The sequence below is a fragment of the Paenibacillus sp. P4_E11 genome, from assembly GCF_056401635.1.
Genome location: NZ_JBFUIX010000001.1, coordinates 1 through 230686 on the forward strand (window position 1 = coordinate 1; position 230686 = coordinate 230686).

The 230686-nt window shown below is 51.8% G+C and carries 175 protein-coding genes, 2 pseudogenes, 1 riboswitch and 1 other annotated feature (1 of these 179 cut by a window edge); of the genes and pseudogenes, 76 read left to right on the plus strand and 101 right to left on the minus strand.

Translation table 11 applies throughout. The annotated features are described in order from the left end of the window. Positions 1–186 precede the first annotated feature (186 nt). Positions 187–600 carry a hypothetical protein gene (locus AC1DWB_RS00005; RefSeq protein WP_477538960.1) on the minus strand — a complete coding sequence of 138 codons (414 nt, stop codon included), beginning with the start codon at positions 598–600 and terminating at the stop codon, positions 187–189. Positions 601–1139: 539 nt separating this feature from the next. Here AC1DWB_RS00005 and AC1DWB_RS00010 point away from each other — a divergent pair. Beyond that, the gene (locus tag AC1DWB_RS00010) at positions 1140–1886 is read left to right on the plus strand and encodes a hypothetical protein (RefSeq protein ID WP_477538961.1); all 747 of its coding nucleotides are present in this window, start codon (positions 1140–1142) and stop codon (positions 1884–1886) included. Between the two features lie 50 nt (positions 1887–1936). Here AC1DWB_RS00010 and AC1DWB_RS00015 read toward each other — a convergent pair whose 3' ends face one another. Continuing rightward, positions 1937–2632, minus strand: a complete 696-nt coding sequence (locus tag AC1DWB_RS00015; protein ID WP_477538962.1) for a TerC family protein — start codon at positions 2630–2632, stop codon at positions 1937–1939. A 456-nt stretch (positions 2633–3088) separates the two neighbouring features. Here AC1DWB_RS00015 and AC1DWB_RS00020 point away from each other — a divergent pair, with 456 nt between their 5' ends. Next, positions 3089–5305, plus strand: a complete 2217-nt coding sequence (locus AC1DWB_RS00020; RefSeq protein WP_477539149.1) for a helix-turn-helix domain-containing protein — start codon at positions 3089–3091, stop codon at positions 5303–5305. A 12-nt stretch (positions 5306–5317) separates the two neighbouring features. On the opposite strand, the gene AC1DWB_RS00025 is transcribed toward AC1DWB_RS00020, so the two are convergent. Genes AC1DWB_RS00025 through AC1DWB_RS00035 form a run of 3 tightly spaced genes read right to left on the minus strand, consistent with a single transcriptional unit; the run spans position 5318 to position 19212 of the window. Next, a complete protein-coding gene (locus AC1DWB_RS00025) occupies positions 5318–8665 on the minus strand; it encodes a phospholipase D-like domain-containing protein (RefSeq protein WP_477538963.1) in 3348 nt (1115 codons plus the stop codon). Between the two features lie 4 nt (positions 8666–8669). Continuing rightward, complete coding sequence (locus AC1DWB_RS00030; RefSeq protein WP_477538964.1) at positions 8670–12263, minus strand: hypothetical protein; 3594 nt, start codon at positions 12261–12263, stop codon at positions 8670–8672. A gap of 1 nt (position 12264) precedes the next feature. Next, positions 12265–19212, minus strand: coding sequence for a hypothetical protein (locus AC1DWB_RS00035; RefSeq protein ID WP_477538965.1), 6948 nt, complete (start codon positions 19210–19212; stop codon positions 12265–12267). Between the two features lie 415 nt (positions 19213–19627). On the opposite strand from AC1DWB_RS00035, the gene AC1DWB_RS00040 reads away from it, so the two are divergent. From AC1DWB_RS00040 to AC1DWB_RS00050, 3 genes are all read left to right on the plus strand, one after another. Further along, positions 19628–20554: an ABC transporter permease gene (locus tag AC1DWB_RS00040; RefSeq protein ID WP_477538966.1), complete on the plus strand. Its 927-nt coding sequence runs from the start codon at positions 19628–19630 to the stop codon at positions 20552–20554. After that, positions 20554–21426 carry a carbohydrate ABC transporter permease gene (locus tag AC1DWB_RS00045; protein ID WP_477538967.1) on the plus strand — a complete coding sequence of 291 codons (873 nt, stop codon included), beginning with the start codon at positions 20554–20556 and terminating at the stop codon, positions 21424–21426. Before AC1DWB_RS00040 ends, AC1DWB_RS00045 begins: the two co-directional genes overlap by 1 nt. Before the next feature lie 81 nt (positions 21427–21507). Then, the gene (locus AC1DWB_RS00050; RefSeq protein ID WP_477538968.1) at positions 21508–23112 is read left to right on the plus strand and encodes a type 2 periplasmic-binding domain-containing protein; all 1605 of its coding nucleotides are present in this window, start codon (positions 21508–21510) and stop codon (positions 23110–23112) included. Positions 23113–23437: 325 nt separating this feature from the next. On the opposite strand, the gene AC1DWB_RS00055 is transcribed toward AC1DWB_RS00050, so the two are convergent. From AC1DWB_RS00055 to AC1DWB_RS00070, 4 genes are all read right to left on the minus strand, one after another. Continuing rightward, positions 23438–24073: an NAD(P)-dependent oxidoreductase gene (locus AC1DWB_RS00055; RefSeq protein ID WP_477538969.1), complete on the minus strand. Its 636-nt coding sequence runs from the start codon at positions 24071–24073 to the stop codon at positions 23438–23440. 30 nt (positions 24074–24103) lie between these two features. Then, complete coding sequence (locus AC1DWB_RS00060; RefSeq protein ID WP_477538970.1) at positions 24104–24760, minus strand: DsbA family oxidoreductase; 657 nt, start codon at positions 24758–24760, stop codon at positions 24104–24106. Between the two features lie 39 nt (positions 24761–24799). Next, complete coding sequence (locus tag AC1DWB_RS00065; RefSeq protein ID WP_477538971.1) at positions 24800–25168, minus strand: DoxX family protein; 369 nt, start codon at positions 25166–25168, stop codon at positions 24800–24802. Positions 25169–25310: 142 nt separating this feature from the next. After that, the gene (locus AC1DWB_RS00070) at positions 25311–25778 is read right to left on the minus strand and encodes an Rrf2 family transcriptional regulator (RefSeq protein WP_477538972.1); all 468 of its coding nucleotides are present in this window, start codon (positions 25776–25778) and stop codon (positions 25311–25313) included. 234 nt (positions 25779–26012) lie between these two features. Here AC1DWB_RS00070 and AC1DWB_RS00075 point away from each other — a divergent pair, with 234 nt between their 5' ends. Then, positions 26013–27083: a hypothetical protein gene (locus AC1DWB_RS00075; RefSeq protein ID WP_477538973.1), complete on the plus strand. Its 1071-nt coding sequence runs from the start codon at positions 26013–26015 to the stop codon at positions 27081–27083. Between the two features lie 73 nt (positions 27084–27156). After that, positions 27157–27843 (plus strand): N-acetylmannosamine-6-phosphate 2-epimerase, encoded by a 687-nt coding sequence (locus AC1DWB_RS00080; RefSeq protein WP_477538974.1) that lies wholly within the window; start codon positions 27157–27159, stop codon positions 27841–27843. A gap of 163 nt (positions 27844–28006) precedes the next feature. On the opposite strand, the gene AC1DWB_RS00085 is transcribed toward AC1DWB_RS00080, so the two are convergent. The 14 genes from AC1DWB_RS00085 to AC1DWB_RS00150 all read right to left on the minus strand — a co-directional run bounded on the left by AC1DWB_RS00085 (position 28007) and on the right by AC1DWB_RS00150 (position 46742). Continuing rightward, positions 28007–28960 carry an ROK family protein gene (locus AC1DWB_RS00085; protein WP_477538975.1) on the minus strand — a complete coding sequence of 318 codons (954 nt, stop codon included), beginning with the start codon at positions 28958–28960 and terminating at the stop codon, positions 28007–28009. A gap of 19 nt (positions 28961–28979) precedes the next feature. Further along, positions 28980–29921, minus strand: a complete 942-nt coding sequence (locus AC1DWB_RS00090; protein WP_477538976.1) for a DUF4434 domain-containing protein — start codon at positions 29919–29921, stop codon at positions 28980–28982. A 137-nt stretch (positions 29922–30058) separates the two neighbouring features. Continuing rightward, positions 30059–30973, minus strand: coding sequence for an N-acetylmuramic acid 6-phosphate etherase (gene murQ, locus AC1DWB_RS00095; RefSeq protein WP_477538977.1), 915 nt, complete (start codon positions 30971–30973; stop codon positions 30059–30061). 144 nt (positions 30974–31117) lie between these two features. Then, positions 31118–32116, minus strand: coding sequence for a DMT family transporter (locus tag AC1DWB_RS00100; RefSeq protein ID WP_477538978.1), 999 nt, complete (start codon positions 32114–32116; stop codon positions 31118–31120). 146 nt (positions 32117–32262) lie between these two features. After that, positions 32263–33174: a LysR family transcriptional regulator gene (locus AC1DWB_RS00105; protein WP_477538979.1), complete on the minus strand. Its 912-nt coding sequence runs from the start codon at positions 33172–33174 to the stop codon at positions 32263–32265. Between the two features lie 137 nt (positions 33175–33311). After that, on the minus strand, positions 33312–34421 hold the full coding sequence (gene ald / locus AC1DWB_RS00110) for an alanine dehydrogenase (protein ID WP_477539150.1): 1110 nt from the start codon (positions 34419–34421) through the stop codon (positions 33312–33314). A gap of 490 nt (positions 34422–34911) precedes the next feature. Continuing rightward, complete coding sequence (locus AC1DWB_RS00115; protein WP_477538980.1) at positions 34912–35379, minus strand: RidA family protein; 468 nt, start codon at positions 35377–35379, stop codon at positions 34912–34914. Positions 35380–35417: 38 nt separating this feature from the next. Beyond that, positions 35418–37022, minus strand: coding sequence for an N-acyl-D-amino-acid deacylase family protein (locus AC1DWB_RS00120; RefSeq protein WP_477538981.1), 1605 nt, complete (start codon positions 37020–37022; stop codon positions 35418–35420). Between the two features lie 90 nt (positions 37023–37112). Beyond that, positions 37113–38225, minus strand: coding sequence for an alanine racemase (locus AC1DWB_RS00125; RefSeq protein ID WP_477538982.1), 1113 nt, complete (start codon positions 38223–38225; stop codon positions 37113–37115). Continuing rightward, positions 38226–38882: a helix-turn-helix transcriptional regulator gene (locus AC1DWB_RS00130; protein ID WP_477538983.1), complete on the minus strand. Its 657-nt coding sequence runs from the start codon at positions 38880–38882 to the stop codon at positions 38226–38228. Positions 38883–39249: 367 nt separating this feature from the next. Next, on the minus strand, positions 39250–40911 hold the full coding sequence (locus AC1DWB_RS00135) for a PhoX family protein (RefSeq protein WP_477538984.1): 1662 nt from the start codon (positions 40909–40911) through the stop codon (positions 39250–39252). Positions 40912–41082: 171 nt separating this feature from the next. Beyond that, the gene (locus tag AC1DWB_RS00140; RefSeq protein ID WP_477538985.1) at positions 41083–43254 is read right to left on the minus strand and encodes a hypothetical protein; all 2172 of its coding nucleotides are present in this window, start codon (positions 43252–43254) and stop codon (positions 41083–41085) included. A gap of 73 nt (positions 43255–43327) precedes the next feature. Then, a riboswitch (cyclic di-GMP riboswitch) is annotated at positions 43328–43411 on the minus strand. A gap of 102 nt (positions 43412–43513) precedes the next feature. Beyond that, the gene (locus tag AC1DWB_RS00145) at positions 43514–45985 is read right to left on the minus strand and encodes a trypsin-like peptidase domain-containing protein (RefSeq protein WP_477538986.1); all 2472 of its coding nucleotides are present in this window, start codon (positions 45983–45985) and stop codon (positions 43514–43516) included. Positions 45986–46574: 589 nt separating this feature from the next. Next, positions 46575–46742 (minus strand): hypothetical protein, encoded by a 168-nt coding sequence (locus AC1DWB_RS00150; protein WP_477538987.1) that lies wholly within the window; start codon positions 46740–46742, stop codon positions 46575–46577. A 204-nt stretch (positions 46743–46946) separates the two neighbouring features. Here AC1DWB_RS00150 and AC1DWB_RS00155 point away from each other — a divergent pair, with 204 nt between their 5' ends. Then, on the plus strand, positions 46947–47432 hold the full coding sequence (locus AC1DWB_RS00155) for a nucleoside deaminase (RefSeq protein WP_477538988.1): 486 nt from the start codon (positions 46947–46949) through the stop codon (positions 47430–47432). 196 nt (positions 47433–47628) lie between these two features. Here the strand turns inward: AC1DWB_RS00155 and AC1DWB_RS00160 are convergent, their stop codons facing one another. After that, the gene (locus tag AC1DWB_RS00160; RefSeq protein ID WP_477538989.1) at positions 47629–48918 is read right to left on the minus strand and encodes a VTT domain-containing protein; all 1290 of its coding nucleotides are present in this window, start codon (positions 48916–48918) and stop codon (positions 47629–47631) included. Between the two features lie 226 nt (positions 48919–49144). On the opposite strand from AC1DWB_RS00160, the gene AC1DWB_RS00165 reads away from it, so the two are divergent. Beyond that, complete coding sequence (locus AC1DWB_RS00165) at positions 49145–49465, plus strand: hypothetical protein (RefSeq protein WP_477538990.1); 321 nt, start codon at positions 49145–49147, stop codon at positions 49463–49465. Positions 49466–49586: 121 nt separating this feature from the next. Here AC1DWB_RS00165 and AC1DWB_RS00170 read toward each other — a convergent pair whose 3' ends face one another. Beyond that, on the minus strand, positions 49587–50207 hold the full coding sequence (locus AC1DWB_RS00170; RefSeq protein WP_477538991.1) for a DsbA family oxidoreductase: 621 nt from the start codon (positions 50205–50207) through the stop codon (positions 49587–49589). Between the two features lie 155 nt (positions 50208–50362). Between AC1DWB_RS00170 and AC1DWB_RS00175 the strand changes: the two genes are divergently transcribed. Further along, complete coding sequence (locus tag AC1DWB_RS00175) at positions 50363–51034, plus strand: DUF6483 family protein (protein ID WP_477538992.1); 672 nt, start codon at positions 50363–50365, stop codon at positions 51032–51034. 25 nt (positions 51035–51059) lie between these two features. Here the strand turns inward: AC1DWB_RS00175 and AC1DWB_RS00180 are convergent, their stop codons facing one another. Next, positions 51060–51311, minus strand: coding sequence for a hypothetical protein (locus tag AC1DWB_RS00180; protein ID WP_477538993.1), 252 nt, complete (start codon positions 51309–51311; stop codon positions 51060–51062). A 164-nt stretch (positions 51312–51475) separates the two neighbouring features. Here AC1DWB_RS00180 and AC1DWB_RS00185 point away from each other — a divergent pair, with 164 nt between their 5' ends. Next, entirely contained in the window at positions 51476–54106 is a 2631-nt protein-coding gene (locus AC1DWB_RS00185) for a hypothetical protein (RefSeq protein ID WP_477538994.1), read from the plus strand. Positions 54107–54165: 59 nt separating this feature from the next. Here AC1DWB_RS00185 and AC1DWB_RS00190 read toward each other — a convergent pair whose 3' ends face one another. From AC1DWB_RS00190 to AC1DWB_RS00205, 4 genes are all read right to left on the minus strand, one after another. Then, positions 54166–54558, minus strand: a complete 393-nt coding sequence (locus tag AC1DWB_RS00190; protein WP_477538995.1) for a rhodanese-like domain-containing protein — start codon at positions 54556–54558, stop codon at positions 54166–54168. A gap of 30 nt (positions 54559–54588) precedes the next feature. Next, positions 54589–55734, minus strand: a complete 1146-nt coding sequence (locus AC1DWB_RS00195) for an MBL fold metallo-hydrolase (protein ID WP_477538996.1) — start codon at positions 55732–55734, stop codon at positions 54589–54591. A 14-nt stretch (positions 55735–55748) separates the two neighbouring features. After that, on the minus strand, positions 55749–56063 hold the full coding sequence (locus AC1DWB_RS00200) for a rhodanese-like domain-containing protein (RefSeq protein WP_477538997.1): 315 nt from the start codon (positions 56061–56063) through the stop codon (positions 55749–55751). A 189-nt stretch (positions 56064–56252) separates the two neighbouring features. Next, entirely contained in the window at positions 56253–57704 is a 1452-nt protein-coding gene (locus AC1DWB_RS00205; RefSeq protein ID WP_477538998.1) for an MDR family MFS transporter, read from the minus strand. A gap of 175 nt (positions 57705–57879) precedes the next feature. Between AC1DWB_RS00205 and AC1DWB_RS00210 the strand changes: the two genes are divergently transcribed. Next, positions 57880–58512 carry a response regulator gene (locus tag AC1DWB_RS00210; RefSeq protein WP_477538999.1) on the plus strand — a complete coding sequence of 211 codons (633 nt, stop codon included), beginning with the start codon at positions 57880–57882 and terminating at the stop codon, positions 58510–58512. Here the strand turns inward: AC1DWB_RS00210 and AC1DWB_RS00215 are convergent. The 3 genes and pseudogenes from AC1DWB_RS00215 to AC1DWB_RS00225 form a co-directional block, all read right to left on the minus strand. Next, positions 58462–58680, minus strand: a pseudogene (locus AC1DWB_RS00215) (ATP-binding cassette domain-containing protein); the annotation flags it as partial. The gene AC1DWB_RS00210 and the pseudogene AC1DWB_RS00215 sit on opposite strands and share 51 nt — an antisense overlap. A 95-nt stretch (positions 58681–58775) precedes the next feature. Beyond that, entirely contained in the window at positions 58776–59630 is an 855-nt protein-coding gene (locus AC1DWB_RS00220) for a DUF72 domain-containing protein (RefSeq protein ID WP_477539000.1), read from the minus strand. Then, on the minus strand, positions 59627–60277 hold the full coding sequence (locus tag AC1DWB_RS00225; RefSeq protein ID WP_477539001.1) for a phosphatase PAP2 family protein: 651 nt from the start codon (positions 60275–60277) through the stop codon (positions 59627–59629). Before AC1DWB_RS00225 ends, AC1DWB_RS00220 begins: the two co-directional genes overlap by 4 nt. A 186-nt stretch (positions 60278–60463) precedes the next feature. Here AC1DWB_RS00225 and AC1DWB_RS00230 point away from each other — a divergent pair, with 186 nt between their 5' ends. The 8 genes from AC1DWB_RS00230 to AC1DWB_RS00265 all read left to right on the plus strand — a co-directional run bounded on the left by AC1DWB_RS00230 (position 60464) and on the right by AC1DWB_RS00265 (position 71181). Next, a complete protein-coding gene (locus AC1DWB_RS00230) occupies positions 60464–61627 on the plus strand; it encodes an iron-containing alcohol dehydrogenase (protein WP_477539002.1) in 1164 nt (387 codons plus the stop codon). 216 nt (positions 61628–61843) lie between these two features. Continuing rightward, positions 61844–64219 (plus strand): helix-turn-helix domain-containing protein, encoded by a 2376-nt coding sequence (locus tag AC1DWB_RS00235; protein WP_477539003.1) that lies wholly within the window; start codon positions 61844–61846, stop codon positions 64217–64219. A gap of 185 nt (positions 64220–64404) precedes the next feature. Continuing rightward, entirely contained in the window at positions 64405–65952 is a 1548-nt protein-coding gene (locus AC1DWB_RS00240; RefSeq protein WP_477539004.1) for an extracellular solute-binding protein, read from the plus strand. Between the two features lie 108 nt (positions 65953–66060). After that, positions 66061–66978, plus strand: coding sequence for an ABC transporter permease (locus AC1DWB_RS00245; protein WP_477539005.1), 918 nt, complete (start codon positions 66061–66063; stop codon positions 66976–66978). Positions 66979–66991: 13 nt separating this feature from the next. After that, positions 66992–67882, plus strand: coding sequence for a carbohydrate ABC transporter permease (locus AC1DWB_RS00250; RefSeq protein ID WP_477539006.1), 891 nt, complete (start codon positions 66992–66994; stop codon positions 67880–67882). A 55-nt stretch (positions 67883–67937) separates the two neighbouring features. Continuing rightward, positions 67938–68840 carry a dihydrodipicolinate synthase family protein gene (locus AC1DWB_RS00255; protein ID WP_477539007.1) on the plus strand — a complete coding sequence of 301 codons (903 nt, stop codon included), beginning with the start codon at positions 67938–67940 and terminating at the stop codon, positions 68838–68840. Further along, entirely contained in the window at positions 68837–69466 is a 630-nt protein-coding gene (locus AC1DWB_RS00260) for an SGNH/GDSL hydrolase family protein (protein WP_477539008.1), read from the plus strand. The genes AC1DWB_RS00255 and AC1DWB_RS00260 overlap by 4 nt, the downstream gene beginning before the upstream one ends. A 14-nt stretch (positions 69467–69480) precedes the next feature. Then, positions 69481–71181 (plus strand): sialidase family protein, encoded by a 1701-nt coding sequence (locus tag AC1DWB_RS00265; protein WP_477539009.1) that lies wholly within the window; start codon positions 69481–69483, stop codon positions 71179–71181. A 221-nt stretch (positions 71182–71402) separates the two neighbouring features. Here the strand turns inward: AC1DWB_RS00265 and AC1DWB_RS00270 are convergent, their stop codons facing one another. Next, a complete protein-coding gene (locus tag AC1DWB_RS00270; protein WP_477539010.1) occupies positions 71403–72305 on the minus strand; it encodes a helix-turn-helix domain-containing protein in 903 nt (300 codons plus the stop codon). A gap of 137 nt (positions 72306–72442) precedes the next feature. Between AC1DWB_RS00270 and AC1DWB_RS00275 the strand changes: the two genes are divergently transcribed. The 6 genes from AC1DWB_RS00275 to AC1DWB_RS00300 all read left to right on the plus strand — a co-directional run bounded on the left by AC1DWB_RS00275 (position 72443) and on the right by AC1DWB_RS00300 (position 81051). Further along, positions 72443–74680, plus strand: coding sequence for a family 78 glycoside hydrolase catalytic domain (locus AC1DWB_RS00275; protein ID WP_477539011.1), 2238 nt, complete (start codon positions 72443–72445; stop codon positions 74678–74680). 255 nt (positions 74681–74935) lie between these two features. Next, positions 74936–76516: an extracellular solute-binding protein gene (locus AC1DWB_RS00280; RefSeq protein WP_477539012.1), complete on the plus strand. Its 1581-nt coding sequence runs from the start codon at positions 74936–74938 to the stop codon at positions 76514–76516. A 65-nt stretch (positions 76517–76581) separates the two neighbouring features. Then, positions 76582–77481 carry an ABC transporter permease gene (locus AC1DWB_RS00285; RefSeq protein WP_477539013.1) on the plus strand — a complete coding sequence of 300 codons (900 nt, stop codon included), beginning with the start codon at positions 76582–76584 and terminating at the stop codon, positions 77479–77481. Between the two features lie 15 nt (positions 77482–77496). After that, positions 77497–78360 (plus strand): carbohydrate ABC transporter permease, encoded by an 864-nt coding sequence (locus AC1DWB_RS00290; protein WP_477539014.1) that lies wholly within the window; start codon positions 77497–77499, stop codon positions 78358–78360. A 92-nt stretch (positions 78361–78452) separates the two neighbouring features. After that, positions 78453–80222 (plus strand): sensor histidine kinase, encoded by a 1770-nt coding sequence (locus AC1DWB_RS00295; protein WP_477539151.1) that lies wholly within the window; start codon positions 78453–78455, stop codon positions 80220–80222. 19 nt (positions 80223–80241) lie between these two features. After that, positions 80242–81051: a response regulator transcription factor gene (locus AC1DWB_RS00300; RefSeq protein ID WP_477539015.1), complete on the plus strand. Its 810-nt coding sequence runs from the start codon at positions 80242–80244 to the stop codon at positions 81049–81051. 333 nt (positions 81052–81384) lie between these two features. On the opposite strand, the gene AC1DWB_RS00305 is transcribed toward AC1DWB_RS00300, so the two are convergent. The 4 genes from AC1DWB_RS00305 to AC1DWB_RS00320 form a co-directional block, all read right to left on the minus strand. Further along, positions 81385–82230 (minus strand): sugar phosphate isomerase/epimerase family protein, encoded by an 846-nt coding sequence (locus AC1DWB_RS00305; protein ID WP_477539016.1) that lies wholly within the window; start codon positions 82228–82230, stop codon positions 81385–81387. A 64-nt stretch (positions 82231–82294) separates the two neighbouring features. Further along, entirely contained in the window at positions 82295–83455 is a 1161-nt protein-coding gene (locus AC1DWB_RS00310; RefSeq protein ID WP_477539017.1) for a dihydrodipicolinate synthase family protein, read from the minus strand. A 53-nt stretch (positions 83456–83508) separates the two neighbouring features. Then, positions 83509–84660 carry a Gfo/Idh/MocA family protein gene (locus AC1DWB_RS00315; RefSeq protein ID WP_477539018.1) on the minus strand — a complete coding sequence of 384 codons (1152 nt, stop codon included), beginning with the start codon at positions 84658–84660 and terminating at the stop codon, positions 83509–83511. A 116-nt stretch (positions 84661–84776) separates the two neighbouring features. Continuing rightward, on the minus strand, positions 84777–85664 hold the full coding sequence (locus AC1DWB_RS00320) for a LysR family transcriptional regulator (RefSeq protein WP_477539152.1): 888 nt from the start codon (positions 85662–85664) through the stop codon (positions 84777–84779). Between the two features lie 126 nt (positions 85665–85790). Between AC1DWB_RS00320 and AC1DWB_RS00325 the strand changes: the two genes are divergently transcribed. Genes AC1DWB_RS00325 through AC1DWB_RS00335 form a run of 3 tightly spaced genes read left to right on the plus strand, consistent with a single transcriptional unit; the run spans position 85791 to position 89101 of the window. Beyond that, a complete protein-coding gene (locus tag AC1DWB_RS00325; RefSeq protein ID WP_477539019.1) occupies positions 85791–86393 on the plus strand; it encodes an ankyrin repeat domain-containing protein in 603 nt (200 codons plus the stop codon). Between the two features lie 31 nt (positions 86394–86424). Further along, on the plus strand, positions 86425–87663 hold the full coding sequence (locus AC1DWB_RS00330; protein ID WP_477539020.1) for an amidohydrolase family protein: 1239 nt from the start codon (positions 86425–86427) through the stop codon (positions 87661–87663). 1 nt (position 87664) lies between these two features. Further along, the gene (locus tag AC1DWB_RS00335; RefSeq protein WP_477539021.1) at positions 87665–89101 is read left to right on the plus strand and encodes a purine/pyrimidine permease; all 1437 of its coding nucleotides are present in this window, start codon (positions 87665–87667) and stop codon (positions 89099–89101) included. A gap of 290 nt (positions 89102–89391) precedes the next feature. On the opposite strand, the gene AC1DWB_RS00340 is transcribed toward AC1DWB_RS00335, so the two are convergent. The 4 genes from AC1DWB_RS00340 to AC1DWB_RS00355 form a co-directional block, all read right to left on the minus strand. Next, entirely contained in the window at positions 89392–91647 is a 2256-nt protein-coding gene (locus AC1DWB_RS00340) for a copper amine oxidase N-terminal domain-containing protein (RefSeq protein WP_477539022.1), read from the minus strand. A gap of 79 nt (positions 91648–91726) precedes the next feature. Then, positions 91727–93493: a glycerol-3-phosphate dehydrogenase/oxidase gene (locus AC1DWB_RS00345; protein WP_477539023.1), complete on the minus strand. Its 1767-nt coding sequence runs from the start codon at positions 93491–93493 to the stop codon at positions 91727–91729. A 147-nt stretch (positions 93494–93640) separates the two neighbouring features. Continuing rightward, positions 93641–95128, minus strand: a complete 1488-nt coding sequence (glpK, locus tag AC1DWB_RS00350; RefSeq protein ID WP_477539153.1) for a glycerol kinase GlpK — start codon at positions 95126–95128, stop codon at positions 93641–93643. 42 nt (positions 95129–95170) lie between these two features. Then, positions 95171–95725: a glycerol-3-phosphate responsive antiterminator gene (locus AC1DWB_RS00355; protein ID WP_477539024.1), complete on the minus strand. Its 555-nt coding sequence runs from the start codon at positions 95723–95725 to the stop codon at positions 95171–95173. A gap of 256 nt (positions 95726–95981) precedes the next feature. Here AC1DWB_RS00355 and AC1DWB_RS00360 point away from each other — a divergent pair, with 256 nt between their 5' ends. Both AC1DWB_RS00360 and AC1DWB_RS00365 read left to right on the plus strand, forming a co-directional pair. Beyond that, entirely contained in the window at positions 95982–96605 is a 624-nt protein-coding gene (locus AC1DWB_RS00360) for a DUF3298 and DUF4163 domain-containing protein (protein WP_477539025.1), read from the plus strand. Positions 96606–96700: 95 nt separating this feature from the next. After that, a complete protein-coding gene (locus AC1DWB_RS00365) occupies positions 96701–97945 on the plus strand; it encodes a PASTA domain-containing protein (protein WP_477539154.1) in 1245 nt (414 codons plus the stop codon). 102 nt (positions 97946–98047) lie between these two features. Here the strand turns inward: AC1DWB_RS00365 and AC1DWB_RS00370 are convergent, their stop codons facing one another. From AC1DWB_RS00370 to AC1DWB_RS00405, 8 genes are all read right to left on the minus strand, one after another. Next, positions 98048–98926: a TetR/AcrR family transcriptional regulator gene (locus AC1DWB_RS00370; protein WP_477539026.1), complete on the minus strand. Its 879-nt coding sequence runs from the start codon at positions 98924–98926 to the stop codon at positions 98048–98050. A 23-nt stretch (positions 98927–98949) separates the two neighbouring features. After that, positions 98950–102141: an efflux RND transporter permease subunit gene (locus tag AC1DWB_RS00375; protein WP_477539027.1), complete on the minus strand. Its 3192-nt coding sequence runs from the start codon at positions 102139–102141 to the stop codon at positions 98950–98952. A gap of 277 nt (positions 102142–102418) precedes the next feature. Further along, positions 102419–103552 (minus strand): response regulator, encoded by a 1134-nt coding sequence (locus AC1DWB_RS00380; RefSeq protein ID WP_477539155.1) that lies wholly within the window; start codon positions 103550–103552, stop codon positions 102419–102421. Positions 103553–103769: 217 nt separating this feature from the next. Next, complete coding sequence (locus tag AC1DWB_RS00385) at positions 103770–104129, minus strand: response regulator (RefSeq protein WP_477539028.1); 360 nt, start codon at positions 104127–104129, stop codon at positions 103770–103772. 131 nt (positions 104130–104260) lie between these two features. Continuing rightward, entirely contained in the window at positions 104261–105700 is a 1440-nt protein-coding gene (locus AC1DWB_RS00390) for an ArnT family glycosyltransferase (RefSeq protein WP_477539029.1), read from the minus strand. Positions 105701–105797: 97 nt separating this feature from the next. Further along, positions 105798–107195: a HAMP domain-containing sensor histidine kinase gene (locus AC1DWB_RS00395; RefSeq protein ID WP_477539030.1), complete on the minus strand. Its 1398-nt coding sequence runs from the start codon at positions 107193–107195 to the stop codon at positions 105798–105800. Continuing rightward, a complete protein-coding gene (locus AC1DWB_RS00400) occupies positions 107192–107866 on the minus strand; it encodes a response regulator transcription factor (RefSeq protein WP_477539031.1) in 675 nt (224 codons plus the stop codon). The genes AC1DWB_RS00395 and AC1DWB_RS00400 overlap by 4 nt, the downstream gene beginning before the upstream one ends. 33 nt (positions 107867–107899) lie before the next feature. Next, positions 107900–109663, minus strand: a complete 1764-nt coding sequence (locus AC1DWB_RS00405) for an ABC transporter ATP-binding protein (protein WP_477539032.1) — start codon at positions 109661–109663, stop codon at positions 107900–107902. A 242-nt stretch (positions 109664–109905) separates the two neighbouring features. On the opposite strand from AC1DWB_RS00405, the gene AC1DWB_RS00410 reads away from it, so the two are divergent. After that, positions 109906–111039: a peptidylprolyl isomerase gene (locus AC1DWB_RS00410; protein ID WP_477539033.1), complete on the plus strand. Its 1134-nt coding sequence runs from the start codon at positions 109906–109908 to the stop codon at positions 111037–111039. A gap of 136 nt (positions 111040–111175) precedes the next feature. Here AC1DWB_RS00410 and AC1DWB_RS00415 read toward each other — a convergent pair whose 3' ends face one another. Further along, positions 111176–111667, minus strand: a complete 492-nt coding sequence (locus tag AC1DWB_RS00415) for a hypothetical protein (RefSeq protein WP_477539034.1) — start codon at positions 111665–111667, stop codon at positions 111176–111178. A 297-nt stretch (positions 111668–111964) separates the two neighbouring features. Then, positions 111965–112218, plus strand: a binding site (T-box leader). Positions 112219–112290: 72 nt separating this feature from the next. Between AC1DWB_RS00415 and AC1DWB_RS00420 the strand changes: the two genes are divergently transcribed. Next, positions 112291–113976, plus strand: coding sequence for a glutamine--tRNA ligase/YqeY domain fusion protein (locus tag AC1DWB_RS00420; protein WP_477539035.1), 1686 nt, complete (start codon positions 112291–112293; stop codon positions 113974–113976). Positions 113977–114237: 261 nt separating this feature from the next. Here the strand turns inward: AC1DWB_RS00420 and AC1DWB_RS00425 are convergent, their stop codons facing one another. Both AC1DWB_RS00425 and AC1DWB_RS00430 read right to left on the minus strand, forming a co-directional pair. Beyond that, positions 114238–114753 carry a hypothetical protein gene (locus tag AC1DWB_RS00425; protein WP_477539036.1) on the minus strand — a complete coding sequence of 172 codons (516 nt, stop codon included), beginning with the start codon at positions 114751–114753 and terminating at the stop codon, positions 114238–114240. Positions 114754–114807: 54 nt separating this feature from the next. Beyond that, a complete protein-coding gene (locus AC1DWB_RS00430; RefSeq protein WP_477539037.1) occupies positions 114808–115080 on the minus strand; it encodes a hypothetical protein in 273 nt (90 codons plus the stop codon). A gap of 183 nt (positions 115081–115263) precedes the next feature. Between AC1DWB_RS00430 and AC1DWB_RS00435 the strand changes: the two genes are divergently transcribed. The 4 genes from AC1DWB_RS00435 (at position 115264) to AC1DWB_RS00450 (ending at position 121127) form a co-directional block, all read left to right on the plus strand. Further along, positions 115264–115854: a TetR/AcrR family transcriptional regulator gene (locus tag AC1DWB_RS00435; RefSeq protein WP_477539038.1), complete on the plus strand. Its 591-nt coding sequence runs from the start codon at positions 115264–115266 to the stop codon at positions 115852–115854. A 58-nt stretch (positions 115855–115912) separates the two neighbouring features. Next, positions 115913–117322: an MFS transporter gene (locus AC1DWB_RS00440; RefSeq protein ID WP_477539039.1), complete on the plus strand. Its 1410-nt coding sequence runs from the start codon at positions 115913–115915 to the stop codon at positions 117320–117322. A gap of 66 nt (positions 117323–117388) precedes the next feature. Continuing rightward, positions 117389–118855, plus strand: a complete 1467-nt coding sequence (locus tag AC1DWB_RS00445) for an arylsulfatase (RefSeq protein WP_477539040.1) — start codon at positions 117389–117391, stop codon at positions 118853–118855. Between the two features lie 142 nt (positions 118856–118997). Next, the gene (locus AC1DWB_RS00450; RefSeq protein WP_477539041.1) at positions 118998–121127 is read left to right on the plus strand and encodes an alkaline phosphatase PhoX; all 2130 of its coding nucleotides are present in this window, start codon (positions 118998–119000) and stop codon (positions 121125–121127) included. A gap of 52 nt (positions 121128–121179) precedes the next feature. Here AC1DWB_RS00450 and AC1DWB_RS00455 read toward each other — a convergent pair whose 3' ends face one another. Next, positions 121180–121890: a DUF421 domain-containing protein gene (locus AC1DWB_RS00455; RefSeq protein WP_477539042.1), complete on the minus strand. Its 711-nt coding sequence runs from the start codon at positions 121888–121890 to the stop codon at positions 121180–121182. Between the two features lie 347 nt (positions 121891–122237). On the opposite strand from AC1DWB_RS00455, the gene AC1DWB_RS00460 reads away from it, so the two are divergent. From AC1DWB_RS00460 to AC1DWB_RS00485, 6 genes are all read left to right on the plus strand, one after another. Beyond that, positions 122238–123599 (plus strand): ABC transporter substrate-binding protein, encoded by a 1362-nt coding sequence (locus AC1DWB_RS00460; protein ID WP_477539043.1) that lies wholly within the window; start codon positions 122238–122240, stop codon positions 123597–123599. A 101-nt stretch (positions 123600–123700) separates the two neighbouring features. Next, entirely contained in the window at positions 123701–124573 is an 873-nt protein-coding gene (locus AC1DWB_RS00465) for a carbohydrate ABC transporter permease (RefSeq protein ID WP_477539044.1), read from the plus strand. A 16-nt stretch (positions 124574–124589) separates the two neighbouring features. Continuing rightward, positions 124590–125411 carry a carbohydrate ABC transporter permease gene (locus tag AC1DWB_RS00470; RefSeq protein WP_477539045.1) on the plus strand — a complete coding sequence of 274 codons (822 nt, stop codon included), beginning with the start codon at positions 124590–124592 and terminating at the stop codon, positions 125409–125411. A 25-nt stretch (positions 125412–125436) separates the two neighbouring features. Continuing rightward, positions 125437–126132, plus strand: coding sequence for a FadR/GntR family transcriptional regulator (locus AC1DWB_RS00475; RefSeq protein ID WP_477539046.1), 696 nt, complete (start codon positions 125437–125439; stop codon positions 126130–126132). 190 nt (positions 126133–126322) lie between these two features. Then, positions 126323–127414, plus strand: a complete 1092-nt coding sequence (locus AC1DWB_RS00480; protein WP_477539047.1) for a Gfo/Idh/MocA family protein — start codon at positions 126323–126325, stop codon at positions 127412–127414. A gap of 322 nt (positions 127415–127736) precedes the next feature. Next, entirely contained in the window at positions 127737–128345 is a 609-nt protein-coding gene (locus AC1DWB_RS00485; RefSeq protein WP_477539048.1) for an SET domain-containing protein, read from the plus strand. Here AC1DWB_RS00485 and AC1DWB_RS00490 read toward each other — a convergent pair. The 3 genes from AC1DWB_RS00490 to AC1DWB_RS00500 all read right to left on the minus strand — a co-directional run bounded on the left by AC1DWB_RS00490 (position 128309) and on the right by AC1DWB_RS00500 (position 132458). Beyond that, positions 128309–130450, minus strand: coding sequence for an ATP-binding cassette domain-containing protein (locus tag AC1DWB_RS00490; protein ID WP_477539049.1), 2142 nt, complete (start codon positions 130448–130450; stop codon positions 128309–128311). The two genes, AC1DWB_RS00485 and AC1DWB_RS00490, sit on opposite strands and share 37 nt — an antisense overlap. Positions 130451–130512: 62 nt before the next feature. Beyond that, positions 130513–130668, minus strand: coding sequence for a hypothetical protein (locus AC1DWB_RS00495; RefSeq protein ID WP_477539050.1), 156 nt, complete (start codon positions 130666–130668; stop codon positions 130513–130515). Between the two features lie 38 nt (positions 130669–130706). Then, positions 130707–132458, minus strand: coding sequence for a sensor domain-containing diguanylate cyclase (locus AC1DWB_RS00500; protein ID WP_477539051.1), 1752 nt, complete (start codon positions 132456–132458; stop codon positions 130707–130709). 236 nt (positions 132459–132694) lie between these two features. Here AC1DWB_RS00500 and AC1DWB_RS00505 point away from each other — a divergent pair, with 236 nt between their 5' ends. Then, positions 132695–134554: an LTA synthase family protein gene (locus tag AC1DWB_RS00505; RefSeq protein WP_477539052.1), complete on the plus strand. Its 1860-nt coding sequence runs from the start codon at positions 132695–132697 to the stop codon at positions 134552–134554. Positions 134555–134727: 173 nt separating this feature from the next. On the opposite strand, the gene AC1DWB_RS00510 is transcribed toward AC1DWB_RS00505, so the two are convergent. The 4 genes from AC1DWB_RS00510 to AC1DWB_RS00525 form a co-directional block, all read right to left on the minus strand. Next, a complete protein-coding gene (locus tag AC1DWB_RS00510; RefSeq protein ID WP_477539053.1) occupies positions 134728–135885 on the minus strand; it encodes an FAD-dependent monooxygenase in 1158 nt (385 codons plus the stop codon). A 76-nt stretch (positions 135886–135961) separates the two neighbouring features. Then, the gene (locus tag AC1DWB_RS00515) at positions 135962–136399 is read right to left on the minus strand and encodes a hypothetical protein (RefSeq protein WP_477539054.1); all 438 of its coding nucleotides are present in this window, start codon (positions 136397–136399) and stop codon (positions 135962–135964) included. Between the two features lie 100 nt (positions 136400–136499). Then, positions 136500–137135: an NAD(P)-dependent oxidoreductase gene (locus AC1DWB_RS00520; protein ID WP_477539156.1), complete on the minus strand. Its 636-nt coding sequence runs from the start codon at positions 137133–137135 to the stop codon at positions 136500–136502. 123 nt (positions 137136–137258) lie between these two features. Beyond that, positions 137259–137699 (minus strand): Rrf2 family transcriptional regulator, encoded by a 441-nt coding sequence (locus AC1DWB_RS00525; RefSeq protein ID WP_477539055.1) that lies wholly within the window; start codon positions 137697–137699, stop codon positions 137259–137261. A 409-nt stretch (positions 137700–138108) separates the two neighbouring features. Here AC1DWB_RS00525 and AC1DWB_RS00530 point away from each other — a divergent pair, with 409 nt between their 5' ends. Continuing rightward, positions 138109–138399, plus strand: a complete 291-nt coding sequence (locus tag AC1DWB_RS00530) for a type II toxin-antitoxin system Phd/YefM family antitoxin (RefSeq protein WP_477539056.1) — start codon at positions 138109–138111, stop codon at positions 138397–138399. Between the two features lie 96 nt (positions 138400–138495). Continuing rightward, a pseudogene (locus AC1DWB_RS00535) lies at positions 138496–138627 on the plus strand (hypothetical protein); the annotation flags it as partial. A 113-nt stretch (positions 138628–138740) separates the two neighbouring features. Here the strand turns inward: AC1DWB_RS00535 and AC1DWB_RS00540 are convergent. The 4 genes from AC1DWB_RS00540 to AC1DWB_RS00555 all read right to left on the minus strand — a co-directional run bounded on the left by AC1DWB_RS00540 (position 138741) and on the right by AC1DWB_RS00555 (position 145287). Continuing rightward, positions 138741–140306, minus strand: a complete 1566-nt coding sequence (locus AC1DWB_RS00540) for a DHA2 family efflux MFS transporter permease subunit (protein ID WP_477539057.1) — start codon at positions 140304–140306, stop codon at positions 138741–138743. A 108-nt stretch (positions 140307–140414) separates the two neighbouring features. Further along, on the minus strand, positions 140415–142337 hold the full coding sequence (locus tag AC1DWB_RS00545) for an ABC transporter ATP-binding protein (protein WP_477539058.1): 1923 nt from the start codon (positions 142335–142337) through the stop codon (positions 140415–140417). After that, positions 142334–144064, minus strand: coding sequence for an ABC transporter ATP-binding protein (locus AC1DWB_RS00550; protein WP_477539059.1), 1731 nt, complete (start codon positions 144062–144064; stop codon positions 142334–142336). Before AC1DWB_RS00550 ends, AC1DWB_RS00545 begins: the two co-directional genes overlap by 4 nt. Positions 144065–144165: 101 nt before the next feature. Then, a complete protein-coding gene (locus AC1DWB_RS00555; RefSeq protein WP_477539060.1) occupies positions 144166–145287 on the minus strand; it encodes a LacI family DNA-binding transcriptional regulator in 1122 nt (373 codons plus the stop codon). Between the two features lie 118 nt (positions 145288–145405). On the opposite strand from AC1DWB_RS00555, the gene AC1DWB_RS00560 reads away from it, so the two are divergent. Beyond that, a complete protein-coding gene (locus AC1DWB_RS00560; RefSeq protein ID WP_477539061.1) occupies positions 145406–146773 on the plus strand; it encodes an FAD-dependent oxidoreductase in 1368 nt (455 codons plus the stop codon). A gap of 395 nt (positions 146774–147168) precedes the next feature. Further along, complete coding sequence (gene ilvN / locus AC1DWB_RS00565; RefSeq protein ID WP_477539062.1) at positions 147169–147828, plus strand: acetolactate synthase small subunit; 660 nt, start codon at positions 147169–147171, stop codon at positions 147826–147828. Positions 147829–148130: 302 nt separating this feature from the next. Here ilvN and AC1DWB_RS00570 read toward each other — a convergent pair whose 3' ends face one another. The 5 genes from AC1DWB_RS00570 to AC1DWB_RS00590 all read right to left on the minus strand — a co-directional run bounded on the left by AC1DWB_RS00570 (position 148131) and on the right by AC1DWB_RS00590 (position 155920). Further along, positions 148131–149666: an extracellular solute-binding protein gene (locus AC1DWB_RS00570; RefSeq protein ID WP_477539063.1), complete on the minus strand. Its 1536-nt coding sequence runs from the start codon at positions 149664–149666 to the stop codon at positions 148131–148133. 45 nt (positions 149667–149711) lie between these two features. After that, a complete protein-coding gene (locus AC1DWB_RS00575; RefSeq protein ID WP_477539064.1) occupies positions 149712–150593 on the minus strand; it encodes a carbohydrate ABC transporter permease in 882 nt (293 codons plus the stop codon). Between the two features lie 9 nt (positions 150594–150602). Further along, positions 150603–151520 (minus strand): ABC transporter permease, encoded by a 918-nt coding sequence (locus AC1DWB_RS00580; RefSeq protein WP_477539065.1) that lies wholly within the window; start codon positions 151518–151520, stop codon positions 150603–150605. Positions 151521–151676: 156 nt separating this feature from the next. Continuing rightward, entirely contained in the window at positions 151677–153527 is a 1851-nt protein-coding gene (locus AC1DWB_RS00585) for a hypothetical protein (protein ID WP_477539066.1), read from the minus strand. A 56-nt stretch (positions 153528–153583) separates the two neighbouring features. Then, positions 153584–155920, minus strand: a complete 2337-nt coding sequence (locus AC1DWB_RS00590) for a DUF4838 domain-containing protein (protein ID WP_477539067.1) — start codon at positions 155918–155920, stop codon at positions 153584–153586. Between the two features lie 341 nt (positions 155921–156261). On the opposite strand from AC1DWB_RS00590, the gene AC1DWB_RS00595 reads away from it, so the two are divergent. Further along, positions 156262–157116, plus strand: a complete 855-nt coding sequence (locus tag AC1DWB_RS00595) for a helix-turn-helix domain-containing protein (RefSeq protein WP_477539068.1) — start codon at positions 156262–156264, stop codon at positions 157114–157116. 280 nt (positions 157117–157396) lie between these two features. Here AC1DWB_RS00595 and pyrH read toward each other — a convergent pair whose 3' ends face one another. The 3 genes from pyrH to AC1DWB_RS00610 all read right to left on the minus strand — a co-directional run bounded on the left by pyrH (position 157397) and on the right by AC1DWB_RS00610 (position 162118). Next, the gene (gene pyrH / locus AC1DWB_RS00600; RefSeq protein ID WP_477539069.1) at positions 157397–158140 is read right to left on the minus strand and encodes a UMP kinase; all 744 of its coding nucleotides are present in this window, start codon (positions 158138–158140) and stop codon (positions 157397–157399) included. A gap of 49 nt (positions 158141–158189) precedes the next feature. Then, complete coding sequence (locus AC1DWB_RS00605) at positions 158190–158330, minus strand: hypothetical protein (RefSeq protein ID WP_477539070.1); 141 nt, start codon at positions 158328–158330, stop codon at positions 158190–158192. A 140-nt stretch (positions 158331–158470) separates the two neighbouring features. After that, on the minus strand, positions 158471–162118 hold the full coding sequence (locus AC1DWB_RS00610; protein ID WP_477539071.1) for a glycoside hydrolase family 44 protein: 3648 nt from the start codon (positions 162116–162118) through the stop codon (positions 158471–158473). A 217-nt stretch (positions 162119–162335) separates the two neighbouring features. Here AC1DWB_RS00610 and AC1DWB_RS00615 point away from each other — a divergent pair, with 217 nt between their 5' ends. Both AC1DWB_RS00615 and AC1DWB_RS00620 read left to right on the plus strand, forming a co-directional pair. After that, positions 162336–163007: a response regulator gene (locus AC1DWB_RS00615; protein ID WP_477539072.1), complete on the plus strand. Its 672-nt coding sequence runs from the start codon at positions 162336–162338 to the stop codon at positions 163005–163007. Next, on the plus strand, positions 162997–165009 hold the full coding sequence (locus tag AC1DWB_RS00620; protein WP_477539073.1) for a sensor histidine kinase: 2013 nt from the start codon (positions 162997–162999) through the stop codon (positions 165007–165009). The genes AC1DWB_RS00615 and AC1DWB_RS00620 overlap by 11 nt, the downstream gene beginning before the upstream one ends. A 73-nt stretch (positions 165010–165082) precedes the next feature. On the opposite strand, the gene AC1DWB_RS00625 is transcribed toward AC1DWB_RS00620, so the two are convergent. From AC1DWB_RS00625 to AC1DWB_RS00635, 3 genes are all read right to left on the minus strand, one after another. Then, positions 165083–166441, minus strand: coding sequence for an ABC transporter substrate-binding protein (locus tag AC1DWB_RS00625; protein WP_477539074.1), 1359 nt, complete (start codon positions 166439–166441; stop codon positions 165083–165085). A gap of 23 nt (positions 166442–166464) precedes the next feature. Further along, the gene (locus AC1DWB_RS00630; protein ID WP_477539075.1) at positions 166465–167619 is read right to left on the minus strand and encodes a Gfo/Idh/MocA family protein; all 1155 of its coding nucleotides are present in this window, start codon (positions 167617–167619) and stop codon (positions 166465–166467) included. A gap of 278 nt (positions 167620–167897) precedes the next feature. Beyond that, positions 167898–168743: an AraC family transcriptional regulator gene (locus tag AC1DWB_RS00635; RefSeq protein ID WP_477539076.1), complete on the minus strand. Its 846-nt coding sequence runs from the start codon at positions 168741–168743 to the stop codon at positions 167898–167900. Between the two features lie 290 nt (positions 168744–169033). On the opposite strand from AC1DWB_RS00635, the gene AC1DWB_RS00640 reads away from it, so the two are divergent. Next, positions 169034–170623 (plus strand): DUF5050 domain-containing protein, encoded by a 1590-nt coding sequence (locus AC1DWB_RS00640; RefSeq protein ID WP_477539077.1) that lies wholly within the window; start codon positions 169034–169036, stop codon positions 170621–170623. Here AC1DWB_RS00640 and AC1DWB_RS00645 read toward each other — a convergent pair. From AC1DWB_RS00645 to AC1DWB_RS00660, 4 genes are all read right to left on the minus strand, one after another. Beyond that, positions 170579–171106, minus strand: a complete 528-nt coding sequence (locus tag AC1DWB_RS00645) for a DUF421 domain-containing protein (RefSeq protein WP_477539078.1) — start codon at positions 171104–171106, stop codon at positions 170579–170581. The genes AC1DWB_RS00640 and AC1DWB_RS00645 overlap by 45 nt on opposite strands. A 44-nt stretch (positions 171107–171150) precedes the next feature. Next, positions 171151–173325 (minus strand): polyphosphate kinase 1, encoded by a 2175-nt coding sequence (gene ppk1, locus AC1DWB_RS00650; RefSeq protein WP_477539079.1) that lies wholly within the window; start codon positions 173323–173325, stop codon positions 171151–171153. Between the two features lie 141 nt (positions 173326–173466). Continuing rightward, positions 173467–173823: a glycine zipper domain-containing protein gene (locus AC1DWB_RS00655; protein WP_477539080.1), complete on the minus strand. Its 357-nt coding sequence runs from the start codon at positions 173821–173823 to the stop codon at positions 173467–173469. A 129-nt stretch (positions 173824–173952) separates the two neighbouring features. Further along, positions 173953–174159, minus strand: coding sequence for a hypothetical protein (locus AC1DWB_RS00660; protein WP_477539081.1), 207 nt, complete (start codon positions 174157–174159; stop codon positions 173953–173955). A 163-nt stretch (positions 174160–174322) separates the two neighbouring features. On the opposite strand from AC1DWB_RS00660, the gene AC1DWB_RS00665 reads away from it, so the two are divergent. Genes AC1DWB_RS00665 through AC1DWB_RS00675 form a run of 3 tightly spaced genes read left to right on the plus strand, consistent with a single transcriptional unit; the run spans position 174323 to position 179599 of the window. After that, on the plus strand, positions 174323–179029 hold the full coding sequence (locus tag AC1DWB_RS00665; RefSeq protein WP_477539082.1) for a cation-translocating P-type ATPase: 4707 nt from the start codon (positions 174323–174325) through the stop codon (positions 179027–179029). A gap of 55 nt (positions 179030–179084) precedes the next feature. Then, a complete protein-coding gene (locus AC1DWB_RS00670) occupies positions 179085–179348 on the plus strand; it encodes a DUF5132 domain-containing protein (protein ID WP_477539083.1) in 264 nt (87 codons plus the stop codon). 26 nt (positions 179349–179374) lie between these two features. Further along, positions 179375–179599 (plus strand): hypothetical protein, encoded by a 225-nt coding sequence (locus AC1DWB_RS00675; RefSeq protein ID WP_477539084.1) that lies wholly within the window; start codon positions 179375–179377, stop codon positions 179597–179599. A gap of 72 nt (positions 179600–179671) precedes the next feature. Here AC1DWB_RS00675 and AC1DWB_RS00680 read toward each other — a convergent pair whose 3' ends face one another. The 6 genes from AC1DWB_RS00680 to AC1DWB_RS00705 form a co-directional block, all read right to left on the minus strand. Further along, positions 179672–180205, minus strand: a complete 534-nt coding sequence (locus AC1DWB_RS00680; RefSeq protein ID WP_477539085.1) for an RDD family protein — start codon at positions 180203–180205, stop codon at positions 179672–179674. Between the two features lie 190 nt (positions 180206–180395). After that, positions 180396–181433: a LacI family DNA-binding transcriptional regulator gene (locus AC1DWB_RS00685; RefSeq protein ID WP_477539086.1), complete on the minus strand. Its 1038-nt coding sequence runs from the start codon at positions 181431–181433 to the stop codon at positions 180396–180398. Positions 181434–181637: 204 nt separating this feature from the next. Further along, positions 181638–183404, minus strand: a complete 1767-nt coding sequence (locus AC1DWB_RS00690; protein WP_477539087.1) for a sensor histidine kinase — start codon at positions 183402–183404, stop codon at positions 181638–181640. A 117-nt stretch (positions 183405–183521) separates the two neighbouring features. Further along, positions 183522–184403: a carbohydrate ABC transporter permease gene (locus tag AC1DWB_RS00695; protein WP_477539088.1), complete on the minus strand. Its 882-nt coding sequence runs from the start codon at positions 184401–184403 to the stop codon at positions 183522–183524. A gap of 32 nt (positions 184404–184435) precedes the next feature. Then, positions 184436–185296: an ABC transporter permease gene (locus tag AC1DWB_RS00700; protein ID WP_477539157.1), complete on the minus strand. Its 861-nt coding sequence runs from the start codon at positions 185294–185296 to the stop codon at positions 184436–184438. A 212-nt stretch (positions 185297–185508) separates the two neighbouring features. After that, positions 185509–187182, minus strand: coding sequence for a type 2 periplasmic-binding domain-containing protein (locus tag AC1DWB_RS00705; RefSeq protein ID WP_477539089.1), 1674 nt, complete (start codon positions 187180–187182; stop codon positions 185509–185511). 196 nt (positions 187183–187378) lie between these two features. Here AC1DWB_RS00705 and AC1DWB_RS00710 point away from each other — a divergent pair, with 196 nt between their 5' ends. From AC1DWB_RS00710 to AC1DWB_RS00750, 9 genes are all read left to right on the plus strand, one after another. Further along, positions 187379–189055, plus strand: a complete 1677-nt coding sequence (locus tag AC1DWB_RS00710) for a response regulator (RefSeq protein WP_477539090.1) — start codon at positions 187379–187381, stop codon at positions 189053–189055. Between the two features lie 54 nt (positions 189056–189109). Continuing rightward, on the plus strand, positions 189110–189256 hold the full coding sequence (locus AC1DWB_RS00715) for a hypothetical protein (RefSeq protein ID WP_477539091.1): 147 nt from the start codon (positions 189110–189112) through the stop codon (positions 189254–189256). Between the two features lie 288 nt (positions 189257–189544). Further along, on the plus strand, positions 189545–192598 hold the full coding sequence (locus tag AC1DWB_RS00720) for a family 78 glycoside hydrolase catalytic domain (protein ID WP_477539092.1): 3054 nt from the start codon (positions 189545–189547) through the stop codon (positions 192596–192598). Positions 192599–192679: 81 nt separating this feature from the next. Further along, positions 192680–192835 (plus strand): DUF1540 domain-containing protein, encoded by a 156-nt coding sequence (locus AC1DWB_RS00725; protein WP_477539093.1) that lies wholly within the window; start codon positions 192680–192682, stop codon positions 192833–192835. A 195-nt stretch (positions 192836–193030) separates the two neighbouring features. Further along, positions 193031–195406: an S-layer homology domain-containing protein gene (locus tag AC1DWB_RS00730; protein ID WP_477539094.1), complete on the plus strand. Its 2376-nt coding sequence runs from the start codon at positions 193031–193033 to the stop codon at positions 195404–195406. A gap of 417 nt (positions 195407–195823) precedes the next feature. Next, positions 195824–197131 carry an ABC transporter substrate-binding protein gene (locus tag AC1DWB_RS00735; RefSeq protein ID WP_477539095.1) on the plus strand — a complete coding sequence of 436 codons (1308 nt, stop codon included), beginning with the start codon at positions 195824–195826 and terminating at the stop codon, positions 197129–197131. 34 nt (positions 197132–197165) lie between these two features. Further along, entirely contained in the window at positions 197166–198161 is a 996-nt protein-coding gene (locus AC1DWB_RS00740; protein WP_477539096.1) for a hydroxyacid dehydrogenase, read from the plus strand. 29 nt (positions 198162–198190) lie between these two features. After that, positions 198191–202912: a hypothetical protein gene (locus tag AC1DWB_RS00745; protein ID WP_477539097.1), complete on the plus strand. Its 4722-nt coding sequence runs from the start codon at positions 198191–198193 to the stop codon at positions 202910–202912. Between the two features lie 196 nt (positions 202913–203108). Further along, positions 203109–204527, plus strand: a complete 1419-nt coding sequence (locus tag AC1DWB_RS00750) for an ABC transporter substrate-binding protein (RefSeq protein WP_477539098.1) — start codon at positions 203109–203111, stop codon at positions 204525–204527. Positions 204528–204689: 162 nt separating this feature from the next. Here the strand turns inward: AC1DWB_RS00750 and AC1DWB_RS00755 are convergent, their stop codons facing one another. Continuing rightward, positions 204690–205709, minus strand: coding sequence for a glycoside hydrolase family protein (locus AC1DWB_RS00755; protein WP_477539099.1), 1020 nt, complete (start codon positions 205707–205709; stop codon positions 204690–204692). Positions 205710–205883: 174 nt separating this feature from the next. Between AC1DWB_RS00755 and AC1DWB_RS00760 the strand changes: the two genes are divergently transcribed. Beyond that, entirely contained in the window at positions 205884–206780 is an 897-nt protein-coding gene (locus tag AC1DWB_RS00760; protein WP_477539100.1) for an AraC family transcriptional regulator, read from the plus strand. Here the strand turns inward: AC1DWB_RS00760 and AC1DWB_RS00765 are convergent. Further along, a complete protein-coding gene (locus tag AC1DWB_RS00765) occupies positions 206748–207047 on the minus strand; it encodes a hypothetical protein (protein WP_477539101.1) in 300 nt (99 codons plus the stop codon). The genes AC1DWB_RS00760 and AC1DWB_RS00765 overlap by 33 nt on opposite strands. Positions 207048–207341: 294 nt before the next feature. Here AC1DWB_RS00765 and AC1DWB_RS00770 point away from each other — a divergent pair, with 294 nt between their 5' ends. Next, positions 207342–207908 carry a metal-dependent hydrolase gene (locus tag AC1DWB_RS00770; protein ID WP_477539102.1) on the plus strand — a complete coding sequence of 189 codons (567 nt, stop codon included), beginning with the start codon at positions 207342–207344 and terminating at the stop codon, positions 207906–207908. A gap of 241 nt (positions 207909–208149) precedes the next feature. On the opposite strand, the gene AC1DWB_RS00775 is transcribed toward AC1DWB_RS00770, so the two are convergent. Both AC1DWB_RS00775 and AC1DWB_RS00780 read right to left on the minus strand, forming a co-directional pair. Further along, the gene (locus tag AC1DWB_RS00775; protein WP_477539103.1) at positions 208150–209469 is read right to left on the minus strand and encodes a sensor histidine kinase; all 1320 of its coding nucleotides are present in this window, start codon (positions 209467–209469) and stop codon (positions 208150–208152) included. Beyond that, complete coding sequence (locus AC1DWB_RS00780) at positions 209466–210158, minus strand: response regulator transcription factor (RefSeq protein ID WP_477539104.1); 693 nt, start codon at positions 210156–210158, stop codon at positions 209466–209468. Before AC1DWB_RS00780 ends, AC1DWB_RS00775 begins: the two co-directional genes overlap by 4 nt. Positions 210159–210471: 313 nt before the next feature. Here AC1DWB_RS00780 and AC1DWB_RS00785 point away from each other — a divergent pair, with 313 nt between their 5' ends. Genes AC1DWB_RS00785 through AC1DWB_RS00795 form a run of 3 tightly spaced genes read left to right on the plus strand, consistent with a single transcriptional unit; the run spans position 210472 to position 214298 of the window. Further along, complete coding sequence (locus AC1DWB_RS00785) at positions 210472–212559, plus strand: multicopper oxidase family protein (protein WP_477539105.1); 2088 nt, start codon at positions 210472–210474, stop codon at positions 212557–212559. Positions 212560–212602: 43 nt separating this feature from the next. Beyond that, positions 212603–213532, plus strand: a complete 930-nt coding sequence (locus tag AC1DWB_RS00790; RefSeq protein WP_477539106.1) for an ABC transporter ATP-binding protein — start codon at positions 212603–212605, stop codon at positions 213530–213532. Next, positions 213525–214298 (plus strand): ABC transporter permease, encoded by a 774-nt coding sequence (locus tag AC1DWB_RS00795; protein ID WP_477539107.1) that lies wholly within the window; start codon positions 213525–213527, stop codon positions 214296–214298. The genes AC1DWB_RS00790 and AC1DWB_RS00795 overlap by 8 nt, the downstream gene beginning before the upstream one ends. Before the next feature lie 87 nt (positions 214299–214385). On the opposite strand, the gene AC1DWB_RS00800 is transcribed toward AC1DWB_RS00795, so the two are convergent. Next, positions 214386–215015 carry an SGNH/GDSL hydrolase family protein gene (locus tag AC1DWB_RS00800; protein WP_477539108.1) on the minus strand — a complete coding sequence of 210 codons (630 nt, stop codon included), beginning with the start codon at positions 215013–215015 and terminating at the stop codon, positions 214386–214388. Positions 215016–215232: 217 nt separating this feature from the next. On the opposite strand from AC1DWB_RS00800, the gene AC1DWB_RS00805 reads away from it, so the two are divergent. After that, a complete protein-coding gene (locus AC1DWB_RS00805; RefSeq protein WP_477539109.1) occupies positions 215233–217530 on the plus strand; it encodes an ATP-binding protein in 2298 nt (765 codons plus the stop codon). 107 nt (positions 217531–217637) lie between these two features. Next, a complete protein-coding gene (locus AC1DWB_RS00810) occupies positions 217638–218075 on the plus strand; it encodes a helix-turn-helix transcriptional regulator (protein ID WP_477539110.1) in 438 nt (145 codons plus the stop codon). A 23-nt stretch (positions 218076–218098) separates the two neighbouring features. Here the strand turns inward: AC1DWB_RS00810 and AC1DWB_RS00815 are convergent, their stop codons facing one another. The 3 genes from AC1DWB_RS00815 to AC1DWB_RS00825 all read right to left on the minus strand — a co-directional run bounded on the left by AC1DWB_RS00815 (position 218099) and on the right by AC1DWB_RS00825 (position 220331). Continuing rightward, the gene (locus AC1DWB_RS00815) at positions 218099–218986 is read right to left on the minus strand and encodes a cupin domain-containing protein (protein ID WP_477539111.1); all 888 of its coding nucleotides are present in this window, start codon (positions 218984–218986) and stop codon (positions 218099–218101) included. A 147-nt stretch (positions 218987–219133) separates the two neighbouring features. Next, positions 219134–219349, minus strand: coding sequence for a CD3324 family protein (locus tag AC1DWB_RS00820; protein ID WP_477539158.1), 216 nt, complete (start codon positions 219347–219349; stop codon positions 219134–219136). 67 nt (positions 219350–219416) lie between these two features. Beyond that, entirely contained in the window at positions 219417–220331 is a 915-nt protein-coding gene (locus tag AC1DWB_RS00825) for a hypothetical protein (protein WP_477539112.1), read from the minus strand. A 147-nt stretch (positions 220332–220478) separates the two neighbouring features. On the opposite strand from AC1DWB_RS00825, the gene AC1DWB_RS00830 reads away from it, so the two are divergent. Both AC1DWB_RS00830 and AC1DWB_RS00835 read left to right on the plus strand, forming a co-directional pair. After that, positions 220479–220670: a type II toxin-antitoxin system HicA family toxin gene (locus AC1DWB_RS00830; protein WP_477539113.1), complete on the plus strand. Its 192-nt coding sequence runs from the start codon at positions 220479–220481 to the stop codon at positions 220668–220670. Positions 220671–220695: 25 nt separating this feature from the next. Continuing rightward, on the plus strand, positions 220696–221109 hold the full coding sequence (locus AC1DWB_RS00835) for a type II toxin-antitoxin system HicB family antitoxin (RefSeq protein WP_477539114.1): 414 nt from the start codon (positions 220696–220698) through the stop codon (positions 221107–221109). Between the two features lie 119 nt (positions 221110–221228). On the opposite strand, the gene AC1DWB_RS00840 is transcribed toward AC1DWB_RS00835, so the two are convergent. The 6 genes from AC1DWB_RS00840 to AC1DWB_RS00865 form a co-directional block, all read right to left on the minus strand. Continuing rightward, entirely contained in the window at positions 221229–222374 is a 1146-nt protein-coding gene (locus tag AC1DWB_RS00840) for an ABC transporter permease (protein ID WP_477539115.1), read from the minus strand. A 1-nt stretch (position 222375) separates the two neighbouring features. Beyond that, the gene (locus tag AC1DWB_RS00845) at positions 222376–223491 is read right to left on the minus strand and encodes an ABC transporter permease (protein ID WP_477539116.1); all 1116 of its coding nucleotides are present in this window, start codon (positions 223489–223491) and stop codon (positions 222376–222378) included. Positions 223492–223507: 16 nt separating this feature from the next. Further along, on the minus strand, positions 223508–224452 hold the full coding sequence (locus AC1DWB_RS00850) for an ABC transporter ATP-binding protein (RefSeq protein ID WP_477539117.1): 945 nt from the start codon (positions 224450–224452) through the stop codon (positions 223508–223510). 119 nt (positions 224453–224571) lie between these two features. Then, a complete protein-coding gene (locus tag AC1DWB_RS00855) occupies positions 224572–225675 on the minus strand; it encodes a sensor histidine kinase (RefSeq protein ID WP_477539118.1) in 1104 nt (367 codons plus the stop codon). A gap of 2 nt (positions 225676–225677) precedes the next feature. Next, positions 225678–226328, minus strand: a complete 651-nt coding sequence (locus tag AC1DWB_RS00860) for a response regulator transcription factor (RefSeq protein WP_477539119.1) — start codon at positions 226326–226328, stop codon at positions 225678–225680. A gap of 27 nt (positions 226329–226355) precedes the next feature. After that, the gene (locus tag AC1DWB_RS00865; RefSeq protein WP_477539120.1) at positions 226356–226985 is read right to left on the minus strand and encodes a TVP38/TMEM64 family protein; all 630 of its coding nucleotides are present in this window, start codon (positions 226983–226985) and stop codon (positions 226356–226358) included. A 219-nt stretch (positions 226986–227204) separates the two neighbouring features. On the opposite strand from AC1DWB_RS00865, the gene AC1DWB_RS00870 reads away from it, so the two are divergent. Then, positions 227205–228245 carry an agmatine deiminase family protein gene (locus AC1DWB_RS00870; protein ID WP_477539121.1) on the plus strand — a complete coding sequence of 347 codons (1041 nt, stop codon included), beginning with the start codon at positions 227205–227207 and terminating at the stop codon, positions 228243–228245. A 44-nt stretch (positions 228246–228289) separates the two neighbouring features. After that, positions 228290–229165 carry an N-carbamoylputrescine amidase gene (aguB, locus tag AC1DWB_RS00875; RefSeq protein ID WP_477539122.1) on the plus strand — a complete coding sequence of 292 codons (876 nt, stop codon included), beginning with the start codon at positions 228290–228292 and terminating at the stop codon, positions 229163–229165. Positions 229166–229509: 344 nt separating this feature from the next. Here aguB and AC1DWB_RS00880 read toward each other — a convergent pair whose 3' ends face one another. Continuing rightward, on the minus strand, positions 229510–230292 hold the full coding sequence (locus AC1DWB_RS00880) for a lipase family protein (RefSeq protein ID WP_477539123.1): 783 nt from the start codon (positions 230290–230292) through the stop codon (positions 229510–229512). A gap of 90 nt (positions 230293–230382) precedes the next feature. Between AC1DWB_RS00880 and AC1DWB_RS00885 the strand changes: the two genes are divergently transcribed. Beyond that, positions 230383–230686 carry the 5' portion of a Crp/Fnr family transcriptional regulator gene (locus AC1DWB_RS00885; protein ID WP_477539124.1) on the plus strand. 353 nt of this gene lie beyond the right edge of the window, so the window shows 304 of its 657 coding nt (coding positions 1–304); the start codon lies at positions 230383–230385; its stop codon lies beyond the right edge, outside the window.

Sequence of the window (230686 nt, forward strand, 5' to 3'; positions counted from 1 at the left end):
ATTGTGTATGGTCTGGGGTTATATATAAAAAAAGCTCCTATCGGAGCAACTCGGTGAAGCGGGTTCGTCTTTAGCGGTAACTTTTTATGCCGAATCAGGATGCAACCTCTCGAAGTTTATACTTTCTGATTCTGTAAGCAAAGACAAAAAAGAGCGCCATTAACTGGCGCTCTTTTTTGTCTTTGCTTACCCTCTCCCGGTCTTCGCTAACATCTCTTCCGTTGCTACAAAAAATACGCCCATCACAAAAATAAGTACAGCCCCCGCAATGGTACCGATTCCAATCGGAATCATACTACTGTAATTGCTTCCGAAGAAGCCTATTGTGAATAGGACTATTCCTATTGTGAGTAGCGAAATACCAACAACCTTTACTGCATTCAGTAATGACGTTGTGTTTTTCATGTGAACACGCTCCCCTATGCTTTCCTYATACGCTATATTATTCACCATGTTCACAGAACCGTCAATGAATTTTATTAAAATGTACATATTTTCGGCTGGACATACTCTCGAAAGGCTTTCTTCGCCCTCAGAAACCCCAATCCCAACTTTTGTATTAAATGTTGATGAAGCATTGAATCCGGCAATTCTTTCCACTAAACTTAATACATATTGACAAAAAAGGTAGTCTAGGGAAGGTAGGAGTTCGATATGGCAGGAGAGGGAGGATTGGAAATCGGGAAGACGGTAGAGCTATTCCGCCGTTATGCTTATCTGGAGCATTGATGCGTTCGAACTCTAGCGGGGTGGTTTCTGAAGGCTCCCTCTTGGGAATTGAAGTTCCAGCTAGGCTACCAGTTGTTCTCGCATGCGGAACGGGCGGACGAACTGTACGGTCGATTAGAAGAATTACAGCCGTGTGGTGAGGGCAGTAGGGCTGACTTTGAGGCTGTCGATAACCTGTGGACATAAGAGTGTATAGTGAAAAAGAGGACCCCGGCGAGTTTTGGCTTGAACCTCCAAACCGCTTAATCCCTTATACAATCAAGGGAGGTTCAAACAAGATGTTTGAGCATTAGGGGTCCTTTTTCACTTGGAACGGCTGTTTCCACCTCAATCAACAATTAATCGACATCCTCTCTTTCCATTGCTATTGGCCCCTGTAGGCCGGATGCGAAATTATAGGAGGTTCCTCGTTGATCAAAAAAGTGATTCCCATTTTCATATCAACATGCGTGCTTTCAGTGATGACATTCACTGCTCTGGCGTCCGATTCCATCGAAGTTCAATTATTTCCGGTGACTATAATCAAGAATGGCGTCAAGAAGGACATACCGGCCGATTCACCGATCTTGAACTACAACGGCCAAGCTTACGCTCCCATTCGATTGATTGCTGAAGATACACCGGGTGAAGTTAGTTATGACGATAAATCGAAATCGATATATATCGATTCGGCGCCCGAAAGTTGGGGGAAATCCGTTATTCACTCTACCAAGGTGGAACAGGACTATGAAATTTCCATTCATTCGGCGAAAAAGGTGTATAAGCAGGGTGACTTGTTACAGATCTGGGGCGAGTTCAAGTATACGGGAGATACGCCTGTTACGTTAGATACTCCTTATCCGATTAGTTATTCCATAACCAATTCGGCTGGCAGGAAATATAATGAAGTTAGAACTCTGGCGCAAATTCCAACCGTGTTTAATTCTGGCGACACGACCTTATTAGGAAGTCCGCACCATCTGGTTACGATGTATCACATCTACGAAAGCGGAATTACCGATCCTATACAATTTTTTGAGCAAACCCCCCGTCCGCATGTACTAACTAAAGGAAATTATACGATTACATTGAAGGCATATTTTTTTGTAGAAAGCACTAACCCGGAGAAACGAACAAAAATCAACTTCAGCACTGAGATCCCTATTTCAGTTGAATAAACGCTAACAGGCCGTCCCTTTAGAGGACGGCCTGCCAGCTTCTTACTACCTTACCCTTCCAGCTGTGTAGAGGACTGCTTCTTGGAATGCACACTACTACCCAATTTCCCGGCGGCGAGCAATCCGACGATGATCACGATGATGACGGTCCACTTGAGTAAGCTGCTGTCCCCCATCCAGTCATGGATGAACGGCTCATCAACGATCATCTTCCCAGAAGTTAGAGCCAACACACCCGCTCCGATAAAGATCGCTGACGGGAATCGCTCCATGATTCGCAGTACGAACGTGCTGCCCCACACCATGATCGGCACGCTGATGATGAGTCCGGTAATAACGAGCCCATAGCTGCCGTGTGCAGCGCCTGCAACGGCCAATACATTGTCGATCCCCATGACGGCATCAGCAATGACAATCGTCCGTATCGCAGCTCCGAGCGAGGCTCCAGCCTTCACATTACTGTGGTCTTTCTGATCCACGAGCAGTTTGTAGGCGATCCATAGCAGGAACAATCCTCCCACCAGCAGCAAGCCGGGAATTTCCAGCAGCCACACAACGGCGAGTGTAGCCGCCGCCCGAATAACGACGGCTCCCACCGTCCCCCATATAATCGCTTTTTTCTGCTGTTGCTTAGGCAGATTCCTTGCCGCCATCCCAATTACGATCGCGTTGTCTCCAGCAAGCATCAGATCGATTAACACGATCATCGCAAGCGCCGACAACATCTCCATCGTCAACCATTCCATTGTTGCTACTCTCCCTTTGTTATGGATTATCGGCCGCTGGCCATTAAGCTCCAGGCAACRCAAAAGCGGCCCTCCCTAACGGTAAAGGCCGCTTTCCATGAACAAGGAAAGAGAGATACTACGCAGACCTTTACCGTTATGGCAAAGGTCTTGCTAACAACGAAACTCGTTGCCAACAAAGCCGGGGATGTCTTCTATCCCGTAATGACGACTTTGCTGTAGCAGCTACTCCCCTTTGATTCGATTGCTCTTATCGTAAAGGATATTGGACCAGGTTGTCAAGCAGACGTGCTGAGCAATTGTACCCATTTACTAATGTTGATCCTGAATCCATATAAGAATAAAATAAGAATATACACCTTGCACAGATAGAGAGAGCGTTAAAAGGGGGGCTAGTTCATCACTACTTGGTTAAAACAAACAACCTATAAACGCAAGCTGTTCCTATTCGTGCTGATGATGAGCATCGTGCCTGTTATCCTGTTAGGTATGTTCTCGTCGGTCTTCGCAGCCAAGATGGTGCAGCGGGAAGTCGACCACAACCACCAGATCATCCTAAGCCAAATCCAGTATCAAATCGATGGGTTCTTACAGACGCTCGAGAAAAATTCACTTCAACTAGCAACCAACGCCGTCATTGAAGAAGCTGTGAAGACAAGCCCGCAGCAAAATCTGGGCCTAATATTCGCGGGGATCGATACGATTCTTCGTCAACGGAGCTTATCCGATATTCCGTATGACATTTCCCTTATTTTCAATCAAAATCATAAGGTTTATTCAACACGGTACGGCTATCTCAATGAGTCCGAATTCGCCTACTACGATCTAGTCAAGAAGAGTAACATCAAGTACAACTCGGCGGTCGTCATCCCGCCTAACAGCAATCCGAATCAGAACGAACTGTTGCTGATTCGCCCTGTCCCGGCGTTCTACACCGACAACGCAGACGGGACAATTGTGCTGCATGTTGCCACGGACAAGCTGACCGGCTTGTTCAATAGGGTCCAACTGGGCGGGAACCGACAATTGCTCGTCATCGATGATAAGGGACAAATCGTCATGAGTTCCAATACAGAAGAGCTTGGAGCACGGCTCACGCCATCATCCGAGCTATACCGATTCTGGTCCAAGCCAGATGACAACACCGATCACATCACATTGAATGGCGTCTCTTACAGTCCGTCGGTGCAGAAGTCGTCTTTCAACAACTGGACATATATCGCCATGACGCCTATGAACGACTTAACCCGTCAGGCGCAATCGATTCAAGGGCTGACATGGATTGTCGTGGGCTCCCTGATCATCGTGTGGGTATTATTCTCGTTAATCGGCTCCAATCGACTATACTTTCCGATTCAGCGCATGCTGTACAAATTTTCCGGGGACACCAAATCATCACCCTCGAAGCAGGACGGCCTGCTAGCACTCGATTCGTTCATTCAACAGATGGTGAAGACGAACGAGAAGCTGAAGAGCGAGCTAAGCGAACAACTGCCGTATCTCAAGGAGACAGTATTCCAGCAACTGCTGAGAGGAGAAATGTCCGAGCAGGAAATACGTCGCAAAACCGAGCATTACGGTTTCCCGCTACAGGGCAACTGGTTCTATGTCTCCCTCGTCGATCTGGACCGATACGTCGTCTTCCAGCAACAATATCGCGAGCAGGACCGCTCCCTGATGATGTATGCACTGCGTAAGATGATAGAGGAAATATGCGAGGAGTCGTATTCCTGCATCACGCTCACCCCACTGTCAGGTCAGGTGGCCGTCATTATTGGCGTGGACAAAGCCGGAGAAGCTACCGATAGCGAGATGCTCCGGATAGCCGAACAATTCCGCTTAAAGGTGGAGGAGCTGTTTCACTTATCGGTGACGGTGTCGGTCAGCTCAGCCCACAAGGAATACCACAATATTAGCGAGGCTTACCAGGAAGCAACCGAACTGCTGGGCTATCGTCTCCTACTTGGACATAACGTTGTCATCTCCAAGCAGGCGATCGTGCCATCGGTGCGGCAGTCCGGCCAGTCGCTCGTTACCCGCCAGAAGCAAATCGTCAAGAGTTTGGCGACCGGCGATCTGGAGGAAGCTAAGGAGCATCTGGCACAAACGATTCAGTTCGTGCCGCAATATGTGCACAACTCTGAGACCGTACTTGGCCTGTTCGCCTACATGTTGGGGGAGATCGATATTTTGCTGCAAGAATGGGGCCAGAATTCCGACTCCTACTACCAGATCGATCTGTACAAAGAACTATATGCCATGACGTCCCTGCAAGAAGTGAAGCACTGGTTCGAAGAGACTGTATTTCCCACTGTAATCCGGGCATTAGAAGAAGCCAACCTGCCGAAGCAGACAAAGATCGTCCAGCAGGCGCGATTGTACATCCAAGACAACATGGAGAAAGACTTATCCCTGCAACAGGTCGCGGAAGCGGTTCGCGTGTCCCCTTCTCAGCTAAGCCGTTTTTTCAAGGATGAGACCTCCTGGGCATTCGGCGACTATCTCATTCACGTCCGCATGGAACAAGCGAAAGTATGGCTGAACCAAACCGACATGCCAATCAAGGAAATCGCCGAGCGCCTCCGCTATACATCAGTGACGAATTTCAATCGGATCTTCAAGCAAGTGACCGATATGCCACCAGGCCAATATCGCAAAAATATTCGCGGATGAACCTTCGACCGCTCAATCACCGAGCTCCTGCAAGAGGCTTGCGAACGTTGTCATGTATAAATCACTAGTAGAGCCGTCAGGATCAGCGACGTTATCCTGTGCGGCTATTATCGTGGTATCGGAAGGTCCCGGCCAATAAGGCAGGATACGGCCTTGACCGCCTTGGGCCAGGAGGTCCTGCACCAATGCAAAGGAGGATTCGGGCCGTGCTAGACGGACCCAGTCACCCAGAAGGGGTTGACCAGGCGCTGGTTCTGAGATCCGCAACTTCTGCGCCATAAGTGCCCGCCGATACGCTTGCACTTTCTTTGAATAGCCGAATTCGAGCTCCCGGTCGAACGAAGCGACAGATACGCTGCCGTCGAAGGTCATGCCCCTGCGTCGGATATGTGCAGTACCTACGAGTGACCACACATCGTCCACGATGATGGAGGTTGTACGGATAGACGCTTGGCGTCCAGGGAATCCGACCGGATGGAAGACTACGACGCGATCAGGAGCCAGCGATCGTAAGACTCCAACCGCTTCATTGCGCGCTTTATAATGTTGACGCGACCAACCTTTCCATTGATCAGCATAGTCGCTCAGGCGAGGCAAGCATAGGATCACCTTTAGATTAGGGTGTTCAAGAAGCGACTGCCGCAAGGCTTCGACCAAATCAACCTCGGAGGCTGTAGAGGCCCCATCAGGCCGGGCTGTACGTGCGAACTGGGGCGACTCGATGTAGATCAGCTCGCGTGCGTCATGGAAAGCGCGAAGCAGCGACCATTGTACATCCCGTAAGCCGTGCTTCGATATGAAGAACTCCCGCCGGATCTCCTGCTGTACGCGAGGCTCATTGTCGATCTCAATCTCTGGAGCATCCAGGCCGAGTCGATCTGCTGCCTTCTGCAGCATACCCTGTACCGATGTGCCAGCCGCAGGAGGCATCAGATCGCTGAGAAGCGATGTCTCCGCTGCGACCGCCACCGTTCGGAGGAGGGCCCCTGTACCCGTGTTGTTGTTGTTTGCCGAATTGTCCGGAATGTTGAAGTTATCGCCTAACAAAGCAATCACCCATCCTGGATTGAGACCGGCAGTCGATGGCCACGGAATCATCGGCTGAACCCGTCGAAGCGCGATGACTGCAGCATCGTAGGCAAGCGCCCCCGTGACGCGCACCCCAGGAGCGTGAACGTCGGGACCGGCCGGGTAACCAGGATTCCCTTGATCTTGCTTAGCAGACAGAGACTCGCCTGCCCACCGAGCGCCGCTCAGCACAGCCTCCCACAGCAAACTACCTTGCGGTGCCGCCCCGACTCCGGTTGTGCCTGTGACGATGATGGTCTCGAAGCGGGCCATCGTCGGTAATCGTGGAGACTGTCTGGGAGAAGGCTCTGAAGCAAGGTTGATAACTATATCCAGGAAGTTAGTAGGCTCCGGACCTGGAGGAAGGGGCGCAGGCAATGGGACACTGAACAGCGGAGAAGGTCCCAATCCTTGCATCCTCGGCAATAACACCCCCATCATGCCCGCCCCTGTGAAGGGTGTGACGGGCAGTGCAATGGGACCTTCAGCAACCTCGACGTTGACTGCCCCGAACAGCCGCCGCGGAGCACCTCTCGGCGTAATGACAATGTCGAGCGTGAGGACGGCTGGAGTCGGATGCGCTTGACCTTCAGCCAGATGAAATGGGTTCGGAAGGAATACGCTGGTCGGTCCCGCTCCTGCAATATTGGCACCGCCGTCACCCCGCACGAATGAAGGTTCAGCCGTGATTGCAGGAATCTCCACGAACTGCTGCGGATAGATTCGAACATGCGCTTCAGGCGGTGCCACTCCTGTAATCGTAACGACCACGTCTCTTGACGTACCGGAGACGAACGCAGCACTCAAGTTGCCCGAAGTCAGGCTTGCGGGGACCGTAGGTGTAGGTACCAGCTTCGGTGAAGGGAACGCTGGCCAATGCGCCGAGGCACCAGGCTTATCTGGAACGATCAGAGCTGGATCAAGCTGCATCGACACGGCAAGGACCATATCCTGGTCGGGGCGTTGCAGCACGCGCATACTCTCTGCTAGAGTATCGGGTCCGTCGACCAAGTAGTTGATGTCGATCTGATCACGAACGATCGGCTGCAGCTCGGGCGGGATGCGCCCGTCATCCATTTGCACCCCGAGAATGTGTTCACTAGTGCGATTCCCCAGCAAGTACCAATCCAGATCGACGACACAGATTCGGTAAAATGACCGCTGAAGTGTCACTCCCGCAGGAAGCTTCGGAAGGGTCAAAGGAGTCCGGCCCATAACGCCGCTCTCGGCCCATCCCCAGCGCAGACGATCGTCGTCTCCCGCTCTTGCCTGAATACGGTCACTCGCAGGAAGTTCGATCAGGCAACTGGCCGGAATATCAGCGATAAAGTTGCCTCCGCTGTCCACATGAGCCATCGTCGCATTCACCACCGCAGGTTGGAAGTTCGCTCCGTGTGGATTGACAAAATGAAGAAGCGTCGTGCTCGACAGTGAAGATATATGCTGGATCCCATTAGCATCATCTATTCGGCCAGGCGCTCCCGCTGGTTGCAGCGCACCGTTCCATTGGATGAGATTGGTGAACACCGAAGCGACATAGATCGGATCGATGATCAATCCGCGATTGTCATGAAAGGAGAACGTTCCTGTGACCGGAAGACCTGCATTGGCTTCAAAAAATTGATCGGTCTCGAAGTGCTCCGTGTTTCGTATTACCATGCAGGCCGGCACAGGTCTTACAGCAGGCTCGCCGAATCGGGCGAGCATCAGGTGCTCAAGCCGATGATATGCCTGCGGATGAAGGCGAAAGACGGCGCATGCCGACATCAGAGGCTGCCCATCAGCCCCTACGAACTGCGCCGGATTTTTGCCTCGCGCCAGTCTCAGCCTGACCTGATCTCCTGCGGAGAACGACTGTTTGGCATTGCCATCAAACCCTCGAACGACGGTGAATTGATGGTCTGAACGTGCTGTGCACGCAACCGTTTCCTGTTTGGACCCGGTATCGTTGGACAGCGTGAGGAGGACCGAACCTCCCCCCGTAGGTGTAGGGAATGCGTCAGCGCTGCCGGCCCGGAGCTTCAGTACGGTCGCATCCTCCGTCACATCCGCATCGAGCCTTCCAGTAGCAGGCGCGAACATGCCTTCGAACATCCCGCGAAACGGAGCACGCAGGACAGCCGAGCCTGCCAGCGTAAGAGAGGCCGAGTCATAATCGCCAATGTTGACGGGGGTCGAGCCCCAATGAGGGCTCAAGGCAATTCCGGCAAGTCCCAATGCGTCTAGTCCGTCATTCTGAAGAATCTGCTGCGCCGCTCCCGGTGTGAGGGTGTACACTTGAATCGGGTTCACAACGTCACCTCACTTCGATTGTTTTTTGATCCGCTCGTCCGTCAGGCGATGCGAGATGTACGATGAATTGCTTGACCGGTATACTGCAGAATGCAGAAAAACCGGCGCCCCTCCGGAGCAGTTGAAGCGAATCACCTCTTGAACCACCAGAACCCGGCCTACCCGTGGGAATATCCGACAAGCGCATGGCGATCCTAATCGGACGAAGTGGGGCAGGTCGAATTGCTGTCAAGGTCAGCATATAGAAGCCTAAACTCTCGTTATTCGCCCCTACGGCACTCGTCCATTCCAACAGAGTACCCGGTGGGATGATTCGCTTCGTCACTCTCAAGTTACTCACATCCGGCACCGGAAGTATCGGACCGGAGGCTATATGGATAAGCCGTTCACTTGTGCGGCCCAAAGGATCCGTCATCTGAATCAGCACATCTATGGCGTCATTCTCGGATAGCCGCCGGATAAGCGCGGAGTACTCGTAGTGGGGCTGTGAAAGGTCCCTTTCTACCCAAACGCCTGAACCTGCTACCGGTTTGCTGGTGGGCAGCACGACTAAACTGCTGCTCAGGTCGATTAGAGGAGTCGCCCCTCTTGCTGTAGCCTGGACCTTAAGAGAGTGATGTCCGAGAGGTGTATGGTGAACCGGCGCGCTGCTGGTCCACTTTAAGATAACGTCGCTGATCGAGCCTCCTCCCGGCCAGCCTACAAGGACAGCGGACAAGTCTGGAGGTGTCGAGGGCGGCACGATGATCCATGCAGCCGCGCTTCCAAGCGACCGGCCTTGCAGGTAACCGCGGAGCGGATCCGCGTCGCACCAAGCCGCTGCACGATACCATACCCGCTTCCAGGATCCATTGGGACTGTCGAAGCCGATAACGGTCTCGATGTTCGAACCATAGCTATCCGTCTGCTGTGTAACCGTCCAGCTCCCTCCGCTTCCTGTAATGGAGGCAATTGCAGGTCCCATCGTATCGAGTTCTCTAGCTGCATCGTCTACCCGTACGCGAAACAGCTCCACCTTTCTCACGCGCGGACCCGGCCGTGCCCCGACCAGAATTCGCACACGGTTTACGGGCGGTTCTACCGTATCGTCGAGATAGGGCTGCACTTCTATTGTAGGCGGTGCCGGCCTCATGATCCGTGGTGCGGCAATCGCGGTCAGCTGCTTGTGCGCATCTGCGCCTGAGGGCCATTCAGACTCCACTTGCCCGGCATTGACGGCGATCACGGCATACACGTGAATGACCGTCGAACCCTTCGGAAGCGTGACGTCGATACTGGTTTCCGTGATCGGCCGATCATTTCGACGGGTGAACTCTCGACGGGAAGGAATGGCATCGAACAGTCGCTGGATAACATCGAGACGTTCACTCAGTGTGGCCGTTGGCCCAGGCTCCCTCCTGCCATTTGCGAGCAACAGCTTGGATTCCGTTGACTCGTAGATGAAGTAACCGACAGCATTGGCTGATGCGGTCCATGACAGACGGGCATGACATTCGCCATTGGCATCTGGCAGACTGGCAAGACTGACAGTCGGCACCTCCACCCTCGGCGGACGCGGGTCCGACACGGCGATGATACTCGCTTCCTTGGACCAGGAACCGTATCGCTTCGGGGGGATACGCTCCTGGCCGATGGCCCACAACGCTAAGCCGATATGGCCGGTGGACCAGAATTCGAGGTCAACATTGGAGATCTCTACCCGATAACGTCGAGTGTCAACGCCCTGCTGGGGACCGAAGCCCACGATCCGCTCGCCGTCATCCGAGAGACCGACGAATGTCGCGCCTATCGCACTTGGCACGTCACCTGTGAATGTGATCTCAAGCGGTCCTTGTGCCCCTCCGATCGTATGTTGCAGTCCGAGTGGAACCGTCAGGTCCGGCGGCAGGTCTCCGCGATGAACGGCCGCATACAGTCGACCGACAAAGATGATCTTCTCCGGCCTGCGGATACGCCAATCCCATAAAAACTCGATGATTAGAGAGGAATCTCTGCATATTGGATCCTCTGCACCAGTTGGACTGGCATGCAGAGCTGCTGTGACGATTCTCACGTCCTCGACTGGAGGTTGGCCGACGGCCGTATCCACCGTTCCCCAACCGCTCCATTGTCCCCAGATGTCCTGCTGACATATCCCATAACGAAGACTCCGGCTGCCTGGTACAGCAGGGATCGTCCATTCTCGATCTACGGCGGCCACTCGCGTCCAATCCGGAGGGAGAGGGTCAGGTACGGCTCTGTTGATCATTAAATATCGATATCCGCCGCTTCTGCGGTCGTTCATCAGGGGAAGAACCGGCTCATCAGGCGACAGGCTCTTACGAACAAATGCAAAGGTGCGAGGCCGAAACAGCTCGATATCGACCGGCCGATCCCAACTAACCTTGACAGAGCTGCGCCAGTCGGTGTCCGCCGTAAGCGGTCGCAAATATCCCATCATGTCTGCCTCAAGATTCGCCGGCATCGGCGTGTCAATGGGATATTCAGGCGAAGGCACAAATGCAGCCATCTCGTAGGGAGCCACTCCGGTACCATCCAGTCCTCTTTCCCAGCGTGCCGTAATCATGTAATCGTAGCTCTGACTGTTTCCCGGATCCGGTCGGTCGCGATTGTGTCCGTCCAGTTCTACCTGATACGCGGTGCCAAATCCGAGCGCGAGCGCGAGACAGGGATCGGTCCCTCCAGCCATCAGCATCGCCGGTAACGGCGCGACTTGCGTTGACCTACCGGCGCCGCTCATCTGCTTACCAGAAGTGTTAATCGGCGGCGGCAGCCATACAGGTATCCGGATTTCGTTCTGCTGATCTGGGGGGTGTTGAAGCACGAGCTTGAGATTATCGAGAACATCCGTCTTAACCTCCGCCGTCACGAGCGCGGCAAAGTCTGGCGGAATCCAGGCAGGCACGGGTTCGCCTGTCGGCAGATTCGGTGCCCATCCCACCTGCGGAGCACCCCGCTCTAGGCGCTGTACAGCGGCATCCTGCGGGGATAGAAGCGCTCCGACCATACCTTGGTCAATGGAATGATTGTCGATGCCGTTCCACTCCTGTCTAGGAACGGGCAATCCCACGATCTCATATGGCTTCCATCGGGCTTCTTCTGTATTCCATTTCTCGAGGGCAATCCCCCGCACACCAGTTATTTGCAGCCCGTCTGATACAATAAGTCCGTCTATATATGAGGCCTTCAGAGTTACAGTTGAGGTTCCACCAGCTACCTCATTTATGACCACTGCACTCGATATGTCAGGTGCGCCGGTGTATGCATAGATCGTTCCGCCTGATATAGGAGCCGTGATACCGACAGATACTTCCGCCATCGGTCCTTCCTTCCAAGTCACCATTGTTTTGTTAAACAGCCATATTGGTCTTTCCATCTTGTAGTTGAGCGCTGTGGACAAACTCGGTAACCCCTTGTACCTCCTCCATACGATGAAGGGCTCTGTCGGCATACCGAGTTTACTGCTGATCATCCATCGGAGCTGATGTGTATACCGCGATTTGCCCCTATAACGTAAAGTGTGCTTGCGGGCGATGACAGCCCAGTCCAAAAGCGCGCCTTCGGCCATGAATAATGCTGGATTAATAATGTAGGGCATGTCAGTCCACCTCCTCCCATGGAGCACTGATTAGGATAAGCTCCGCTATCGTTGCATACTGATCCGTTGCACCGGCCCCATCGAGATAGGGCTCAGGCTGCGCGATTCGCCGGAGTGCAAGCTTTAATCGTTTTCCACGAGAATTTGCCTTCAGTATGACAAGTGCCCGTTGGCCTCCCGGGGCGGCGATGATTTGTTGGACGATCGGCTCGCCGCCTGACTGCTCATCTGGTGCAAGCCACGTAACCAGCTTCATCTCGTAACGCTTAGCTCCCTCTGGCGATGCATCTATCCGTTCATAGGGGAGCATGCGCCTCCGCCATAGCGGTTCGGACGCATCGATCATGATCGCGACAGGCTGCGGCGTCTCCAATGTTTCCCAGAAAACCACGAGTTGGGGATGATCCGGTAATTCCAGCGGCTCAAGACCTGCCTCAATGATCTTGGTATCGAACTCGTTCCCTTCGGGTTGACGGGCAGCGAAGAACGTTCCTATCGCTTGGAGAGCACCTACGTTGGCTGAGCGATGTTTTACCCGAGCCGCGATGAACGATTGCGCAAATGCGTCAAGCGTGCGGAACCCGCCGGTACTAAAGGAACGCCGCCAGATCGACTGTCCTATAGCCCCTTCAGGCGCATCCTGATCTGTCATCTCTACATCCATGATGTAGTCTGTATATAACTCCATTGGAATTGGGATATGGACCATGGAATGTCGATCTCGTGTGTGGTTGACCGGAACACAAGAGTGTTCGAGCAATTTCTCCAGCGCTTCCTCGAACGGATCGAGGATGCTCTTTGCCACCGGTATGACATTGTCCTTGGTTAATACAAGCGGGTGCGGCAAAGTCAGCTTGGATGGAATCGGCCTAAATGACGATGCCCTCAACCTAACCTGCAATCGTTTCCCATAGGTCTCGAAGAGATGGACAACTTGCGGTGTTGCGAACACCAGTCGAAGCTCGCTCTCACTGAAGAAGTGTGTCTCGCCTTCGTCCGGCATGCTGGCCAACATCCAGGGGTCAAGGCGCGAAGGCGGCTCGGCATCCGTGCGGAACCAGAACTTCTGCGTCTGGTCTATCAGCGATACATGATCCACCGGCGAACTGCCCTCTGGCCGTCTTTCCCGCTCTCCATCCCAAGTAATAGTTACACAATATGTCGTATCTTTCTCGAGCAGCGCCAAATTGACCGCATCAGAACTCAAGACTGAACCAACGATTCCTTGCTTCTTCCCTTGTTCCTTGTGGTCGAAGTCACTGCGCAAGTATTCAGCATGACTTTGTGATTCTATCGCTGCCACATAGAAGGGCCGAGCCGTTATCTCTTGCAGATCATTCCTATCCAGGTCACTAAGACCGATCTGAATACGGTCGCCGTCTGCTTGGCCTTTAACTGTCACAAGCACGCCAACGTAGCCCCACTTCTTGAGGAATTTCTCGTGCTGGTTAATTCGATAGAGGTCCGAGTACCACGGCCCCTTCGCATCGGTCCATTTTGCCGGCAATGGGTTGCCCGTTGTTATCAGATCAGCATCGGTAACGACACTTGAGCTTACTATATCCTCATCTCCGTTGGTAACGATTACATGCAGCATATGCTTCACGAGTACGATACGAGGAACGAACAGGTAGAAAGTGGTGTACATGGCTACACCCGTATGAAACATGACGGCATCGACTAGCGGCCCAGGTGTATATCTTCCTGATTTCAATTCCGTTTGAATGTAATGATCGCGCACTGTATCAGGTGCTGTCGCAAATCTCCAGTAGTCTTCCAACACCGGCGCTGCCAGCACCCGACTTTGACAGCTGCGCGTCCTTGTACGGGAAGGCTCACTTGTTCCGGCCGGCACATGCATAGCCATGAGCTCGGCACGAGTAACTGGAGTTCCCTTCTTAATCAGTCGCAGCACTTCCGAAGTCCCAAGCCATTGCGGCTGCCCCTGCTCCACCTTCTTGATTCCCCGCGCCACGCCGATCACATCGATCGGTAATCGTCCCTCTGATGATTCCCTCCTCATCACAGATCGGCCGGTTGGCGGGCAATTCACCGGGGTTCCTTGCACCTCGGCCGGCACGACGCTGCGCAGCTGATCGAGCTTTCGATCTCCGCACCGCCATCGTTCAACGACTTTCATCTCCAAACCTGGCGCAGAGGAGCGGTGCGTTCCCAATGGATCGGGCCACGCCTTGCCGTCCAGCCGCCAACCGTAAGGGGTGGGACCCAGTGCTTCCTGAAGGAAGGTCCACAACACCGATGCAGGGGGAGCAACGGGCAAACAAATCGTGCCCCAGTAACTCTTAACCCATTCCTCCAGATGCTTGCTGTATGTCAATGCCTTAGGAGTCGCATCGGGAATCCAGCTGAGCAGCGCCAGCTGCGCTTCAAATGCATTAGACCCGGATTTCGGCGCCCACCAAGTTGCCGGAGCTGCTCCTGCCGATATACCGCCTGACAATTCCACACTCTTGAGCGTGTATTTGTAGTACATGTCCCCGTTGCCGACCCAACCGTCAAACGGTGAGTTCGATGCGAACGGCGTTCCCTTCAGATCCTCATGCTTGAATTGCACACCATCGTGCAGCGGTGCCGCTGTCATGAGTATGACCGGTATTGCATCGATAGGCACAACCGGCATATCGTTCACGTCAGGCTCCGTTGAAGACGCGTTGCCGTTACCGATACCGCTGTCGATCGGCCGATCCACACCGGTGCCGACTACAAGCGCAGGAGAACGGCTGATGAGCTTCAGCCCCTTCGCGAGCGATGGCGGGTCGGGGATGTGAACCGAATCTTCGCCCAGTTCGAAATGTACAGATCCCGAGATGGTGAAGAACAGAAACTCGACCTCACCTTTAATTTCGCCAGCAATACGGGAGACGTCGTGACCGTCACCATCCTCCCCTATGTCGACTTGGAGGCTCGCCGAGGCGCTTATACTGACAATCCACAAATGGAGCTCTCCACGAACGTAAAGAATGCCAGAGAATCGAAACGGATCAAAGCCAATGATTGCATCAAACCCTGCTGCGAGCTCCGCGTAAAGACCGAGGGGCTTCGAACCCCAGATAAATGCAACGTGAAGCCCGGTAGCGACGGAGAATCCGGTCACAGCGGGAAGCACCGGATGTCCACTGATTCCATTGCCAGAAATCATTAAGTAGCCTGTTCCTTCGAAAACCTCGAGAATATCGACATGTATCATATCATCGAACTTGCCGAGGTAGAGATGCCAGTCGGAAATATCATTAAAATTGAAAAAGGCTTCGACCGGTATCCGGATTTTGATGAGCATCTTAATCTCATACTCGGCACTGATCCCGATCACAAGTGTGCCACGACCCATATCAAGGTCAATAACGGCGAACAGTGACCCTTCCGCAGGTCCGACACGCCCCGGCATCTCCATTAATAGATTGGCTTTCATCATCAGCAACAAACGCGGACCCGGCAGCTCCAACATGAGCATGCCCTTCATATTGAAGATAACGCTGGATCCCATCGTGCCGAGCAGTGCGCCCAAACCGAGGGCCCAACTGCCAGTATGGCCTTTCCAGAAGGCAGGATTGCCTGCATTTCCGCCAGTCGCTTTCAACCAAGCTAGAGCAGGGGCTTCATTAGCCGGTAAACCGCTTTCATCTCTCATATAGTGCATTGCGAATAGGCCGAGGAAACCGTAAATGCCAAGACCTGAAGCTCCGAGCGGAATGGCCACCGGGAATTCCACATCCAACGAGACCAGAACGGCGGTAGGCGGTATTTCTTTGACAGCGATGCTCGCGGCTACGCGCACTTTCACCGGAAGGATCGTAATGTCGATACTGCCCTTGATCTCATCTTCGCTTAGCTCGAGGTAGCCTCGGCCTCGAACGGCTCCCGGAATGTCTACTCCGACACCGAAGGCGGTCAAAGACAGTGTTGGAGGATTAGAGTCAACCTGCGCTCGCACCTTGGCCCGATCGATCGAGATGACACCGAGATCGATCGCGAACCCGAGATCAATCTCGAAGATCAGCGGATTATTCCGAGCGACTCTCGCACCTAGAACTTGTAAGATGTTTCCTAGGGGAGCAGCTACTTCGACTGCTCCCGGCTTAGAAACATCAATGGTGTACCCTTTCGACGAATCAAATATCGGCCGAAACTGAAAGGCGGATTCTCCAGGGGGTGACCCGAAAAGGATACCGATCGCCTTGTAACGAATCGCAAGAGGAGCCTCTCGTTTAATCTTGACGAGTCCGAGCAGGTCCATTGATAAGGCCGTTTCGATATCAAGAAGCAGCGCCGTTGACCAGTCACCGTTGCCGTTCGCGATCACCTTGAATTCGCCGCCGTACCAGATGATGCGCTCCGTACGGAACCACTCGGTAGCAGCGATTCCCGCAATAACTCCAAACCCTGCTGCCGATACGGGCATCTGGACGAGTGCACCTTCGTTCGCCAGAGCTCCTGTCAACTCTGACAATAGCGGCAAGAAGACGAACGACAACCCCAAAAAGTTCAGCCCGTAATGAGAAGGGCCGGGATCAGGCGGATCATCGGGTCGTGTTCCTAGTAACGCCAGTCCATCTCGATCCGCCGGATCAGCTCCGAGATAACCTGTGACAGTGACCGTGTCGGTCGCATCGTCGATCTGAACCACGACGCGTACGTCGATCAATCCGTCTGCCGGGTTTTGGCTGCCAAGGCCTTGCCACTTCGGTATCGACGCAGTTGGACCTGCGCCTGCCTGCATTCGCTTTTCTGCTGCGGTCTGATAGTCAAACTTGCCGAATACCTCGCAAGCGACGAATTGATTACGGACGATGCGGACCTTGGCCCCCAGACGATGGAACCAGGAAGGAGGTTCAGGCGGCATACCGGCCGGTATGGGGTCATTCACCGGAATCGGCGTCGGCCCAGGAGGCGGATCCGCCTGCCTTCTAGTCACGGTTCCTTCTGTAACAGTTCCGACCGTCGTTATGGCATCCCATGATGCTACCGCCTTCCAGAAGTTTCGGCGGGTTTCCAGTTCGGTTCCCTGGGTAGTCCAGTTCGTCATGTTAGCTGCAGGGGCCGGAACAAATTCGTAGCTGCTTCCTAAGCTTTCAATCATGGCACGCAACCCGTCTGCGCGACGCTGCGCAAGCAGCGTGTTGTACGTACGTGTCTGTGTTGAATCCGGACCTTCAAAGCTTGCGTAACCCTCGATCTTGATCTGAGAATGTGGAGGAATGCTTTCAAGTATGCCTCGCAATGCACTGAGAGAGTCGGTGCCTGCGGTCCACGGTGTCGTAAGGCCTTGGTCCGGCGCTGGCGCCGTACGAGAATTGGCTTTGTTACTAGCATACTCAGGTCCCTCTGTCGACAAAGGATGATCATAGCGATAGAATGCTGTGAACTTATCCACGCCGGCTGAGCCGGGAAGCTCCGCCTTGACACTTACGTTGGCTCCTGAAGCAACATCCACTGTTATCGTGGCGCTTGAGCCTGCCGGTAAACCATTAATCGTCCACGTAGGTATTCCAGGCGCATCCAGTCCGATAACTGCCGTTGCAGCTGTTTCGCTGATCAGACGCAGGCGTGGAGAGTTTACGCTCACAGCCCCTTGTTTGACCGACGTCGTCTTCAGTTCGGCCGGCGTATACGGTTTTGGCAGCTGCAACTCTCCGGGAGGAAGCGTTGCCGAGATCGGCATACGGGTGATCGTAATATCCAGGGTAGCGTCCTTCGGTGTCCCGCTGCTGTCCTTCACTTTCAGAACGACATTACGTTGAATGGTGTTTCCCGATAGATCGATATTGTGTTCTCGACCGTTCTGCAATACGCCGTCAATCGTAGCCGATGCTGTAAACGGGGTTCGTCCGCCGTCTACGTCTATAATCATCCGAGTGTGCTCCGGTAGTTGAACCGTTGCGTTCTTATCACTTTTACGTGAAATCCCATAGCACTTACCTGTTACATCGTAGAATCGGGCACCCAGAATCAAATTGCCAGCGCCTTGATTGAGTACCTGCAGTTCGAAGTCACCGGTTACGCCGGCAGACGGACCAAAACCGATAAGCAAATTTTGAGCGCCGCCATCTACTGCCAGGTCCCGGGCTCCATGGGGGGCGACGAACAAACGAATCTCCGGTAAATATAAACCTTTCCAGGATTCATCATATCCGAATTGTGCCAAAATATCAGGAGGTGTAAATCCGTCGGATAAGTCGAGAACAGCGGAACGGAATCCAATTCCGACAATATCCGAATCGCCTATAAACGCATATGGAGGCTGCATCGTGATCAACTCGGCCACGGAGTGATCGCCCGGATCATCAAGACCGGAAGCGCCGGCCGATAGTAATGTGGCGGTAAGCGGGTCGTTTACGCCGGAGCCTTGGGCAAGACGAGCTTTTATCCTCGGCAGTGTGAACTTCACTTCAGAATTTTGCGGATCCGGAACCAGCTGCCCATCTGCTCCGCGCTTAGCACCGCGTAGGAATGGCGGTCGAAGGACAACCGCGGTGAGCATGATATCAAGCGTGAACTCCGTATTCGGAAAGTCCGAAACCGCTCCTGCACCGTACGCGGTTAGAACAGCGGACTCGTCCGAAAATTCCGGTTTCCCAGCTAGACCGGTAACGGCTTGAGCAACCTTTTGAGATGGAATACGAGGGGCCGTTAGCTGAAATTCAATCTTTGAATCTCGAATATCTATCCAGGGATTTCGTCGGCCAGGATCGTTAAGCGGATGACCTTCCACATTTTCTGATTCGATCCCAAAGCGCATGTTGTCCAGATCCAAAAAAGGGCTAATACTCCCTAGAAAGCTAGCCCTTCCTCGAATGACTACACCTTCATTGCTAATTGAGGTCTCGTGTTCTTCAACAGCAAGAGCTGCAAGCGCGGGGTGCCACAGGCCAAATCCAGATCCCCGAAGAACGTACGGAATCATAAGATCGATCAAGGATAAATCGGACATTATATAACCTCCATTGGCACAATATCGATCAACCAGTCTTCCGTCTGTTCGCACATGTCAATTCCTTAATTATCCAATTTGCGACAGTGTCTTTGAATAGGTCGCGATAACTAATTATGATTCGACATTTCCTCGATTCGCCAGGATTCTTCATCCTCTATGGACACACCCCATTTTTCTAATACACACATATCGCCCCAAACCCTTACAGCTCCCGGTATTCCGGGGGCTGTTTATCTTTTCATGCGAATCGTTATCTTCTGCAAACCCGCTTGGGGCAAGTGATAATTGCCCTGCAATGCACAATATGGAACAATTCTTCCTAACAGCATATCGATGTGAAGACAATCTCCAGAATGCCGGTAATCGGTTTCACAAGAGGTTCACAAGATCAGACAGAGATGGGGTTAGACCAATGGAATTGGTTACAAAGAAAAAGAACACGTTCGGACAACGCGTATGGCGAGACCGATACTTGCTGCTAATCGCGCTGCCGGGTATCGCTTACTTCATCCTCTATAAGTACGTTCCGATGTTCGGGCTCGTACTGGCGTTCAACGATTACAACCCTTTTCGCGGCATGTTCAGCAGCCCTTGGGTTGGGTTCAAGAACTTCAAAGAAATATTCGAGAACAAAGAAGTCATTGGCGTCCTGTGGAATACGCTCAGCATCTCCTTGCTGCAGGTTGTATTTGCTTTCCCGGCACCAATCCTGCTCGCCTTGATGCTGAATGAAGTGCGCAGCAACTTCTATAAGAGAATCGTGCAATCGCTCATTTACTTGCCACACTTCCTGTCCTGGGTCGTCGTGGTCGGCATCTGCGTCATCTTCCTCCGTGGAGAAGGTCTGGTCAATCACTTCCTGAAAGACGTGCTCGGCATGCAAGCGATTCCGTGGCTGACCGATCCAGCATTCTTCAAGCCGCTGCTCATCGGGCAAGTGATCTGGAAGGAAATCGGCTGGGGCACGATTATATTCCTGGCAGCTCTGGCAGGGGTCAACCCACAGCTCTATGAAGCCGCCATTGTAGACGGCGCAGGCCGTTGGCGTCAAATCTGGCACATCACCTTGCCCGCGATTCGCAGCACGATTATCATTCTGCTCATACTTCGCTTAGGCAACGTCATGGACGTCGGCTTCGAGCAAATATTCCTGATGCTGAACCCGTTCAATCGCGACGTCGGCGAAGTGCTGGATACGTATGTGTTCCAACGAGGGATCGTACAGTCGGACTATAGCTTCGCTACCGCCGTAGGTTTGTTCAAAGGGTTCGTGGGGTTAATTCTGGTGCTGGCCGCCAACTTTCTAGCTAAACGTTTCGGTGAGGAGGGCATTTACTAATGAACACATCTGCGAAGAAATCATCCTTCTCGCTATTCTCCTTCGTGAACTATAGCTTGCTGTTCGTCATTGCTTGTATCATGGTATTCCCGTTCCTATACGTCATTAGCGTATCGTTCTCGTCGTACACCGACTTCTTGCAGAGCAGCTTCCTGTTCTTTCCCAAGCAATGGGTGATGACGGCATACGAGTATATATTCGGCTCAGCCTCCTTCTTGAAGTCCATCGGGACGACGATGAAGATCACGTTAATCGGTACGTTCGTCAACTTGCTCTTCACGGCTACACTCGCCTATGCGTTATCCAGACCGGTCGTCGGGCAAAAAGCGATGATGCTGCTAGTGTTGTTCACCCTGTTGTTCACCGCAGGTATGATCCCAACCTATCTGGTCGTCAAGGAAACCGGGCTGTTGAATACATTCTGGGCGCTCATTCTGCCTGTAGCGATCAGTCCTTATAATCTGATCGTCATGCGTCAGTTTTTCAAGGGCATTCCACAGGAGTTGAACGAAGCGGCTACGATCGATGGTGCGAACGATATCCAGACGTTCCTGCGTATCATCCTGCCGCTGTCCAAGCCTTCGCTCGCCGCCTTCGGCCTGTTCTATGCGGTAGCGCATTGGAACAACTACTTCACCGGCGTCTTGTACTTGAACAATCCTGCGGATTGGCCCGTTCAGGTCGTGCTGCGTCAGATGGTCGTCATCAACGAGCCGAATACGGCTCTGGGGCAGCTGTCCGAACACGCACCTCCTGCAGAAACCGTGCAGATGGCGGCCATCATGGTTGCTACGTTACCGATCTTGATCGTCTATCCATTTCTGCAAAAGCATTTCGCGAAAGGGGTGATGCTCGGATCGGTGAAAGGGTAAGACGTTCGCCGCACAGGAACACGCTGGCTTTTATGAAATTGGCTTCTAATGTGGTAAGTTAAAAATGGAGGGGAATCGTCAATGCGTTTCAAAAAAATCGCAACATCGTCCGCCGTAGTTTTATTGTCAGCTAGCATGCTGGCCGCCTGTTCTAGTGGAACCGGCACCAAGAAGGAAGACCCTACGCCCACGCCTGGACAGCAACAAGGGGCCAAAACAGATGATAAGTCCAAAAAATTCACCGTCACTTCAATCGACTACCGGTACGCCGGTAACGTCCCTCCCGCCAGCGGCAAAGGGATTGAGCTGATTAATGAGAAATTCAATATCAACTTCAAACCACAGATGGTCGTCGTAAGCGACTACTTGCAGAAATTAAGTGCCGTCGTAGCTTCCGGAGAGCTTCCCGACATCATTACCCTGGAGAATCATCAGGATGCGAATTACACCAAATGGGCGAAGCAAGGTGCGTTCCTGCCGCTAGACGAGTTCATGAGCAAGTACGACAGCTTCAAGCTGATCCCGGACAACATCAAGAAGTCCGTGATGGTCGATGGGAAGATGTACGGGATTCCAAGATATTCGGCGGTCAACTATGCGCTCACTCCGATGATTCGTAAAGACTGGCTCGATAACCTGGGCTTGAAGATGCCGACGAGCTATGAGGAATTGAAGCAGGTAGCGCTCGCTTTTACCAAGAACGATCCGGACAAGAACGGCAAGAACGACACCTACGGCTTGGCCATGTCGTCCAACATCAACCCGCCTTATTCCATGGGTGCATACTGGGACTTCTTATCCTGGTATCACAAGGATACAGAAGGCAACGTCGTACCGGGTATCATTACCGAGACGCGCAAAGAGCTGTTAATGTGGCTTGCTGATCTGTACAAACAAGGGGCAGCCACCCCGGATTTCGCCGTATTGAACTGGGGCCAGACGAACAACGAATTCTACGGCGGCAAAGCCGGTATATTCATCGGTACGCCGAGAGGTATGAACGAATCGTTCTCCCAAGCTCTATCCGACATCGCGCCGAAAGCTATATTGGAGCCGATCCCGCCATTCAAAGCGCCTGACGGTTCGCAAGGTTACGCATCCGGTCAAGGGTTCTCCGGCATTACACTGCTGAACGCGAAGCTGGCCAAAGACCCTGAGAAGCTGCAACGCATTCTGGAATTCCTTGATTATGGACGCAAGTTCTATCCGTTCGACCAACGGAATGCAAGCAATAAGGATTTTGATTGGATCAACGGTAAGGAAAATTCCGGGTACAAGATCGAGAACAGTCAGTTGAAATTGGAAAGCGGAGAAAAAGGACTTAAGCCGATTGACTACTACCCGGATAGCTCCGGATGGGCGCCAAGTGACGCTGCCAATGAATTCTCGAAAAACTATAAGGTGCCGATTCTGAAGTCCGCAGCTCAACTGTTCGAGAAAATGCATACTGACACAAAGCATTACTTCAACCCTGTGAACGCCGTCTTCTCGGAAACCCGCCTCTCCAAGGAAGCGGATCTGTGGAAGTACATGTACGAAGAGCAGACGAAGATGATCTACGGCCAACGTCCGTTCACTGATTGGGATAAACTCGTGAAGGAATGGAAGGATAAAGGCGGTGCTCAGATGATCAAGGAAGTTAACGATGGTCTGAAGGCAGCCAACATCAAGGGCGAGTGGAAGTAAGAATGAAGTTATGAGTCTGTCCGACTCAAGCAAATCCGTGAATATGTATTCATTCCTGCGGTTATTGCGGGAAAGGGAAGGCACTCCACCGCTGTTGAAATTCAAATTGTTTTTAATTAATGTTGTGGTTACAATTGGATTTCAAAGGCGGCCGTAAACTCTACGTACCATCCCCTTTCCCTCCATAATCCCTATGAATAAATATTCACGAAAATCAGATCGTCGGACAGACTCCTAAGTTAGAAGAAAGCAAGAAAGGCCACCCGACGATGTGCCGGGTGGCCCTCTTTTCACTCAGCGGTCTTTCACGCCGAAGACATTAACTTCAGCTGCTAATAGCTGGGGATTTGCGAACATACGTCGTCTCCTGGGCTTGCTGCAGGAAGAACGCCGCCAGATCGGCTCGTGACAGGCCGCTGCCTAGTCCTTTGTGGCCAAGATAGCCGACCTTTACTCGCTCACTTCCAGCCTTGTTAGTCAGCAGCGGAACGCGCACGATGGTCCAATCCAACCCGGACGTGCGCACGGCTTCACCGATTCTTCGAATCTCGTCATAGGCCGGGCGGATGAACGTCTTCACCGTGAATACCATGAAGCGGTACTTGAGATCGAAGCGATCCGCAGGGTCTGGGACGCTTGCTGTAGCCAAGGCTACTAGTCTTCGGACGCCGTTTTTCTTCATTGCGGCGATAATGTGCTGCGTCCCTGTACTCAGAGGTGCTCCTTTAATTTTCCCCGCAGGTCCTAACAAGCTGATCACTGCATCTGCCCCGCATACGGTGCACTCGATGGCCGACACATCGGCTAGCGTTCCTGCCACGATTGTCAGTCGATCATCCTGCATATGTGCCAGCTTGCCGGGATCGCGCGCGAATGCGGTAATCTGATGGCCTTGCTGCAGCGCTTGCTGGATCAACAGACGACCCGAAGCACCTGTTCCGCCGAAGATGGCAATGATCATTTCCCCGCTCCTTCTAGCTTATATGCCTATCTATAAAACGGTTAGAGGATGTTCATCGTTCCACGCTGTCTGCAGGGCTTGGAGAAACACTACACTTGCCTGTGCGCCAGATATTCCGTACTTGCGATTAATGACGTAGAACGGTACTCCATTGGCCCCCAAGCTGCTCGCCTCACGGCCTTCGGCCTGCACCTCTGCAGTGAATTGGGTCCCTTCCAGCATCTCAACCGCCAGCCCGCGATCCAGTCCTGCCTCTTCAGCAAGCCCGGCAAGGGTGTCATGATCTCCAATGTGCTTGGAATCGGTGAAGTATGCTCGGAATAGCAACTCTGCCATCTCAACCCGTTTCCCATATTGTCCCGCAAAATGGATCAAACGATGCGCGTCAAGTGAATTCGCCGGAATCGCATGATCGAATCGGTACGTCAATCCAAGAGCTGCCGCTTGTTGAATAAGATCATCGTGCATCTTCTTCGTCTGTTCGCGACTAATCCTATACTTGGCGGCAATAAGTGCGTAAATGTCTTGAGTCGGATGCTTGGGTGCGCTCGGGTCCAGTTGGAAGCTGCGGTAGATGACCTCCACATCTTGCTTATTCGCGAATTGCTCCAGCCCGGCTTCGAATCGGCGTTTCCCTATATAGCAGAACGGACAAGCAATGTCAGACCACACTTCTACTTTCAACATGCTTCTCTCCTCTCGTGATGTAGTATGCTCAGGATTCCATTATCCTGGAAAATTCGTAAATTCACTGCGTTGAATGATCGCAATCACGAAGGCCAGAATCATAAGCACAACAGCTGGTGCTGTTTGACCGAATGTATCTTTTACACGAATGTGAACCCCGGTTCCCACCAGCATGGTGATACCGAGCCCAAGTCCTGCCCATGCTGCCCAGCTAGGCTCCCATATGCCTACAATCAACGCAGCCGCTAAAACAAATTCGACCAAACCGGTTACGACCCGGAACCATTGCGGCAGCCTCCACTTCTTGAAATTATCTACATGCATCTTTTGGCCCATCATCTTCGTGATGCCCCCCATTAGGAACAAGAATCCCAACAAGCCTTCCAATACAATAGCTGCGATATTCATAATAACTCTCTCCCCATCCGCTCTTACTGAGCTCATATAAAGCACAGTTAAGTGTAAAATTAAAGCTGCAGCCTCACCATGACTGCAACTTACATAAGCACATTATAGGAGCGATGCGTTATTTTGGCAAGGGGAATTATATTTATTTGTTGCAAGCACCGTCATCCTTTCCCGAACAAGGGGCGAAATAATCGACGCGATCCATAATATCCGCGATCGTGTGTTGCCTCAAGTATTCAATTGTCGTCTGTTCGGCTTCCCCCATCAGCTTCTCCAGAACAGCATCCAACTGCTGTCCAGCAGCCCCGCAATCAACATCTTCCTCATGAGCGGAGCATTCCGCCCTCACAGCCATGTATACATCCGCCAATGTAATTTGATTCGATGCCTTGCCGAGGGTGTAGCCTCCATCCCGCCCTTCTCTGGCTTCGACGAGACCGGCTTGCGCTAATGTTTGCAGCACTCTTCGCAGGAAGGTGGCATGCGAATTCACTTGCGATGCAATCGTAGCACTAGACAGCACTCCGCCGATCTGGGTCATCCAGACAAGTGCGTGTACCGCAATCCCGAAGCGTGGAGGTCCTATAGGTGTCCCGCGGTTCGTAGTCATTATGTTAGTCACTCCCTCCACCGTACTCCAGCTTTTCTGCAACATGTATAAGCACATTATAAATGTTTTTCAAGTGATCAACAATGTTGTACGGGATGCTGGCAATATGTAGCGATACCTAAATGGTTAGAATATAATATCCATTTACAAATAATTTTTCGGAATTATGCTCCATAACTATGTTATAATCTTGTATGAGGCTGCACCAATCAAACCAAGGAAGAGGAGACTTACATGAAGCAGATCGCTGGAATTATCGACCAGATTGCTCCCCTCTTCGACCGCTTGCTTCGCAGGGATGAACAGAACGGAAGTTGGACCATCTACGACGACGAACTAGGAGCTGAAGCAAGCTGCTGTACAACAAGCGCTGCCGCCTCCTTATATGCACTGCATGCCCAACTGAATGACCACCCGGGCGGACTAACGATCGCAGCGGGTTTAGCAGAAGATGTAAGACGCCGACAATTGCACTCAGGCGCATTCGGCCAGCCCTACTATGTACTGCATGGGGAAACCGGCACGGTAGACATCGCCGAAATTGGTGCGTCGGCCAACAATCTATACTTGGTCTATCAGACGACTGGAAGCGCGTTGGCGAAGGATAGCTTGATCGCATCGGCCCAATACTTGCTTACCCAGGTAGCAGAAGAAAATCCCGGAGCCGTATATAAAAATCCAAACGCCAAGATGCATGATGTATTAAACGGTGATATATATGCCGCCCACACGTTCGGCCGGGCGTACGAGCTGACTGGAGATTCCTTGTATCTTGCCAAAGCTGAGGAGATCGTCCTGCACGTAATGAATCGTTTCAGCTGGCACAGCGAGGGCTGGTGGCCGTATACCGAGCTGTGGGACGGTTCGATTGGTATGGGCAACAGCGTTGCTTATCAGGCTACTATTGTAGCGTTCGCCCATCCAGTGGCACCGTTATTATCACCTGCCGTCCGCAGTCAGTGGGAGCAGGTGTCGCTTGCTGCCGTGAAGACGATTGTCGATGCGCTCCAGCAAGGGCCTAACGATGACAATGAGGTGCCCTGGTGGTGCCGGGACTGGAACAATAGCTCTGAGATTATGCTTGCCCTGGCTCACTATCCGCAGCTCCCGGAGGCCAAACGCTATGTCGCAGAGCGTCTTGACGCGATTGAATCCGGTCTGGCCGAGCATGGGATCGACTTTTTTAAGCCAAAGGTCCAGCATGACGATCCGAATCGGTCACCTGTCACCACGACGTTCCGTAAAGCGGCTACGTTGGCGGCGATATTGGGGCATTTGGCAGATCGGACGACTGAGCGGGATTAACCCCTTGAGATACAGCAAGAGCGAGCGCGTTGAACATCATAATGAGCATCAAGAACAGGAGTGTTCGATACCTATGAACCGCATTTTTAGTCAAAGAGGCCTTATCGTTTCTTGTCAGGCTCAACCTGGGGAACCGTTGTATTCGCAGGGGACTATGGCCCTGATGGCTGTAGCCGCTGCGCAAGGAGGCGCCATCGGCATTCGGGCGAACGGCCCTGCTGACATTCGCGACATCAAGAAGGCTGTCCAGCTTCCGGTTATCGGCTTGCTGAAGCGGGATATTCCAGGCTCCGACATCTATATCACCCCCGAGCTGGAAGACGTACGCGCTATTATCGAAGCAGGCGCCGATGTGGTCGCGCTCGATATGACCGACCGCGAAGATCGCGCGGAACGCGTGAAGTCGCTCATCGCCTATTGCCATGAGGCTGGCGTACAAGTGATGGCGGACATCTCCACCCTGGAGGAAGGGTTGCTCGCCGAACGTCTCGGCGCCGACCTGATCTCGACCACGATGTCTGGCTATACCCCTTACAGCCCGCAGCAGGAAGGGCCGGATCTCGATCTAGTGCGTCAGCTGAGTGCGCAAGTCAGCACGCCCGTCGTGGCCGAAGGGCGCATTTGGAGCCCCGCTGAGGCTGTGCTCGCGTTGGAAGCCGGCGCCGAGTATGTTGTCGTCGGCGGCGCCATTACGCGCCCGCAGCAGATTACGGCGAAGTATACGGCGCAAGTGGACGGCTGGCTGCGGCAGGAGCGGTAGGGTTCAGGTAAGACGACACGGTAAGCGAGACATTAAGAAAAACCGTCCGGAAGATCACAAGGATCACCGGGCGGTCCTTGGCTGATGAGTTCAGTTAGCCCGGAATCTTCGGTTCCACCCCGAAAACTTATTCTTTCTTACATGACAAAGAAAGGAGCCTTCCCTACAGGGAGGCTCCTTCTTGTGCGCGCTGCAGCGCCAATCGAGCGGCGCCCGCAAAACCGGCGTGCTCGCCGAGCGTTGCAGGTATGATGGCCATGTTATCGTAGGCCGGCATGACTTGCCGGGAGACATTGGCACGAATTTTATCGAACAGGTAGTCGCCCTGGGCGGTGACAGCGCCCCCAATGACGATAGCTGGTGGATTGAGCGCATGCACCAGATTCGTCAGGCCCAAGGCCACGTACTCGGCGTACAGATCGATGACCGCCGATGCCTGGGCATGGCCTGCCCGCGCCCACTCGAACAGCGTCTTGGCGGAATGGCCCAGCTCCGCTAGATCAATGCCACCCTCTACCGCCAACCGCAGCAGGGCCGTTACCGAAGCATACTGCTCCCAGCAGCCGGTCAGCCTGCAGTTACAGGCTGCCCCTCCGTGCTGGATCACCATGTGCCCGAAGCCGCCGCCATAACCGTCGCGCCCATAATACGGGCGCCCGTCCACAACAAGGCAGCCGCCTACGCCGGTGCCGAGCGTAATGCAGACGAACGCGTCCCAGTCGCGTCCCGCCCCGATCCATGCTTCGCCCATGGCGAAAGCATGGGCATCGTTGGCAAGCGCAACCGGCAAGCCGGTGTTGCGCTCCATCTCGCTGCGCAGCTGCACGCCTGTCCAACCCGGCAGGTTGGACGTGGCATAGCCGATGCGGCCCTCGCGGGCGTTCACGTAGCCCGCTGTCCCTACGCCGAGCGCGATCGGCGTCCAGCCGCGCTCCTCAGCCGTCGCGCGCTGCTGTGCCGCGATGTCGAACAGCTTGGACAGCAGCGTATCGCGGCTTCCCGTACGCGCTTCGGTAGGAACGGTCAAGGTATGCAGAATTCGACCGTCCTTATCCAAGATGCCTGACTTGATATTCGTGCCCCCAATATCAATTCCCAGAATTACTTCTTGCTCCACGACTCTTCCCTCCTATTCGTCACAGCAGGCCTTGCTCGCGCATCCACCCCGTATAATCGGTGTACAGTTGCACCGACGATTCGTGCCCGGCATGTACCGGACTGCCTGGTTTGTTCATGAGACCTAGATATTGATAGCACAGTACCTTGTCGGCGTAAGCCGATACGATAGCCAATTGCTGCTGTATTCGTTCGAATGCTCCTGGATGGAGCACCTTGCCCTCGAAGCGAAATAGCTCCATATCCGCCCACAGCGGCTTTCCGGCACGGTCGTGAATGTCCCGCAGCCGTGCAAATGTCTCATTGGCCGCTTCATAGGTCGTCCGATTCACGCCGATCTCATCCTGGTAGGCAATATAGTCGACCTCCAGCGCACGAATCTGCCCCACGAACTTGTCGTCCGCCACTACAGAACGCGTTCCGTACGGGGCGATCAATACTTGTTGCGGGCCAAGTGACCGGCAGAAATTAGCCAGTTCATTCGCATAGCGAATATAAGCATCAGGGAAGTAAGTATGAATGGCGGCCTCCACAGGGAAATACCACCCGGCGAAGGAGGAATGTTGACCGTATCGTGCAATCAGCTCCTTGGCGATGTCGAACCGCAGTTGCGAGGAATCCCCATTCGTAGACAAGGTGCCCATGATCGGTGTCGTGAAAAATCCCAAGCCAATAAACAGCCGCATCTGCAACCCATCCGCTGCCTGCAACACAGCCTCCAGCGGGTCAGGGCAGACGGTGTCCCATCTCCAGGGTAACACTTCAGAAGGATAGAACGCCTTGCCATGCAGCGCCACGCTTAGCAAAACAAGCGTATCCAGTCCGGCCTCCGCCATCTCGGTCAACTTGAGATCCCAGTCGGCAGCGGTGAACCGTTGCGTTGCGGCATTCCATGTATCGCCTTCATACGGGTTGCAATGATAGAAATCAAACCACGATCCGGTTATACGTTGCAGAGCCATTCGCACACCTCCTCTATTCCAGTTAACTTACTCCGCTGTTTACTAGCTATTCCTTAAGCCAGCTTCAACCCTCTATGTCAAAACCGGTAGCTGCCCCTGTCGATCGAAAACCGCCTGAATTAGGCTGCCCGCCCGACTTAGCTTCCCGCCAGCAACAGCGCTTCACGGACAACTCCACCAGCCCGCTCCAGCAGGCGGTGCGCCTCGCCGGCGTCCACATCGGCGAGCAGCATGACGATGCTCGCCTTGACATGATCGCCGGCTTGCGTCATCGCCCGCTCGACCGCGGCGTCGTCTGCTCCGGTCGCCATGCTCACGATGGTACGGGCGCGTTGGCGTAGCTTGTCATTGCTCGGGTCCATGTCAACCATCAGGTTGCGGTACGCCTTGCCGAGCTTGACCATCGTCGCCGTGCTGATCATGTTCAGCACGAGCTTCTGGGCGGTGCCCGCCTTCAGGCGGGTCGAGCCGGTCAAGGCCTCCGGGCCGACCGGCACCTCGACCGCCCAGTCGGCGGCAGCGCCAATCGCCGAGCCGCGCGTGCAGGCGAGCGCGATCGTCGCGGCGCCGACTGTCGCCGCGTATTGCAGCGCGCCGACGACGTACGGCGTGCGCCCGCTTGCGGCGATGCCGACGACGACGTCGGCCGCCGACAGCTGCCGCTGCCGCAGCTCGGCAGCGCCTTGCGCGGGATCATCCTCCGCCGATTCATCGGCGTGATCCCGTGCGACGCCGCCGGCGACGAGTGCTTGCACGAGCTCAGGCGATGTCCCGAACGTCGGCGGGCACTCGTAGGCGTCGAGCATGCCGAGACGTCCGCTCGTGCCAGCGCCGACGTAGAATAGCCGGCCGCCTCCGCGCAGTGCTGCGGTAATGCGGTCGACGGCCTCCGCTACGGCGGGAAGCACAGTGGCCACAGCGCCCGGGACGAGCGAATCCTCAGCATTCATCATCTTCAGCATATCCAAGGTTGTACTGTTATCGAGCTGGTCGGTTCGGGGATTCCGCTGTTCCGTATCCAGCTTTCGTATATGTTCAGGTTGATGTTTCATCCTATTTCCTCCTGGCCCCTATTATATGGAGTTAATTTCCGCTAATTAATAACAAAATGGAGCACTACTCCATTATAAGGAGCGCTCCTTCCGCTGTAAAGCTTATCGTTGTTAATCGTACGTCCGTTCCCAGCTACCGAGAGATCAAGGAGTCGCGCTTCGATTGCCCGACGTCTGTAGCTTGCTCTCCGTCGCCTTACCCTCCGTCTTTTCCGACTCACCCGTCACTGCGACAGACTCATTTGCCTCAACCGACTCTATCTCCTGCGACGAAATATTTCTCATGGCCCGAACCGCTTGCGCAGTCGCCAACAACACTCCGCCGATAATGAGCAGTGATCCGATAATCTGCGTACCCGTTACGGCTTTGCCTAAGATCACATACCCGAGCGACATGGCTACGAATGGTTGCAAGTTCAGGAACACCGCCGCCTTCCCTGCCCCCACCTTGCGCATTTCCCGGTTCCATACAAGGCCGCACACGACCTGCATAACCAAGGCACATCCAATGAGCAGCGCCCAAGCCCACGGCTCCGTGCTCATGTCGAACACCGAATCGCGGATCAGCGCGACTGGCAGCAGCATGCTAGCCCCGAGAACCGTGGTATAGGAGGTGGCGAAGAAAGGATCGCGGAATTCTGTGAATTTGCGGGTGAGCACCATGGAGACGGCAAAGGTCAACATCGCGATGAGCATCCAGATCTCGCCGACCGAAATCGTCAGCCCTTTGCCCGACCCGACTACGAAAAAAACACCCATCACCGCCACAACCGACCCAATCGCCATCCGCAGCGTCATCCGTTCACGCAGGAAGATGGCCGCAAGCAAACTGACCGCAATAGGAGATAAGGCGGTAATGAGTGAAGACACAGTCGGATCGGCATGCTGCAGCCCTATGTAAAAAGAAGACTGATTCACCAGCGTGAGCAGGCTGAGCGGGATCAGGAACTTCCAGTCCCGCCGCGTCGGCTTCACGATCCGGCTCGTCGCCCAGGCGAAACAAACGTAGAAGGTTGATGTCACGGATAACCGTGCAATCGCAAGAAGCATCGGAGGGAACTGCTCTACCAGAATCGCGCCGAATACGAAGTTACTCCCCCAAATCGTCACGCAAAACACTAGCCAAGCGTACGAACGCAGCATGCTCTTGCTCCTTTACTGTACCCGCTTCCGGTTCAATGTCTCCTCCCATCATACTCGCGAATCCTACATATAGCGAAAAGGCAATTGTACGAGAAAAAGCGGTATGCCGCTCGTAACCGGGCATTCCCGCTCATATCCTCTACGCTTCATACATTTCCTGCGTGAGGAGTGACTGGTATAGACTCGAGAATAACTGCATCCACGAACAGCTTGACTATGCCCTGAATAGGCTTATCCTTGAGCGTAATCAGATCGTAGCTGCGATGGATCGCTGCAATTTCCGGCACATGGGCAATGTGAAGTCGGCCTGCTTCTACTTCGCTCTTCACGGAGAGGCGCGGTACAATCGCAATGCCTGTTCGATTCCGCACAAGCCCGATCATGGCCTCGATACTGTCGATCTCCATTAGCGTCTTTTGCTGCAACCCCTGTTGTTGAAATACTTCGGCGATCAGCTTCCAATCCTCCGTCCCCCGGGCGAACGAAATCAGATTCTCCTGGCTCAGCTCGTCCAGTGTGACGGTGTCCTCCCGCTCGAACTCATGGCCTGGGTAGACCACCACAGCCATCGCGTCATCGAGCAGCCGTACAGCCTGCACATCTGCGTGCCGGATGGAACGAACAATGCCCACATGCGTTTCATGACGCAGCACCATGTCCAAGATTTGATGGGAATGCCCTGTGGATACCGAAAGCTTCACCTTGGGGTACTTTCCGTTGAATGCGTGCAAATAATCGGGCATCAGATGGTTAGCCGCATATAGCACCGTCCCAATCTGCAGTGAGCCCTCAACCTGGTCATTCAGTCGCTGGATCGCCAATCGCCCTTCCTGAACTTGGTTCACGATCGTCTCGGCATATGGCACGAAGGCTTGACCTGCTTCGGTCAGCCTGATGCTTTTACTGGAACGTTCGAATAGCAAGCTGCCCAACTCATTTTCCAACTGATGAATTCTGGAACTGACGGTAGGCTGTGTCAAGAACAACAATTCGCCCGCACGGCTGAAATTGCCGGTACGGGCCACGTATAGAAACGCTTCGATTTGTTGAATGTTCATGATGTCCGGCTCACAACTCGCTTTCATTTGCACCCGAATGCAAGGGATCCTAACTTGTTATCCTACAGTTTCGGCTTAACCCTGGCAAAATCCTGCTCCCTCTCAGGCAACAGGCGGCCCATATTCAAGCTCGCATACTATGCCAACACCGGTTCACGGTAGGCCAGCTGCAATGAATCCGCTACAGCCTTGTGCGTAATATGACCGTCATGCACGTTCAATCCGGTGCTGAACCCATGATTGCTGCGAAGTGCGCTCAAGCCCTTGTCGGCTAGCTCCAAGATGTACGGCAATGTGACATTCGTCAGTGCCATCGTCGATGTACGGGCTACCGCAGCCGGCATATTCGCGACCGCATAATGCAGCACGCCGTGTTTCTCGTACACGGGATGGTCGTGCGTGGTTGCGCGATCAATGGTCGCAATCGATCCGCCTTGATCGACCGCCACGTCGACGATGACGGAGCCCGCTCCCATCGCACGGACGGTGTCTTCCGCGACCAGCTTCGGCGCTTTGGCACCCGGTACAAGCACGGCTCCGATCAACAGATCGGCCGATTGGGCAGCCTCCTGAATGTTCCACGGATGAGCCATCAACGTCTTGACCCGGCCGTTGAATAGATCGTCCAATGCCCGCAGTCGGTCGGCCGATTTGTCCAGAATCGTCACGTCCATGCCTAGCCCGAGCGCGACCTTGGCTGCATTCGTTCCTACGATGCCTCCACCCACCACTGTCGTCCGTGCGGGCGCCACACCCGGCACCCCTGCCGGCAGAATGCCTTTGCCTCCAGCGAAGTTCAGCAGGTAATAAGCGCCTACCTGTGCCGCCATCCGCCCCGCTACCTCGCTCATCGGGGTCAGTAGCGGTAACGTACCGCCGCTGCTCTGCACCGTCTCGTAGGCGATAGCGGTCATGCCGCTCCGGGTGAGCGCTTCGGTCAGCTTGGGATCAGCAGCTAAGTGCAGGTAGGTGAACAGGATACGGCCTACACGGAAATACCCGTATTCCTGCTCTACCGGCTCCTTCACCTTTAACAGCAGTTTCGCGCCATTCCACACTTCTTCTGCACTGTCTATTAGCGTACAACCTGCCGCGGCATATGCTGCATCATCGAAGCCGCTCTTCGCCCCAGCTCCCCGCTCGACCCAGACTTGATGTCCAGCACCCGTCAGCATCCGGGCCCCGCCCGGGATGAGTGCTACCCTCGCTTCGTTGCTCTTGATCTCTCTTGGTACACCTATGATCATCATCGAACCCTCCAACCTTGGCAGTAAGTGAAGCTAAGCCAGCGTGCCGCCCTATGACCCCTTCTCGCAATAGCTTTATCGTTTTGTAGCTTACCACCAAGTCGAGCGGCTGACGAATAGAAAAAACGCATATCCGGTATGGCATATTTCAATAGTTCACACGTGTTGGCAGTTTACTCTTGAACAAAAAAATGATCAATAGCGGAACTCAGTTCCTTTATTTATCCATTTCAAAACAGACATCTTGAAATAAAGGAACTCAGTTCCCTTATCTTCAGTTGAGAAGGGTTTCTTCACCCCTATTCGTGAGAATAGAAGAACTCTGTTCCTCTATTCTCACGAAAGAAGGCCATGATTTGCAAATAAGGGAACTGAGTTCGCTTATTTGCAAAAGCACGGCCACATGGTATTCCGTTTTTTGTTAGGGTCACGCAGTCAAACGACCGACCTCAGTAGTAAAGCCATGACCGGCTTACTGCCACCCCAACAATCAATCGCGAATTTCCGCGATGATCTCGATCTCCACCGGCGTATGGAACGGCAGCTCATTCGTGCCAATCGCCGATCGGGCGTGCTTGCCGTTCTCGCCGAACACGTCGACGAGCAGATTGGACGCTCCGTTCATCACATACGGTTGATCCGCGAACCCTGGCGCACTATTAACGAATCCGAGCAGCTTCACGATGCGAACGACGCGGTCGAGGTCGCCCAGGTATCCTTTCATGACCGCCAAACAGTTCAATATCGTTTGACGGGCCGCTTCCTGGCCTTGCTCAATCGTCAAGTCACTACCCAGCTTGCCTTCATAGATTAGCTTACCGTTGCTGTCGCGGCAATCTTGGCCGGACAAGTAGATCAGATTGCCGGTCTGGCTGCACGGAATGTATGTGAACCGTGGCTGAGGAGAAGGGGGTAGGACTAGGCCAAGCTCTTGCAATCGTTGTTCAATCTGTGCCATGAGGGCACCTCCATTTTGGATAAGTTACTTGCTAACTTTCAATGATGACAGCAATGCTCCGCCCGGATAAGCGTGCCTTCCCGAGCGTGCGTGTGTTGCTTATGACTCAGGGACACTTGTCCTCTCACCAACACGTGACTGATGCCTTCGGGATATTGCCGCGGCTCCTCGAAGGAGGCCAGATCTTGAATCGTATTCGGGTCGAACACTGTCACGTCGGCGATATAACCAGGGACGAGAAGTCCGCGCTTGCCCAGTTTGAACCGCTGTACCGGGAAGGAAGTCACCTTGCGCACCGCCTGCTCCAATGACAGCACTTTCTGCTCCCGCACATACTTGGCGAAGAGGCGTGGGAACGAGCCATACAGGCGCGGATGCGGCTTGCCGGTCTCGCATGTCAGGCTGTCGGAAGCGATCAGCGATTTCTCATAGCCGATCACCTGCTTCACGTCGTCATCCGACATATGGAAGAAGACGATCGAGATACGTCCCTCTTCCTCCAGCAGCAGGTCGAGCATGCAATCAACCGGGTGTTGGCCGCGCGTCTCACTGATCTCCGCAATATGTTTGCCTTCCAGGCCGAGATTGGCTTCGGTATGTACCGCCGAGATAATCACGCTCTCCCAGCCAGTCGAGCAGACGAGATTGTCCCAATCCTGCTGCTCCTCCCCTAGCTCCTCGCGAATTCTCGCCCGTATCGAAGGGTCCCGGAACCGCTCCAAAGCGCTCTCGATTCCGCCTTCGAGCGCCCAAGGGGGCAATACGGTCGTTAAGGTCGTGGAGCCCGCATTGTACGGATACACGTCTACTGTAACGTCCATTCCCCGCGACCGGGCGTCCTCGATCAGCTCCAACGCATGGATCACCTGGCCCCAATTGCGCTTACCTGCAGCCTTCAGATGGCTGACGTGAAGCGAGACGCCCGCCTTCTCAGCAATCCAGATCACTTCCTTCACGGAAGGAAGCAGGTTGTTGCCCTCACCGCGAATATGCGTCGAGAACAGACCATTGTACTTAGGCAGCACGGAACACAGCTCGGCGATTTCCTCACGCGACGTATAGCTGCCTGGTGCGTACAGCAACCCGATTGACAAGCCGATCGCGCCGGCCTTCATGCCTTCCTCGAGCAGCTGCTTCATCTGAGCCAGCTCATCGGAAGTGGCGGGCCGGTTGGCGAAGCCCATCACCGAGATGCGCAAAGCCCCATGCGCGACATAGGTCGCAATATTCTCAGACGGATTCGAACGGGCGACCGTCTCCATGTATTGCTCTACGGTCTCCCAAGGCCACTGCCACTTGGTCTTGCCGAGCACTGGCTGTACGTAGCTCTGCAGATGCTCGGCTTGGCTCTTCACGAACGGTGCCGGCGCCAAGCCGCAGTTGCCGACGACCTCGGTCGTCACGCCCTGCTGCATCTTGATCTCACTATAGGGATGATCCAGAATCATCAGGTCGGAATGGCAATGCCCGTCTATGAATCCCGGGGAAATGACTTGCCCGTGCACATCGATGACTCGGTTCGCCTCTATATCCAGCTTGCCGACCACCGCTATGACGCCGTCCTTGATCCCTACATCGCCGAACAGCCATGGATTACCTGTGCCATCCACAACTCTTCCGTTTTTAAGTATAAGATCCAACATGATGTCTGCCTCCCCGTAAGTACTCCAAATACCGGCGGTTCGCGAGTGTCTGGTTAGCTGTGTGGGTGTTTGGTTCGCTCTTCTTAAGCCCTATTCCAGCATCCCGCGCCCAAGCACAGTGACGCGCTCCTGACCGTCTGCATTCTGCATGATAATCGAATTGTGCAAGTTGACCGTGCTGCATATATGGTTCGGGATAATCGACAAGCGATCCCCCACCTGCGGATTCGCAGCCTGAGCAGCAGGACCGAGCTTAAGCATCCCATGCTCCTCGGACGTTCGCTCGAATACCGCATCATCAAAGCCGACAACGCGCCCGAAGCCGACCAATTGCAAAGGAACTGTATTCGGCTGCACATCGGTGGCGAATGTTTTGCTGCCGCCATCAACAATCGCCAGATCGGCCGAAGGCCGGCTGACGACCGTGACTTGTACGGTACCCGCACAGTCGTCCAACTCGCATACGCCAAGCTTCGCTTGCATCACGTCGTAGAACACGTACGTGCCTGGGCGAATTTCCGTCACGCCCTTCACAGCCGCGGCATACGCCGAAGTAGGTGTAGAGCCGACGCTCACGTCCACAATTGGGATGCCCTCCTGGCGTAGCTTGTCAGCTATGCTGACCATAAGCTCGCCTTCTTCCAGCCCTGCAGCTTGCAAATCCAGAGTAGCCTTACCTTGCAAGATCATGCCACGGAACGTATAGATTCCCGTAAGCCGCAAGTTGCTCATCTGATGAACCCGGTGTGCCAGCTCTACGGCATGATCATACAACACGCCGGTTCTACGAAGCCCGGTATCGATTTCTAGCCGAACCTGCAATACGTGGTTATGCTTAGCAGCCGTCTCGGACAGTAAGGTCGCCCCTTCGATGCTGTCGACGCCGACGATAAGCTCAATCCGTTCACTTAGACGGATAGCACGTTCAATCTTGCTAACACTAACTAAGGGATAAGCTATGAATATATTAGTAATGCCGTTATCTGCCATAACTTCCGCTTCCGACACTTTCGCCACCGTAATCCCGGCAGCTCCTGCTTGCAGCTGCTGATGGGCAATCTTCGGAATTTTGTGCGTCTTGGTGTGGGGACGCAGATTCACTTGATGTTGAGCGGCCATCTCGGCCATCCGGGCAATATTGCGCTCCATCCGGCTTGCATCAATGATTAAACAAGGGGTTTCGACCTGTTCCAATCGACTCATTTACTGTGCACGCTCCTCATCATTGCTTTTAATTTCTTCCAAATGGCTGTACAACGTATACTTCGAAATATTGAGGTACTGACATATTCGTTCGCCGCCCTTCTTTACTAGCAGGGCTCCCTTACTGTCCAGAAGCTGAATCATGCGCATCTTATCATCCTTTTGCATCACCGCAACCGGCTTACCTACTTGCTCCTGCGCTTCCTGGATAAGAGCATCGAGCAGATCGCTTACGTTACTCACGAACGATTCCTTGATTTCGCTAACTTGCCCAGCCTTTGTAAGGGAATGCAGCGTCTTCTCAGCAATAAGTAGCTCGGTAATATCATAATTGATGCATAGCGAGCCGATTGTCGCACCCTTGCTATTCTTCATGTAGATTGAGCTGGAACGAAGCATGCGGCCATCCTTCGTCTGAGTCACATAATTATATTTATTGCCATTCACCTGGTTCCCTCGCAGAATCTCCAGTCCCAGATTCGTACCGGGATCTCCGACTTTGCGGCCTGTAATATGTCCGTTCTCAATCGCTATAATCGTGCTGTCGTAAGACCGATTCAAGTCATGCAGGACGACCTCACAGTTGCTGCCGAATTGGGCGGCCAAGCACTTGACCAGATCATGAAGAAATTCCGATTCGTCCTTAACCGATTCCAACTACATCCCACCCTTCATAGTTGTTGATTCAGGTATGACCTGATTCCATGATCACAAGAAAATCACGGATTCAGGTATGAGTCTATCACACCCTTTTTTATTTTCAAACAAAAAGTTTGTTAGCCAGAAAAAAAGTATGATATTGTATGGCCTAAAAGCCTGAAGGAGACGTTCATGAGGCGCTGGTTGGCCAAAATCGTTAAAGCGCAAGCTGATCTTATTCCTTCTGTTCGTTCTGCTGCTGCATGACCGCAGGCGCTGTTAAGGGCTAGCAAGACCCGACTCAGAATCAAGTCACGCCAAAAGGCCGCATCTCCTCAACAGGGATGCGGCCTCTCTTCTTTCTACTAGCTCGATATCTGGGCTGTTACTTGAAGCGGAATCCACGAATAGCGACTACCCCACATCTCGGCATCGTATCTCCCTTACGATGCGGCCACATGCTTGTCGGCTTGGCCAAGTCCGTCGTATTCTCGCCGGGATGCTGAATGGAGAGGAATAACGTCCGCTCATCCGGGGTGAACCATGGACCGGTCAGTTCGGAATCCTTCGGGGCCGAAGCGAACTGCAGTGCTTTTCCCTTGCTCGGTCCGGAGGTCGGCACGACGAACAAGCCATTGTTCAGGAATGTCTTGTACACGCCCTTACCGATACCGCTTCCGGTTATGTCTGTGACGATCCACAGGCTGCCACTGCTATCGAAGATCAAGTTGTCCGGTGAGCTGAATCCGCTCTGACGTCCGCCTGCTGCGAATATTTCGAAGTCGAATTCCAGAGCGCCCAGGTCATCGCCTTTCTCGAAAATCCGCGTAATGTGTCCATGAATATTGCCATGATTGTCATTGTTCGTATGGGCAATGAACACGGTATTGTCGAATGGCGAAATCTCGATATCTTCCGGACGATCGGTCGGTGTGCCGCCCATAATCAAGGCAGCTTCTTGACAGAACGTAACTACACCGCCTTGATTCTTGAATTTCTCCAACCAATCGGCTTTCGTTCCTTTGACCGCTGATGGCAGAGCGAACTTCTCGTCCTTCAGCTTAGCCTGCACCGCTTCCGCCGTCAACGCAACCCATACACCTTTCTTCAAATCAGCAACATACAGCGTCCCTTCCTCAAGCAGAGATGCATTGCTCCGCCCTTTGGCAGGATCGTAATAACCTTTGCTGATGAACTTATAAATGCAGGCGTCCTTCTTGTCGTCACCTTCATATACAACGATTCGTCCGTCTTTGGTGAGCCCCATTGCCGTATTCTCGTGATTGAATCTCCCAAGTGCTGTGTGCTTTTTCAAATAACTTCCGTCAAACGGATCCACCTCAATGACCCACCCGTAATGAGTAGAATTCAATCCAGCGGCAGCCGCCGTTTCGCTGAAGTTCTCTTCGCAAGACAATACCGTATTCCACAGTGTCATGCCCCCGGAGCAGTTGGCGAACGTACCTTGCGTGACCTGCTGGTTGCCGATCGCTTCCGCTCCTCTTGCTGGACCAGTGAACTCGAATGACGAGAATCCGTTAATGCGACGTGCATGCTGGGAAGTCTTATCTACGCTCCACACGCCCTTCTCATCCTGGACAATCTCAATGACCGATGCACCCTGATTGTATAACATCTTGTTCACTTGATCCTTGGACCATTTCCCGCCCTCTTGCTTGCCAAGTACAAAAATGTTCGTAGCTTCATGATTCGTAAACAGCAGCCCGCGGGTAGCCGATCCGTCTATTGGGAAAAAGCAGTTGAAATCGGCGTTGTGCCCGAACGTATCGCCTGCCGCGTTGATGACATCCCCATATACAGCGACCACATCATACTCGAATTGTGCGGGTATAAGCAGCTCATCCGCCGAAGACGCTACGATCGGGTCGAAGTGTCCACTTACGCGATTCGTCTCGAAGCCGAATAGATGGTCAGCCGCTGCCTCCACCTTATCATTGACTAACAAGCCGAATCCTGTTGAAGCCGCAGCTAATGCAGCTGCCCCTGTTCCCATATAGCTCAAGAACGTACGACGATTCATATCCATGCTCTACACTACCTCCCCAAAGTTATGGTCCTTTGTACAAGTGTAGTCCGTCCAGATTAAGGGAGTGTTAGAAGCAGGTTGAGATATTGTAAATTTGGTAGGAGCGATAGAAAAAGAGGGGTCCCATCAACCGACGGTTCCCCTCATTCTGCACCTTTTATTCGATTTGCCTTACAGCATGGATTTCATTAAGCCTAGCAAGTTGTCAAACGTTTCGTACAGCTTCTTCGTTTCATCCTTATCGGCGAGAATCGCTTTCAACCGTTCCGGATTAATGTCGGACAGCACCTTGAATTCATCCTTCATTTTATCCACGAGCGAATTGAATTTCTCTACGGATATGGTGGACCCGTATACGTTGTTCTTCTTGGCATAGTCCATGAACTTTTGTTCCAATTCCGAGCTGCCGAATTTCACGTTTACTTCGCGCTTGTTGCCATTCCCGTCGCTCACGTAGAACAGCCCGGAACGACTATTGCCGGAGAGCGCCCGGAGACTGAATTTGAACTTGCTGTCCCCCGACCCGATCTCGAAATCATAGCTCGGTCTGAAGAGATTAATCAGTTTCTTGCTCCAGCCCAGCGCAAACGAATTGCCATTGCCGTGATTGCCGTTACCGTTGTTCCCGTTACCATTATTGCCATTACCGTTATTGCCATTTCCGTTGCCGTTGCCGTTTCCGTTTCCGTTACCATTTCCGTTGCCATTCCCATTGCCGTTTCCATTTCCATTACCGTTCCCCGGGATAACCCGATTGTTCCAAGCCGTAATCTGCTCTTGAATGGAGTTCCAGAGCTGATCCGTCTTCGACGATAACGTATCATTGGCCACTGCATTGTATTTTCTCTGAACACCCGTCAGCGTGTCGCTCAGTCGATCACTCAACCCGGTGCCGAATTCCCCGCGCACACCGTTCACCCATGACGTCAAATGGTCCAAATACAGCTGCTTTTCCTCCGCAGAGATCCGGTCGGGGTCTTTCTGAATGGCTGCCTTCACTTCATTCAAGTAGTCATTCGCATCCAATTGCAGGCCCGTGTTCCATTCATTCAAGAACCCTGCTGCGGTCTGATCCCCGGCGTTGCGGAAATTAATCGACTCTGCTACAAACTGCGTTAACGTAGCTTGAACAGTACTGAGTGTATTGCCCGCTTGCTGTTGGAGCGTCTGACGCAACCCCGCAGGCGCGCCTGCTAACGCATCTCCTGCATTCAGCTTCTTCACATCGATCCACCCGCTGATCTGTTGGGCGAATGATTGCTTCTCTTGATCCGAGATCGTATCGGAGTCGTTGAATACGGATGCCGTGATGCTGTCCAGCAAATTCGATGAAGACGCACTCAATGCGCTATCCCACTTACCATAGGCTTGACGAGTTTGATCTACTAGTCCTTTGTAAGTTTGGACGGCTGACGCTACCGCAGTTCGGTAAGTTTCCTGGATCGTGTTCAACTTGTCGCTTGACGATTCCAGTAAAGTATTACGAATTCCGGTGGGTACGCTCTGCAAGCGGGTTGTTAATCCATTCTGCTTGCCTGAGGCCCAATCCGTGATCCATTTATCGAAATTGTCGAGATCTTCCTGGGTAATAACTCCGTCTGCATCCGCAGTCAATTGGTCCGTGACGCGTTTCACCAGGTCATCCGCATTGCCCAAGTTGTCGTTCCATTCCTTGTACACCGCGCGTCCTACGCCTGAAGCAGCAGTATGCGCCGCTACCTCTGCACGAATATTCACCCACATATTGTCGGACAATTTATCCAACAGCTTATCTGCCTTGCCAAGCAACTTCAGAGAGATGTCCCGATCGGAGCTGCGAAGCTTGTCGGACAGCCCGTCATAGAGCGACTCCGTCCAGCTGTTCATATTGTCCCTCAGCGCGGCCAGCCCCGCTTCACTGATCTCCGTAGGCGAAGCATCCAAAGTTTGCTTAATTTGCTTCACATACTGGCTCTCCAACGCGGATAAAGAGGCCTTCCAATCTTTGAAAATCGACTTCGCTTGGGAGTTCCCCGACGAATCCGGTTTATCTGGTTTGTCGGGTTTGTCGGGTTTGTCTGGCTTGCCGGGCTTATCCGGGCGATCCGTGTGATCCGGCTTATTCGCCTTGTGCTTATTGGTTGCAGCAGCTGACGAATTATCTGTCCCTGCAGGTTGTTGCTTGCCCTTCTCATATATAGCGACCAAGTTAGGGTCTCGACTGACACTGTTATGATTCGTTACAGCAGGCGTATGATCCTCGTTAAGCTTCTTCGCCGCTCTCACCTTGTGGGACTCCTGGGATATAGCATGCTGGTTATGTGTGGACCACGTCGAAGTTGATGACTTATTAGAAGAAATCATGGGGTTTCCTCCTTAACAATTTCGGCCTATAAGGCAATTAGTGAACAAAAAAGACCGCCTTTTTCATCTAGAAAAAAAGCACGGCCGGTTGCATCACTGACTCCTCGTATCCCAGATGCCCAAATGAAAGACACGAATCATTACCTCCGAATATTTTATTATCTACATCTTACCATGCTGCCGCAAGATCTTCCAGCCATTTTTTGGTTAGTAAGACCCAAACAAATAATAATTTTTCATAAACACTAGTTCTAATGGACTACTGTTTGATTTGAAAAGACTTAACCGCCGCATCCGCCCGGGAGACATTCTCCTGCGTCCGCACTGCATCATTCATCTTCAATGTAATCGTATAAGTCACATTATTGCTGCGGAACACATACTCGGTCTGCTCATAAGGCGCTTTCTTCAAATTGTAGCGGATCGCAATCTTCTTGCCGCCTTCGGCGAACGTAGAGTCGTCAGAAATCTCATATTTGTACTCATTGTCGTTGTCGTTGCTTTTCTTATGGCCCTGCTCCAGCTTCTTCATAACATCTTCCAGGTTGGATTTATCATCTGCTTCTACCGAAAGGCTTCCCCCAGTGAAATTGAAGTTCATCCTAGGGCTCTCCTTCATGAAGGAGCTAAGATTCGACCAACCTTCCGGTATCCGGATCGAATATTTGAATTTCTCGTTCGTGTACGCCAGCGTTTTATTCGGATCGATCAAATCATCCTCGTCCTGAATAAAGCCCAGGCTTGTATTCATCTTATCTTTGCTGACCTTCATGGACTTGACGATCCCGTCGATCAGCTTAGCCGCTTCTTCCTCTTTATCACCCTTATCGAACTGGATGCTGACCGCGTACTTATATTTGTCCTTGATGAAGTAGAGCATGACGCTTGAATTCCAAGAGTCGCCGCCCATCCGCCATGAATAACGAATCTCCTTCACCGGCACTCCGTCCGCACTCAATTCTTTCCGATCGCTGATCTCCATGTAGTCTGCTGCGTATTTGTTCGTGAACTGCCGTTCCTCACGCGCTGTCCAGTCAGCCAACGTCTCGCCGGATGAAGCGGATGTGACCTGCACGCTGACATCCTGAGCGGCATCCGGGTTGCTATAGTACAGTTCTCCGCTATACTCATCGGACTCCCAACCGGAAGGCAAGTCGAAAGATAAGCCGTATTCGTTCGTGAATGTGGTATCGCCTTCCTTGAACACGGAAATGTCCTTAAGCGCATCGTCCTTGGCATCGAAGCTCAAGGAAAAGCTCTCCAGCAAGTCCATATATGCATTATGCTTGACTTTGTTTTTGTAATTCTCGGCGGATTCCACGATCAAGCCGATGTAATAGATTTTATCACCCTTCAAGTAGGCTCGAGCCTGATAGTAAGTATCCTCGGACGATTTCCCTACTACTTTCGCATAAGGCACGGGCTCCGTATCCACGTAACGCTTCTCAAGAAGCATATCGTCGGAGTTGCGGGTCAGCTTGCGCAGCAAGCCCATCACGGACAACTCCTCATTCTGCTTTTCTTCCACGGAGATGGTGATGGCGAACTCACCCTTGGAATCGGCGAAGGTCACCCGATTGCCGTCATCGCTCTGATTAGCCTTGATCAAGCCACCCGGATATTTCATGGACCAGCCAAGGTGGCTGTCCCCGATTCGGGTTTTGCCTTGATCATCATCGATGTAAGCTCCCTCGGAATCTTGTTGCCATTGCTTACTAGAGGAAGGATCTTCCTCAAGCACGACACTGCGGGTAACGGTCTTCCCATCGGATTTCAAGGTGATTTTCAACGTATCCTTAGGCAAATACTTCTTCATGATCTCATTGTATTCCACGATCGTCTCTACACTCGTCTGATCGAACGACACAATCGTGTCCCCCTGCTTGATCCCGGACTTAGCGGCTGGAGAATCTGGATCGACATAGGCGACTTTCAACGATTCCTTGGCAGGTAACCCGACCACGGCTTCCCAGCTTTCTTCCAGCTCCAGGCCCATGTAAGGGCGCATGACCTTGCCGTACTTCTCGAAATGCTCCAGTACATACTGTACGGTGTTGACCGGAATAGCAAAACCTAAGCTTTCTACCATGTAGTCGATGTATTTCTGCGAGTTGATACCTACCACTTTCCCCTGCATATTGACGAGTGCTCCGCCGCTATTCCCGGGGTTAATGGCCGCATCGGTCTGCAGCAGCTGGTAGGGGGATTCTAACGATCGATCCAAGCCGCTGATGATACCTACCGTGACCGAATTGCGCAGAGCGAAGGAGATCGGCGTACCTATAGCCATGACCGTCTCCCCAACCTTGATATCGTTAGGAGCGGCGAATGTCGCCGCTGGTAGTGAGTATGCATCGATATGGATTAGCGCAAGATCGCTCTCTTCATCGTAATGCGTCGTTTTGCCCGGATACGTTTTGCCATCGGACGTAACGACTACAATATTTTTCATCTGCTTCACAACATGCGCGTTCGTAAGAATGACGCCGTTCGACTTCACTATCACACCGGTACCGTGAGCGAGATTAAACCGGTCGTTGTCAGATTGCTTCCCATCCGTAGGTTTGCCGATAATAGCAACGACGCTCGGCGACACTTTCTCGATAATCTTGGGAATTTCGGAATCTGCACCTGCTGCAGCGTAGGCTGACAACCCACTTGAATACAGCCCTGCCACCAGGCAGACGACTAACATCCAGCTTAATTTCCATCTTCTGCTTGTCCGCTTCATGAAGTTAACTTCCTCTCATATGTAGAAAAATAACACGTATTCTCTATACGAATCTATCATAAGGAAGATGTTGGTACAATGTGAATTTTGACACATTGATACATTTTGTTTCGCGGACAGTAAGACCGATTAGCGAGCACACCGGACGGTCCTTGGTCATTGCGTTCAGTTAGCACGTGGAGAGGGCAGGCAGAGGGGTTACGACCGCTGTTGAAATCTTGTGCTTTGGATTGGACCTCTACCTACCCTCTTTTGAGCTACTTTCGATCAAGACGTTACGTTCTCCGCACGCTCCGAATCCGGTTTTGCAGATCGTACATCTTCTATCCGGTATTCGTATCCATGCAAGAAAATGCGGCAAGTACAAGACCGTCTGTACGGTGCGCTTATACGCCATATGACGCAACTCGTTCAGCAGAAGTACCAGTATAATCGGCATCGGGAATGCGAAGAGGAGCTGATAGAAGCGAATGAAAAGCGTGTTGGTGAACAGCCTGCGGAACTGGACGAAGGTGAAAACTGCTCGATTTCAATCCGACCCATGGACTCGCGGCGAACCCCTTGAAAATGCTATACTCCTGGAAAGCGATTACACTTCCGAGCATAGGTGCAACTTAAATATGAGGAAGTACAGCATGCCGGGAACTAACATGAAGTAAAATGCTTTATGCTTGCGAACATAGCGCCATAGAGAATCGTTTCTCTTCGGACGGGATGCAGGTGCGCGTTGTTGCTCTGCGGCTTGGATAGACGGCATATCGGCGCTCCTGTCACAGTAAGATCAACATAGTTATAGAGGTTGGCGGAGCCTTTCCTGCTTACTTTCTCACTATAGAACCGATACCTTATGCACAGAATAAGACTATGTTTGGTTTTACAGTGCTAAGTTATGATTTCGTACGGAGTACAGGGTGGATCAGAGTGAGTGGTGCAGAGTGGCACATAGTCAGGAGGAATCAGAATGAGTGCGAGTGATAGAGAGTGGATGAAGCAAGCGATGGAGCTGGCGTACCGTAATGCGGCGGAGGGGACGGGCGGTCCATTCGGATGTGTGATCGTGAAAGACGGCGTAATCGTGGGCCGGGGGATGAACCAAGTGACGACGCTGGGTGATCCGACAGCACACGCCGAGGTGCAGGCGATTCGCGATGCATGCCGAGCACTCGGCAGCTTCCAGTTGGACGGCTGCGACGTGTATACGAGCTGCGAGCCTTGCCCGATGTGCCTCGGCGCCATCTATTGGGCGCGGCCACGCGCTGTGTATTACGGCTACTCGCGTGACGAGGCGGCGGCGATCGGGTTCGACGACGCGTTCATCTACGAGGAGATCGCCGCGCCGCTTGATGTTCGCCGCATTCCGATGCGGCGTGTGGAGCAAGATGGCCGCGGCGAGTTCGCGGACCCGTTTGGTTTGTGGAGCCGGCTGGACGGCAAGACGGAGTATTAGAGGTTGTCGATTCATTGTGAGTACAGAAGTGGAAAGTGAAAAAGAGGACCCCAGCGAGTTTTGGCTTGAACCTCCATACCGCGAAATCCCTTATACAATCATAGGAGGTTCAAACAAGATGTTTGAGCTAAAGGGGTCCTTTTTCACTTGGAACGGCCGCTTGGCTTCCATCGGCAATGAATCGACAGCCTCAGTATTAGGAGCTTGCCGAATTTTGCAAAGCACGGAACACCTCCAGAAGCACAATGTTCAACGTCAGCCAGACGCCCCCGAACACATAGCCTGCCACAACATCGCTAGGGTACTGCACATCGAAGTAAATCCGGCTGATCCCTACCAGCGTACTCACCAGCAGAACCAGGAGGACGGCAGCCAAGCGAAGCTTGTAGTCTCCGTAATGGCGGAAGATCAGGAACGCTGCGAACCCGATAACCGTCAACGTGATTAACGTCTGCTCGCTCGGAAATGTATAAGGAAACGGCTCGGCAGACGGCTCGGGACCGACTCGATGGAACAGCACGCGCAGCGCCTCATCCCACACCTCGCCCCCAACCACGACGACCGCAAGGAAGCTAATCTCCAGTAGACGGTTTTTGCCTAGCAGCCAGATCCATCCGACGGTGATCGCAATTAGAGGTGCAAACACATAATAAGACCCCAGTATCGCCAGCCGATTCATCGATAGGGTCCAGTCCACACCGAACATCGAATCTACAATATAAGCCGTCACCTCGTCGAACTGCGCGAACTCCTGCTCCAGTACCGTTTGAATCAACCCGATCATGAGAGCGACCAGCAGGAAGAACAACCCGGAAGCGGCAAGCACAACAAACTTCACCTTGCCCATGGAATGAAACGTTCGCAGCGCCAGCTCCAATGTCATCATGAAGCGCCCCACGATAGCCTGCTTATGATTGCGATACAAATACACTAGCAACATGATTGCGCAACCCGCAAGACCCGCCAGAAGCAGATAGCGGTTGACTTGTCCATGAAATTGCTCCCACTTCGGCCCCAGCACGTAGCCCAGGGAAACGAAGACACACACCCAGATCAAAGCGCCCGAGTAAGCGAAGATGGCATAGCGGCGAAACGAAAGGCGTGTAACTCCCGAGAAATACCCCGTCACATGGCGCACACCAGGGATATAATACGTCAGGAGAAGCAACTTGTTCCCGATTTTTTGAAACCAGATTGATATTTTATTCAGCTGTGTCGGCCCCAGATGAAACCGCGAGCCGTGCTTCTCGAAGAATGGCAAACCTAACCGATATCCGATCCAGTATGAGACCGTCATGCCGAGCGAGACTCCCACCCATGCAATCAGGACAACCGCGAAGAAGTTCAGCTTGTGTTCATACACGAGCAAACCCGCATAACTCATGATCGCTTCACCAGGCAGGGGCAAGGCTAGCATCTCCAGGAATAGGGCGAGAAAAAGAATCCCATAACCGTAATTCTCGATCATTTGGGACAGAACATCCATGAGCGGAACACCTCCTTCTTGTCAGTGTCGGTCCGAACCTCATTTTCATACTACTATTTTTCAAAAAAAAATTCACACTCGACCCCCATAAACGTCTCTCCAGCTTCGTATACTGTTATGCAACGTTCTATATACAGAAAGACATCCGTTACTCAGCCCAAAGTTGACCCCACATACGTCCTAAGTTGGCGGGGGATCCCACAATCTGATTAAGGTGGTGTTCGTTATGGAATTGGCGATTGTATTGGTGGCAGCTGCCGTTCTGATTACGGCAATCGTGATGCGAAGTCGAAGTTGGCAGACGGTCATGGCCGGAACAGGCCGTTCGGCGGATGAGGTACAAGCGAAGTATGCGTATCTCAAAGCCAAACAAGTCAAGTGCAAGCTCAAGACCGAAGAGAATCCCTCGATGGGTGCTGTTCAAGGCAACGCTGCTTACGCAGTCGATGCCCCCGCCCAAGTGAGGCTGACCGTGCACAAGAAGGACGTTGAGCGTGCTTCCCAACTATTGGAGACCTTCGATAAGGAAGCTGAATTTTCTTTATAATTTGATCATACTGCTAAGTAACGGAATGGAAAAAGCCGACTATCTCCTGTTTTCAGCGAGAAGGTAGTCGGTCTTTTTTTTGTGAAAATTGTTCAGTCAGCCAAGCTGACGTGTCGGTCGGTTATTCTTTCGAAGCTTGATCAAAAGCTTGCAGAAAGGCGCTAACCGGCTGCGCGCCTGTCAGTGCATACTTGCCGGCGAGCACAAAGAACGGCACGCCGGTAATGCCGACTTGACGTCCGAACGCCAGGTCGTCCTCTACCTGCTCCACGCCTTCTCCCTGCTCTACACGAGCTCGAAGCGAATCCGGGTCCGCGCCACATTCAGCGGCTAGCTCCAGCAACACATCCAATTGTCCGATGTACTTGCCTTCCTCGAAGTATGCGCGGTTCACCGCTTCGACGTACGCGGTCGTCTGGTCAGCCGGCATCAGAGCAATGACTTGATGCGAGAGCAGCGTATTCGGCGAACGCTCGACTTTGTCGAAATCGAAGTGGACGCCCGCCGCCTTCCCTGCCTGCACGACTTGCCCGAACAATTGCGGCAGGTCAACCCGGCCTGCGAACTTCTTCTCCATCGACTCGCGGAATGGTAAGCCTTCCTTCGGCGTGCTTGGGTCCAGTTGGTACGCTCTCCACTGCAGCTCGACTGGCTGCCCCCATTGCTGCAACGCTTGAAACAAGTTTTCTTTGCCAATTCTGCACCAAGGGCAGACGGTATCGTGAAAAATTTGAATTTGCATAAGAGGGTCCCTCCTTGAAGTGAATGATCTAGACCTAAGCATACCTCAAAACACGCTTGAGTCCAAGCTCGCGAAACCGGCGAAGCGTGCTTTCGTATGGTTCATATGATAGGGTTACATTAATGGGATTGAACATTAGGAAAGTGGGGCCAGACATGTTCCAACGAGACTATATAATGCGAATGGTCGAACAACTTACGCAGATGGCGGGGGTACTGGTCGGGTTCAAGCAGAATCGGGAGCCGCAACTAGCGCTCCTTCATATCGACGAGCAGTTACGGCGCCTGTTAGGGCTGAATCCGAAGCTGCTGCAAAGCTTGTCCGACAGTGCTCTGTTGGATTTGTTGCGACAAGGCCCCGACGGGGGGACCGACAAGATCCTGATCGTCGCCATGCTGATCAAGGAGCAAGGTGACTTCCAGCTCATGCTCGGGGACTTCACAACGGCGTATAATCGCCACTGCCGAGCGCTGAATCTTTACTTAACGGCGGCTGCAGAAGATGCAGATCGGACGTATATCGACTATAAAGCGGATATCAAATATTTACTTGAAGCTCTTCGCCCTTATGAACTGCCAGTCGCAACCCGGCTCGCCCTATGGCCTTACCACATGACCCAGGGATTGTATGCCGAAGCGGAGAATGAGCTGTTCCAGCTCTTAGAGGAAGGCCACGGTGATGAGTCGCTTCTGGCCGAGGCGATCACACGGTATACCGGGCTGCTCGACATCGACGAAGCCGAGCTTGAAGCAGGCGGGTTATCGCTTGAGGAAGTCAAGGATGCGCTCGCACAATTGAATGAGAAACAAACAGGCTCTCCCCTATAACTCTGGGGAAGCCTGTTTGCGATACCTATAACTGCTGCAAATCCTGCTTGTCTTCTTCCAAGTCCGCTCTCGCTTGCTCTACCGGTGCTTGATTCATACTGATGGTCGCTTGCTCCAAGGCATGCTCTGCTTTCTCCACCGCGTTCTCGGCCTGCTGAATGGTAATGTCCGTCGGGTGCGATTGCGCTTGGGAAACCGCATTATGGGCGGTGACCACCGAATTCTGCGCTTGGGAGATCGGGTTCTGGGATTGTAGGCTGGAATCGTGCTTGCTCATGGACGTTCCTTCTTTCCGAATGGGATAACAACGTCCTTAATATGGCAAGTAAGGGTCCTTTTTATTCGGAGGGTGGATTAGGACGGATTGGCATAATGCAACTTTTCCCATTTTCCAGCGTTAAAAGGGATGTTCGCATTTTCCTTAAAAGGAGCACATTCCCTATGAAATGTAAATCCATTGCAGCGCTGGCTGCGATCGTATGGATGGCTATGGCCGTCGTTCCCGTTCCATCTCAGGCGCAATCGAAGGTGCTGGCCATTGGGACGGTGATCGGCAGCGTGCTCTCAACGGATATTCGCGCATTCGTCAATGGAGAGGCGATCCACTCGATGAACATCGGTGGCAGTACGGCCATTGCCGTGGAAGATTTGCGCAGCTACGGCTTTGACGTGTCGTGGGATCCACTTGAACGTCAAGTCGAGATCCACCCCAACCCGGCGAAAACCGTTCGATCAACGTACACCCCGGATAGCGGGGGAAACCAAGCGGTAGGAAACAAAATCGCCGATGTTCTGGCAACGAATATTCACACTGTCTCACTCGGAAAAGAAATTCCCTCGTTCAACATAAACGGGACAACAGCTGTGCTCCTCCAGGATCTCGCCCCGCTGCTTGGCAGCCTGGAATGGAACGAGAAGACGCGTACTGCCTCGTTCACGGAAAGTAAAACGTTGGCCCCCGATCCGCGGGCAGCGCAAAGCTCCGTATATCCGCTTCAGGTAGAGCATGTATCGAGCAATCGATTCACCATTCAGTTCACGGATGACGGCATGTACTTCGGGAAGCAGATCGGCTTCGGGCAGGACGGACGGTCGATGTTCTCGGTTGAACAGATCGCAGACCTGCTCGGCTATCAAACGGAAAAACAGCGAGGCGGGCGCTACGTTCATAACGACTCCAGCGGCTTTCAAATCGGAACCGATTTCGAAACGGTGGGGTTGTATTGGTTCGACGGCAAGTACGACGAGAAGAAGCTGACGTATCCTGCCGTGGAACGGGACGGAGAGCTCTATATGTACGAGTTCGATATGAAGGCGCTATTCGGCTACACCAGCAATTGGGATCAGGATAAAAGGCTGCTGGATATCGATTATGCCAGATACGATGTGAAGGATTTCGGGATTCCGGAACACGTGGACAGCTACTGGTACGCGGTAAAGGGATTGATGTTCGCACCGCTTCCGGGAGATTTACCGAGGCTGACGGTGACCACTAGAAGAGGCGGGACAACGTTCGGAGGAAATTCTTCTACGTCGATCACGGAGCAGCAGACGCCGAGCGGTGCCCCTATCTATATGTTCTCGTCCGCAGCTCCTATGGATCTTGGAGACAATGCGGTCAAGGTCGACTATCGCATAGGCGACCGCATTTTGTTCAGCAAAACGTTCGACATTGTGCTCACCCCTGAGCTGCTTAAGCCGGTCATCAATTACGGCGATCTTCCGCAAAGGTTCGGCGATTTCAGTTCGATCACCCTAGAAGGACCGGCTTCCGGCCAAGTCCAGACGAAGGACGGGAAGGTCGAGGTAATCGGGAAGGTGATCGCAGCGCATGGATCTGGATTGCACGCGGTGATCGAGAAAGAGGACGGCGTCAATTGGACCGATCGCGAGACTGCGGAGATTCCGTTCGATCAAGCCCGATTTGCAACGATGCTTCCGCTCAACCATGGGACTGGGCGCTACCGGGTTACGTTGCGTTCCGATCTGAGGACGCCTCCTAGTCGGATTCGGAAATTCGACCCCTACATCGATGTCGCCCGATTTTACGTCAACTATCAGGACGGGGTGTCCCGCATCGTTGGCATGGACGGGAATGAAGGCTTCACCTGGCGCGACGGAAAGCTGCTCCATACGATGAATACAGGAAAGACGTGGGATGTCGTCACTCCTGCCGGCATCGGCGGCAAGGATCGCCTGATCAACGCCGATTTCCACGATCCTTATTCAGGGTTTGCCTTCTATCTCACGGAAGACAAGAAGCTTATTGCGGCGCACCGACTATATGATGGAGGAGACCAGCAGTCCAACTGGGAAACGTCGGCCCTACCGACGACTGAGACATGGGAGACATCGCCTGACGTAACGCCATATCTAGCGTATTATGAATATCTTCCGAATTATGTGCTACTCACCTCTTCGCCAGCAGCGGGCCAAATGAACAAATCGCTCTACAGATCGGACGATCGAGGCAAATCGTGGACACGCGTCGGCGATTTGACGTCCGACATAAGCGGCTACCCGACCGGCATCAGCTTCCGCAAGGAGAAGGAGGGTTGGATTGCTGCGGCCTATCACGGACAGGACAACATCCCGTTCTACCGGACGAAGGACGGCGGACGAACATGGGCGATCCAGCACGTCGACGTACCCGTCGAATTGCAACGAGCTTACGCCAATGTATACCCGGCCGTCTTCGATCAGGAAAGCGATAATCACGGCCTCTTCATCGCCGAATTCGTGCAGGACGGGGAGAAGACGTACGTCCCCTATGAGACCAAAGACTCTGGCGAAACGTGGAACCCGCTCCCCTATCGGCTGAAGGATATTCAGGGGGTTCCGGTGTTGCATTTTGACGGCCTTATTATGGGCAGGGCGATCTCCAATGACGGCAACACCATCTATACGATGGATACGTACAATCATGAAGATTGGCAGCCGATCCAATCGGGCCTTCCCTTGAACGATGCTTCGCAATTTGTCCTGCGCACGGACGGCTTCGGGTGGGTGCTTCTGAACGGCTTCATCAAGGTGACGAAAGACGGCGGGAAAACGTGGAACGATCCGGCGTGACGCTTGGTAAAAAGAGCCTCAGGTCCGCTAGGAAGCGGATACTCTGAGGCTCTTTCCATTTACTTCGATTTCTCCATGTTCCCTTTCCAGGCTAGAATGCCACCCTGCAATTGCGTGAGTTCCAATACACCATTCTTCTTCAATAGAGCGGCTGCCTGCTTGCTCCTCATTCCGCTTTGGCAATACAAGAATACATGGTGATTCTTAGGCACTTCGCCCACACGTCCTCTTAATTCAGACAAAGGGATATTGATAGCGCCGGGAATATACCCGCCCTTGAATTCGTTCTTCTCTCTAACATCAATCAGGATCTTATTCGAACGCCCCTCGATCTCCTTCTGAAAGTCATGGGCATTCAAATTCCTCAATCCTTTCATTGGAGCTAACCGCACGAACAGAAACAGACCTATTAAAACCAAGATCACGATCAATCCCCAAATTGAGTTATCCATCCGATACATGCTCCTTTATGATTAGCGCTCTTAATGTTCGTGAATGGCGCAACGGTTCGGACCTATCTCCATATCGCGTTGCTCCTCTTCCGTGGGGGTAAGCTTCCCCATATTGATTTGTCTAATTTCCTGATACGCATTCGGTTGAGGAGGTAAATTCTCCGTAACTGCTCTTCGGAACGCAGCCTCGTCCTGGATGTTCAAGCCTGGATTATCTCTATACAAATCGCCCAAACGCGCACTTACTTTACCCCCTTCACCCAATTCGGATACTTTGCCAAAATGAGCAGGAAGGACAAGTAGATCCTCAGACAGTTCCTTGTAGCGATTGTACAGTGTGTGGCGAAGGTCGCTGACCCAATCCTCTGCTTTTCCGGCCAAATCAGGTCGTCCGATCGATTGAACAAACAAACTATCTCCCGATAGCAAGTACTGATGATCCACGATTAGTGATGTGCTTCCAATTGTATGACCGGGTGAATACACGGGCTGAATATGAATCTTCGTTTGACCGACCGTAATATCCGCATTCTCTTCCAGCTTGTGATAGGCGAAGACCACTTCATCCGCGTCCTTCGGAGGCAGCCAGTAGCTTGCTCCCGTTCGCTCAGCTAATAGTAGTCCGCCAGAAATATGGTCAGCATGCAGATGGGTATCCAGCGTATGCTTGACCACGGCGTTGTGATCTTTGGCAAAATCCGCATATACGTCCGTCATCCGCACTGTATCGATTACAGCCGCTTCCCCATTCGAGATCACCATATAGGACAGACAGCCTTTACCTACACGCACGAATTGATAGATGGCGCCTCCATCCTTCAAATCCTCAATATGGATTGGTTCCAGATGTTCGCTCCATGATTTCATGCCGCCCACAAGGTAGGAGACATGCTGTATGCCCTGCTCTATCAGTTGCTCCGCGACAAATAGGGATGAACCTTCTTTCGCACACACAACCAGCACTTCCTGATCGGGCGGTAGTTGATCCATAACCGCATCCACGCCATCAAGGAGCTCAAAGTACGGAATATTAATACCCTCAACGTTCTTCCCTTCTATCTTCCACTCCGAATAATCACTATCATTACGAACATCCAATATAAATACGGACTCATGCTGGAGAATTTTTCTTGTCAATTCGCCTGCCGTCATCCCTTTTACTCCAGCCCTAGCCATCGTATTGCGCCTCCTTATTCGATTTCTCCAACCCAGTTGTTCATGCCACCAAATAAATTGTTCACCTTGCTGTATCCAACAGAATGCAGGTAGTTACAAGCCTGGGCACTTCGATTCCCGCTTCTACAAACCAAGATGAGCTCCTTATTCCTATCCAATTCCCCTATTCGTTCAACGAAACGGCTCAGTGGGATGTGAATTATATTAGGGATATGTCCGGCGTCGTACTCATCCTGTTCACGGACATCCACGAACTGAACTTCCTTATTAGTCAACAGAAGTTTGGCTTCATGCGGCAGTAGTTGCTTCCAGTTCTCTTCGTCTGTCATTTGGATTCCTCCTCGTTAAAAACATATACCCCTACCCGTATTAGTATGTTTGTAATATAGTATAGTTTTTATCATTCGTCAAGTTTTGAGTATCTAGTGGCTACGACTGCCAAACATTAGTAGGAAACACAAAAAGACGATCCACCGAGCTTTCGCCAGATGGATCGTATTCGTTAATGCATGAGACTCCTATGCCGCCTGCTTCTTCTCTTCTTGAGGCGCATGAACGCGCTTGATGAAGAAGCCTAGGACGAGCGCGATGATACCGATCAAGAATCCAATTAGAAAGGCATCTTGCAGCCCGGCAACCAACCCTTCCGCCGGATTCGGATTCGGTGTAGATTCCATATAATTCTTCGTGCCGGCTGACATGATGCTGATGAATAGGGCGGTGCCGATGGCACCAGCCACTTGCTGCAGCGTGTTCAGAATCGCCGTTCCATGCGAGTACAAATGACGAGGCAACTGGTTGAGACCCGTTGTCTGCGCAGGCATCATCACGAGGGAAATCCCGACGAGCAAGATGATATGGAGTGTCACAACATGTCCGGCCGTTGTCTCAACGGTAATGCCCGTGAATAGCCAGACGGCTAGCAGCACCAGAATGAGTCCCGGTATGACCAGCACCCGGGGGCCGAACTTGTCGAACAGCTTCCCGGAGATCGGCGCCATGATTCCGTTGATGATGCCGCCCGGCATTAAGGTCAAGCCCGCTTTGAATGCGGTCATCATCAGCGCGGTCTGCAGGAACAGTGGCAGTAAGATCATCGTGGAGAATAACGTCATCATGAGCACTAGCATCATAACCGTCACTAGCGAGAACATGGGGTATTTGAACGCCCGGAGGTTGAGGATCGGCTCCTTCACAACGAGCTGCCGCACGATGAATAAGAGAAGCGCGATCCCACCAACAACTATCGTCCAGACTACTATGGGAGCGGACCATGAGCCTTCTCCTGCTTTGCTGAATCCATATACAACACCCCCGAAGCCAATGCTGGACAGAAGAATCGATACCACATCCACCTTCGGCTTGGTCAGGTCAGATACGTTCCGCAGATACGCGGCTGCGAAGACGACGGAGAAGATCGCAAGCGGAATGACGGAGTAGAACAGCCAGCGCCAATCCAACTGGTCGATAATGAGGCCGGCCAATGTCGGCCCGATGGCCGGTCCGAACATGATAACTAGCCCGATCATCCCCATAGCGCCCCCTCGTTTCTCAGGAGGGTAGATCAAGAGTATCGTATTCATCATGACGGGCAGCATGAGCCCCGTCCCGAGTGCCTGGACTACCCGTCCCACGAGCAGCATGCTGAACGCAGGTGCGGTACCGCAGATGATCGTTCCGACCAGGAACAGAATCATAGCGGTCAGGAACATCTGCCTCGTGGTGAACCACTGTTGAAGCAGCGCGGTTACCGGTACGAGGACGCCGATGACGAGCATATAGGCCGTGGACAACCATTGAATCGTAGCCGGTGTAACAGCGAACTCCTTCATCAAATCCGGAAAGGCGATGTTCAGCAGCGTTTCGTTCAAGATCGCCACAAATGCGCCGATCACCAGCGCAGCCACGATTGGCCCCCTTTTGATTCCACTTAAATCTGTTGATGCACTTGCATCCGATGAAACGTTCAATTTCAATCCTCCTTTGAGTATATGAAAGATACATTCTCCCCTCATATTCTTCCATTTTACCATTCCTGAATTTGCCGAACAAATGTTCATATTATGAATTTTTTGAAAAAGATACTACGGGTAAAATGCTATAATGACACCATACGCTGTCCATCATGGAGTTGGAGGAACCCCTTTGTTTCGAATTATGATCGTGGAAGACGATAAGAAAATTAGACAAATCGTAGCCGACACGCTGCGTAAATGGCAATATGAGGTCATCGAGGTATCTGCGTTCGAGCAAGTCTTGGACGATTTCGTAAAGGGTCAACCGCATCTGGTGCTGTTGGACGTTAACTTGCCTCTGTTCGACGGCTATTACTGGTGCAATCAGATTCGCTCCGTCTCCAAGGTGCCTATTATTTTCCTATCCTCCCGGAATCAGAATATGGACGTCATCATGGCTATCAATATGGGGGCCGATGATTTCGTGCAGAAGCCGTTCGACCTGGGTGTTCTCGTCGCCAAGGTAAGCGCGCTCTTACGGCGCAATTACACGTACCAGGATGAGAGCCTCCAATTGACCCACCGTCAGCTCGTCTTTCACTTGTCCAACTCCTCCGTCCAGTATGGAGAGCAATCGACAGAGCTGTCTCGGAACGAATTCATCGTCTTACAGACCCTGATGCGGAACATCGGGAAGATCGTCACCAGGGACGAACTGATGCAGATCCTCGATGAAGCCCACCCGCTCCTGGCGAAATTGTCTCAACGAGCTCTTCTTCAGATCGAGGAGCGACTTCCCCTCCAGCCATACTTCGCCTCCTGAGAGCTTGTCGATCGTAGACAACACATTCATCAGCGTGGATTTTCCCGAACCGGAAGGTCCCATAATCGCCGTGAATTCCCCTGGTTGAATCGTAAGATCGATATTTTTCAGTACAGCCGTTGTCCCATATTGTTTGGATAAATTTTTAGTTTGAATAACCGGTTGCATCTTCTTCTCCCTCCCTTTCCTGCTTCTTACTATAGACAAGAATTGGATTTGCAACCATCGAACTAACGTATATCCATGTGACAGTTTTGTCACTATCAGAACAACCCCAACTGCTCCGGCGGCGGGTCCGGCAAGTCCGGATGCGCCAGCCCCAGCATATCCATGAACTCCAGCGCATTGGTGGCCGCGTCACCGCCGGAGTTGTTGTTGAAGATGACGCACACTTCGGCCGAGCCTTGCTCTAACAGCTTCAGATGCGCCACCCACTCGGCGAACTCGGCCTCGCTATAGCGGTACAAGTACCGCACCTCCCGCCAATCGCGGTCGGGCTGCTTCGTCCAACCTCCTGCATTGCGGCCGTGGAACCGCACAACCGTCACGCCGGGATGCGTCGGATGCAGTACGGTCGGTACGGAGCCCGGAGGCACTTGCGGCTCATCGCACACGCTGTGCATCCAGCCCTCGCTCGCCATGAACGTCAGCGTCTTGTCCCGAAACTCAGGCGTGAACCAAGACTGATGCCTAAATTCCAGCGCCACTGGTATGTCCCCCATTCTCTCCTTCGCCTCCCGCAAGACCGCAACATTCTCACGTGTACAATCGAACCACGGCGGATATTGGAACAGCACAGTCTTCAGTTTACTTGCCTCCCGCACAGGACGAATCGATTCGATAAAAGCGTTGTACATGACGGATGTGTTCTCGAACGGATTTTTGCCACGCAGATGACCCGTCATCCCTTGGAATGCTTTGATCACGAAGGCGAACTCATTCGGCGTATCGTCAACCCACTTGGCGAAATTCCGCTCCGGCTGCACGGCGTAGAACGAACTGTCCACCTCCACGGTACGGAAATAACGGCTGTAGAGCCTCAGCCGATCTTGCGAACTCGCCCCCTCCGGATACAAGTCATGATGATCACCCCAACCAGCCAACCCAATTGTAATCAAGCGCCAACCCTCGCCTTCCGGTCACACCTGTATTCGAACACCCAGATTGACAGCAAGAGCCAAGTGCCGCTGGCCAAATACCCTCCAAGCACGTCGCTGGGGTAATGAACACCTAGATATATTCGGCTTAACCCGATTCCCAGGATGAATAACACGCTGACCAGGACGAGAACCGAACGCCCCCAATTACTGGAGATATGGCGCCACAACAAGTAGGTGCTGATCCCATAGAACGCGAACGCTGCCATCGAATGCCCACTCGGGAAGCTATAGCCCGCTTGTTCAATTAACCGGTGAATCGTAGGCCGTTCTCTGTGAAACCACGATTTCAACAAGGAATTGAGTATGGCGGAGCCCCCGACCACCCACACAAAGAGGATCAGCTCCCGGCGATGCCCCAATACGAAGTATAGAAAGGCCATCAGCAATAAGGCCAGAACCGCAACTACCTCGCCCGAGCCAATAAACGACAGCCCCTTCATCAGGCTCGTCCAGCCCGGCGATTCCAATCCTTGCACCTTGGCAATGTTCCATTCGTCGAATCGGGCGATCCTTTGGTTACCGATCAGAATGGCGATCATACCGAATCCAATAGCCGATAATAGGCTGATGAAGAATGCACTCGTTAACTTTAGTTTTAAATTCATACGGGAAGCCCGCCCCTCTCTGTTTGTACCCTGGGTTTGTATAAAATGGTTATTCGCTTTACCCAGGCACGTTTCCTTTTATTATTATTTCCAGCCTTTTTGCATGTTCTGCGGATTGTGCCTTAAAATAAAGACGAATGACGTTCGCTAGTTACATCATCTGTTCCAAGACAAGGAGGAATGATTATGCTTCCATTTGTTTTCCATAATCCCACTAGATTGATTTTCGGAGAAGGGCAGTTGACCAAGCTTCCAGCAGAACTGGCAGCATACCCCTCCCGCGTGCTGCTTGTGTATGGCGGGGGCAGCATCAAGCGGAACGGCTTGTACGATCAGGTGGTCGCCAAGCTGCAAGCGGGCGGTATCGCATGGTCCGAACTGTCCGGGGTTGAACCGAACCCTCGTCTCTCCACCGTGAACCAAGGCATCGCCATATGCCGAGAGGAGAACATCGGTTTCATCCTAGCGGTCGGCGGAGGCAGTGTGATCGATTGTGCCAAGGCGATTTCTGTCGGAGCCAAGTTCGACGGTGATGTATGGGACATTATCAGCCACAAGGCGGCGGCCAAGGAAGCTCTTCCCCTAGGCACTGTACTTACGATTGCAGCGACTGGTTCGGAGATGAATACCGCCTCGGTGATCACGAATGAAGTTACATTAGAGAAGCTCGGCTGGGGTTCACCGCTAGTAGCGCCGCAATTCTCGATTCTGGACCCGGCTTATACGGTTAGCGTACCACGAGATCAGACCGTGTATGGTCTGGTCGATATTATGTCGCATGTATTTGAAAATTATTTCCACCACACCTCACCTACGCCGATCCAGGATGGATGGGCCGAGACGCTGCTACGTACGGTTATCGAGACTGCACCTCGGTTGCTCGAACAATTGGACGATATAAGCGCTAGGGAGACGATCTTGCTGTCCGGCACTTTGGCCCTCAATGGCCTATTGAACATGGGCGTACGTGGCGATTGGGCGACTCATAATATCGAACACGCTGTATCCGCGGTATATGATATTCCGCATGGAGGCGGTCTGGCGATTCTATTCCCGAATTGGATGACCTATTGTCTGGATGCTAATGTCGGACGATTCCGTCAGTTGGCGGTTAACGTCTTCGGCATCGATCCAGCAAGCAAGTCCGATCGTGATGTGGCCGTAGAGGGAATTGCTGCGTTGCGTTCGTTCTGGTCATCCATTGGTGCCCCAGCGCGATTGGCGGACTATGACATTGACAGCAGCCAACTGGAGCAGATGGCCGACAAGGCGATGAAGTTCGGAGCATTCGGCAATTTCAAGAAGCTGCAGAAGGAAGACGTCATGGCTATTTACCGGATGTCGTTATAAGTCTGTAGAGGGTGGCGCGTAATAAGTTGCACTTAAAAGCTTCAGATACGGACTGGATGATATGAAAATAGCATACAGAACATAACTGTGTCATTTCTGCGCAACCCGACTAGCTGTATAATTACAACCATAATGTGTCAGAGTGTGACTCTCGTCTACACAAGCCGCCCTTTCAGGACAGAGAGGGCTTATTGTTCATAAAAGGAGTGGATGGTCATGATAGGCAAATGGCTCGCTACGGCAAGCAAACGTTATTTCTACATCAAGCTGTTTATCTATACGCTGCTAGTAGCCATTCTGCCTCTCCTGATCATTAGTCTCGTCCTATACCGCAATACGACATCGGTCATGCAGAACGAATTACGTACGGCTAATGAAATCTACCTGAAGCAGACGGTGGATTCGATGGAAATGATCGTGAAACAAATCGGGAACAGCTTCCAGCAGACGGTATTAAGCGGAGCGATCAAGGAATTCGAGACGTTTCCACTCGGCACGTACTACGAAGAACTGAAGGAGAATTATAAGGACGATGAGTTGCGCGTCCTTTATTTGTATTTGAGCAGCAAATCGAATGTCCGTTGGTACTTGGACAACTTGAAGCGGTCGAACGAGTTCATTCAATCCGTATATTTCTACGACAACACGAAGAAGATCTTCCTGACTGGGACCGCTCAATATGCATTCGACGAATTCTACGATACGGCATGGAGTCTATCCACGGAAGGGATTCACGCTTACCCCATGATCAGCGACGTACGAGCAGCCCGACAGCCGGATGGTTCCTACAAGCAAGTGCTGCCTGTCATTTATATGTCTTCGACACAGGACAATTACATCGTCATCAATCTGGACGCCGAAATGATCTATAGTAAACTTTTCAGAAAGTTCATTCGTGATGATGCGCATGCTTTCTTCGTCTTATCCGGCGTGGGGAGGCTCATGTTCTACGACCGACAATACCCAATCAGCGAAACGATGAGCAAAGATCCTGATCTGCTCCGAAACATTGCGGAGTACCCGCAGAAATCATTCGAATCCGAGGTGCTGGGCAAGCAGTTGCTCGTGACGAACATCACTTCGGAGCTGCTCGGTTGGACATTTATAAGCGCCACCTCTGTGGATGAGATATATGAAAGCGTAACCAACATTAAAAACTTGATCTGGCTGACCCTGCTGCTGCTCGTATCGGCAACCGGAGTGCTTGTCTTTATTACCTCACGCCACATTTATAACCCGATTCGGCATCTGTTGTCGTTTATCACGAATAAATACAGCGAAGGAAACGGTCCACCTCCGGGCAGCAAACCGTGGGGCGAGCTCAAGATGATCCGCAGCAGTCTGGAGGATGCTTATGACAAACAAACGAAGCTGCAAGTCCGGTTGAAGGAAAGTTTGCCTGCGTATAAAAAAATGTACATCCAATCGTTGCTTCGCCCTAATCGGTTTGCCCGGGAGGAAATGGCCGAACGGCTGCAATTCCTGGGCATTCGACTGGAGCAAGAGGACTTGGCCTTGATGGTCGTTACCGTTAAGGAAGGGGAGATCTTGGGTCTGGATGTCGGGCAAGAGAAGATGAACAAACTGCACGTAGAGGATTTGATCCAGGATCTGATCCCCCGGGATTGGAACCGGATCGTGATGGAAGTGGTCGAAGATCAGTTCGTGCTCATCATGAACGTCCATCCAGGTCAAATGGCGGACGTATTCGAAGTCGCGGAACGTATCGTGCGGGATAGCCAGTATGAGCTCGGCATCCCGTGTACGATCGGGATCGGGAATGTTTGCCCCAGCCTACAAGATTTGCCGAGGGCTTATGAGGAAGCGAAGGAAGCGCAGCGGTATCGCATCGTCACAGGTGACAGCGACATTATCTACATTCAAGACATCAGGCTGGAGAATAGTCCCCTGCTGAGCTACCCGAAGGACAAGGAAATCGCATTAAACAACTACATGATCAATGGAGAAACGGAGCAGGCCCGGCACATGTTCGCCGAATTCGTGAAGGACCTGAAAGCTCAACAAGGGAAAGTGGATTTTCGCCAAATGCAGCAGTCGTTCATCCGGTTGCTCGGCAGTATGGTGGAAACGGCTAGCGGTCTCAGGCTGGATATGGAGAAAATCCTCAAGCGGAACACGAACCTGTACGAAACGCTGCTGCAAATGAAAGAGCTGAAGGACATTGTCCTGTGGTTCCACAAGATGATTGAGGATTTCACAAGCTGCATCGGCAGCGCCTATGAGGAGAAGAACAACAAGTACGTGAAGCAGGCACTGCAGCTGATGGAACAGACGTTCAGCGACAACATCTCGCTCACCTCCATTGCCGATCGGCTGCAGCTGAGTCCATCTTACTTCAGCCGGATCTTCAAAGAGCACACCGGGCAATCGTTCTCGGAATATGTGACGATGACGCGAATCGAGTACAGCAAGAGGCTGCTCCTCGAATCCAACCTGCTAGTCAAAGAAATCGGCGAACGTACGGGTTACCATAAAACAAACTATTTCATTAAGGTGTTCAAGGAGTGCACAGGCCTTACGCCTGGAGAATACCGCAAGATGCACGGTACGGAGGATGCCGCTTTGGAATGAGGATGCTACTTCTATGCGATGGATAAGAAAACAGCATGAGTTGCATAACTTTGGCGTATCCCAACCGGCAGTAAAGGCGCTAGGATAAGGAAGTCAGCATACGTGCCCTGGTCGGCCGACTACGGACGCTGAAAATGAAACCGCTTAACTTGTGCAAACGAATTCAATAGGAGGGTTCGATCCAAATGAAGAAATGGGTGTCGGTTACAACCATTCTCAGCATGGCATCAATTGCAGCCATCGGCTGCTCGTCTTCGAGTCCTGCACCAGCCCCGGCTTCCAGCTCCCCCGCTCCTAGCGGAAGCGTCGCATCTGTGCCCAAAAAGATCGACAAGGTGTATGTGTATGCGAATGCAGGCAATATGCAAGCCGTTACGGACAGCAGCAAGCCCGAAGTAGTCGAAGAGGTGCGCAAAGCGATCATCGATAAAATCGGAATTGAAGTAATCCCGATCATCCCGCCCAAAGGCTCGGAGGCCGATAAGCTGAACATCCTGCTGGCCTCGAGCGAACCGCTCGATCTATTCCTAGGGTCCATGTCGCTTCACCAAGCCAAGGGGGCAGTCATGCCGCTGAACGAGCTGTTGGATAAGCACGGTCCGAATAGCAAGAAGCTCTGGCCAGCCGACTGGAAGGGCGGCTGGGAAGCGCTCACGACCAAGGACGGCAAAATCTGGGGGCTGCCGATCAACGCTCCTTCGACAGGGAGCACCGTGCTGCTGCGCGACGACTGGATGAAAAAGCTGAACCTCAAGATGCCGACGACGATCGACGAGCTGGAGGCCGTGCTCAAGGAATTCAAGGATAAGGACCCGGCCGGCAACGGCAAGACGATTCCGCTGCTTACGAATTTCAACGAACTGAACACCTCCCTGGCTGCAGGATTCATGGACGTCGGGTATGGCAACTGGGTCGATACGGACGGCAAAGTGAAACCGCCCGTGCTGAATCCAGGCTACAAAGACTTTATCGCGAAGATGTCGGACTGGTACAAGAAGGGTTACATCTACAGGGAGTCGTTCTCCATCGACATCAATGCCCAGATCGAGCTGGTGAAGCAAAACCGGGTAGCGGGCGCCGCGCATTGGCACTCCAGGGAGCTGGGGAATCAGTTCGCCTTGCAAGCGACTACTCCGGAAGCCAAGTATGAGGTGGCGGATCAACTGCGAGGGCCCAAAGGACTGATCTCGACGATGGGCGGAGCGAGCCCGACCGGCTGGATGATCAGCAAAAATTCGAAAAATCCGGAAGCGGCTATGAAATATATGAACTGGCTGCACTCGGACATCGAGAATTACATGCTGGCCTATTTCGGAATCGAGGGAAAAAACTGGAAGTGGGTTGACAAATCCAAGCTTGTGTACGAGAAGCTGAACCGCGACTACCTGGGCGACTTGATCGCCGCAACATCATTTGCCTACACGATTCAGTTCAGGGACACGAGCCCTCAGACCGCCCCGGCCTTTGAATACTACCAGAAATATTTGACCAACCCCAAGTTTGGGAGGAAAGTCGCCCTCTTCGACGTAGAGTACAAGTTTGATGCCAAGGCGATCTCCGATGCGATTCCGACGCTAAACGACATCAACCGGATGATTGAGCAAGAGACGATCAAGTTCCTGATGGGGGCCCGGCCGCTGTCCGAATACGACAGCTTCCTGCAGGAGCTTAACAAAGCGGGCCTGGATAAGTGGATTGCCGCCTACACGGCCGAGTACACCAAGAACAAATAATAGCGCGGGTAGGAGCCGGAGTCATACGATCAGCGGGCGGACGGCGAAGGCTCCGTCCGCTGGTACATTCGGGCTGTTCCGTCAGCCTAGAGGGGAGGGAAGCTACCGGTGCATACGCGAACACTGGGTTTGCTTAAGAAGAATCGACTGTACTACGCCCTGATCTTGCCCGGCATTGTGTATTTTCTGGTCTTCCATTACACGCCGATGTATGGACTGATCATTGCGTTCAAGGATGTCGCGCCTTTCGACGGACTAAGCGGGATATTTTCGGCGGAATGGGTCGGCTTGAAGCATTTCCGGAACTTTTTGGACTCCTACTATTTCTGGGACATTATGGGGAATACGCTCCTCATTAGCTTATATAGACTGCTGTTCGGCTTCCCGGCGCCCATCATTCTAGCCTTGCTGCTAAACGAGGTAGGAGGCCTAGCCTTCAAACGGACGGTGCAGACGATCTCCTACTTGCCGCACTTTCTGTCCATGGTGGTCGTCGCGGGGTTAGTTACGACCCTGCTGAAGACGGACGGCGGATTCGTTAACGATATTTTGCAGTACATGGGCTTCCATCCGATCTCGTTCCTAAGCAGCTCGGACTATTTTCGCCCAGTACTTGTCATCTCGGGCATTTGGAAGGAAGTCGGGTGGGGCATGATCATCTATTTGGCTGCCATCGCCGGGATTGACACGCAGCAGTACGAAGCCGCTAGAGTGGACGGAGCGGGACGGCTGCGCCAGATGTGGCATATTACACTGCCGGGCATGCGGCATATTATTGTCATCTTGTTCATCCTGTCCATCGGCGGGATTATGGATGCCGGATTCGAGCAGATCTTCCTGCTCTATTCCCCTCCGGTCTACGATGTAGCCGATATTCTCGATACGTATGTGTACCGCAAAGGGCTTGTCGACGTGCAGTATTCGTTCGCCGCCGCGGTAGGCTTATTCAAATCCGTGATTGCCGTTGTATTGATTCTAAGCGCGAATTACTTAGCCAAGAAATTCGATCAGGAAGGGATCTGGTAAGGGGTGATGACGCGTGGCTCGAAGTAAGCGTTCAACAGGGGAAACGGCCTTTCAACTATTCAACTACACGCTGTTGACCGTGCTGGCATTGTTGTTTGTCCTCCCCTTTCTGGCCGTCCTCTCCACATCGCTTGTAAGTGAGTCGGAATTGATGCGCAGAGGCAGCTTCATTCTCATTCCTGAGACTATCGATTTTGGGGCGTATCACGTGCTGCTGTCGCAAGGATCGATTCTTTACAATGCGTATGGGGTCACGATTACGAGGGTGGTCGTAGGCACGACGCTGAACTTAATCTTCACTGCGATGATGGCGTACGGCCTCTCCCGCAAAGCGCTCCCGGGCAAGACGGCGCTCATTATGTTCGTGTTTATTACGATGTTATTTCACGGTGGATTAATTCCGAATTACTTGCTGATGAAATATTTGCACCTGACGAATACGTTCTGGGTCATGATTGTCCCAGGGTTGATCAGCGCATGGAACATGCTGATTATGAAAAGCTTCTTCTCCCAGCTGCCGGATAGCCTGGAGGAGTCCGCTACGATTGACGGGGCAACGCCCCTGCGCATCCTGACTCATATCGTCTTTCCGCTCAGCCTGCCGACCTTCGCCACGATCGGATTGTTTTACGCTGTGGCGCACTGGAACGCCTGGTTCGATGCGGTCATCTACATCACGGATGTGAACAAGATGCCGGTACAGGTGCTGATGAGGAAGATCGTGCTGACGATGACCAGCCAGGATTTGAACGCCGAGCTCATGAGCGACTTGATGGCCAAGCCGACTCCGCAAAGCTTGAAGGGCGCGATGATCATCGTGACGACGCTGCCGATCCTGTGTGTGTACCCGTTTTTGCAGAAGCATTTTGTTAAGGGTGTTTTGACGGGCTCGTTAAAAGGTTGAGGGACCGTTCCTATAGGGTCCAATTAAGGTCCAATACAAATCAGGGAGTGTGCACATGAAGGTAGATCGAGAGAGGGTTAAACAGTATGTGTCCGGACCGATTGCTTCGGTCAGTACCCCCTTCACCCGGGAGGGCGACATTGATTACAAGGCGCTGCGGAATGTGGTTGAATTCATTATTGCGGCGGACAGTGGAACGATTCTGCTCACTTACGGGGACAGCTTGTACAGTATCTTGACGGACGCCGAGATTGCCGAAGTGACCCGTGTCGTAGTGGAGCAGAATGCAGGCCGGAAGCTAGTCGTTGCCGCAGGAAACTGGTGGACCGGCGAGTCGATCCGCTTCGCCGGGTATTGCCAATCTATCGGGGTAGATCTGTACATGCCGCTTGCGCCGCACTGGGCCGGTTCCAGCACGACCCAGACCCTGGTCGAGCACTTCACACAAATCGCCAAGGTGATGCCGGTGATGGTCGTCACGGCTCTGGCGCCGGGCGTAGGCGTTCCACTTGCGGCGATCAAGACACTGGTTGAACAGGACAATGGGATCTTGGCCGTGAAGGACGATATAGCCGGAGGTTATGGGCGCCGGTTGGCTAGTCTGGTGGAAGGGCGTTGGTCGTTCTTGTCCGGCGGGCGCAAGGAAAATCACCTGGATGCGCTGCCCTACGGAGCGGACGCCTACTTATCGATCTATATGCGCTTCATGCCGGAGATCGCCCATCGCTACTGGGCGGCCGTGCAGGCGGGCGATATCCGGGAAGCGGTGGCGATCATCAATACGTATGACATTCCGTTCATGGACTTCGTAGCGAGTGTCGGAGCGGATTTCGATGCGGTCATTCACGGGGCGATGGAACTGTACGGGGTGGCGGAGCGGTGGCGCCGACTGCCGTATAACAACTTGACGGAGGAGCAGATGGACAAGCTGAAAGCTTTCTTAGATGCACGGCCATGATGAAGACCATCGAGAAATTGCAGCGCGGCGAGCACGCCTTCATCGTCTGCATCGGAGATTCGATCACCGAGCAAAACTATCACCTCTATGGGAAATTGAACTATGTCGGCCAGCTGACCGAACGGCTGATGGAATGGTCAGGCCGCAAGTCCCGTGTGCTGAATGCCGGTTCCAGCGGCGACACATCCTGGGGCGTATTAGACCGATTGGAGCGGGATGCCTTGCGGTTCACCCCCGACCTGGTTACCGTCATGCTCGGCATCAACGATTCCCAGCGGGGCATGGAGCAACTGCCGGCATTCAAGCGTAACCTGGAGACTATTATTAGCCAGATCCGCGATACGGGGAGCGAAGTACTGCTGCTGTCGCAGAATAGGCTGGACTACGGAATCAACGAAGATGCCGTTACGGCGCGAGTCTGCTATCCCTTCTACGCGGAAGCCTTCCGTGAAGTGGCCCAGGCTGAACAGGCGCCTCTATGCGATATCTACCAGGCCTGGGGCGACCACATCGGCGGGAGCTTGGGCACGCATCTTATGCACATGAACGACGGCCTCCACCCCAATGATCGCGGGCACAACTTCATGGCCAAGGTGTTGTTCGACTATTTACAAATTCCGAACTAGGAGGCCCATCCCCTATGAATACGCTCAAGATCAACTCGGCGGTTGCCGAATGGCTATACGAGGACAGCAACTACAATATCGGTCCGGTCCTCGTCCTGCGGGACGGCAGTCTGTTCACGATCATGTGCACGACCAAAAGAAGCCTGAAGCCGCTCGATCGTGCGGTCAGCTCGCATTATGTGATGGGGAGACAATCGGTAGACGGCGGACGCACGTGGTCCAGGCCGGAGACGATCATAGAGTTCCCTCCGCAGCCGGGCTGGATCTGCGGGACGCATTTGCTGCAGAGCCGCGAAGGGACTATGCACATCTTCTCGATCCGCATTCACCGCTATGATTGGGAGAATAGCGATTTCCAAGGCGATATCCTACACACGCGTATGGACGACATCCATGGGACGAACGCCGTGACGCAGAAGGTGGACTGTCTGGACCGCTATACCGGGGCCATCAACAGCCTGCTGCAGACCGCAAGCGGACGCCTCGTCGTGCCATTCTCGACGCTGATCCCCCGCGAGGATGGGGTCCACTGGCATTTCGTGTGCAGCACGATCTACTCCGACGACGAGGGGCGGACGTGGCACGCTTCCAATGATCTCGCTGTATCCGACGGGGAGACGCATCTGGAATCCGGTGCGATAGAGCCCATCGTGCACGAGCTGGACGACGGGCGGGTGCTGATGCTCATTCGTACTACGCTGGGGCGCTTCTACTACGCGTTATCTGCCGATGGTGGAGCGACGTGGGGAGCCGTGAAGCGGACCCCCTTCCTCTCTTCGAATTCCCCTACCTCGCTGGTGAGTCTGGAGAATGGCGATCTGGTGAAGATCTGGAACCATTGCGACGGGTATCCGCTGCATGATGTGATCAGCTACGCTCGCCAAGTACTGCATGCAGCAGTGTCCGAGGACGGCGGCCAGACGTGGAGCGGGTATCGCGAGATCGTACGAAGACGGCCGGACGATCCGGCGAATACCCACATCTGCTACCCGTTCCCGACTGCACTTGGCGGCGACGAGGTGCTCGTGAAGTATTTCACGGTGCAGAGCAAGGACGGTGAGACGTGGGCCGAGCCTTATGCCAAGCTCATCCGCTTCTCCGCTTCGTTCCTGAAGGAGCGGACGCGCGTGGAGGATTTCCGCGGCGGCCTCGACGCTTGGAGTACGGGCGGGCGCGTCACGCTGGAGACGGACGCTCTTGCCGGGAGCACGATTGCAGGCGACTCTGGCAAGGCCGGAGTTCCGGTGATGCAAATAGCAGCGGGCCGCGGCGAGACAGCGGTGGCGAGCTGGAATTTCCCGTATGCCAGTGCGGGAAGTTTGAAGCTGCGATTGCAGCCGCTGGGTGCGGCCAGGATCAAGCTGGTGCTTAGCGAGCGGTACCTCGATCCGCATCACTTTACTTGCGGCGAAGAGGCTGTGCAGCAGATGAAGGAAGCTGTCTTAACGGCGTGCGCCTTGATCGAATGGCAAGGGGCCGCAGGGGCCGGGACCGAGTTGGAGTTGACTTGGCAGCGCGGGCAGGACCGCATGGAGCTGCACTTCCGCGGGACAGGGGAAGCGCAAGTCGCGGTGAATGGCGATGCGGGCGGCTATAGCTATTTGACGGTTTGGCTGGAGGCGGCTGAGGAGGCCGAGGAACAGTTGCTGTTGGTGGACCGGGTGGAAGCCGAGTCGCACCAAGGCGGCCAATTCCAGCTGGGCACGGCGGAGTAGAGGGCACACAACTTAACTCAACTACCAAGGACCCGGCCGCTGGCCGGGTTTTCTCATGTAAGTTCATTAAACAAGAACGGATCTGTGGGCAACTTGTTGTTTCTTTATGCGATATCCACAACTATACACAATTTTATCCACAACCTTTGGCTATTTATCCACTTTCATTTTCTTTTTACACACAATTCATCCACAGCTATTGATAACTTTCAATGACCGCTCTACTCTACATCCGGATACGGATTCAATACCTGCATGCGATACTGTCTTGGGGTCAGCTGACAGCGCTGTTTGAAAACCCGATTGAAAAAGCTGATATCGTTAAAGCCGATCTCCAGCGCAATCTCCGAGATGGGCCAGTCCGTCTGTTGCAGCAGCTGTTTGGCTATTCCAATCCGCACTTCATTGCGGTATTCAAGCAGAGTAAGTCCGGTATGTGCTTTGAATTTGTGACGCAGCCCGGACTCGCTCATGCCGCACATCTGGCCCAGCTTCTCCAGCGTAACGGATTGATCATAATTCGCATGTACGAAACGGGTGACCTGTTCCATCAGCTCCTGCTCGGAAGCTTCTCTAGTCATGCGCATTTGCTCACGATGCAAATAACAGCGGCTCAGATGGATGAAACATTCCATCAGCTTCGTCTTCAGCAGCACCTTGTAGCCATGTTCCTTTCCCTCGTATTCTACCGCCATCTGGTCTATTAACAGCTGCAGCGAAATACGTTCGTTAGGAAGTAAGCGGAGGTGGGATGGGTAAGGAGACGAGGCGCGCAGAAATGGTTCCAAAAAATAAAATTGAACGAACGTAGACTCCTTAGCCAGAATCCCCAGCTCTTTGGCGAAAAAAGTCGGATGAAACAAAATATTATGGATTTGCAAACACTCCTGGGGTCCTACGTGGTAAGCGTGAACGGCCTCCGGCTCAATAATCAACACATCTCCGGCTGCTATTGCATACGTCTTCCCCTGATATTCATGTTTGCCTGTTCCATTAAAAATATAAACAAATTCCACGAACTCATGGCAATGCGGATCGACTGTACGGTTCTGAATGGTGTGTGTGAAAACATGGAACAACAAATCGTCCTGCTTCATAAAATCTGCATTCTCATAGCGTTGCACTGTTCTTCCCCTCCGCTAGCGGATCAACCCATTATTTTAACCGTATCCTTCAAGAATTGCGGCGCATTTTCCCTTAGTATAAAGTCAGGTGTTGTAAAAATAAAGCAGACAAGGCGTCTGCTATGGAGGTTAACGAATTGAATTCAAAGCAATGGTCCGCCAAATGGATTACCCATCCGTCGTTCGCAGCACTCACACCACTCCATCTGCTAAAGAAGGAGTTGGAGCCCCGTAAGGCACTCGCGCATGATCCCAACCTTCGCAACTTGCATATGCTAATTCGCCGAAAAGTCCATATCTCTTCTGATCCCGTTAATGGACTGTGGCTGAATATAACTGCTGACGATTATTACAAGCTGTATGTGAATGGCCAGTTGATTGCACAAGGACCGGCACAGGGCTACCCGTTCCGTTATTACTATAATCGATTTGATCTAGCAAACGTGCTTGTGCCAGGCGACAACATAATAGCTGTACATGTGTATTATCAAGGGTTAGTGAACCGGGCATTTTCCAGCGGAGATTATAGGCAAGGACTTCTTGCCGAACTGGTGAATGATGCTGGCGAGGTGCTGGCTGCTACGGATTCCAACTGGAGGTTCACGGAGGCTGAACAGTACGGGGGTCCATTCGCTCCCACAGTAGGGTATGAGACTCAATTCCTGGAGTCCATTGACGCACGCAAGCAGCTCATCGGCTGGCAGCAGCTGGATTATGATGATTCTGATTGGAGAACGGTAACCGAACGATTGGATGCGGATCATCAGCTTGTATTGCAGCCTACGCCGACTGTGGAAGTTTACCGCGTGCGGCCTGCCCAAGTGATTCGACGTGAGGCAGATCGTTATTGGATTGATTTTGGTCAAGAGATTACAGGTAGTTTCACTATGCGAGCCAAAGGGTATGCAGGGGAACAAATTGAGATTCGATGCGGCGAAGAGCTCAAAGAAGAGGGCAAGCTGGATGTAAGAGATGAATTGAGATGCAACTGCATCTATCGGGAAACCTGGACTTTATCCGGCAGGGATGAAGGGGACGAGCTGGAATACTATGACTACAAAGCGTTCCGTTATGTAGAAGTGTTAGGTTCAGAAGCAGCCGTGCAGCCGGATAGCTTCGCTGCAATTGTGCGGCACCATCCGTTCGATGGGAGCTCCTGCACGTTCTCATCGAGTGATGATACGCTTAATCAGGTATGGGCGATATGCAAGAACGGCGTTCAATACGCCACGCAGGAGCACTACACCGATTGTCCATCACGGGAGAAGGGCCAATATCTCGGAGATAATACCGTAACCGCTCTCTCCCACTTGTATTTGACAGGCGACCTGGACATGTATCGCAAAGCATTGGAGGATTTCGCCGCCAGCACCGTTATATGCGAAGGAATGATGGCGGTATCCCCCGGTAATTTCATGCAGGAGATTGCCGACTACTCGCTGCAATGGCCTCAACAGCTGCTGGATTATTATCGCCATAGCGGGGACCTCGGTTTTCTCAGGGAGATGGCTCCTGTTTCAGAAGGGATTATGCGGTATTTCGCTGATTATCAGCGTGATGACGGCTTGTTGGTGGAGGTGGGCGACAAATGGAATCTGGTCGATTGGCCTACCAACCAGAGGGATGGCTACGACTTTGAGCTGAGCAAGCCGATTGCCGCCGGATGTCACAATGTAATCAATGCGTTCTATTACGGCGCATTGTGTGCGAATGATGAAATCAGAGCCATTCTCGGACAAACACCGCGTCCGGCAGAAAGGCAGCGTGTGCTTGCGGCGTTCCAGAATGCTTTCTGGCGGCCTGATACAGGGCTATTCGCGGATGCAGAGCACTCGGATCACTGCTCTTTGCACGCTAATACGCTGCCTTTGCTCTTTCACATGATCCCTGTAGACAGCGTGAGCAACAACGTCATCTCCTTCCTGAAGCAGAAGCGGTTATGCTGCGGGGTATACTTCTCGTTCTTCTACCTGAAGGCGCTGGCTCAGGCTGGTGAACAGCAATTCGCCTACTCCTTGCTAGTAACAGAAGAACGTCATGACCTGCAGGGACCGGACGGCCCAGTGACCATTCACGGCTACTGGACCCAGATGCTCAGCGAAGGCGCCACCACCTGCTTCGAGAGCTGGTCCAAGGAACTGAAGTGGAATACCAGCCTCTGTCATCCCTGGGCCAGCTCCCCGATCCCCGTGCTGATTGAGGATATCCTTGGCCTTCGTCCGAATGTCGCTGGTTGGGCAGAGTCAGGTGGTTATACGATCCACTCTGCCGTTGCTCCCAACGTTCCGGATCTCGAGCTCTCGTTCCAGACCTTAGCCGGACGTGTCCATGTTCAGGTGAAAAGCGGCGAGACTAATGTTACGGTTACGAAATAGAAATCCCGCATAATTCGTGAATAGAGCCACCCAATCCCTTTTACATAGGCTTTGGGTGGTTTTTCACGTTCCCCTTCATACCTTCGGTAAAAGATTGGAAATACTTGCTAGTTAATCTTGCTGCCTATTTTTAAAAAATCTCATAGGCTCGCTGGAATATGACATAGGAAACGATTTGGGCTGAAGCTATACTAAGGATAAGTCGAAGGGCCCTCGATTGAAAGCGCATTCACGCGAAATGAAAGGGGTATTCTTTTGAAAAAGAAGATCGCAATACTCGCTGTAACGTCTGTCTTCGCTGCCATAACAGTATTATCCGGCTGCGGAAAATCGGATGTGAAGAAGGAAGAAGGCGCGGCACCAACCACAACGAACAAAAAGATCCACATCCTGCTGTCCCATGCCGAGGCGGCTTATGCCAAACAAGCGAAGGATGACGATCCGTACATCAAGCAGCTCAGCAAGCTCTCGGGGTACGACCTAAAGTTCGAATTCCTCGGACATGCGGACTACTCTCAACAGCTGTCACTGCGGTTCGCCTCCGGTGAGCTGGGGGATTTGATCCGTACGCCAGAAATTAATTCCACCATCCATACCGGTGCTGTGGATCAGGGTGTCTTCCTCGATCTGAAGCCGCTCATCGACAAGTACGGCCCGAATCTCAAGAAGAAGATTCCGGAGACCGCCTGGAATTCACCACGGGTATCGAAGGACGGCAAAATCTATGGCATTCCCGTCTTAAGTGGAGTGCCAGCCGACCGTACCGTCTTCATCCGCCAGGACTGGCTCGACAAGCTGAAGCTGGGCACGCCCAAAACGATCGACGATTATTTGAAATACTTCGAGCTGGTCAAGAAGGAAGACATGAACGGCAACGGCGATCCAAATGACGAATACGGCATCGGCATGTTCGATGGTCTCGGTTGGACTGATATATTCAGCTCCGCATTCGGTGTGAACCCGGGCTTGTACAATATGCGCAACGGGCAGCTTACGCCAGACATGATCGATCCGAAGATGAAGGATGTGATCTCCTTCTACAAGAAGCTGTACGACAACGGTTATGTGAATCCGAACCTGTTCACGCGCAAGGAAGCCGAGCATAACGCCGCCATTGCCAAGGGGGAGATTGGCTCTTGGGGAGCTGCCGTGTACCAATATACAGCCGGGTATAACGCGGAAGGCGCGAAGAAAACATTCGTCAACCAATCGTCAGCAGCCGTCAGCATGAATGCGCCGCCGAAGGGACCGGACGGCAAGAGCGGGCTCGGTGCGCAGAATGATGGCATCTACTTCGTCTGGGTCATTCCGAGCAAGACCAAGAATCCCGAGGAGCTGATCAAGTTTCTAGATTGGGCCTGGAGCGATCAGGCGGCAGACCAATTTTTTGCCTACGGCATCAAAGGCCAGAATTACACGGAAGAGAACAATAAGGTCAAATACGATATGGCGGCCAGTATAAACGCGGACAAGAATACGTTCCAAATGTATCAGCTGTCGCTGAACGTCCGGGAGATCGGCTTCGCGTCGCCACTTGTGCTGAAGGCCATGCCGGATGCGGACGTGATGATCAAGGGTTATGAGCAGGCCCAAGCCAATCTCATTAAACATGACGGCCTATACATGCCTAGATTGAAATCACTCGATGGCAAGCCCGAGTTGGCTATAGGCTTCACAACCGGCAATCTGTTCACTGACATGTTCGCCAAAGTGGTAACGGGTACCGAGCCGGTCGATGCCGCCTTCGACAAGTTCGTTGCGGAATGGAAGAAACGCGGAGGAGACGCCGTGACCAAGGAAGCGACGGACTGGTACAATACGTTCCATAAGAAATAAGCAGAATCACGGTGAAACGGCGCCGCCGGCGCCGTTTGCCGTTCTGATGACAGGAGGAGCCGCCATTGCGCAAACACATTTACTCCAAAGACGCCTTACAAGTGCTTCTTATCGCCCTGCCGGGACTGATCGCCCTCTTCCTGTTCAAATATATCCCGCTTGCAGGGAATGTAATTGCCTTCAAAAATTACAATCTGTTTCAAGGTATTTGGCAGAGCGAGTGGATCGGCTTGGATCATTTCCACCGCATGTTCGCTTTTGAAGATTTCGGCAAAATTTTTTGGAATTCCATCCGGCTAGGGCTGTACTCCATCCTCTTCGGCTTCCCGGCTCCGCTGTTGCTGGCCTTGCTACTGAACGAAATGCGCGTGGCCTGGTTCAAGCGCTCCGTGCAGACGCTGTTATATTTGCCGCACTTCCTCTCCTGGGTTATCGTAGGAGGTATTTTTTTCAATCTGCTGGATCTCAAAGGATTCATGAATAAACTGCTGGACAATTGGAGCATCGCGCCCATTGATTTCATCGGCAATTCACACACCTTTATCGGTACGATTATTGCGATCGGGATTTGGAAGGAAGTCGGCTGGGGGATGATCATTTATTTGGCCGCCCTGTCCGGGGTGAATCCGAATCTGTACGAAGCCGCTATGGTAGACGGGGCTAGCCGTTGGAAACAAATGTGGCATATTTCCTTGCCCTCGATCATGCCGGCCATTGTCGTGCTGCTGCTGCTGCGCGTCGGCAATCTACTGGATGCCAACATCGAGCAGATGCTGATCTTCCTCAATCCGCTCGTCCGGGATGTGGGTGAAGTATTCGACACCTATATATATCGCGTCGGTCTCCTCGGCAGCCAGTTCAGCTACACGACTGCTATCGGCATATTCAAATCGGTCATCGGCTTGATTCTGATCGTCGGTGTCAACATGCTCAGCAAACGAACTACAGGTGAAAGCATCTACTGAAGAAGGGAGACCACCATGCGCAAGTTAAGCTTGTTTCCAATTGTGAACGGGGTTGGTATGACCCTATTCTGCTTCCTAATGGTTGCGCCGATGATCCATTTGCTTGCCGTGTCGATCAGCGCCCCGGAGTTCGCCAATGCGCGGATCGTAGGTCTGTGGCCGAAAGGTTTCCAGTTGGACGTGTATAAAGAAATTGTGGCATCCCGTTCGCTCTGGCGCTCGATGGGCGTCAGCATCTATATCACGATACTAGGCACACTGATAGCCCTGCTGTTGAACTCATCGCTTGCTTATTCATTGTCCCGTGCCTTCATGCCTGGCCGAAAACTGTTTTTGAAGCTCATTTTGCTCACGTTCATTTTTCCAGTCCCCCTCATTCCGAGCTACCTGCTGGTTAAGGAGCTGGGCATGCTTGATACCCTATGGTCGCTGATGGTGCCGGGTGCGATTGGAGCTTTTTATATATTCATCATCAAGGCTTTCTTCCAGGGCATCTCGAGCGAACTGTTCGACGCGGCCAAGATCGACGGAAGCAGCGAAATCGGGCTCTACGCGAAGATCGTGCTCCCTCTGTCCATGCCGGTCATGGCAACGATCGCCCTCTTCCATGCGGTTGGTCAGTGGAACTCGTACTTCTCCGCCATCATCTTCCTGCGAACCAAGTCCCTCTATCCGTTGCAGGTGCTGCTGCGGAACATGATCGTGGAAGACGGCTCCAACTCGGGGATTGACAACAATTTTCAACTCAATATGCAATTCACACCGGAGATGATGAAGGCGGGAATCGTCCTCTTCGCGACCGCACCCATCTTAATTGTGTACCCGTTCCTGCAAAAGTATTTTGTCAAAGGCGCCATGCTCGGATCTTTGAAGGAATAGATCGTTCTCAGCAACACCCAAATGAGGTATGATAAGCGTAAATTCCGCTGGAACCGATGTGACTCTATATGGAATGGAATCCCGTGAAGATAATGCTGACAAGAATGATAACGATACGCGCCAAGCTGGCCGTACTGTTCATTGTCCTGTTCCTGTTCCCGTTCTCCGTCTCGGCGATGCTCTGGTACGAGAAATCGACCGCCTCGATCGAGGAGAATGCCGTCCAGACGACAGAGCAGCTTCTAATGCAGATGAACCGGAATCTCGATTATTACTTCTCGGACATCAAGAAAACGACTGTGCCGCTCTTGACGAATCCGATTGTGCAGCAATTCATCAGACTGGAGCCGTACGAGACGTATAAGCAGTTTAGTGTGAGCGAGCAAGTGAAGCAGGAACTGTATCCGAATTACTTGTACGGCCGTAAAGATGTATACGGTTTCACATTGCTGTCATCCAAAGGTGTATATTTAAGCAACGTAGATATGCGCGACCGCATCCCGATGTATAGCGAGCTGGAAACAGGTGAAGACAATTACCGACACCTCGGCATCAGCATCGTACAATCGACCCCGGTGCTGACCATATATCGTAAAATTTATGACAACACTTCCTACAAGGCCGGAGGAGCGCTCGTCATCGATCTGCTGTTAGATCAAATTCTCGATACGATCGACAATGTTCATTTGGGGCAAACCGGGATCATCTCGATCGCCGACTCCAACGGCCGCTATTTGTACCATCCGAACCGGCTGCAATGGGGAGCTCCGATTCCCTTCAGCTACAAAGAGCGGATTGGGGATCTGGGGCAGGTTCATTTTGTAAGTGACGGGGGCGACGGGAAGAAGATTGTCATTGCGTTCCGTTCCGAATTTACCGGGTTGACCCTGATCTCCGAAGTCCCGCTCCAGGAGCTGATGGTGAAGCTGGTGTTCATGCGCAATCTGACGATCGTGCTGGGAGCTGCCATGCTGCTGTTCGCGGTGGTCATGATCGTCGGCTTCTCCTTGTCGATTACGAAGCCGCTGTCGCTGCTTATGAGGCTGATGAAAAAAGTCGAGCTTGGCAACCTGCAGATCCGTGCCCCTGTCCGTAAAGACGAGATCGGCTCATTGAACAACGGGTTCAACCGCATGCTGGACGAAATTCAACGGCTGATCGAGATCGTCCATTATTCCGAGATGAGGGAGAAGGAAATGGCGATTAAGCAGCGTGAATCGTTGCTGCAGTCGCTGCAATTGAGAATCAACCCGCATTTTCTATACAACACGCTTGAAGCGATTAACGCCTATGCCATCGTAGCCAAGGTGAAGCCGATCAGCCAAATGACCGTATGGCTTTCGCAAATATTGCGATACAGCATCAGCCATCCCGATAAGGCCGTCCAGTTGGCAGAAGAAATGAACCATATCTTCACTTACTTTAATATTCAAAAGGAGCGTTTCCGTCATTTGAAGCTCGAAGTGCAGTTGGAGCCCGAATGGCTCGACCAAGTGCATATCTTGCCTCTTACGATTCAGCCTCTCGTGGAAAATGCCTTCATGCATGCGTACGAGAAACATAAGCTCAAGCCGGATTATATTGGCATGTTCGGTAGAGCTGAGCCCGACATATTCACCTTGTCCATCGTGGACAAGGGCTTAGGAATGGCGGTGGACATTGCGCAGGCTTATAATCAGGCATTCGAGCACGTGACGGAACAGGAGATGTTAAAGCCCGACTTCCAACAGTTTCCGCGATTAGGATTGTGGAACGTCCACAGTCGGCTGCGGCTGGCATTCGGCTCTCCGTATGGCTTGACCATTGTTCGATCCGATGAGGAAGGCACCGTTATTCAGATCAAATTGCCATACGTGCAGTGAGGAAAGCGGGGGTGTTATCGTGTATAAGGTCATCATAGCGGACGATGAATATATGGTGAAGCTCGGGTTGAAGACGTTGATTCATGACGAGACCACGGACTTCCAGGTAGTCGGCGAGGCGGAGGACGGGGAGGAGGCATTGGAGCTGATTGATCGGCTGCAGCCCGATCTGTTGTTGACGGACATCCGGATGCCGGTGATGGACGGGTTGGATCTGCTCCGCGAGGTGCATAGCAAGCAGCTACGTACCGATACGGTTCTCGTTTCCGGCTACGGGGAGTTCGCCTATGCCCAGGAGGCGCTTCGATATGGCGCGGTAGACTACTTGTTGAAGCCCATCCAGGCAGACGCCCTGCTGGGCTTGCTCAACCGGCTACGCGACAAGTGGGTCGGCTCCGCAGAATCGGTGCACGGCGATGTCGCACTAAGCGACGAGCCACAGCCCGATGACCGAGCATCAGCCTCGTTCCTCCGCGTCGAAACGGACTCCTGTCATTCGGGCTATAAGCAGATGGTCGTTCAAGCTTTGGTGTACATGGAAGCGCAGTTCGCCGACCCGCAGTTTTCCCTGAGCGAAGTAGCTGGCCACCTACACATTTCGCCAGCGTATTTCAGCTTCATGTTCAAGAAGATCGAAGGCGTGCCCTTCATTCAATACTTGACGAGGATGCGGATGGAGCTGGCGAAGCAGATGCTGGCGGACTTCTCCAACAAGATCTATGTGGTGGGCTATGCCGTCGGGTATCCGGAATATACCCACTTCACAAAAGCGTTCAAAAAATATGCAGGTTGCAGCCCAACGGAATACCGGCAGCTGTTGGGAGGGTAGCGACGTGGGGCGCGGGTGCGGGCGGTGTTAGACGTTCATTAAAACCTCTGGAGTAGATCACTCAAGAGGAGGTCCTCTTGGTGCTTGAGCTTCGTTTGCGACCCATAACACTGTTTGATCATCCTATTTCTCTTGTCCCATCCGATTTCAGCACTTTTCAGCCCGATAGAGTGATTAAATCACCTTATGATTATGAACCTTTCTCTCGCAGTTAAAAGAGGGAACCTCCGGTTCCACCCCAAAACTTATACTTTCTGGCAATACGCCAAAAAAGAGTAGGACACATCTTCGGCTCAGCCGGTTTGTGTCCTACTCTTTTATTCGCAAAACGTCTTAGCAATGCTCCAAGTAACGCGCCTTCATCGTCGCCACGACTTCGTCGCCTGGCGTATCCCAGATTGCCTGATTGAAGATCTCTACTTCGATCGGGCCGGTATATCCGGCTTGCTCGACGGCTTCGCGCATACGGCGCAGCTCAATCAAGCCGTCGCCCATCATTCCGCGGCCCAGCAGCATATCCGGCATCGGCACGATCCAGTCGGAGACGTGGAAGCCCAGGATGCGGCCGTCTTCGCCCGCCCGAGCGATCTCGCGGTACAGGTGCGGGTCCCACCAGACGTGGAACACGTCGATCACGACGCCGACTTCATGTGCGGCATGGCGGCGTGCCATCGTCGTCGCTTGCTCCAGCGTGACGATGACGGAGCGCTGACCCGCATACATCGGGTGAAGCGGCTCGATGCCAAGCTTCACGCCGCATTGCTGCGCGTACGGCACGATCTCGGCGATGCCATCGGCCACCTGGGCGCGCGCGCCATCGATGTCGCGGTCCGCCGCCGGCCCGCACACAAGCACGAGCACCTCGGCGCCGAGCTCCGCAGCCTCTTCAATCGCGCGGCGATTGTCGTCGATGCGAGCTTGGCGCTCGGCCGCCGTGGCCGCGGGGAAGTAGCCCCCGCGGCACAAGCTTGAGACGCGCAGGCCGGCATCCTGCGCCAGCTTCCGGCTCGCGGACAATCCCGCGTCCGCCACCTTGTCGCGCCACATGGCGATCCAGGGGACGCCAGCGCGAGCACAGCCATCGACCGCTTCCTTCATGTTCCAGCGGTTCGTCGTGATTTGATTCAAGCTAAGCCGATCTATCGTTTGAAACGGTTGATTCTGATTCGAGGAATTCATTAGCTAGGATCTCCTTCACGGAAACGGCGTCGCCGCACATTCCCTGTTAGAATGTCACACTCACTTACGCACCCGACAACGCCAACACATGACGCATACGCTCGGCAGCCAGATCCGGATCAACGAGCAAGCCCGCCTGATCAGCCAACACGAACAGCTCGGACAGATGCACGACCGAACGCCAGCCTTCGGCTCCGCCGATCATACGGAAGTGCGATTGATGACCGTTCAAGTAAGCCATGAACACGATGCCGGTCTTGTATGCGTACGTTGGCTTCTGGAAAATATGTCGGGACAACGGGACGGTCTTCTCCAATAGTGCGTCGTAACGCTTGACGTCGCCGTTGTCCAGCGCATGGATAGCGGCAGCCGCAGCAGGCGCGATCGCGTCGAAGATACCAAGCAGCGCGTGGCTGTAACCTTGTTCGTCGCCGCGGATCAGTTCCGGGTAGTTGAAATCGTCACCCGTATACATCTTCACGCTGGCCGGCAGTTGACGGCGCATAACGATTTCCTTGTCCGCGTCGAGCAGCGAAATCTTGATACCATCGACCTTCGCTTCATTGGCGCGGATAACGCGCAAGCATACATCCATAGCGGCATTCGGGTCCTTATGGCCCCAGTATCCAGCCAGCTGCGGGTCGAACATGTCGCCCAGCCAGTGCAGAATAACAGGCTCCTTCACTTGGCTCAGAATCTTGCCGTAGACGCGCTCATAGTCTTCCGGGCTCTTGGCGCAAGCCGCCAATGCACGGGAAGCCATCAGGATAATGCGCCCGCCTTGTTCTTCTACAAAGCTGACTTGCTCCTCGTAGGCTGCTTCGACTTGCTCAAGCGTTACATTCGGTCCTGGCGTCAGATGGTCCGTACCTGCGCCGGACGCAATACGACCTCCGACCGCGCGCGCTTCAGCCGTGGAACGGCTGATTAGCTCTTTCGCGCGCTCCCAGCTCAAGCCCATGCCGCGCTGGGCGGTGTCCATCGCTTCCGCGACGGCCAAGCCAAGCGACCATAGGTGACGACGATACGCGAGCGTGCCGTCCCAATCGATCTGCGCGTTGTTCAGCGGATCAGCATCCGCGAACGGATCGCACACGACGTGTGCGGCCGAGAAGGCGATCCGGCTCTGCAGCGGCGCTTTCGGCAGTTCTATGACAGCAGCCTGCCCCGGCTCATACGTGAGCCGGGAACCGCCTGCTTGGGGTAAATGCAAGGTTCTTGCCATATTCAAATCTCCCTTCTATTCGAACATCCTCTTGGATTTCTTGGATTACAGGATTACAAGCTCAATTTCGGTACATCGAGCCAACGACGCTCTTCCCAGGATTGCAGACCGAGGTCAGCCAGTTGCGTGCCTTTGGCCCCTTCCAGCAGATCCCAAGGGAACGGAGTATCGATTACAATGTGCTTCAGGAACAGCTCCCATTGCACTTTGAAGCCGTTATCGTATACGGTGTTGGCCGGAACTTCATCCCATTGCTCGATGAACTTGAACGGATTCTCGATGTCCGGATTCCAGACCGGCTTAGGCGTGTGCACACGGTGTTGAGCTTTGCAGTCCCGCAGGCCAGCGACCGCGCTGCCTTCTGTTCCGTCTACATGAATTGTCAGCAAGTCGTCACGGTTCACACGAGTCGTCCAAGAGGAGTTCGCTTGTACCACGATGCCACCCTCCAGCTCGAATGTAGCATAAGCGGCATCGTCCGCTGTTGCAGCGTAACGCTCGCCTTTCTCATCGAAACGCTCTGGAACATGAGTTACACCTAGGCAGGATACCGATTTCACTTCGCCGAACAAGTTGTCCAGCACGTAGCGCCAGTGAGCGAACATATCGACGATAATACCGCCGCCGTCTTCTTTGCGATAGTTCCAGGAAGGACGTTGGCCTGGCTGCCAGTCGCCTTCAAATACCCAGTAACCGAACTCCATACGGACAGACAGGATACGGCCGAAGAAGCCGGAATCAACCAAGCGCTTCAATTTCATCAAGCCTGGCAGGAACAGCTTGTCTTGCACGACACCGTTCTTCACGCCAGCTTCTCTTGCTAGTCTAGCCAACTCCAGCGAGGAAGCCAAGTCCGTCGCAGTAGGCTTCTCACAATAGATGTGCTTGCCTGCAGCAATGGCTTTCTTCACGTCAGCTGCGCGGCGAACCGTCGTTTGCGAATCGAAATAAATGACATTGTAAGGATCAGCCAAAGTCGCATCCAGATCGGTGCTCACACGAGTCAAGCCGTGCTTATCCGCCAAATCCTGCAGCTTGTTCTCCTGACGTCCTACGAGAATCGGGTCCGGCATAATCGTATCGCCATTCGGCAGCGCCACTCCTCCTTGCTTGCGAATCGCCACGATGGACCGAATTAGATGCTGGTTCGTGCCCATCCGTCCCGTTACACCGTTCATAATAATACCTATTTGATGAGTAGCCATTGTTCCATTCTCCCTTTGCTATGAATTTGGATTTCTTACGTTATGCCCTCATTGTAGCTTGCCGAACCGGAAGCGTCTTACTAATCCCAGAACCCGATTCTCATATTCGGAAATGATTAGTTCCTCACATTCTCCTTCAACAACTCGATGAAATGCTGGGCCGTCTGGGACAAATAGTGCTGCTTCAACCAGATTAATGCGGACGAGGCCTCCAGCCCGGCGGCGCCTTCAATCTCTAACGCCTGCACATCATATCCCTGGTGATGCTTCAATACAGTCCCAGGCACGAGCGTAGAACCGAACCCAGATGCGACCAGCTCCAGCAAAATATGAATATCCGAGCATTCGCAAGTCACGTTAGGCGTAAACCCACGTCGCGAGAAAGCATCCACGATCATCTGATACAGCCCGAGCCCTTCTGTGCTAGGTACGATCAGCGGTTCCTTCTGAATTTGCGCAAGCGATATTGGGGAACCGGACTCATGCGGGTATTGGTTGGATGTAACGTAGTAGAACGGCTCGGTCGCCAGCGGCAGCACATGAAAATCACTCAACTCCAGCGGCATGCGAATAATCGCCAGCTCAATAGCCCGTTCGCGCACTAGCTTACATAGCTGAGCCGACTCGTTTTGCTGGATTCTATAGGTAATGTTCGGATACCGGCTTTGAAAAATTCGCAGCAGCTTCGGCAGACGTTCGCTCGATAATGTGTTGACGCCCATCGACAATTTGCCCCTCAGGCCGCTTCCGGTTTCTTTCACTTCGATTTGCGATTCTTCCAATAATTTCACGATGTTCAAGGCATGCTTATACAAGAGCTGTCCAGCTTCCGTAAGCTCCAGCAGCTTGCCTGTTCGTTCCACCAGCTTCACGCCAAGCTCCTGTTCCATCGCCTTCAATTGCTGGCTGAGCGGTGGTTGAGCGATATGCAGCCTGCGGGCGGCAGCGGTTATCTTACGTTCCTCAGCAATCGCTATAAAATATCGCAGTTGGCGGATATCTATGTTCCCTCACTCCTTCACTACATATATGATTAAAGTATGAAACTCGAACAAAACTAATATTTTTCATATATATACTCACATGTTAGCATAGGCATTAGTGACTTTGAAAGAAAGGAGCTGGCGCGGATGGCGAAACATGAAGCTCTTGTCCAAGCAGCAGGACGCGGGGATACTTCCGCTATGTTGGAGCTGCTTCGAGATGGCGCAGACATCGATGCAACGGATTCGCAAGGCCGGACACCGATTATGGCCGCTACTTATCAAAACCATACGGCTACCGTGAAGGCGCTGATCGAAGCTGGAGCTAATCTGAATCTGCGTGACAACCGTCAGGACAATCCCTTGCTGTATGCTGGGGCGGCTGGTCTCTTGGACATTGTGAAGCTTGTCGTAGAAGCAGGTGCAGATACGAAGCTGACGAACCGATTCGGCGGGACGGCGCTTATTCCTGCGTGTGAGCGAGGACATGAAGCCGTTGTCGAGATGCTCCTCACCCATTCTGATATTGACGTGAACCATATCAATCGGCTCGGTTGGACTGGATTGATGGAAGCAGTCGTGTTGAGCGATGGAGGCCCGGTGCATCAACGCATCATCCGGATGCTGATTGAACACGGAGCCGATGTGAATATACCAGACAAGGACGGCGTTACAGCGTTGAAGCATGCCAAGGACCGCAGATTCGCGACGATTGTCCACCTATTACAGACAGCCGGGGCGCAAGATTGATCGCTGCAGACATGGAAGGAATGAAACGAATATGCAACTGGACAAGGAAGCTTATTGGCTCATAAATGTACGATTGGAAAGCGGATATCGCTATGTGGACGGCTTGGTGGATGGGACAGATACGGAAATATGCCATCTTCGTATAGAGGGGGGACGAATCACTGAGATTCGGTCAGCGGCGGCTGGCGTGGCTCCGTTTCAAGATGGGTTACCCCAGGTCGACGCCGGGCGGCTGTTGATGCTGCCTTCGTTCCGGGAGATGCACATCCACTTGGACAAAACTTACTATAGCGGTGAATGGAAGGCAGTCAAGCCGATCGCCAGCATCTTCGACCGTATCAAGGAAGAGCAACAACTGCTGCCTAAGCAGCTTCCAGTTGCTCGTCAGCGAGCCGAGGCCTTGCTTTCGCTCATTCTTGGCTTCGGCTCCACCCATGTCCGCACGCATTGCAATGTGGATCCGGTTATCGGGCTGAAGAACCTGGAGGCGACGATGCAGGCGCTGGAGACGTTCGCTGGACGGATCACACACGAAGTGGTGGCATTCCCGCAGCATGGACTGCTGCACTCGAACGTTGTCACGGAAGTGCGGCAGGCTATGACGCTCGGGGCCACCCATGTTGGCGGCGTCGATCCGTCTACTGTAGACGGCGACATCGAGAAGTCTCTGCAGACGATCATGGACATCGCTGTCGAGGCTAATGCAGGTGTCGACATTCACATCCACGACCGTGGGGAGATCGGCCTCGCGACGATGAACCGGCTTGCCGATCTGACCGAGGAAGCTGGCTGGCAGGGCCGGGTCACCGTGAGTCACGCCTACGGGCTGGCTGGTGATCCCCCTGCTGCCACCGAGCTGGCGCAGCGCATGGCGGCACTCGGTATGTCGGTCACGTCGACCGTTCCGATCGGCGGGATGATCATGCCGCTTCCGATGCTGCGCGACAAGGGCGTCCGGGTCGAGCTTGGCAACGACAGCATTACGGATCACTGGTCGCCGTTCGGCACCGGCGACTGCCTGGAGAAGGCGAAGCGGCTCGCCGAGCTGTACCGCTTCTCCGACGAGCGCTCGCTGTCGCGCACGCTCGGCTTCATCACCGGCGGCGTCATGCCGCTGGGTGCCGATGGCACCCGCGTGTGGCCCGCCGTAGGCGATGCGGCCGACGCGGTGTTCGTGCCCGCGAGCTGCTCCGCCGAGACGATCGCCCGCCGGGTGACACGTCAGGCAGTTATGAAGCAAGGCCGCCTTGTAGCGGGGGCGCTCTCGTAAGATGGGGAATCATCACAATCATCGACTTTATCTGGGTTTGAACACGGTTCAATGGTTTATATTCCTGCTCGCCAATTCGATTGCTATGCCGATAGTAATCGGCAACGTATTTCACTTGTCACTCGAAGAAGTGTCTTCGCTGATGCAGCGGACTTTCTTCATCGTCGGCATCAGCTCGCTCCTCCAGGGCTGGCTCGGTCACCGCTATCCCATCGCCGATGGACCGGCGGGTTCCTGGGTCAGCGTGTTCGTCATCATGGCGGATATGGCCATTCAGCAAGGCCAGAACTTGCGGGATACCCTGCAAATTATTGAAGGCGGGTTACTTATCACGGGTGTGCTGCTGTTCCTCTTAGGTGCGAGCGGTCTGTTCCATCGTATGTTGTTCCTGTTCTCGCCTCTGGTAACAGGGTCCTTCCTGCTGCTGCTGGCGATCCAGCTCAGCGGTGTGTTTCTCAAAGGCATGATGGGCTTGTCCGGCGAGGTCGTGCAGATGGATGTAGGCACAACCGCGATTGCTATTGGGGTGTTCCTACTGGTCATCGTCCTGTCGGTCAAGGGTAAGGGTTGGTTGAAAAACTATGCTGTTCTGATCGGAATCGGGTTGGGCTGGCTCGTGTATGCAATATCGGGGAAAAGCGCAGGTCTTGCCGTTGCGGCAGGAACGACCGCAGGCTCCGGTGCCGCAGTAGGTGCGGCAGCAGGAGCAGGAGCAGGAGCAGGAGCAGGAGCAGGCGCGGCAGGTGCCGATGTCAACTTGGCAGCTGCGACTACCTCTACCGCCGTCCCCTGGTTCAAGCTGCCGGAGATTTATGCGTGGGGAGTCCCGCACTGGAATGTCGGCATTATCGTGACCGGCATACTGTTCACGCTCATTCTCGTCTCCAACACGATAGCGGCGATCAGTGCGGTCAGTCAGGTGGTACCCGCGGATACCAAGGTAACGCCCAAGCAATCGTACAACCGCAGCAGCATGGCCGGGGGTGTCACGCACTTCCTCGCTTCGACGTTTTCAACGATGGGGCTAGTGCCGCTTCCCGTATCGGCGGGATTCATCCAACTGACTGGCGAGAAGCGCAGAGTGCCCTTCCTCGCGGCATGCTTGCTTCTTGCCGGCATTGCGCTCTTCCCTGCCATCGTACGCCTGCTGGCCTTACTCCCGGCACCGGTCGCGAATGCCGCTCTATTCGCCACGTTCGTGCAGATGATCGGCATCTCGTTCCAGTCGATTCTGCGGGAGAAGCTGGACCAGCGCCGCTTGACGATATTAGGCGTCACGCTGGTGTTCGGCGCGGGCCTGATGTTCCAGCCCTCGGCTACGTTCCAAGGGCTACCCTCCAGCTTGCAGTATATATGCGGCAACGGGCTGTTGATCGGCACAATCATTGCTATTGTGCTTGAGCAAATGTGGCGGAAGCAGAGCATGGATAAGAATTGATGTGTGGTGTTTCATGCAGGCCGATCGATCACTTGGATGACTGCAGCAAACGATCCATCGTTGTCTCCTCGTGTTCATTACCTTATCCTGCTGAAACCTGGTATTGCTAACAGGAATTCATCCTGTTAATTACGGCTGTTTCTTGGATAAGTGTAACATGAACTGGATTTCCTCCTGCTAATTGTGACAGTTTCCCCTTTTATAAGGCAAAAGCGAGAAATTAGAGGGAGGAATTCCATCTAATACCTCGCTTTTGCCCTTTTCAGTCCGATTAACAGGAGCATATCCTGTTAATCAACTACTCTAGCGGTGCCCTCTACAAATGTCCCCGTATATACCAGCTTCCCGGTCGTCACATCGAATAGCTTACCTGGCCCATGGTACAATCCGTTCTCGAACTCACCCTCATAGAGCAGCCGTCCCTCCGTCGTCAATTGACGGCCAACGCCCCACGGAATATTTCCCCGCAAGCCACCCTCGTACCAGGTGCCGTCTGACAGCGTCAATCCCCCGGTCTCCGACCTTACTTCAATCGTCATGACCTGTTTAACGGTATCCCAGTCCAGTTTCATGCCGATCATCTGCAAGATACCCGCGTACATATACGTAGTGCCATCCACCAGCTTCGGTGCCAGAGGCAGTGAGACGCTTCGACCATTGAATCGAGCTTCTCCAGAATTAATAGTAAACTGGAATTTGTCTTCGGACCGACCACTCTTCCGGCCGGTTATAACTTGATCAGTTGCTCCCCATGTTACTGTCCACCCAGCCTCCTCCAACGTTTCCCTGAGCGGGACGTACAGCGCGCGATTCTCTAGGAACGGCGCCTGCTGTGGGACGAAACGTTTGCCCTGGATGTAGAATACAATCGGAGCCCTCGTGTCCGGCTTCACTTCAACGAGCAACTTCCCATCCGCCCGCCCGAACGGATCATCAGGTAGCGGTGATCCGACCACCGGCTGTCTGGCCTGTACGTACAAGTAATGGCCGTCGCGACTGCTGCCAATATACCCGCTGTCGTAGTAGAGACCGCTATACAACGTCCTCTGCTCCAACCGATCCGCATCGAATAGCGTTATCGATCCGGTGTACAGCTCGTTACCTTGACGGTTGTAGTCATTGTGCGATGCTGCCCACAAGTGAGTGCCGTTCACCCAACCGGATTGCCAGTAGGATAACTCCATTCCCGAGTAAACACTCTCACTGCCGCGGTATATTCCTCCGTTGGCATAGAAGCGATATTGACGATCGCTCGTTGACGTGAACCCCGACCACCCTGCAGCCGCCGCTGGCGGTTCCCAGACAACGGGCTGCTGATCCTGCCATGTGAGCGTGTAGTTCCATTGTCCGTAAGGCTCCCGCTTATCCAGCGCGAATGTAACCCGCTCCCCATCATCGTAAAAGGTGACCGGCATCCGGCGACCAAATCCCGGATCTTCCGGTGCCCATCCTGTAAGCGATTCGGCCAACACTTGCGTCGTTCCATCGACCGTCGAGTACAAGAGGATCGCCATATGCGGCTCCAGCTCAGGCTTTCCTACCGCCATCAGGATGTACTTCCCATCCTTCGACCAGTTGGCCCCATGTACATACCCGTCTACATGAATGTCCAGCGTATCCCCGGCTGGGATAGGGAGGCTCTGCACTTTATCTCCCGTCGGTTGCTCGTAAAAAAATCCTCGCCGATCCGCCACAAAATCGCCGTTCCCCCGATAATTCAACTGCAACGGAACCGGATAGCGAATTAACACCTGCTCCTGAAGATCGTATAGCGCATACAACTGATCAAACACCGCATCACACTCGCAGAACTGGGTTCCCCTGACGGCGAACAGATAGCGTTCCTCATTCGGCAGCATCCTGAATGAATATGGCGCGTCCACTGTAGCTACTAGCTCCCGGCTGCTGCCATCGGCTGCATAACGCCACAGTTGCTGCGGATTCTGAATCGTGGCTAGCAACACAGGAGCTTCGGATAACGCAGCCCCTTGTGCAGTTAAAGCCCCGTTCACGTTCACCTGGTATTCACCCCAATAATAAGTCCGGGATGCAGGAGATCCGGAAGCCAGCGCGGTAGCGGTAGCGTGGAGCAGATGATCGCTGTCCCATACGAACTTCCAGTCCAGTCTCGACAACGGAAGCCGCTGCTGGACTATGCCATGAGTTTCAATCGACTTCTCCACTGAGCTTCGATTCATGGCTTCAATAAATGCAACCGTATATGTCTGCGGGGAAGAGGACACAAGTGTACGCATCGGAGCTTGTAAGCGCGGCTCTGACTCCAGCCGGATCGTTACGGCTGACGGCGTAGTTGCATCCCCCTGATCCGCACGTGCGAGTGTTGGTGTTACGAGAGCGGCCAGTACGAGTGCAAATGCAACGGCCCTCATAGCACGACGGGTCAGTCCATACAAAATCCAACCCATACTCTGCCCGATGCCCTGCCCGACACCCAGCCCAGCGTCCTGTTCCGTGCCATGTCCTATGATCGATCCTTCGCTCTGCCTGCTCCTCCATATAGCCCCTTCTCTCCACCGAAATCTCATCCCTTCGCCACCTTCCGCCCTTCCATTCATTTACAACTATAGACGTATAGTTGTGTGAAAGGTTGCATCAGGTTTATATTCAGAAATGATCCCGATCAGCCGGAGAAATCGCCTCGCGCAGTCGGTCGTCCAGCTCCTGTCGGTACTCATTCGTCTGTTCCTCCGACCAGCCGAACCGGCCCTTCATCCATTCGATGACGGGCACTTTCCATTGCTGCACCCATGCGATGTCAAAAAATAGGGCGCCCGTCCGCCGGATGAAGAAATCGACTGGCTTCACGGTCATCTCCTCATCGATGGAGTACACCAGCTCAGCGCCAATCAATGCCGGCAGTTCCAGCCCAGGCGATTGCAGCGAGCCTGTCAATCCCGCGGCAGCCTGTTGTTCAGCAGCCGTCACACTTGCGCTTGCTGGCTCTTCCGCAATCGAAGTCGCATTCGCCACCACGCCATACTCGCGCACAAGCGCGAACACGGCGTCCACGTTCGAACCGTACCGGCGAATGAGCCGCTCGGCTTCAGCTTCGCCCAGCCCCATACGGCGGGCCGTCTCGTGCTTCGCGGCGACGAACGGCTCCAGCTTGGCGGAGCCGCCGATGTCACCGCCGGAGATCGGCAACTGCTTCGTCCGGCTCGCCGGAATGAACGGCGCACCAGCCTGCTGCAGCAGCTCGGCGGCTCGATTAACGACCATCTCGGCCATCTTGCGATAGCCGGTCAGCTTGCCGCCCGCGATGGAGATCAGGCCGGAGTCGGATATGAGAATTTCGTCTCGACGCGAAATCTCCGACGGGTCCCGGCCTTCCTGATGAATCAGCGGCCGCAGCCCCGTCCAGCTCGACTCGACATCCTGTTCCTTCAGCCGCACACTTGGAAACATACTATTGACGGCATTCAGCAAGTACGTGCGATCTTGCACCGTTATTTGCGGATTCACCCGGTCCCCGGCGTAGTTTGTATCCGTCGTGCCCACATAGGTTTTGCCCGCCCGAGGAATCGCGAACACCATCCGCTTATCCGGCGTGTCGAAGTAAACGGCCTGCCGCAGCGGGAATCGCCTCTGATCGAACACCAGATGAACGCCTTTCGTCAGATGCAGGGTCTTGCCCTTCTTCGAGCGATCCTGTTCCCGCAGCGTGTCGACCCATGGCCCGGTAGCGTTAATGATCTTCTTCGCTCGAACGCTGTAGGTCTGCCCGCTCAACCTGTCGGTTACCTGGACACCAATCAGCTTCCCTTCCTCATAGAGCAGCTTCTCCACCATGGCGTAATTGACTGCTCGAGCACCAAGCTCTACCGCCTTCTTCATCACTTCAATCGTCAGTCGGGCATCATCGGTCCGATATTCCACATAATAACCGCCACCCTTAAGCCCGTTCTGCATCAGCAGCGGCTCACGCCCTAGCGTCTCGCTCGCGCTAAGCATTTGGCGGCGCTCGCCTTTCTTAACACCTGCCAAATAATCGTACAAGCGCAAACCGAACGATGTGGACAGCTTGCCGAATGTCCCGCCAGTATAGATCGGCAGCAGCATCCATTCCGGTGTCGTCACATGCGGCCCGTTCTCATAGACGATCGCACGCTCCTTCCCCACTTCTGCTACGATCTTGATCTCTAACTGCTTCAAGTAGCGCAGCCCGCCGTGGACCAGCTTCGTCGAGCGACTGGACGTGCCGGCCGCAAAATCCTGCATTTCCACAAGTCCGAGCTTCAACCCCCTGCTCGCTGCATCCAGAGCGATTCCGGCTCCCGTAATGCCTCCACCTATAACGAGAATATCGAGAACTTCCTCCGTCATTTGTTGTAACCATGTCGTTCTCTCCGTACTTCCGAATGAACTACCCATACCTCTCACTCCTCCGCCTCTGCCTCATGTATGAATAGAAAAAACCACGAACAAGCGGCTTACGCAAGCTGCGTAAACGCTGTTGTGGTTTCTCCTCGAACTCCAACCGTATATGAACTTATAGTCGTATAATAGCACACCGTTTGATTAATGAAAAGTGATAGCCGCCCTGACGGCTTTCTTCCATCCGGCATACAGTTCGTCGCGAACAGAACTCTCCATCTGAGGTTCGAACTCCCGATCGACCTGCCCTTGGCCCGCAATCTGTTGCGTATCGCGCCAATACCCGACCGCCAGACCGGCGAGATAGGCCGCTCCAAGCGCGGTCGACTCCAAGATGACCGGCCGCTCCACAGGAACGCCGAGCATGTCGCTCTGGAATTGCATAAGGAAGCTGTTGGACACGGCCCCTCCGTCAACACGAAGCTTCTGCATCGTAATGCCCGAGTCTTCCTGCATCGCGTTCAGCACGTCACGCGTCTGATACGCGAGCGATTCCAGCGTAGCGCGAATGATATGCGCCTTCGTCGTTCCTCGGGTGATGCCGAACATCGCTCCCCGTACATCGCTGTCCCAATACGGCGTGCCCAGACCGACAAAGGCTGGCACGACGTACACGCCTTCCGCTGAGTCCACTTGCAGCGCATAGGCCTCGGTGTCTGATGCCGCCTCAATCACCTGCAGCCCATCGCGCAGCCACTGGATCGCGGAGCCTGCCACGAAGATGCTGCCTTCCAGCGCATACTCGACTCGACCGTTCAGGCCCCAGGCAATCGTCGTGAGCAATCCCTGCTCAGACGCAATCGCAGTATCACCCGTATGCATCAGCATGAAGCAGCCGGTGCCATACGTATTCTTCGCCATTCCCGGCTCGAAGCATAATTGCCCGAACAACGCAGCTTGCTGATCGCCGGCCGCGCCCGCAATAGGAACGGCAACACCTGCAAAGCAGTCCGTTCCCTCCGCGGTCGTATGTCCGTATACTTCGGAAGAAGGACGCACCTCCGGCAACATGGCAGCCGGTATGTTCAGTACCGCGAGCAACTCCTCATCCCACTTCAGCTCATGAATGTTGTACAGAAGCGTCCGGGAAGCATTGGAGTAATCGGTCACATGAGCAGCCCCGTCCGTCAGCTTCCAGATGAGCCAGGTGTCGATTGTGCCGAACAGCAGATGTCCGGCGTCCGCCTTCTCGCGAGCTCCTTCGACTTGATCCAGTATCCATCTGATCTTCGTACCCGAGAAATACGCGTCGATCCGCAGCCCTGTCTTCTCGCGAAACCGCTGCTCCAGCCCTTCGGCCTGCAGTTGCTCGCAGATGGGCGCGGATTGCCTCGACTGCCAGACGATCGCGTTGTACACCGGAACACCGGTACGACGATCCCAGACAACGGTCGTCTCCCGCTGGTTCGTAATGCCGATCCCGGCAATCTGCGCCGGAGATATGCCCGCTTCCGCCAACACCGAGCGGATGACGGCCTGCACCGAGGTCCATATCTCTTCCGCATCGTGCTCCACCCACCCTGGGTGGGGGAAATGCTGGGTGAATTCCTGCTGGGCGATGTGCGCCACTCGCCCCTCCCGGTCGAACAACAGCGCCCTGGAACTGGTCGTGCCTTGATCAATCGCCATCATATACGTAGGGTTCACAGTGAATATCCTCCATAGTCCGATTTGCTACACATAATGTCGCCATAGTTCCTTGTGCGAGGTCGTTACCGCAGTAGCTCCGGCCTGCAAGGCGTTCTCCACGTCGCTCACCGTGCGAATTAACCCTCCCGCGAAGATCGGAATATTCGTACGGCCGCTTACCTCAGTTATGATCTCAGGAATGATGCCAGGCAGCACTTCGATGAAGTCCGGCCGGGTACGCTCCAGTAACGTATAGCTCTTCTCCAGCGCTCCCGAATCCAACAGGAACAGCCGTTGAATAGCCAGCAACCCATTCTGCTTCGCCTTGGTGATCACCCCTGCGCGAGTCGAAATCAACCCCGCGGGCTTGATGTTCTGGCAGAGGAATTCTGCAGCGTATTCATCGTTCTTCAGCCCTTCCACCAGATCGACATGAAGCAGTAGTTTCTTCTCATGGGCTCGGGCCAGATCGACCAGATGCTTCAACTGCCCGATATGACTGTCCAGCAGCACAATGTAAGTGAAGGGGGTCGCGAGCAGCTTTTCCAAATCCTTCACTTTTCGGACAGCCGGTAGAATGCTTTGATTATGAAAAGCCATACATCTGACTCCGTTCCTAATTAAGTGTCTTACGTCTCACGTCCAATCAAAAAAAACACATAAATTGCTTCCTCTTGTTGTCCAGCAACAAAAAAGCAACCTATGTGAATCTCCCAATCTCCATCACCGCTTATCAACTTGATCACATTGTAAGCCTGCCTGAAGTGAAATGTCAATGTGTTCTTGGTTTAACCAACGGAGCGCCAGATGAATAGGCTAATGTATCCTATACTCGCATGTGAAAGGAATGACCCTTATGGCGCTCTACCAACTCCCGACAGCGGTGCAAACTCGTCTGTTGACCGCCCCCGGCGTGAAGATTCAATATCCCAGCGTGTCCGGACTCGCCAACCAATCCGCAGAAGATCACATCAACCGAACGATCTACAAGACCGTGCACGTGCTGCAACAAGAGCAGCAGAAGGTACAGACGGGAACGAATATGGAGATGGTCGGCCATTACGAGATCAAGACGAACGAGCGGGGCATCTTGAGTCTGATTCTCAGCAACTATGCTTATTCCCACCCGATGGCGCACGGCAATACGTTTGCCAGATCATTAACCTTCGACGTGAACACAGGCAAGCTCTACTCACTCGGCGATCTGTTCAAGCCCGGATCCGATTATATCAAGGTGCTGTCCAGCGAGATTGCCGTCCAGCTCAGGATGAGAAACCTCCCGCTGCTTCAAGGCTTCACGGCCATTAAGCCGAACCAGGACTACTACTTGGCGGATAAAGCGATTGTCGTCTATTTCCAACTATACGAGATAACCCCCTATTATGTAGGCATGCCGATGTTCCCCATCTCCGTCTACGCCGTACAGTCGATCGCCACAGAACAAGGACCCCTCTCCAAGCTCTCGGCGGATGTGGTTTAAATTGGCATCTCCTACGAACAATTCTGTGCACCGATGTCGCAAAACGAGGAATCATTTCGAATCTTATAGAATAGGAAAGAAACGAGGTGATTCGAATGGTGTACAGCTCGACCCGGTATGCGCTATCGGCCTTAATCGCTCCGATCGGCCTCGACCGCTTGTATAAAGGAGAAGACTTGACGCTTAAGCGATCTGTGTTAATATATGCCGTCCCGATCCTCCATGAGACTTCAGTTGAGACTTATATTCAAAGGTTAGAGTCCGCGACACATGGCATAACGAATCGGCCATTCTTGCATATACTCGACATGGAGCTCCAACAAGAGCAGATTCATGTTGTTATGAACCATAAGCCGGGCTGTTCGTTGCAGCCCTTCATCCAGCATACACCGCCTTCCGTGATGGATGCGCTGACCATGATTGCGGAATTCGGGCGAGATTTGCTGAATGGAGAAGACGGGACCACGATGAATTTCTCGCTCGCTCCCGCCAATATATGGATAACCGACAATCGTCAACTTAACGTAATCAACTCTTGGGATGCGGCCGTTCACAAAATGAGCCTAGCCAAAAGACTTAGCTTGTTGTTGTATCAGCTCCTTACTCGAACCGAACATATCCCGACAGACTCGGATTCATTCGGTATCCAGCTTAGCTGGTCCTTGCAGCATGGTCCACCGGACCAAATCGAAGAAATCGTCACCGTGGTTAGTCACGCATGGACGGATCAGATGACCGCAGCTTCGTTCGTCCAATGTCTCCAACAGTTGCAGTCGGATTGGCCGCACCAAACAACTTTCACCGCTTCTCCTGCTTCCGCCATTGCGCACCTGAATGAGCCCGTGCTGCCAGATGATGAAGAGGTGGAGGAGGAGGAGGAGGAGGAGGCCACATCCCAGAATGCTCCGTTGTTACGGTTCAGTCGAAAAGTGTTAGTAGGGCTGACGGCTTCTGTAATCGGCCTAGTTGTATTCGTTGGCGTCCTTATTGTGATGATCGAATTCATAGACTTGAAATGGTCACCTTCGACATCAACCGCTACCACGAACCAGGCGCAGCAGCCGCAATCTACCGTTCAGCCGACACCCAGCCAGAAACCGCCATCTCCCAAGCCTTCAACATCTTCACCTGATAGCGAGAGTACGGTTCTAGTCCCTAGCCTGGCGGGCTTAACACAAGCGGCCGCAGAACAACAAGCATTGGCTATGGGCCTCCGGTATACATATTATCTGGAAGTCCACGATCAAGCAGCAGGTACGGTATTCAGGCAAGAGCCTGCAGCCAATGAGTTGGTGTCCAAGGGCAGCCGGGTTACGTTCTGGATCAGCAAAGGGCGGTGAGGCTGAGGCCTCTTGAAAGGGTTGTGAGCTCGAGAAATACGACAAAGCATCCCGTTCCGCATACAGGCGGCTCGGGATGCTTCTCATCACCTTAGATATTTTTCACAAATACGATTCAATATTAGCAATGTGCTTCTTCAGCTTGGTAATCTTCAAGCCCCGAAGCAGTGCGAGCATGCCCTTCACCAGCACGACTTGCGGTTCTGGTTTGTCGAATTCTGCCTCCAGCACCTTGAGCGTCGATTCCAGCTCTTCGAGCTTGACTGGATTCAGCTGTATAGTATCCATGATATCGCGAATCGCCTGAATATCATCGGCTACCCCGGTTATGAGCTTATGCGCGCACGGTCCGTTCTCCGCCATGAATTTGTTGATTTCCTCCAGTTTCATCACCGGTTCGACCTGCTTGCCAATCATGCCATGGACGATATCATCCAGCCGGTCTACAAGGAAGATCGCTATTTGCTGGAAATCCAGCTTGATCTGTCCCTTCACGACATAGCTCATGTAGCCACCCATCATAGCGCCGATCAACGTTGCTGCATCGAATGAATAGGGGCTCGCCTCTTCCCCGTACAACTCTACAATGCACTTCTGGTTCTCGATCAACGAATATCCCTGCAACGAGAACACAATTTGGTGAATTTCTTCGTTGAATTCAACCCGCTCCTGCAACAACATCTTGAGAAAATCGCCGTGATCGACAAAATGGTTGAAACTCAGGACGATTTGGCGAAGCAGCTTCTCCCGCGGAGGCAATGCCTTATCCTCCATAATTGCCCGGAAATCCTTGAACATCAGCTCGAAGTGATGCTTGCATATCTCCACGAGCAAATCTTCCTTGGACTTGAAATAAAAGTAAAGCGATCCTTTAGCCATGCCGAGGGCATCGGCTATATGTTGAATCGACGTGCCCCGATACCCTTTCTCGGCAAAACATTTCATGGCTGCTTCAATAATATGATGCTTCTTCTCACTCACTGTCGTTCACCGCCGCTTCTTATTCAAACTTCGTCTACTTGCTTCCGACGGAATCTGGACAGGAACTCATAAACGATCGGTACAATAATGAGCGTCAGTACAGTCGAGCTAAGCAGGCCGCCAATTACCGTTACGCCCAAGCCCTTGGAGATAATACTGCCCCCCGTGCTCTCGAATCCTAGCGCGAGTGGAAGCAGTGCTCCGACAGTCGCGAGCGCAGTCATCAGAATCGGGCGAAGCCTTGTACCGGCTGCTTCGAGCAACGCTTCACGCGTGCTGAGCCCTTCCATCTCCTTGTGCCGCACGCGGTCCAGAAGCACGATCGCGTTCGTGACGACGATCCCGATCAACATCAGTGCGCCCATCATGGCCGATGCACTTAACGTTTCTCCAGCAATGAAGAGGCCGAGCAGTCCGCCGATCACGGTGAACGGTAGCGAGAATAGGATGGCGAACGGGGTAAGCGCGCCGCCGAATGTGATAACGAGCAGCAAGTATACGATCGCAATAGCCGCCAAGATCGCTATGCCGAGCTGTGTGAACGTTTCTGTGATCTGCTCGGTTACACCGCCGAAGTCAACTTTCACAGAAGCTGGCAGCGACATGCCCTTGATCTTGTCCTGAGCTGTCGTTGAAGCTTTCCCGACGTCCTTCACGGTAATGTTGGCCGATACATCGACGTACAGCTTGCTGTTCTTGTGCGTGATGGAGTTCGTCGATGTGCCCTTCTGCACTTTCACGACGTCCTTCAGCGGCACTTCGATGCCGAGCGGTGATTTGATTTTCGTATTCTCGATGTCGCTAATGCTGCTGAATTGCTTTTGATCGACATTGACATACACTTTGTACGTCTTGCCATCGACCTTTACTTCGGTCAATTCAGGGCGCTGCCGCATCGGACTGAGGGACATGGCGATTTGTCCTGCGGACAAGCCAAGCTGGCTCAGCTTCTGCTGATCAGCAACCAGCGTATATTGCTCATACTGCTTCGACAAGCTGGAATCGATCTTCTCGAAGGAACTGTCTTCCTTGAGCGACTTCTGGATTTGATCCACGGCAGTCTTGATGTCTTCTATATTGTCGCCGTAGACAGACATGCTGAGCTTGCTTCCCCCAAGACCGCCGCCACCGAAATTCATGAACGCCCAATTCCCGGTTGGCTCGGTTTTCTTGAGATCCTCTAGCAGCTTATCCTTTTCCTTAGCGAAGTCCTTGACCTCGTTTTTGTACAAGACGAAGAAGAGAGCAGATTTGGACGGGCCTGCACTCATCGGATTTTGTCCGCCTACCGAGTATTGCAGGTTCGTCACGCCTTCGCGCTGTAAAATCAATTTCTCTGCATCCAAAGCGGTCTTCTCGGAATCGACGAGCAATCCACCTGGTGCCGGGCTATACGTAATCATCGCAAACTTCTGTTCTTCCTCTGGGAGGAAGCTGACTCCGACGACCTTAATCAGCCCTAAGCTTGCCACCAACAGGACGATGGCAATCGAGAACGTCACAAGCTTATGCTTGAGTGTCCAATTGAGTATGCGGCGATAGGCACGACCCAACACACCTGGCTTGTCCTCATCATGTGCAACATGCTTGGCCTTCAACCCTCGGCGGAAGAAAGAGTGCGTCAGCATCGGTACGATCGTGATCGCCACGAGCAACGAAGCGAGCAGCGCGAATACCATCGTCCAGGCGAACGGCAGGAAGATTTGACCGATCGGTCCGCTTACCGTTGCGAGTGGAAGGAAGACGGCAATGGTCACAAGCGTCGAGGACATAATCGGCAGGAACATCTCGCGTGTAGCATCGAGAATGAGCACCTTGCCCTTCAGCTTCTCTGTCTTCAACGACATTCTGCGGTAATTGTTCTCGATGACAACGATGGAGTCGTCGACGACCCGTCCGATCGCGACAGTCATCGCGCCGAGTGTCATCGTATTCAGGGTAATATCCATCTGCTTCAGAACAACTAAGGCAATAAGCAAGGACAACGGAATGGACACGACTGAGATCAGTGTCGTGCGAATATTCCGCAGGAAGATCAAGATGACGACGATGGCGAATAAAGCGCCGAATAATGCTTTATTCAACATCGTCTTGACCGATTCTTCAATCGGCTTGCCCTGATCGAACATGACGAGCAGATCTACGCCGGGGTGATCGAGCTTGACTTGCTCAGCGATCTTCTTCACTCCGTTGACCACAGTCACGGTATTGGCGTCATTCGTCTTCGTTACGTTAATGCCAATCGAAGGGCTGCCGTCTGTGCGGGAGATCGAATCCAGCTTCGTCACCAGCTTCACATCGGCGACTTCCTTCAGCTTGACGGTTGGAATGCCGCCTGAAGTACCAGCTCCGGCTGCACCCGCTCCACCTGTACCTGTTCCGCCAGTTGGAGGGGTTTGCCCAGCACCTTGCTGGCCGCCTGGTGCCGTGCCTGCTCCAACGCCGGCTCCTGCTCCAGTACCAGCACCGGAGGGGATGACCGGAATCGCAATATTGTTCAGATCGTCAATCGTAGTAATGTTGCCGTCAACAACGATCGTCTTCTCGGACTTCTCCATCTCGAACAACCCGAGTGGAACTTTCAAGGCCGACCCTTGGATAATGCCCTTAACCGTATCCTCGGTTAGTCCTAATGACTTCAGCTTGTCCTTATTGAAGGTCAACTGTACTTCCTTCAGTTGCTGTCCGGAGATGGCAACCGTTCCTACACCTTCGATACCTTCCAGTGCAGACTTCACTTCATTGTTCACCAGCGTCGTGATTTCTTCCAGCGATTGGCTCTTGCCCGATATGCTCAGTGAGACGACAGGGAACGCATTGAAGTTAATACGCGAAGCTTGCACTTCCTGTGCGCCTTCCGGACGCGTGAACGTTCGTATAGCTTCACGCAGCTCACTCTCGGCTTTGTCCAGGTCCTTGCTGTAATTGTAGCTCACAATGATGGAAGATACGTTCTCCGATGAGGTAGAACTAACCTCGTCAACACCGTTCAAGTTCTTAAGGCGCTGCTCCAGCGGAATCGTAATCTTATCTGCAACTTCCTGCGGCGCTGCTCCCGGATACACCGTATTGACCGTGAGTATCGGGATTTCAATGTTCGGGATCGTCTCCTGCTTCATGTTCAGTCCCGCATACAACCCGGCGACCGTTACGATGATCGTTAAGATCCACAGCGCAAACTTATTGTTTAGCGAAAAATTAATGATTCCTTTCACAACTCCACTCCTGTCCGCTCTCTTTATTTAGCCGAATCTAATTCGAATATATTATTATATTAATCGAACAACGTTCGAAAATCAAACCACTCTCGTTTCTCTATAGAGTATAGTGTGTTTTTATTTCTACTATACGGATTAACGCTACGTCAGTAGCAAGGCCCCGGCCGTCCAAATGCGTCCATTAAATGGCCTTTCGAAAAAGATGTCCAACTCGCTGCCATAAACGCACAAGAACCTAACCGAATATGCCTCGATCAGGTTCTTGTGTGCCTCATTAAGTAAGCCCTTGCTTCCATTGGTCGTACCATTCGACGATGCTCTTATGCGGGCTCACATCTAAATCTCTCTGCAACAGTTCTGTCATTCGCCTGTACTGCTCCTCAACTCCAGCTCTGTCCTTGTTCTGATCATACAGCTTCATCAAGACAAAATAGCTGTCCTCGTGATACGGATTATGTTGTAATAAACGATTGTAGATTAGGAAGGCCTCCGTCAGCATCTGGGCGGTCACATACCATTCGGCGAGCTGCTGAGCAAGCTGCAGCCACAGCAGTCTCAGACGCTGCCGTTCGTGTTCTACCCACAAGTAGTCGTATTCCCCCAAATAATCGCCACGGTAGGCATCTACCATACGTTGATGTTCTTGCATCGTATGCAAGGATATCGGTGGCAGCTTACTCAAATCCTGCTCCCACTCTACTACATCCACTCTTACCTTCTTGGCATCCAGGACGTAGCCTTCCTCCGAACTCATGTTATGAATCGTAATATCAACTACCATACGCTTCAGGCATTGACGGATTTGATACACGGTTGTGTACAAGTGGGTCGACGCTTTTTTCTCATCAAAATCCGGCCATAGCAACTCGATCAGAACACCCTTGCGAACCAATTGCCCGCGATGATGCAACAAATAAGCGAACAACTCCTGCGCCTTGGCCGTTCTCCACTTGATCACTTCCGGTACATGTCCGGGTTGCTCAATCTGCAGCATCTGGAAACAACGGATCAGCATCGGAGCAGCAGACTCCGGCTGTTCTTGTATCTCTTGTCCTTGCTGGCGTGGCACAAACCGACTGATTGTCCGAGCGAGCCGATCGCGTTGCAGCGGTTTTAATACATAATCGAGTGCGTTCAGTTCGAAAGCTTGTACCGCATATTCATCATAAGCCGTCACAAACACGATATCTACGTTCGGACAACTCTCCATAATGAGCTCAGCTGCCCTCAGCCCTGACAGTCCTGGCATCTGAATGTCCAGGAATACCAAGTCCGGTTGAAGTTCCTCCGCCTGTTTAACCGCCTCAAAGGGGTCTATAAAGCTCCCCACAATGTCTATATAAGATAATTCCTTCAACATCTTCTCAAGTAGCATGAGCGCAAGCCGTTCATCATCGATTAATACCACTCTCAACTAGCTTCACCGTCCTCCTCTTCCCAGGCATTCAATCCTGGTCATGCCTATCTATTTTTCATCGGCGGGTTAAGCTCGTTTGATTAGTTCAACCTAATGACAACGGAATTTTCAATGATTTAGACAGCAAAAAACGCTTCCTGCGCCGCCAATACTCTATTGGGGGTCAGTAACGTTCTCAGTCTCCATATTATAGCAACCCTCACATCACTTAGTTCAAGACCTTGGATACCGCTTCCTGAATGCGATCCCTCTGAAACGGCTTGACCACGAAATCCTTCGCCCCGGAAGTAATCGCATCCAGCACCATATCTCGCTGACCCATGGCTGAGCACATAATGACCTTCGCCAACGGATCAATTGCCTTGATCTTCCGAAGTGCCTCCACACCGTCCATCTCCGGCATCGTGATATCCATCGTCACCAGATCGGGCTTAACCCTTGTATATTCGTCGACCGCTTCCTTGCCATTACGAGCTTCTGCTATGACCTCAAACCCCAGGTCCTCCAAGATCGTCTTCATCATCATACGCATAAATGCTGTATCGTCCACTACCATAACTCTAACCATAGCGTTATTCCCTCGCATTCGATTCGTTCTGATCTTATTGTAGCAGTCGCTACTGAATAATTTCTGAACAACGAAGCTTCTGGCCTTGCTAGGGGTGAGTTTCCTTATCGATACGTTTGGGATTCCTTGTTCTATTCCTTGCTTGATCCCCTTCTCCACGCGAACAAACGAGATACCCCGTAGCTCTGCAAAATGAACAAGCAAGGCAATACATCCATCCGATAACGAGTCTGAATCTCAATTACAATGTGGATGACCGCATAACCAAGCCATACAATTAAGAACATCACATAGGCATCATCCACATGCTCCTGTTGTCGGGATACTAGCAGCGATACCATCGCGATAAAACCGAACAAGGCGACGAGTACATATCCGATTCGCTCCCCTTGTATCGAGAGCCGCTGCAAGTCCGGCCGATCCTGCTGCCACAAGCTCCACATGAAGGCGGAGTCCTCATTACCCCACATCACCTTCAGCTTGCGCACGTACAGCTCGGCGAGCGCCGGCTTGTCGGCCAGTCGCTCCATCAGCAGGCTGCGCTCTGCTTCGTTACGCGCCTCACCAAGCGGATATTGCAGCACGTAATCGGTATCCTCCTGCGACCATCCTCCGGTCGTCGCCGGATTGGCGCCGACCATGAACTTCCAGTAGGGCTCCGGGTTAGTGAGCGGATACGGCGTCACGCCAGCGGCCTGAACCGCCCAACTCGCACCTTGCTGAAGCAGCACATATAACACGACCACACCGACTCCCTTGGCAACTGTTCGCCATATAGGAGGTCCTTCCGACCGTCTAGGCAGCAGCTCATACAGCACGACAAAAGCCACATAGGCTGCAATAAACGCACTCCCCAGCGGCCGCACGAAATTCGCGAGCGCGAAGCACAATGCGATTAGCACCCATCTGTATTTGCCCGATCTGCCTCGATCGACGATAGCGAAGTAAACCCCCAGGAAGAAGAAGAACGTCGACAGATGCTGATTCGTCAGCACCGAACACATCATAATCTGCGGCACATACAGAGCAAAGGATAACCCCGCGATTCTCCCGCTAAGCTCGCCGAATACTTTGGCAGCACTAGCGTAGACCAGAAAAACTGTGCCCGTATTGAGCGCGATGTTGAACAGCTTGAGCACAAGAAGATGATCGCCGAACAAGTTCAGCAGCAAGCCCTCATATAGGGTAAACCCGAGCTGGTACACCCAGCGGGTGAAATATTCCGATGTCCCGAATGAAAAGTCCCCTACGGCAGCACTTCGGGCGGCGGTATACATGTCGAGGAAATCCGATACGGGCTGTGTGTCCACAACCGCTATCCAGACCAGCCTCAAGCCGCCGGCCACCACGGCAAGCAGAACAATCGTTTGCAGCCGGGTCAAGTAGCGGTGCATGCCATAGCCGGTAATGGACAATACGCCTGCAGCTACCAACAACAATAAGACCGTTGTCCCGTGGGATCCCGTCCATTGTCGCGTATTCATGAAGGCGTGGAAGGCTGCCCAACCAAAGAGAGCAGCTCCACAGGCAAGCAATAGCTTCGTTATCCCTGTTGTCATCATCGTGCGCACAATATAATCACCTCATAAATCAAGAATAGCCTACTGTTCTGTACAAGTACAGAAGAGCAGGCTACCCGTTCATTATGTCCTCTCAAGCAATCTGATCTCACTCGTGGTGAACAAGCGGCAGAACGACGGTGAATTGAGCGCCTTCGCCCGGTGTGCTCTCCACGCATACGGTACCTCTATGCATCTGCACAATCTTTTTCACAATCGACAGCCCAAGGCCGCTTCCGCTATTGTTCCCCGAGCGGCTCCTCGACTTGTCGGATTTGTAGAACCGCTCGAAGATATGCGCCTGATCTTCCAGCGGTATCCCCGGTCCGGTATCCCATATGCGAACGACAGCCTCATGATCCCGCTTCGTCAATGCGATCCCTATCGTGCCGCCGACGGGGGTGAACTTGATGCTGTTGTTGATCAAGTTGATCCACACTTGGCTGAGCAGCTCCTCGTCCGCCGCAAGCTCTGTCTCCTCCAGAGAGACATCCATCTCGATCGACTTGCCGACCCATTGCGGTTCGCATGCGAGTACAATGTTGCGAATCTGCTTGTGCAGGCGGAACCGCTTGGCTTCGAAGGGATGATGCTGCGATTCCAGCGATGTGAGCTTGAGCAGGTTGTCACTCAGCTTGGATAACCGCCGGCTCTCGGTCTCAATAATGTTCAAATAGCGGCTGCGCTCCTCTGAGTTCAATTGGTCATTATGGAGCGCACGTGTGAAGCCGCTGATCGACGTAAGCGGCGATTGAATCTCATGCGAGACGTTGGAGATGAATTCCTGCCGCATCCGCTCCATCTCATTCAGCTCCACAGCCATGTCGTTCAGGCTCTCCACGATAGCGCCGAACGGACCGTTGTTATGCCGGTTCGCATCCAGATTGACATTGAAGTCTCCTTTGGCCATTCTCCTCATCGCATCAATGATCGGCTGTAGTGGGCTTATGTGACGCTTATGCCGCTTGGCCGCAATGACCCCTACAACCGTCATCATCGTAAATCCCAGTAAGATCGACAGCAACTGCTTACCGTAATCATGGAACAAACTCGGGGTAGCGGTCTGGATGAACAGGGCCTGCGTCTTCCCACCGACCGTGATCGGTTGTCCGGTAGTGGCTACACCGGAACCGAATGGATTGTGACGGGGCAGCTTCTTGACAATCCCGCCCCTTAGTACCTCCTGCACCTCTTCGGAAGAGGCAGAGAACGCTCCCAGGTCAGCACCTGGTCCGAATGTCCGGCTCTTGCCCGCCGCATCGATCAAGACGATCCGATCATCACGGAGCTTGGCGACCTGCCGTACCGTCTCATCCGGATTCCCGCTTTGATCCGCCGTGTACAAGGCCGCGATCGTACTGCCTCGAGCCATCATTTCGTCCCAATGCTGCGGCTTGCTGTAATGGTCGTACACGAACGAGATCAACAGAAAGGCAATCGTCCAGCAAAATGAAATCATAACCATGACTTGAAGGACCCGTACCGCGATGGTGACCCTGTTTCTCATCCCTGCACCTCAAGTCGGTAGCCCAGACCGCGGATTGTACTGATCCGGAAGGAGCATTGGTCCTCGGGGAACCGTTCCCGCAGCCGATTAATGTGGACATCCACGGTCCGCTCGTTGCCTTCGAAGTCGTAGCCCCAGATTTGCTCAATCAATTGCTCTCTGGAGAAGGTTTTGCCTTGATAGCTGGCCAGCTTGAACAGCAGCTCGAATTCCTTGAGCGGCAGCGTCATGCTTTTGCCATCGAGCGTCACTTCGTATGTTTTGCGGTTCAGCTCCAGCTCGCCGGCCTGCACAGTTTGCGACATGGCAATTCGGTAACGCTTGAGCAGCGCCTTCACCCGTACTACCAGCTCCAGCGGCTCGAACGGCTTAACCAAATAATCGTCGGCTCCCAGTTCGAACCCCTTGATCTTGCTAGGCGTCTCCCCGACCGCCGTCAGCATGAGCACTGGGAAGTCATAATGCTCCCGCAGCTCGCGGCACAACTGCCACCCGTCCATGTTCGGCATCATAATGTCCAGAATCACCATGTCCGGTGTCGTCGATTCCAGAACAGAGAGCGCGTCAACACCATCACACGCTTCCAATACCTCAAAGCCTTCTTTGCTTAAGAAAACCCGGACAAGTTCCCGAATATGAGGGTCATCGTCCACCAAGAGCAGTCTGGTCATGCTCCCTCCTCCTCTCCCTAATGGGCAGTAAGCTTATACAGTCGACTTCATACGCAGCTGCTGATCCGCAAATTCCCGATACATCTTGTGCGATTCATATAGCTCTTGATGCGTTCCCCGCCCGGTCATTCTGCCCTTATCGATAAAAATAATCTGGTCTGCATCCACTACCGTCGACAATCGATGTGCGATGACTAGTGTGGTACGGCCTTTCATCAGATTCTGAAACGCCTGCTGCACCACGAACTCCGACTTGCTGTCCAGACTGGACGTCGCTTCGTCCAACATTAGAATACTCGGATCGCGCAGAAGCGCACGGGCGATCGCAATTCGCTGGCGCTGGCCGCCAGAGAGCTTGATGCCCCGCTCCCCCACCTGCGTATCATACTTCTCCGGCATTTCCTCGATGAACGAATCTGCATAGGCCATTACAGCCGCTTGCTGCAGCTCCTCATCGGAGACCGTTCGATCCAGGCCATAGCAGATGTTGTCCCGGATCGTGCCTGAGAGTAGCGGACTATCCTGCGATACGTAGCCGATCCGACTTCTCCAAGAGTCTAACGAATACGTCTGGATCGGCTCGGAACCTAGCCGGATGGCACCTTCATTAGGCTCGTAATATCGTTCCAACAAGGAGAATAGCGTCGTCTTCCCGCTACCGCTCGGACCTACAATCGCTGTAACCTTTCCAGGTAGAATCGTGAATTGCACATCCTCCAGAATCGACTCGCCTTCTTCCGCATACGAGAACGTTACGTGATCCACGACAAGCGGCTGTTCGAGATCGGTTACGGCTAGCTTAAGCCCCTCACTCGGGTCTTCCTCCTCCGATTCAAGAATCGCCACCATGCGTTCGGTAGCCCCTCTAGCCTTCTGCATCTGCGTGAAAAATTGAGTAATCTGCGTCATCGGCATCATGATCTGGACTAGGTACAAAATAAAAGCTACCAGTTCCCCAGCCGTCAAGGCACCTGAGGACACCCGCATTCCGCCGTAACCTATAATTAGCACAAGCAGCAGCATAAGGACTGTGGACATGATCGGGGCAATCATCGCCTGGACTTTGCCCTCCTTAATCCCGAAGCGGAGCAAATTGTCGATCCCTGTTTTCCCCCGCTCGTATTCAAGTGTCTCGGCATTCGACGATTTCACAAGCCGAATCTCGGATACGACTTGCGTCAGAATCGTGGTGAAGCTGGCCGTTTCGTTCTGCACGCCTTTCGAGATTTTGTACATTTGCCGACCAAGCGGGACTAGGCCAAGCAGGACAAGGGGAACGGCGGTAAGCATCGTTAACGTCATTTGCCAATCGAGCACAATAAGCACGGCAATAGAGCCAACAATGGATACGATGCCTGTAATGAACCCGGACAGATGTTCGCTGATCAGCCCCTTCACCACACCTGTATCGTTCGTCACCCGGCTAATCGTCTCGCCCGTCTCCCGGTTGTCGTAGTAAGGAATGGTCATCCGCAGCAGCTTGCTCCACAGACGTTCCCTAAGCTTGGCAACCACATGTTGGCCAGCACGGTTCAGCAAGTAGATGGACAATCCTCCGGCTACTGCCTGAACGAGAAACGCAGAGACCAGCAGTACGATTTGCCCGGCGCTGATAGAGGAGAGGGAGAAGCTGTCTACCATATTTTTAGTAAAAAGCGGAACGATCAGACTCACTAATGTAGTGGCCATGCTGAGCGTCAGCGCGATGGATATTAGGGTTTTGGAAGGTCGGGTGTCCCGGATCAACTGGTAAAATTGCCGCCAGCTTCCGGTATTCTCATTGGAAGGCTGTTTCAATAGGCTCACACTCCATTATCGTAACAACGGTTACGGCTTGTCTTATTATCTCATACTGCCCTTGTGGAAACATCTTACCCCGTGAGCTCTACTATAAAGCTGGATTATGAACGGAATATAAACGGAATCCATCTACGACGATTAATGTCGAATGGCGGGAAGTGTGAGCAGGAAATCCGCACGTGGTTGCGGAATACATAAATGGAATGGATCGTTTCAACCATATAGAGAGGATGAGATTAGTGAAAGACAAAGTGAAAGGATTGCTGGTTGGTCTAGCGCTTGGTACCATGATGACCGGAACACTCACTTATGCGACCACTAGCACAGACATCGGGGTGTATTTTCGCGAGTTGAAATATGCGTTTGACGGCGTGGAGAAGCAACCTCCTGCTGAGCAACAAGGGTTCATTTACAACGACACCACCTATGTCCCATTGAGATTCATTGCCGAGTCACTAGGTAAGGAAGTCAATTTCGACAATGACACGGGGTCCATCTGGATCGGGAAAAATTATGGCGGTGCAGCAGCAACACCCGTAGCTACTTACATAGGTGGGGAAATTACACAAGTAGAGCTGGACACTTATTTGTCCGCATACACGTTCTTCTATTCCCAATCTGGCGTACAACCGGGGCGTCAGCAAATGCTGCCACAATTGATTGGGATTGAACTTCTGGCTTCCCGTGCCGATGATACCGCCCGGACGATCGCCGAACAGTCGGCTGTGACGGAGTTCGCCAACATCGTAAAATACTTTGGTAGCGTAGAGAGTCTAGAAACCAATCTGAAGTCATTGAAGCTAACGGTTAGCGATGTGAAGTCGTACTTGGTTCAGAGCATGCTGACCCAGCAAGTGCTCTCGAGCATGGTAGACGATCAAGCTGTGCAGGCTGAATATGAACGAAAGCTTAAAGCCGACTCATCGGCATTCGTAACCGCCACCATTCGCCATATCCTGATCGGTACGAATACGGGCACCGCTACACGAACCGATGCGGAAGCGTTGGCACGAGTGAAGGAAGTGCAGGACAAGCTGGCCAAGGGCACGGATTTCGCAGAGTTGGCGAAGATATACTCCGACGACGAAGGCACCAAGAATGCAGGAGGACGTCTTCCCCATGCTGACATCGCTGATTATGTAGAGGGGTTCAAGAAAGCAGCAGCCGAGCTCCCGCTTAATAAGCTGAGTGATCCAGTCAAGACCGAATTCGGCTATCACCTGCTGGAAGTGGAGAAACGGGAGACCAAGTCGCCGGATCAGGCCAAGAACCAGTTGAAATCGCAGATGATGGTAGCTGCATTCCAACGAATCATTATGCAAGAGGTTCCAGGACTGATTCAATCGACTACTTTAACGTCACCTCAGAAATAAGGTTTGCCGCCTCTTCAGGTACTCACCATATAGTATCGTTAACAGGCTGCAAGCCCTAATCGGCAGCCTTGTTTCATTTGGGAAAAAAGAACAACCCCATCCTATGAGGACGGGGTTGTTCCTTTTGTAACGTAGCTTAATTCATTTCTCTCGACTGGTCCATCTCTCGCAGCTGACCCGACAGTCGACCGCTAAGTATCGGCCTGCTGTATTCCACGATATAATGCAGACCGCCTACAACAAGTAACAAGCCGCTCAAGGTTGCCAGTACAGACACAGGAACAACCCACCATGCTACCGGGGTAATGAAGAATGGAACGAGCGAGACCGCTAGTATGGGCGGCGCATTCCACTTGAACTTGCGAATCATCCAGATGACGAGTAGCGAGTTCAACAAGAAGGAGATGGGCCCCGGATAGGCGGCATGCAGCAAGCAACCTAGTAGAGAAGCGATGACAGCGCCGATCGATATGTTCGCCAGCTCTCTTATATGAAAAGTACGGGTTACGAACAAATAGCAGAACGCACCCACTGTAGGATAAAATACGGTTTTCAATGCAGGGTAGCGCAAGGAAATCCAATATAACAGCATCAAGTACAAGCTTATTGCAATGGTCTTCACATTCATGAACGGAAGCGTCCTCCTAGATTCAACAAAACTTCAGCAATGATCCCATAACAGGCCCGCGTAAGCGCAATGCCCAGCATAAGAATAACCTTAGTCAGTTTACTACGTGACGCTCGAAGGGTCAATAGTAATAGCCTCCATTCCAAGCGGAATGAGGGGGTTAAATCACAACGAGTTCGACACTAACCCATCCGCCCCTACAGCAAGCTTCCCGTAATTATCCCAGCAGACGTATAATACTTACGAGACAATGAGATATTACATAAATAACAATGATTTGCTATAATGAAGCAATATTCAAACGCGATGATGAGAAGAGTAGGGAAAAACATTCTTGTACAGAGAGCTCCGGCAGCTGAAAAGGAGCAAAGAATTTCCTCCCGAACCAAGTCTCTGAGCAGCATGCAGGAACCTACAACGGGGATGGCGTGACGGGAGCTCCCGTTATAGAGCTAGAGTATAAGCATTGTCCGCAATGCCGTACTTGAAGAGGTTAATATGGCGACATATTAATGAATCTGGGGTGGTACCGCGAAAATTTCGTCCCCAAGACAGGAGGTCTTGGAGGTGAAGTTTTTTTTGTGCTGTTTGACCAACTACCACATTCATTAGGAGGAGTCGAAATGGATATTGAGAAGGAGCATCATAATGATAACTTTTTAGTTAGGCTGATTAGTGAGGAGCTTGAAGCTAGTGCATTCGGCAGGGACATGTGTACGCGATTTCCGCCCGAGCCCAATGGCTATCTTCATATAGGAAGCGCCTACGCCATCCACACGAATTATACAATGGCTGGTCGGTTCAATGGAACATTTCATCTACGCTTTGACGACACGAATCCCCTAAAGGAAGATATCGAATACGTCAACGCGATAATCGAAGATATCAGGTGGCTCGGCTACGATCCGGGAGAACATATCTACTACGGCTCGGACTACTCGGAAGACATCTATAACGCCGCAGTTACCTTAATTAAGCGCGGAAAGGCCTACGTATGTGAGTTGGGGCCAGAGGAAATAACGGAGTATCGCGGGACTTTGACCGAACCGGGTAAGAACAGCCCTTATAGAAACCGATCCGTCGAGGAAAACCTGGAGCTTTTTTCGAATATGAAAAATGGCGACTATCCCGCCTTCTCCAAGGTTGTTCGGGCCAAAATCGATATGGGCTCGCCCAATTTAAACCTACGTGATCCTGTGATATATCGAATCATCCACGCTGAGCATTACAGAACGGGAAACGATTGGTGCATTTATCCCCTGTATGATTTTGCTCATCCGATTCAAGATGCGATTGAGGGCATCACCTACTCCTTATGCTCCATTGAATTCAAGGACCACCGTCCCTTATACGACTGGGTACTAATGGAGCTTGGCATCGCTAATCCGCCGCGGCAAAGAGAGTTCGGCCGCCTGAGCTTAACAGGTGTTGTGACGAGCAAACGGTTTTTGAGACAGCTGGTGGATGAGGGGCACGTTGATGGCTGGGATGATCCCAGGCTCCCTACGCTCCGCGGCTTAAGAAGAAGAGGTTTCACGCCGGAAAGCATACGCAGCTTTATCGAGGAGATCGGTAGTATCCGAACTCAGAGCACAGTGGACATCTCCTTACTGGACCATTGCCTTAGGCAAGATCTGAAAGCTACCACGATTAGTGTCATGGCTGTTCTGCAGCCTTTAAAGGTCGTCATCACTAACTACCCGGAGGATGACGTAGAGCTGTTAAGGATTGAGAACAACAGCGAGAACGAGGCGCTGTGGAAACGAGAGGTTCCATTTTCGAGAACGATTTATATAGAGCGGGACGATTTCATGGAGTTGCCCCCTAAGGGCTTTCACCGACTGAGCCTGAATACCGAGGTAAGGCTGAAGGGTGCTTATTTCATCAAGTGCGAGGAAGTGATCAAAGACCCGGTAACAGGTGAAGTTACGGAGCTGCGCTGTACCTACGACCCGCTCACGAAGAGCGGTACCGGATTTACTGGGCGTAAGGTGAAAGGGACGATCCATTGGGTGTCTGCAGAGCACGCCGTGCAAGCTGACGTTCAGTTGTATGAGAAGCTGCTGCTAGACCAAGACCTGAATGTTCCGAAGGACGATGGCAACGATTGGACCGATAGGATCAACCCGAATTCGATTGCTATCGTCAAAGACGTTCTGCTGGAGCCATTCGTCGAACATGCGGATAGGGTACAAAAATTTCAATTTTTCCGCCATGGCTACTTCTGCCTAGATACGAAGTTCACAACCGACACCAGGCTCGTATTTAACCGTATTGTACCGTTGAAAGATACTTGGAACAAAGGATGAGCCCCTGCTTGAACCGCACTGGTTCAGCTTTTCTATTGCATTTATCATATCGGCAGCATTAAACGTGGTTTACTACGTACCGGGAAAACAAAAAAGATCTGGCTCTTCACCAGATCTTTTTCCTCCGTGATTTCCCATAAGGGAACGTTTCGATGGACACCAACTCTTCGCTGGCTCACATCCTCAGTACTATCAGTATACATATAAGAAAAAGTTTTACAATGCAATTATGATCAACTTTATACAAACTTAATACATGAGTTAATCGTAATTTTCTTCAAATGTCTGATTGAAGCCAGATGCTTTCATCGACAGGGCTAACTCTTTTTCTAACCCGGCTTGTTTAAGTTGGTCGAATAAGGAATCCGTACGTCTTAAATGCTCTCTTAGCTTTCTGTACTGTGCTTGACTGCGTTTGAGCTTTTCCTCCATCTCAGCTAATTCTTTGATGTACTGCTGGTTGTCAGATTCCAGTTGAATTACCGTTTGTTCGGCAACATATTTTCCTGATCTTAATTGAGTAATTTCTGCGTTTTTATTTCGAATTTGATTATGATACAGCTGGGAGTTATTTAATACGTATTGTTGTATGCGATCTAAGAGTGCACGTGAAGCTTGTCCAATGGGTCTAGGTGAAATTATTCTATTTTTATGAACCCATCTCATATCCTCCATGAGAACTCCAGTATCTTGCTGAAAACCGTCCACAGCAGGGGCTTGAATAATCTCTGGATCGTTTGAACCGAATTTTTTGGTGCTTCCCGGAACGATAAGCAATTTACGTCGGCTGTTAAAGAGGACAATACATGGATGCTCGTATGAGAATTCCTTCTAAAAATTCATTGCACCCAAATCAATGTAAATAATATCTCCGACATTGTAATTTCTAGTATGTTCAGGACCTGAAGAATTTCTCTCAATACGATCAATAAATTTTATCCACTGGCTTACGTTATACACATCTTTCTGTCCAACCAGATCGATAGTATTCCAAATCGCTTTTTTGAATTCGTCATAAACAGGTGGTACAGACGAGGCAGGATTCTGCTTAGCATTCGCATGCCTCATATGTTGATTCAATGGATTGTGGTTTATGTTAAACAATAACTGATTTCCTCCTTCAACTTGTTGGTATAAATATACAATGCCGGCTTTTATTGAACAAGAAATTATTGGAAATTTTTAGAGCGAATGCTGCGTATAGCATTCAAACATTGACAACAAATAAAAAGTGAACTATATTTATGTCAGTCAGTACTGACAGTTGTTCTGAAAGGATGAACAAGAATGAGCGACAGCAACAATCTGAGCAGCGATGAAAGGCTAATGCTGGCAGCGATCCATCTCATTTCGGAGAAAGGCTACAATGGCGCATCCACGATGGAAATCGCCACCGCAGCCGGTTTGAGCGAAAAGACGCTGTTTCGTCGCTTCAGCAGCAAACAAAATCTTCTCGAATCTGCATTTGACCGGTTTCATTATGCAGCAGAGATGAGAAAGCTCTTTAACGAGAAGCTCGTTTGGGAATTGCATGCCGATTTGCTCTTGATTAGCCGAACCTACCACGAAATCATGAACCGCAATCGAAAAATGATTGTGATTAGCATGAAAGAAGAAATCATGTTGCCCGGATTTAAAGAAAGAACACAGAAGCATCCTCAGCAACTGTTGGAATTCTTAACGAATTATTTCACGACTATGGCCGAGAAAGGCAAAATGATTCGGACGAACCCGGAGCTGCAGGCATTTTCATTCATGATGACGAATTTTGGTGCATTTATTAACGACCTAGAAGCTCGAGTTAACTATCCGACCATATCGGAAGAGGCATTCATACTGGAGCACGTGGAGATATTCACTAGGGCATTCACCCCCTAGTTTTTTTATAAACCAAATGACAGTAAGTGGTGACAGTCATCGAGAGGATGTGGTAACTATGGAGACAAAAGCATCGCAACAAGTCGGAGAGAAATTGATGCTTATTATGGTGTTCACGCTAATTATTTCAATGATGAGTGCATTAATGTTCAACATTGTACTCCCAGAAATAAGTAAAGAGTTTGATCTATCCATCGCTCAAGTCAGTTGGTTCTCCTCTGCTTATGCTTTAATTTACGCGATTGGAACGGTGACTTACGGGAAGCTGGCTGATCGCTACAAGCTAAAAAATTTACTTACTTTCGGTTTACTCCTATTTGCATTGGGTTCACTGGTCGGCCTGTTTTCTCAGACATTTGGGCTGGCGCTTATCGGAAGGTGTCTGCAGTCATTAGGAGCTGCTGCTATCCCGGCAACAGCGATGCTGATCCCGTTACGGTATTTTGCTCCAGAACGCAGAGGCTCAGCATTAGGCATGACGGCCGTTGGATTGGCTATTGGCAGTGCTCTTGGACCTGTAATGTCTGTCTTCATTGTCAGTGTTGCTAATTGGCGTTGGTTATTCGCCGTCTCTCTCTTCATCTTGATCACGATACCCTTTTACCGTAAATACTTGATTGATGAGCAGCAGAGGGGAACTGAGAAATTTGACTGGATTGGCGGAGGCTTGCTAGCTATTACGGTTGCCTTGCTGCTTCTGTCCGTTACGAATGGAACATGGTGGTTTATGATCGGAGGCTTGATCGCTCTGATGTTGTTTATTGTACGAATTCGATTCGCTGCAGAACCGTTTGTCCAACCTGAGCTCTTTAAGAACAGGAGATATATGCTCGTCCTCCCCATTACTTTCTTAATCAATGGGATGGGTCTCTCCCTCTATTTTCTTAGTCCATTACTCCTGTCCACTATACAGCAGCTGCCATCCAATTGGATTGGTTTTGTCATGGTTCCTGCTGCGGCAGCCGCAGCCATCATGGGGAAAACGGGGGGAAGGCTGGCAGATTCGAAAGGAAATTCGTATTTATTTTATGTCGCATCTGGAGCGTTACTGACTTGTTTTGTGTTACTTTCAACCTTTACGGGAAGTGCCCCTCTTCTCATTGCTATCTTTCTCATTTTCGGTAATGTCGGCCAATCCTTTATAGTTATTGCTCTGTCCAATGCAGTCTCAAGGACACTGCCTAAGGAACAAGTTGGAGTGGGGATGGGGCTCTTCTTCATGCTGAATTTCATTTCTCAAGGCATGGCTACTGGCATTTTCAGCAAGCTGGTCGTTCTTGGCTCCGATGTAGCCTGGAACCCTGTGAACAGGGAGTCCAATGGTTTTATTTACAGCAATATCTTCTTTATTTTAGCTGGTCTACAAGTCTTTATTCTATTGTTTTACTACTTCCAGTTTGGCAGAGAAAAAAGAAAAAGGTTCCAGTCGAAGGAGCTCAAGTCAGTTTCAATTCCCTCCTCTGTTTAGTCGGTGCTATACTAACGGTATTACAGATCAACAGGAGCAAGTAAACCGTTGGAGGGGAACCCAGCAATGACAAAACCGAACATTCTAATGATCACGGTGGATCAGATGCGCTTCGATTGCCTGAGTGCACTCGGTCACCCGATCGTCGAAACGCCTAACCTTGATGCGCTTGTCTGCCAAGGGGTCACCTTTACGAGTGCATACTCGGCAACGCCAACTTGTATACCGGCGCGCGCTGCCATTATGACAGGGATGAGTCAGCGATCGCATGGCCGTGTCGGTTATCAAGATAAGGTGCCGTGGACTTACGAGCATACAATTGCAGGGGAGCTTGCGAAGGCGGGATACCATACACAGTGCGTTGGCAAAATGCATGTGTATCCGGCTCGCAATCTATGCGGGTTCCACAATGTCGTGCTGCACGACGGGTACTTGCACCATAACCGTAGTAAACACGATAACACCGTTGACGACCACTTCGATCAAGTTGACGATTATTTGCAATGGCTGCGCCGAACCGCTGGGTCGGAGCTTGACATCATGGACATAGGTCTCGACTGCAACGCCTCAACCGTGGCCCGCCCCTGGCATCTGGCGGAATCGTTGCATCCAACGAATTGGTGCGTGACTGAATCGATTGATTTCTTGCGCCGCCGGGATCCGTCCAAGCCGTTCTTTTTATGGACATCCTTTGTCCGTCCACATTCACCGCTTGATCCGCCACAAGTGTACTTCGACATGTACAAGGATTTGGAACTCCCCGATCCGCCTGTTGGCAGTTGGGTGGACGAAGCAGCAGCGCTTGCTGGTGCAACCGGCCCGACGACAACGTTTGGTCGCATACCCAAGCGTAGGCTGGATCGAGCACGCGCGGCCTATTATGCGCTGATTACGCATCTCGACGAACAAATCGGCCGGTTGATAAATGCGATTCGGGAATACGGGGTCCATAACAATACTGTAATCTTGTTTACATCAGATCACGGCGAATTGATCGGGGACCACCATTTATTCCGGAAGTCTCTACCCTATGAAGGAAGCGCCAAAGTACCCTTTATTGTCTGCGATCCGACCGGAAGGTTCGGTTTTGATAAGGGGAGCCAGATTGAACAGGTGATCGAGCTTCGGGATATTATGCCGACATTGCTTGATGTTGCGGGTGCACCCATCCCTGGGACTGTGGATGGCAGAAGCCTGCTGCCGCTTTGCCGAGGGGAGCAGCCGGAATGGCGATCTTGCATCCACGGCGAGCATCTGTACGGCGCGTTGTCGCATCAATTCGCGACCGATGGCTGCGAAAAGTATGTTTGGTTTACCCAATCAGGCGAAGAGCAATTTTTTGATCTGCGAACGGATCCCCAAGAATTGACTAATGCTGCCAAGGATGAACGTTACGCTTCGCGTGTCGCTATGTGGCGTGAACAGGTAATTACGGAGCTCGAAGGACGAGAGGAAGGATATGTGGCAGAAGGACATCTTGTACCCGGCAGGTTGGGTAAGCCATGTCTCAGTCATTTGCAACCCCATGGTTAAACACCCACGTCCACCGCGCCTTAACAAATTATTTACATGGGCTTAACTCAGAACTGCAAGATCGATAACTCTCCCTTAACAAGTCTCTATTACAATAGGGACAAAGATTCTCATAATCCACTGTGAAAGGTAGAGATATATCGTGAAAAAGCTGCTCACCCCCGTTCTAGGTTTAGCCCTGCTCATTCCATGCGCCCTGCCAACTACTGCTCTCGCTGCAGATGAGGTGAAGATCAAGTCCACTGCATTCGTAGGCATGCCTGCACCTAACAACGTTCAGGATATGGCCAAGCTTTACACCACCGCTTCCCTCCAGGTTACCTACACGGACGGCTCGGTGAGATCGTTCCCCCTCACCTATAAAACGCTGTTCAAGACGACCGACACCGTGAACGGCACAGTTGCTGGACTGGCAACCGATGTAACCGGCAAGCCGGTTATGGATAACAGCGTGCCTAGCAATCCGACTCCATTCGTATCGGATGATCCCGATTCCAACAGCCTTTTCCATGTAGCGGGCATGAAGGACACTAGTAAGGGCGGCAATGCGCTATCGCTAGTCACCCACTACGAGTACATTACCTCCAATAATGCTGGAAAATCCGCCTACGGCATGGTACCTGCATCCATGAGCTTGACGACGATCGACCAGAACAAGACCACCGGGGAACTGCTGCCAGTTGACCTGAAGAAGATCGACTTCTCCGCTGTTGACGGCCTGTGGATTCCATGTAACGGCTCTCTGACTCCATGGAACACCCACCTGGGATCCGAGGAATACGAGCCGGATGCACGCGCTTATGAGAAGGACAACAAGGAAACATACACCGACTCTTTCACAAAGAATTACTTCCAAGATGACAATAAAGTAGGCAATCCTTACTCCTACGGTTGGATGCCTGAAATTACTGTGCAAGCAGACAACTCTACAAGCGTAGTGAAACACTACAGCTTAGGCCGCTTCTCCCACGAGCTTGGTTCCGTCGCGCCTGACCACAAGACTGTGTTCTTCGGCGACGACGGCGGCAATACGATGTTGTTCATGTATGTTGCTGACAAGGGGATGGATCTATCTGCAGGTACGATGTACGCCGCAAAGTGGATTCAGACCAGCGACCAGAACGGCGGCGCTGCAACCCTGCAGTGGATCAACCTTGGGCATGCGTCTGACAGCGAGATCAAAGCTTACGTTGACAATGGGCTGAAGTTCAGCGACATGTTCGAAGTAGCGAACGAGGATACACCGGGCTTTGCGAAGATCAAATCTTATCCAAGCGGCAAGGTCGAGTGGCTGAAGGTAATACCGGGTATGGAAAAGGCTGCGGCTTTCCTGGAAGCACGCCGTTATGCGGCAACACTGGGTGCGACGAGCGAATTCAACAAGATGGAGGGCGTAGCGCACAACGCGAAGGACAAGAAGGTTTATGTCGCAATGTCTTATCTGGAAAAAGCGATGGAGAAGGACTCAAAGGGTGCAGACCCGGTGGACGATATCTCCGTGAAGAAGATCCGTGCCGGTGTCGTCTATGAAATGCCGATGAGCGGCGGGCAAAAAGACAGCAGTGGCGCTGATATCAACAGCGAGTATGTAGCGAGCAAGATGAGCGGCTTAGTTGTGGGCTCCGACCTGGCTATTGCGGATGCCAAAGGCAACCTCGCCGACGACGAGAAGATCGCCAACCCGGACAATATCGCATTTTCCGAGGAGCTGCGCACCCTGTTCATCGGCGAGGACAGCGGCATGCACGTGAACAACTACGTATGGGCGTACAACGTAGACACGAAGAAGCTATCCCGCATTCTCTCGACTCCAGCAGGAGCGGAGGCAACAGGTCTGCAGGTCGTCGACAACCTGAAAGGCTTCAGCTACATCATGAGCAACATCCAACATCCTGGCGACGAGATGATTGTGGCTGATTCCCTCAAGGCAGATGTCGAGGCGCAAATCAATAAAAACTTTGACAACAAAAAATCTGGTGCTGTCGGTTATATCCACGGCGTGCCAACGCCAGCTCAAATGGTTGCTTGGAAGGATTCCGACAAGACTCTTGCCGTCCTGCGTGAGCTTGCCGAGTCTAAGGGCGGGAAGGTTACTTGGAATCAAGCGGATTACAGCGTTTCTGTTACGAAAGGCAGCAGCACAATGAAAGTGAAGATCGGCGAGAGCTCCGCGATAGTTAACGGCCAAACTATTCAACTTCCATACGCGGCCAAGCTGGAGAATGAGCGTACTATGTTTCCAACGGCAGTTTTGAACGAATTCCTGAAATAAAAATCTAAGAGAAAGGCCATTAGGCGGATTTAGAGCTTAATGGCCTTTTTGCTTATTCCGGATCAATAGGGTGCTTGATTTTATCCTGATAGAGGTCGAAATATAAACTCCCGTTGGTCCCTTTAACTGCGTAGCAAACTTCTTCCAAGGCCAGCCCTCTCTTTTTCAACTGCATGAAAAGCCACTGCGTGCTAATCCCGCCTTTTTCAATATTTTCATCCACCAATTCTCCATCCATAATAAGCTCAATCGGAAATTGGGTTTTACCCATGCTCGCAATGGACAAATCTTTCCGCGTTATTTGTCGGAATTCCGGCTTCCTCAACACGGACAACTTCCCGTTCAGTTCAAGAACGGCGTACTCCACCTCCCCAATATCGAAGATGTCTTTTTCCCGTAGTTCCTGATTCATGGTATCGAGCGAGAACTTAACCTTCCGCATGTTTTGCTCTAGAATTTTGCCTTCCTCAATGATGATTGTCGGTTTGCCCGAAACCCATTTCCTTACTTTGCGGTTTTTCATTGAAAATTGCGCGACAATGAAGGCGATTCCGCTGAACGTAAGAAGGGCAACGATAAGATGCCAGGACTTGAGCCCAGTGTTATACGCGATATTGGCGGTGATGGCCCCGAGCGTAATCGAAGAGACAAAATCATGATAGGTCATCTGCGCGATCGTATGTTTGCCGATGACTTTCGTCACGATCAGGATTAAGACAAAAGCGGCGGCAGTTCTCACAATAATTTCAAGATAAGGGTTCACGAGTTGTAATCGCCTCTGTTAATGAATTTGGAAAGTCTACCCATAGAATGAACGAATAGTCGAATCCTTATTCCGAGGCCTCCGTATAACCTGACAAAAAAAACAAATTGACAACAAAACGGAGAACCTATAAGCTAATATTAATTGGTAATATGGTCTAACCATACTCTCCATTCACGCAATAACGGGCTTTCTATCGGTGAATTGGTCGGACCATAATACTTATTAGCTTAGAAAGGAGGCTCCCTCTTTTTCTGTTCTGGCCTGACGGCTACAGACTACAATGAAAACGTTTTAGCAGGAAAAGGTGACCATGTTAACGAACATCATTATCGGGAGGTCCAACTATGAGAATGAGAAAACAAGCTGGAATTATGGCATCAGTCATGCTACTCACGGGTCTTCTGTCTGCTTGTTCAAGCGACAGCAAGGATACCGGCAGTAAAGCAAGTCCTACGCCAGCCGGAACGGCAGCGGGGGCTGGTGCAACCGATTTGCCCAAGGGTAACATCGAATTGACCTGGTGGGTCGACACACGTGACGACGTCCAGAAGATTTATGAAGAGATCAAGAGTGATTTCGAGAAAGCGAATACGAACGTCAAGATTACGATGGTCAAAACACCGGATGACAAAATCGCCGAGCGCATCAGTGTAGCTGCTAATACAGGCCAACTTCCCGATGTACAGCAAGGTTCCATCCTGTGGCCGCTGACCTTCGCTAAGAAAAATCTGCTTGTCCCTCTCGACGACATTATTGATAAGGCCGACTTCGAAGACAGCACGTTGAAAGCGTTGTCAGTGGATAACAAAACATACATTTACCCGAACAACTCGACAGCTACAGGCCTCTTAGTCAACCGAGATATGTTCAAGGCAAAGAACGCTAACGACCTGCTCCCTGCCAACATGGCAACTTGGTCCTACGATCAGTTCCTGAAGGCTGCCAAGGCCGTTAACGATCCAGCCAAGCAAGTATACGGCTTCGGCACGTACGCTGGCGATTCAGGCGGCGACCAGGGCCACCATATGTTCCTATGGGGTTTCGGCGCCAAGACATGGTCCGATGACAATACGAAAGCTGTCCTGAACTCCGCACAAGGCGTAGAAGGACTGGAATTCCTCTTGAAAGTAATCGACGAAGGCGTCGTACCTCCAGGGGCAGCAGGGTTGAAAGCCGGAGCGGTTATCAACGAATTGTTCCTGCAAGGCAAGATCGGGATGACGTTCGGCAGCATCGGTAACCTCGGCGCATTCGACAAAGCATTCACCGAAGGATCTGCCAAGAAGTTCGAGTATGACCTGCTCCCTTATCCTTCCAAAGACGGTAAATCGTCGTCCTCCGTTCTGTTCGGTCACGGCACTTGGGTGTGGAACACGAAGAACGATGCGAAGATGAAGTGGGCCAAAGAATTCGCCAAGTTCGTGAACAACAAAGACAACATGACGAAGATGTCCAAAGCCACTTCCGTCATCATTACCCGCAAATCGCTGTCGAAGACTTACGAGGAAAACTCGATGCAAGGCAAGACGATTAAGCTGACCAAGTATGCCGGCAATATCGGCGCAGCTATTCCAGGCTACACCGAGACCCGGAACGCCTTCTTCCCAGAACTCCAAGCTGCCTTCCTGAAGAAGAAAACACCGAAGCAAGCGTTGGATGACTGGGTAACGAAAGCGAACGAAATCGTGACGAACGCCTCCAAGTAACAATAAAGCCTTTACACCTGTGGAACACCCCGCGCCGTAGTGGTATGTAGTCTGCGCGGGGTGTCTTACCTAGATCATTCCATAGAATTGGGGTTGTGATCATGTCAACCGGATTGAGAAAGGAATTATGGGGCCTCTTCTTTATCGCGCCATTCCTGCTTGTATTCCTGATGTTCGAGATATACCCATTCATCGATGCCCTGTACTTGAGCTTATTCGACTACGGAATCGGCACCAAGCGATGGATCGGATTGGATAACTATGCTCATCTGCTGCAAGACAAAGTGTTCCTGCGCTCGATTGCGAACACGTTCGGCTTCGTCATCGGCGTCGTGCCCTTATCCGTCATGTTCGCGATATTCGTAGCGAACGTCGTCATTCACAAGTCGGCCGCGGTCGCTTCTTTCTTCCGGGCCAGCTTCTATCTGCCTATCGTTACTTCACAGGTCGTCATGTCGATCGCCTGGCTGTGGATCTACAATCCAGTAAGTGGCGTGGCCAACTATGCCATGTCGATATTCGGGGCGAGTCCCGTCCTATGGCTATCTGACTCCAGTACAGCCCTGCCCTCGCTGATCGTTGTTGTCATCACTTGGCTTGTCGGGCAACCGGTCATTCTGTATCTGGCTGCGCTTGGCAATATCCCGCCGACTTACTTCGAAGCGGCATCCATTGACGGTGCTTCCTCCTGGAGAAAGTTCTGGAGCATCACATTACCCTTATTGAAGCCTACAACGCTGTACGTCATCGTGACTACCACGATTGGAGCATTTCAGACGTTCGTAGCCGTACAGATGTTAACCGGCGGCGGTCCGAATTACGCTACGACGACGATCATGTTCCTCCTGTACGATACCGCTTTCAAATACGGAAAACTTGGTTTGGCTTCAGCGATGGGTGTCGTGCTGGCTGTCGTCATCTCGATCTTCTCCGTCATTCAATTCAAGTTTTTCAAAACCGACGTCGAGTACTGATAGGGGGAATGACTACATGATAGCCAAACTGTTGAAATGGGGCTCGGATGTCCTGCTGTACGCATTAGCCGGCTTCTTCCTGTTCCCCCTTTACTGGATGATTACGGGATCGTTCAAGGATCAGTCGACTACGCTCAAAATACCGCCTGAATTCATTCCCATGCACCCGAAGCTGATCAATTACGAACGGCTTCTAAGAGATAGCGATATTTTTCACTGGCTGTACAATAGCATTCTCGTAGGGGTTATCGCTACAGCGGCCTCCTGCTTGATCGCCACAATGGCAGGCTACGCGCTGACGAAGCACAAATTCAGAGGCCAAACCATCCTGTTCGGCGCTATCATCGTTACCATGCTCATTCCAAGGCAGCTAGGGCTTGTCCCGATGTTCACGATGATGCGAGAATTGAATCTGGTGAATACGCTCGCCAGCGTTATTTTACCTATATTGGCATTACCGTTCGGCGTGTTCCTGATGAAGCAGTTCAGCCAGACGATCCCCACAGAATTAATAGAAGCGGCGAAGATTGACGGTTGCGGAGAAATCGGATTGTTCACTAAGATATTCCTACCGGTCGTGAAGCCAGGGGTTGGTGCGCTAGCGATCTTCGTCTTCTCTTTCGCATGGAATGACTACTTATGGCAGCTTGTTATGCTAAGTGATAGCGCCAAGATGACCATCAACGTCGGCATATCGACCCTGGTCAGCGAATTCGTGGCCAACTACGGCGCACAGATGGCAGCCGCTACATTGGGCTTCATCCCGATCTTCATCGTGTTTGTATCGTTTCAGCAATATTTTGTCAAAGGCATTACCGTCGGCAGTGTGAAGGGATGACTATACCTAGATAGGGAGACATCAGATGGTGGAGATTCCGGAAAAAGTAAATCTGTCGCATATCGTCGGAGAACGGATCAAGAGCTATATCCTGGAGAACAACATGATCACCGGGGATCGCCTGCCTACCGAGAAGCAGCTGATTGAAACGTTGGGCGTAAGCCGCACGGTCGTCCGGGAAGCATTGAAATTGCTCGAAATGCTGGGCATCATTCGCATCCGGGTAGGGAACGGCATTTATGTGGACATGGTATCGCTGAAGCCGTTGCTTGAGCACATGTCGTTCCGCTGGAAGCAGAATGAGCAGAAGATGAAGGAACTGCTCGAGACACGTCGTATTCTTGAGCTCGGGGCCGTCGAAATGGCGGTACGGCGGTACGATCTAGAGGCGATTGCCGAGATGGAGGTCTGGAACGAGGCGATGGCGGAGACGATCCGCCAAGGCAAGCCTCCCTACGAGGAAGATCTTCAGTTCCATCGAGCGCTATTCAAGGCGACGGGGAACGTGACCTACTTCGAGCTAAGCGAAGTACTAACCGACTTCTTCGCCACTGTCCGAGAGCTGCATTTCGGTAACCCCGAGGACTCCCGAATATCACTCGTGGAACACCGTAACATTGTCTATCATATCCGGACGAAGAACACGGACGCGGCGAAGACGGAGATGGAGTTGCACTTGTATCCGCTACGAAGATATATCGATAACGAAGACATCAGCTAAAAGCAGTAGTTTGAGGAACAGGAAGAACCGGGTATGCAGGAAATACCGGGTAGTGGGACACGGAGCGATTGTCCGATGACCCGGTTGCCCGCTCGTCCTTGCTGCTTATTATGGTCTAACCATCATACAGCTGAAGGTCGGATAACCAATCTGGATGTTAACCAACTATGACCGAGAGGGGATAGACAATATGAATCAGCAAGTGCGTATTGGCATGGTCGGCAGCGGCTATTTCGGCGGACAATTGGCCCGGACGCTGCACCGACTGAAGGGGGCCTGCGTAACGGCCGTTCACGGCGGCAGCCAAGCTCAAGCGTTGGCGGACGAATTAGGCTGTGCTTGCGTGGAGCAGCTCGAACAATTGGTGGAGCGTGAAGACGTCGACGCCATTGTGGTGGCGAGTCCCAATCACGCACATGAGGCGCCCGTGCTGCAAGCCGCACGGAACGGCAAGCATGTATTCTGCGAGAAGCCGGTAGCGCTGAAGCTTGAGACTTGCGAACGGATGATCGGCGCTTGCCGGAAGGCAGGTGTTATGTTCATGGCCGGTCACATCATGCATTTCATGAACGGCGTAGATCAAGCGAAACGATGGATTGCGGAAGGGGCGATCGGCCGACCCATCGTATGCAGCTCGGAGCGGACCGGCTGGGAAGACAAGCAGCCTGCGGTCAGTTGGAAGAAGAACAATGCCACCTCCGGCGGTCATCTGTTCCATCATATCCATGAGCTCGACATGCTGCAGGCGATCATGGGCCCCGCCCGCTCTGTCTGCACAGCAGGCGGCAACCTGGCCCATCAGGGAGAAGCTTATGGCGATGAGGAGGATGTGCTGCTGCTCACGATCGAGTTCGCATCTGGCGGGCTTGGTACGATGCAGCTCGGCTCCGGCTTCCGCATGGGCGAGCACTTCGTCAAGATCAACGGCACCGAAGGGGCCCTCCTGATCGATCTCAAGCGCTCGCGTGTGGAACTTAGACGCGGCTCTCAGGTTGAAAGCCATCTCTTGCACGATACAGCGGATGAGGACGAACAACGCGCTGCCTGGTACCGCCAAGCCGATCGCGGCATCGCCTATGGCCGAAGGGCGAGCGAGATGCCAGGCTGGCTCACCTCGCTCATCCGCAAGGAGATGGTCGCCTTCCGCGATGCCATCCAGGGCAAGCCGATCGCGGCCAGCATGCAGCCGTTGTTCGACGGCACGGCCGCCCGCTCTTCGATCGCCACGGCGGAAGCGTCGATGCAGTCGCTGCGGTCGAAGACGTGGACCGCGGTTCGTTAGCGCGGAATAGGAGGCTGTCGATTCATTGTGGACATTTGGAGTGGAAAGTGAAAAAGAGGACCCCGGCGAGTTTTGGCTTGAACCTCCATACCGCGAAATCCCTTATACAATCATAGGAGGTTCAAACAAGATGTCTGAGCTAATAGGGGTCCTTTTTCACTTGGAACGGCAGTTTTTGCTTCTATCAACAATGAATCGACAGTTTCAATAGACAAATTTCACAAAATTCACCAATCGAGCCTAGGGCCTACAGGAAACCATTCGAACCTGTCGAAATATTCATGGGAGTACAAATCCTACGCTGGATAGGGAGAGAATGACCATGATGCACCCGCATACCGAACTGCGCTACATTGACGATGTAATTGGATTCGGCGTATTCGCCACCCGCTTCATCCCGAAAGGAACGATCACATGGGCGCTGGATGATCTCGATCAAATTCTGGAGCCCGCGCAAGTAGAGGCGTTGGACGACGATCGCAAGAAGCTGGTACTGAAATATTCGTACCGCAACCAGCACGGTAAGTTCATTCTGTGTTGGGACAATGGGCGATTCGTCAATCACAGCTTCCACGCCAACTGCATCGGCACCGCCTACGAGATCGAGATCGCAGTACGTGACATTCAAGCCGGAGAACAGTTAACCGACGACTACGGTACGTTGAACGTGGATGAACCGTTCGACTGCTTGCCAGAGGCAGGAACCGAACGCGCCAGGGTGATGCCAGACGATCTGATCCGTCTCGCCGATATGTGGGATGCGCAGGCGATCGACGCCTTCCGCGCCTACAATGCGGTCGAGCAACCGCTCGCCCATCTGATCCGTGCCGAATTCCGCGAGAAGGTGCGGATCGCTGCCGACCACCACGAGCTCATCGACTCCATTCGCGACATTTACTTCAACCGGATATCCAGCTTTTCTACTAGGTGAGGAGCCCGCTGCAGCAGCGATTGGAAGAAATCGCGCTGCAAGGTGACGAACACAACCGGGGTCAACGTGCGAATGCTTGCAGTACGCGGAATGTTGTGCAAGAGCGCCATTTCGCCGAAGAAATCCCCGTCGAAGAACACCGCGACCCGGTTGTGATTACCCTCCATGTCCTTCTTCAACACTTCTACCTTTCCACGCACGATGATGTAAAATTTGTCGCCATGATCGCCTTCATGGATAATGTACCGTTCCCGATTGTACGATTCTGTTGCAAAATACGGCGCGATTTCTCCCAAAAACGCATCATCCAATTCCGAGAATACTGGAAACAACTTGAGCCGATTCGCCTGCACTTCCGCGTGGTATCCATCCTCGCTCAGCTGAAAGCCACTCTGCTTGCTCCATGACTGCTTGTATAGCCCGTCTGGCCGCTCCAGCAGCTCCCGGTGCGTCCCTTGCTCGGCGATTTCGCCGTCCCGCAGCACGTAGATCTGATCGGCCGGCTCGGCGGAAGCCAGCCGGTGCGTGACTGAGATCACCGTCCGTGAGGCGGTGATCCGCTTCAAGGTGGCGTTGATCGCCGCCTCCGTACCTGGATCGAGCGCGGACGTGGCCTCATCGAAGATGAGGATCGCCGGATCGCGCACGATCGCGCGGGCAATGGCGACGCGCTGCCGCTGGCCGCCAGACAAGCGGCCGCCTCGCTCGCCCACATCCGTCTCGTAGCCGTCCGGCAGCGACAGGATGAAGTCGTGAATCTCCGCCGCCCGTGCGGCGGCTTCGACTTCCTCGTCGCTGGCATCCGGCTTGCCGAGACGTATATTGTCGCGGATCGAGGCGCGGAACAGGAAGCTCTCCTGGAACACGATGCCGATCTGCGCCCGCAGTGACTGCAGCGTCACGTCGCGAATGTCGATCCCGTCGACCAGCACGGCGCCTTCTTGCGGATCGTAGAATCGCATCAGCATGTTGATGATCGTACTCTTGCCCGATCCGCTGGCGCCCACGAAAGCGGCGTACGTGCCCTTCGGAATCGTCAGCGAGACAGCATTCAAGCTGGTCTGCTCGGGTGCGTACCGGAACGTGACACCGCGCAGCTCAATGTCCCGTTGCAGCGGAGGCAACGGAGCCGCGCCCGGGTGATCGTCGATGCTGGGCACTTCGTCCAGCAGCTCGCGCACCCGGGCCATCCCGGCCGTCGCTTGCAAGAGCTGCGGCGCGAGCCAGGTTACAGCCGCGACGAGATAGCTGAGCGCGATGAGAATGGCGCTGAAAGCCAGCAGCGAGCCGATCGACAGCTTGCCGAAGTAAGCCAGCAGCGAGCCCATGCAGATGGTCAGCAGATTCAAGATCATCGTCCCCATGTTGGTCGTGCGATCGATCAGGAAGTTATAGAAGTTCGAGCGCGAAGAGATGACCCGGTATTGGCTCACGGTCTCATGGAACCGCCCGACGAGCAGGTTTTGCAGACCGAACGCCTTGACGACGGGTTGGGCACTCACATTTTCCTGGACCGTAGTGGCAATGGACGCCTGCTCCTCCTTCAGCTTATAGCTGGCCTCGAACGCTTTGCCGCCGAACAGCTTCGGTCCGACCAGACATAGCGGCAGACCGATGAGCGCAAGCAGCGCCAATTGCCATTGCAGCACGAACAGCACCACAAGGTTCAACACGAGGCCGAACAAGGACAGCAGCGCATAAGGCAGCAGCATGACGAAGCTATCGATGGAGATGAGATCGTTATTAAAGCGTGAGACGATGTCTCCGCCGCTCGTACGGAAGTAGAAGTCGCTCGACAACCGCTGCAGCTTCTCGTACATCCGTTTGTACATATCCGTGATGATCTCCGTGCCCAGTCCGGCAAACAGCTTATCGCGTAATATTCCGATGATCGCTGAGGAGAGCGCGCCAATGATCATGAGGGACAGAATGAGGAGTAGCAGGGAATACTTCTGTGGGACAATCGCGAAGTCAATAATGAATTTGAAGCTGAGCGGCATGAATGTTTCGTAAGCCAGCTCGACTAGTAGAGCGAGCAGAAGCAGCCCCGTTCGCCACTTATGACGTCCGAAGGCAGTCGCCAGAATGCGGAAGAATGCAACCATATTCGATCCCCTTACAACAGTTGTTCTGAGGTTAATTCATACACATTTTAAACTATAGCATATTATTGGAAATATTCCTCTCCTACATTGAAATGCCTGCTGCATAAGTCGTTCGCGAGAACGTCAACGAGCGCCTCGCCGAGCTGACCCGCATCCAGACGCCCTAGGCGAAGGCGGCGGAACATGAATAGCCTGACCGAGGAACGCCACCACAGCATCCTCCTCGACCAAGCTGTTCTCATTACCGCTCTCTACCTTAAGCTTCTTCCCTCCATGGCCTTCCGCTCACACATACTTGATTGCGTCCCCGATGCTTCGCTTCATATAAGGCTTGATCGGCTCTGCGCAACATTTCCTTGAAGCTCTCTTCGCCCGCCCCATCCCACTCGGCAACTCCAATACTGACGGTGCACGCCAACATCTGGTCTCGAACGGCGAACCTCATCTCACGGATCGACTTCAGAACATATTCCGACGCGCTCCTGGCTTGCTCCACATTCGTATTCTTGAGCAGCACCATGAATTCCTCGCCGCCGAAGCGGCCGATCGTATCGGTCGGACGGAAGCACTCTTCCAGAACGGAAGCGAGCTGCTGCAGCACCAGATCCCCTACATCGTGCCCGAATGTATCGTTGACTTTCTTGAAATGATCCAAGTCCAGCATAAGAAGCGATATCGGGTGATTCCCCTCCATACCAGCGGCTTCCTCGAAGGCGCTAATTACATAACGTCGGTTGTACAAACCGGTCAGATCATCGAGGTCTGCCAAGCGGCGGGTTTCCTTCATGAGTGCGATGGCAATCTCCTTCTCCTTGCGAATCGTCTGAATCTGGTAGGCCAGCCCCCATGACAACACGACCGCTTCGAATGTAGAGCCGATTTGCGAAGCATATGTGGTCCACCACACTATCGGAATGTACCCAGCATCGGACAAGGTGCTCAACATCGCTCCGATCATGAACACGCCCCATCCCAGCAAAAAATATCGTGCAGGCCGATAGCCGTTCTTCAAACCCCATACACCCGCAAGAATGAGCGAGAGCTGAATAGCAGGAACCGAGTAAATCGATATGATCAAGCCAGCCGGGTAATTCACGAGCAAGACTAGTAGATTCACGACTTCCAACAAGGCGAACCATTGGAAGATACGGTACAACCCGGGGCTCCGGCGCTTCACATCCAAATATTCACTAGTGAACAAGAGGGCTGCCAAGTGACTCAAGCACATGAAGAATACAATCGCCCTGTTATTCCACCAGACCCCGTCAGGCCATACATACTCGAAGGCAATCCCGTTCAACGTCGTGTATAGAAACAGGTTCGACAAGTTAATCCATACATAGCTGAAATACACACGGGAGCGGAACGAGAAGGCCATGATCCCGTTGTAGATAACCATAATGAGCATCAAGCCGTAGTAGGTCCCCAGCAGTAAGTATGTGAGTTGTTCTTGCTGCGCGTACTGAACCGTATGAACAAGCCGGATAGGCAGCGCCATAGCGCCTTCCGTCTCTACTCGCAGGTACACCATCACAGTTTCTCCTCGCTCAATGGCGAGTTCGAACGCCAGGTTGCGATTCTTCACTTCCCGGTGGGAGAACGGGATGCTATCCCCAGACACACTGTGAATGACTTCTCGGTCTCCCTTTACAATGTATAGATCGACTTGATCCAGCGGAGGATAGTTCAGCTCCAGCATCCAGGCTCGCTCTATGGAAGCGTTATTCACTTGCAAGCGAACCCAATGAACGGGAGCCATATACCCGAAGTTCGGAACGCTGTCCCGGTTGTCCTGGAATCGTCCCTCGATCTCAGGCCGCTGCACGTCCGTCAATGTCAGATTACCCGTCGAATCTTCCAGCACATCCAAATAAGTATAAGGCTTGTACGTTTGACCTGTATCTCTCAGCACCAACGTATCGATTCCTGCGCCAGCTTCGGCCTTAACCCCCATCACAATGGAAACGATGATCATACTTACTACGATAGCCATCACTCTAGTCATCATGTGCATTCATCTCCACCGAATTCGAATAGTCTTTGTTTTCTATAGATGGCTTTATCTTTTTATCGAGTGCTTTTAGACCTAGGAATAGGAAGAATGACACATTTTTCGAAAAAAGTTTTCAAATTCAAAGGTAATGCTGCCATCGACACCCTTTTGACATGACCTTTCAAAGCGAGCATAATGGGAAGTGTATGATTATTTTAGTCTCTAAATATCTTAGTAAAGTAGGCGGTAAGATGAAATCATGGTTTTCTTCCGATCGGCTGCTGCATATTCGCCCTTTCCTGTTCTTCACCGTTATGCTGCTGCTGAAAAGCTACTTGGCATGGACCATATTATTCGATAACGGGCCTACATGGACTGCGATGCTCAAAGAGCTGCCGTTCATCTGGATCTTGTTCTGCTTCATAGAATGGTTCGCCGCCAAGCGTAAGTTAGCCGTTTATTTGTGGGTCAATCTATTCATTACGCTCTTATTCTTCTCTCTCATTATGTACTACAAATATTATGGGGTCATCCCAACCTACCACTCTCTGAAGCAAGTCAATCAAGTCACGGCTGTCAAGAAGAGTGTGTTCAAGCTCGTCGATCCATATTATTTACCCGTCTTCATAGATATTGTCGTCTTCACGCTCCTCATGTTCCGCAGCAAGCAGAAGAAGTTGTGGCGCAAATTTAGCTCCGTGCGGATTAACAAAGGCGCGGTTGCCTTGCTATTCACGATATCGGTGATCCTGTGTCTATCGGATGTGCTGCCGAACCGAGCTAGTCTGAACGAACATGTTAAGGCGGAGCAGATGGGTATCCTGAATTACGAGATTTATACTTTGTTGAAAAAAGATACCGTAGAGCTAGTCGATTCATCTGAGATGACACAGCAACGGATCGACGAACTGAAGCAACTGGCCCCAGTCGAGCAGCCTGCCTATTGGGAGACGGCCAAGGGGAAGAATCTGATCATCATCCAGTTGGAGTCGTTCCAGAATTTCCTGATTAACTATAAGCTGAACGGTCGGGAAGTGACACCTGTTATGAACCGGCTCGCGAACGAAAACTATTATTTCCCGAACTTTTATCAGCAGGTTGGCCAGGGCAATACGTCTGATGCGGAATTCATCACGAATACTTCTTATTATATTCCACCGCGCGGCCCAGCTTCCCAGGCATACGCTGGTAAAATACTGCCAAGCCTACCAAGACTGATGCAAGCTGCAGGTTATTCGACGTCCACATTCCATACGAATGTGGTAGAATTCTGGAACCGTGGCGAGCTGTATGATGCACTCGGATTCCAGCGTTATTACGATCAAGACTTCTTCGGCACTGAAGATTCCCTTGGCTTCGGCTCGTCTGATGAAATATTGTACGCCAAGACAGCGAGTGAGTTGCAGAAGAAGCAGCAGAGCGGCCAGCCGTTCTATGCGCATGTGATCTCCATGTCGGCACATCATCCGTTCGACCTCCCTGAGGAGAAGGATCGGATCCAACTACCGGAACGATTCCAGAACACGATGGTAGGCGATTATATTCGATCGCAGAACTATGCCGACTATGCCCTTGGCTTATTTATCGATCAGTTGAAGAAATCCGGTGTGTGGGATAACAGCCTGGTCGTCTTGTACGGCGATCATCGCGGAGTGCCGATCAATCAACTGACACATGCCGAGCAGAAGCTGATGACCGAAATATTCGGTGAACCCTACGATTACAAAAATATGATCAACGTTCCTATGGTTGTGGCTGCAGCCGGAGTTACGGAGCCGAAGACATTCCAGCAGATCGGCGGCCAAGTAGATACCTTGCCGACGATCGCTAATCTTATGGGCATTTCTTTGAACGATTATTTRCATTTCGGACAAGATTTGCTGAACCAGCCCCGTAACCTGCTGCCGCAGCGTTACTACTTGCCTTCCGGTTCGTTCATGAGCGACAGCTCCTTGTTCCTCTCGGGCAGCGGCTTCGATGACGGGACGCAATATCCTCTCTTAGGTGGCTCAGGTATTGCTGCGACAGAGGAAGAATTCACCCGGGCGCTTAAGCTGCTGAACATCTCGGACAGCTACGTGCTGCAGCTGCCAAATCGGCTGAAGGAATGATAGGCGATACACAACACACAAGATATGCCCGACGCTCAGATGCCGGGTGAGAAAATGGAAAATGGACAAACCCCGTTAAATCGAATAAGCGCACCACCCTGTATGGGTGGTGCGCTTATTGCATATGCTGATGGTATTAGCGTTACTGACCAGCTACCGCAATTAGAACGGCGCTAGAAGTCTACATCCCATAAGAAACGCAATTGGCGTTCACTAACCCAAGCGGGCATCAATCGCAACAGACCATTTCTAGCGGTGCATAGCAGTTTGGATTCCAATTGGGCTACACGTCCCAGCCTACGAGACAATTCCACAACTCGTCGGGTACGGCCTAATCGTAGCTGCTCGAATCGGCGAAACGCTTGTTCCACAGTCGGTGAACCTTCTGCCAGACACTTCGCCAACACAACCGCATCCTCCATCGCCTGAGCCGCTCCCTGTGCCAAGTTCGGCGTCGTCGCGTGCGCGGCATCGCCCACTAGCACGACTGAGCCGTATGCGAATCGATCGAGCGGCTGGAGGTCGTAAATATCGTTATGCAGCACCACTGCATCATCTGTTCGCTCCATCAGCTTGATGACCGTTGGTGGGTAGTCCGCAAATCGTTCTATGAGGTCACGGGTCCCGAAATACGTGTAAGCTGGATTGTCCGCAATAGAATTGATCACCACGAACCAATACACGCGATTGTCAGGCAATGGGGCATAGCCAAACCGTCCCTTGCGACCCCAGATCGCCATGAAGACGGGCTCCACCCATCCATCCGGCACCTCTACGACCGCCCTCCAGCATGTATAGCCAGCATAACGAGGCTTGGCATTCGGCAGTAGCAGCTGCCGAATAGCCGAGCGGATGCCGTCGGCGGCGATCAGACCGTCGCCTTCAGCCGTCGACCCGTCCTGGAAATGGACCAGGACGCCACCATCGGCACGTTGCGTGTAGCTCACGCATCGCTTATCCGTCTGTACCACACTCATCGGCAGCGAGTCTGCCAGAATATGCAGCAGCTCCGCCCGATGAATCGTCATATTGTCAGGGGCATTCCTTGTATCCGTCTTGGAGGAATCGGTTCGAGCAATGAGACGCCCCTTCACATCGACCAGATGGGCCCCTGACAAGACCATACTGTGTTGGAGCAGCTGCTCCTCCAGTCCGAGCCACCGCATCGCTCTCCAGGCGTTAGCTCCGACACCAAGCCCCGCACCCGCTTCCTTCAACTGCGGGGCCGCCTCATACACTTCCACCTCAAACCCCTGACTGCGCAGCGCTATAGCAGTGGTCAGCCCGGCAATTCCGCCGCCGATCAGGATGAACTTCTTCTGTTGTGCCACTGAGTCCGCCTCCTGTCCCTCTATGTCTCCAGCATAGGGAATTGGGCGGTTACTGTCCAGTGTAGCTGCGTCATCCTCAGTGGGCCTTTACTTCTTGCCCGGTAGGCAGTACATAGGTGATTGGCCCATTATTGCCTTCTTGCATAGAACCGCTAATGAAATCGAAATTTCTGGTGAAGTCTAATGTAATGGGTCGCTCCATCTGATTAGTAAGACTGTTGTAGCCAATCTGGTATAGCGTTATATGTGTCTTTTTAAATTTATCACGGAATCCAGCACTATTCGGTTCATTGGATATGGCGCAGCTTCTTCCGTTGATCTCTATATTACCCGCTATCGTGTTATTTGCGACAAGACGTTTCTTGACGGAGAGTTTCATAGTAATTGCCACCTGTTCGGAGTTCCCGTTATGTTGCAAGATAGCGTTAAAGCTTTTCTCTACCTTAGTCGTAAAGGGAAGGAGAGCAATACAAACAATAACAACAGAAATGACGACAATTATTGTTTTCTTCATCAACAGCCGCCTCCCTGGATTACAATATGTGGATTTATTTATTATAAGGGAATAATTTACATAAGAAAAGCCCTCCGAAGAGGGCATGTCAGGCGGGCAATCAATATCCAACTGTAAACCGTTGACGAGGGTATTGCGATTTCTCAGCTTCATCCAGCAGCGCTACAGCATAATCCTCTGCTGAGATGCGACTCTCGCCCTGCTCGTTCACGACAAGGGAATTCGTACCTGTACGGAATTGCCCTGTCCGTTCGCCAGGCTCAATCGTTCCGGCCGGGCTGAACACCGTCCAGTTCAAATCCGTTACTTCCGTGTACAACTCCTGCGCGTCCCGGTGAGCCAAGGCGAGCGGCTTAATGAAGTCCGGGAATTCCGGCGTATCTACAACTTGCAGACCCGGAGCAACCTCCAGACTTCCTGCACCTCCGACCGAGATCAGGCGGGATACGCCAGCTTGTTTCACGCCTTGGAGCAAAGCCTTCGTCGCTTGCAACAGCAACTGCACTTCCGTGAATGGAGGCCCGTATGCACTAATGACGAGATCGTGACCTGCTGCGGCCTTAGCAATGCTGCCTGCATCCATAATGTCGCCTTGCACGACATTCAGCCGATCTTGCGGCTCCGTCAAGCGGGATGGGTCACGTGCGATAACAGTAACCTCATGCCCACGAGACAGCGCCTCACTCAAAATACGTTGACCAATTGTTCCAGTTGCTCCGATTAATGCTAGTTTCATTTTCATTCTTCCTCTCCTGAATTAGATTGTTGGACACTTTAGTTGTAACCATAATAGTTACAACAAGACTGAAAAAAAATCGTCTTTCGACGTTGAAACGAATTGCCACCTACACACCAAACGTTACTGCTGCTTCTGCTCCCTCGCACGACTCAAATCCCCAACGACCTGCTTCATCGTGACCTCTGCCAACACTTCCTCCATCGCGTGCTGCGCACGCGTCAGAATCAGCTGCAGCACCAACTCAATGCTCGCACCTACCGGACAATTCGGGTTAGGGTTCTCGTGAATATGGAACAGATTGTCTTCCTCGACCGCTTCTACGGCCCGATATACATCCAATAGTCGGATCGCCTCAAGATCCTGAAGCAGGATCACGCCACCCGTTCCAGAACGCACGTCAACTAACCCGGCCTTCTTTAGCATGCCCGTAATTCTGCGAATAATAACCGGATTCGTATTCACGCTCCCGGCTATCCATTCCGATGTACAAGGAGCACTGCTCGGAATAGCGGCCAAGGACAATATATGAACGCCCACGGAAAACCGACTGCTAATCTTCATTGCCTCACCCTCCTCGACTCCGTTGTAACCATTATAGTTACATCTCTTCATGAAAGTCAACTGGAATATTAATGTGGCGGAAATCGATCACGAGCTCACCGTTGAAGCAAGTTTATTTGTCCTTGTCCCCAGCCTTGTCCACGTGGCGTAGCAACGCCTGTATCCGTTGCTTCAGCCTCTAGGCAGAGAAAGGCCTGGCAATGTAATCATCGTCTCCGGATGGAATCAAAGACTGGCCCCTACATATATCCATAGATTGAAGGAGAATTCGACTCCCGTCGTTAACGCAACCGAACTTGGAAATGACAAAGCTATGACTGATTCTGAACTTAATTTCTATTCTTACCTCGAGAGTATAGCAGAATTCGGATACAATATTGATATATCCTTGTTGGAGGTGAGCGAATATATGCCAACAATCAGACCAAGTTCAGACTTACGAAATAAATACAATGAGATCTCCGAGTTTTGCCACAAATACTCCGAACCTGTGTTTATTACCAAGAACGGCCAAAACGATTTGGCGGTCATGAGCATTGAGACATTTAACAAGCTTGTCGGTAAATTCGAGCTGTACACGTTATTGGACGAAGGAATGGCTGCAAGTAAAGCAAATAAAGTGAGACCTTTTCGCGAAGCCCTAGTTGACATTAAGAATGGACTTACAGAGTGGGCAGCTCGTGATTACCGCGCCGACTGAAAATGATTTGCAAGGAATAGCTGCCTATATTGCAACAGAGCTTAGAGAGGCGTCCACTGATCTACAGGTGGTATCAAAGATAGTGCCCTTACAGACATAGAGCAACTTCCTATGCGATATGCTGTCGTTAGTGATGAAAGATTAGCCCTAAAAGGCATTCGTAAGCTGATCGTGGATAGTTATGTGGTCTTCTACGCAGTTGGAGAATCGGAAGCAATAGTAACGATTATTCGAATTCTTTACTGCAAGCTGGCGCCTCAGGGCTTTTACTTTCTGTACACAAAGGCCGTTCCCTTTGTATCGCCTAAAGCGATGACAAAAGGAACGGCCCTCTTTATGAATTACCCGTGCATCAGCACGGCTTCCTCGCCCTTGCCTGGCTTCGTTCCGTGCGCGGCGTCGCTAGGCTTCTTGCCGCGTCGCAGCACGAGTCCAAGCAGCGCCCCACCGATGGCGATGTAGATCATAATGTGGAACGTGTCGTTGAAGCCGCCGACCATCGCCTGCATCAGCGCCGGCGACTGCTGGCCAGCAGCGCCTTGCCCGGCCGCTCCGGCGGCGCCGGCGCCAGCCTGCATCTCGGCGAGCCTCGACGTCGTCTGCGACGTCAAGATCGTGACGAGTGTCGCCACGGCGAGCGAATTTACCACCTGCTGCATCGCGCTGGTGAGCGACGTGACGCGGCTAACCAGCTCGCGCGGCGCCTTACTGATCAGATGCGAGTTCATCGGCATCATCATCATGCCCATCCCCGCTCCGCACATGATAAGCGGCAAGATCAGGTCACGGCTCGTCGTCGTCATATCGATGTGCGAGTATTGATACAGTGCGCCCGACACGAGGCTGAGGCCAGCCACGACCAGCCAGCGCACGCCGATCTTGTCGAACAGCATGCCGGCGATTGGCATCATAAGCCCGGAGGCGAGCGCTTGCGGCAGCAAGGTCAGCCCTGTGTCGAAGGGCGCGAACCCGCGCGCCTGCTGGAGGAACTGCGGCATCAGGAACAGCGCGCCGTACAGCCCGAACTGGGCGATCCATTGTACGACGATGCCTGCCGAGAAATCGACCGAGCGGAATACCCGCAGCTCGAGCAGCGGCGTCTTCGCTCGAAGCTCCGCGATGACGAACAAGATCAAGGCAATCCCACCCACAGTCAGACCGATCAGCGTTTTGTTCGTCGACCAGCCGTGTGCTCCTTCGCTGACACCATAAGACAATGCTGCGAAGGCAAGCGGTCCGAGGATCAAGCCCGGCACATCGATCGTCGCCCCCTTATGCCGGTCTGTCTTGGGCAATCGGCGCATGCCGATGAGCAGGCATAGAATACCGACCGGGATGTTGATCAGGAAGATCCAGCGCCACGAATGGAACTCCACGAGCCAGCCGGATAACACTGGCCCTATCGCGGGCGCGAACAGAATCGGCACCCCCATCATCCCCATGACAACGCCAACTTTGCTAGGCGGACTAAGCTTGTAGACGTACGCCATCGCGACCGGCAGCACGCAGCCCCCGCCTAATCCTTGAATGACGCGGAATACAATCAACCACTCCGCACTGTTCGGTGTAGCACACAGGATCGAGCCGAGTGTGAACAGGAAGACGGAGATCAGGAAGACCTTCTTGGCCCCGTACCGGTCCGATAACCAACCGGACAGCGGGATGACGGAAGCTTGTGCGAGCATGTAGCCGGTCACGGTCCACTGCAGCGTAGAAAGCTGGGCATCGAAATCATGGACCAGGCTGGATAAAGCAACGTTCATAGCAGTAGCGTCCAGTATGACCATGAACACACCTGCAATAATAGCTATCAGCGGCACAAGGATGCTGCTAATACGGAACTCTTGCGATGACAAAGATTTGCCGGGAACGGCAGTTGGACTCATACGGTTGGCTCCTTTTCTCATACACCCTATCGAGAACCTATTCTTGCCTCACCACTTGCGGATCAAGAATACGTTCGGGATAGCTTTCTCTCTTGCTATCTCTCTCGTCTACGCCCTGCAGCTGCACACCTAACCCGCTATCGGACTTAGTCCTTTGTCCGTGAATTGGCTGTTGTACAGATCGGCGTAGAACCCGTTTTGCTCCAGCAGCTCCAGATGAGTCCCTTTCTCGATGACGCTGCCTTTGTTCATGACCAGGATCAGATCCGCATCGCGGATTGTGGAGAGGCGGTGCGCGATGACGAAGCTCGTGCGACCTTCCATCAGTTGATTCATCGCCTTCTGAATGTAGATCTCGGTTCTCGTATCGACGCTGCTTGTCGCTTCGTCCAAAATAAGAATGGCCGGATCGGCTAAGATCGCCCGAGCGATCGTGAGCAGTTGCTTCTGACCTTGCGATATATTGGATGCTTCTTCGTTCAACACCGTGTTGTAGCCGTCCGGCAACGTGCGAATGAAATGGTCCGCGTGCGCGGCAACGGCTGCCTCCACGATCTCCTGCTCGGTCGCTCCCTCTCGGCCGTACCCGATATTGTCGCGAATCGTACCGTTGAACAGCCACGTATCCTGCAGCACCATCCCGAACATGCCGTGCAGATTGCTGCGTTTCAGATCGGTTATGTTCACCCCATCGACCGTAATCTCACCACCATTCACCTCGTAGAAACGCATCAGCAGGTTGATCAGCGTTGTTTTACCGGCACCGGTCGGACCTACAATGGCAACTGTTTGCCCTTTGCGCACATCGATGTTCATGTTCTCCATCAGAATGGCGTCTTCCGTGTAGCCGAACTTGACGTCACGGAACTGAACATCGCCCTTCGGTGCCGTCAACACCTTCGCATGGGTTGCTTCCGGCACTTCCTCCTTCTCGTCAAGCAGTTCGAATACCCGTTCTGCGGAGGCGATTGTGGACTGGATGATGTTCGCGATGTTCGCTGTCTGGGCAATCGGCATGGAGAATTGACGCGCATATTGGATGAAGGCTTGAATATCCCCAATCTGGATCGCCTGACGCGTCACCAACACACCGCCGACCACACAGATCGCCACATAGCCGATGTTGTTCACAAACGAGATGATTGGCATCATCACCCCAGAGATGAATTGCGCCTTGCGACCGGATTCGTACAGTCTACCGTTAATGTCGTCGAACTTCGCGATCGACTTCGCTTCATGCCCGAACGCCTTCACGATGCGGTGCCCGGTATACATTTCCTCGACGTGACCGTTCAGCTCCCCAAGTTCCTTCTGCTGTCCCATGAAATGCTTCTGCGAGCGCTTGGCAATCCCAGCTACGACCACTATGCTAAGCGGAATCGTCAGAATAAGAATACCCGTCAGCAGCGGACTGATCGTCAGCATCATCACAATAACACCCAGAATCGTCACGATCGAAGTGATGAGCTGTGTCAAGCTCTGCTGCAACGTCCCGCTGATGGTGTCAACATCGTTGACGGCGCGGCTCATTATCTCCCCATGCGTGCGGGAGTCGAAGAACGTGAGCGGCAAGCGGGTCAGCTTGTCATTCACATCACGGCGCAGGTCATACACGGTCTTCTGGGCTACGCCTGCCATCAAGTACTGCATCACAAAACTGAATATGGCGCTGAGCAAATATAACCCGGCTAACACAAGTACAATTTGCAAAATATAATCAAAATCAATCTTCGCCCCCGGCACGCCGTTCATCTTGCCCATAATGCCTTCGAATAGCTTCGTTGTCGCATTGCCCATCAGCTTCGGACTGACGATACCGAATACGGTACTGGCAATTGCGGTCAGGAAGACGGTCAGCAAGCGGCCCCGATACGGACGCAAATACCCGACCAATCGGCGGAAGGTGCCCTTGAAATCTTTGGCCTTCTGCGGCGGCATACCCATGCCACCCATACCAGGCGGACCTCCGCCGGGGCCTCTGAAGCCCATGGGACTTCCGCCTCCCGGCCTTGCACCCGCCCCGCCGCCAGGAGCTCTATTAGCTTCACTCATGCGATCTCCTCCTCTGACAGCTGGGAATAGACGATTTCCTTATACACTTCACAGCTCTCCATCAGCTCTTGATGGTTACCCATACCGGCGATCTTTCCATCTTCCAGCACGATAATCCGATCCGCATCCATAACCGTGCTAACCCGTTGCGCGACGATCAGGACGGTGGAATCGATCGTTTCCGTCTTCAAGGCCGCCCGCAGCTTGGCGTCCGTCTTGAAGTCGAGCGCCGAGAAGCTGTCGTCGAATATATAAATCTCCGGTTGACGGACTAGTGCTCTCGCAATCGACAGCCGCTGCTTCTGACCACCAGAGACGTTCTTACCCCCCTGGGCGATCACCGAGTCGAAGCCATCTTGCATATCGGTGACGAATTCGGTCGCTTGCGCGATATTGGCTGCATGCTTCACTTCATCATCCGTTGCCGTTTCCTTACCATAGCGGATGTTCTCGGCCACTGTACCGCTGAAGAGCACCGCCTTCTGTGGAACGAAGCCGATCTTCGATCTCAAATGTTCCTGCGACATCTCCCTGACATCCATATCGTCGATCAACAGTTTCCCGCTGTTCAACTCGTAGAATCGCGGAATGAGGCTGATTAGCGTGGATTTGCCGGCCCCCGTCCCGCCGATAATCGCGGTCACCTCGCCTGGCCCTGCACTGAACGTAATGCCCTCTACAGCTGGTGCTTCTGCACCTGGGTAGCTGAACGTTACATTTTCAAATCGAACGTACCCGCGCTTGTGCTCCGACGGACGCTTCACCTGGTCCGCATCTTTAATCTCAGGTACCATATCGAGCACCTCATTGATCCGGACTGCGGAAGCCGATGCGCGAGGAACCATCACGAACATCATAGACACCATAATGAGCGAGAACATGATCTGCATCGCATACTGGATGAACGCCATCAAGTCTCCTACCTGCATTTCCCCGCCTTCAATTCGCAAGCCACCGAACCAGATGATCGCGATGGAGGAGAAGTTGAGGATGACGATCATGGCTGGCATCATGGCCGCCATAATCTGATTGACCCGAATGGCCGTGTCCGTCACATCAGCATTCGCCTCGGCGAATCGGCCCTTCTCATAGTCAATCCGGTTGAAGGACCGGATGACCCGGATGCCGGTCAACGATTCGCGCAACACGAGATTCAACTTATCCAGCTTCGTCTGCATGACTTTGAACAGCGGCATACCTTTTCTGGCGATTAGCAGAATCGTACCGACCAGAATGGGAATAATCGCGATAATGACAAGCGACAGCTTGGCGTCCTTCGACACGGCCATCACAATGCCGCCGATGCACATCATCGGGGCCATGACCATCATGCGCAGCATCATAATCAGCACTTGCTGCACTTGCGTAACATCGTTGGTCGTCCGCGTAATGAGCGAAGCGGTGCCGACCTTATCGAATTCCTGCAGCGAGAAATTCTCAACGTGTGTGAACAGCTTGCCCCGAATGATTCGGCCCAAGCTTGAGGCTATGATGGCAGAAAGATGGCTCGCCCAGATGGATACGGCCACACCGCCCGCCGCTACAAGCAGCATGAACGCACCTATTTTGACAATATAGCCGTTGTCGCCCTCTACGATCCCTATGTTCACAATATCTGCCATCAACGTGGGCAAGTACAATTCGGATAGCGATTGCAGCAAGACGAGGAACAACACCGCGGCAATGTACATCCGGTACGGTCTCAGAAATCGGAATAAACGTATCAAGCTTCCTGCTCCTTTCATGAATCCTTTTCTTGTGTAACCTACCATACTACACTTTTATAAACTGAATATTAACAAACCCTATTTCATTCCAAATTTGGTTGTCAGGCAAAAGGAAACGTCACCGTATTCCCCGCGATCAGATTGCCTTGGAGACGGACGTGCTCATACGGAGCAGTTGGGTTGGCAATGCGCCAGAGCATGCGGTCGGCGACCCGATATCCAGTCTCTTCGATCAGTAAAGTGGGTCTGGTGAAGATGGGCAAGTGTTCATTCTGCTCGTTCAGGAAAGCGATCATCGAGATTTGCTCGGGCACGCGGCAACCCATCTCCTGCAGGGCATAGTACACCGACGCACTCTCTTGGTCAATCCCGCATATTACGGCTGAAGGACGGTATGTCATGAATTTGTTGCGAAAATCGTCCAGCCATGCCTCTGTCGTATTCGGACGATGGGCTACATCGCTTGACGATGTGTCGGACAACCTCCCCAGAGCTAATCTTGCCAAATTGTCGGCAGGCGCAGTTCTAGGAACCGTGCAATGCTCGTCAGCATGGAAAGCCAGTCCATTCGCCTCCATAGCCGACTGTAAGGTCGACCACCGTAACTGAAACCCTCTCTGCGAAGCCGTATCTCCCACGTACATAATGCGGCGGTGTCCCGCCCGAACCAGATGCCGTATGGCCTGATGAATCGCTTCGCATACGTCCCAGACAACGCTGTCTACGCTTGATTCCGGATCGGGAAAATTGATCAGTATCCGGTTCACTGGCAACGCCAGCAGCATGTCTTCCGTGGGATCCGGCACGATTCGCGGGGTAATGAAGATGCCATCGCAATACAATACCTCATTGTCCTGCACCCACTCCTCGAATCGCTTCGCCTCCATGCGCAAGGGAAGCAGCAGCGGCTCGATCCGATGCCCGAATTCCGTGAACCTGCGGGTTAATCCGCGCATAAGCAGCTTGTGAAAGCTAAGCGACTGCTCGCTTTGGACAAGCAGGAATCGCCGTTGGAAGTTCGGGTAAGGCGAGATACGCTCCTGCGTCAGCTGCTGAATTTGTTCTCTTGTGCGGTATCCTCTATGAGCAGCCGTCCGAACTACTGCTTGTCTCGTCTCCTCCGACATGCCCGGTAAGCCGCGAAGCGCCTTCGATACCGTCTGAATCGTAAGCCCCAGCTCGTCGGCCAGTTGTTGCAGCGTGACACTTTTTTTCCTGGACATGGCTGTCTCCCTTGCTTCGTTTAAAATAACAGTTATATTTTACACTAAAGTTAAACTTAATGAATAGCTGCAATCCCGCTACAATGAAAGCATCAGATCGATCTTGTAGGGAGGGCTTATGTTGGAGCACATTCATGATCAAACCTCAATCACAGCCGATGTAGTTGTTGTTGGCGGCGGTCCGGCAGGCATCAATGCTGCGATTGCAGCCGGTCGGGGCGGGGCGAAGACGGTGTTAGTGGAACGTTACGGGTTTCTGGGGGGCATGTCTACGGCTGCACTCGTCTACCCTTGGATGACATTCCATACAGCGGACGGCAAGCAGGTGATCAAGGGCATCGCACAGGAAATCATCGATCGGCTGATGGCGGCTGACGCATCACCGGGCCATGTCCGCGATACGGTAGGGTTCACATCTACCATTACGCCGTATCATCCTGAGGTTTACAAAGTGTTGGCGTTCCGCATGCTGAAGGAAGCCGGCGTCACCTTGCTGCTGCACAGCTTCGTCGATCAGGTCACGATGAACGAAAGCGGAGATGCGATCACATCCGTGCAATTAACGTCAAAGTCGGGGCGGATTGATCTTATTGGGAAGGTGTTCATCGATACGAGCGGGGATGCCGATGTGGCGTATTTGTCCGGTGCTCCTTGCCTGAAAGGGCGGGAGGGCGATAGTCGAACCCAGCCGATGACGATGAAATTCCGTATGCGCGGGGTGGATCTGGGCGTCGTGAAGCAGTATATGATTGACCATCCTGATGAATTCTATCGGAAAACACCGCATGCGGAGCTGCCGAATCTACCGTTGTCCGGCATCTGCGGTTTCTACAAGCATTGGAAAGAGGCGAATCTGCCGATCAATCGTGACCAGGTGCTGTTCTTCACCGGCCCGAATGAGGATGAGGTGCTGGTCAATACGACGCGTGTGCAGGGATTGGACGGGACGAATGTGGAAGATTTGACCGCCGCCGAGGAGCTTGGGCGGGAGCAAGTGTTGATGGTCGCTGATTTCATGACGCGCCACCTGCCCGGGTTCGAGAAGGCTTCGATCTCGCAAGTGGGCGCGCAGATCGGCATCCGCGAGTCCCGTCGTATCGACGGGCAATACGCGTTGACTGGCGAGGATGTAGTCGCAGGCAGGCGCTATACTGATGTAATCGCACGCAGCGGCTATCCGATCGACATACACGACCCGTCCGGCAAGGGCGTCACCTCGGCCGACGTGCAGGGGGACGGCGCTTACGATATTCCGTATCGCTGCCTACTGCCGAAGCACGTAAACAATCTGCTTGCCGCGGGACGCTGCATCTCGACCACGCACGAAGCGCTGGCGACGACGCGGCTGACGCCGAGCTGCATGGCCACCGGCCAGGCGGCGGGCAGCGCGGCAGTGATTGCCGTGCGCGTGGGCGTCAGCCCGCAGGCGATCGACGTACGCGAGCTGCAGGACGTGCTGCGCAGGGATGGTGCGGTGCTGGAGTAAAGACGGCCGTTCCAAGTGATAAAGGACCCCTTGAGCTCAAACATCTTGTTTGAACCTCCCTGATTGTATAAGGGATTCAGCTGTGGGAGGTTCAAGCCAAAACTCGCCGGGGTCCTCTTTTTCACTTTCCACTCCTGTGTTCACAATGAATATGAATACAATATCATGCTTGAACATTTGACTGTCTACCAACCGAGTCCGAATAGGATCGTTTTATTTGAACTTTAATACCAGTCGCACGGCCACGAATGCAGCTGGCCGCTATAACGCTGTTTCATCTTTTCATCACCTTATTTTGCCGAAATTGATCAAATCTACGACATAACGCTGTTTGATCACCTTATTTTGTTTCATTTCTCGAATTTCCTTTGATTTCCGACACCATAGAGTGATGAATGCAGCTGCGAGCGGACAACAAAGTAGACGCGGAACGCGTCTGGAAGACGGCCATGGAGACACCCGGGCCTGTGCTGATCGACTTCGTCGTCTCGAAGGATGAGCTGCTTCCAATGGTCCCACATGGGCATGACGCTGGACGATATGATCCTGGAGGTGCCGCACACATGAGCGAGTCCTGCAAACATACACTATCCGTTCTCGTCCGGGATCATCCCGGTGTTCTACAGCGCATCGCCGGGCTATTCAGCAGCAGAGGTTACAACATGGAGAGCCTTACCGTTGGAGCATCGGAAGAAGAAGGTCTGACCCGTATCACGATCGCGCTGAAAGGCAGCACGGACATGATGATCCAAATCTGCTATCAGCTGTCGAAGCTGGTTGACGTTGTGGACGTACACCACTTGAACATGCATCCCATGCTCTCCCGCGAGCTGCTGCTGATCAAGCTGCTCGCTCCGCCGGAGAGACGTTCGGAGCTATTCGGACTCGTGGATACGTTCCGCTGCTCCGTCGTCGATGTGGGGCAATCATCAGTCGTGATTCAAGTCGTGGGCGACGTGGACAAGAACAATGCTCTTCTTCAACTGTTGTCACCCTACGACATTGTCGAGCTTACCCGTACCAGAGAAACCGCGATGAGCCGAGGCCTCGGCTAGCAATAAGGTAGACGACCACTCATTTCCACCGTTCTGAAGCGCGAAAGATTGCAAAAGGTCGCTTCCAAGCAATGACGAGTCGAACTACGTACACTTACCAAAATGCGTTAAATAAGGCCGCCATTCGGCTAATGGAGAGTAAAACCAATCCATCCGAAATGAGGCGACCTTATTAAACCGTGTACCCGTTTTTAAGCGATTTGCCTACCATCGATTATTCGTCGTTCTCTAGGAAAGCCGCAGATTTCCCCTTTAATCTGTTTTAGCGTGTGTTCCATCTACTCATGAGCAAGTGCAATGGTTTATTTCTTGCTTTCCATTTTTTCAATGTACTCGTTCATGTCTTTGAAAAACGTCTTTCCGAATTTCGTATTCCATTCCTGCAATATCTTTTTATATTCGGCAGCATTTAGTTCTCCAACAATGATTTTCGTTGTAACTTCACTAAATTTTTTATTAAAATCTAAATATTCCGGAGTCTTCGCTACTGACGGAGTGTAATCGCGATCTTTGGACAGAACCATTCTCTTAACAGCCTTCTGAATGTTTGGAACGATCCTTTGCTTCAAATCCTCCGACATGTCCGGGCTAATGAAAAACATGTAGTCATTTGCACGCCGAACCAGATTTTTACGTATAACCGTATCCAGTGGGGGTTTCGTATAAGTTCGTTTGTTATTTTCAACCTTGTAATCATACTCTTCCGTACCATTGTAAATCTGATCCCAGCCTTTATCTGAAAGCATGTAGTCAAATACGTCAACAACTTTTTGCGGATCTTTCGCGTTACGTGTAACCGCCCAAAACCCGTATAGTCCTGTTCCTTGGCCCAACCCTTTTAATTCATCATTTTCATTTTTAACGAATACATAGCTTAGTTCGAAATTCGGATTTACCTTCTTACCCGCAGCGAGAATGATTTCATAATTACCGGCGAACCCGGGGAATACCCCCGTTCTACCGCTTTGAAATCGCTCCAATGCCTTAGTGCCGTCGATCGTAGGCGCATCCGGATCGATTAGCCCTTCCTTGAACAGCTTGGCAGTGAATTCCAATGCCTTGGTATATTTATCACTGTTCAAATCGTATTGAGCATTCATATATTTATATTCGCTGCCTGCGGTTTCCTGCCATCCGTAAAGACCGAGCTCATTTAGGAATGTCGGCCTCAACGACTTGTCGCCTGCTGCAGCAAACCCGAAACCATACGTATCGTGCTTCCCGTTCGCATCCGGGTCTTCTTTCGAAAACTTGCGTAATATATCGGTCATTTGATCTAAAGTAATTTCATTGTTATCTGGAATTTTGATATTTAATTTGTCGAGCCAGTCTTTTCTGAGCCAATAGCCATCTGACCGGATGACTGATGTCCTTGGAAGTCCATAAATTTTTCCGTCATTGTTTACACGTAAAGCGTCCCAGGATATGTCGTATGAATATTTCTTCAAATTTTCTGCATTTTTTAGATACGTGTCAACCGGGATAATGACGCCATCTTTAACGGCTTTTAAATAGGCGCTGTCATCAGGACTCCCAAAAAATACTACATCAGGGTAGTCCCCGGTTGTCAGAGATAATTGAAGGCGCTCAGTATAACCGGTCGACGGCGGAATATCAAATTTGATTTCCGTATTCGTCGCCTTCTCAATGGTTTGAATCAGCAATTTGTCCGTCTCGGACAAATTCGATGAGGCAAAGGTCCCCATTATCTTAATTTTTGCTTTTTGGGTCTCTCCGCTTGATTCACCCGTATTCGTTGGCTGATCCTTGCTGTTGCATCCCGTCACACTGGCCAACGATACTACAGTCAACGCTCCAATTAACGCTTTTTTTAACATGTTTTAGTCTCCCTTTATTTTTATCTATGACAAGGTCCCCCATAGTCATCCCTTGATGGATCCTAGCATAATCCCTTTGACAAAATAACGTTGAAGAAAAGGGTACACCGACAAGATTGGTAGCATAACAATCATTATTGTTGTGTATTTAAGCGTCTCCGGCATTACGTTCATATTGCTGATCTCGGCGCTATTATCCCCTGCTGAAATCTGCAGCATCTTGGCGCCTTCTATCACCTCGCGCAAAAACAACATTAACGGCCAATTTTCCACGGATCGGATATAAATGATTGCCGAGAAAAAGCTGTTCCAATATCCGACCGCCGCGAACAGAGTCAAGGTGGCAATAATTGGCATGGAAAGCGGAACTATAATTTTAAACAAAATATAGGGATCCGAAGCTCCATCCATCTTCGCCGCTTCTTCCAGCTCTTCAGGAATATTCTGCATAAAATTAACCATAAGAATTAAACTAAATGCAGAGAACAGTGCAGGAAAAATGAGGGCGGCCAGCGTGTCCAGCATGCCGAGAGAACGAATAAGATAAAAATTCGGAATTAATCCGCCATTGAACAACATGGTGAATATGACCAGGTTGATCAGAATAGCTCTTCCTTTCAAATGAGTTTTTGAGAGGGGATATGCCGTTATAATATATAAAAATAAACCTATCGCTACGCCACTAACGGTAACAATCAAAGTATTCAAGTAACTTCTAGTGAGTACCGGGTGAGAAAGAAGTTCCTTGTAAGCATCAAACGTAATTTCCTTAGGCCAAATGCGCATTGGATTTTCAAGATAAGCGCTGTACGAGCTAATTGATACCGCTGCAACGTTAATAAGGGGGAACACCATGACCATACAAATTAAAGACAAGACCAAATAATTTGCGATGTCAAACAGCTCGATTCGCTTATGAATTTCCATCTTCATCACCTACCACAAAGATTTTCCGAAAATTCTTGCAATCCGATTGGCAAATATGATCATGACCAATCCGACTACTGATTTAAATAATCCCACTGCCGCTGTAAAGGAGAGCCGTCCTTCCAACAAGCCGACCCGATATGTGTAGGTTTCAAAAACATCAGCAACTCCATAAGTAGTAGGGTTGTATAACAAAAATATTTGTTCAAAACCGATGTCCAAAATATGACCAATTCTTAAAACCAAAATAATCACAATGGTTGTCGATATGCTCGGAAGTGATATATGCCATATTTTCTGAATCCGATTGGCTCCATCGATCGTAGCCGATTCGTATAATGTAGGATCCACCGAAGTCAAGGCTGCTAAATAAATAATCGTACCCCATCCGAGCTCTTTCCATATTTCTGCGGAAATCAATATGGTTCGGAAATATTCCGGTTTGAGCAAAAACTGGATGGGCTCACCTCCAAAATCGACAATCAATCGATTAACCCAACCTGTTGATGGAGATAAGAAGTTAATAATAATACCTGATATGACTACCCACGATATAAAGTGCGGTAAATATAAGACGGTTTGAGATAATCGCTTGAAAAAGAGATTTCGGACTTCATTCAGCATGATAGCCAGTACAATCGGTGCAGGAAATCCAAAAATGACTTGGTAAAAGCTTATGATCAACGAGTTCTTCAATATTGTGAAGAAATCTCCGGATTTGAAAAGGTATTCGAAATTTTCGAATCCAACCCATTTGCTCCCGAATATTCCTCTTGTCAGATTAAAATCTTGAAACGCAATGACAATACCGAACATCGGAATATATTTGAATATAAACAGATACAAAAAGCCTGGTATCAACAGAATATACAGCCACTTGTTCTTTTTAAAATAACGCCAGGTTGCAATATTAGTTTGAGTATTCATTCCGCTTTTCTCCCTAGTTGATGCTTCTCAATTGAATTATTCGCATATGATTTCTATCATAAAATGTTCTAGTTCCTTCCGATTGTATATACAATGGCAGGCCAGGGTTAAGTTTTGGCCTGCCATTTCATCATAAAAACTAGATTGTTGGGGCAATCACGCTACCGACCCAGACATCTTGAATACTCTCCATGTCCCGCCTATGTATCGGCAAACAAATAGCGTCGGGCCTGTCACTGCTACAGCCAGAGATGCCACCCCATTAACCAGCGAAACTGCGTCGTCTGCCTCAAATGTAACCACGCCAGGAATAGATCCATCAGCTAAGGTGCCATGCAGGAATATCTCTATAGTATCGTGACCAAATAACTGATTAAGTGTCTTGTTATATTTCAGCTTAATGATACCGAACGCACTAGCGCCGCCTGTAGTCTGTGCTACAACCTTAGTCTGCGATGTGGGTCTTCCCGTTTCCAGAACCGGACGATAGGTAGAAACCCCAAGTCCATTCTGATAGCCTCGATAGTTGAGACCTAGATTGCTGCCGATTGCCACCGGCGTGGTGCCGTGGTTGTAATTTCTGAATGAGCCTGTCAGCACCACAGCACGGGAGGCTTTCAATTTCCATTGATCTGCATTAGGCAGTGCTGAGATTACAGAGTATGTCGCATTTACAGAACAGGCTAGGAAATCAACACCGTTTGCTTCGAAGTAAGCGCTTAAACATACGCCTCCCTGAGAGGCACCGTCAGTCTGATTGCCTACACTCATCCCGACTCCATTAAACTGCGTCACCAGCTTACTGATAGATACTGGATACAATGACTCGTCTTTCACTCCGCAGGCACAACAAAGTGTTCTTGCTAGTCCGATATTGCCTGCGGAAGTATCCACACCTATTTTATACACCCCCGAGCCTATCACGTAGTATGGAGTGTACGCCTCTTCATCAGTGGTGACCCATGGGCTTACGTTTACTTTGCCTGAAACTCGATCTATACTCTTAATGTATTTTGCCTCAGAAACTTTTTGAGTAGAATTATAATAAAGAAGGAAGTCACCTACGTTCAGCTCATCCGGTATGTTAGAGCAAGACACCTCAGAAATCTGACTGGGCACGGCGCTTAGGCCAGTGTGATTGTATCCAGTTACTGTGGCCTGCAGGTTTGGCAGGCCACCAGAAGGCGCTGCTGCACCGCAGTACCGAGCAGTAATAGTGCCAATATTGAATTCGGTAGAAGTACCTAGAATTTCGACGCCATTTCGCTTGAAATACCAGCACTCGATTTCAGAAAACGTAAACATTGAGCTGTTGAAAATCTTAAGTCCATTCCAGTTTTTCCTAGTATTGTAAGTGGATGTTCCTAAACCCAGTAGGGTAAGTTTACCTTCGAAAGCAGTTTGCCAGTATCCAGACAAAGTTAGCAAATATCCAGTAGATGAGTAATTCGATATGAGGGTCATGTGCCCCGTAAAGGTTCGAGCGTATGTTTGCCCGGTTTTAGGGTTTACGTTCTGTCCGGTAGCGGAAATAAGATCCGCAGAAATCAAGAAATCTCCTGACCAATCCGCAAGTGCTATCGGATGAGTCGCGATGTAGTTAAAAAATGCTTGTAAGGATACCGTGTCATCAGTAACTCGATCCCCTTTGGCTCCGAAGTCAAATGGCGTAACTCTTTCCCTCGCCTTTTCCTGTAACGTGGTTGCTACCGCGCCAACTCCGTCTTGTATAAAGCCAACTAACCTAGCACCATTAGGACCCGCCAGATCAGCTTGCAACTGCTGACAGTCGCAGTCCGGGTTTCCGTATACCGCCTCGGTCACCGAAGTTTCCGCTTTACCGTATGCCGTTAATGACGGGGAAATCACTCTCTGTGTTGCGATTGCGGCGCTAGCCATACCAAATGCGGCTAAAAGCTTTCTCCGACTAATCCTTTTTTCGAGTCGTTCCAGCGCCGCGTCATCTGCGTCATCCCCAAGTACTGGGCCCTTCTTTTCATCTGACATTGCCCATTCCTCCTTGTTCGTCAATAGAACCCTTTTCTACACGCCTGGGCTTCCATTTATTCCCCTGGCTGATAGAACATCGCTGGTCCGGCAATCCCCCCGGTGCCCAGTTCATCAAGTATCTCGTTGTGCGTATCTACAACAATCACGTTGGGTCGATCGAAGATAACCGCATTACTAGCATCAAACACCCAGGGCTTCATTAATGCAGAACCCTGCTGCACAACAGGCAATTCCTTACCGTTGACCCAAACACGGGCAGTTTCGTCGATGTTACCGAACCAAAGCCATATAGGATGACCGTTGTTATAAGTTGTCGGTAGTGTAACCGTTGTTCGGTACCAGACATCCCCCTTGAAGTATCGTAGCCCCTGATCGGACCATGTCTCGGAATACGTCTTGAGCTTCATCCATGATTGTAAACCCAGTTCAGGTTTCCATAACCCAAGTTGATCACCATGTTTATCCGGAAATAACATGGCGGACCATTCATCGGGTAACTTGGCGACAATTCGACCGCCGTTTGTTACACGTCTATAAGCATCTTCTACAATGGTGGTCCAAAAATCATCGGTGTAAAGGTATGATGCCCAGGGCGAAAGAATAACAGGAGAATGCGAAATCGCTTCAAAACGAAGCCTTCGGATGTCATCGAGTTGTTGTTTCGCCTTGATAAAATCAAAGCGATTGATCGAATCCATCATCTCAAGAAAGGTATTGCCGAAATCAAAAGCCACACGCACCATATGTACCCGCTTGGCGTACATCGGATCACTAGATTTCTCCGCATTTTTTTCCGCTTTACTTAGCGATTTTTCCAAATCCTTCATTACTTTGCTTGTCAATATGTGCGGAAAGTCATAAATGTTTCCTGTAAAATAATCTGCTTCGGCGAATGCCTTTTCCAAATCGTCAAAGTGCTCTCTCATCGGTTTGGCTGCAGGCCCATATAATTTTTCAAAATAATCGGTTAATAGAGTTTGCACATCCAGTTCTGTATTCCACTTCATTTTGGCATCCAGATATAGCGCAGGTCCTTGGTATCCCCAGGCAGGTAAAACCTCAGCTTTAGCTCCTAAGAGACCTTTCTCTTTGTAATACTTAAGTTCACTAGCAGCTTGATTGATCATGGGGAAGGGCAGTCCGGGATCGGCAAGGTCAAAGCGGTAATCGTACATAAGTGCTTTAACACCAAGTGCCTGCCAACCGTCAATTATATCTCCGAGATAATTACGCTCCCATGAGAGGTCATTTCCAATAGCATGTATCCGCTCAACCGTGATAGGGGCGATTAACGGTACGATTCTCTGATCGGGCGTCCAGCGCACTGGAGGACGCATATAACTGCTGTAGGCAAACAATACAATTTTGACTTTCGGATAACCAGCTGCATCCAACCGCTCCAACACTAGGTTTACAAATTTTATATACCGATCTGTCGTCGATTTCGTTCCGTTCAATGCATCGTAATCAACCGCATCCCAATCGGGATCTGGATTAATCACCTGGGGAACCCCGTCTATAGGCGACATGCTGAGATACTTAAGATCAGGGGTTTTTGTCAATTGTTCAAGCGACCCTTGTACAACACAGTCCAAAACTTCGGGTTTGGTTACGTCGATATGCCCTGTAACTTGCCCTTTATCGTTTTTCAGAAACAAATCCGGTCTTTGTTTGTTGGTGATTTTGCATGGAAATGATTGGGCACCAACATTCCATTCAATAAGTCGCATATGCTTAGCCCAAGGCTTCATTTCTTCTTTATTATAGACATAGGGGATCGTCTTGAGAGTCTGATAACTACTGTCGGGTTTTTGCATACGGATGTCGAAGGAGGGATGTTGGATTGTATCCTGCTCTCGTATACTCACTGTATCCTTAGTAGGGATAACGGTACCGATTTCGCCGGGCATGAACCAGCGAACCCCAAGCTGTTCCAACAGGTCGTAGGCGGCATACAGCGTCCCTTGATCGGAAAGTCCGTTCAGTTGTATGGAGTTCCCTGCTGCCAGGATCCGGAATGAATCGGGATTATCCCCGCCTACTGCAATTGCGGCTTTACTTCCCTCCACATCGGGGGCCGATTGTCCGATAAAAATCTTCGTTCGACTCTCCCCATTAACAACACCATACACGGCACTCGTGATCGGTAGATCGGCACCGGATATCTTTATAATATAATCATGCAACTCTTGAGCAGCCTGTTGCTCCGTCGTTGTCGCATTTGCGGCAAGTATGATCGTTGCTTTCGGTTGTCCACCGCTCACGAGCGGTATAGACGACATAGCAGGGGGGGCCTGACTTACTCCATCAGCAAATACGGGTGAACCATAAGCAGTCAGGAGCAATATACAGCACAAAACAGTAATCCATCTCATTAAAGATTGTTTCACGAATGAACACCCTTTCATCACTTATCATTGATCAAAAGACTTCCATGCCCTCATACCATTTGTGTTAACAGGGTAAATGATGCCTTTGGTTGAGATGGTGTACCCTCCGGGAAATCCGATGAATTAGGAATGATCGGAAAAAGAAAGCGCTACCTATTTACTTGTAAAAAACGATTCGCCGCCTCCGTAATGATCCATAATATCGTAAAATCCGCTCTCCTTTCTTGAATCAGCATTAGAAATGCTTCTACGATCTTACAGGTCAAAGTATATGAAATATATTCACCTTTTCATATGCACCATGTTACTATGAAATTAGCACTTTATTTCATTGTAGGGGAGTGTTTTCCCTGAATCTTCCTTCTGCTGATAGCATGCGTCCTCATTTTCTTCATTTATTGTATTGGACGAATAAGGATCGATTTTTACTGAATGTAGATACTTATCCGAATTGGATTCTATTCGCAATAGAAGAAGGAAGTTTTGAATTCCAAATTGGTGAAGAGAAAGGGATTGTAACCGCCGGTGATTTGGTATTGAGTCCGCCATTCATTCCTTTCCGGCGAAAAGTTATTCAAAATCTGTCTTTTTTTTCGATCAACTTCATTTGGAAAAGCCTGTCGGGAGAAAAGCCCATTACGGATCCCCATCGACTATCAACGATCCCCATCGGCAAGGTATCCGTGCTCAATACTGATCGATTGATTTCAACTTATAGCTACTTAAAGAATCTGCACAATAAACATGACCCTACGAGCATTCATCAAAAAAATCATTTACTAAACGATATTTGGCTGCTTTACTGCCTGGAATCTAACCTTGCGAAGAAATCGAGTTGGAACCCGGATCACGTCATGAGCGTTGCTTTGAATCTGATCAAAGAACGCTGTTTCGAATATAACTTCTGTATGAAGAATTTATCGGATGATCTGGGTCTTACCCCCGTTCAATTCACCCGAAGATTCAAAACGGCTTATGGAATAACACCATCGGATTACGTAACGGAATTGAGAATCACCAGAGCCAAACATCTTTTGGCTGAAACCACAGTATCACTCCAAGGAATCGCAGACATTTGCGGGTTTGAGAGCGGAAATTATCTCAGCCGTATTTTCTCCAAAAGATTGAATACGCGCCCAACGCATTACCGCCGCATGCATGGGATTCAAGAAGATAACGGGAGTCAGCAGCATTAAGTGTTTTCTGCAGGTGACTGGGTTAGACAAGGGAAAGAAGATAACAAAAAAAACCCGAGCAGCAGCAATTTGCTTGTTCTGATCGAGTTACTTTTTGTTTAGTTGTATTCGTTTCCAGTACAGAACTTTTTATACCATCACGAACCGGACGTGCGTGCCCCTTTCAAGGCATTGGCGATTTAATAAGAAATTTTCCTCCCCCATCATGAACGAAAAGGTTGCAGAAGGTCGATTCCAAGCAGAGGCGAGTCGAAATACGCACACCCGACAGTCAAGCCGCCTAGTCGCAATAAGCCAGCACGGAGTCGGGACTGATGACCGTGCCGTTGTCACGACCTATGCAGATGTCCCTCATGGAACCCGGCTTGTCGAAGTTGAACACGTGGATCGGTAAGTTGTAATCGCGCGCCAGGATGAAGGCCGACTGGTCCATTACCTTCAGGTCGCGCTGTAGCACATCGTTATAATGTAGGGACTTGTACTGCTTCGCCTCCTTATCCAGACGAGGGTCGGCGCTCAATACCCCATCCACCCCTTGCTTTGCCACGAGCAGCGCCTGGCAGTTCACTTCAATTGCCCGTTGGACGGAAGGGTAGTCCGTTGTCACATAAGGCTGCCCATTCCCGCCCGCGAAAATAACAATGTATCCTTTTTCCAAGTGGTGGATCGCCCTCAGCCTGATATATGGCTCGGCTACGGAAGCAATCGGCAACGCCGTCATCACACGAACCTCTCGTTCGGTCTTGGCCTTCAGCACGCCTCTCAGCATCAGGCTGTTGACGACGGTCGCCAACGTGCCGATATTGTCGGCCTCGGCCCGCTCGATGCCCCAACTCTCTGCCATATTGCCGCGGAAGATGTTGCCCCCACCGATGACGATACACACCTCCACGCCTAGCTCCACAACCGACATGATTTCACCTGCAATGTGATCCAGTCGCTCCGGCTCGAAGCCGAACTCGCTTTTCCCCGCGACTGCCCCTCCACTTAGCTTGATCAATACCCGATTATACCTGTTGCCCATACGATCGCCTCCTTGGATTCATAAAAAAAACACCGAAGCCACAATAGCTTCAGTGTTCCAAGTCTTCAACGAAATGAAAATAATAGGAGCCGCTCGCAGCCACCCGGTTGCCGATCCCGTACAACGATTCGATCAACGATCCAATAACCGACCTGCACAACGATTCAGTCCCTGACAAGCTTACCCCCATATTCCCATTCCCTTCCATGTGAAAATCATCAACTCATTGTATTACGTCCCACCGGATTTTGCAACTGCCTATTGAACCCGTTTCAGGGTCATCTACTACAAAATTAAAGCTGCCGAGATCTCTCTCGACAGCTTACTTGGTTATGGGATAACGATCAGTGCAGCCGATCTAGCTTTCAGCTTCACGGTGAAGCCTTCTTCCTTCGCCGCCATATGTTCCGTTAAGGCGAGACGATTGTTCGTATCAAATCGGTATACTTCCGCGTTGTTAGTGGCTTTGAATTGACCCGCCACCTCAACCGACCGCTCTGCAGTGTCTTTGTTGAACAAGAGCACATACGTCTTGCCCGTTGGAGAGACGATCGTATACGCACCGACCGCGTCCGAGATGGAACTAGTCGTACGAACACTGTCACCAGTGATGCGGCTGCCTTGACCATCATAGTTCAAGTACAGCTTGAACGCATCCTCGAGTGGCGTATTCGCAGGCAGCGTACCGAAGCGAGTGGCGAGATCGACGCCTTCTCGACCGAAGATCGCCATAGCTTCCGCCTGAGCCATACCGGAGCTAATGCCATTGCCATTACCGAAGTTGTACTCGGTAATCGCCAGCTTCGTACCCGGCATGTTCCGCTCTATTATGTCCTTCATCCGGGGAATGAGCTTGATCGGCTCCTGAATCCAGGAATTATCCACGAAGTTCGGATCATAGAGCGACTTCAACGCTTGGAAGCGGCGTTTGACAGCAGCCGGTCCTTCATCGAATGTCGGCACGTTATTCTCTTGTGAGTAGTAATGAATATCTAAGTAATCGATCAGGGAAACTCCGGTAGCTTGCTTGTAGGCTGCAGCCTTCTGCAAGTACCATTCCAGGAACGGCTGGCCGCCATGTGCCGCACGGTCTGCACCTTCCGAGCAACTATCAGCGGAAGAATAGAAGTACGCGCACCAGCCCCAAGATGTCGGTCCGAAGATCCGTGCTTGACTGTCTTTTGCCTTAATGGCAGCAGCATATTTCTCAGTAAAGCCCCACATCTCATCATAGGTCGGCGGATTCGGATGAACGTCGCGATGTGTGACGTACCAGATCTCCGGTTCGTTGTCCAAGGCATAGTCGTGAACCAGATTGCCCGTACGTGCAGCGATATGATCGATCCAGCGGGTAGCGAAGTCAGTGCCGACTCGGATGGACGTATCCTCCGGATCATTGTTCGTGACCAGTTGCCCGCCTTTCAGTACTCCATTACCTGCATCCGGAATCTCGACCGGTTGGCTTTCCTGCTTGCCGTACTTTTTCTGTGAGAAACCGTAGGCGGTCTCCCGTGACTTCGGTGTCCAGCCGATTGTAGGAATCGTCAGCAGCACTTTGCCTTGACGGCTGATCGTCTGATCGATGAAGCGGTCGGACATCGAACCAGCTGGGTCCTGCTCATAAGGAGCGTTCAAGAAATACCAGTCGGACGCCCGATTCGATACATCCAGCTCCCAATTATAACGTGTCGTGTTATTGCCACCCCAACGTTGTACTGGGAAGGGGAGTGTAGAGTCGGTAGGGTGCATATCGTCGAAATTAATACCGTAAATGTCCGAATTAATCGAACGCCGATCCGCTTCCTTATCAACGGTTACCCGCAAGGACGGCAACTGCGGCTCCGGCAGTTGGCCGGATTGCGTATTGCGCAACAAGCTGACGTCATCGATATAGACGGCCGCTTGATTGTCTTCAGTCGAAGCTTGGAAGATCAATCCGTCGAAATCTTCGTTCTGAAGCCCCATATCGGCAAAATTGATGACGAAGTGTGTCCATTGTCCTGCTGGAATGGATCCACCCGGAGCGTACTCGTTCAGATCGACGGCTCCTTGTGCCGATGTTCCATTATAGGCGTGAAGCATGAGCTTCTGACCGCCAGTCGTTCCACCGTACAACCAGAAATCTACGCCATAATAATCCGAGACATTACGCTTCGTATTAGCTGCGAACCATACGCCATCCCAACCGTCAGGTTCGAACTTCACAGCATTTGATCCACTATGCTTCTGTTCGGTATTGGCGAGATCCTTGTCGTGCCAGCTCTGATTGCGGAATCCGTTCTTCAACACGTCATCGTAGACGGTTTCTGCCGTAACTTGCGTAACCTGAACATAGGCGACAGCGGTCATCGACTTGTATGTTGCTGTTATCTTGGCAATCCCAGGCGATACTGCTTTCACAGCACCCTTCTCCACACGTACAACATCCGGTTTGTCAGACAGCCATTCGGCGTGCTCGGACACTACGTTCGTTACTGCAGTCTCCAGGAATGATTCTGCATCCAAGCGCTGCTCTTCACCAGGCAGCAGCACCATCTGCGTCCGATTCATCCGGACTTCCAGAACGGCAGGCGGCGCTATATACTTGCGGATAAGTGCGACATCGTCGAGATACAGGGCTGCTTGAGTCCCTCCACTCGTTCCTGCGATCAGCAAACCATCGAACAGTTGACCTGGCAGTTTAAGATCCGGCAGCATAATCTCTGCTTTCACCCAAGCTCCGGCCGGAATAGCCCCTCCGGCGGCGTCAGCAAGCGAGATTTCCTTAACCGCTTGACCACCTGACATGAAGACGAGCTTCGCTTGTTGCCCGCCGACTGTGCCTCCGTTGACCCATATTTGCAGCTTCTCGTACTCTTTCGTCGACAATATACGATCGCTGTAGAAGTACAAGCCGTCATCGCCTCTTGGCGAGAACCGAATCGATTGCGTACCGGAATGCACAGTACCCTCTTCGTTCAGAGCCCTCGTTGCCCAGCTGTAGTCGGTGAATCCTTCCTTAAGATGGTCATCGAAAATATATAGCCCGTCAATCGGCTCAATTGGTACAGCAGGACCGTTATTTCTCGCTGTGACCTGAACCGGGAGAAGCGCCTCGCGTGCTTCATACACGGCACGAATGACTGTTGTGCCGGCCTTGATGCCCTGCACCAAGCCTCCCGAAACCGCGGCAATCGACTCATCTGCCGAACTCCAGGCCGCCTTAGCCGTTACATCAGCTAGCGTCCCATCAGTCAATTGCGCAGTCAGAGGTGCGGACTGCTGGTCTCCTGCTCGAACGTTCATCTGTTCCGTTCCGAAAGTCAGGTTTACAACTTGTGATGTAGGTGTCGGTGTTGGTGTCGGTGTTGGTGTTGGTGTTGGTGTAGATGTTGGCGTTGGTGAAGGAGTTGGTGTTGGGCCACCCCCGGTACCGCTCGCCGGAACAAATGCCATATCGTCGAGGTAGACCATCTCTTGGTCACCATCGCCCCACAGCCATATTCCATCGAGCAGCCCACGGATGCCAATCTCCTTCAAGTTGACCCGTACTTCCGCCCATTTCCCTGCAGGAATACCTCCGGGAACTATACTTTCCACTTGACGTTCTGCCACGCTCTGTCCTCCAAGTGAGAACACGAGCTTCAGCTTCTGACCGCCCTTCTCTCCTCCATGAATCCAGAAGCGGAATACGTCATAGTCATCCGCGTTCATGATGCGATCTTTGTAGAAATACAGGGCCTTTCCCCCATCCGGATCGAGGCGTACCGCCCGACTGCCCGAATGTACGGGCGCTGTTGAGGCATCATCCATATCTGCCCAGCTGTAATTGACGAAATCCGAGGACAACGCCTCGTCGTACACCACCAGCGAGTTCGCTTCCGCGGCACGTGCCGACGGCAACCCGACGAGCCCTTGAGGCCACAGCAGCGTAGTTGCAAGCATTAGCGCCGCCGCGAACCTGACCTTCTTCGTTCCATTGCTATTTCTCCGTATCATTACTTTCTTCTCCTCTCACAATCCTGGCTCGGCTTCCATGCCGTGCTCTTCGATAATCATACTTCCAGTTATTGTCATGCAGCCAGTGACAGGGTGTCATCAGTTTTGTCATTTCCCGTCATCGATATCGACTAACGTCTGCCAACGTGGAAATAAATGTGTTACCCTTGGTTCAGGGAGGATATCCCAAATCACAAACCAAAGAGGTAAACCCGTCATGATTCGAATAATAATAGCCGATGACCAAACGTTGCTGAGAGATGGTCTCCAAACGATCCTGAATCTGGAGGACGATATGGAGGTCGTGAAAGTAGTCAGTAATGGGTTGGAAGCATACGAAACTACCGCAGAGCTGAGACCTGACATTGTTCTGATGGATATTAAAATGCCCGTCCTCGACGGAATCGAAGGCATGAAACGCATCAAGCGCGATTATCCGGATACGATTGTATTAATGCTCACCACGTTCGCCGAAGACAAATTCATAGTCGATGCCATGTCTGGCGGTGCCAACGGCTTCCTGTTGAAGGACATGGCAGGCGAGCGCATTGTGCAAGTGGTCCGGGAAGCTATGGAGGGGGATGTGATGCTGCCTGCTACTATTGCTGCTAAGCTGGCCATGCGACTGGCTTCCTTATCACAGGTCGGAAGCGATGCCTTCGACGAGATGGAGCTGAAGCAGCAAGGACTTACTTTTACAGAACGGGAGCGTAAAATTATTCTGCTCATGCTGGATGGACAAAACAACAAGCAGATTGCTAGCACCTTGTTCATGAGTGAAGGAACCGTCCGCAACTACATCAGTGTCGTCTACAATAAAATCGGCACGAACGATAGGTCAAAGGCTGTTGCTCTATTGAAGGAGCTGATCCATAAGGATGCGACTTAGCACGCCTCTCCCGCTCCTACTTATGCTGTTGTTAGCCATCATTGGTACTTCCCTGTTTCAGTCAACCGCTTTCTCAGCAGTAGGACCTTTGCGGAATGAGGACTCCGATACGATATTCTTTTATCCGAACGGGTGGCTCGTCCATTGGGGGGATACTACCGATCCAGCTTCGATTACAGACTGGGAACCATTCGGCATCGATATTCAGAAGCAAATGCATACATACAAGGGTGTGCTGTGGATTCGCCGTACACTTCCCACCCTTTCTGCCAGAGATCCTTACCTATTTCTGTTCGGGTTCAAGCAATTCGAGGTGTTCATCAACAGTCGTCCGGCCTACAGGTTCAATATGGAAAACACCCGTGAACGCATACAAATTCTTACGCCCCTGTATCCCGTTCGCTTGCAACCCGATGATGCAGGCAAGCAAGTGACGATACGGTTGTTCTGGAATCGCGCTTATATGCCGAATGGCTGGAACGGAATTGGCACCCGCTATCAGATGTTGTTGAACGCCTTGGTAACCGAATGGCCGTTCTTCGTGTATGCCCCCTTATTCACAAGTGCAGGGCTGCTCTCGGCTGTCTTGTTCCTGAGGAGACGGAAGGAACGCATCTATATCTGGTTCTCGCTGCTCGCTTTGTCAGCTGGAGTCGGCATTGCCGGCAAGATGGTGCTTCTGCAGTGGCTATTCGAAATGAATGGCTATTATTATTGGAAAGATTTGCTGCTCTCTTTGGGCATATATGCTTTTATCGGGTTTTATGGCGAGGCCTTGCGGTTAAGCCGATCCTGGATTTATCGTGTCATGAAGAGCATCCTGCTCGCCTACACGCTGGTCACCGCAGTCGTCGCATGGTGGAGCGGCTTGCTGTACTGGAGACTTATGGTCGACTGGCTGCCCTTTTGCTGCGTCCCCATTCTGGTCGTCGTGAGCGTCTCGCTGTTCCGGACATTTCGCGAGCATCGCGACCGGGAAACGATATGGCTTATGCGCGGATATATCGTACTGCTGTTGACGGGACTCATCTACTTGACGCTTAATTATTCTCCGACTCTGCTGAATGCGATCAATTCTTTGTCACCAATTATGCCGCACGTCATCTTCCATGAACTACCTGGCGGTCTATTGTTGTTCATGCTGTGTCTCGCTATGGTGCTGTTCCATCGATTTATGCAGGTATACCGGCAAGTGGAACGCCATACAGCGGAACTGGCTGTTAAGAACGAAGAGCTGGAACGATTTCATCGCTCACTCGAAAACTTGGTGGACATTCGAACGCGCGAGTTGGAGGAAGCCAACCGTTCCCTTGAAGCTTCTCTTCGGGAGAAGGCGGAGACGTTGGCGGAAGTGTCGGTATTGGAGGAGCGCAACCGGATTGCACATGAAATCCACGATGTAGTCGGCCATACGTTGACCGCTGCTATCGTGCAGCTGGAAGCTTCGAAGAAACTGGCAGGACGTGACTTGGCGAAGGCGRCAGAGAAGTTCGATGTCATCAACGGCTTGGTGCGCAAAGGGCTCGACGACATTCGCCGCTCGGTGCGGCTGTTGAAGGACGAGGGCGAGCCGTTCGACTTGCATGCTTCGCTAGGGGAGCTGATCCGGGACACGGAGCAGACGATGGGGGTTGCGATTGAAGCTTTCATTGAACCGCTCCAACCTATGGGCTCGCTAACGCAACGTGTGATCTATCATGCGCTGCAGGAAGGGCTGACGAATGGCATTCGCCATGGGCATAGCAGCCAGTTCACGTTCCGCTTGTACCGGGCCGGATCACGACTGCGGTTTATCCTGGACAATGACGGAGAACCGTTCGGACTAGCCAAGCCTGGCTTCGGGCTGACTACGATGATGGAACGCGTCCACTTGCTGGGAGGGAGTGTTAGAGTAGGTGTCGGGGACGCGAATCAAGGGGCTGAGGATAGCACGAATAGCGATACAGCTCCGACAGCCGGATGTAGACTGGAGATTACGTTGCCGCTCGCGGCTGAAGACTAGTCCCCAAAAAAACAAAACAGCGGCAGCCATGGACGAAAAAATAAAGTCCGAGGCTGCCGCTGATTTATTGAACTTATTTTTTTGTTGCTATTACTTCCTGAATTTTTTTGTTGGCCGCCTCGTCGGCTTCTCTCAAGGCAGTATTTATATCTTTTTGCCCTGTAACGACGGACGTATACGCCGAATACAAGAATCCCGGCACTTGACTGAAATAAGAGTTGAACGGATAAGGGGATGCGGCGGATTCGAGCGGTACGGCTGCTTTCAAATTTTTACCTGCCAGCTTCGGCATGTCTTTGCCGAGCACACCCATCAAATTGTCAATTTTGATCGGAGGTACGTACCCCAGCTTCGCGAAATCCTTCTGGAATTCCTCAGAACCGATGTAGGCGGCTGCGAGGAACGCCTGGTCACGGTTTTTACTCGTGCTGGCGATGGCATAGAACGGGAGCTGCAGGCCGGGACCCGCCTTCGGAGCTTCCTTGAACCTCGGAAGCTCGACGAGATCCCAATTGATCGTCGTCGTATTGGCAAAATCCCAGGAACCGGCGCTTTGCGCGGCAACCATGGCTACGGTACCGTCCTTCCAGAAAGGATCGACGTAACTCGGGACGAACGCATTTCCGTTAATAAGATGGAACCGCGCAAAGTTATCGATGATTTTTTTCCAATTGTCGTTGTTGAGCGTCGCCTTATTCGTCTTCGTATCGATAAAGCCTTGGGACAATTGGTTGACCGGGAACAGATGGCCGTACCCCTCCTGAAAGCCCATATATTGGACGCCGCCGTCTTGTCTTGTCAGTTTGCTGGCTAATTCATAAACTTCATCCCACATCATGCCGTCTTTCGGATAAGCGACTCCGAATTTATCGAAAATGTCTTTGTTGTAAAACAGCGCTGTAGATACGGTCGCATTCGGAATACCGTATATTTCCCCGTTTTTGCCAAACATCCTCATTTGCTCCTGAACGGCAGGGTATAATTTGTTCATATCGTATCCGTATATTTTGATCAAATCGGAAACGTCGTTCTGCAGCTCGTTGTCGGCCATTAGTGAATAAAAGCTCGCGCCGCTTACTTTGACCAGATCGATCGAGACACCTTGCGCGATCAGTTCAGATATAGATCCACCCCCGTTGTTCTTATTGGCGGAATACAGCTTGAAGGACATGTTAGGGTACTTTTTCTGGATTTTGTTGCCATACAGCTCCATGAACATCTCCTGGGTATAGGTCGCCGAGTTCTCGAACACGTTGATAACGACCGGCTTGGAGGTCGCTGACGCAATTTTGGTGGCGAAATCATTCTTCTCGGGCGCAACTCCGTCTCCCTGTCCGTTTGGTTTCCCCCCTGTGCTGTTCCCGCTACTACATGCGCTAAGCGCCAATACAAGAATCATGCTTACGATTGCGATCGCCCGTTTTCGGATCATTGAAAGCTCCCCTTTCATCTCAATTAAAGCTTAATTACTTGGTCGTTTCGCGAAGAAGCGTTGCGGAAATCCGGCATCTCCATGATCCGGCCTCCGTTCATGACGGACAGCTCGGACAGCAGACCGACCGCCGTCCATTCGCAGGCATCGTATACATCGATAGCGGACGGGATCTTATTTCGGATCGCCTCGATGAAATCATGAACGATGAAATAGTCTGCGCCCCAATGACCCGCTCTTTTCTGCTCCTCGGTGGCGTTACGGTACCGTTCCGGCATCCAGTCGTTATAATCGGTCAGCGGACTCCATGCGGCGTTGTCCATATGTTCCTCTTCCGTATGAAAATATATTTTATGCTGATCTCCCAATCCCCGCGGCGCCTCGTAACAACCTTTCGTTCCCTGTAGAGTATAGTAGCTGCTGGTGCCCGGCCGGTTCGATATGCAGTCGAGACGCAAACGGATAAGCTTGCCGCTCTCCAACTGACACATCGTAATGGAGGTGTCTTCCTGCCGGAACTGCGGCGCCGTATGCCAGCCTGTGCCGAAACATGCAACGCTTTTGATCCGGTCGCCGCGAAACCACTGCATAATCGGGCCGAGGCTGTGCGTCGGATAAAAGTTCCCCCGCTTGCCGTACTGCCAATAGCTGCGCCACGAGCTCCGGTTTGAATTCGGATCGTTCGGCATCCGACGGTTATACCCGTTGGCAAGATGACGAAGATTGTGCAAATATTCCCCTTCGGCATAATAAATATCGCCAAACATGCCTTGTTTAATCATGTTGCCGATCAATTGGTTTTGTGGGATATAACAATAATTTTCCGCCATCATGTACACCTTGCCATGCTTCTCTACGGCTTCCTTCAGCCACCACAGCTCATCCATTGTTACCCCGGCAGTCACTTCGCACAGCACGTGCTTTCCAGCCTCCAGCGCCTGGATCGTTTGTTGAACATGCAGCTGCATGGGCGTCGAGATACAGACGGCGTCAATATCCGATTCGAGCATATCTTCATAGACTCGGTACGTATTCGGAATTCTCAGCTGCGCTGCTCGTTCCATCAATAATCCTTCATGCAGCTCGCATAAAGCGACGACCTCGACCCCGGGAATCGAGCTAAACCCGAGCATCGTGCTTAATCCTCTTGCACCAGCAATTCCTATTTTTAATGTCAATGCTCTTGCTCCTGTCTGTTGTGAGGATTGACGCCCCTGAATCGAATGCGCTTACATTCTTATGGCATCTTAATATCCATTATCGCTCATTATAAGTATGCTTGGACGATCCCCCTTCCTTTCAACTGACGGAATTGAATTCTGTATACTGAACCACATCATTAGCGTACCACACCATCGTTTTCCCGATATGATCTATATTGCAGCATTTTCTTCAGAGTATTGACTGATATTGCGTAAATCCATTCCTCATAACCATCGTCATCATGTTCCTCAAATCAAGAGGTGGAGCTTTGCTCCCTGCGGTATTGATCCGGGGATATGCCGACCTGCTTTTTGAACACCCGGCTGAAATGAGCCAAGTTGTTGTAGCCGACCTGGTAGCAAACATCCGTCACCGAGCTGTCTTTCCGATAATAAAACAACAGCTTCGCCTGCTTGATCCTCCGGTGGCGCAAATAATCGAATATCGTCATACCCGTCATTTCGCGGAATATTCTAGTCAAATAATATTTGCTCATATGCAGCTCGGCTTCCATCTGCTCCAGCGTGACGTCCTCCATATAATAGTTTTCAATAAATGCGATAATTTTCTGTACGTTTCGCTCTTTTTCCGCCGACACCTTCTGATTGTTGTCCATCTCCTCTTTGCACAAATTACTGATGAACAAAAGCAAATCATAAAAAGCCATCAGGAAACGATTATAATATGCCTTCTCTTCTTCCTCGTAAAACCGATTGATCCGCAGCAAAATATTGTCGCAATCTGCAATCTGCTCCTCGTTCAGCCCGATTTGGAAATTGCGCAATTCGATGAACGGCTTGAGGGGGGAATCTGTGCAGAAGTAAGGGTCGAAAACGTGAGCAAGCTGCGGATCGAACGAAAAACGGGTCTGTACGCAATTCCAATCCGGTTCCGCTTTCGGACTATACGGAGTAATGCCGTTCGTTATAATAATGTCGCCCGCATTCCAGCGTACTGTCTTGTCACCCTGCCTGTAGTCGCATCGGCCGCTATGAATATAGTAAAAATGATACTGGGTGCAATCGTGGGGAGTAACGCAAGGTATGCTACTTTTATAGTCGTACATGACAAATGGAAAGTGGTGATGGGAATGCTTCATGGACGATCACTCCATTTCATGCGTTTTAAATATCAAACAAAATTGCCTACCCATGTAACAAGCAGCGGCATGGCAATTTTCGACAACCGATATTTGAATATACTGTATCACACATCGTTTCTATTTATTTGATTGTAATTGTAAATTATTACTTTCGTATTTGACTTATATTGCTCTCTATTTTACTTCCATGCTTCCCACACGACTGGGTAGCTCATGCCGAACGACATCGTCACAGCAACTTTTGCCATGGTCCCACGTTTAAATCAAGGAGAGGAGATGACGCCATTATGAGAAAAAAATGGGTCGGATATACGGTCGTTTTTTCGTTATGCTTGAGCTTGTTGACGCCTGCGGGACACAGTCGAGCCGCAGAGACGAGCGTGAGGGTTACGTTGCCGGATTTTGCGGTGAACCTGAACGGTCATACGGTGGAAAATCAGTACCGCGAATACCCGCTGCTGGTTTATCACGATATCACCTATGTTCCGATGACGTGGTACGATAGCAGACTGCTCGGTTTGGAGGCGAATTGGTCGCCGGACGATGGCTTGAATATTAGGCAAAGCTCGGTAACTTCCTCCTATGTGCCAAACAAGTCCGAACGTCGAAATGCGCCCGCCTACTCGGCGGAAATTCCTGCATCGACCGTCACGATTAACGGCAAGGTGATCGACAACGCCAAAGAACAATTTCCGTTGTTAAGCTTCCGGGATATCACGTATTTCCCGCTGACCTGGCGCTTCGCGCACGACGAATTCGGATGGGATTACCAGTGGAGCGATACCGGCGGCCTTAGCATTACGTCCCATAATCCGCAGCTGCAAACGGTCCAACTTCCTGCATATTCCGGTGAGAACGATGTTGCACTTTTCAAGGGGTATTACTATTTTGTCGAGACGACGGATATGACGAACCATATATATCGAGCTCCCATGCAGCAGCCATCCGACAAGGAGGAGATTTATTCTTATACCTTTCATAACTACTCAGTTTGGAATCAAAAGAAGGTAACTTTTCAAAGCCGTGATCATACGCTTTGGTTTACCTATCACCTCGGTGGAGGATTAACAGGCAGCGATTCTTTCGTGAAAATCGGTGAAGACAGGAAAACAGAGGTGTTACATCTAGGACATCCTTATATGGATTTCCGTGAAACACCGTACGGAACATTAATCGTCGATCTTGGCGCCGGTGGCGTCAGATTGTCTTTGTTGCCACCGGGTCAGGAAAAGACGAACGCCAAGATTGTAGGCGACCCGGATCTGATGATATTCGCCTTTCATGTTGTGCGCGGGGACGGCTTCACACCGTACTACGTAAAAACTACCGCCACCACTGTCGTCGAAGATGATGTCTACGTGTTGTGCAAACCTCCCCTATCCGATCAGAATTCCATTTACAAAATCAACTTGAAAACGAATAAGACTGAGAAGATCGTGGGCTCGAGCGTCAGCTGGTTCAAGATTATCAATAACAAGYTATACTATGTGAAAGACGAGGACAACGCGCTATATTCGTCGGCGCTAGACGGGACGGGCGAAATGAAACTATCCGACCATGCGATGTCATGGTTTGACAGCATCGACGGCGACGTATTTTACACAACCAAAAAGGAAGCGAACCGATTCGAGCTGTACAAGGCCGATCCGAACGGGGAAGACCCGCTCGTATGGAAAACGCCAGTCGCCGGCGTCCAAGTGTTGAACAATCGGCTCGTCTGCCGGTTTGGCGAAAACGATGACTACGGCGTCGTACTGCTGGACGGTTCAGGCCGCCTGTTGCTGGAAGTGACGGATCCGATCTCGCGCGTACTCATGTCCGACGATGGGATTTTACTTCAAACCTCCAGGGAATCCTCGGTCGAACTCATTCGTTGAAAATAAATCTTTATTCGTTACATTCCGGTAGTCCTGCTTTTTCAACACGGAAAGAGACCCWTTGGTTTCAAGGATGGCCACTTCCACTTCTTTCAGATCAAAAATATCTTTGCCTCTAAGTCCTTGTTGTAAAGAATCCTGTGTATATTTGCATTTCTTCATATTTTGTTCCAGCAGGTTTCCATCCTTGATGATAATTGTGGGCTCACCTGAAATCCATCTTCTTGCTTGCTTATTACTAAGCGAAACCAACGTGAGTATGTAACCGATACCACTCATAACGAATAAGGACAGGAGGAAATACAAAAATTTGATACTAATGTTAAATGCCATGTTTCCTGCAATCGTACCGATTACGATCGAGAGAACAAACAAGTGGTAGTTGCTATGTGCAATGATTTGTTTTCCTATCAGTTGCGTGAAGACCCAAAGCCATACAAAAGCTACAAAAGTTCTAATGAATATTTCAACCATCTGTGGCATGGATATCTGTATTCTCCTTTCTCCTTCCTGGCGGCCGAAAAGTTTCAGTGAAAAATAACGGACTCGTTATTATCAGGCTCTATGTAAGGTTCAAAAGGGATTTCAACGTCCAGACTGTCCATCATCCGATTATCCGATAAATGAGATTTCTGCCTAATTATATTACTCGCCTCAAACTGACTGCGACACGAAATYTGATCATTTTTGACCCGTATATATTGGCCGTTCGGAAGCAATTGTCGAGCTTTCACATTATCCTCAAGCAGCAACGTTAAATATTGGATCAGGATGGACTTATGCCCTTCATTTAATATGGGGCACATTAGCTCAATCCGCCGATCCAAATTTCTTGTCATTAGGTCCGCACTGGATATCCAGATTTGAGGCATACCATCATTTTCAAAATAAAAAGTCCGGGAATGTTCCAAAAACCGATCTACAATGCTGCGAACGGTAATATTCTCACTTAAACCCGGAATTCCCGGACGTAAGCAGCATATGCCGCGGACGATTAGATCAATACGTACACCCGCTTGGGAAGCTGCATAGAGCTGATCCGCAACTTCTTGATTAGATAAAGCATTCATTTTGGCAATAATTCTTGCCGGTTTACCTATTGAAGCATGCTCTGACTCACGCTGAATTAAGCTAAATAACTGCTGTTTCAAATGTTTCGGAGCCACACTGAGGGAATGCCAATGTTTCGGGACGGAAAAGCCTGTAATTTCGTTAAATAAATTAGAAACATCCTCCCCGATTTTCGGGTCAGATGTGAATAGTCCTATGTCTGTAAATATTCGTGCGCTTACTTCATTGTAATTACCTGTTGCCACATGGACATAACGTTTTAAACTATCGGCTTCCCTGCGTACAACCAACGTCATTTTGGCGTGAATTTTCAAACCTGCTAACCCATATACAACATGACATCCTGATTTCTCCAATTCCTTGGCCCATTCGATATTCCTTGCTTCATCAAAACGGGCTTTTAATTCAACCACAACGGTTACCTGTTTCCCCATTTCTGCCGCACGGCTAAGCGACTGAATAATGTGAGATTCGCCATTGGAGCGATATAAGGTCATTTTAATGGCGAGTACAGAAGGATCCGCCGCTGACTGTTGAATAAAATCATTTACGGTTTCAAACGATTCATACGGATGAATCACGAGAACATCCCGCTCCCGTAATACGGAAAAAAAATCGTTCGTATTCGCGAACTCTCGTGGATAGAACGGTTCAAACCGCGGATATCTGAGATGCTCGTACCCCGTAATCGAGTTCGAGAAAGCCATAAAGTAGCTCAAATCGATAGGTCCGTCACTGGCAATTATGATTTGGTTGTCGATTTCCAGCTCTTCTTTTAATAGTTCCAGTGCAAACGGATCAAAATCCTTCTCGATCTCTAAACGAACGGGTGTCCCCCACTTTCTCGTTCGCAATACCTTTACCATTTCGTCGAGAAGATCTTCAGCGCCTTCCTCATCCAAAGCCAGATCGGCATTGCGGGTCAAACGGAAAGTATGGAAAGCAACAGGCAAATACATCGTAAACAGGGTATGGATATGTTCTTTAATCAAATCTTCGAGCAGAATAAAGTGCCTCTCTTTTCCTTCCAAGGATGAGGAAACTTCAATAAACCGGGATAAATTGGCCGGAATTTCAACCAAGGCTATATGATTTTCCTGATCCGATCCATCTTCTGATTGCTTCAAAACAACAGCCAAATATACACTTTTCGTACGAATCAAGGGAAATGGACGGCTCCTGTCGATAGCCAGAGGAGTCAAAACCGGAAAGACGCATTGAAAAAAATAAGCTTCCAATTCCTTTTTCTGAAGGGCATTCAACTCGCTAAAAGTTGTAAAAACAATGCCTTCTTGCTTCAGCAGTTGGCAAATGCGTTCATGCGTTTCGTATTGTTCCGTCACCAATTGCTGTGTCATTTCTGTTATATTCTGCAATAATTGTTGTGGAGCGAAGCCCGTGAAATCCACTGCATGATTTCCCGTTCTGATTTTATCCATGACTCCTGCTGCCCTAACGCTTATAAACTCATCCAGATTGGTTGAAACAATAGAAATAAATTTAATCCGTTCCAACAATGGAGTGTTAGGATCTTGAGCTTCTTGAAGAACACGCCAGTTGAATTGAAGCCAGCTTATCTCGCGGTTGATATATCTCCTATCCGTACTACTAATTTGTGCCGTGTTTTCCACGGGGCACCTCCGCCCTACATATTATTTTTTCTAAACAAGAGGGCCCCGAATTTTCTGAAAAGCTGCCATGTCGTACTGCATCGAAATGTAATAAAACTAGGGATCTTCTCATTTTCGTTATTTGGCATGATTCAACTTCCTTTACGTCGTCGATACATCCGATGAAGTTGGCATTACCTTCTGCGTTACTTGATTTACCAAAGAATTGTTAACAATGGCATTCCCAGCTTGCACTCCGATTGTTTGGCCCAGTCTATTTCCTAATAGGCCCCCTACTGCCGCCCCTATGACGGTCCCTGCTCCCGGTAAAACACTGGATCCCAGAATAGCCCCATATTCAATACCAGCCATCACGCCGAAAGCCCCCGTCACATTCCCCGAAGTTTTGACCGCAAACTCTTTTTTGTCCATTTGTCCCTGGGTCAAGCTCCTTGTATCTTGGATTTGAGAAATACCTCCAGAAATAAGCCCTGCCCATAAAGATCCACCTTGCAGCATGATGATCACTCCTATAATTTTTTGATTTGTTTCACAGTAACAATTGTGTCCCATTGTTCCTAAAAATCATCCTTAAGGGTATTGCATACATTTCCCACCTTCACCTACAAACCCTTAAGGCTRTGATGATCATAGAACCGGATTTTCTATTTCCTTCTCGTTGCCTTTACTTTCGGATTGCAGCCCTGCGGTCACATCTTTGATCTGATCCGTAATCCCGAGCAGTACTCCCGCTCCTTTAACCGCAAGCTTGCGTGCAGCTTTTCTGGCTTCTGGAGATAGGGCGAATACAACAGCAGCTGCAGCCAGCATAAGGCCTAATCGTGATTTAATCATGAACAACCCTCCTTTTAAACGATTACTTTAATAGTTCCATAAATTGCATTTTTAATACTTTTTTCCGTAAATTAGAGCCAAACGATACATGTATAAATGGATCCCGAGTGTGTATACTAACCAAACAAATTTTGGTTCAACATGGGATAAGGGAGAGTAAGCAATGTCTTCAATACATAGCAAAGACAGGTTTCTTCGCGTCTTGCCTGGAAGAATGCGCATCGAAATCTGCGGCCTACAGGGAAATAACCGTACTGCTGATCTTCTAACCACAACCTTCTCCGCCCATAAAGGGATTTCCAAAGCAGAACCTTGTACGTCTACAGGCAGACTGCTGCTTCTTTACGACGAAAACCAGGTTTCCCTTCAAGATATATTCAGGTTGATTCGGGGCATTGAAAGACAAGGCGACGAGGCCGCTTCAAGCTGTAATCTGAATGCATCTGAAGCATCTGACTGTGACCAGGTTGTGTCTGTTATTGAAGAAGGGAAGCAGGAAGTTGCGGCTGCATCGGTTGTTGACACCGAACTTCCTGATGACCTTAGAGTTCTCCCTAAGATGCACGACCAAACTACGAAAGAACCTGCGGAAAAGATTCCGCTTTCGCTGGCTCTATCTATGGGTGGATTAGCCGTTTTAGGAGTCAAACAGCTATTGATGGGACGTTCAGCATTTGCTGGGAGTCCGGCTCCCTTTTACTTGTCAGCTCTTGTTTCTGTAGCAACGGGTTACCCCTTCCTTAAGCGAGGAATTCAAGCCTATTCGGAAAAGAAACAAATCAATTCAGATCTCATATTGGGAACAAGCGCACTAGCTCTCGCGCTGCTGCGTGAAAATCTGGTGGTGCTGGCTGGACTTAGCTTATTACAATACGTTAACTGGAAACGAAGTCACTCTGCATTAAATGGATATCAAGGAAATTGTTTATCACCGGAAATACAAAAATACAGCGATAAAGCTGGCAAATGGGGGCTGATTGCAGCCGGAGTGACTTGGGCCGCAACCCGAAATCCGCTTCGCGCAATCGCTGTTTTATTAGCTGCAAATCCGCGGCCGATGATCCTGCCTGCTCAATGTGCATGGAACCAAGCCGAGCTTGTCTCCAATGAACGAAATTTCGTCATTCCCGCTAAAGGGTCATTGTCTCAGCTTGCACGTACAAAAACCGTACTAATTGAAGATTCTTCACTCCTTTTTAACCGTCCGGAAGTGGAAGAAATTCAATGTGTTACGAATGATGAAGAAGATACCGATAAAATCGTCTGTTATGCCGCCTCATTGATGGGAAAGAGCAGCCATCCTTGGAGGGAAGATGTATGGAATAAGGCGAAACAAACTTGCCGTACCATTCGTACCGCATTTCATGTGGAAGAAGAAGAACAAGGTATTCAAGGAAAAATAAACGATAAACGGATTTTGCTCGGCAGCTGCAAATATTTGCAGGAACACGGCATTGATTGCTCTTCCTATGAACTGAAAGCTAAGCGATTGATGAGAAAGGGCTACAGCGTTCTTTTTGCAGGAAAACAAGAAAATAAAAACAGTGAATGCTTGGGTATGATCATCCGACATACGGAAGCTGCTATAAATGAATACGGCCTTACCGCAGCAGCATTAATGGACAAAGGGTGGCATATTCAGTTATTACATAATAGTTTAGAACTAAGCGATACCTTGCTAGCTCAACATCACATGGATTTAAGCTGGATGTCATTAGAGCAAGGGGAATGGCTTGAAAAGATTGCCGTCATGCAGCAGCAAGGGGAAGAAGTATTATTCGTCTCCGGTCAAGAACAAAATCCTGTGAATTATTTGTTCAAAGAAGCCGGGGTACCCTCGATTTCCGTCTATGAGCTGAATCATATTCAGGAAAGCGCTTTGTTCGCAGAGAGAATCGATCAAACGGTAAACCAGCATTTTGAAATCACCAAGAAATGGAGCTTTGTGGGTAGTACATTAGCAACATTGGGCATGATAAGCGCACCAGTTGTCAATTTGGCCGCGGATGCATTATCCCTTGTATTCATGACCAGATCCAAAAAAATAAGTGAGTCATTTCCATCTATGCCTGTGAACATGGTTACAGCCGAAATCGCGGCCGCAACGGAAGCCCCCATGTGGCACGCTCTATCGGGCGAACAAATTGAAAAGCAGTTCCATGTCCAGCAGCAGGTTGGCTTAACAGCCGACCAGATTGCAGCCCACAGAAACCGATATGGCTCCAATCGGCTTGATAGTAAAAAACCGACCCCTTGGCTCCTATCCTATTTGGGTCAATTTAAAGAATTTACTACATTGATCCTGCTGGGTACATCCGTTCTTGCCTTATTCACGGGTGGTAGATTCGATGGAATGGCCATGGGAGCGATCCTGCTCGCTAATGCTGCCATCGGGACGATTCAGGAACGAAAAGCCGAGAAGGTTGTCGAGACGCTGAACCAATTTCAATCTCCGGTTTGCAAGACTATTCGGGACGGACAACAAACGGAAATGTCCGCTGCGGAATTAGTACCTGGAGATGTTGTTTGCTTAGAAGCTGGAGATCGTGTTCCAGCCGATATCCGATTGATCCGTTCCTGGAACTTGCGGGTCAACGAGGCCGCGCTAACTGGTGAATCTCTTCCCGTAGAAAAGAATGAATCCGCTCTGGCAGATGATTGTCCGCTATCCGATCGGAGAAACATGCTATTCATGGGGACAGATGTATGCGGGGGCAAAGGCACAGGTATAGTTGTGCATACAGGAATGAGTACTGAAATGGGCCATTTGATGTCCCTTCTCAAAAATCAGGAGAAAGAAGTAACCCCCTTACAGGAAAAGGTAACCTCTATCAGCAAAAAGTTTGTGAAAGGTGCTCTTGTGGCAGGAGGTCTGGTATTCATTACCGGAATGCTGCGTGGCATACCGATTACGCAAATGATTTCGACTTCTGTAACACTGGCGGCTTCAGCCATTCCGGAAGGACTTCCTGTTACTATTACCATAGCTTTAAGCGCAGGAATTTATCGCATGGCGAAGAAGAACGCGCTGATACGGAAACTTTCCTCCCTGGAGACATTAGGCAGAACAACAGTGATCTGTACAGACAAGACAGGTACTTTAACCAAAAACGAAATGACGGTAAGGGCCCTTTCAACGGTAGATCGAACTTGGGCTGTCACAGGCGATGGATACGATCCGATAGGCACATGCAAGGAACTCATTCCTGAGATAGCTGCTGCTTCCGCGGTCGCCACCTCACCGGAAACGGAAGATCAGCACACCAATGGGAGTAATCCTGATCTGTTGCGCCTCCTGCAAATCTGTGTTCTGTGCAACAATAGTAAACTTGAACAGGAGGATGGGCATTGGGTGACCAAGGGGGATCCAACCGAAGGCGCGCTTTTAACGTTAGCAGCGAAAAACGGGTTGTGGGAGAAGGACATGTCCCATTGGCATCGTGGATTTGAAATACCGTTTGACTCGGGCACTGCAAAAATGAGCGTCGTGTGTAAAGACACGCAAACGGAACAGGAATGTTATGTGTTCTCAAAAGGGGCTGTAGAAACCATTCTCCGTCATTGCAGCCGATATCAAAAAAACGGGCGAATATTGCCTTTTTCAGAAGAACAAAAACAGCAAGTTTTGCTGCAGAATGAACAATTCTCGGCGGATGCGCTGCGTGTTCTTGGCTTCGCCTACCGTCCAATTGAGGAGCATGCGCAGCAAGAGGGAATCGACGAAAACGATCTGATTTATGTAGGCATGGCAGGGATGATGGATCCGCCGAAAGCCGATGTTGAAATTAGCATTCGCGAAGCTCTTGCGCTAGGTGTGAAACCGGTGATGATCACCGGCGATCACCCGATAACCGCCGTTGCCATCGCGAAGCAGCTCGGAATCTACGATGGTACCCAAAATGTATTATCTGGTCATGAACTCAATCGGATATCGGATGATGAACTGGTCCAGATTGTAGATCAAGTATCCATATTTGCACGTGTTACACCGGAACATAAGCTTCGTATCGTAACGGCCTTTCAAAAACGGGGACACATTGTCGCTATGACCGGGGACGGCGTCAACGATACCCCTGCTATTAAGCAGGCCAATATTGGTATAGCGATGGGGCGAACAGGGACAGAAGTTACGAAAGAAACGGCGGATATGGTTCTAACTGAAGATCATTTTGGAACGATAGTTGACGGTGTCAAAGAGGGTCGAACCATCATAGGCAATATCCGTAAAGCGCTGGGCTGCTTATTAACGGGTAATTTAGCCGAGATTATCGTTACCAGTGCTGCGGTGATGGTAGGACTGCCTATTCCGTTAGTTCCTATTCAAATATTACTGATGAATCTGTTAACGGATGCTTTACCCGCGATGGTTTTGGCTATAAACCCCGGAAATAAAACCAAACAGACGAAGAGGATGGATATCGTTGATAAGGAACTGTATCAAAAAGTGATCACCAAAGGGGTGCTCTTGGGAATAGGGTCACTTGGCTTATTTGCTGCCAGTCTTGCAGCCGGTGCATCCATTCCGGTTGCGCAAAGTGTTGCATTTGCAACGTTAATATCCGGTCAATTGTTCCAAACCTTCTCATGGCGTCAAGAGGGCTCGAACGAAACGGTTCGTGACTGGACGAAGGATCGCTTTTTGCTTGGTGCATTAGGCATCTCCTGGATGGCATTGCTTGCAGTCTTGTATATTCCGCCTTTGGCTGGTTTCTTCCATACCGCCCCCCTCTCGATCCAGCATTGGATTCCAATCATTGGGGTGGCCGGGTCTATCTCGATTTTGTCCAAACCGATTCTATCCCTCATTACAAGAAAACAAGACAACCATACAATCCAGCCCATCGACGGCTATGCCCCTTTGGCAGTTTAAAAGCCGCAGCATCGTAAGTTAACATTGTCAAAAATCAACTCGAGAAGGTGAGAACATGATTCAAAAGAACCTCGACAAAATCATAATCGGTACCGCGCTTACCGTAGCGGCCTCCGCTCTACTTCCCATAGCCAAGGAAACCTTTCGGCCTATTGTCGCTAACGGTATGCAGGGCGGTTCCAGCTTGTTCCAGCGTGCCAGGTCCATTGTTCAGATGGCCCGGGAAGAAGTGGAAGATATTGTAGCGGAAGCTCAGTTTGAAAGGATGAAGCAGCAGCTTGATAAAGAAATTGCATCCCTCCAAGTTGAAGGGCAATGACCATGATAAGTAAGGAGTACGCCGTAATGACGGACCCCAATATAGATTTTCATTTACAAGAAGCTTTATCTCATCTGGAAGCCGCATTAAACCAAAGCGTTAAAACTGTAATTGAGAACGACGCTGCCAAAAAAGAGGTCGGTTTAAAATGGGAAAAGTTTCTTGGAGATTTTATGTATCAAGTTCGAGAAAAGGGGAAGAAATCGAGAATAAATATTTTGGGCTGGATTACCTTTCCTCGTATTCGCTAATTGTTAAGCCCTTCAGTCTAAGACTGAAGGGCTGTCTGTAAATGTTTCAACGAGCATGAGATCGATGAATTCTTAATTTTTGTATCTTACAACGGTGCCCGAAATAATGTCATATACAGTTTGTTTATTTTTGCTCCATAAAGGACTTATCAAGTAAATGAGTACCAGACCGTAAACCGTCGCTAATAATGAATAAATTAATGATTCGGGGTACTCAGCAGGAATGACCATGTGCCAAATGGTGAAATGGGCTAGTTCCCAAGGAAGGAATTTAAGGGCAGAGCGAAATAGTGAGGTTCGGAGTCCGATTGATTGACCGTGAACTCCAGTCACCACAACCCTCATTTTTCGTTTCCCCCATGTAGCATGAGACTTCGATCCCTCACATACGGCAAAATAAAGATATACAGGTAGAGTAATGAATAGAAACCCAGTGGTCTCGGCCAACAATGGATTTGTCGTAAACAGTGGAATCAACAAAGGTCGTATAAGAAATGATACGCCGATCAGCAGGATGATGTAGCCCGAAATGATAACATAATCCCATAAAAAGGCGATTATTCGGGTGCCTAATGATACGCTTTTTAACTTTTCACGCCTATGCATAACTCTACCCCTCCTGACCAATTCAAAGAATATACTAATATTTGGTTATTCAGAGCTTTATTTAACTATCCTGCCCATTTGTAGAACAGGCTGCCGATGATGCCAGCAGCCTGTTGTCATGATTTCTCGGAACCACTCTTACCTCCACACCCTGCTCGGTCACAAGGACTACTGTCCCACCATTTGATTGCTACGTTCGCTTGCGCAAGTCCGCGACCGAGCTGCGCTCCAGCAGCTTCGGCTGCAGGACGATGTCCGTCCCCGGCTGGACGACACCATCCAGCTTGTCCAACAGCATGCCGCAGGCGAGCCGCCCCATCTCATACGTAGGCTGGAACACCGTCGTGAGCGGGGGCGTGACCATCTGCCCGAAGTCGATGCCGTCGAAGCCCATCACAGAAATGTCATCCGGCACCCGAACCCCCCGGTCTGTGAGCTCATGTATGACACCGAAGGCGGTTAAGTCGTTGCAGGCGAAGATCGCCGTCGGCCGCTCAGCCGACTCCAGCACCTGGCGTGTCAACGCCTTGCCGTTCTCAAATTCGTATGTGCCCGAGTAGCTGGCCTCCTTACCGGCCTCGAAGACGCATGGCGTAAGGCCCGCGTTCCGCATCGCTTCCAGATAGCCATCGTGAATGCTGTTGCGGCTTGGTCGGTCAAGCGGTGCGGTCACATACGCAATCCGCATATGCCCGCGATCGAGCAGATGCCGGGTAGCCATGCTCCCGCCCTTCCGATAGTCGAAGTCGACTTGCCCCAAGTCGGCGCCTTCCATCCTCTGGTCGATCGCCACCACATTCATGCCTCGCTCAATGAACGGATTCAATTGCTTCTTGTCTCCGGAAATCGACGAAATCACAAGCCCGCGCACCTGCTTCTCGAATACAGCTTGAATGTACTTTTGCTCCAACACGGGGTCCTGGAATGAATTGCATAGCAATACCTGGTAGTCGTTCTTCCGGGCGATTTCCTCCACACCCAAGATGATCGACGAATAGAACTGGTTCGTGATCGTCGGAACGATGACCCCAATCGTCCGATTCGTCCGCGTCTTCAACTGCTTGCCCAGCAAATTCGGAATGTAGTTCGCTTCCTTAGCAATACGTGTTATTTTGTCCCGCAAGACCGTACTTACCGGGTAGCTGCTGTTGCTGAGCACCCGCGATACGGTCGCGGAGGATACATTCGCCATTCTGGCGATGTCGTGAATCGTTATTGGTTTGTCCATATGTCGCCTCGCCCACTTAATCATTCGGAAATCGATTTCTAATTCCCTCTATTATACAGACCCTTCATCTCTTCGTCGAGGCTGCCCGTTCCAGGCTTGGGAGCGGTTCGAATCCCGGACCTTCCCCAAGGGCCAACGAAGAAAGCGGGGTCGCACACGCAGTTGATCAGATCTTGCTAGACGTTAGCTAGCTCACGTCTAGCTTCATTCCGATGCCTCGCCCTCAACCGGAATCGAGATCCGCACCTGGAACTGGCCGGGTTCGTTCACCACAGTAATACCGCTCTCCGAACCATATCTCAACAGCAGCCTGCGGTGGACGTTGACCAAGCCGGTCGTCTCCACATCGAGGCTGTTCGTTCTCAACATACGCAGCAGCTCTTGATACTGCAGTTCCGGCATGTTCTCCCCATTGTCCTCGACGACGATCTGCAGATGGCCCCCCACTCGCTCGAACCGCACCTCCAACCTTCCATTCGCAATTGTATTGCGCAGCCCATGCTGGTAGGCATTCTCCAGCAGAGGTTGAATGATCAGCTTGGGTACCCGAATAGCCCTGCAAGCCTCTGGGACAGGATCGAACTTCACAACAATCCGGCTCTCGAAGCGGAAGGTCTGAATATCCACATAGTTCCTCGCGAAATTCACTTCATCTTGCAGCGGAACTTCATCTTGCTGTGTTCGGGTGATGAAATGAAAATAGTTGCCCAGGTGCTGGGAGAACATCGCAATATTCTCGTTCTCTTCGTTCTTGGCCATCCGATACAGGTTGAAGAAGCTGTTGTACAGAAAGTGAGGATTGATCTGCGACTGAAGCTGTCGGAGCTCGGACAGATTAGCCCGGAACTTCTGCTCGTACACTTCATGGATCAATTCGTTCATCTTCGCGACCATCGAGTTGAATTGAATGTACAGATACCCGAATTCATCTCTTCGCTTGTGTGCGAGAACCGTTCCCAGATTGCCATGCTCCACCCGTTGGAACGCCCGCATTAAGCGACGCATCGGTTGGTGAATTTGCAGGAAGATCCAGTAGGCGAACAAGGCTATAACGAAGATCGACAACCCGGATAGCATCCAATACCACATCCGATATTGGGTCAGCGAGCCGATAATTTCCGATTCCGGCATATACGAGAGCAGCATCACGCCGTGGGAGACGGAACGCTCCGCTACGACCCATATTTTCTCACCGTCCAGCTGAGCTTCTTGGACGAAGGTAGTGCCCTCCTTTGGAAACGTATCCAGAATCGGCTTCAGCTCAGACAAAGCGATATTGCCGCCTCTATTCTCACTCGTTACCGCCCATGCCCCATCCGCACTCATGATCATCGAACCCCCGCTACCGCCGATGGCGAACCGGTTGAGCACTTGCCTCACTTGCTCCTGGTTAATCTCCACCCCGATGACGAATTGCGGCTCCTGCCCGTTAATAAGTGCCAGATTGGAGTACGGGAAGCTGATGAACAACCGATTACGCCAATATACGAATGGGTTATCGTAGCGGTTCTGGATTGTCTTCAGCGCGTTGTACTCTTCTGTTGGGAGCACACTATACTGAGTCGTGCCGCTAATAGTCCGCTGTGTGGTTGGCAAATAAGCCGTTGCACTCAGGATGTAAGGGCTCGTATTGTTCATCCGTCCGAGCTGTTCATGAATCGAGATGATCGCTTCCCGGCGTTCAATATCGCTGATGATCGGATCGGCCAGACTAAGCGTGCGCAAATCCCGGTCGTTCACATATTCCTCCTGCATGCTGATGATGCGAGAGAATTCGTTATCTAATAAATGAATATAGAAGGACACCCGCGAGTGAATGGAATCCTCGATTTCATTGCGCACGTTGCGCTCGCCGTACTCGTTCATTTTCAAACTCAGGACGTACATTGGGGTTATTACGATCAGAAACGACAACAGCAATCGCGGATATATGCTCCCTAGCCTCGTTAACAGTCTGGCCCACCATCGCATGCTCAATTCCTCCTATAGAACGTACAAGAAAGCTTCGACACAACAGGAAAATGTCCTGCCTAGTTGACCTAGAGCAGGACAAGGTACATTGCCCCAGACGATGGGACCTACCACAAGCTATTCCTTCACACTGCCAAGCACGATGCCTTTCATGAAGAAGCGTTGCAGGAACGGATACACCAGCAGAATCGGAAGCGCGCCCAGGAAGATCTGCGCTGCTCTAGTCGTACGCTCCGAGATGCTGTTCATCTGATTGAGGATGTCCTCCGAGCCAAGCGCCGTAAAGTCCAATTCAATCACAATCGTGCGCAAATACGTTTGCAATGGGAAATGCGCAGGTGAATTCATGTAGATCATCCCGTCAAACCAAGCGTTCCAATGGCCGACGGTGCTGAACAGTGTGATCGTAGCAAGGGCAGGCAGCGACAGAGGCAAGTAGACGCGAGTCAAAATCGCCCAATGTCCCGCTCCGTCGATAAAGGCTGCTTCTTCCAATTCCTTGGGCAAGTTGCGGAAGAAATTAAGCAGCAGCAGCACATTGAATACCGGCACAGCATGAGGCAGCACAAGCGCCCAGATCGAATCCAGCAAGCCGGTGTAGCGAACCGAGAGATAATTCGGAATGAGTCCCCCGTTGAACAGAATGGTGAACACGAGAAACCACGCATACAGAGTACGCTGCGGGAATACTTTGCTGTCCTTGGACAGCGGGTAAGCAAGCAGAATAACCATGATCATATTGAATGGCACGCCAAGCAGCACCCGCTTCACCGTCACGAACACCGATTGGAGAAAGTCAGGTTTGCCCAGCACGAATCGGTAAGCATCCGTTGTGAAGTCAACTGGCCACAGCAGCACTTCGCCCACCGACAAGCTGTTGCTGAACGAGATCGCCAACACATGCAGCAGCGGGAATATGCACAATAAGGAAATGCCAATTAGAAACGTGTGGTTCATAATATCGAAGAAACGTCCATACCACGAGCGGTCTTGTACCAAGTGGATCTCCCCTCGGAAAGGTTAGTAGTGAATCAGAAGATTCTATAATTAGCCAAGCGGTAGGCTAGATAATACGACACGGAGATAAGGACGAACGAAACGCCTGACTTGAACAAGCCTACTGCGGTAGCGAGCGAATACTGGGCTTGCCCCAGACCCAATCGGTAAACGAACGTATCTATAATATCGCCAGTCTCGTATACAGGCGGACTATACAAATTAAACACTTGATCGAAGCCGGCATTCAGAATTTGTCCCAGACTTAATGTCGTCAACAAGATGATGATCGGCGCCATACCGGGCAATGAAATGTGCAAGGCCTGCCTCCACCGATTCGCTCCATCCACGACCGCAGCCTCATAGAGGCTCGGATTAATGCCGGTAAGCGCTGCCAGATACACGATGGTCGAGAAGCCGAAGTCTTTCCACAAATCGGTTGTGACCAGGACATAAGGAAAGTGCTTGGCATCCCCTAGGAAAAAGATCGGTTCGATGCCGAACCATTGCAGAAAGTGATTCACGATCCCCTTGGAAGGAGACAACACATCGATCAGAATCCCCCCCAGAATGATCCAGGAAAGGAAATGCGGCAAATAAATAAGCGTCTGAATGCTCCGCTTAATCGCCGTAATCCGAATTTCATTGAGCAACAAAGCAATCACGATCGGGACAGTCAGTCCAGCAATGACTTTCAATGTAGCAATGTATAGCGTGTTCCAGATGACCCGGTATATGTTCGGCAGGTGCATCATGTATTCAAAGTTATCCCACCCGACCCACGGGGAGCGGAAAATGCCGAATGCGGGTTTGAAATTCTGAAAAGCGATCACGAGCCCGAACATCGGTGCATAATGGTAGATGAGCACCAGGATGATCCCTGGAATCATCATCATATGCAGCGGCCACCGGGAATAGCGAGTATGCTTCTTCCGGGTGCTTGAGCCGGGAGTCGGTTTGGCGATTATCGTCTTCATAGGTAAGGTTCCTCGCAGCCGAATGGATTCGTTCGTTCGGGCAGACACAAGATCGGAGGGAATGGTTAAGTTCCCTCCGGATCGCTGCCAGTCGTGCTATTGTGTAGATCCTTCACTTTGTGGGGTTGTAGTTACTTCTTCTGCTTGGCGTTCCAATCGTTGACTTGCTTGGTCATTTCCTCGCCGCCGAGCTGGTTCCACTTCGTCACCATGGCGTCGAACGTATCGACGGAATCACCCAGAATGATCTTCATATACGTCTCGTTCAGCAGATCCGACAATGTGTTCTGGCGCTGTACCATCAGATCGGTAGGAACGCTGAAATATTGGTCGGGGTACATCCCGTTCTCCTTGACGATCTTCTCCAGCAGGCCGAGTGTACCCTCGGGACCGAACACTTTCCATGTTCCCCATTGGGAAGCGTCGCCGCCTTGATACTGCTTGATTTGATCGTAGTACCCTTTTTGCTCCGGATTGAGCTTGGTGGTGTCATTGGATTTCAAAGCCGCGTTGACCGCCAGGTAAGCGTCCAGATTCTTTCTCGCTCCCCAAGCTTGAACGTCCATGTACTTGAACGTATGGAATTCCAGCTTCGGACCGTCGTACATATACTTGAATTCCGATTTCTCACCGAACAGCTTCTGCACGAATGCATCCATAGTCTTCACAAGAGCATCCGGGTGCTTGCTCTTCTTGCTCGCTACCCAGAACGTACCAATTCCGGAGCTGATCTGACTTCTGACCGGCTCATTGTCGGCCGATGCCAGCGGGTACATCTCCCACTTCGCCTTCGGATCTTTGGCCACGGACTTGCTGAAGTAGTTAATCGGATTGGCCATCGTGCCAAATAACATACCGATCTTGCCTGCCACCATATCGTCTGTCAGCTGTGTCGTCGTTTTCACAGAAAATTCTTTGTCGATTTCACCTGCTTTGTACATTTCCTGCAGCTTGCTGAGCGCCTTCTTCGCTTCCGGCTGAACGGCGCCATATACCAGCTTGCCCTTGTTGCGTGGGTCTTCAATCCACATCTTTCCGTAGGCATGGTAGCTATTCAAGAAGTAGTTCAACCCGCCGAAGCCACTGAATATGCTGTTCGTCACGCCTAATCCAACCGTATCGGCCTTCCCGTTCTTGTCTGGGTCGTTGTTCTTGAACGCTTTGGAAATAGCGACGACATCATCCATCGTTTTCGGTGGAGCGAGGCCCAGATTATCGAGCCAATCCTTGCGAAGGTAGATCATGCCAGCCTGGTCCATCGTAGCGGTCACGTAAGGCAACGCCATCATCTTGCCGTCGACCGTAGCTGCTTTAATATTGATGCCGCCGTCTTCGTTCAGTTTGCTCTTGAGCAGCGGAGAGGCGAACTTGTTATACACTTCCGTCAAGTCCGCGAGCGAGCCGGCATCGGCCAGTTGCTTAAACTGCGTAGCATTGACCTTGAAGAAGTCCGGCAAGTCGCCGGAAGCGATCGTAACGTTAAGCTTATCCGTATAGCCCGCGGAATCGGTCACCCAAGTATTCTTGAGATTGAACCCGTACGTATCGGCCAAATACTTCGTCCAGATGTTGTTGTCCATCGTGTCGCCCTGAGCGAAGTTCGTTACATCGGCTTGCGCTCTTACGGTTGTAACTGTAACAGGCGGATCGTATTTAGTAGGTGTACCGGGACTTGCTGCGGGTGCGGTTGGTTTGTTTGAAGTGGCTGGAGTTGTTTCCTCGGTTTTGCTTGAGCAAGCCGCCAAGAACGTCATGGCTGCCATGAGCACAGCCATCGATGCTGCTGTTGCCTTTTTCCTTTTCACTTGTATACCCCCCATATGGTTTCGAATGCGTCTTCGTGTTCTTCCCTCCCAAAGTATAGTAAATAGAGCAGACGACTAACTAGGGTAATATTTTGACATCGTTTGTAATTCGTCAACTTCTTCCGGGAAAGCTGTTACAGCGGCATGGGGGACGTTTATAATGAACCCATAGGATTTGAAAGTGGAGGAATTCATCATGTACAACTTACTGATTGTCGACGACGAGCCGAGAATCGCCAACGGGCTCTACGAGCAGTTCCTCGACTGGAAGCAGGAAGAGCTTGGTGTTTTCCGGGCTTATTCGGCTGTGGAAGCACTGCGAATTTTAAGCACGACGAAGATGGATATCGTCTTGACGGATATCCATATGCCGGGTATGAGCGGTATTGATCTGCAGAAGAACATCACGGAGCTGTGGCCGCGCTGCAAAGTGATTTTTCTGACCGGCTATAGCGATTTCGAATACGTACAGTCTGCCATGCGTGATGGAGGGTTGGATTACATCCTCAAGGTGGAGGGCGATGAGCCGATTATGGCCGCAGTAAGCAAGGCGATTACGCTGCTCAAGGATGAGCTCGTATCCGAGCAGATGCTGCACCGAGCGGAACAACAGCTGCAAGCGGCCCGGCCGATGATTCAGCGAGAATATTTGACCAATCTGCTGCAGGGAGAACTGTCGAACAAGTCCATCGACCAGGATCGCTTCGATGAACTGCAAATTCCGCTCTCCGCCGAGGACGGCGTCCTGCTCGCGATCGGCCGGGTGGATCGTTGGCCGGAGCACGTCCGTCCGACGGACCGTTCTCTGATGATGTATGCGATCCAGAACGTCGCCAGCGAATACCTGAGCACCCTTAAGGCCCTGTCGTTCTCGATCAAGCCTTCCCACTTGGTATGGCTCATTCAACCCGCTCTCAAGTCGAGCCAAGGAAGTGTTGCCCTAACGGAGGAGGAGTGGGACAAGGCACAAGCCTTCCTGCGTGGCACGATGGCCGATATACAGGAGACGTGCAAGACGATGCTCCGACTTCCCATCTCACTTGCGATCAGCGGAACCCCCTGCGCTTGGGCGTCCACAGCGGCCCAGGTGTTACGGCTGGAGCAATTGTTCCAGCAAGGGCTAGGCCACGGACAGGAGATGCTGCTCTCCGACTCGAACCCGCAGCAGCAGGAGCCCTCTTCTTCCATGCTCCATGGCTTATCGAAGCAGGATATCGCCCTCCGACTCAGAGCGGTCAAACAGCTGGAGGCGTGTCTGCTGAGCGGTCAGAAAGAGGAATTCTACGAGCAGTACAAGGAAATCGTCGAGACCGCTCGACTGCTGCAGGCCTCCCCTGTTCATTATCCATTCGTCGTGGAAATTCAATATGCGATGACTTCCATGTTCTTGTCCTACGTCAACCAGCGTGGCTTCCTTGACGCCGTATCGACGGTTATGGATACCGGGCCGCTGCTGCGGGGAGGCTCCTTCGGCACATGGAGCGAAGCAGAAGCTTACTACTCCTCACTGTCCGAAATTCTATTCACCCAGCGAACCGATGAGCAGATGGACCGCACGCAAAAAATATTAACATCCGTCAATCAATTCATTGAGCTTCATCTGGCCGAAGACTTGTCGCTTGAGAGGTTGGCTGATCACGTGTACCTGCACCCGACGTACTTGTCTCGCTTGTACAAGCAAATCGCCGGGGTACGCCTCTCCGACTACATCAAAGACATCCGGCTGTCCCAAGCGAAGAAGCTGCTCGCCAACCCTCGGTTGAAAATTCATGAAGTCGCGTTGCAGGTTGGATTCGAATCGGCGCACTATTTCACCAAGGTGTTCAAGAAAGAGATGTATCTCACCCCGCAGGAATATCGAGACCGATGCTGATTGTACAGGTAGCAACAGATGTTATTATAATACTACCACGAGCTCGATGAGCCGGTGATTCTAACACGTAACGGGGAAGCGGATTTGGTTGTGATGAGTCATGAAGCATATCGTCGCATGGAAGCCCGCATCAAATTGCAATCGAAGCTGCTGATTGCGGAAAAAGCAGGTTGCAGAGGGAGCGCAATTAGTCGATCATGATCAAGTTATGGTAAGTCTGCGGAGGGATCATACCGTTATCCTCCATCGTATTTTGCATGGGCGGCGGGATTATCTTCGCGAGTTGTTCGGAGCGCTGGATTAATAAGAGGCTCCAAACAAGTTGATATTTTACAACATACCACAATAGATTCTCCTTGTTGGCCCCAAAATCTCTCCTCTATACTTAGGAAGATTAGGGGCTTTTCTCGTTGCAGAGGAGAAGTATGACCAATAAGGTAGTCCGAACACGGATCAAGGCTAACACATACAAGGAGAGACATACCTACTATGAATAAGCAGCAGGATAACCTTCAATGGGATGCGAAGTGGATTTGGGGAGGAGATGTAGCGAGCCCCCGGAATGAATGGTGGTGTTTCCGCAAAACGTTCGAGGTTCCGCTCGATGGTTGGAACAAAGGAAATGTGTCGATTACCGCAGATTCCCGTTACGCACTATACGTGAACGGTGTACAGGTTGGCCGGGGGCCGGTTCGCTCTTGGCCATTCGAGCAATCGTACGATACGTACGACATCGCCCATCTATTGCGGCCAGGTCAGGCGAATACACTGGCTGTCCTCGTGCAGCACTTCGGCTTGTCCACCTTCTACTACGTTCGTGGAAGAGGTGGTCTGTTGGTGCAATTGGACTTGACTGCGGACGGAGGGAACGTGGCAGTTGGAGCTGAAGGCGTGGATAAGACCGATACGGACGTTGCCTTGCGGATCGTCACAGACCGTACATGGAAGACGACACGACACTTGGGGCAAGATTCGCGCGCATCTAGGATGTCGTGCCAGCACGCATTCACGGAGCGGATCGCGGCAGCGGCGTGGGACGAGCACTGGATCGATCCGGTGTTTGCCGATTCGGAGTGGGATGATGCCCACGTGGTCGGAGAAGTCGGCTGCGCACCGTGGACGACGCTCAAGCCGCGCGACATTCCGCCGCTGACGGAAGGCGCACTGTATCCGGTTCGCATCGAGTCGTTGAACCGGGTCGTGCCGCTCGTGTGGACGTCCAACCTCGACCTGCGCTGCCAGATGGTGCCCGGCTGCGAGGACGACGCGAACGAATATGTATACGCCGGTTACGCGGCGACCGTCATTCGCGCAGCCGAAGCGGCCCAAATCGTCATCGGCTTCCCATACACGCCGCCTCACTTCAGCGCTTTGATCGTTAACGGCGTGAGGGTGGCGAAGAAGGACATTCCCGGCCACAAGTCGGAGCGCTATCTGGAAACCCGCCTGCAAGCGGGTGACAATCTAATCCTGATCGAGCTGGTCGGCAAAGATCACGGCCGCGGGTTATTCATGGGCATTGATTGTGACGCTCCATTCGAGTTGGCGGCTCCTGTTCTGTCAGGGGTTGCGGGGGTAACTTCCGCCCCTTCGCCGTTCGTGACAATCGGACCGTTCGAGTGCTACGAGTACATCGATCACCAGTTCGGTGAAGAAGCACGGGTCAAGCACCAGACGGTTATGGCTTGCGGCGAGATAGACAGCTCGATGCAGCTGTTGGACCTTGGTCCGGAAGCTTTACGGATCGTTGAAGCATTCCGTCAAGCTAGAGCCGCCACTCGCGTAGAGCAGTTGGAGCCCTTGTGCTCGTGGATTCGCCCCATGCCCGCGGCGTTCATCAGCCAGGAATCGATTCTGACACTGGCGGCCTGGAAGAAGCATTCCGAGCCCCTGCCTGTGCCGAATGCTCTGCAGCCGGTCGTTGCCGCTCACGCTATTCCTGGCATCGTGCCAGTGTTCGCTCAGGCAGACACGGAGATGATTCTCGACTTCGGCACACAGGCCGTCGGCTACATCACATTCAAGTTGGAAGCCGAAGCAGGTGTCATCGTCGACTTCTACGGATTCGAGCATATGCGCGATGGTTGGGTGCAGCATATGAACTATCTCGACAACTCGCTTCGTTACATATGCCGGCAAGGTCGACAGCAGTTCACTTCTTATGTGCGCCGGGGATTCCGGTACTTGATGGTGACTGTTCGGGGGGCAACTAAGCCGATGAAGATTTACAACATCCATCTGCTGCAGAGCCACTACCCCGTGGCCGAGATCGGTCAGTTCCATAGCTCCGATCCGTTGCTGAACGACATTTGGCGGATTAGCCAGACGACAACTCGGTTGTGCATGGAAGATACGTTCGTTGATTGCCCGGCCTATGAGCAGACGTTCTGGGTCGGTGACGCTCGCAATGAAGCGCTGGTCGCCTATTATTTGTTCGGCAGCGAGGAGATGGTGAAGCGCTCGCTTGAACTTGTGCCAGGCTCCCGCGGGCAAACCCCGCTATATGCCGACCAGGTGCCTAGCGGCTGGAACAGCGTGATCCCGAACTGGACGTTCTTCTGGGTGATTGCCTGCCGGGAATACTATACCCGGACCGGGGACCGGGCGTTCGCCGAAGCGGTGTGGCCGCATACAGCATACACACTCGACCGCTACCTGGAGCTGATCGACGAGCGCGGCTTGCTCTACATGAACGGATGGAACCTGCTCGACTGGGCGCCGATCGATCAACCGCGGGAGGGCGTCGTCGCCCACCAGAACATGTTCCTCGTGCGGGCGCTGCGAAGTGCAGCCGAGCTCGCTGAGCTGGCGGGCGCTGCTCGAGAAGCAGCGGCCTATCGGGCCGAAGCGGACGCACTCACCCAAGCCGTGAACGACTACCTCTGGTTTGAAGAACAACAGGCTTACTTGGACTGCATCCATGCTGACGGCCGCTTGTCCACCATTACGAGCATGCAGACACAAGTCGTCGCTTACTTGTGCGATATAGCGTCGGGCAGCCGCCGAACTCAGCTGGAGAGCTACCTGCTTCAGGCTCCAACGCACTTCGTGCCGATCGGCAGTCCATTCATGTCGTTCTTCTATTATGAAGCGTTGACCAAGATGGGAGCATACCGGCAAATGCTGGACGATATGCGCGAGCAATACGGGCAGATGATCGACTATGGTGCGACGACTTGCTGGGAGATGTACCCGAAACGAGCAGCAGACGGCAGCGTCATCGAGCAGGAGCTAACGCGCAGCCACTGCCACGCCTGGTCGGCGGCACCCGCCTACTTCCTCGGCACCTCAGTGCTCGGCGTGAAGGAGGCCGCCCCTGGCTGGAGCGCGGTCACCGTGCAACCAGAGCTCTGTGGGCTCTCGTGGGCACGGGGCAGTGTGCCTTTGCCGGAGCGCGGGCGCGTCGATGTGTCTTGGCAGCTCGACGCTAGCGGGCAACTGCACCTGGACGTGCAGTTGCCGGGCGATGTGCAGGCGGATGTGCGCTTGCCCGACGGCGTCGAAGGTACGATTCAGGTGCGGCGCATCGGCGGTCGGGGCTAGCTCTCGCGGCTGTAATTGAAGACGCCACTTATAATAAAAACCCGATTCGTCCATCCTAGAAACAAGGAGGTGAATCAGGTCATGGCCAAAGACGTGTTATGCGAAGTTAATTCCTGCAAGTACTGGGCAGCTGGCAACAACTGCAGCGCCTCTTCCATTTATGTAGTCAGCCACCGCGGCAAACAGGCTCATAATTCGGAAGAAACCGACTGCAAAACATTCGAACCGAAGATTTAACGAATTCTGGAAGAGCGGCTGCCCTACAGTCGCTCTTTTCTCTTTCTCGTTCTCTTATGCCTTATTGTACCCATCAATGAGAATCTTTATCACTATTCTCGTTCAAATTGTTTGAAACAAACTGCAACATAACCTCCTCTGCCTGCGTCTTAACATTGGAAAAGATTACACAGGTAAATATAGGAGGATTGTTATATGCCATTCGCTAAGAAAACGGCCATCTTCGCTCTATCCACCACCCTTCTGTTATCCGCCGTTCCATCCGCACTGGCGGCAGACGCCCCTTCCGCTGCTAGCAGTATGAACTCTACCATGCCTGCTGTCACTCCAGGCGCAGGCAAGTCGGATGATGCCACAGACACAGCAGCAGCCGTGGAAGCCAAGATTAGCAAAGAGAAAGCAATCGAGCTGGCCAAGACCGCTGTGCCGCTTCCAGAAGGCTATACCCTGCAAGGCGTTAACTTCAACAGTATTTCGTACCAGAACGGTAAGGGCGCATGGAACATCCAGTTCGAGAAGCGTGATCAGAACCGTTCCCTCGGCAACATCAACGCCACGATTGATGCCGACAGCGGCAAGCTATTGAATTACTACAGCTATGAGTACGATGCAGACCGCACGGTTACTTACCCGCCTAAGGTTGATTTGAAGAGCGCCAAGGATATCGCACAAGCCCTTTTACACAAGATGAATCCGGGCGAAGAAGCGAATGTACTCTATAACGATGATTTCGAAAAACAGTATAAGCCGCCACTCAATGGAGGGGTCCGCTATCAGATCCGTTTCGACCGTTCTGTAAATGGTATTCCATTCCCGCAAAACTACATCTCCTTCACGATCGATGGAGAAGGACGGTTCCTCGAGTACGATTATCGCATGAATTCGGACGTTACGTTCGAGGATGCCAAGGGTGTCATCACACCGGAAGAAGCGCTTAAGCAGTACCGAGACGCGAGCAATCCTTCACTTCTGTATCTACTTACACACCCGAACCGGAATGAGAGCACATCCAAACCCGTGTTGAGTTATACTCTGCCATTCGGTATGCTGGATGCGAAGACCGGTAAGATGTTGGATCAAGCTGGCAAACCCGCTCCCGCTCAGCCTAACTCCACACCGTTAACAGACAAACCGCTCGCAAGTAAACCGCAGGACAATCAGAACCTGAACAAGGATCAAGCTGTGGCAAAAGTAACAGCCGTCATCACGCTCCCTGCCGGGGCAACACTGCAAAACTCCTCTTACAACGAGAATGTAGACACCAAGACCGGAAGCGGCGGATCTTCCTGGAATTTAACTTGGAAAGTACCAGCCGAGAAAGACAAGGAATCTACTTACGTCCGGGCTACGGTGAACAGCAAGACGGGCGAGATAATGAATTACTATCGCGATCAGCCGTATTATTACGATAAAGCGGCAGACTCTGCTTCCAGCACGGTAGCCATTGACACGCCAGAGAAAGCCAAAGAAGCCGCAGCCGCATTCATCAAAAAAGTGATTCCGCAATATACAAGCGAGCTAGCATTCGATACCCAATCGTTGCAGCCGATTCCGGTTGAAGAACTGAAGCGCATGCGAACTTACGGCGTCATGTTCAAGCATCTGGTGAACGGGATTCCCACGGATTTCGAATCCTTGAGCGTCGGGGTGAACGTCTTCACCGGCGAAGTAGAGAACTTCTGGAACAACCTGTCCAACATTGCAATTCCGAATGACTTGGGCAAACAAATCGATGCAGAACGTGCGGAAGAGATCATCTTGTCCCAATATACGCTGAAGAAACAATACGCCCTTCCGAACGGACTGCCTGGTTACGACCCCTATGGCAAAATGATGCCAGTTCCACCTTCATCAGGGACCAGCGCAAAAAATGAGCCTGCAAAGGTCGTCTATGTGGCCGTACCTAACAACCCGTCGGAGTATGTATTCCTCGATGCCTTAACCGGCGAGTGGAGAAGCCGTGATACAGGGGCCATAACCAATCCTGACAAAGTCGTCGCGACCGATCTGGAGTCCCACTGGGCGCAGAGAGAACTGCAATTGATGATGGATTACAAAGCGATTGATGTCAAAGACGGGAAAGTGAATCCCGATCAAGCGATCAAACGCGGCGAGATGATCAAGATGCTCGTCACCGCTATGAACGGCGGCTATTACACAGCCAGCTACTCGGCTGATCGCAAAGCCTCGTTCGCCGACGTGGCGAACGGCTCGCAGTACTTCGCGTATGTGGAGTCTGCGGTGGATGCCAACCTAATCGAACGTAATTCGACCACATTCAACCCGGAAAGCAGCATGACACGCGATGAGATGGCGGAGTTGCTCGTAAGAGCGCTTGGCTACAGCAAGCTGGCTTCCACGCCGGGGCTGTTCAACTTGAATGTGAGCGATGCAGAATCCGTACAACACAAGGGCCATGTGGCCATCGTGCTCAGCCTCGGTATTCTGAGTACGTCGAACGGCAGCTTCCTGCCAGCGGCAGAAGTAACCCGTGCTACAGCAGCGACGGCATTCTATCGTTACCTGGAGAAGCGTTCCACACTTCAGGACACTCCGATCCGCAACTATTAAGTGGAACTGTGCATTAGCGAAACACCCCAACCTACTTTGTTCAGTGGGTTGGGGTGTTTTTTCTGATATCTGGTTCCTTATATTAATAAACGAGAACCACATTTGCCTTCACCTCCCTCATACTTCTCTCTTCATGTTTCCCTCAATATCAGCTTACAACCTCTTATTTATCAAGGCATTCAGCCAACTCCAAATATCTTTTGGTCTGTCCACACAAGAAACCAGTTGACAAAATATAAAGCGCTTTCTAAAATGAAATCAGAAACATTGAGAACCAGAAAGGAACCACAATGGAGGCGAACACAGAGAGGAGGAACACGTTTTTTACACAGCACAATATGATTCCCGTCACAAGAAGGGTTGCTGCTAGTCCGATCACAAGCGAGCACTAAACTAAGGTAGCGGAGGGTGATTACGATGAACAAGAAAAGAGGACTTCTGACTTTGACCGTACTGGTTTCTGTTCTGGTTTCAGCATGCAGCGGTCAAGCGAATAAGCCGGATTCCGAGCCGAAAGCTGAGGTCAAATCGAAAGAACCCTATACGATGCGAATTTTCGGGGGCGGCGTTACCCCGGCTGAGTTCGACGAACGGTTCAAGGAAGTGTTGAAGACGAAGTTCCCTCACATCACCGTTGAATACATACAGAATGCCAAAGGATCGACGATCACCGAACTAGTCGCCTCCGGCAACACACCCGATCTGATCCGCACCGATGTCCCCACCCTCCTCAGCGGCTACCTGGACCTGGACTTGGGCTTCGATTTGAAGGAGCTCATTAACAAGAACAAGTACGATTTGAAGCGATTTAACCCAGTGTTCCTCGACGAAATGGTCGATGCCGGACGGACGGGCGCCATTTATGGATTGCCGGTCCCGCCTTATTTTCCACAAGCGCTTTACTACAACAAGGACTTATTCGATAAATTCGGCGTTCCTTACCCGAAGGACGGGATGACGTGGGATCAAGTATACGAGCTCGCCCAGAAGTTGACGAGAGTCGACGGCGGCACTGTGTATCGCGGCTTCAGCTCCAATCCGGTCAACATGCTGCGTGACAACCCTTACTCCCTGCCGATCCTGGATCCGAATGCCGACCAGTTGGCCGATACCGAGAAATGGAAAGCGCTGTTCACCAACTTCAAACGTTTCTATGAAATTCCGAACAATACGATTGAGAAGACAGTCTCCCTGGAGAACGCCGCATTCAACAAAGGTACGATCGCCATGATGGCCAATCAGCACAGCGTGTACTTGACGATCCCGCCAGCCGTGAATTGGGATTTGGTCTCTTATCCCATCTTGGACGGGGCCCCTAAGTTGATGCCGCAGCGCGGGCCGGCCTACTGGTCCATCTCGAAGTCAAGCAAGCATAAGGAAGACGCCTTCGACATGATCATGGCGATGCTCTCGGATGAGGTGCAGATGGAAGACTCCAAGCGAGGCATCCCGACGACTCTCAACAAGCAGGACATCAAGAATGCCTTGGGCAAGGCGCACCAGATCTACAGTACGAAGAACATGAACGCCATCAATTATTATCAGCCTGTTCCTTACACCCCTAAGCGAAAGGTCGGGCTGCCGGATGTGGCGGGAACGACGCAGCAAAGCCTGCTCAGCCAATCTTTTATCGATGTCGTCTCAAGCAAGGTGGATATGAATACAGCCTTACGTCAGTTGGATGAGAAGCTGAAGGCCGAGATTGTGCAGCAGAAGAACAAATAGCAAGACGTATATAGAGGAGAGAGGGAGAGAAAACATGGGAGTAAAAATAGCTGTACTGCCAGAACCCAAAATACAAAATAGAATATTCAGCGACATCCATTGGAGACAATTGGAAGCCCTTGGGACCGTCATTCGTAACGTTCAGGATGGCATTCCACAACCAGAGACACTGAAGGCGGTCCTGGAGGGAGCCGACTTCGCTATCACATCGTGGGGATGTCCCCTGATGACGCAAGACATTCTGGATCAAGCGCCCCATCTGAAGGCCGTGATCCACGCAGCCGGAACGGTGAAAGGGGTAGTGACTCCGGAATTGTGGGAACGCGGTATTCGTGTCTCCAGCGGGAACGGGCAGTTGGGCATTGGCGTCGCCGAGACAGCACTAGGTTTGACGATCGCTTCGCTGAAGAACATGTGGGCGCTATCCCAAGCGACCAAGGCCGGAGGTTGGACCTCAGGCAAGGATAAGGTGCGGGAATTGTACCAGTTGACTGTCGGTGTCATAGGAGCAGGGAAAGCCGGCAGTCATTACATCAAGCTGCTGCGTAGCTTCCACTTGGATATTCTCATCTATGATCCGATCATGACACCTGAGCAAGCCACCAGCATAGGGGCGACCCAAGTAGAGCTGGACGTTCTGCTCCGAACTAGCGACGTGGTCTCCATCCATGCACCGTCACTGCCGGCAACATACAAGTTGATGAACCGGGAACGGCTAGCTCTGATGAAAGATGATGCGATTCTAATCAATACAGCACGGGGATCGATTGTGGATGAACAAGCGCTGGTCGAGGAACTGAGCAAAGGCCGGTTGTTCGCCTGCCTCGATGTAACCGACCCGGAGCCTCCGGCAGCGGATCATCCTTTTCGTAGCTTGCCCAATTGCATTCTGACCCCGCATATTGCCGGGGCTGTCAACAACGGCGTGATGCGCCTCGGACAATTCGCCATTGACGAAGTGAAGCGAATCCTTGCTGGAGAAGCGCTTGAAGGCGAAGTCAGAGCCGCACAAATGAGTACGTTGGCTTAACTTAGATCGATGTTCGGGAGGGATAATCCATGTTTCACGCCATACGAGCCAGGTTCCATCCACAGCTGCGAACAAAAGGGTTAAGCGTGCTGCTAGCGATCGCGGTAGCGGTCGGCGGGTTCTCCGTAGGACCACAAGCAGCACGAGCCGATAGTCAACAAGTCGGTGAAGTGTTCTATGATTTCGAGAGCTTCAACCTCGGTCCCCTTAACGGACAGAACGGTTGGACGAATGCCAGTCCGGAAGTGACCGTAACGAACCAGGTGTACGCCGACGGCGGCACCAAATCGATGATGATTGCCGATAATGACAAGACCAAGGCATTGGGAGCCCGAACAGCCTTCGCTCCGATCGTGCGCGGCAGCGTGGAATGGTGGGCCAAGCCCGAGACCGCGGATCGCCTCGTGATGCTGCTGGAGAGCACGGGACCTCAAGGAACGAAGCCTGTGGAATGGATCGGATTCCTGGCCAACCGGACGATCGAGTATTACGACGGCGCGACCCGATTGAATTCGACCGAGACCTATGAGCCCGGGCACTGGTATCGGTTCCGCGTCGACTTCGATGCAGCTGCCGGCAAGAAGACGATTACGGTGTTCGATGGGAACGACTTGCTTCTGCTCCGCACGGATACGGCATTCCGAGATTCATCTGCCACATCGGTCAATCTATTCCGTTTGGCCACCATCTCGACCGGTCTCGGCACGTTCTATGTGGACAATGTCCGTATCCGCAACTCTGCACTCGTCGCCCCCGGCAGTTTGCAGAGCTTGAGCGTATACCCATCCTCGATGAATGTCATCGTCGGACAGACGAAGCAGGTGAATGTGCTAGGCCACTATTCGAATGGGGATGTGAAAGTAATGGATGAAAATGACACCACGTTCACTTCCGCCGCTCCAAGCGTGGCAACTGCGGTGTACGGCCATGTCCACGGCCTCTCTCCTGGTTCAACCGTAATCAATGCCGTCTATGGAGGTGTTCAGGCTACCATGGAAGTGAATGTGCTCGACCCGAACGACATTCCTCCTTATAAGGATTTGACCTTGCGGCCGCTTACTCGATCAACAGACCTGCACGGACTGCGGATCATCGTGCCAGCTGGGGCGGAATGGGCCGCGCTGGGCCAGCAGATCGCCGCGGCTCTGCACACCCGTTGGAATATACAGGCCAGCGTCGCGCTCCCAGACCGCGACAAGTTCCAGTCCGGGTGGACGGGCAATACGCTATTGATCGGCTCGCTTGGCAATAACGAGCAACTGGCCCGCCTGTACGGCCAGCGGATGTCGTATGCCGATGCGGTCTATCCCGGCGACGGAGGCTATCAGCTGCATACAGCGATCGACCCGTTCGGGTTGGGCGGCAATACGATCGTCTTGGGCGCAAGCGACTTGGCTGGCGCGACGTTAGGCGTCGACAAGCTGCAGCAAGCGATCGGCTCTCAGTCCGAACCCGTGCTGCCTTGGCTTGCCGAGGTGCATGTATCTGCTCAAGCCGCCTCCTACTTGCAGTTCGACGGCAACCCAACGGAAGCTAACATCCAAGCCGTATTGGCTTCCGTCGACACATGGCTCTCGAAGCTGAAGCCAACCGTCGGCAGTGAAGAGGACGCAGACTCCCTCCTCTATGTCCTCAGCCGAATTAAGGTGTTCGGTGAGAACTACCAGCTGACTCGAAATGCTGGCTTTGGCGAAATATACCGCAAGCTGCTGCATGGCTACGCCAATTTCTTGAACCGCTATCCTGCTGAAGCCAAGGGACAGCTGAACGCCAGGGCGAACATGTGGACGGACGGCGACAAGGTGATCCAGAACTGGACCATGCTGGAGGCGGCGCCTCTGTTCACCCAGTTGGAGCGCAAGCAGATCACATCCGCCTTCTACTTGACCTACGAAGCAAATGCCCGGGACGGTTACTTGACTGGGGCCGCGGCAAGCGGGCCGCGCTGGAATCATCAGATCTTCCCGGCCTTGTCCCTGATCGCGGGAAGCCAATACTTCCACAACTATTATAGATTGCCTGAAGCCGCTGGATGGCGACAGCTTGGCGAGCGGATCTTCACGGGTAATACGTCGTACATCAGCCTCGACGAAGGCTCCGACTACTTGATGCACGTGCCGATGACGAATATCGACTATGCGATGGCAACGGGCAATCTGGATTTCATGATCCGTTCCTTGCGTCCGAGCGCTGACCTGAATGCTCTCATGATCGATAACTTGGGCACGATGGCCGGCGGCGGAGACACTTATCCATTCGGCTACAGCGGTCCCTACTCGTGGGGACATTCGCAGGTGATGAACGCCGCTTCCTGGTTGTATGGGGATCCTGTGTACCGCTTCCTGCTCGAACGATCAAGAACGGGACCGTTCCCTGATCAGCGAGCGCCAGACCTGGATTATCCCATCCATCGGTATATGGCGTTCCAGGCGGACGAAGCCGCAGAAATTCCCGAGGGCATATATCCGAAGGTGCAGGCTTTCCCTGTAGAGCAAGGCGTGTATGATGACTTGCGGGATGGCGAGCAGACGCCGCTTGATGTAGCCCTGGAGGATACATTCCACAAGATGACGTTCCGCGAAGGCTTCGGAGTGAACGATAGCTATCTGATCGTCGACGGATTCTCGGCAGGCACGCACGGCCATCAGGACGGCAATGCCATTCTGAACTACACGGCCGACGGCCGATTGTTCCTGACCGACCGCGATTATATCGAGAATACGCCAGAGCACCATTCCGGGCTAGTCGTGGTGAAGGACGGCGAGCAGAAGAAGAAGCCGCCTCTCGCTGAGCTGCAATGGGTCGTGGATGCAGGCGGCATCAGCTTGAGCCGCAGCACCGTACCGAATTACAACGGAACCGACTGGCAGCGGTCGATTATTAGTCCGAACGGGTCATTCTACGTCATCTATGATGATGTGACGTTCAATCAGCCCGGTGCCTATGTATTGAAAAATCAATGGCAGACCATGGGCGAGCCCAAAGTTCGTGATGACCGATTCGAAGCCGAGCAGATGGGCGTCACGATGTCCATCGACAGCATGGACGCTTCCGAATTGCGCACGTTGGACCGGTACGGTCATTTCCGCAAGTATTGGAAGTCGGAGAATCCATATCCATACGCCGATCAGGAGACGGTGCTAAGCGAAGTGCTAGAGGAACGAAGCTATGCGGCCGGTGAACAGACGGGATTCATCAACATGCTGTCCAGTCGTAAGGAGCAAGATCCCGCTATCCACACGAAACGACTGAACGAATCGACATTGGAAATCAGGCAAAAAAATGAGCAGTGGCTTGCGATTCAATCCGCACTGGACAGTGAAGAGTTGACTTCCAATGGTCAGTTCCACCTCATTGGCGAAGATCAGCTGCTCGCTGTGGAAACGACCGAAGTGCGTATCGGCTCCCAGATGTTGCAGTTCCCGCAGCCCGTCTTGTTCAAGATGAACACCTCCACCGGGGAGTGGGCGACCTATTCGCTGCGCAAAGACCTTGTGCAGTACGATGCCCAGGGCGAACCTATTCGCGAAGGCGCACTGCAATCCGGTACGGTGACATGGACGAAGAAAATGCAGCAGAAGCTGGAGAAAACAGTGAAGGATCGGGAACGTCCGAGTACGTGGTCCAAACCGCGGCCCGACCAACAGCAAGATACACAGGACTGGCAACGCGTGTACCGCTTCTCCGAGCAGGTTACGGATACGGCTTGGGGCGATCTGAATGGCGACGGCCAGGAGGACGTTGTGCTTGGTGGAATCGGTGGCAAGGTTCAAGCCGTGAACGATGCCGGGTCGGCCTTATGGAGCTTCACGGCTGCAGGACGCGTGAACGAGGTGACCGTTCAGTCGTTGAACGGGCAGCCTGTCGTCTTCGTCGCCACCGAGAACTGGTTCGTGCATGCCCTGAATGCGCAGGGCCAGGAGCTGTGGCGCTATGAGTTCCCTAGCGACGCCGAGCATCGAGAGCGTAAGGGCAATCTGCTCGGTATCACGAACGTCCGGGTAGCTTATGTGAACGGCGCGAATCAACCTCCTTGGGTTATGGTCGGCTCGCAGTTCCGGTATATCTATGGACTGGATGCTACCGGCCACCTGCAATATGAGGATTTGCTGTACTTCTACGGCATCGAAGATATGGCATTCGCTGACTTTGATGGCGACGGCAAGGACGAGGGTGTGTATGCACTGGAATATGCCTACTACGCTTATTGGAATGAGAAGGTGATCGTCCGCGGCGGAACTGGCGCCGGTCCAGGGTGGAAGGTCGTTGACGTGCTGACCGATAGCACGGGGAGCGGCACAGGCAACAGCTCGCCGGCCTTCGTGCTCGGGACGAAGCAGAATGAGCTTCGGTTCGTCGCCTACCGAGGCAAGCTGGATGAAATATGGAAGCGTAACGTCGGGGGCGAAGTGAATGATATCCGCCATGGCGACTACAACGGGGACGGCGTAACGGAGATCCTAACGGGGACGGACGGCTTCCAAATGTACGCGCTGAACCCGGATGGTACCGTCCGCTTCCGCCAGACGCTGGAGGATCGCGTTCTGCAGGTAGACGGCTGGAACCGTGACGGCCAGGCCCATTATTGGGCCGCTGCCGATCGTGGCTTGCTGGTCCAGCTCTCCGATCAGGGGATGATCGAGAAGACGGCCCGCTTCCAGCATGATATCGCCGCCCTTCAGGCAGGCGCAGCGCAAGCGAAGCCGTGGATTGTGTTGACGAACGGTGAAGTATTCCGTTACCGTCGATGAATGAAGTCGATGAATAAATCGATGAATAACTAGAAGCTAATCCGTTCAAAGCTTGATCCTTAGTTCGCCCTGTCGGAACCGTTATGATCGGACTTCAGACAGGGTGAACGGTCAAGCTTTTTGCTGTCTTGATACCACTGACAAACTCTTGTATGCTAGGGGCAGAACTTATCAAATGAATAATGGATGGATTACTATGGAAGATAAACCTAGTCGCAAACAGTTTCAATCCCGACTGGACAGCATGGTCGATGCCGTACGCAACGGAATCATGAGCGGAACGCTGCGCGAAGGGGATTATCTGCCTTCGGAGAAGGCTTACGCCAAGCAATACCGGCTCAGCAACCGCTCGGTACGCCAAGGCCTGGAAGGACTCGTCGAAGCCGGATTAATCGAGAAAATCCCACGGGTAGGCAACAAAGTCGCGGCCCGCTTCACCGGAAGCGACACGGTTGTCTTGAAATTCGCCTGCCATCGGTCCCTTCTGCAAGAAGCGGCCATGACGATGCTGGTCGCCGAGTTTCAGAAGCAGCATCCTGGCATTCGTGTCGAATTCGTCGCCACCAGTTCCGGCATTAACCGTCATTCCGTCATCAAATCCATGATTGACGGCGGTCAAGTCGATGTGTTCACGATGAACTACAACGGATTCGATGATATGAAGCATCACCATGGCTTCGGAGACTTGGAGACCCAGGAGCCCAACGCCCAGATCTATACAGCGCTGACGGAAGCGCTGTCCTATGAAGGGCAGTTGAAGGCGCAGCCATTCATCTTCACTCCGTTGATTCTGTGCTATAACAAAGAGCATTTCCGCGAGAAGGCCGTGTTGGAGCCGGACAGCGGGTGGCGCTGGGACGTCCTGTTCGAGCAAGCGTCGAAGCTGGCGGTGGAGAATGAACGGCTCGGCTTCTACTTCCACTTCCCGTCCAGCAACCGCTGGCCGATCTTCCTGCTGCAGAGCGGCATACGGTTCGATCGCGACGAGCAAGGCCACTTCTCTATAAGCGGCCATCAGTTGATGGACAGCCTGAAGGCGTGCCGCGAGCTGATCCATATGCAGAACCGCTTTCCCCTGTTCTTATCCGAGACGGATGCCGATGCCGAGGAGCTGTTCTTCAGTGGTAAAGTGTCGATGATTATGACAACTTACCTAAGTCTGAATCATCATGTCCGGCCTGAAGGATTCGAATACGATGTTGCGCCGCTGCCGTATCTGAATGACCCGAGAACTCTGCTCATGGCAGTTGGGCTGGCGATTAACGCGCATTCCCAAGCTAAGGAAGCCGCCAAGCTATTCATCGATTTCCTGGTCTCCTATCAAGCACAGCTTATCGTGCGCCAGAAGACATTAAGCATTCCGAGCTTGAAGCCGGCTGCTGAATGGAACGGCAAGGAGAGCATGTATCGGCCTTCGCGCTTCCACATGTACCGCGACATCATCCCGACGTTTCGAACGTTCGGCACGATGAACATGTCCATCAAGGAGCTGGACATGTTCTACCGAGAAGCGAAGCTGTACTGGTCTGGATTGGAGACGGAAGACGCCACCTCCCAGAGGCTGGAGCGCTTCTTGGAGCAGTTGGGTGCACCGGAGGGCAGCGTAGGATTGTAAGTTATAGACCGCCTCGCATGATGCGATAGGCAAGGGATGGGGCTAGACGGTGGATCGAGGCGAGCAGCTTGCTCTTGCCGATGAGGATGTGAGCCTTGTCCCGGGCGATGCCGTCCATCAGCTCCTGACAGAAGGCGTCTGGCGAGATCTATCTTGAATGGATTAGCTTGCACAGACCGTTGCCGAGGTTGCAACGGTGATGGTGCGGTATTCGTTGGAAAGATGGCTGGTGGTATCACCCTCTTGTGACGGACGGACGGCACAGTAAAAGTGGTACAGAATGCCGATATGATACACGACACTTGCCTTGTGAGCATGCGTGGCATCCAACGACCCTTGTGGACCGTACGGTATTATCGGTTCGTCATGCTTCTCCCAGGTAATCAAGTCGCGAGAAACAGCCAAGCCTTCCTGCGCATGAATGCCGTTATAGCCGAAGTAGAAGATCAACCACAGCTCCCCGTCCTTGTAAATCGCCGGATCCGATACGAATTTGCCGTCCCATCGACCGACGGATACTGGAATGACCGGATTATACGGCACCCGCTCCCAATGCAGCAGGTCTTCGGATATGGCGACTCCGGTCTGCTCAGACCATTTGCCGGAAGTAACATCCTTGGCGTTGTAGAACATATAGAACTTCCCCTCGTGTTCGACAAGGGAAGACTTGTACAAGCCGCCCCGCTCCCACTCCGCGCCATCCTTCCAGCTGAATATCGGCCGCTCAAGCTTATGCCACTCCAACAGCTGTTCATCTTCACACCAAGCTAGCCCTATCTCCGCCGCTCCTGCCTCATAGCCTGTAGAAGGGTAGGAATGGTACATCATCCAATAGCGGTTGTTATACTTGCGAAGTGTGGGCAAGTCGTACAACCCGTCGGTTTGTTTCAGAATCCAGGTGCCTGCGGCTCCGACATGATCCCAATGCGTGGTCTCCTCGCGTTTCAATATGACGTCCAGATGCTCCCAATCCAACAAATTGTCGCTTACCGCCAAAGCCGTTTGGTAGCCGATCCCGTCAAACCCGATATAGGTCATATAGAAACGGTCGTTGTGGCGGAATACGAATGGGACATCGACACCATGACTGTCGAATGCGCCCTCGATGCCAGAGCCTTCAAGAACAGCGCGGCCCAGCTTGAATGGGGTTGCAACCTTTTCAACAATGGAAGATTTCATCATTCTGCACTCTCCTCGAGCATTATTATGCAGTATCCGTTCTATACGGACCTGTTGTACAATCAGAATATCAAATTGATCTAGGGTTATGAATGACATACACCATTATGAATTTGACATTTTCCGATGTAGAAAGGGGAGAGTGTCCTGCAGCTCGATGAGACGAAGTATCTATGGATGAATAGCGCTTCATTGCCTGCCTTTATTCGTTGCAGTCAAACGGTGTTCGCCCCTGGCAAAACACATGTAAGGCGGGTATTTCCGGCATTTGTCGCGATGTTCATCATGGAGGGAACGGTCTATTTCACGGAGAACGGCCAGCCTTATGAGCTGAAGCAGGGCGAGTGGTTCATTCAGACACCGGGCCTCCTGCATTACGGACACGCCGCTTCAAGCGAACGGGCCGCTTATTATTGGATACACTTCATGCCGACTGGCCGATGGGACATTCGTAATGATCGCCTGGTCGCCCAAGGGGCGGGCGCATATCGCGTGCAAGATTCGGGCGACGGCATCCGTATACCTGAATATGAGTTCTCCGTCGCGATGCGGCACCGTTCGTTCCCTATTGATCTGTGGAAGCTGGAGCTAGAGGACTTGTCCTCGCCCATGGTTAACCGTAATCCGCTGATGGCTCAGAGCCGGCTGCTCAAGCTGCTGTCGGACATGCAGCATCTCGTCGATATCGTCCACCCCCTCTCGGCGGGACAGCGGTTGGCACAGCGGGTTTACGATTACTTGCACCAACATTATCTCGACACGATTACGGTGGAACAACTCTCGCATCTCTTTCATTTCTCCGCGGATTACTTGACCAAATGCTTCCGTGCCAAATACGGCGTTCCGCCCATTGTGTATTGGATCGGACTACGCATGGAGCATGCCAAAAACCAGTTGATCAGCACAAGTCGCCCGATCCGCGAGATTGCCGCCGAAGTCGGATATGAGGATTTGTCAGTGTTCAGCCGCGCATTCAAGAACGATCAAGGCATCTCGCCAAGCCTCTATAGAAGCCGCGCCATACGGACCCAGCCGGCCCCCTCATATCCCGAATCGTCGGATTTGATCCCATAGTTGTTCCGCATACAGGATATCCCGCTGCTTCGTTCCGATCAGATCGAAGTGCGGGTATTGTTCCCGGCGATGAATATACTTCGGATTCAGTCCGTTACGGAGGCACCACGCCGAGAGCACTTCCAGATCGGAGCATCCCACCTTCGTGACCGTTCGGATGCCTGGAAATCTTGGTTCGAGCCAGTAGTGGGTCAGGTACGCAATCTCTCCGCGGCTCACAGCAAGCTTCCATGCCTTCAATTCTTGCCTTGTAATGCCGAATGCCATTGGTTCAACCCCCTCCCGTTCCCTACAGTGTACCCTATTTCCCCCTGCCAATAAATCCGTCCGTAACCGTCGCCGCAATCCTTTGGAATTTATTGTGATTTTGCTTATTGACACGAAAATAACCATCGGTTATATTATAACCATAGGTTAGTAACCGTTGGTTATAACACGACGAATAAAGGAGATTTGCTCATGTCTTTTATTTTATTCCTTGTTTTATTCGCTGTCGTTTGTGGATTGCTAGACGCCAAAGTCCGCCGCTCGGATTCCCCAATCAGAAAAGGAGTGAAGTAAATGTTCGCTGGACATTTCGCATTAGCTGCTGCCGTCAAGGCTAAGACTCCGGAAGTGCCGCTGTGGGCGCTGATGGTTAGTACGCAATTGTTGGACATCGTCTTCGTCCCCTTGTTCTTGACCGGAGTGGAGACGATCGATGGTGAGGGATATGGCGGAGCTTACATTCACGCTGATTATACCCATTCCCTGCTCGGAGCGCTGTTGATTTCGCTTCTTGCCGGTTTGGTTGCCTGGCGGCTGTGGGGGAAGAAGGGCGGACGTGTAGTTACGGCCGTAGTATTCAGCCATTGGCTGCTCGATCTGGTCGTGCATCACGCAGATATGCCCCTCTTACCAGGAAATGCCGGGAATTTGCCTTTATTCGGGTTCGGCATTTGGGAACTGACGTCTCTGAGTGTTGCGCTGGAAGCGTTGCTGATTGTGATCGGGGCAGTCATGTATGGGCGGTCTGTGTTGATTGATAACCGTAGAAGCACTCCTACTCTCGCCAAGGTTGCTGCTTCCGTGATGAGTGTATTGCTTGTTCTGTCTCTAGTGACTGACGTGATGCATCTGATCCCTTAACGCGTGTACTGCTCAGGCTGACCCAACTCAACCATACTGTCACTACATCCGTAGAAACCTTATGTGGCGATGGTTTGGACAGGGGTTTCACCCCCCTCGCCTCCACCAAGTGAATCCACAAACCGCGTGAGGTTGTGGATTTTTGCTATTAATGACCTGAAATCGCTTATAAACTGAGCAAGATCACTGACATGATGTTGGTAGTCCCTCTCCGCCCAATCCCCAGTCTTATACTGTTAGTTCATTCCAAGGAAATCCATCCAGTAAAAATCGCACCACTCCATGGAGAACGATTCCCAGCGGTGAGATCACCTTTGTGAGCTCGAAGGATTCGCCGTGCTATTGTAAGGCCAAGCCCTGTGCCTCCGCTTTCCGGATTCCTGGAATCATCCGCCCGGTAGAAAGGGTCAAAAATATGGGACAGCGCCTGCTTCGGGATTCCAGGACCGGTATCCTCTATAGAGAATAGGATTCTCGTCTCCTCTAGATGCAAGCGGATTGAGATTTTACCTGATTGTGGGGTATATCGAAGAGCATTGTCGATTAGATTACCCAATGCACGCCTCAGTAAATGAGCATCCCCCAGGAGCATGCAACGCTCTTCTGGCGCTTCAAATTGTATATCTATCTCCTTTTGTTTACCCATAGGACGGTAATCCTCGATGATTTCCGCGAGAAGCACATCGAACTCTACGAACTCGGAACGCATGGCTTGCTCCAAGGATTCGAGCTTCGTGTAAGCGAATAGGTCGGACACAAGCCGATCAATCTGCTCCGTCTTTTTGCTGCATATCTCGATATATCTGGAGGCTTTCTCTGGATTGCTTGTTATCCCCCGTTCCAGCCGCGATAAGAACCCCTTTAAAGCAAATAATGGAGTTCTTAAGTCATGAGCAATCGCGCTAATAAAGAAGCGCCGTTCCTCTTCCAACTTAGACTGCCTGGTTAGCGATTCACGAAGTCCGCTTCCCATCGCTTGGAAAGCGGCTCGAACATCGGCGACCTCTCGAACAGTAGTATCGGGCAGGTGGAAATCAAGCTCGCCGCTGGCGATTCGCCTGGCTGCAGCACTCATGGCTTCCAGAGGTTTAACCACAACGCGTCCCATCTGCCAACCAATAAAGAGGATTGCACATGCCGTGGCGATTACGGCAACCACATTCGCAAGCGAGCTGTTTGGCTTCGGGGCAAAGAAGAGGGCGCTGCCATGGAATTGGCCTTGCTCCAAGATATCAATCTGCCGAAAAGCATGTTTCTCGGAACCGGATGGAACCGAATGAAGGATTTCTTGATTGGAAGAATCGAGCAAAATAATTCCTATATGCGAGGAAGACATAAGATTACCGAGGTCAATCTGCCAGTTCGTATCTCGCCAATGGGACACATCTGCCTGGCTTACCTCTTGAATGATCGCATTCAAGTTGGTTTGTTGCTGAGAATGAAGGTCGCGTTCGAACACATAGCGATCAAGCAGGCCCGGAATTTCGTAGAACAATCTAGGGACAACGAGGACGATTAGCATGCCGATAAACATCCATTGACGAATTTTTAAGGCGCTCATCTTCGGACTCCTTCGAATCGATAACCGACTCCCCACACATTGGTTATGAGTTTGGGTTTTCTATAGTCTACCTCTATTTTCTCGCGAATTCTCCCGATCTGGACCGTCACGGAATGCTTGTCGCCAATGCCGTCCCAGAAACGTTGCAGCAGTTGATCATAAGTGAATACTTGACGCGGATATTCCACAAACAAGCTTAGCAATTCAAACTCTTTAGGCGAAAAAAGGACCGAATTCCCATCGACTCTTACTTCATGTGCCTTCACATCCAATACCAACCTGCCGAAGTCTAGTTCTAGCTTGAGATCCTTTTCGCTCTTTCCGTAACGACGGAGGACGGCTTTGATGCGGGCCACGACTTCTTCGGGAGTAGCGGTTTTGACGATATAATCGTCCCCACCCAAACTCAACCCCCTTATTTTGTCCATATCCTCATCTCGTGCGCTAAGGAATAGAATAGGCGTATCCTGCGTTCTTCGAATATGACGGCATAGCTCTAACCCGTTCTGTCCGGGCATCATGACGTCTAGCAAAATACAGTCGATGCTATTACGCTCCAGGACCTCCAAAGCTTGCGCGGCGTTAAAGGCTTCCATCACTTCAAACTGTTCATCCTCCAGGTAATCCCTCATTAATTCCACGATCTCATGATCGTCATCCACGAGCAATACCGTGCGATTGTTATACATAGAGCTCTCCTCCGACAGCGTAGTGAAAGCGATTTTGACAGTATTGTAGCATACCAAGCCGCACCCATGGTCGGAATGATCGTAATGAAACCGTTTGTTGATTGTTTTGTGACTTTTTAACGCAATGCTTCGGAACATCCCGAACGAGTCAGCTCCTAAGACCCCCAACCTAAGTCTAGGTTAATTCACGCCCTTTGGCGGTTTTTCCAATCAGCCCCCTTAGCTAAACTTAGTAAAGCAACGAAAACGTATGAAAGTGGTTGGTTGCCCGATTGGGAATACCGCTTGTTCGATCATTAGGAGGACATCACACATGTATGAAATGTGGATAGGCATTGAATACGGTTGTATTCTTATCCTGCTCGTGCTGGCCTGGATTGCGGGGAAGAAAGCTTCTGCCTTGCTGTATAGCGGATCGATGGAGCGGCTGCAGCGGAAAGCACGCAAGCAGTTGTTCTGGGCCGGCTATCTCCTTGTAGTAACCGCTGGACCGCTGGTCGCGGTATATGGCTTGATGCAATCGTACAGCCGATTGTTCTGGGAATACCCGCTATTCCTGCACGCACCGTTCGTCGTTGTGCCGGCATTGATGGTCCTGTTCGTTTCCGTACCGAAGCTGTTGCGCTTATGTCGCGTCATTCGCGGGTTAACAGGCACTATTCAAGATAGCCAAGTCAGGGACATCGTTTCGCGGCCAGGTCTTATTGTGCCATTCCAGTCAACCGCGCTTGGGGCGGCAACGGCACTCTACTTCGCCTTCGTCCCTCCGGCCACGTGGTTGGAGATCGCGATCCCGACTGCGGTCTTCCTGCTCGTGTCCGCCTTGCTCTGGATGGCACACAGCCGCCGCAGCCGTAACATTAGCAAGTCGGAGGCCGCCATCGTCTCCCGGCGCTGGCTCCGCGCACTGAAAGACGTGAGCTTGCTCGCTATCGCAGCTTCCGTCGCCACGCTCCTGATCTACTCCGGGATGCAGAGCAGCCTGCTTCCCGGCAAGCTCGACATGATGGCCGGGAAGATGGACTTCGGCGGCGGCGCCGCCCTCGCTCACGACCACGGCCAAAGTCAGGGTCGTTCGACCTCGACGGCGGCCGTCTCGGTCACGAAGCTGACCGGCCCGGCGACTGGAACGCCGGACCGTCAATTCATCCTGACCGCCGAACACGGCTCGGTTCAGTTAGACTCCGGCAAATCCGTTGAGGATGCCTGGACATATAACGGTCAACTACCGGGACCCGAGCTGCGCATGAAGGAAGGCGAGCTTGTGGAGGTGACGCTGCTGAATCGAGACATCGAGCAAGGCGTCACGATCCACTGGCACGGGCTCGACGTTCCGAACGCCGAAGATGGTGTAGCTGGCGCTACGCAAGACGCCGTTATGCCAGGGGAGAAGCACGTGTACCGCTTCGTTGCCGAGCAAGTTGGCACGTTCTGGTACCATTCTCATCAGAATTCCAAGGAAGCAGTCAGCAAGGGCTTATTCGGCCCGCTCATTGTAGAACCGCGAACCCCGCTGACAGATGGGCTGAATAAGGACATTACCGTGATAACCCACACATGGCATGGAGCAGGCACAGCTATCGGCGCTTCCGACGGCATGGAGAAGATGAAGATCGCACCTGGTACGAAGGTACGACTGCGCTTGATTAATACAGACGACTGGATCATTCAGAAGTATATCCTGACTGGCACCTCGTTCAAGGTCGCTGCCATAGACGGTACGGATCTGCATGAGCCAGGGTTCTTGGACAATACACGAATCGAGCTGCCTACCGGCGGACGAACGGACCTTACGTTCGAGATGCCGGATATGCCGGTACTTCTAAGTGTAGGCGACGGCAAGAAGCTCGGCATTCTGATGAGTCCTGATGGCGGCGGCGAGATTCCGAAAGTGCCTAGCACAACGAAATTCGATCCCCTACACTACGGTACGCGGGCGGTCACTCCATTCGACGCCAACAGCACGTTCGACCGTCAATTCGACATGGTGCTGGACAACAAGCTGGGCTTCTTCAACGGCACGTTCGATCAACTCTATACGATGAACGGCCAAGTGTTCCCGAACACCCCGATGTTCATGGTAAGGGAAGGTGACCTGGTCAAAGTGACGATTACGAACCGCGGTATGGTGGACCACCCCATGCATCTGCACGGTCATCATGTCCTTGTATTGTCACGCAATGGCGAACCGTCGACTGGTAGCCCGTGGTGGTCAGATACGCTGGGCGTCTTGCCGGGCGAAACGTATGAAATCGCCTTCCGCGCTGACAATCCCGGCATCTGGATGGATCATTGCCACAATCTGCAGCACGCTGCAGCCGGCATGACGATGCATCTCAGTTACGAAGGCGTCACAACGCCGTTCGCAGTCGGCAGTGATACGCACAACCATCCTGAATAAGAACGAATCTATTTCTAATATATCCTAAAGGAGTATGCCAATTATGCCGCAAGAAACCGTAATCCAATTACGCAATGTCACCAAACGCATCGGCAGCAAAACGATTGTCGATCATCTGACCTTTGACATCCCCCGAGGTGAAGTGTTCGGCTTCCTCGGCCCGAACGGCGCGGGAAAAACAACGACGATCCGCATGATGGTCGGCCTCATCTCCATGTCGGAGGGAGAGGTACTCGTGAACGGGATTAACGTTAGTCGCAACTTCGAGAAGGCGATGCTGCATATCGGGGCTATCGTGGAGAACCCGGAGTTGTATAAGTTTCTTACCGGTTACCAGAATCTGATTCATTTCGCCCGTATGATACCCGGTATTACAAAGGCCCGAATCGAAGAAGTGATCAAGCTCGTCAAGCTGGAAAACCGTATTCATGACAAGGTCAAGACCTACTCGCTTGGCATGCGTCAACGGCTGGGCGTGGCGCAAGCGATCTTGCACCGACCGGACGTACTCATTCTCGATGAACCGACGAATGGGCTCGATCCCGAAGGGATTCGCGAGCTGAGAGACTATCTACGCCAGTTGGCCAGGAGCGAAGGCACGGCGGTTATCGTATCGAGCCATCTGCTATCGGAGATGGAGCTTATGTGCGATCGTGTCGCCATTATCCAGAATGGTAAGCTAGTCAATGTGCAGCCGATGCGCGAGATGATGCAACAGACCGATGAAGCCACGCCGGTCGCCTTCGAGGTAGACGAACCGCAGCGTGCCATCGCCTTGCTAGCCAATCTCACCAGCACTACAGAAGCTGCCATAAGCCCTGGAGGCGTGACGTTGTATCTGCAACGCGACCGCGTCCCGGACGCGATCCAACAGCTCGTGCAGGGGAATGTGCGCGTGTATTCGGTGAAGACGGCGGCTCTGACGCTTGAGGATAAATTTCTGGAATTAACAAGGGGTGGTCAAATTGTCTAATCTGCTAAGTCTGGTTCAAAATGAGAATATGAAAATTTACCGCCGCCCGCGTACTTGGGTAATGCTCGCGTTATTGCTCGTCATTACTCTGGCTGCGGCCATCTTACTGAGGACACTCGGGGACGACAAGGAAGCCCTGCCTCATATGCTGCAGTTCATGAGCATTAGTGTGAACTTCACAGCCATTGCGTTCATCTTCTCGGTTGTAGTAACCGCTGAGATCGTGGCCGGCGAGTTCACTTGGGGAACGATTAAGCTGCTACTGATCCGACCTGCAACGCGTTCCAAGATCTTGCTGTCCAAATATATCGCTTCTATCGGATTTTTGCTGTTGCTGCTCGTCTTCCAATATGTGATCTCGGCTGTCATCGGCCTGCTCTTCTTCGGAACAGCGGGAGAAGCAGACAACCTAAGTCTGCTAAGTATCTTGAAATCGTATGGGTACCAATCGATCAATCTATTCATGGTCTCGACCTTCGCATTCATGATGTCGTCCGCGTTCCGTAGCAGCGTTCTGGCAATCGCGCTGTCGTTCATCCTGATGTTCGTCTCCGGTTCTGTTATGGCCGTGCTGATTGGGCTTAAGTATGGGTGGGCCAAGTACATCTTGTTCGCCAATACGAACCTGGAACAGTACACAGCTGGGCATCAGCCGTTGATGGAAGGGATGACGCTAGGCTTCTCCATTACGATGCTGATCGTGTATTACATCTTGTTCATAGGTGTCGCCTGGACGATATTCCGCAAACGTGACGTTGCTGGATAAGCAGAAGGGACGGCTGCAGCTTACCTGCTTACTTGGTTGAGAGAGAACGGCCCCATTCTACAGACATAGATTGGGGCCGTTCTCTTCCTAATTCGATATGTGCAAATAGTCGAACAACACTCGCGCCATGAAGTTGTGCCCGCGATCATTGGGGTGAATGCTGTCATTCATGAGCATGAGATGCATATTCAAGCTACCGCCGACGTGGTCGCCCCAAGCCTGATAAATGTCGCACAGCGGCGCCTGTGCGGCCTCAGCCACTTCGCGGAACGCTTCGGCGTACAAGGGATAGCTGGCTCGCGCTGTGACGGCACCCTCATTCACGCCATAATCCAGCTTATTTTGCGATAGCAGCAGCACTTCACTACCCCGATCCCGGATCCGATTAATAATCGTCTCCAGGTTGAGCTTGAAGGCTGGCAACTGCTCTACGCCCCGCCCGGAATCGTTGATGCCGAGCATTACCGTAACTAGATCAGGACTGAACCGCAGCGCATCCCGCTCCAACCGATCGAGTACGCCCCAGGTCGTATCGCCGCTAGAACCGGCATTCAGGACGCGAGACTTGCGGCCGGACCATTCCATCAACCGTTCAGTCAATTGGCCGACATAATTCAATCTCCCATAGAGATGATAGTTCTGCTCTGTTATCGAGTCGCCGATGCATACGATCAAGGCGTGCTCCCCACGCTGCAATTTCTCCAATGTCCTCAACATGGCCGTGCCCTCTCCTTTTTTCATCCTATTCGGGCCTTCCCTTTACAAGTAATTCTCCCCTATTATACCGTCTGTTCGGTTGCACAGTAATTCTGAATTTATAGTGTCTTTTCTCTCTTTATTCGACAAATTTCGATACGGTTACATTTCCCAAACAGGATTTCGTTCTATTATGTCAAATTGTATTAGGATACCAACCTATCGGGAGGCACGGCCCGTGTCCATCAAAGCGAAACTGTCCCAGTCCATCTCCATCATCGTAGCTATTATGCTTGTGTTAAACATATGGATCAACTATATCTCTAGTAAAGACAACCTGCAGTCTGACGCTGAGCAGCAAATGAACTCTATTGCGAAGCAGATCGGTGCTACCCTGGAGGCTTCTCAACATGCCAAGCAATTTCTCGAAGACACGCTCGGGGAGAAGCTTCGGGTTGCCGCTATCGCGGTCCAGGATCAACTCGATCCAGATCTGAATAAGGTGAAGGATGAACAGTTAGTCGAGCTTACTCGGAAGTTGGGCATCGACTACATTACCTTATGGCAGCAAGTAGGAGACGATATTGTCGTACGGAGGGCCTCGGATTCCAAGGAACTGAACATGAGCTCCAAGACATGGGATTACTGGTACCGGGCTTTCCTCCAACTCTTCATGAACCACGACGTTACGATTACCGAAGGCCAGAAGCTCTCGCATTATTGGTCCGGACCGATTAACTTCGCCAGCTCCGACCCTACCATGGTGAAGAAGTGGGGTTACTATTACGATGGTACGACCAACTACATGATCAACACGGCGATTAACGCACAAGTATTCATGAATTTCGAGAAAGCGATCGGCAACGAAGAGATGGTAACTAAGCTTTTGAATGAGAATGCGAACATTTTGGAAATTACCGGCTATGACCCGCAATTTTTCGGCAAAGCGCCTATTATTAAAATGAAAAAAGGGGTGCCGATATACAATCTGGACGTTCGGGACATTATTATGGGGCAATATACGTACAAGGATACACCCAACGATGCGATGAATGTCCAGAAAGCTGTTCAATCCGGACAAATCACGACAGCCACTTCCACCATCAATGAAAAGCCTGTGTTGAAGAGCTTCGTCCCCATCTCCGGCATTAAGCCTTACGTCATTGGCGTTACCTTCGACCGCGGCGCGATTCGCCAGACGCTGATCGAGCAGTTGGTTCTACAATCCTCCATTTCGCTCGGGCTTATTTTCCTTACATTAATGAGCAGTTATTTCCTGGCAGGCGCCATGATGCGGCCTTTGAATCAGATCCTGGGGAAAGTCGATGAGATGGCGGACGGGAACTTCGGCGCTACGATTGCGATTCGCAGTAAGGATGAGTTCGGCCTGCTTGCTTCTCACGTCAATACGATGGCCAGCAATCTGCAGAGCAGTATGGCTCAACTGAAGCAATCTGCCGAAGAGCTACGAAGCACGAAAGAATATTTGGAATCGTTCGTTAACCAAACGTCGGATGCGATTCACGTTGCTGATCTGCAGGGCAATGCGATTCAAGTGAATCAAGCGTTCGAAACGATGTATGGCTGGAGCGAGGAGGAGGCTCTCGGCAACCCCGTGCCGGAGGTACCCGAGGACCGGAAGCAAGAGTTCGAGGCTAAGCTTTCTCTTGTGCTGCATGGCGATTCGGTCGCCTACTTCGAAACCGTTCGAATGAATAAGGACGGGCAACTGCTAGATATCAGCATTACGATCTCTCCGATCCGGAACGAGCAGGGGCAGATTATTGCCGTCGCCTCTATCTCCAGAAACATCACCATGAGGAAGCAGACCGAGGAAGTATTGCGCCGCTCGGAGAAGCTGTCCCTTGTTGGGCAGCTAGCCGCAGGGGTAGCTCACGAAATCCGCAATCCCCTCACTACGCTGCGCGGATTCGTACAATTGCAAAAGAAAAAGGGGGCTTGCACCCCCTATCATCTAGATATTATGCTGTCTGAGCTTGATCGGATTAACTTCATTGTTGGCGAGTTTCTCGTCTTAGCCAAGCCGCAGATTAGCCGCTTCGAGCCTGTCGATCTCCGCGACATTATCCAGGACATCGTGCTGCTCATCGATTCTCAGGCTCATATGACTGACGTCCGGATCGAAACCCGGTTCGACTCGGACTTGCCACTGCTCACATGTGAACCGAATCAGCTGAAGCAAGTGTTGGTGAACATTATGAAGAACGGCATGGAGGCGATGGCCGAAGGCGGCACCCTAACCGTGGAGCTGTCCGCTCACGAGGCTGACTCCCTCATAATCCGCATCACGGATCAAGGCTGCGGCATTCCGGATGACGAGTTGCCTCGACTGGGAGAGCCCTTCTTCACGCGGAAGGAATCCGGCAACGGCCTGGGGCTTATGGTCAGCCAACAGATTATCGCCAACCACAACGGCAGTATGCAGATCCGAAGCCAAGTCAATGTCGGTACGTGCGTGGAGATTCGGCTGCCTCTTAACGCTTACCCGAATCAAACGGCTCCCCAGTCGCTTTAGGCGCGTTCGACGGCTTGGAGAAGACGACTTGAGCATCATGAGAACTAGGACAAGCCAAGTCGTCACAGTACGTCTTCGTGAATAGCAGGGCTGTGTGCGCAGGGAGGGTGTGGGAGGAGATTCCGGATTCCTGCAAATGTGCAGGATTTTATCGACTGCTCCAGCAATTGTTCGAGGACTTGATTGTATTCCGCGAGAGCCGCAACCATCACCAGCTCCTTCAGCAGGTCAAAACCCATATTGAGCAACACTACCAGGACCCTAACCTATCCCTTACGCAGCTTAGTGACGCTTTCGGCATAAGTCCGACTTACATCAGCAAGCTGTTCAAGGAAGAGCTGGGCGAGAAATTTATCGACTATATTACGAAAGTCCGGATGACTCGCGCGATTGAGCTGCTTCTGAACACAGAAGATACGATTCAAGACATTTCCCTCGCAGTCGGGTATCTGTATCCGTTAACTTTCATCCGCGGGTTCAAGAAGGTGGTCGGCACTACACCGGGCAGTTATCGGAAGAGCGAGAATGGCAATGCCCATTCTTAACAATGAGGGGACTTGTATTAGCTTCAATACGAACGGTAAAACGGCTGCTGGAATTGACGGTAATAATCGTGCTGACGAGGGTACTGCGCATACCCTTGAATAGGAATAATCGGGTTGTGGCCTGCCTGGCTGTAAGGGATTGGGTTAGGATGAACCGAGCTAGGATTGTACGGGCTAGGAGTAGCCTTACCCGGATTCACCTGCTGAGCATGGACCGGTTGGACTTGTGTCGGTTGGGCCTGTTTCGGCTGGACATGGGCTGCCTGAACCTGTGTCGGTTGGGCCTGTTTCGGTTGGACATGTGCTGCCTGGACTTGTGTCGGTTGGGCCTGTTTCGGTTGGACGTGTGCTGCCTGGACTTGTGTCGGTTGTACATGGGCGTTGCAATCACGAGGCGGTCCGATGAAGACGGTCTTGTTGAGCGGAGCGAGTGTATCCTTGAGTTTGGCTTCGTTCAGGCAATAGGTGTAGGCCATCACATTGGTCGGCGTCAATCGCAGAATGTCCGAACCTAGAATCACCTCTGGGGTAGGCGCGTCAAAGATCGCTAGCAAGTGGGTGTTGTCCTCCGTCGCGACTTCGTAATGCCACCACCCTTGCGGCACATTCGCCACCTGGCCCGGTTGGATCGGGAAATCCAGCAGTTCGTTCGTGAACGGGTTGATAATAGAGACAATGAGCGCACCCGAGATGAGATAAACGAGTTCCGCTGCATTCTGATGATAGTGCGGCTCGACCACGTTGCCTTTGCTAAGAAAAATATCGAGCAATGAAGAGTTCTCCAACGTGTTCAGTTGCTTGGTGGAAAGCAAGTTGATGTAATTCCGGTCATCTTTTTTGAAAAATGGATTGTTGCTCAAATCATACGTAAACTGTGTATTGGCTGAAGTATAGTCCATATAAGAGGTCATGCTGAGTCCCTACCCTTCCGATGTTCATATCGTATAGCCGTTTGTGGTTAACATATGCAGCGGCTGCTGGGCGAGTGCGGAAAAAAAGGCATTCCGGTTAAATGCATTCCGGGATGCCTTTATGGGGGGAGACCTTCTAATATTGTGTTACTCTCTCTGTCTTTCATAAATAATGCCTCGAATACGTTCCTCGCTCAGATTATATCTTTCCGCTAACTCCACCATACTCAGACCACCATAGAAACCTTGGTATATCTCGGCATTGCGTTGCTCCATGTCATCTCGAATCCCCGTAGAGGAGCCCCATTGCTGCCGCTCCGTCTGTGGGATGTAGATGTGCTGGCCCTTGACATACTTCTGAATTTCTTAATCAAGCTTTCCGGTAAAATCCCTCTGGCGTTCACATATTTCTTCATAGGCGCATTACCTTCTATACCCTTAGGGTGAGGCGGATAGTATTGGCGCCTTCCATATTGGTATTATGGAAGCCTTCCGCAACAATAGCGGCGAACACGTCGAAGTTGTTCAGTGTCAATCGGGTATGGACGTGACGCAAATCGAGTTGCTTCATCGTAATGAGGCAGCCCTGGACGAATCTGCGGATCTCCCCGCGGCTTACTTCATACTGCGGCCGGATGTGAATGCCAAATGCGGAAGCATCCAAAAACTCGTCGGGCGTTCCTCGATAGGTCACAACAACACGATAATAGGCGATTCCTGCAACATCTCCTGATGCTGAGTCTCGTAACGTGAGGATGACCTGGTTTGGCTCGTACGAATGTCTAGGCGAGTATTGGTTTCGCAACAGCTCGGCCATCGCCTCTTCCCCGTCTTCCACTAACAGCTTCTCAATATCCTCTATTCCCATCGTCTGAACAGAATCAATTCCCGTAGATTCGAATAGCTCAGGCTGCCTCCAATCGGTTAATTTCCGGTACACAGACACTTGAGCATACTCGTCTGAAATAAAGCCCCATCGTTCCCAGAACGTGATTTCCTTGTTGCGGACTTGCCCGAATCGTGTGGTCACCCACTTATATAGGTATGTTCCACCTCTTTCCCTAACAACTTCGATACATTGGTCTAGCAGTTGCTTCGCTACGGTCTCGCAACCGTCCACGTATCCGTACTCCAGTGTCCCATTGTGCGTTATCTCAGAGGGCGTTACTTCCATGATAGCTATGATCTGCCCCTCCTCTTCCGCAATAAAACTGGACGGCCGGAACCCCGGAACCAAGTGAATGCTTGCCCGGGGGTTGTTGGCATTCCTCTGAAACGTGTCGTTCACCAATCGGTTTATCACTTCGAAATCATCTGTATCCCTTGTCGCTCTGATCTGCACCATCCTCATCATCTCCTTCATCTTGTATATCCTGATTATGACAAGGAAGCGAGCAGAGCGAAATACCGAAGATTATCATAAAAATAGTCGAACAGACTTTTGACGCGCATAATTTACGCATGTTACACTTATATTATTAGGAGGTGCGCGGTGAAAAGTTATTCTTCGCGGGAGCTGATCCAATTGGTTCAGGAACGTGGCTGGGTTTTTACACATGCTGAAGGAAGTCATCATCACTTCAAGCATCCATCCTTTAGGCATAAGCTTTCGATACCGCACCCAAGAAAAGACTTCAAACCTAAAACATTACGATCCATTATGAAGGATGCCGGGCTTCCCTAGCCCCTACCAGAAGGAGTGAAATAGATTGGACAGATACGTGTTTCCTGCATTGTTTGAATCAGAAGAGGGTGTACCTGGGTTCACGATTACTTTCCCTGATCTCCCTGGCTGCATAACCGAAGGTGACTCGCTTGAGGAATCTCTTTATATGGCAAAAGAAGTGCTAGCCCTGCACTTGTATGGTATGGAGGAGGATGGTGATGAAATCCCTAAACCTTCGGATCCTGCTAAGCTGACGCCCGTCCCGGAAGGCTTCTATACATTAGTCGAGGTTCGTACAGGCCTGATCCGTGATAAGCAATTAAACAAATCCGTCACAAAGAACGTAACATTACCTCGTTGGTTGGAACTAGAAGCCAATAAAGCCCAGCTAAATTTCTCCCAAGTGCTACAGCATGCATTGAAAGAACAGCTTGGAATATTTAATAAAAGTGACTGAGAAACAGCGGTCTGTTACGACCGCTGTTTCTTATTTTACCCACCTAGGTATCTGTCCGATGATATGGTTCTCGTGAATAATTATTCATAGGGTTATAGAGGGATAAGGGAATTTACCCCCTACACGAAGCTCCGCGTATCGTTGTTCTTGCCGAACTTATACACCGCGAGCAGGAAGAAGGCCAGCGCGAAGGCCAATAGAATGAGCATGTGCAAGTACAGACTGCTGAACGCTTCACCCTGCTGCATCCGTGTGATGGCATCGAGCAGCCAATGCTGCGGCAGGAACTCGGCGATCTTCTTGACCGTGGCTGGCATAATGTCCGCCGGGAAGAAACATCCCGCCAGCATACAGGTCGGGGTAATGATCAGATTCTGCATGGCCCCTGCCCCGTTCGTGTTCTTCGCGAACGAGACGATGGCGAGCGACAGGCCAATCGCGGTCAAGGCGAATAACATCATCATCACGAACATACTCCTTACGGGAACGCCAGTGTCGATATGGAACACATACCGAACCATAAGCAGCGTGACTACGATCTGCACCGTCATGACGAAGAGGTTGACGACTACATTGGAAGCGACGTACTGCCTCGCATGGATCGGTGATGACATCAGCCGAAGGTACGTCCGTCTCTCCCTTTCCCTCAAGATCATCTCGGATAAATTAACAGCGGAGAACAACATGAAGGTAATTAAAAATCCGATCGTCTGGTACGTCATGGCCTTCGTCACGGACGTATCCTCGACCGTGGATGTCGTTAGCTTGAAGGTGGATTGCCGATAACCGGCGTACACTTTGTCGAACGTAGCGCTATCCCCCTTGGATGTCCGGCCGATAGCCGCTACATTGTCGATATAGCTATATAAGTAGGATTTGATGAAGGTCGTAATCTGTGCGCCCTTGATAGAGACGAGGCGAATATGACCGGGATTCCCGTCTCGTAAGCTTTGGCCGAAGCCCGCTTCCAGGACGATCACGCTGTCCAGCTTACTGGAGGCAAGCAAGTTCTCCATCTCCGGCTCCTGAATGACGGTTACCTTCATATGGTCCAGGCCTTCCATAAACTTAATCGTGTCCATCGCAAGTGCAGCATTATCCTGATTGACGATGCCGACCCGCGTCGTCATCTCACTCGAGCCGCCGTACAGCAGCATGGAGACCAGCACGCCGATAATCGGCAGTCCGAAGTACAGGAGGAAGCTTCTCTTGCTCGTGAATGCGACTTTTATATTATTTTTAATGAGCCATATCAGATCCTTCATCTTAGAGGCCTTCCCTTCTTCTCATGGATACACTAGCGACGAGCAAGAACAAGGCGGCAAGAACAACGTTCAAGCTGATAGCGGGAATTGCCGCAGAGAAATCGTTGGCGTATATAATTTGCGTCATGGCATCGTTGGCCCAACGCAGAGGCGAGAAGTGGGTCACGAGATTACCGATACCTTCAGCGTTATCAGTCGGGAAGTAAGCCCCTCCGAGGAAGGAAGCGACTTGCACGACGACCAGCACGACCATGCGAGCCGCTCCTCCGGCCATATAGCTCACACCTAGTCCGAAACTGACAGCCAGCAGCACTTCCGTGGCAAGGACGGGGATCACTTGAAAGATGTTGTCCCCCCAATAAGCGTGGAAGGCATACTTACTGAACAGGACAACGATGAGCAAGCAGAACGAGTTCGTGATCATGCTGCCGAGTACTTTGCCGATGAATATCTCCGCCTTACTGATCGGAGCGGCAAGGAGTCGGTCTCCCGTACGGCGGTTCCGCTCCCCCTGCACCAGGAAGCTGGCGGACATCGCACCGTAGAGAGCTATCATCGTGGTCATCGTTACAGCATAATAGTCCATGGCGCCTGGTTGCCTCGCTGAATTAAGCGCGGTTTCCTGAATGTACTTATTCGTACCCGGTGTACCGAATACCGCTGCCGCTGCCTTGGGGTCGACCTTGGCTACTTCCGTTGCGACGTTGTATTGATCGACGAAGGTGCTCAGCACCCCCTGTACAATATTGCTCTCGATGCTGCTCTTCGGGCTTCCGTATAAGCGAACGCCTTGCCCCGTTATTTCCAAATAACTGGTGTAACGGTTATCCTCGACCTCCTTCACACCGTCCACTTCCGCAGCAGCTCGTTCGAATTGAATACCGGACTTGCCCGCCTCCTTTGCGAACGATTCGAAGTAAGGGGAGAATGGGCCGCTGCTTGTGTCTTTGTACAACACTTTCATCTCGCCAATCTCGATCGTGCTGTTGAAGGCGTTCGAAAGCGCCGAGCCAAGTATGAGCATCAGGACAATCGGGAACGCCAGCATGAAGATGAAGGTACGGACGTCCCGGAAATCCCGCTTGATTTCTTTTGCTGCTATATGCCAAATATTCACTGGGTCTCCTCCTTCTCTAATTCGCTGTATCCCGCAAATTCCGTCCTGTTAATGTCAAGAACACTGTCTCCAGGTTAGGCGCCTGCTCTTCCACGGACCGGATCTCGATACCGTTCGCAATGAAATGTTGAATGATTTTGTTCAAATTGTTGACCGCTACTTCCGAGTTAATCTTCACTTGATTCTCCTCGATCTTAACCGCTTTGACTCCAGGAATGGCCTTGAGCGCCTCCTCATTCAAGGAATCAGTCGATTTGACTTCGATCCAGACGTCCTTCGTGTTCGTAATAATCGCTTTCAACTGCTCCTTCGTGCCTTCCGCAATCACTTTCCCATGATCCACAATGGCGATTCGCGTGCAAATCTCCTCGACTTCCTCCATGTAGTGGCTCGTGTAAATGATGGTGCTGCCCATCTCATTGAGCTTCCGCACGGAATTGAGAATGTAGTTCCGAGATTGCGGATCGATGCCAACGGTCGGCTCATCCATAATGATCAGCTTCGGCCGGTGCGCGATAGCGCAGGCGATATTGAGTCGGCGCTTCATCCCGCCTGAGAAGTTCTTCGGGTAGCTCTTGTGCTTGTCGCCAAGTCCCACGAATTCCAACGCTTCCAACGTTCGGCTGTGCAGCTCTGCTCCCCGCAATCCGTACAGACCAGCGAAAAACCGCACGTTCTCGTAAGAAGTCAACTCTTCGTAAATCGCAATTTCCTGAGGCACGACACCAATATTCATCTTAGCGAATCGGCTGTTCTTGACGATGTTCTGGCCCAATATAAGAATTTCACCTTCATGGATGCGCAGCAGGCCTGCGATCATATTGATTGTCGTGCTCTTGCCCGCTCCATTCGCTCCGAGAAATCCGAAGATCTCTCCTTCCGCTATCGATAAGGACATATGGTCCACTGCAATAAAGTCATCGAACTTTCTCGTTAATTTCTTAATCTCCAACACGTTCATGCGCTCACCTCAAGGAAGAATTAGTATGCTGTAAGTATAAAATAAAAAGATGAACCTGCGTCAGTGCAGAAGTTCATCTTCTCGACATGAGAATATTCATGTTGTGTATATGAGATCCTTCATTTACCAATCGGCAAGAGTGTTGTGACCGAGAAACCGTTTGTGCCGTCAACGATAACTGTACCGTGCACAGATGCCGTCCGCTCCTCCATCCCAATGATGCCAAGCCCCTTCTTGAACTTGTGCGCACCTACACCGTCGTCTCGAACTTCCGCTCGGACGAACAGATTCAGTACCGTAATCTCTACGGAAATGTTCCGGGGCTCGCCGTATTTCATCGCATTGGTCAGCGCTTCTGTTGTGTTCTCCTGAATAATTTTCCACTGAATGGGGGTAATGACATCAAGCTCACCTCTATGTACAAGCGACGTGCGCACCTCATGACGGGTCGCGAATTCATCAAGGAACAGCTTCAGCCGATTCATGCCGAGCTGCTCGAGGGGGGGCTTGAGATTTTTCAGTGTGAGCCGGATACTCTCAATCCCTTCCTTGGATATATGAATCGCATTCTGTAGCAGCTGTCCGGCTTGCTCTTGCTGGGTAGCCATTAACCGCTTGGCCGCTTCCATCTGGATGAGCGCTCCCGTCATCGTATGTCCAATCTGGTCGTGAATCGCCTGAGACAGCCGGTTGCGCTCCTCCAGTTTGATCGTATACTCCGATTGCTGCATGTAGGCGTGGTTCTCGTTCAAGCTGGTCGTTAAACGTTGCATATCCAGCCTCATCGTCTTCAACAACTGTTCTTGCTTAAGCAGCCGCGACGAGTACACCTGGGTCATGAGAAAGATCATGAACGTCAGCGTTGCTATCAACACATACAGCGTTCGCAGATCGGAGGAAAGGAACACGACAGGAAGAAGGGCAAGCACGAGAAGCTGCCAGTTTCTATGGATATAGGCCGACAATTCGAACACGCTGATTGGTAGGAGCAGAATGAACAGCGGATGAATGTAGGCATGGAATACAACCGTCACCCCGATCGACACAAGGGTAATGACCCCCTTGACCTGCTGCTTCTTCACGATGGAAAGGGTGAGATTCAAGGAAATATACAGCAGGAGGGCAAATACGACCCAAGGGATGTCCGTCCATTCTGCGAGAATATAGCACACTACAATGTAGAGTAACACGATCAGCTTCGTAATAATGATCCATATTTCCATGGCTAGGTCCTCGACTCATTCCCTTTCCCCGTCAAATAATAGATCGCAATCTGTGTCCGGTGCTCCAGCCCTGTTTTGCCGAGAATAGACGTGATGTAGTTGGCAATCGTCCCTTCGGAGATGAACAGATGCTTCGAGATTTCCTTGTTGGATAGTCCTTTGGCGATAAGCGCCATAATGTCGTTCTCGCGGTCTGTGAACAAACTCGCGTCAATCTTGGATACTTCCTGCTTCTCCTCGGTCAAGCTCGACTTAAGCTTCTCCAGCACGACATCCTGCAGCACATTGTTCCCGTTGTGGACGCTGACGATGGCATCTCGGATGCGCTCCGGATCGTTGTTCTTGAGCAAATACCCTTTGGCCCCATTCCTGATCGCGCTCCGGATATACTCGTCTTCATCGAAAGTCGTGAGAATAAGCGGCTTCGTGCTCGTCTGTTCGACGATGAGCCGGGTCGCCTCCACACCATTCATATTCGGCATACGAATGTCGAGCAGCGCCACATCCACCTCATGCTGTAGGCAATAGTCCAGCGCTTCCTGGCCATCGTCTACGGTAGCCAATACTTCGAATTCTGCGAACGTCCCCAGGATGATCTTCATGCCTTCCCGGATGAACGAATTATCGTCCGCTATTATAACCTTGATCGCCAACCGTCTCGAGCTCCCCTCGTCGATGATTTAGAATGCCTCTTCCTGCCGATCGGTACGCTCCGTCTCATTTCGTGTGAACCGTGATTCGATTCGCCGGCTGATCCACACGGACAAGGCCAGGAATACGACCACATAGATTAATTCGTACGGATTGCGCATGAACCGCCCTACGTCGTGACCTATGTAGGATACCGCCAGCACCATGATTCCCTTACCGAACAGAACTGCGATCAGGAACGACCGCACCGGCATCCGGGCGAGTCCCGCCGCCATATTGATCACGACGAACGGCCCCATCGGGAACATGCTGAGCAGGAACACGTAGCTGAATGCATTGCGACGCACCCACAGCATGCTCTTCTGCACCTTGGGCTTACGCGCCCAACGTTCAAGATAGGGATGACCGGCGATCCGCCGCACGATCAGGAACGTGACTAGGCAACCGCACACCATCCCGATCCAGGAGTACAGGAAACCGAGCCATAAGCCGTACACCGCCGCGTTCACCCCTACGATCAGAATCGTCRGCAGCGGCGGAATGAATGATTTCATGAATGTTAACAGGATGCCTGGCACAGGCCCGAGCGACTTGAATTGGTCCAGCAAGTTCTTGAGATTGTCTTCTGTCATATAGGACATGATGTCGGATACGCCCATCGTTTCACTTGCACCCGTTTCTACTGGCTTGATTTAAGTTATTGTACTGGTAACGGCCACACACGGCCTCTCCTTAGCATACCATAAAAGCCCATTCTGTGACTCCTTCCTGCCTGGCCGCAAGTCATCCGTATTGAGACGGGCGTTTATTTGTTATATGATGATTACGGACCTGTGACTGTTGTCCACACTATGATAAAGATAAGCGAGAGATGCCTGATGAAACCAATAGAGCTGAACTATTCCATGCCCCCTGAGTGGGCGAAGCATACACGTACTTTCCTGTCCTGGCCGGTCCAGACGTCCATGGTGTTCCCGGACGATTATGAGTCCGTCTGCCAGGGGTACGCCGAGATTGCCAAGGCCATTGCCGAATTTGAGCCCGTCACGCTCATCGTGAATCCGACGGATGCCGAGCAAGTGAAAACATATTTCCGCGATACGGATGCATTGAATGTGGAGTTCCTGCTGATTCCGCATAATGACGCCTGGTTCCGCGACAACGGGCCAACCTTCGTTGTGGACAGCGCCGGAGATGTGGCGGGTGTGAACTGGCGCTTCAATGCCTGGGGCGGCAAGTATGCCCCGTGGGATCTCGACGACGGCGTCGCCCCGCAGATTATGGAGAAGTACGGCAACCGCCAATTCGACGCACCACTTGTGATGGAAGGCGGCTCGCTTCACGTGGATGGCGAAGGCACACTCATCACGACTGAAGAATGCCTGCTGAATCCGAACCGCAATCCGGATCTATCGCGCGAGCAGATTGAAGACTACCTGAAGCAATATCTGAATGTGAGCAAGATCATCTGGCTGAAGCGCGGCTTGGACGGTGACGAGACAGACGGACACGTGGACAATATCGCTTGCTTCGCCGCTCCTGGCAAAGTCATTATGCAAGTATGCGACGACCCGGAAGATCCGAACTACGCGATCACGCAGGAGAACTTGCGCATCTTATATGATGCCAAGGACGCTCAGGGTCGACACCTGGAGATCATCCCGATTCAGCAGCCGCCTATGGCGACGTTCGATGATAACCGGCTCACGCTCAGTTACCTGAACTTCTACTTCGTCAACGGAGGCATCGTATTGCCGGTGTTCGGGGGCACGGCGGAGCTGACCGACCGGTTGGCTGAGAAAGTGCTGCAAGAGCTGTACCCGGAACGGCGCATTCGCAAGGTGAACGGTATGGCGATAATCAAGGAGGGCGGCAACGTCCACTGCACGACCCAGCAGATGCCGGCGGGAAACGCATAAGGAAATACAGGAAGTATTAGTATAAGTGGAAAAGAGGGATTAGATTGCGAAATGTTAAAGTAGCGGCAACGCAAATGAGCTGCTCCAGCCACATAGACGACAATATTAGCCGAGCCGAAGCGCTCGTCCGACAAGCGGCCGCGCAAGGCGCTCAGATTATACAGCTGCAGGAACTATTCGAGACACCTTACTTCTGTCAGAAGGAGAAGTCCGACTATTACGTATATGCCACGGAACTCGAGCATAACAAAGCGATCAACCATTTCCGGCATATCGCCAAGGAACTACAGGTCGTGCTGCCGATCAGCTTCTACGAGAAGAAGAATTACGCGCGGTACAACTCGCTGGCCGTCATTGATGCGAACGGGGACATTCTGGGGAAATACCGCAAGAGCCATATTCCAGACGGCCCGGGCTACGAAGAGAAGTTCTACTTCAACCCAGGCGACACCGGCTTCAAGGTGTGGAACACCCGCTACGGCAAGATCGGCGTTGGTGTCTGCTGGGATCAATGGTACCCGGAAGCCGCTCGCTGTATGGCGCTGATGGGCGCGGAGTTGCTGTTCTACCCGACCGCGATCGGCTCTGAGCCGCAGGACGGCGGCATCGACTCCAAGGACCACTGGCAAATGTGCATGCGCGGACACGCCGCGTCCAACCTCATCCCTGTCGTCGCCTCCAACCGGGTTGGTGTTGAGGATGACGGCGATTCCTCGATTACGTTCTACGGCTCGTCGTTCATCGCCGGACCGCAAGGGAACATGGTCGCCGAAGCCGGCCGCTCGGACGAGACGGTGCTCGTCGCTGAGTTCGACCTAGATCAGCTGGAAGTGCAGCGGATCGAATGGGGCATCTTCCGCGACCGTCGACCTGACCTATACAAGATCATCGCCTCGTATGACGGCGAAACAATTATTTAAGCCATAAACCAGCAATGCCCGTCCGAGTGATGACCGGACGGGCATTGTTCTATGTTACATCTCCATTAACATGCATTTGAATTTATCCAGCGCTTGCTTATACGCAGGCACACCGTTCTCCATCATGTACGGTGTGAAGGAGAAATACCCCTTATACGACCGCTTCAGCAAAATTGAGGTTAGTATAGTAACAGGTTCGTTCTATTTACTAGAATGGCATGTTCTGCGGGTATTTGCAACAAACCAAACTTGTTTTTGCCCGAACAAAGAAAATAGGACTTTTTTACCACTCCTCCCTTACTACACAGACCATTTTCAACTATACTAATAGGAGAACGAATCAATCAGCACGGGCAAAACCCAGCATTGTCTGAACACAGCTGCTTCGTATAGACGGGGTCGAACTTGGATAGCGCTTGGAAGTAATCCGCGATGATATGATTGGCGGAGATAGAATCACCCTGGAATTGAAGCGGACACACATCCTTAACATGCATATAGTAGTAAGTCGTATCCTGCCGAGGAATCTTGAATAGGGCTGGCGGTAGATGTGGGACCACATCGTACTGGTTCGCAATCCGATGACTGCAGCCGATCGTGCTAGAGAACGTCTTCGCGAATGCGGGGTCGCCTACTCGGGGCGAGCCGTATGTGTACACGCGGGGCGAATCGAATGCCGTGTTCACGGCGACATCGAGCGCACATAAGGTTGCGAGCGCACCGCCCAGGCTGTGCCCGGTTACGTAGAGGGTTTTGTGCTTCGGGAGAGCACTTAGGGCCGCTCGAACGGCTGCACGTAGTGAGCTGTAGATGTCGGTAAAGCCACAATGCGTCCAACCCGCATCCCTTACATACTTGTACTTCACTTGCCTAGCTCTCGCATTAGCCATCCAGTCCGTTGTCGAGCTTGTGCCCCGGAAGGCGACTATGATCCGATCGGTAGACTCCATTACATAGCCGAACCACTCTTGTACACCGTGGAAGGATTCGCCCTTGAAGGTGGCCACCACCTCATAGTCTTTCGGTACGATGAATGTCCCGTCGGCGTTGTCGAATTGCGTATACGTTTGCCCGCAGACGGCCGCTAAGAATATCGACATCTTCGGATCATACGCCGCTTCCTTCATTCCGCTTCCCCCTTACATCATGCTCCATCATCCTATGAGGGAAGGGACGGCAGTGTGCCTAGATAAACCCCACAATAAAGGAGGTTCCTCATGATTGATTCTCTTCGTGCCATTTCCTTGTTCTCCGACTTGGACGAATTCCAGCTTCAGAGTATCGCGAGCAAGTGCACGACCCGAACTTACAAGACTGGAACGATCCTGTTCCGCGAGAACGAGCCTGGCACCGTATTCTACTTGGTCGTAACCGGTACGGTGAAGATCTACACGTCCAATCGACAGGGCGAAGACAAAATCATGTCGATTCTTACCGCTGGGGACAGCTTCGGTGAACTGGCGCTGCTGGACGGCAAACCCAGGTCGGCGACAGCTCAGGTGATCGAGGAAACGACCATCA

What these genes read in the sequence shown, in the direction of transcription:
- AC1DWB_RS00050 (WP_477538968.1), top strand. Translation starts at nt 21,508, where the DNA reads ATGCGTTTCAAAAAAATCGCAACATCGTCCGCCGTAGTTTTATTGTCA.
- AC1DWB_RS00685 (WP_477539086.1), bottom strand. Translation starts at nt 181,433, where the DNA reads ATGGACAAACCAATAACGATTCACGACATCGCCAGAATGGCGAATGTA.
- AC1DWB_RS00770 (WP_477539102.1), top strand. Translation starts at nt 207,342, where the DNA reads ATGTTCGCTGGACATTTCGCATTAGCTGCTGCCGTCAAGGCTAAGACT.
- AC1DWB_RS00655 (WP_477539080.1), bottom strand. Translation starts at nt 173,823, where the DNA reads ATGCTGCAAGGTGGATCTTTATGGGCAGGGCTTATTTCTGGAGGTATT.
- AC1DWB_RS00260 (WP_477539008.1), top strand. Translation starts at nt 68,837, where the DNA reads ATGATGAAGACCATCGAGAAATTGCAGCGCGGCGAGCACGCCTTCATC.
- AC1DWB_RS00335 (WP_477539021.1), top strand. Translation starts at nt 87,665, where the DNA reads ATGGGGAATCATCACAATCATCGACTTTATCTGGGTTTGAACACGGTT.
- AC1DWB_RS00035 (WP_477538965.1), bottom strand. Translation starts at nt 19,212, where the DNA reads ATGTCCGATTTATCCTTGATCGATCTTATGATTCCGTACGTTCTTCGG.
- AC1DWB_RS00065 (WP_477538971.1), bottom strand. Translation starts at nt 25,168, where the DNA reads ATGAATATCGCAGCTATTGTATTGGAAGGCTTGTTGGGATTCTTGTTC.
- AC1DWB_RS00855 (WP_477539118.1), bottom strand. Translation starts at nt 225,675, where the DNA reads ATGGAAATATGGATCATTATTACGAAGCTGATCGTGTTACTCTACATT.
- AC1DWB_RS00725 (WP_477539093.1), top strand. Translation starts at nt 192,680, where the DNA reads ATGGCCAAAGACGTGTTATGCGAAGTTAATTCCTGCAAGTACTGGGCA.
- AC1DWB_RS00780 (WP_477539104.1), bottom strand. Translation starts at nt 210,158, where the DNA reads ATGTATAACAATCGCACGGTATTGCTCGTGGATGACGATCATGAGATC.
- AC1DWB_RS00735 (WP_477539095.1), top strand. Translation starts at nt 195,824, where the DNA reads ATGAACAAGAAAAGAGGACTTCTGACTTTGACCGTACTGGTTTCTGTT.
- AC1DWB_RS00135 (WP_477538984.1), bottom strand. Translation starts at nt 40,911, where the DNA reads ATGGATATGAATCGTCGTACGTTCTTGAGCTATATGGGAACAGGGGCA.
- AC1DWB_RS00180 (WP_477538993.1), bottom strand. Translation starts at nt 51,311, where the DNA reads ATGAGCAAGCACGATTCCAGCCTACAATCCCAGAACCCGATCTCCCAA.
- AC1DWB_RS00055 (WP_477538969.1), bottom strand. Translation starts at nt 24,073, where the DNA reads ATGATCATTGCCATCTTCGGCGGAACAGGTGCTTCGGGTCGTCTGTTG.
- AC1DWB_RS00815 (WP_477539111.1), bottom strand. Translation starts at nt 218,986, where the DNA reads ATGACCTCTTATATGGACTATACTTCAGCCAATACACAGTTTACGTAT.
- AC1DWB_RS00755 (WP_477539099.1), bottom strand. Translation starts at nt 205,709, where the DNA reads ATGATGAAATCTTCCATTGTTGAAAAGGTTGCAACCCCATTCAAGCTG.
- AC1DWB_RS00525 (WP_477539055.1), bottom strand. Translation starts at nt 137,699, where the DNA reads ATGAAGATTAGCAGTCGGTTTTCCGTGGGCGTTCATATATTGTCCTTG.
- AC1DWB_RS00325 (WP_477539019.1), top strand. Translation starts at nt 85,791, where the DNA reads ATGGCGAAACATGAAGCTCTTGTCCAAGCAGCAGGACGCGGGGATACT.
- AC1DWB_RS00465 (WP_477539044.1), top strand. Translation starts at nt 123,701, where the DNA reads ATGTCAACCGGATTGAGAAAGGAATTATGGGGCCTCTTCTTTATCGCG.
- AC1DWB_RS00730 (WP_477539094.1), top strand. Translation starts at nt 193,031, where the DNA reads ATGCCATTCGCTAAGAAAACGGCCATCTTCGCTCTATCCACCACCCTT.
- AC1DWB_RS00825 (WP_477539112.1), bottom strand. Translation starts at nt 220,331, where the DNA reads ATGGTGCAGATCAGAGCGACAAGGGATACAGATGATTTCGAAGTGATA.
- AC1DWB_RS00570 (WP_477539063.1), bottom strand. Translation starts at nt 149,666, where the DNA reads ATGTTAAAAAAAGCGTTAATTGGAGCGTTGACTGTAGTATCGTTGGCC.
- glpK (WP_477539153.1), bottom strand. Translation starts at nt 95,128, where the DNA reads ATGATGGCGATTGATCAAGGCACGACCAGTTCCAGGGCGCTGTTGTTC.
- AC1DWB_RS00495 (WP_477539050.1), bottom strand. Translation starts at nt 130,668, where the DNA reads ATGCTGTGGTGGCGTTCCTCGGTCAGGCTATTCATGTTCCGCCGCCTT.
- AC1DWB_RS00530 (WP_477539056.1), top strand. Translation starts at nt 138,109, where the DNA reads ATGCCAACAATCAGACCAAGTTCAGACTTACGAAATAAATACAATGAG.
- AC1DWB_RS00120 (WP_477538981.1), bottom strand. Translation starts at nt 37,022, where the DNA reads ATGTTGGATCTTATACTTAAAAACGGAAGAGTTGTGGATGGCACAGGT.
- AC1DWB_RS00745 (WP_477539097.1), top strand. Translation starts at nt 198,191, where the DNA reads ATGTTTCACGCCATACGAGCCAGGTTCCATCCACAGCTGCGAACAAAA.
- AC1DWB_RS00060 (WP_477538970.1), bottom strand. Translation starts at nt 24,760, where the DNA reads ATGTTGAAAGTAGAAGTGTGGTCTGACATTGCTTGTCCGTTCTGCTAT.
- AC1DWB_RS00075 (WP_477538973.1), top strand. Translation starts at nt 26,013, where the DNA reads ATGAAGCAGATCGCTGGAATTATCGACCAGATTGCTCCCCTCTTCGAC.
- AC1DWB_RS00040 (WP_477538966.1), top strand. Translation starts at nt 19,628, where the DNA reads ATGGAATTGGTTACAAAGAAAAAGAACACGTTCGGACAACGCGTATGG.
- AC1DWB_RS00305 (WP_477539016.1), bottom strand. Translation starts at nt 82,230, where the DNA reads ATGAATTCCTCGAATCAGAATCAACCGTTTCAAACGATAGATCGGCTT.
- AC1DWB_RS00710 (WP_477539090.1), top strand. Translation starts at nt 187,379, where the DNA reads ATGTACAACTTACTGATTGTCGACGACGAGCCGAGAATCGCCAACGGG.
- AC1DWB_RS00840 (WP_477539115.1), bottom strand. Translation starts at nt 222,374, where the DNA reads ATGAAGGATCTGATATGGCTCATTAAAAATAATATAAAAGTCGCATTC.
- AC1DWB_RS00385 (WP_477539028.1), bottom strand. Translation starts at nt 104,129, where the DNA reads ATGGTTAGAGTTATGGTAGTGGACGATACAGCATTTATGCGTATGATG.
- murQ (WP_477538977.1), bottom strand. Translation starts at nt 30,973, where the DNA reads ATGAAACATCAACCTGAACATATACGAAAGCTGGATACGGAACAGCGG.
- AC1DWB_RS00880 (WP_477539123.1), bottom strand. Translation starts at nt 230,292, where the DNA reads ATGAAGGAAGCGGCGTATGATCCGAAGATGTCGATATTCTTAGCGGCC.
- AC1DWB_RS00485 (WP_477539048.1), top strand. Translation starts at nt 127,737, where the DNA reads ATGATGCACCCGCATACCGAACTGCGCTACATTGACGATGTAATTGGA.
- AC1DWB_RS00155 (WP_477538988.1), top strand. Translation starts at nt 46,947, where the DNA reads ATGAGTGCGAGTGATAGAGAGTGGATGAAGCAAGCGATGGAGCTGGCG.
- AC1DWB_RS00470 (WP_477539045.1), top strand. Translation starts at nt 124,590, where the DNA reads ATGATAGCCAAACTGTTGAAATGGGGCTCGGATGTCCTGCTGTACGCA.
- AC1DWB_RS00670 (WP_477539083.1), top strand. Translation starts at nt 179,085, where the DNA reads ATGATTCAAAAGAACCTCGACAAAATCATAATCGGTACCGCGCTTACC.
- AC1DWB_RS00290 (WP_477539014.1), top strand. Translation starts at nt 77,497, where the DNA reads ATGCGCAAGTTAAGCTTGTTTCCAATTGTGAACGGGGTTGGTATGACC.
- AC1DWB_RS00520 (WP_477539156.1), bottom strand. Translation starts at nt 137,135, where the DNA reads ATGAAACTAGCATTAATCGGAGCAACTGGAACAATTGGTCAACGTATT.
- AC1DWB_RS00080 (WP_477538974.1), top strand. Translation starts at nt 27,157, where the DNA reads ATGAACCGCATTTTTAGTCAAAGAGGCCTTATCGTTTCTTGTCAGGCT.
- AC1DWB_RS00070 (WP_477538972.1), bottom strand. Translation starts at nt 25,778, where the DNA reads ATGACTACGAACCGCGGGACACCTATAGGACCTCCACGCTTCGGGATT.
- AC1DWB_RS00345 (WP_477539023.1), bottom strand. Translation starts at nt 93,493, where the DNA reads ATGGGTAGTTCATTCGGAAGTACGGAGAGAACGACATGGTTACAACAA.
- AC1DWB_RS00750 (WP_477539098.1), top strand. Translation starts at nt 203,109, where the DNA reads ATGGAAGATAAACCTAGTCGCAAACAGTTTCAATCCCGACTGGACAGC.
- AC1DWB_RS00265 (WP_477539009.1), top strand. Translation starts at nt 69,481, where the DNA reads ATGAATACGCTCAAGATCAACTCGGCGGTTGCCGAATGGCTATACGAG.
- AC1DWB_RS00850 (WP_477539117.1), bottom strand. Translation starts at nt 224,452, where the DNA reads ATGAACGTGTTGGAGATTAAGAAATTAACGAGAAAGTTCGATGACTTT.
- AC1DWB_RS00165 (WP_477538990.1), top strand. Translation starts at nt 49,145, where the DNA reads ATGGAATTGGCGATTGTATTGGTGGCAGCTGCCGTTCTGATTACGGCA.
- ald (WP_477539150.1), bottom strand. Translation starts at nt 34,421, where the DNA reads ATGATCATAGGTGTACCAAGAGAGATCAAGAGCAACGAAGCGAGGGTA.
- AC1DWB_RS00790 (WP_477539106.1), top strand. Translation starts at nt 212,603, where the DNA reads ATGCCGCAAGAAACCGTAATCCAATTACGCAATGTCACCAAACGCATC.
- AC1DWB_RS00800 (WP_477539108.1), bottom strand. Translation starts at nt 215,015, where the DNA reads ATGTTGAGGACATTGGAGAAATTGCAGCGTGGGGAGCACGCCTTGATC.
- AC1DWB_RS00115 (WP_477538980.1), bottom strand. Translation starts at nt 35,379, where the DNA reads ATGGCACAGATTGAACAACGATTGCAAGAGCTTGGCCTAGTCCTACCC.
- AC1DWB_RS00315 (WP_477539018.1), bottom strand. Translation starts at nt 84,660, where the DNA reads ATGGCTACTCATCAAATAGGTATTATTATGAACGGTGTAACGGGACGG.
- AC1DWB_RS00720 (WP_477539092.1), top strand. Translation starts at nt 189,545, where the DNA reads ATGAATAAGCAGCAGGATAACCTTCAATGGGATGCGAAGTGGATTTGG.
- AC1DWB_RS00145 (WP_477538986.1), bottom strand. Translation starts at nt 45,985, where the DNA reads ATGAAGCGGACAAGCAGAAGATGGAAATTAAGCTGGATGTTAGTCGTC.
- AC1DWB_RS00360 (WP_477539025.1), top strand. Translation starts at nt 95,982, where the DNA reads ATGGCGCTCTACCAACTCCCGACAGCGGTGCAAACTCGTCTGTTGACC.
- AC1DWB_RS00585 (WP_477539066.1), bottom strand. Translation starts at nt 153,527, where the DNA reads ATGTCAGATGAAAAGAAGGGCCCAGTACTTGGGGATGACGCAGATGAC.
- AC1DWB_RS00150 (WP_477538987.1), bottom strand. Translation starts at nt 46,742, where the DNA reads ATGCCGTCTATCCAAGCCGCAGAGCAACAACGCGCACCTGCATCCCGT.
- AC1DWB_RS00445 (WP_477539040.1), top strand. Translation starts at nt 117,389, where the DNA reads ATGACAAAACCGAACATTCTAATGATCACGGTGGATCAGATGCGCTTC.
- AC1DWB_RS00015 (WP_477538962.1), bottom strand. Translation starts at nt 2,632, where the DNA reads ATGGAATGGTTGACGATGGAGATGTTGTCGGCGCTTGCGATGATCGTG.
- AC1DWB_RS00395 (WP_477539030.1), bottom strand. Translation starts at nt 107,195, where the DNA reads ATGAGAAACAGGGTCACCATCGCGGTACGGGTCCTTCAAGTCATGGTT.
- AC1DWB_RS00170 (WP_477538991.1), bottom strand. Translation starts at nt 50,207, where the DNA reads ATGCAAATTCAAATTTTTCACGATACCGTCTGCCCTTGGTGCAGAATT.
- AC1DWB_RS00665 (WP_477539082.1), top strand. Translation starts at nt 174,323, where the DNA reads ATGTCTTCAATACATAGCAAAGACAGGTTTCTTCGCGTCTTGCCTGGA.
- AC1DWB_RS00580 (WP_477539065.1), bottom strand. Translation starts at nt 151,520, where the DNA reads ATGAATACTCAAACTAATATTGCAACCTGGCGTTATTTTAAAAAGAAC.
- AC1DWB_RS00575 (WP_477539064.1), bottom strand. Translation starts at nt 150,593, where the DNA reads ATGGAAATTCATAAGCGAATCGAGCTGTTTGACATCGCAAATTATTTG.
- AC1DWB_RS00540 (WP_477539057.1), bottom strand. Translation starts at nt 140,306, where the DNA reads ATGAGAAAAGGAGCCAACCGTATGAGTCCAACTGCCGTTCCCGGCAAA.
- AC1DWB_RS00175 (WP_477538992.1), top strand. Translation starts at nt 50,363, where the DNA reads ATGTTCCAACGAGACTATATAATGCGAATGGTCGAACAACTTACGCAG.
- AC1DWB_RS00500 (WP_477539051.1), bottom strand. Translation starts at nt 132,458, where the DNA reads ATGATGACTAGAGTGATGGCTATCGTAGTAAGTATGATCATCGTTTCC.
- AC1DWB_RS00610 (WP_477539071.1), bottom strand. Translation starts at nt 162,118, where the DNA reads ATGATACGGAGAAATAGCAATGGAACGAAGAAGGTCAGGTTCGCGGCG.
- ilvN (WP_477539062.1), top strand. Translation starts at nt 147,169, where the DNA reads ATGCAGCTGCGAGCGGACAACAAAGTAGACGCGGAACGCGTCTGGAAG.
- AC1DWB_RS00480 (WP_477539047.1), top strand. Translation starts at nt 126,323, where the DNA reads ATGAATCAGCAAGTGCGTATTGGCATGGTCGGCAGCGGCTATTTCGGC.
- AC1DWB_RS00635 (WP_477539076.1), bottom strand. Translation starts at nt 168,743, where the DNA reads ATGAAGCATTCCCATCACCACTTTCCATTTGTCATGTACGACTATAAA.
- AC1DWB_RS00675 (WP_477539084.1), top strand. Translation starts at nt 179,375, where the DNA reads ATGACGGACCCCAATATAGATTTTCATTTACAAGAAGCTTTATCTCAT.
- AC1DWB_RS00765 (WP_477539101.1), bottom strand. Translation starts at nt 207,047, where the DNA reads ATGGCATTCGGCATTACAAGGCAAGAATTGAAGGCATGGAAGCTTGCT.
- AC1DWB_RS00230 (WP_477539002.1), top strand. Translation starts at nt 60,464, where the DNA reads ATGCTTCCATTTGTTTTCCATAATCCCACTAGATTGATTTTCGGAGAA.
- AC1DWB_RS00515 (WP_477539054.1), bottom strand. Translation starts at nt 136,399, where the DNA reads ATGAAGAAAACAATAATTGTCGTCATTTCTGTTGTTATTGTTTGTATT.
- AC1DWB_RS00045 (WP_477538967.1), top strand. Translation starts at nt 20,554, where the DNA reads ATGAACACATCTGCGAAGAAATCATCCTTCTCGCTATTCTCCTTCGTG.
- AC1DWB_RS00400 (WP_477539031.1), bottom strand. Translation starts at nt 107,866, where the DNA reads ATGACCAGACTGCTCTTGGTGGACGATGACCCTCATATTCGGGAACTT.
- AC1DWB_RS00140 (WP_477538985.1), bottom strand. Translation starts at nt 43,254, where the DNA reads ATGATTTCTTCTAATAAGTCATCAACTTCGACGTGGTCCACACATAAC.
- AC1DWB_RS00435 (WP_477539038.1), top strand. Translation starts at nt 115,264, where the DNA reads ATGAGCGACAGCAACAATCTGAGCAGCGATGAAAGGCTAATGCTGGCA.
- AC1DWB_RS00415 (WP_477539034.1), bottom strand. Translation starts at nt 111,667, where the DNA reads ATGAATGTGAAGACCATTGCAATAAGCTTGTACTTGATGCTGTTATAT.
- AC1DWB_RS00690 (WP_477539087.1), bottom strand. Translation starts at nt 183,404, where the DNA reads ATGCGATGGTGGGCCAGACTGTTAACGAGGCTAGGGAGCATATATCCG.
- AC1DWB_RS00090 (WP_477538976.1), bottom strand. Translation starts at nt 29,921, where the DNA reads ATGGCTCTGCAACGTATAACCGGATCGTGGTTTGATTTCTATCATTGC.
- AC1DWB_RS00225 (WP_477539001.1), bottom strand. Translation starts at nt 60,277, where the DNA reads ATGAATTTAAAACTAAAGTTAACGAGTGCATTCTTCATCAGCCTATTA.
- AC1DWB_RS00160 (WP_477538989.1), bottom strand. Translation starts at nt 48,918, where the DNA reads ATGGATGTTCTGTCCCAAATGATCGAGAATTACGGTTATGGGATTCTT.
- AC1DWB_RS00200 (WP_477538997.1), bottom strand. Translation starts at nt 56,063, where the DNA reads ATGACAGACGAAGAGAACTGGAAGCAACTACTGCCGCATGAAGCCAAA.
- AC1DWB_RS00235 (WP_477539003.1), top strand. Translation starts at nt 61,844, where the DNA reads ATGATAGGCAAATGGCTCGCTACGGCAAGCAAACGTTATTTCTACATC.
- AC1DWB_RS00185 (WP_477538994.1), top strand. Translation starts at nt 51,476, where the DNA reads ATGAAATGTAAATCCATTGCAGCGCTGGCTGCGATCGTATGGATGGCT.
- AC1DWB_RS00195 (WP_477538996.1), bottom strand. Translation starts at nt 55,734, where the DNA reads ATGGCTAGGGCTGGAGTAAAAGGGATGACGGCAGGCGAATTGACAAGA.
- AC1DWB_RS00310 (WP_477539017.1), bottom strand. Translation starts at nt 83,455, where the DNA reads ATGGCAAGAACCTTGCATTTACCCCAAGCAGGCGGTTCCCGGCTCACG.
- AC1DWB_RS00605 (WP_477539070.1), bottom strand. Translation starts at nt 158,330, where the DNA reads ATGGGGGTAAGCTTGTCAGGGACTGAATCGTTGTGCAGGTCGGTTATT.
- AC1DWB_RS00740 (WP_477539096.1), top strand. Translation starts at nt 197,166, where the DNA reads ATGGGAGTAAAAATAGCTGTACTGCCAGAACCCAAAATACAAAATAGA.
- AC1DWB_RS00365 (WP_477539154.1), top strand. Translation starts at nt 96,701, where the DNA reads ATGGTGTACAGCTCGACCCGGTATGCGCTATCGGCCTTAATCGCTCCG.
- AC1DWB_RS00555 (WP_477539060.1), bottom strand. Translation starts at nt 145,287, where the DNA reads ATGTCCAGGAAAAAAAGTGTCACGCTGCAACAACTGGCCGACGAGCTG.
- AC1DWB_RS00255 (WP_477539007.1), top strand. Translation starts at nt 67,938, where the DNA reads ATGAAGGTAGATCGAGAGAGGGTTAAACAGTATGTGTCCGGACCGATT.
- AC1DWB_RS00490 (WP_477539049.1), bottom strand. Translation starts at nt 130,450, where the DNA reads ATGGTTGCATTCTTCCGCATTCTGGCGACTGCCTTCGGACGTCATAAG.
- AC1DWB_RS00560 (WP_477539061.1), top strand. Translation starts at nt 145,406, where the DNA reads ATGTTGGAGCACATTCATGATCAAACCTCAATCACAGCCGATGTAGTT.
- AC1DWB_RS00340 (WP_477539022.1), bottom strand. Translation starts at nt 91,647, where the DNA reads ATGAGATTTCGGTGGAGAGAAGGGGCTATATGGAGGAGCAGGCAGAGC.
- AC1DWB_RS00760 (WP_477539100.1), top strand. Translation starts at nt 205,884, where the DNA reads ATGAATAGCGCTTCATTGCCTGCCTTTATTCGTTGCAGTCAAACGGTG.
- AC1DWB_RS00105 (WP_477538979.1), bottom strand. Translation starts at nt 33,174, where the DNA reads ATGAACATTCAACAAATCGAAGCGTTTCTATACGTGGCCCGTACCGGC.
- AC1DWB_RS00125 (WP_477538982.1), bottom strand. Translation starts at nt 38,225, where the DNA reads ATGAGTCGATTGGAACAGGTCGAAACCCCTTGTTTAATCATTGATGCA.
- pyrH (WP_477539069.1), bottom strand. Translation starts at nt 158,140, where the DNA reads ATGGGCAACAGGTATAATCGGGTATTGATCAAGCTAAGTGGAGGGGCA.
- AC1DWB_RS00420 (WP_477539035.1), top strand. Translation starts at nt 112,291, where the DNA reads ATGGATATTGAGAAGGAGCATCATAATGATAACTTTTTAGTTAGGCTG.
- AC1DWB_RS00030 (WP_477538964.1), bottom strand. Translation starts at nt 12,263, where the DNA reads ATGCCCTACATTATTAATCCAGCATTATTCATGGCCGAAGGCGCGCTT.
- AC1DWB_RS00240 (WP_477539004.1), top strand. Translation starts at nt 64,405, where the DNA reads ATGAAGAAATGGGTGTCGGTTACAACCATTCTCAGCATGGCATCAATT.
- AC1DWB_RS00625 (WP_477539074.1), bottom strand. Translation starts at nt 166,441, where the DNA reads ATGATCCGAAAACGGGCGATCGCAATCGTAAGCATGATTCTTGTATTG.
- AC1DWB_RS00545 (WP_477539058.1), bottom strand. Translation starts at nt 142,337, where the DNA reads ATGAGTGAAGCTAATAGAGCTCCTGGCGGCGGGGCGGGTGCAAGGCCG.
- AC1DWB_RS00190 (WP_477538995.1), bottom strand. Translation starts at nt 54,558, where the DNA reads ATGGATAACTCAATTTGGGGATTGATCGTGATCTTGGTTTTAATAGGT.
- AC1DWB_RS00020 (WP_477539149.1), top strand. Translation starts at nt 3,089, where the DNA reads ATGATGAGCATCGTGCCTGTTATCCTGTTAGGTATGTTCTCGTCGGTC.
- AC1DWB_RS00440 (WP_477539039.1), top strand. Translation starts at nt 115,913, where the DNA reads ATGGAGACAAAAGCATCGCAACAAGTCGGAGAGAAATTGATGCTTATT.
- AC1DWB_RS00615 (WP_477539072.1), top strand. Translation starts at nt 162,336, where the DNA reads ATGATTCGAATAATAATAGCCGATGACCAAACGTTGCTGAGAGATGGT.
- AC1DWB_RS00775 (WP_477539103.1), bottom strand. Translation starts at nt 209,469, where the DNA reads ATGAGCGCCTTAAAAATTCGTCAATGGATGTTTATCGGCATGCTAATC.
- AC1DWB_RS00460 (WP_477539043.1), top strand. Translation starts at nt 122,238, where the DNA reads ATGAGAATGAGAAAACAAGCTGGAATTATGGCATCAGTCATGCTACTC.
- AC1DWB_RS00475 (WP_477539046.1), top strand. Translation starts at nt 125,437, where the DNA reads ATGGTGGAGATTCCGGAAAAAGTAAATCTGTCGCATATCGTCGGAGAA.
- AC1DWB_RS00330 (WP_477539020.1), top strand. Translation starts at nt 86,425, where the DNA reads ATGCAACTGGACAAGGAAGCTTATTGGCTCATAAATGTACGATTGGAA.
- AC1DWB_RS00660 (WP_477539081.1), bottom strand. Translation starts at nt 174,159, where the DNA reads ATGATTAAATCACGATTAGGCCTTATGCTGGCTGCAGCTGCTGTTGTA.
- AC1DWB_RS00870 (WP_477539121.1), top strand. Translation starts at nt 227,205, where the DNA reads ATGAAACCAATAGAGCTGAACTATTCCATGCCCCCTGAGTGGGCGAAG.
- AC1DWB_RS00295 (WP_477539151.1), top strand. Translation starts at nt 78,453, where the DNA reads ATGCTGACAAGAATGATAACGATACGCGCCAAGCTGGCCGTACTGTTC.
- AC1DWB_RS00680 (WP_477539085.1), bottom strand. Translation starts at nt 180,205, where the DNA reads ATGCATAGGCGTGAAAAGTTAAAAAGCGTATCATTAGGCACCCGAATA.
- AC1DWB_RS00785 (WP_477539105.1), top strand. Translation starts at nt 210,472, where the DNA reads ATGTATGAAATGTGGATAGGCATTGAATACGGTTGTATTCTTATCCTG.
- AC1DWB_RS00100 (WP_477538978.1), bottom strand. Translation starts at nt 32,116, where the DNA reads ATGCTGCGTTCGTACGCTTGGCTAGTGTTTTGCGTGACGATTTGGGGG.
- AC1DWB_RS00700 (WP_477539157.1), bottom strand. Translation starts at nt 185,296, where the DNA reads ATGATGATGATTCCAGGGATCATCCTGGTGCTCATCTACCATTATGCA.
- AC1DWB_RS00355 (WP_477539024.1), bottom strand. Translation starts at nt 95,725, where the DNA reads ATGGCTTTTCATAATCAAAGCATTCTACCGGCTGTCCGAAAAGTGAAG.